Origin of the sequence: Halorussus marinus, assembly GCF_004521895.1 — an archaeon.
GTDB classification, from domain to species: domain Archaea; phylum Halobacteriota; class Halobacteria; order Halobacteriales; family Haladaptataceae; genus Halorussus; species Halorussus marinus.
In genome coordinates, this window is the sequence record NZ_SBIR01000003.1 from 1 (window position 1) to 216,228 (window position 216,228).

Annotated in this window: 235 protein-coding genes, 4 tRNA genes and 1 pseudogene; 114 read left to right on the forward strand and 126 right to left on the reverse strand. The window is 68.6% G+C overall.

Annotated elements, in window-relative coordinates; translation table 11 throughout:
- A pseudogene (locus EPL04_RS04100) lies at nucleotides 1–73 on the reverse strand (IS6 family transposase); the annotation flags it as partial.
- Nucleotides 74–231: 158 nt separating this feature from the next.
- Here EPL04_RS04100 and EPL04_RS04105 point away from each other — a divergent pair.
- Nucleotides 232–738 carry a metal-dependent hydrolase gene (locus EPL04_RS04105; protein ID WP_134669705.1) on the forward strand — a complete coding sequence of 169 codons (507 nt, stop codon included), beginning with the start codon at nucleotides 232–234 and terminating at the stop codon, nucleotides 736–738.
- A gap of 69 nt (nucleotides 739–807) precedes the next feature.
- Here the strand turns inward: EPL04_RS04105 and EPL04_RS04110 are convergent, their stop codons facing one another.
- Together EPL04_RS04110 and EPL04_RS18625 are read right to left on the reverse strand one after the other, a co-directional pair.
- Nucleotides 808–1,224: a DUF7344 domain-containing protein gene (locus EPL04_RS04110; protein WP_134669707.1), complete on the reverse strand. Its 417-nt coding sequence runs from the start codon at nucleotides 1,222–1,224 to the stop codon at nucleotides 808–810.
- An 80-nt stretch (nucleotides 1,225–1,304) separates the two neighbouring features.
- The gene (locus EPL04_RS18625) at nucleotides 1,305–1,451 is read right to left on the reverse strand and encodes a hypothetical protein (protein WP_167599409.1); all 147 of its coding nucleotides are present in this window, start codon (nucleotides 1,449–1,451) and stop codon (nucleotides 1,305–1,307) included.
- 111 nt (nucleotides 1,452–1,562) lie between these two features.
- Between EPL04_RS18625 and msrB the strand changes: the two genes are divergently transcribed.
- A complete protein-coding gene (gene msrB / locus EPL04_RS04115; protein WP_134669709.1) occupies nucleotides 1,563–1,967 on the forward strand; it encodes a peptide-methionine (R)-S-oxide reductase MsrB in 405 nt (134 codons plus the stop codon).
- 88 nt (nucleotides 1,968–2,055) lie between these two features.
- Here msrB and EPL04_RS04120 read toward each other — a convergent pair whose 3' ends face one another.
- Nucleotides 2,056–2,292: a hypothetical protein gene (locus EPL04_RS04120; RefSeq protein WP_134669711.1), complete on the reverse strand. Its 237-nt coding sequence runs from the start codon at nucleotides 2,290–2,292 to the stop codon at nucleotides 2,056–2,058.
- A 5-nt stretch (nucleotides 2,293–2,297) separates the two neighbouring features.
- The gene (locus EPL04_RS04125) at nucleotides 2,298–3,107 is read right to left on the reverse strand and encodes a manganese catalase family protein (protein WP_134669713.1); all 810 of its coding nucleotides are present in this window, start codon (nucleotides 3,105–3,107) and stop codon (nucleotides 2,298–2,300) included.
- A 127-nt stretch (nucleotides 3,108–3,234) separates the two neighbouring features.
- Between EPL04_RS04125 and EPL04_RS04130 the strand changes: the two genes are divergently transcribed.
- The gene (locus tag EPL04_RS04130) at nucleotides 3,235–3,765 is read left to right on the forward strand and encodes a hypothetical protein (RefSeq protein ID WP_134669715.1); all 531 of its coding nucleotides are present in this window, start codon (nucleotides 3,235–3,237) and stop codon (nucleotides 3,763–3,765) included.
- 43 nt (nucleotides 3,766–3,808) lie between these two features.
- Nucleotides 3,809–4,198 (forward strand): pyridoxamine 5'-phosphate oxidase family protein, encoded by a 390-nt coding sequence (locus EPL04_RS04135; RefSeq protein WP_134669717.1) that lies wholly within the window; start codon nucleotides 3,809–3,811, stop codon nucleotides 4,196–4,198.
- On the opposite strand, the gene prf1 is transcribed toward EPL04_RS04135, so the two are convergent.
- The 6 genes from prf1 to EPL04_RS04165 all read right to left on the reverse strand — a co-directional run bounded on the left by prf1 (nucleotide 4,195) and on the right by EPL04_RS04165 (nucleotide 11,401).
- Nucleotides 4,195–5,304, reverse strand: coding sequence for a peptide chain release factor aRF-1 (gene prf1 / locus EPL04_RS04140; RefSeq protein WP_134669719.1), 1,110 nt, complete (start codon nucleotides 5,302–5,304; stop codon nucleotides 4,195–4,197). The two genes, EPL04_RS04135 and prf1, sit on opposite strands and share 4 nt — an antisense overlap.
- Before the next feature lie 164 nt (nucleotides 5,305–5,468).
- Nucleotides 5,469–6,098: a SprT-like domain-containing protein gene (locus EPL04_RS04145; RefSeq protein WP_134669721.1), complete on the reverse strand. Its 630-nt coding sequence runs from the start codon at nucleotides 6,096–6,098 to the stop codon at nucleotides 5,469–5,471.
- A gap of 61 nt (nucleotides 6,099–6,159) precedes the next feature.
- The gene (locus tag EPL04_RS04150) at nucleotides 6,160–7,179 is read right to left on the reverse strand and encodes a deoxyhypusine synthase (protein ID WP_134669723.1); all 1,020 of its coding nucleotides are present in this window, start codon (nucleotides 7,177–7,179) and stop codon (nucleotides 6,160–6,162) included.
- A 55-nt stretch (nucleotides 7,180–7,234) separates the two neighbouring features.
- On the reverse strand, nucleotides 7,235–7,951 hold the full coding sequence (locus EPL04_RS04155) for a bacteriorhodopsin (RefSeq protein WP_244605605.1): 717 nt from the start codon (nucleotides 7,949–7,951) through the stop codon (nucleotides 7,235–7,237).
- The gene (locus EPL04_RS04160) at nucleotides 7,948–10,269 is read right to left on the reverse strand and encodes a methyl-accepting chemotaxis protein (protein WP_134669725.1); all 2,322 of its coding nucleotides are present in this window, start codon (nucleotides 10,267–10,269) and stop codon (nucleotides 7,948–7,950) included. Before EPL04_RS04160 ends, EPL04_RS04155 begins: the two co-directional genes overlap by 4 nt.
- A 364-nt stretch (nucleotides 10,270–10,633) precedes the next feature.
- A complete protein-coding gene (locus tag EPL04_RS04165) occupies nucleotides 10,634–11,401 on the reverse strand; it encodes a Nif3-like dinuclear metal center hexameric protein (protein WP_134669727.1) in 768 nt (255 codons plus the stop codon).
- A 142-nt stretch (nucleotides 11,402–11,543) separates the two neighbouring features.
- On the opposite strand from EPL04_RS04165, the gene EPL04_RS04170 reads away from it, so the two are divergent.
- Both EPL04_RS04170 and EPL04_RS04175 read left to right on the forward strand, forming a co-directional pair.
- Nucleotides 11,544–12,263: a hypothetical protein gene (locus tag EPL04_RS04170; protein WP_134669729.1), complete on the forward strand. Its 720-nt coding sequence runs from the start codon at nucleotides 11,544–11,546 to the stop codon at nucleotides 12,261–12,263.
- Nucleotides 12,264–12,348: 85 nt separating this feature from the next.
- Nucleotides 12,349–13,074 carry a ribosome assembly factor SBDS gene (locus EPL04_RS04175; RefSeq protein WP_134669731.1) on the forward strand — a complete coding sequence of 242 codons (726 nt, stop codon included), beginning with the start codon at nucleotides 12,349–12,351 and terminating at the stop codon, nucleotides 13,072–13,074.
- 10 nt (nucleotides 13,075–13,084) lie between these two features.
- Here EPL04_RS04175 and EPL04_RS04180 read toward each other — a convergent pair whose 3' ends face one another.
- The 3 genes from EPL04_RS04180 to EPL04_RS04190 all read right to left on the reverse strand — a co-directional run bounded on the left by EPL04_RS04180 (nucleotide 13,085) and on the right by EPL04_RS04190 (nucleotide 15,678).
- Nucleotides 13,085–13,405: an FUN14 domain-containing protein gene (locus tag EPL04_RS04180; RefSeq protein ID WP_134669733.1), complete on the reverse strand. Its 321-nt coding sequence runs from the start codon at nucleotides 13,403–13,405 to the stop codon at nucleotides 13,085–13,087.
- Between the two features lie 159 nt (nucleotides 13,406–13,564).
- Nucleotides 13,565–14,875: a hydroxyacid-oxoacid transhydrogenase gene (locus tag EPL04_RS04185; protein ID WP_134669735.1), complete on the reverse strand. Its 1,311-nt coding sequence runs from the start codon at nucleotides 14,873–14,875 to the stop codon at nucleotides 13,565–13,567.
- The gene (locus EPL04_RS04190; protein ID WP_134669737.1) at nucleotides 14,872–15,678 is read right to left on the reverse strand and encodes an N-acyl homoserine lactonase family protein; all 807 of its coding nucleotides are present in this window, start codon (nucleotides 15,676–15,678) and stop codon (nucleotides 14,872–14,874) included. The genes EPL04_RS04185 and EPL04_RS04190 overlap by 4 nt, the downstream gene beginning before the upstream one ends.
- Nucleotides 15,679–15,898: 220 nt before the next feature.
- On the opposite strand from EPL04_RS04190, the gene EPL04_RS04195 reads away from it, so the two are divergent.
- The 4 genes from EPL04_RS04195 to EPL04_RS04210 all read left to right on the forward strand — a co-directional run bounded on the left by EPL04_RS04195 (nucleotide 15,899) and on the right by EPL04_RS04210 (nucleotide 19,421).
- On the forward strand, nucleotides 15,899–16,255 hold the full coding sequence (locus tag EPL04_RS04195) for a DUF2209 family protein (protein ID WP_134669739.1): 357 nt from the start codon (nucleotides 15,899–15,901) through the stop codon (nucleotides 16,253–16,255).
- Nucleotides 16,252–17,547 carry a GTPase HflX gene (gene hflX / locus EPL04_RS04200; protein WP_134669741.1) on the forward strand — a complete coding sequence of 432 codons (1,296 nt, stop codon included), beginning with the start codon at nucleotides 16,252–16,254 and terminating at the stop codon, nucleotides 17,545–17,547. Before EPL04_RS04195 ends, hflX begins: the two co-directional genes overlap by 4 nt.
- An 87-nt stretch (nucleotides 17,548–17,634) precedes the next feature.
- Nucleotides 17,635–18,561, forward strand: coding sequence for an ABC transporter ATP-binding protein (locus EPL04_RS04205; RefSeq protein WP_134669743.1), 927 nt, complete (start codon nucleotides 17,635–17,637; stop codon nucleotides 18,559–18,561).
- Nucleotides 18,558–19,421, forward strand: a complete 864-nt coding sequence (locus tag EPL04_RS04210) for an ABC transporter permease subunit (protein WP_209019563.1) — start codon at nucleotides 18,558–18,560, stop codon at nucleotides 19,419–19,421. Before EPL04_RS04205 ends, EPL04_RS04210 begins: the two co-directional genes overlap by 4 nt.
- Here EPL04_RS04210 and moaC read toward each other — a convergent pair.
- Both moaC and EPL04_RS04220 read right to left on the reverse strand, forming a co-directional pair.
- A complete protein-coding gene (gene moaC, locus EPL04_RS04215; protein ID WP_209019564.1) occupies nucleotides 19,416–19,898 on the reverse strand; it encodes a cyclic pyranopterin monophosphate synthase MoaC in 483 nt (160 codons plus the stop codon). The genes EPL04_RS04210 and moaC overlap by 6 nt on opposite strands.
- The gene (locus EPL04_RS04220; RefSeq protein WP_134669746.1) at nucleotides 19,891–21,387 is read right to left on the reverse strand and encodes an NAD(P)H-hydrate epimerase; all 1,497 of its coding nucleotides are present in this window, start codon (nucleotides 21,385–21,387) and stop codon (nucleotides 19,891–19,893) included. Before EPL04_RS04220 ends, moaC begins: the two co-directional genes overlap by 8 nt.
- Before the next feature lie 93 nt (nucleotides 21,388–21,480).
- Here EPL04_RS04220 and EPL04_RS04225 point away from each other — a divergent pair, with 93 nt between their 5' ends.
- The gene (locus tag EPL04_RS04225) at nucleotides 21,481–22,383 is read left to right on the forward strand and encodes an NAD(P)-dependent oxidoreductase (protein ID WP_134669748.1); all 903 of its coding nucleotides are present in this window, start codon (nucleotides 21,481–21,483) and stop codon (nucleotides 22,381–22,383) included.
- A 44-nt stretch (nucleotides 22,384–22,427) separates the two neighbouring features.
- Here EPL04_RS04225 and EPL04_RS04230 read toward each other — a convergent pair whose 3' ends face one another.
- The gene (locus EPL04_RS04230) at nucleotides 22,428–22,709 is read right to left on the reverse strand and encodes an acylphosphatase (protein WP_134669750.1); all 282 of its coding nucleotides are present in this window, start codon (nucleotides 22,707–22,709) and stop codon (nucleotides 22,428–22,430) included.
- An 82-nt stretch (nucleotides 22,710–22,791) separates the two neighbouring features.
- On the opposite strand from EPL04_RS04230, the gene gpmI reads away from it, so the two are divergent.
- Nucleotides 22,792–24,309, forward strand: a complete 1,518-nt coding sequence (gene gpmI, locus EPL04_RS04235) for a 2,3-bisphosphoglycerate-independent phosphoglycerate mutase (RefSeq protein ID WP_134669752.1) — start codon at nucleotides 22,792–22,794, stop codon at nucleotides 24,307–24,309.
- Between the two features lie 63 nt (nucleotides 24,310–24,372).
- A complete protein-coding gene (locus EPL04_RS18630; RefSeq protein WP_167599410.1) occupies nucleotides 24,373–24,531 on the forward strand; it encodes a hypothetical protein in 159 nt (52 codons plus the stop codon).
- 67 nt (nucleotides 24,532–24,598) lie between these two features.
- Here the strand turns inward: EPL04_RS18630 and nadC are convergent, their stop codons facing one another.
- The 7 genes from nadC to EPL04_RS04270 all read right to left on the reverse strand — a co-directional run bounded on the left by nadC (nucleotide 24,599) and on the right by EPL04_RS04270 (nucleotide 31,347).
- The gene (gene nadC, locus EPL04_RS04240) at nucleotides 24,599–25,411 is read right to left on the reverse strand and encodes a carboxylating nicotinate-nucleotide diphosphorylase (RefSeq protein ID WP_134669754.1); all 813 of its coding nucleotides are present in this window, start codon (nucleotides 25,409–25,411) and stop codon (nucleotides 24,599–24,601) included.
- Nucleotides 25,398–26,960 (reverse strand): L-aspartate oxidase, encoded by a 1,563-nt coding sequence (locus EPL04_RS04245; RefSeq protein ID WP_134669756.1) that lies wholly within the window; start codon nucleotides 26,958–26,960, stop codon nucleotides 25,398–25,400. The genes nadC and EPL04_RS04245 overlap by 14 nt, the downstream gene beginning before the upstream one ends.
- Nucleotides 26,961–26,962: 2 nt before the next feature.
- Complete coding sequence (gene nadA, locus EPL04_RS04250) at nucleotides 26,963–28,096, reverse strand: quinolinate synthase NadA (protein WP_134669758.1); 1,134 nt, start codon at nucleotides 28,094–28,096, stop codon at nucleotides 26,963–26,965.
- A gap of 274 nt (nucleotides 28,097–28,370) precedes the next feature.
- Entirely contained in the window at nucleotides 28,371–29,903 is a 1,533-nt protein-coding gene (locus EPL04_RS04255) for an amidohydrolase (protein WP_134669760.1), read from the reverse strand.
- 74 nt (nucleotides 29,904–29,977) lie between these two features.
- On the reverse strand, nucleotides 29,978–30,271 hold the full coding sequence (locus EPL04_RS04260) for a HalOD1 output domain-containing protein (protein WP_134669761.1): 294 nt from the start codon (nucleotides 30,269–30,271) through the stop codon (nucleotides 29,978–29,980).
- Nucleotides 30,272–30,370: 99 nt separating this feature from the next.
- Nucleotides 30,371–31,018 (reverse strand): helix-turn-helix domain-containing protein, encoded by a 648-nt coding sequence (locus tag EPL04_RS04265; protein WP_134669763.1) that lies wholly within the window; start codon nucleotides 31,016–31,018, stop codon nucleotides 30,371–30,373.
- Between the two features lie 98 nt (nucleotides 31,019–31,116).
- A complete protein-coding gene (locus EPL04_RS04270; protein WP_134669765.1) occupies nucleotides 31,117–31,347 on the reverse strand; it encodes an Lrp/AsnC ligand binding domain-containing protein in 231 nt (76 codons plus the stop codon).
- Between the two features lie 83 nt (nucleotides 31,348–31,430).
- Here EPL04_RS04270 and EPL04_RS04275 point away from each other — a divergent pair, with 83 nt between their 5' ends.
- Both EPL04_RS04275 and EPL04_RS04280 read left to right on the forward strand, forming a co-directional pair.
- Nucleotides 31,431–32,135 carry a potassium channel family protein gene (locus EPL04_RS04275; protein ID WP_134669766.1) on the forward strand — a complete coding sequence of 235 codons (705 nt, stop codon included), beginning with the start codon at nucleotides 31,431–31,433 and terminating at the stop codon, nucleotides 32,133–32,135.
- 1 nt (nucleotide 32,136) lies between these two features.
- Entirely contained in the window at nucleotides 32,137–32,367 is a 231-nt protein-coding gene (locus EPL04_RS04280; protein WP_134669768.1) for an Lrp/AsnC family transcriptional regulator, read from the forward strand.
- 9 nt (nucleotides 32,368–32,376) lie between these two features.
- Here EPL04_RS04280 and EPL04_RS04285 read toward each other — a convergent pair whose 3' ends face one another.
- Entirely contained in the window at nucleotides 32,377–32,895 is a 519-nt protein-coding gene (locus EPL04_RS04285; RefSeq protein ID WP_134669770.1) for a DUF5813 family protein, read from the reverse strand.
- Between the two features lie 99 nt (nucleotides 32,896–32,994).
- Between EPL04_RS04285 and EPL04_RS04290 the strand changes: the two genes are divergently transcribed.
- A complete protein-coding gene (locus EPL04_RS04290) occupies nucleotides 32,995–35,322 on the forward strand; it encodes a PAS domain S-box protein (protein WP_245154523.1) in 2,328 nt (775 codons plus the stop codon).
- Nucleotides 35,323–35,485: 163 nt separating this feature from the next.
- Here EPL04_RS04290 and EPL04_RS04295 read toward each other — a convergent pair.
- A tRNA-Leu gene (locus EPL04_RS04295) sits at nucleotides 35,486–35,570 on the reverse strand.
- Between the two features lie 56 nt (nucleotides 35,571–35,626).
- Entirely contained in the window at nucleotides 35,627–36,175 is a 549-nt protein-coding gene (locus EPL04_RS04300; RefSeq protein ID WP_134669772.1) for a peptidylprolyl isomerase, read from the reverse strand.
- A gap of 79 nt (nucleotides 36,176–36,254) precedes the next feature.
- Between EPL04_RS04300 and EPL04_RS04305 the strand changes: the two genes are divergently transcribed.
- Nucleotides 36,255–37,217 (forward strand): succinylglutamate desuccinylase/aspartoacylase family protein, encoded by a 963-nt coding sequence (locus EPL04_RS04305; RefSeq protein WP_134669774.1) that lies wholly within the window; start codon nucleotides 36,255–36,257, stop codon nucleotides 37,215–37,217.
- A gap of 371 nt (nucleotides 37,218–37,588) precedes the next feature.
- Here EPL04_RS04305 and EPL04_RS04310 read toward each other — a convergent pair whose 3' ends face one another.
- From EPL04_RS04310 to EPL04_RS04320, 3 genes are read right to left on the reverse strand one after another with little or no spacing between them, the layout of a single operon-like run.
- Complete coding sequence (locus EPL04_RS04310; protein ID WP_134669776.1) at nucleotides 37,589–38,860, reverse strand: amidohydrolase; 1,272 nt, start codon at nucleotides 38,858–38,860, stop codon at nucleotides 37,589–37,591.
- A gap of 54 nt (nucleotides 38,861–38,914) precedes the next feature.
- Nucleotides 38,915–39,175: a hypothetical protein gene (locus EPL04_RS04315; protein ID WP_134669778.1), complete on the reverse strand. Its 261-nt coding sequence runs from the start codon at nucleotides 39,173–39,175 to the stop codon at nucleotides 38,915–38,917.
- A 55-nt stretch (nucleotides 39,176–39,230) separates the two neighbouring features.
- Nucleotides 39,231–39,428 (reverse strand): hypothetical protein, encoded by a 198-nt coding sequence (locus tag EPL04_RS04320; protein WP_134669780.1) that lies wholly within the window; start codon nucleotides 39,426–39,428, stop codon nucleotides 39,231–39,233.
- A 352-nt stretch (nucleotides 39,429–39,780) separates the two neighbouring features.
- On the opposite strand from EPL04_RS04320, the gene EPL04_RS04325 reads away from it, so the two are divergent.
- A complete protein-coding gene (locus EPL04_RS04325; protein ID WP_134669782.1) occupies nucleotides 39,781–40,131 on the forward strand; it encodes a VOC family protein in 351 nt (116 codons plus the stop codon).
- Between the two features lie 66 nt (nucleotides 40,132–40,197).
- A complete protein-coding gene (locus EPL04_RS04330; RefSeq protein WP_134669784.1) occupies nucleotides 40,198–40,551 on the forward strand; it encodes a 2Fe-2S iron-sulfur cluster-binding protein in 354 nt (117 codons plus the stop codon).
- On the opposite strand, the gene EPL04_RS04335 is transcribed toward EPL04_RS04330, so the two are convergent.
- On the reverse strand, nucleotides 40,548–41,612 hold the full coding sequence (locus EPL04_RS04335; RefSeq protein ID WP_134669786.1) for a M20/M25/M40 family metallo-hydrolase: 1,065 nt from the start codon (nucleotides 41,610–41,612) through the stop codon (nucleotides 40,548–40,550). The genes EPL04_RS04330 and EPL04_RS04335 overlap by 4 nt on opposite strands.
- 92 nt (nucleotides 41,613–41,704) lie before the next feature.
- Between EPL04_RS04335 and EPL04_RS04340 the strand changes: the two genes are divergently transcribed.
- Entirely contained in the window at nucleotides 41,705–41,995 is a 291-nt protein-coding gene (locus EPL04_RS04340) for a hypothetical protein (RefSeq protein ID WP_134669788.1), read from the forward strand.
- Here EPL04_RS04340 and EPL04_RS04345 read toward each other — a convergent pair whose 3' ends face one another.
- A complete protein-coding gene (locus EPL04_RS04345; RefSeq protein WP_209019566.1) occupies nucleotides 41,996–42,661 on the reverse strand; it encodes a hypothetical protein in 666 nt (221 codons plus the stop codon).
- A 91-nt stretch (nucleotides 42,662–42,752) separates the two neighbouring features.
- Between EPL04_RS04345 and EPL04_RS04350 the strand changes: the two genes are divergently transcribed.
- On the forward strand, nucleotides 42,753–43,067 hold the full coding sequence (locus EPL04_RS04350) for a hypothetical protein (protein ID WP_134669790.1): 315 nt from the start codon (nucleotides 42,753–42,755) through the stop codon (nucleotides 43,065–43,067).
- Here EPL04_RS04350 and EPL04_RS04355 read toward each other — a convergent pair whose 3' ends face one another.
- Together EPL04_RS04355 and EPL04_RS04360 are read right to left on the reverse strand one after the other, a co-directional pair.
- A complete protein-coding gene (locus tag EPL04_RS04355; protein ID WP_134669792.1) occupies nucleotides 43,068–44,798 on the reverse strand; it encodes an adenine deaminase C-terminal domain-containing protein in 1,731 nt (576 codons plus the stop codon).
- Nucleotides 44,795–45,751, reverse strand: coding sequence for an MBL fold metallo-hydrolase (locus EPL04_RS04360; RefSeq protein ID WP_134669794.1), 957 nt, complete (start codon nucleotides 45,749–45,751; stop codon nucleotides 44,795–44,797). Before EPL04_RS04360 ends, EPL04_RS04355 begins: the two co-directional genes overlap by 4 nt.
- Nucleotides 45,752–46,197: 446 nt before the next feature.
- Between EPL04_RS04360 and EPL04_RS04365 the strand changes: the two genes are divergently transcribed.
- Nucleotides 46,198–46,272 (forward strand) — tRNA-Val (locus EPL04_RS04365).
- A gap of 43 nt (nucleotides 46,273–46,315) precedes the next feature.
- Here EPL04_RS04365 and EPL04_RS04370 read toward each other — a convergent pair.
- Entirely contained in the window at nucleotides 46,316–47,227 is a 912-nt protein-coding gene (locus EPL04_RS04370) for a proline iminopeptidase-family hydrolase (protein ID WP_134669796.1), read from the reverse strand.
- Between the two features lie 125 nt (nucleotides 47,228–47,352).
- Between EPL04_RS04370 and EPL04_RS18635 the strand changes: the two genes are divergently transcribed.
- A complete protein-coding gene (locus tag EPL04_RS18635) occupies nucleotides 47,353–47,502 on the forward strand; it encodes a hypothetical protein (protein WP_167599411.1) in 150 nt (49 codons plus the stop codon).
- Nucleotides 47,502–49,004, forward strand: a complete 1,503-nt coding sequence (locus tag EPL04_RS04375; protein ID WP_134669797.1) for a sodium/proline symporter — start codon at nucleotides 47,502–47,504, stop codon at nucleotides 49,002–49,004. The genes EPL04_RS18635 and EPL04_RS04375 overlap by 1 nt, the downstream gene beginning before the upstream one ends.
- 98 nt (nucleotides 49,005–49,102) lie before the next feature.
- On the opposite strand, the gene EPL04_RS04380 is transcribed toward EPL04_RS04375, so the two are convergent.
- Together EPL04_RS04380 and EPL04_RS04385 are read right to left on the reverse strand one after the other, a co-directional pair.
- Complete coding sequence (locus tag EPL04_RS04380) at nucleotides 49,103–49,564, reverse strand: DUF5518 domain-containing protein (protein WP_167599412.1); 462 nt, start codon at nucleotides 49,562–49,564, stop codon at nucleotides 49,103–49,105.
- Between the two features lie 129 nt (nucleotides 49,565–49,693).
- On the reverse strand, nucleotides 49,694–50,638 hold the full coding sequence (locus EPL04_RS04385; RefSeq protein ID WP_167599413.1) for a CPBP family intramembrane glutamic endopeptidase: 945 nt from the start codon (nucleotides 50,636–50,638) through the stop codon (nucleotides 49,694–49,696).
- Between the two features lie 432 nt (nucleotides 50,639–51,070).
- Here EPL04_RS04385 and EPL04_RS04390 point away from each other — a divergent pair, with 432 nt between their 5' ends.
- From EPL04_RS04390 to EPL04_RS04400, 3 genes are all read left to right on the forward strand, one after another.
- Nucleotides 51,071–51,955, forward strand: a complete 885-nt coding sequence (locus EPL04_RS04390) for an alpha/beta fold hydrolase (RefSeq protein ID WP_134669801.1) — start codon at nucleotides 51,071–51,073, stop codon at nucleotides 51,953–51,955.
- Between the two features lie 133 nt (nucleotides 51,956–52,088).
- Nucleotides 52,089–52,733, forward strand: coding sequence for a helix-turn-helix domain-containing protein (locus EPL04_RS04395; protein WP_134670293.1), 645 nt, complete (start codon nucleotides 52,089–52,091; stop codon nucleotides 52,731–52,733).
- A 110-nt stretch (nucleotides 52,734–52,843) separates the two neighbouring features.
- Nucleotides 52,844–53,350: a universal stress protein gene (locus tag EPL04_RS04400; RefSeq protein ID WP_134669802.1), complete on the forward strand. Its 507-nt coding sequence runs from the start codon at nucleotides 52,844–52,846 to the stop codon at nucleotides 53,348–53,350.
- 73 nt (nucleotides 53,351–53,423) lie between these two features.
- Here the strand turns inward: EPL04_RS04400 and EPL04_RS04405 are convergent, their stop codons facing one another.
- Together EPL04_RS04405 and eif1A are read right to left on the reverse strand one after the other, a co-directional pair.
- Nucleotides 53,424–54,371: a biotin--[acetyl-CoA-carboxylase] ligase gene (locus tag EPL04_RS04405; RefSeq protein ID WP_134669804.1), complete on the reverse strand. Its 948-nt coding sequence runs from the start codon at nucleotides 54,369–54,371 to the stop codon at nucleotides 53,424–53,426.
- 403 nt (nucleotides 54,372–54,774) lie between these two features.
- Nucleotides 54,775–55,059 (reverse strand): translation initiation factor eIF-1A, encoded by a 285-nt coding sequence (gene eif1A / locus EPL04_RS04410; RefSeq protein ID WP_134669806.1) that lies wholly within the window; start codon nucleotides 55,057–55,059, stop codon nucleotides 54,775–54,777.
- Nucleotides 55,060–55,276: 217 nt separating this feature from the next.
- Between eif1A and EPL04_RS04415 the strand changes: the two genes are divergently transcribed.
- On the forward strand, nucleotides 55,277–55,921 hold the full coding sequence (locus EPL04_RS04415; RefSeq protein ID WP_134669807.1) for a hypothetical protein: 645 nt from the start codon (nucleotides 55,277–55,279) through the stop codon (nucleotides 55,919–55,921).
- A 12-nt stretch (nucleotides 55,922–55,933) separates the two neighbouring features.
- Here the strand turns inward: EPL04_RS04415 and EPL04_RS04420 are convergent, their stop codons facing one another.
- Nucleotides 55,934–57,763, reverse strand: coding sequence for an acetyl-CoA carboxylase biotin carboxylase subunit (locus EPL04_RS04420; RefSeq protein WP_134669809.1), 1,830 nt, complete (start codon nucleotides 57,761–57,763; stop codon nucleotides 55,934–55,936).
- Nucleotides 57,764–57,901: 138 nt separating this feature from the next.
- Between EPL04_RS04420 and EPL04_RS04425 the strand changes: the two genes are divergently transcribed.
- A complete protein-coding gene (locus tag EPL04_RS04425) occupies nucleotides 57,902–58,729 on the forward strand; it encodes a class I SAM-dependent methyltransferase (RefSeq protein ID WP_134669811.1) in 828 nt (275 codons plus the stop codon).
- A gap of 67 nt (nucleotides 58,730–58,796) precedes the next feature.
- Nucleotides 58,797–58,955 (forward strand): hypothetical protein, encoded by a 159-nt coding sequence (locus EPL04_RS18640; protein ID WP_167599414.1) that lies wholly within the window; start codon nucleotides 58,797–58,799, stop codon nucleotides 58,953–58,955.
- Between the two features lie 15 nt (nucleotides 58,956–58,970).
- On the opposite strand, the gene EPL04_RS04430 is transcribed toward EPL04_RS18640, so the two are convergent.
- From EPL04_RS04430 to EPL04_RS04455, 6 genes are all read right to left on the reverse strand, one after another.
- Nucleotides 58,971–60,047 (reverse strand): S1C family serine protease, encoded by a 1,077-nt coding sequence (locus EPL04_RS04430; protein WP_134669813.1) that lies wholly within the window; start codon nucleotides 60,045–60,047, stop codon nucleotides 58,971–58,973.
- 55 nt (nucleotides 60,048–60,102) lie between these two features.
- The gene (locus EPL04_RS04435; RefSeq protein ID WP_245154524.1) at nucleotides 60,103–60,432 is read right to left on the reverse strand and encodes an acc operon protein; all 330 of its coding nucleotides are present in this window, start codon (nucleotides 60,430–60,432) and stop codon (nucleotides 60,103–60,105) included.
- On the reverse strand, nucleotides 60,413–61,957 hold the full coding sequence (locus tag EPL04_RS04440) for an acyl-CoA carboxylase subunit beta (protein ID WP_134670295.1): 1,545 nt from the start codon (nucleotides 61,955–61,957) through the stop codon (nucleotides 60,413–60,415). The genes EPL04_RS04435 and EPL04_RS04440 overlap by 20 nt, the downstream gene beginning before the upstream one ends.
- A gap of 123 nt (nucleotides 61,958–62,080) precedes the next feature.
- Nucleotides 62,081–62,467 carry a DUF7522 family protein gene (locus tag EPL04_RS04445; protein ID WP_134669815.1) on the reverse strand — a complete coding sequence of 129 codons (387 nt, stop codon included), beginning with the start codon at nucleotides 62,465–62,467 and terminating at the stop codon, nucleotides 62,081–62,083.
- Nucleotides 62,468–62,564: 97 nt separating this feature from the next.
- Complete coding sequence (locus tag EPL04_RS04450; RefSeq protein ID WP_134669817.1) at nucleotides 62,565–63,533, reverse strand: sugar phosphate isomerase/epimerase family protein; 969 nt, start codon at nucleotides 63,531–63,533, stop codon at nucleotides 62,565–62,567.
- 43 nt (nucleotides 63,534–63,576) lie between these two features.
- Nucleotides 63,577–64,077 (reverse strand): helix-turn-helix domain-containing protein, encoded by a 501-nt coding sequence (locus tag EPL04_RS04455; RefSeq protein WP_134669819.1) that lies wholly within the window; start codon nucleotides 64,075–64,077, stop codon nucleotides 63,577–63,579.
- 105 nt (nucleotides 64,078–64,182) lie between these two features.
- Here EPL04_RS04455 and EPL04_RS04460 point away from each other — a divergent pair, with 105 nt between their 5' ends.
- The 3 genes from EPL04_RS04460 to EPL04_RS04470 are packed head-to-tail and all read left to right on the forward strand — an operon-like array spanning nucleotide 64,183 to nucleotide 65,780.
- On the forward strand, nucleotides 64,183–64,602 hold the full coding sequence (locus tag EPL04_RS04460) for a DUF7344 domain-containing protein (protein ID WP_134669821.1): 420 nt from the start codon (nucleotides 64,183–64,185) through the stop codon (nucleotides 64,600–64,602).
- 12 nt (nucleotides 64,603–64,614) lie between these two features.
- On the forward strand, nucleotides 64,615–65,346 hold the full coding sequence (locus EPL04_RS04465) for a DICT sensory domain-containing protein (RefSeq protein ID WP_134669823.1): 732 nt from the start codon (nucleotides 64,615–64,617) through the stop codon (nucleotides 65,344–65,346).
- A 32-nt stretch (nucleotides 65,347–65,378) separates the two neighbouring features.
- On the forward strand, nucleotides 65,379–65,780 hold the full coding sequence (locus EPL04_RS04470; protein WP_134669825.1) for an acyl-CoA thioesterase: 402 nt from the start codon (nucleotides 65,379–65,381) through the stop codon (nucleotides 65,778–65,780).
- Nucleotides 65,781–65,943: 163 nt separating this feature from the next.
- Here the strand turns inward: EPL04_RS04470 and EPL04_RS04475 are convergent.
- Nucleotides 65,944–66,028: transfer RNA gene (locus EPL04_RS04475), tRNA-Leu, on the reverse strand.
- A 140-nt stretch (nucleotides 66,029–66,168) separates the two neighbouring features.
- On the opposite strand from EPL04_RS04475, the gene EPL04_RS04480 reads away from it, so the two are divergent.
- Nucleotides 66,169–66,723, forward strand: a complete 555-nt coding sequence (locus EPL04_RS04480) for a DUF420 domain-containing protein (RefSeq protein WP_134669827.1) — start codon at nucleotides 66,169–66,171, stop codon at nucleotides 66,721–66,723.
- Between the two features lie 125 nt (nucleotides 66,724–66,848).
- Here EPL04_RS04480 and purF read toward each other — a convergent pair whose 3' ends face one another.
- From purF to EPL04_RS04495, 3 genes are all read right to left on the reverse strand, one after another.
- Nucleotides 66,849–68,321 carry an amidophosphoribosyltransferase gene (purF, locus tag EPL04_RS04485; protein WP_134669829.1) on the reverse strand — a complete coding sequence of 491 codons (1,473 nt, stop codon included), beginning with the start codon at nucleotides 68,319–68,321 and terminating at the stop codon, nucleotides 66,849–66,851.
- 190 nt (nucleotides 68,322–68,511) lie between these two features.
- Complete coding sequence (locus tag EPL04_RS04490; protein ID WP_134669831.1) at nucleotides 68,512–68,685, reverse strand: 50S ribosomal protein L37e; 174 nt, start codon at nucleotides 68,683–68,685, stop codon at nucleotides 68,512–68,514.
- Complete coding sequence (locus EPL04_RS04495; RefSeq protein WP_134669833.1) at nucleotides 68,682–68,873, reverse strand: LSM domain-containing protein; 192 nt, start codon at nucleotides 68,871–68,873, stop codon at nucleotides 68,682–68,684. The genes EPL04_RS04490 and EPL04_RS04495 overlap by 4 nt, the downstream gene beginning before the upstream one ends.
- A gap of 153 nt (nucleotides 68,874–69,026) precedes the next feature.
- Here EPL04_RS04495 and EPL04_RS04500 point away from each other — a divergent pair, with 153 nt between their 5' ends.
- From EPL04_RS04500 to EPL04_RS04505, 3 genes are all read left to right on the forward strand, one after another.
- On the forward strand, nucleotides 69,027–71,786 hold the full coding sequence (locus tag EPL04_RS04500) for an AAA domain-containing protein (protein WP_134669835.1): 2,760 nt from the start codon (nucleotides 69,027–69,029) through the stop codon (nucleotides 71,784–71,786).
- A gap of 104 nt (nucleotides 71,787–71,890) precedes the next feature.
- Nucleotides 71,891–72,037 (forward strand): hypothetical protein, encoded by a 147-nt coding sequence (locus tag EPL04_RS18645; protein WP_167599415.1) that lies wholly within the window; start codon nucleotides 71,891–71,893, stop codon nucleotides 72,035–72,037.
- Nucleotides 72,038–72,405: 368 nt separating this feature from the next.
- Complete coding sequence (locus EPL04_RS04505) at nucleotides 72,406–72,693, forward strand: PadR family transcriptional regulator (protein ID WP_134669837.1); 288 nt, start codon at nucleotides 72,406–72,408, stop codon at nucleotides 72,691–72,693.
- Between the two features lie 42 nt (nucleotides 72,694–72,735).
- Here EPL04_RS04505 and EPL04_RS04510 read toward each other — a convergent pair whose 3' ends face one another.
- Nucleotides 72,736–74,004 (reverse strand): AI-2E family transporter, encoded by a 1,269-nt coding sequence (locus tag EPL04_RS04510; protein ID WP_134669839.1) that lies wholly within the window; start codon nucleotides 74,002–74,004, stop codon nucleotides 72,736–72,738.
- 96 nt (nucleotides 74,005–74,100) lie between these two features.
- Between EPL04_RS04510 and EPL04_RS04515 the strand changes: the two genes are divergently transcribed.
- The 5 genes from EPL04_RS04515 to EPL04_RS04535 all read left to right on the forward strand — a co-directional run bounded on the left by EPL04_RS04515 (nucleotide 74,101) and on the right by EPL04_RS04535 (nucleotide 80,708).
- Nucleotides 74,101–75,360, forward strand: coding sequence for an MgtC/SapB family protein (locus tag EPL04_RS04515; RefSeq protein ID WP_134669841.1), 1,260 nt, complete (start codon nucleotides 74,101–74,103; stop codon nucleotides 75,358–75,360).
- A gap of 90 nt (nucleotides 75,361–75,450) precedes the next feature.
- Nucleotides 75,451–76,782, forward strand: coding sequence for a class-III pyridoxal-phosphate-dependent aminotransferase (locus EPL04_RS04520; protein ID WP_134669843.1), 1,332 nt, complete (start codon nucleotides 75,451–75,453; stop codon nucleotides 76,780–76,782).
- Between the two features lie 236 nt (nucleotides 76,783–77,018).
- Nucleotides 77,019–78,749: an ABC transporter substrate-binding protein gene (locus EPL04_RS04525; RefSeq protein ID WP_134669845.1), complete on the forward strand. Its 1,731-nt coding sequence runs from the start codon at nucleotides 77,019–77,021 to the stop codon at nucleotides 78,747–78,749.
- Between the two features lie 165 nt (nucleotides 78,750–78,914).
- Nucleotides 78,915–79,367: a hypothetical protein gene (locus EPL04_RS04530; RefSeq protein WP_134669847.1), complete on the forward strand. Its 453-nt coding sequence runs from the start codon at nucleotides 78,915–78,917 to the stop codon at nucleotides 79,365–79,367.
- 87 nt (nucleotides 79,368–79,454) lie between these two features.
- Nucleotides 79,455–80,708, forward strand: coding sequence for an alanyl-tRNA editing protein (locus EPL04_RS04535; RefSeq protein WP_134669849.1), 1,254 nt, complete (start codon nucleotides 79,455–79,457; stop codon nucleotides 80,706–80,708).
- Nucleotides 80,709–80,784: 76 nt separating this feature from the next.
- Here the strand turns inward: EPL04_RS04535 and EPL04_RS04540 are convergent, their stop codons facing one another.
- Complete coding sequence (locus EPL04_RS04540; protein ID WP_134669851.1) at nucleotides 80,785–82,014, reverse strand: Cdc6/Cdc18 family protein; 1,230 nt, start codon at nucleotides 82,012–82,014, stop codon at nucleotides 80,785–80,787.
- 879 nt (nucleotides 82,015–82,893) lie between these two features.
- Between EPL04_RS04540 and EPL04_RS04545 the strand changes: the two genes are divergently transcribed.
- Nucleotides 82,894–83,847: a zinc-dependent metalloprotease gene (locus EPL04_RS04545; protein WP_134669853.1), complete on the forward strand. Its 954-nt coding sequence runs from the start codon at nucleotides 82,894–82,896 to the stop codon at nucleotides 83,845–83,847.
- Here the strand turns inward: EPL04_RS04545 and EPL04_RS04550 are convergent.
- From EPL04_RS04550 to EPL04_RS04570, 5 genes are all read right to left on the reverse strand, one after another.
- Complete coding sequence (locus tag EPL04_RS04550) at nucleotides 83,844–84,047, reverse strand: hypothetical protein (RefSeq protein ID WP_134669855.1); 204 nt, start codon at nucleotides 84,045–84,047, stop codon at nucleotides 83,844–83,846. The two genes, EPL04_RS04545 and EPL04_RS04550, sit on opposite strands and share 4 nt — an antisense overlap.
- A 2-nt stretch (nucleotides 84,048–84,049) precedes the next feature.
- Nucleotides 84,050–84,421 carry a nuclear transport factor 2 family protein gene (locus tag EPL04_RS04555; protein ID WP_134669857.1) on the reverse strand — a complete coding sequence of 124 codons (372 nt, stop codon included), beginning with the start codon at nucleotides 84,419–84,421 and terminating at the stop codon, nucleotides 84,050–84,052.
- 75 nt (nucleotides 84,422–84,496) lie between these two features.
- Nucleotides 84,497–85,048, reverse strand: coding sequence for a hypothetical protein (locus tag EPL04_RS04560; RefSeq protein ID WP_134669859.1), 552 nt, complete (start codon nucleotides 85,046–85,048; stop codon nucleotides 84,497–84,499).
- Between the two features lie 89 nt (nucleotides 85,049–85,137).
- Nucleotides 85,138–85,671, reverse strand: coding sequence for a cob(I)yrinic acid a,c-diamide adenosyltransferase (locus EPL04_RS04565; protein WP_134669861.1), 534 nt, complete (start codon nucleotides 85,669–85,671; stop codon nucleotides 85,138–85,140).
- A 58-nt stretch (nucleotides 85,672–85,729) separates the two neighbouring features.
- Entirely contained in the window at nucleotides 85,730–85,972 is a 243-nt protein-coding gene (locus tag EPL04_RS04570; protein ID WP_134669863.1) for a glutaredoxin family protein, read from the reverse strand.
- A gap of 309 nt (nucleotides 85,973–86,281) precedes the next feature.
- Between EPL04_RS04570 and EPL04_RS18650 the strand changes: the two genes are divergently transcribed.
- Complete coding sequence (locus EPL04_RS18650) at nucleotides 86,282–86,449, forward strand: DUF7838 family putative zinc beta-ribbon protein (protein WP_167599416.1); 168 nt, start codon at nucleotides 86,282–86,284, stop codon at nucleotides 86,447–86,449.
- Nucleotides 86,450–86,758: 309 nt separating this feature from the next.
- Here the strand turns inward: EPL04_RS18650 and EPL04_RS04575 are convergent, their stop codons facing one another.
- A complete protein-coding gene (locus tag EPL04_RS04575) occupies nucleotides 86,759–87,103 on the reverse strand; it encodes a DUF6176 family protein (RefSeq protein WP_134669865.1) in 345 nt (114 codons plus the stop codon).
- Between the two features lie 397 nt (nucleotides 87,104–87,500).
- Between EPL04_RS04575 and thrS the strand changes: the two genes are divergently transcribed.
- Together thrS and EPL04_RS04585 are read left to right on the forward strand one after the other, a co-directional pair.
- Nucleotides 87,501–89,429, forward strand: coding sequence for a threonine--tRNA ligase (gene thrS, locus EPL04_RS04580; protein WP_134669867.1), 1,929 nt, complete (start codon nucleotides 87,501–87,503; stop codon nucleotides 89,427–89,429).
- A 54-nt stretch (nucleotides 89,430–89,483) separates the two neighbouring features.
- Nucleotides 89,484–89,840: a response regulator gene (locus tag EPL04_RS04585; protein ID WP_134669869.1), complete on the forward strand. Its 357-nt coding sequence runs from the start codon at nucleotides 89,484–89,486 to the stop codon at nucleotides 89,838–89,840.
- 12 nt (nucleotides 89,841–89,852) lie between these two features.
- Here the strand turns inward: EPL04_RS04585 and gcvPB are convergent, their stop codons facing one another.
- The 7 genes from gcvPB to EPL04_RS04615 form a co-directional block, all read right to left on the reverse strand.
- Nucleotides 89,853–91,307 carry an aminomethyl-transferring glycine dehydrogenase subunit GcvPB gene (gcvPB, locus tag EPL04_RS04590; protein WP_134669871.1) on the reverse strand — a complete coding sequence of 485 codons (1,455 nt, stop codon included), beginning with the start codon at nucleotides 91,305–91,307 and terminating at the stop codon, nucleotides 89,853–89,855.
- Between the two features lie 114 nt (nucleotides 91,308–91,421).
- Entirely contained in the window at nucleotides 91,422–92,756 is a 1,335-nt protein-coding gene (gcvPA, locus tag EPL04_RS04595; RefSeq protein WP_134669872.1) for an aminomethyl-transferring glycine dehydrogenase subunit GcvPA, read from the reverse strand.
- 127 nt (nucleotides 92,757–92,883) lie between these two features.
- On the reverse strand, nucleotides 92,884–93,261 hold the full coding sequence (gene gcvH, locus EPL04_RS04600) for a glycine cleavage system protein GcvH (RefSeq protein ID WP_134669874.1): 378 nt from the start codon (nucleotides 93,259–93,261) through the stop codon (nucleotides 92,884–92,886).
- Nucleotides 93,258–94,355, reverse strand: a complete 1,098-nt coding sequence (gcvT, locus tag EPL04_RS04605) for a glycine cleavage system aminomethyltransferase GcvT (RefSeq protein ID WP_134669876.1) — start codon at nucleotides 94,353–94,355, stop codon at nucleotides 93,258–93,260. Before gcvT ends, gcvH begins: the two co-directional genes overlap by 4 nt.
- A gap of 63 nt (nucleotides 94,356–94,418) precedes the next feature.
- A complete protein-coding gene (locus EPL04_RS18655; RefSeq protein ID WP_167599417.1) occupies nucleotides 94,419–94,595 on the reverse strand; it encodes a hypothetical protein in 177 nt (58 codons plus the stop codon).
- A 164-nt stretch (nucleotides 94,596–94,759) separates the two neighbouring features.
- Nucleotides 94,760–94,996: a hypothetical protein gene (locus EPL04_RS04610; protein WP_134669878.1), complete on the reverse strand. Its 237-nt coding sequence runs from the start codon at nucleotides 94,994–94,996 to the stop codon at nucleotides 94,760–94,762.
- A 122-nt stretch (nucleotides 94,997–95,118) separates the two neighbouring features.
- On the reverse strand, nucleotides 95,119–96,708 hold the full coding sequence (locus EPL04_RS04615; RefSeq protein WP_134669880.1) for a S8 family serine peptidase: 1,590 nt from the start codon (nucleotides 96,706–96,708) through the stop codon (nucleotides 95,119–95,121).
- Between the two features lie 164 nt (nucleotides 96,709–96,872).
- On the opposite strand from EPL04_RS04615, the gene EPL04_RS04620 reads away from it, so the two are divergent.
- A complete protein-coding gene (locus tag EPL04_RS04620; RefSeq protein WP_209019568.1) occupies nucleotides 96,873–97,316 on the forward strand; it encodes an NYN domain-containing protein in 444 nt (147 codons plus the stop codon).
- Here the strand turns inward: EPL04_RS04620 and EPL04_RS04625 are convergent, their stop codons facing one another.
- Entirely contained in the window at nucleotides 97,317–97,745 is a 429-nt protein-coding gene (locus EPL04_RS04625) for a hypothetical protein (protein ID WP_134669884.1), read from the reverse strand.
- A 101-nt stretch (nucleotides 97,746–97,846) separates the two neighbouring features.
- Here EPL04_RS04625 and EPL04_RS04630 point away from each other — a divergent pair, with 101 nt between their 5' ends.
- Complete coding sequence (locus tag EPL04_RS04630) at nucleotides 97,847–98,698, forward strand: TatD family hydrolase (RefSeq protein WP_134669886.1); 852 nt, start codon at nucleotides 97,847–97,849, stop codon at nucleotides 98,696–98,698.
- A gap of 49 nt (nucleotides 98,699–98,747) precedes the next feature.
- Nucleotides 98,748–99,332 carry a DUF2150 family protein gene (locus EPL04_RS04635; RefSeq protein WP_134669887.1) on the forward strand — a complete coding sequence of 195 codons (585 nt, stop codon included), beginning with the start codon at nucleotides 98,748–98,750 and terminating at the stop codon, nucleotides 99,330–99,332.
- Nucleotides 99,333–99,368: 36 nt separating this feature from the next.
- On the opposite strand, the gene EPL04_RS04640 is transcribed toward EPL04_RS04635, so the two are convergent.
- Nucleotides 99,369–100,076 (reverse strand): class I SAM-dependent methyltransferase, encoded by a 708-nt coding sequence (locus tag EPL04_RS04640; RefSeq protein WP_134669889.1) that lies wholly within the window; start codon nucleotides 100,074–100,076, stop codon nucleotides 99,369–99,371.
- Between the two features lie 132 nt (nucleotides 100,077–100,208).
- On the opposite strand from EPL04_RS04640, the gene EPL04_RS04645 reads away from it, so the two are divergent.
- A complete protein-coding gene (locus tag EPL04_RS04645) occupies nucleotides 100,209–102,455 on the forward strand; it encodes a hypothetical protein (RefSeq protein ID WP_134669890.1) in 2,247 nt (748 codons plus the stop codon).
- Nucleotides 102,456–102,516: 61 nt separating this feature from the next.
- On the forward strand, nucleotides 102,517–103,854 hold the full coding sequence (gene hmgB, locus EPL04_RS04650) for a hydroxymethylglutaryl-CoA synthase (RefSeq protein ID WP_134669892.1): 1,338 nt from the start codon (nucleotides 102,517–102,519) through the stop codon (nucleotides 103,852–103,854).
- Between the two features lie 43 nt (nucleotides 103,855–103,897).
- On the opposite strand, the gene EPL04_RS04655 is transcribed toward hmgB, so the two are convergent.
- Complete coding sequence (locus EPL04_RS04655) at nucleotides 103,898–104,611, reverse strand: helix-turn-helix domain-containing protein (protein WP_134669894.1); 714 nt, start codon at nucleotides 104,609–104,611, stop codon at nucleotides 103,898–103,900.
- Nucleotides 104,612–104,717: 106 nt separating this feature from the next.
- Here EPL04_RS04655 and EPL04_RS04660 point away from each other — a divergent pair, with 106 nt between their 5' ends.
- From EPL04_RS04660 to EPL04_RS04700, 9 genes are all read left to right on the forward strand, one after another.
- A complete protein-coding gene (locus EPL04_RS04660; RefSeq protein WP_134669895.1) occupies nucleotides 104,718–105,377 on the forward strand; it encodes a metal-dependent hydrolase in 660 nt (219 codons plus the stop codon).
- A gap of 25 nt (nucleotides 105,378–105,402) precedes the next feature.
- Nucleotides 105,403–105,942, forward strand: a complete 540-nt coding sequence (locus EPL04_RS04665) for a GNAT family N-acetyltransferase (protein WP_368276158.1) — start codon at nucleotides 105,403–105,405, stop codon at nucleotides 105,940–105,942.
- 174 nt (nucleotides 105,943–106,116) lie between these two features.
- Nucleotides 106,117–106,998 (forward strand): glycerophosphodiester phosphodiesterase, encoded by an 882-nt coding sequence (locus EPL04_RS04670; protein WP_134669897.1) that lies wholly within the window; start codon nucleotides 106,117–106,119, stop codon nucleotides 106,996–106,998.
- 65 nt (nucleotides 106,999–107,063) lie between these two features.
- Nucleotides 107,064–108,650 (forward strand): HAD-IIA family hydrolase, encoded by a 1,587-nt coding sequence (locus EPL04_RS04675; protein ID WP_209019569.1) that lies wholly within the window; start codon nucleotides 107,064–107,066, stop codon nucleotides 108,648–108,650.
- A complete protein-coding gene (locus EPL04_RS04680) occupies nucleotides 108,643–109,431 on the forward strand; it encodes a sugar phosphate isomerase/epimerase family protein (protein ID WP_134669899.1) in 789 nt (262 codons plus the stop codon). Before EPL04_RS04675 ends, EPL04_RS04680 begins: the two co-directional genes overlap by 8 nt.
- A 53-nt stretch (nucleotides 109,432–109,484) precedes the next feature.
- Nucleotides 109,485–110,441 (forward strand): NADPH:quinone reductase, encoded by a 957-nt coding sequence (locus EPL04_RS04685; protein WP_134669900.1) that lies wholly within the window; start codon nucleotides 109,485–109,487, stop codon nucleotides 110,439–110,441.
- A 31-nt stretch (nucleotides 110,442–110,472) separates the two neighbouring features.
- Nucleotides 110,473–111,189: an SDR family oxidoreductase gene (locus EPL04_RS04690; protein WP_134669902.1), complete on the forward strand. Its 717-nt coding sequence runs from the start codon at nucleotides 110,473–110,475 to the stop codon at nucleotides 111,187–111,189.
- 184 nt (nucleotides 111,190–111,373) lie between these two features.
- On the forward strand, nucleotides 111,374–112,708 hold the full coding sequence (locus EPL04_RS04695; protein ID WP_134669903.1) for a sodium-dependent transporter: 1,335 nt from the start codon (nucleotides 111,374–111,376) through the stop codon (nucleotides 112,706–112,708).
- A gap of 238 nt (nucleotides 112,709–112,946) precedes the next feature.
- A complete protein-coding gene (locus tag EPL04_RS04700; protein WP_134669905.1) occupies nucleotides 112,947–114,281 on the forward strand; it encodes a sodium-dependent transporter in 1,335 nt (444 codons plus the stop codon).
- Nucleotide 114,282: 1 nt separating this feature from the next.
- Here the strand turns inward: EPL04_RS04700 and panB are convergent, their stop codons facing one another.
- The gene (panB, locus tag EPL04_RS04705) at nucleotides 114,283–115,095 is read right to left on the reverse strand and encodes a 3-methyl-2-oxobutanoate hydroxymethyltransferase (protein WP_134669906.1); all 813 of its coding nucleotides are present in this window, start codon (nucleotides 115,093–115,095) and stop codon (nucleotides 114,283–114,285) included.
- A gap of 77 nt (nucleotides 115,096–115,172) precedes the next feature.
- Between panB and EPL04_RS04710 the strand changes: the two genes are divergently transcribed.
- Nucleotides 115,173–115,412, forward strand: a complete 240-nt coding sequence (locus EPL04_RS04710; protein WP_134669908.1) for a DUF5822 domain-containing protein — start codon at nucleotides 115,173–115,175, stop codon at nucleotides 115,410–115,412.
- Nucleotides 115,413–115,451: 39 nt separating this feature from the next.
- Nucleotides 115,452–116,012 carry a hypothetical protein gene (locus EPL04_RS04715; protein WP_134669910.1) on the forward strand — a complete coding sequence of 187 codons (561 nt, stop codon included), beginning with the start codon at nucleotides 115,452–115,454 and terminating at the stop codon, nucleotides 116,010–116,012.
- Here the strand turns inward: EPL04_RS04715 and EPL04_RS04720 are convergent, their stop codons facing one another.
- Genes EPL04_RS04720 through EPL04_RS04730 form a run of 3 tightly spaced genes read right to left on the reverse strand, consistent with a single transcriptional unit; the run spans nucleotide 116,013 to nucleotide 118,170 of the window.
- Nucleotides 116,013–116,540 (reverse strand): HAD family hydrolase, encoded by a 528-nt coding sequence (locus tag EPL04_RS04720; RefSeq protein WP_134669917.1) that lies wholly within the window; start codon nucleotides 116,538–116,540, stop codon nucleotides 116,013–116,015.
- A gap of 47 nt (nucleotides 116,541–116,587) precedes the next feature.
- A complete protein-coding gene (locus tag EPL04_RS04725; protein ID WP_134669919.1) occupies nucleotides 116,588–116,992 on the reverse strand; it encodes a hypothetical protein in 405 nt (134 codons plus the stop codon).
- Between the two features lie 50 nt (nucleotides 116,993–117,042).
- Entirely contained in the window at nucleotides 117,043–118,170 is a 1,128-nt protein-coding gene (locus EPL04_RS04730) for an acyl-CoA dehydrogenase family protein (RefSeq protein ID WP_134669921.1), read from the reverse strand.
- Between the two features lie 144 nt (nucleotides 118,171–118,314).
- Here EPL04_RS04730 and EPL04_RS04735 point away from each other — a divergent pair, with 144 nt between their 5' ends.
- The gene (locus tag EPL04_RS04735) at nucleotides 118,315–118,803 is read left to right on the forward strand and encodes an acyl-CoA thioesterase (RefSeq protein WP_134669923.1); all 489 of its coding nucleotides are present in this window, start codon (nucleotides 118,315–118,317) and stop codon (nucleotides 118,801–118,803) included.
- Between the two features lie 56 nt (nucleotides 118,804–118,859).
- On the opposite strand, the gene EPL04_RS04740 is transcribed toward EPL04_RS04735, so the two are convergent.
- Entirely contained in the window at nucleotides 118,860–119,630 is a 771-nt protein-coding gene (locus EPL04_RS04740; protein ID WP_134669925.1) for a DUF4397 domain-containing protein, read from the reverse strand.
- A 208-nt stretch (nucleotides 119,631–119,838) separates the two neighbouring features.
- Between EPL04_RS04740 and EPL04_RS04745 the strand changes: the two genes are divergently transcribed.
- Nucleotides 119,839–120,300, forward strand: coding sequence for a hypothetical protein (locus EPL04_RS04745; RefSeq protein ID WP_134669927.1), 462 nt, complete (start codon nucleotides 119,839–119,841; stop codon nucleotides 120,298–120,300).
- Here the strand turns inward: EPL04_RS04745 and EPL04_RS04750 are convergent.
- Nucleotides 120,297–121,157: a DUF7551 domain-containing protein gene (locus EPL04_RS04750; RefSeq protein ID WP_134669928.1), complete on the reverse strand. Its 861-nt coding sequence runs from the start codon at nucleotides 121,155–121,157 to the stop codon at nucleotides 120,297–120,299. The genes EPL04_RS04745 and EPL04_RS04750 overlap by 4 nt on opposite strands.
- An 88-nt stretch (nucleotides 121,158–121,245) precedes the next feature.
- Here EPL04_RS04750 and EPL04_RS04755 point away from each other — a divergent pair, with 88 nt between their 5' ends.
- Nucleotides 121,246–121,725, forward strand: a complete 480-nt coding sequence (locus EPL04_RS04755; protein ID WP_134669930.1) for an FKBP-type peptidyl-prolyl cis-trans isomerase — start codon at nucleotides 121,246–121,248, stop codon at nucleotides 121,723–121,725.
- 30 nt (nucleotides 121,726–121,755) lie between these two features.
- Here the strand turns inward: EPL04_RS04755 and EPL04_RS04760 are convergent, their stop codons facing one another.
- Together EPL04_RS04760 and EPL04_RS18990 are read right to left on the reverse strand one after the other, a co-directional pair.
- A complete protein-coding gene (locus EPL04_RS04760) occupies nucleotides 121,756–123,162 on the reverse strand; it encodes a sulfite oxidase (protein ID WP_134669932.1) in 1,407 nt (468 codons plus the stop codon).
- A 113-nt stretch (nucleotides 123,163–123,275) separates the two neighbouring features.
- Nucleotides 123,276–124,265: a YbhB/YbcL family Raf kinase inhibitor-like protein gene (locus EPL04_RS18990; RefSeq protein WP_209019571.1), complete on the reverse strand. Its 990-nt coding sequence runs from the start codon at nucleotides 124,263–124,265 to the stop codon at nucleotides 123,276–123,278.
- Nucleotides 124,266–124,368: 103 nt separating this feature from the next.
- Between EPL04_RS18990 and EPL04_RS04775 the strand changes: the two genes are divergently transcribed.
- The 4 genes from EPL04_RS04775 to idsA3 all read left to right on the forward strand — a co-directional run bounded on the left by EPL04_RS04775 (nucleotide 124,369) and on the right by idsA3 (nucleotide 127,648).
- Complete coding sequence (locus EPL04_RS04775; protein ID WP_134669933.1) at nucleotides 124,369–124,800, forward strand: hypothetical protein; 432 nt, start codon at nucleotides 124,369–124,371, stop codon at nucleotides 124,798–124,800.
- Nucleotides 124,801–124,869: 69 nt separating this feature from the next.
- The gene (locus tag EPL04_RS18660; RefSeq protein WP_167599418.1) at nucleotides 124,870–125,037 is read left to right on the forward strand and encodes an HEWD family protein; all 168 of its coding nucleotides are present in this window, start codon (nucleotides 124,870–124,872) and stop codon (nucleotides 125,035–125,037) included.
- A gap of 201 nt (nucleotides 125,038–125,238) precedes the next feature.
- Nucleotides 125,239–126,591: a ribonuclease J gene (locus EPL04_RS04780; RefSeq protein WP_134669935.1), complete on the forward strand. Its 1,353-nt coding sequence runs from the start codon at nucleotides 125,239–125,241 to the stop codon at nucleotides 126,589–126,591.
- 1 nt (nucleotide 126,592) lies between these two features.
- On the forward strand, nucleotides 126,593–127,648 hold the full coding sequence (gene idsA3, locus EPL04_RS04785) for a geranylfarnesyl diphosphate synthase (protein ID WP_134669937.1): 1,056 nt from the start codon (nucleotides 126,593–126,595) through the stop codon (nucleotides 127,646–127,648).
- Between the two features lie 114 nt (nucleotides 127,649–127,762).
- Here idsA3 and EPL04_RS04790 read toward each other — a convergent pair whose 3' ends face one another.
- Together EPL04_RS04790 and EPL04_RS04795 are read right to left on the reverse strand one after the other, a co-directional pair.
- Complete coding sequence (locus tag EPL04_RS04790; RefSeq protein ID WP_209019572.1) at nucleotides 127,763–128,167, reverse strand: DUF7344 domain-containing protein; 405 nt, start codon at nucleotides 128,165–128,167, stop codon at nucleotides 127,763–127,765.
- Between the two features lie 108 nt (nucleotides 128,168–128,275).
- On the reverse strand, nucleotides 128,276–130,243 hold the full coding sequence (locus EPL04_RS04795) for a bacterio-opsin activator domain-containing protein (protein ID WP_134669938.1): 1,968 nt from the start codon (nucleotides 130,241–130,243) through the stop codon (nucleotides 128,276–128,278).
- A 111-nt stretch (nucleotides 130,244–130,354) separates the two neighbouring features.
- Between EPL04_RS04795 and EPL04_RS04800 the strand changes: the two genes are divergently transcribed.
- Both EPL04_RS04800 and EPL04_RS04805 read left to right on the forward strand, forming a co-directional pair.
- Complete coding sequence (locus EPL04_RS04800) at nucleotides 130,355–132,076, forward strand: glutamate--tRNA ligase (RefSeq protein WP_134669940.1); 1,722 nt, start codon at nucleotides 130,355–130,357, stop codon at nucleotides 132,074–132,076.
- Between the two features lie 176 nt (nucleotides 132,077–132,252).
- Entirely contained in the window at nucleotides 132,253–133,464 is a 1,212-nt protein-coding gene (locus tag EPL04_RS04805) for a cyclase family protein (protein WP_134669941.1), read from the forward strand.
- Here the strand turns inward: EPL04_RS04805 and EPL04_RS18665 are convergent, their stop codons facing one another.
- A complete protein-coding gene (locus tag EPL04_RS18665; RefSeq protein ID WP_167599419.1) occupies nucleotides 133,465–133,629 on the reverse strand; it encodes a hypothetical protein in 165 nt (54 codons plus the stop codon). It abuts the gene before it with no gap.
- 22 nt (nucleotides 133,630–133,651) lie between these two features.
- Complete coding sequence (gene tmcA / locus EPL04_RS04810; RefSeq protein WP_134669943.1) at nucleotides 133,652–135,979, reverse strand: tRNA(Met) cytidine acetyltransferase TmcA; 2,328 nt, start codon at nucleotides 135,977–135,979, stop codon at nucleotides 133,652–133,654.
- A 248-nt stretch (nucleotides 135,980–136,227) separates the two neighbouring features.
- Between tmcA and rpl7ae the strand changes: the two genes are divergently transcribed.
- From rpl7ae to ndk, 4 genes are read left to right on the forward strand one after another with little or no spacing between them, the layout of a single operon-like run.
- Nucleotides 136,228–136,590, forward strand: coding sequence for a 50S ribosomal protein L7Ae (gene rpl7ae / locus EPL04_RS04815; RefSeq protein ID WP_134669945.1), 363 nt, complete (start codon nucleotides 136,228–136,230; stop codon nucleotides 136,588–136,590).
- 12 nt (nucleotides 136,591–136,602) lie between these two features.
- Complete coding sequence (locus EPL04_RS04820; RefSeq protein ID WP_134669946.1) at nucleotides 136,603–136,827, forward strand: 30S ribosomal protein S28e; 225 nt, start codon at nucleotides 136,603–136,605, stop codon at nucleotides 136,825–136,827.
- 2 nt (nucleotides 136,828–136,829) lie between these two features.
- Entirely contained in the window at nucleotides 136,830–137,024 is a 195-nt protein-coding gene (locus EPL04_RS04825; protein WP_134669948.1) for a 50S ribosomal protein L24e, read from the forward strand.
- Complete coding sequence (gene ndk, locus EPL04_RS04830) at nucleotides 137,021–137,485, forward strand: nucleoside-diphosphate kinase (RefSeq protein ID WP_134669950.1); 465 nt, start codon at nucleotides 137,021–137,023, stop codon at nucleotides 137,483–137,485. Before EPL04_RS04825 ends, ndk begins: the two co-directional genes overlap by 4 nt.
- Nucleotides 137,486–137,564: 79 nt before the next feature.
- Here the strand turns inward: ndk and EPL04_RS18670 are convergent, their stop codons facing one another.
- On the reverse strand, nucleotides 137,565–137,750 hold the full coding sequence (locus tag EPL04_RS18670; protein ID WP_167599408.1) for a hypothetical protein: 186 nt from the start codon (nucleotides 137,748–137,750) through the stop codon (nucleotides 137,565–137,567).
- 276 nt (nucleotides 137,751–138,026) lie between these two features.
- Here EPL04_RS18670 and EPL04_RS04835 point away from each other — a divergent pair, with 276 nt between their 5' ends.
- On the forward strand, nucleotides 138,027–140,402 hold the full coding sequence (locus EPL04_RS04835; protein WP_134669951.1) for a penicillin acylase family protein: 2,376 nt from the start codon (nucleotides 138,027–138,029) through the stop codon (nucleotides 140,400–140,402).
- On the forward strand, nucleotides 140,399–140,740 hold the full coding sequence (locus EPL04_RS04840) for a hypothetical protein (protein WP_134669953.1): 342 nt from the start codon (nucleotides 140,399–140,401) through the stop codon (nucleotides 140,738–140,740). The genes EPL04_RS04835 and EPL04_RS04840 overlap by 4 nt, the downstream gene beginning before the upstream one ends.
- Before the next feature lie 96 nt (nucleotides 140,741–140,836).
- Here EPL04_RS04840 and EPL04_RS04845 read toward each other — a convergent pair whose 3' ends face one another.
- The 8 genes from EPL04_RS04845 to EPL04_RS04880 form a co-directional block, all read right to left on the reverse strand.
- A complete protein-coding gene (locus tag EPL04_RS04845) occupies nucleotides 140,837–141,898 on the reverse strand; it encodes a methionine synthase (protein WP_134669955.1) in 1,062 nt (353 codons plus the stop codon).
- Complete coding sequence (locus EPL04_RS04850) at nucleotides 141,895–142,902, reverse strand: 5-methyltetrahydropteroyltriglutamate--homocysteine methyltransferase (protein WP_134669957.1); 1,008 nt, start codon at nucleotides 142,900–142,902, stop codon at nucleotides 141,895–141,897. Before EPL04_RS04850 ends, EPL04_RS04845 begins: the two co-directional genes overlap by 4 nt.
- Before the next feature lie 106 nt (nucleotides 142,903–143,008).
- Complete coding sequence (locus tag EPL04_RS04855) at nucleotides 143,009–143,584, reverse strand: HemK2/MTQ2 family protein methyltransferase (protein WP_134669959.1); 576 nt, start codon at nucleotides 143,582–143,584, stop codon at nucleotides 143,009–143,011.
- Nucleotides 143,581–144,759, reverse strand: coding sequence for a mechanosensitive ion channel family protein (locus EPL04_RS04860; protein ID WP_244605555.1), 1,179 nt, complete (start codon nucleotides 144,757–144,759; stop codon nucleotides 143,581–143,583). Before EPL04_RS04860 ends, EPL04_RS04855 begins: the two co-directional genes overlap by 4 nt.
- Nucleotides 144,756–145,679 carry a 16S ribosomal RNA methyltransferase A gene (locus tag EPL04_RS04865; protein ID WP_134669961.1) on the reverse strand — a complete coding sequence of 308 codons (924 nt, stop codon included), beginning with the start codon at nucleotides 145,677–145,679 and terminating at the stop codon, nucleotides 144,756–144,758. Before EPL04_RS04865 ends, EPL04_RS04860 begins: the two co-directional genes overlap by 4 nt.
- A 60-nt stretch (nucleotides 145,680–145,739) precedes the next feature.
- On the reverse strand, nucleotides 145,740–146,309 hold the full coding sequence (locus EPL04_RS04870) for a DUF655 domain-containing protein (protein ID WP_134669963.1): 570 nt from the start codon (nucleotides 146,307–146,309) through the stop codon (nucleotides 145,740–145,742).
- A gap of 44 nt (nucleotides 146,310–146,353) precedes the next feature.
- Nucleotides 146,354–146,710 (reverse strand): RNA polymerase Rpb4 family protein, encoded by a 357-nt coding sequence (locus EPL04_RS04875; protein ID WP_134669964.1) that lies wholly within the window; start codon nucleotides 146,708–146,710, stop codon nucleotides 146,354–146,356.
- 1 nt (nucleotide 146,711) lies between these two features.
- Nucleotides 146,712–147,002: a 50S ribosomal protein L21e gene (locus EPL04_RS04880; protein WP_134669966.1), complete on the reverse strand. Its 291-nt coding sequence runs from the start codon at nucleotides 147,000–147,002 to the stop codon at nucleotides 146,712–146,714.
- Between the two features lie 190 nt (nucleotides 147,003–147,192).
- Here EPL04_RS04880 and EPL04_RS04885 point away from each other — a divergent pair, with 190 nt between their 5' ends.
- Both EPL04_RS04885 and EPL04_RS04890 read left to right on the forward strand, forming a co-directional pair.
- On the forward strand, nucleotides 147,193–148,356 hold the full coding sequence (locus EPL04_RS04885; RefSeq protein ID WP_134669968.1) for a cystathionine gamma-synthase: 1,164 nt from the start codon (nucleotides 147,193–147,195) through the stop codon (nucleotides 148,354–148,356).
- An 85-nt stretch (nucleotides 148,357–148,441) separates the two neighbouring features.
- Nucleotides 148,442–149,071: a VOC family protein gene (locus EPL04_RS04890; RefSeq protein ID WP_134669970.1), complete on the forward strand. Its 630-nt coding sequence runs from the start codon at nucleotides 148,442–148,444 to the stop codon at nucleotides 149,069–149,071.
- Between the two features lie 3 nt (nucleotides 149,072–149,074).
- Here the strand turns inward: EPL04_RS04890 and EPL04_RS04895 are convergent, their stop codons facing one another.
- The 3 genes from EPL04_RS04895 to EPL04_RS04905 form a co-directional block, all read right to left on the reverse strand.
- Complete coding sequence (locus EPL04_RS04895) at nucleotides 149,075–149,260, reverse strand: hypothetical protein (RefSeq protein WP_134669971.1); 186 nt, start codon at nucleotides 149,258–149,260, stop codon at nucleotides 149,075–149,077.
- 79 nt (nucleotides 149,261–149,339) lie between these two features.
- Nucleotides 149,340–149,606, reverse strand: a complete 267-nt coding sequence (locus EPL04_RS04900) for an elongation factor 1-beta (protein WP_134669973.1) — start codon at nucleotides 149,604–149,606, stop codon at nucleotides 149,340–149,342.
- 2 nt (nucleotides 149,607–149,608) lie between these two features.
- A complete protein-coding gene (locus EPL04_RS04905; RefSeq protein WP_134669975.1) occupies nucleotides 149,609–149,788 on the reverse strand; it encodes an HVO_2753 family zinc finger protein in 180 nt (59 codons plus the stop codon).
- A 195-nt stretch (nucleotides 149,789–149,983) separates the two neighbouring features.
- Here EPL04_RS04905 and EPL04_RS04910 point away from each other — a divergent pair, with 195 nt between their 5' ends.
- Nucleotides 149,984–150,913 (forward strand): FKBP-type peptidyl-prolyl cis-trans isomerase, encoded by a 930-nt coding sequence (locus EPL04_RS04910; RefSeq protein ID WP_134669976.1) that lies wholly within the window; start codon nucleotides 149,984–149,986, stop codon nucleotides 150,911–150,913.
- A gap of 465 nt (nucleotides 150,914–151,378) precedes the next feature.
- On the opposite strand, the gene EPL04_RS04915 is transcribed toward EPL04_RS04910, so the two are convergent.
- The 4 genes from EPL04_RS04915 to EPL04_RS04930 all read right to left on the reverse strand — a co-directional run bounded on the left by EPL04_RS04915 (nucleotide 151,379) and on the right by EPL04_RS04930 (nucleotide 154,943).
- Nucleotides 151,379–152,125: an HFX_2341 family transcriptional regulator domain-containing protein gene (locus EPL04_RS04915; RefSeq protein ID WP_134669978.1), complete on the reverse strand. Its 747-nt coding sequence runs from the start codon at nucleotides 152,123–152,125 to the stop codon at nucleotides 151,379–151,381.
- Between the two features lie 70 nt (nucleotides 152,126–152,195).
- Nucleotides 152,196–152,822, reverse strand: a complete 627-nt coding sequence (locus tag EPL04_RS04920) for an RAD55 family ATPase (RefSeq protein ID WP_134669980.1) — start codon at nucleotides 152,820–152,822, stop codon at nucleotides 152,196–152,198.
- Between the two features lie 25 nt (nucleotides 152,823–152,847).
- Nucleotides 152,848–153,546 carry a MinD/ParA family ATP-binding protein gene (locus EPL04_RS04925; protein ID WP_134669981.1) on the reverse strand — a complete coding sequence of 233 codons (699 nt, stop codon included), beginning with the start codon at nucleotides 153,544–153,546 and terminating at the stop codon, nucleotides 152,848–152,850.
- Nucleotides 153,547–153,656: 110 nt separating this feature from the next.
- Nucleotides 153,657–154,943: a carboxylate--amine ligase gene (locus EPL04_RS04930; protein WP_134669983.1), complete on the reverse strand. Its 1,287-nt coding sequence runs from the start codon at nucleotides 154,941–154,943 to the stop codon at nucleotides 153,657–153,659.
- A 113-nt stretch (nucleotides 154,944–155,056) separates the two neighbouring features.
- Here EPL04_RS04930 and EPL04_RS04935 point away from each other — a divergent pair, with 113 nt between their 5' ends.
- Together EPL04_RS04935 and EPL04_RS04940 are read left to right on the forward strand one after the other, a co-directional pair.
- Nucleotides 155,057–155,473 (forward strand): hypothetical protein, encoded by a 417-nt coding sequence (locus EPL04_RS04935; protein WP_134669984.1) that lies wholly within the window; start codon nucleotides 155,057–155,059, stop codon nucleotides 155,471–155,473.
- Nucleotides 155,470–156,060, forward strand: coding sequence for a DUF7504 family protein (locus EPL04_RS04940; RefSeq protein ID WP_134669986.1), 591 nt, complete (start codon nucleotides 155,470–155,472; stop codon nucleotides 156,058–156,060). The genes EPL04_RS04935 and EPL04_RS04940 overlap by 4 nt, the downstream gene beginning before the upstream one ends.
- Here EPL04_RS04940 and EPL04_RS04945 read toward each other — a convergent pair.
- The 6 genes from EPL04_RS04945 to EPL04_RS04975 form a co-directional block, all read right to left on the reverse strand.
- Complete coding sequence (locus EPL04_RS04945) at nucleotides 156,057–157,472, reverse strand: small ribosomal subunit Rsm22 family protein (RefSeq protein ID WP_134669988.1); 1,416 nt, start codon at nucleotides 157,470–157,472, stop codon at nucleotides 156,057–156,059. The genes EPL04_RS04940 and EPL04_RS04945 overlap by 4 nt on opposite strands.
- A complete protein-coding gene (locus EPL04_RS04950; RefSeq protein ID WP_134669989.1) occupies nucleotides 157,469–158,218 on the reverse strand; it encodes a prephenate dehydrogenase/arogenate dehydrogenase family protein in 750 nt (249 codons plus the stop codon). The genes EPL04_RS04945 and EPL04_RS04950 overlap by 4 nt, the downstream gene beginning before the upstream one ends.
- Nucleotides 158,219–158,259: 41 nt before the next feature.
- Nucleotides 158,260–158,817, reverse strand: a complete 558-nt coding sequence (locus EPL04_RS04955; protein WP_134669991.1) for a GNAT family N-acetyltransferase — start codon at nucleotides 158,815–158,817, stop codon at nucleotides 158,260–158,262.
- Between the two features lie 156 nt (nucleotides 158,818–158,973).
- The gene (locus EPL04_RS04960) at nucleotides 158,974–159,765 is read right to left on the reverse strand and encodes an aldo/keto reductase (RefSeq protein ID WP_134670309.1); all 792 of its coding nucleotides are present in this window, start codon (nucleotides 159,763–159,765) and stop codon (nucleotides 158,974–158,976) included.
- Nucleotides 159,766–160,238: 473 nt separating this feature from the next.
- Nucleotides 160,239–162,905, reverse strand: a complete 2,667-nt coding sequence (locus EPL04_RS04970; protein ID WP_134669992.1) for a hybrid sensor histidine kinase/response regulator — start codon at nucleotides 162,903–162,905, stop codon at nucleotides 160,239–160,241.
- A 75-nt stretch (nucleotides 162,906–162,980) separates the two neighbouring features.
- Entirely contained in the window at nucleotides 162,981–164,156 is a 1,176-nt protein-coding gene (locus EPL04_RS04975; protein ID WP_134669994.1) for a M24 family metallopeptidase, read from the reverse strand.
- A gap of 131 nt (nucleotides 164,157–164,287) precedes the next feature.
- Here EPL04_RS04975 and EPL04_RS04980 point away from each other — a divergent pair, with 131 nt between their 5' ends.
- On the forward strand, nucleotides 164,288–164,518 hold the full coding sequence (locus EPL04_RS04980; protein ID WP_134669996.1) for a glycerol ABC transporter substrate-binding protein: 231 nt from the start codon (nucleotides 164,288–164,290) through the stop codon (nucleotides 164,516–164,518).
- A 52-nt stretch (nucleotides 164,519–164,570) separates the two neighbouring features.
- Nucleotides 164,571–165,725, forward strand: a complete 1,155-nt coding sequence (locus EPL04_RS04985; protein WP_134669999.1) for a Gfo/Idh/MocA family protein — start codon at nucleotides 164,571–164,573, stop codon at nucleotides 165,723–165,725.
- 1 nt (nucleotide 165,726) lies between these two features.
- Here the strand turns inward: EPL04_RS04985 and EPL04_RS04990 are convergent, their stop codons facing one another.
- Complete coding sequence (locus tag EPL04_RS04990; RefSeq protein ID WP_134670000.1) at nucleotides 165,727–166,575, reverse strand: translation initiation factor eIF-2B; 849 nt, start codon at nucleotides 166,573–166,575, stop codon at nucleotides 165,727–165,729.
- Nucleotides 166,576–166,685: 110 nt separating this feature from the next.
- On the opposite strand from EPL04_RS04990, the gene EPL04_RS04995 reads away from it, so the two are divergent.
- Both EPL04_RS04995 and EPL04_RS05000 read left to right on the forward strand, forming a co-directional pair.
- The gene (locus tag EPL04_RS04995; RefSeq protein WP_244605556.1) at nucleotides 166,686–167,024 is read left to right on the forward strand and encodes a hypothetical protein; all 339 of its coding nucleotides are present in this window, start codon (nucleotides 166,686–166,688) and stop codon (nucleotides 167,022–167,024) included.
- An 87-nt stretch (nucleotides 167,025–167,111) separates the two neighbouring features.
- Nucleotides 167,112–167,423, forward strand: a complete 312-nt coding sequence (locus tag EPL04_RS05000) for a HalOD1 output domain-containing protein (protein ID WP_134670002.1) — start codon at nucleotides 167,112–167,114, stop codon at nucleotides 167,421–167,423.
- Nucleotides 167,424–167,427: 4 nt separating this feature from the next.
- Here EPL04_RS05000 and EPL04_RS05005 read toward each other — a convergent pair whose 3' ends face one another.
- Both EPL04_RS05005 and EPL04_RS05010 read right to left on the reverse strand, forming a co-directional pair.
- Nucleotides 167,428–168,930 (reverse strand): RtcB family protein, encoded by a 1,503-nt coding sequence (locus tag EPL04_RS05005; RefSeq protein ID WP_134670004.1) that lies wholly within the window; start codon nucleotides 168,928–168,930, stop codon nucleotides 167,428–167,430.
- A 136-nt stretch (nucleotides 168,931–169,066) separates the two neighbouring features.
- Complete coding sequence (locus EPL04_RS05010) at nucleotides 169,067–169,477, reverse strand: archease (RefSeq protein ID WP_134670005.1); 411 nt, start codon at nucleotides 169,475–169,477, stop codon at nucleotides 169,067–169,069.
- Nucleotides 169,478–169,586: 109 nt separating this feature from the next.
- Between EPL04_RS05010 and EPL04_RS05015 the strand changes: the two genes are divergently transcribed.
- The 3 genes from EPL04_RS05015 (at nucleotide 169,587) to EPL04_RS05025 (ending at nucleotide 172,167) form a co-directional block, all read left to right on the forward strand.
- Nucleotides 169,587–170,075 carry a GNAT family N-acetyltransferase gene (locus tag EPL04_RS05015; protein WP_134670007.1) on the forward strand — a complete coding sequence of 163 codons (489 nt, stop codon included), beginning with the start codon at nucleotides 169,587–169,589 and terminating at the stop codon, nucleotides 170,073–170,075.
- A 62-nt stretch (nucleotides 170,076–170,137) separates the two neighbouring features.
- The gene (gene priS, locus EPL04_RS05020; RefSeq protein WP_134670009.1) at nucleotides 170,138–171,295 is read left to right on the forward strand and encodes a DNA primase small subunit PriS; all 1,158 of its coding nucleotides are present in this window, start codon (nucleotides 170,138–170,140) and stop codon (nucleotides 171,293–171,295) included.
- Nucleotides 171,292–172,167, forward strand: a complete 876-nt coding sequence (locus tag EPL04_RS05025; RefSeq protein WP_134670011.1) for a DNA replication complex subunit Gins51 — start codon at nucleotides 171,292–171,294, stop codon at nucleotides 172,165–172,167. Before priS ends, EPL04_RS05025 begins: the two co-directional genes overlap by 4 nt.
- Nucleotides 172,168–172,748: 581 nt before the next feature.
- On the opposite strand, the gene EPL04_RS05030 is transcribed toward EPL04_RS05025, so the two are convergent.
- The 3 genes from EPL04_RS05030 to EPL04_RS05040 form a co-directional block, all read right to left on the reverse strand.
- On the reverse strand, nucleotides 172,749–172,946 hold the full coding sequence (locus EPL04_RS05030; RefSeq protein WP_134670013.1) for a hypothetical protein: 198 nt from the start codon (nucleotides 172,944–172,946) through the stop codon (nucleotides 172,749–172,751).
- Between the two features lie 312 nt (nucleotides 172,947–173,258).
- The gene (locus EPL04_RS05035; protein ID WP_134670015.1) at nucleotides 173,259–175,523 is read right to left on the reverse strand and encodes a CDC48 family AAA ATPase; all 2,265 of its coding nucleotides are present in this window, start codon (nucleotides 175,521–175,523) and stop codon (nucleotides 173,259–173,261) included.
- A complete protein-coding gene (locus tag EPL04_RS05040; protein WP_134670017.1) occupies nucleotides 175,520–175,765 on the reverse strand; it encodes a DUF7127 family protein in 246 nt (81 codons plus the stop codon). Before EPL04_RS05040 ends, EPL04_RS05035 begins: the two co-directional genes overlap by 4 nt.
- A 153-nt stretch (nucleotides 175,766–175,918) precedes the next feature.
- Here EPL04_RS05040 and EPL04_RS05045 point away from each other — a divergent pair, with 153 nt between their 5' ends.
- The 3 genes from EPL04_RS05045 (at nucleotide 175,919) to EPL04_RS05055 (ending at nucleotide 178,671) form a co-directional block, all read left to right on the forward strand.
- Nucleotides 175,919–176,698 (forward strand): alpha/beta fold hydrolase, encoded by a 780-nt coding sequence (locus tag EPL04_RS05045; RefSeq protein ID WP_134670019.1) that lies wholly within the window; start codon nucleotides 175,919–175,921, stop codon nucleotides 176,696–176,698.
- 72 nt (nucleotides 176,699–176,770) lie between these two features.
- Nucleotides 176,771–178,072, forward strand: a complete 1,302-nt coding sequence (locus EPL04_RS05050; protein WP_134670021.1) for a TraB/GumN family protein — start codon at nucleotides 176,771–176,773, stop codon at nucleotides 178,070–178,072.
- Nucleotides 178,069–178,671 (forward strand): metalloprotease, encoded by a 603-nt coding sequence (locus tag EPL04_RS05055; RefSeq protein ID WP_134670023.1) that lies wholly within the window; start codon nucleotides 178,069–178,071, stop codon nucleotides 178,669–178,671. Before EPL04_RS05050 ends, EPL04_RS05055 begins: the two co-directional genes overlap by 4 nt.
- 6 nt (nucleotides 178,672–178,677) lie before the next feature.
- Here the strand turns inward: EPL04_RS05055 and EPL04_RS05060 are convergent, their stop codons facing one another.
- Nucleotides 178,678–178,917 carry a PRC-barrel domain containing protein gene (locus tag EPL04_RS05060; RefSeq protein WP_134670025.1) on the reverse strand — a complete coding sequence of 80 codons (240 nt, stop codon included), beginning with the start codon at nucleotides 178,915–178,917 and terminating at the stop codon, nucleotides 178,678–178,680.
- Between the two features lie 111 nt (nucleotides 178,918–179,028).
- Between EPL04_RS05060 and purM the strand changes: the two genes are divergently transcribed.
- From purM to EPL04_RS05085, 5 genes are all read left to right on the forward strand, one after another.
- Nucleotides 179,029–180,000 carry a phosphoribosylformylglycinamidine cyclo-ligase gene (gene purM, locus EPL04_RS05065; RefSeq protein ID WP_134670027.1) on the forward strand — a complete coding sequence of 324 codons (972 nt, stop codon included), beginning with the start codon at nucleotides 179,029–179,031 and terminating at the stop codon, nucleotides 179,998–180,000.
- Between the two features lie 86 nt (nucleotides 180,001–180,086).
- The gene (locus EPL04_RS05070) at nucleotides 180,087–180,731 is read left to right on the forward strand and encodes a TVP38/TMEM64 family protein (protein ID WP_134670029.1); all 645 of its coding nucleotides are present in this window, start codon (nucleotides 180,087–180,089) and stop codon (nucleotides 180,729–180,731) included.
- A 169-nt stretch (nucleotides 180,732–180,900) separates the two neighbouring features.
- A complete protein-coding gene (locus EPL04_RS05075; RefSeq protein WP_134670031.1) occupies nucleotides 180,901–182,397 on the forward strand; it encodes a molybdopterin-dependent oxidoreductase in 1,497 nt (498 codons plus the stop codon).
- A 40-nt stretch (nucleotides 182,398–182,437) separates the two neighbouring features.
- Nucleotides 182,438–182,713 (forward strand): ArsR/SmtB family transcription factor, encoded by a 276-nt coding sequence (locus tag EPL04_RS05080; protein WP_134670033.1) that lies wholly within the window; start codon nucleotides 182,438–182,440, stop codon nucleotides 182,711–182,713.
- Entirely contained in the window at nucleotides 182,710–182,997 is a 288-nt protein-coding gene (locus tag EPL04_RS05085; RefSeq protein ID WP_134670035.1) for a hypothetical protein, read from the forward strand. The genes EPL04_RS05080 and EPL04_RS05085 overlap by 4 nt, the downstream gene beginning before the upstream one ends.
- Nucleotides 182,998–183,054: 57 nt before the next feature.
- Here the strand turns inward: EPL04_RS05085 and EPL04_RS05090 are convergent, their stop codons facing one another.
- The 4 genes from EPL04_RS05090 to EPL04_RS05105 all read right to left on the reverse strand — a co-directional run bounded on the left by EPL04_RS05090 (nucleotide 183,055) and on the right by EPL04_RS05105 (nucleotide 188,625).
- Nucleotides 183,055–183,789 (reverse strand): hypothetical protein, encoded by a 735-nt coding sequence (locus tag EPL04_RS05090; protein ID WP_134670037.1) that lies wholly within the window; start codon nucleotides 183,787–183,789, stop codon nucleotides 183,055–183,057.
- 69 nt (nucleotides 183,790–183,858) lie between these two features.
- Entirely contained in the window at nucleotides 183,859–183,948 is a 90-nt protein-coding gene (locus EPL04_RS19495; protein WP_303646390.1) for an HVO_2523 family zinc finger protein, read from the reverse strand.
- 143 nt (nucleotides 183,949–184,091) lie between these two features.
- Complete coding sequence (locus tag EPL04_RS05100; RefSeq protein ID WP_134670311.1) at nucleotides 184,092–185,348, reverse strand: aryl-sulfate sulfotransferase; 1,257 nt, start codon at nucleotides 185,346–185,348, stop codon at nucleotides 184,092–184,094.
- A 139-nt stretch (nucleotides 185,349–185,487) separates the two neighbouring features.
- Nucleotides 185,488–188,625: an adenosylcobalamin-dependent ribonucleoside-diphosphate reductase gene (locus EPL04_RS05105; RefSeq protein ID WP_134670041.1), complete on the reverse strand. Its 3,138-nt coding sequence runs from the start codon at nucleotides 188,623–188,625 to the stop codon at nucleotides 185,488–185,490.
- A gap of 406 nt (nucleotides 188,626–189,031) precedes the next feature.
- On the opposite strand from EPL04_RS05105, the gene EPL04_RS18675 reads away from it, so the two are divergent.
- Entirely contained in the window at nucleotides 189,032–189,208 is a 177-nt protein-coding gene (locus EPL04_RS18675) for a hypothetical protein (protein WP_167599420.1), read from the forward strand.
- A gap of 35 nt (nucleotides 189,209–189,243) precedes the next feature.
- On the opposite strand, the gene trpG is transcribed toward EPL04_RS18675, so the two are convergent.
- From trpG to trpD, 4 genes are read right to left on the reverse strand one after another with little or no spacing between them, the layout of a single operon-like run.
- Nucleotides 189,244–189,879, reverse strand: coding sequence for an anthranilate synthase component II (gene trpG / locus EPL04_RS05110; RefSeq protein ID WP_134670043.1), 636 nt, complete (start codon nucleotides 189,877–189,879; stop codon nucleotides 189,244–189,246).
- Nucleotides 189,876–191,468: an anthranilate synthase component I gene (gene trpE, locus EPL04_RS05115; protein WP_134670045.1), complete on the reverse strand. Its 1,593-nt coding sequence runs from the start codon at nucleotides 191,466–191,468 to the stop codon at nucleotides 189,876–189,878. Before trpE ends, trpG begins: the two co-directional genes overlap by 4 nt.
- A complete protein-coding gene (locus EPL04_RS05120; protein ID WP_134670047.1) occupies nucleotides 191,465–192,133 on the reverse strand; it encodes a phosphoribosylanthranilate isomerase in 669 nt (222 codons plus the stop codon). The genes trpE and EPL04_RS05120 overlap by 4 nt, the downstream gene beginning before the upstream one ends.
- Nucleotides 192,130–193,134 carry an anthranilate phosphoribosyltransferase gene (trpD, locus tag EPL04_RS05125; RefSeq protein ID WP_134670049.1) on the reverse strand — a complete coding sequence of 335 codons (1,005 nt, stop codon included), beginning with the start codon at nucleotides 193,132–193,134 and terminating at the stop codon, nucleotides 192,130–192,132. Before trpD ends, EPL04_RS05120 begins: the two co-directional genes overlap by 4 nt.
- Before the next feature lie 226 nt (nucleotides 193,135–193,360).
- Between trpD and EPL04_RS05130 the strand changes: the two genes are divergently transcribed.
- The 3 genes from EPL04_RS05130 to EPL04_RS05140 all read left to right on the forward strand — a co-directional run bounded on the left by EPL04_RS05130 (nucleotide 193,361) and on the right by EPL04_RS05140 (nucleotide 194,747).
- Nucleotides 193,361–193,434, forward strand: a tRNA-Val gene (locus EPL04_RS05130).
- Between the two features lie 114 nt (nucleotides 193,435–193,548).
- Nucleotides 193,549–194,037 carry a hypothetical protein gene (locus tag EPL04_RS05135; protein ID WP_134670051.1) on the forward strand — a complete coding sequence of 163 codons (489 nt, stop codon included), beginning with the start codon at nucleotides 193,549–193,551 and terminating at the stop codon, nucleotides 194,035–194,037.
- A gap of 89 nt (nucleotides 194,038–194,126) precedes the next feature.
- The gene (locus tag EPL04_RS05140; RefSeq protein WP_134670053.1) at nucleotides 194,127–194,747 is read left to right on the forward strand and encodes a hypothetical protein; all 621 of its coding nucleotides are present in this window, start codon (nucleotides 194,127–194,129) and stop codon (nucleotides 194,745–194,747) included.
- Nucleotides 194,748–195,062: 315 nt separating this feature from the next.
- Here the strand turns inward: EPL04_RS05140 and EPL04_RS05145 are convergent, their stop codons facing one another.
- Complete coding sequence (locus EPL04_RS05145) at nucleotides 195,063–196,658, reverse strand: sensor histidine kinase (RefSeq protein ID WP_167599421.1); 1,596 nt, start codon at nucleotides 196,656–196,658, stop codon at nucleotides 195,063–195,065.
- A gap of 181 nt (nucleotides 196,659–196,839) precedes the next feature.
- Nucleotides 196,840–197,559: a DUF7504 family protein gene (locus EPL04_RS05150; protein WP_134670056.1), complete on the reverse strand. Its 720-nt coding sequence runs from the start codon at nucleotides 197,557–197,559 to the stop codon at nucleotides 196,840–196,842.
- A 168-nt stretch (nucleotides 197,560–197,727) separates the two neighbouring features.
- Here EPL04_RS05150 and EPL04_RS05155 point away from each other — a divergent pair, with 168 nt between their 5' ends.
- On the forward strand, nucleotides 197,728–198,102 hold the full coding sequence (locus EPL04_RS05155) for a CBS domain-containing protein (RefSeq protein ID WP_167599422.1): 375 nt from the start codon (nucleotides 197,728–197,730) through the stop codon (nucleotides 198,100–198,102).
- Nucleotides 198,103–198,134: 32 nt separating this feature from the next.
- Here the strand turns inward: EPL04_RS05155 and EPL04_RS05160 are convergent, their stop codons facing one another.
- From EPL04_RS05160 to EPL04_RS05170, 3 genes are all read right to left on the reverse strand, one after another.
- A complete protein-coding gene (locus tag EPL04_RS05160; RefSeq protein ID WP_134670057.1) occupies nucleotides 198,135–198,716 on the reverse strand; it encodes a DUF7504 family protein in 582 nt (193 codons plus the stop codon).
- Between the two features lie 2 nt (nucleotides 198,717–198,718).
- A complete protein-coding gene (locus tag EPL04_RS05165; RefSeq protein ID WP_134670059.1) occupies nucleotides 198,719–199,387 on the reverse strand; it encodes a DUF7344 domain-containing protein in 669 nt (222 codons plus the stop codon).
- A gap of 191 nt (nucleotides 199,388–199,578) precedes the next feature.
- On the reverse strand, nucleotides 199,579–199,872 hold the full coding sequence (locus EPL04_RS05170; protein WP_134670061.1) for a lycopene cyclase domain-containing protein: 294 nt from the start codon (nucleotides 199,870–199,872) through the stop codon (nucleotides 199,579–199,581).
- 87 nt (nucleotides 199,873–199,959) lie between these two features.
- Here EPL04_RS05170 and EPL04_RS05175 point away from each other — a divergent pair, with 87 nt between their 5' ends.
- Entirely contained in the window at nucleotides 199,960–201,105 is a 1,146-nt protein-coding gene (locus tag EPL04_RS05175) for a CBS domain-containing protein (RefSeq protein WP_134670063.1), read from the forward strand.
- An 11-nt stretch (nucleotides 201,106–201,116) separates the two neighbouring features.
- Here the strand turns inward: EPL04_RS05175 and EPL04_RS05180 are convergent, their stop codons facing one another.
- The gene (locus EPL04_RS05180; RefSeq protein ID WP_134670065.1) at nucleotides 201,117–202,115 is read right to left on the reverse strand and encodes a phosphate uptake regulator PhoU; all 999 of its coding nucleotides are present in this window, start codon (nucleotides 202,113–202,115) and stop codon (nucleotides 201,117–201,119) included.
- A 273-nt stretch (nucleotides 202,116–202,388) separates the two neighbouring features.
- Between EPL04_RS05180 and EPL04_RS05185 the strand changes: the two genes are divergently transcribed.
- The 5 genes from EPL04_RS05185 to phoU all read left to right on the forward strand — a co-directional run bounded on the left by EPL04_RS05185 (nucleotide 202,389) and on the right by phoU (nucleotide 207,729).
- Complete coding sequence (locus tag EPL04_RS05185; RefSeq protein ID WP_134670067.1) at nucleotides 202,389–203,387, forward strand: PstS family phosphate ABC transporter substrate-binding protein; 999 nt, start codon at nucleotides 202,389–202,391, stop codon at nucleotides 203,385–203,387.
- Between the two features lie 53 nt (nucleotides 203,388–203,440).
- Complete coding sequence (pstC, locus tag EPL04_RS05190) at nucleotides 203,441–204,361, forward strand: phosphate ABC transporter permease subunit PstC (RefSeq protein ID WP_134670069.1); 921 nt, start codon at nucleotides 203,441–203,443, stop codon at nucleotides 204,359–204,361.
- A gap of 28 nt (nucleotides 204,362–204,389) precedes the next feature.
- A complete protein-coding gene (pstA, locus tag EPL04_RS05195; protein WP_134670071.1) occupies nucleotides 204,390–206,033 on the forward strand; it encodes a phosphate ABC transporter permease PstA in 1,644 nt (547 codons plus the stop codon).
- A gap of 3 nt (nucleotides 206,034–206,036) precedes the next feature.
- Nucleotides 206,037–206,915, forward strand: a complete 879-nt coding sequence (gene pstB, locus EPL04_RS05200) for a phosphate ABC transporter ATP-binding protein PstB (RefSeq protein ID WP_134670072.1) — start codon at nucleotides 206,037–206,039, stop codon at nucleotides 206,913–206,915.
- A gap of 136 nt (nucleotides 206,916–207,051) precedes the next feature.
- On the forward strand, nucleotides 207,052–207,729 hold the full coding sequence (gene phoU, locus EPL04_RS05205) for a phosphate signaling complex protein PhoU (RefSeq protein ID WP_134670074.1): 678 nt from the start codon (nucleotides 207,052–207,054) through the stop codon (nucleotides 207,727–207,729).
- A 282-nt stretch (nucleotides 207,730–208,011) separates the two neighbouring features.
- Here phoU and EPL04_RS05210 read toward each other — a convergent pair whose 3' ends face one another.
- Complete coding sequence (locus tag EPL04_RS05210) at nucleotides 208,012–208,761, reverse strand: sensor domain-containing protein (protein ID WP_134670076.1); 750 nt, start codon at nucleotides 208,759–208,761, stop codon at nucleotides 208,012–208,014.
- 119 nt (nucleotides 208,762–208,880) lie between these two features.
- Here EPL04_RS05210 and EPL04_RS05215 point away from each other — a divergent pair, with 119 nt between their 5' ends.
- The 4 genes from EPL04_RS05215 (at nucleotide 208,881) to EPL04_RS05230 (ending at nucleotide 210,598) form a co-directional block, all read left to right on the forward strand.
- Nucleotides 208,881–209,276: a helix-turn-helix domain-containing protein gene (locus EPL04_RS05215; RefSeq protein ID WP_134670078.1), complete on the forward strand. Its 396-nt coding sequence runs from the start codon at nucleotides 208,881–208,883 to the stop codon at nucleotides 209,274–209,276.
- Complete coding sequence (locus tag EPL04_RS05220) at nucleotides 209,273–209,587, forward strand: hypothetical protein (protein ID WP_134670079.1); 315 nt, start codon at nucleotides 209,273–209,275, stop codon at nucleotides 209,585–209,587. The genes EPL04_RS05215 and EPL04_RS05220 overlap by 4 nt, the downstream gene beginning before the upstream one ends.
- Nucleotides 209,577–209,843, forward strand: coding sequence for a DUF7521 family protein (locus tag EPL04_RS05225; RefSeq protein WP_134670081.1), 267 nt, complete (start codon nucleotides 209,577–209,579; stop codon nucleotides 209,841–209,843). The genes EPL04_RS05220 and EPL04_RS05225 overlap by 11 nt, the downstream gene beginning before the upstream one ends.
- A gap of 92 nt (nucleotides 209,844–209,935) precedes the next feature.
- Nucleotides 209,936–210,598 (forward strand): sensor domain-containing protein, encoded by a 663-nt coding sequence (locus EPL04_RS05230; protein WP_134670083.1) that lies wholly within the window; start codon nucleotides 209,936–209,938, stop codon nucleotides 210,596–210,598.
- Between the two features lie 171 nt (nucleotides 210,599–210,769).
- Here EPL04_RS05230 and EPL04_RS05235 read toward each other — a convergent pair whose 3' ends face one another.
- Nucleotides 210,770–211,645, reverse strand: coding sequence for a DUF4097 family beta strand repeat-containing protein (locus EPL04_RS05235; RefSeq protein ID WP_167599423.1), 876 nt, complete (start codon nucleotides 211,643–211,645; stop codon nucleotides 210,770–210,772).
- Nucleotides 211,646–211,722: 77 nt separating this feature from the next.
- Nucleotides 211,723–213,948, reverse strand: a complete 2,226-nt coding sequence (locus tag EPL04_RS05240) for a CDC48 family AAA ATPase (protein WP_134670087.1) — start codon at nucleotides 213,946–213,948, stop codon at nucleotides 211,723–211,725.
- 225 nt (nucleotides 213,949–214,173) lie between these two features.
- Between EPL04_RS05240 and larC the strand changes: the two genes are divergently transcribed.
- Nucleotides 214,174–215,544 carry a nickel pincer cofactor biosynthesis protein LarC gene (gene larC / locus EPL04_RS05245; RefSeq protein ID WP_134670089.1) on the forward strand — a complete coding sequence of 457 codons (1,371 nt, stop codon included), beginning with the start codon at nucleotides 214,174–214,176 and terminating at the stop codon, nucleotides 215,542–215,544.
- Nucleotides 215,545–215,712: 168 nt separating this feature from the next.
- The gene (locus EPL04_RS05250; protein WP_134670091.1) at nucleotides 215,713–216,204 is read left to right on the forward strand and encodes an MOSC domain-containing protein; all 492 of its coding nucleotides are present in this window, start codon (nucleotides 215,713–215,715) and stop codon (nucleotides 216,202–216,204) included.
- Nucleotides 216,205–216,228: the final 24 nt, after the last annotated feature.

The window sequence follows — 216,228 nt, forward strand, 5'->3', positions numbered from 1 at the left end:
GTGTCCGTTCACGCTCCACAAACTCCAAGTCGATCCAGTCACTACAACCGCTGAGGCGGGTGATTTTGGCCATGGATCAGCACAAAATCACTCCCGCCTCATCCTTCACTCTTAACTAAACACGACCGTCGAACGCCCCGTCCGATCGACGGCTCGGCGAACCGCCGCGCGATCCCCGGACGAGGCCGCGCCATCGCCGGGGTTAAGCCGGGCGAGCGCCCACGGTCGGCCATGTTCCGACCCGGCCACTACGGGGTCTCGCTGGTCCTGTACGCCCCCGTGGGGTGTTGGCTCCTCGTGCTCGGCGAGCCAACCGCCGCGCTGGCGGGCGGGGCCGCGCTGTTGTGGCTCGCGATGCTCCCCGACTGGGACTCCCGGCTCCCGTTCGTCTCCCACCGCGGACCGACCCACACGCTCCCGTTCGGGGCGTTGGTCGCCGGCGCCGGGTGGGTCGCGGCGACCGCGTCCGGGTTCGGCTCGGCCCCGATCGGGCCGATCGACCTCCGGACGTTCGCGGCCGGCATCGGCGGGCTCGCCGTCCTCGCGCACCTCGCGGCCGACCTGCTCACGCCGATGGGCGTCGCCCTCCTCTGGCCGGCGACGGGTCGCCGGTACACGGTGTCTCTGTGCCGGGCGGACAACCGCCTCGCGAACGCCGCGCTGTTCGCGCTCGGGGTGTTCGCCGCCGCGAGCGCGACGTACCTCGGAGTCGTGCTGTTCGCCGGCGGACCGACGTAGCGCCCGCGACGGGCGACCCTCGCGGCGGTCGTGAGACCGGACCGGGCGGCCGACGCACGGAACCGGAACCTAGAACTCCGAGAGCGTCGCGCTCGCCGACGCCCGGCGGAGGGTCAGCCCTTCGTCGGCCGCGGCGGCGGTGAGGTACTCGCGCAAGCGCCCCCAGTCGTCGCCGAGCCGGACGTGCCCCGTCTCGTGGTCGAACTCGACCGCACCGGCGTCGTCGAGCTTTGGCAGGTGGACGTGCCGGAGCGCGGTGGCGACGCGGGGGAGTTCGGCGCCTTCGCGGGTCGCCACCTCGTCGGCGAGCGCCGAGACCTGAATCGGGCCGGGACGCCGGTACAACACGTACAGCGCGTTCCGTCGGCGCTCCGACCGCAACATCTCGAAGACCGCGTCCAGCGACCGATCGCGCGAGCCATGGCCCGCCCCGGACGGCTCGCTTGTCTGTTGTACCCCGACAAAGGTGTTGGGAGTCTGACCCATGACTCTAGCGGCCGTATGTAGACCTTCATTATAAATCTACGTAGAACTGGCACGTCCGTGAAAATTTCCTCGTCGTGATATTACCACTCCCGGTAGCTGAGTTCGTCGGCCTTGTTCGTGACCGCCCGCATCATACAGCCGTGACACACCCACAGGTCAGCGCCGGTCCGCGCGACCAGTCTGGTGCCGTCGGATTTGCGCTCCTCGCAGACGTCACACAACCGCATAGCTCCGGTTCGGCGCCGGAGGGTTTCAATCTCTCGCCCGGAGTCCCGGCGCCGGGGCGTCGGCTGTCGGACACGCGCAAGCCCTAACGGGCTCGCGCCCCTACGGATGGTATGAGCGGAGAGGCGACCGACGACGTGCCCGAGACCGACGCCGAGTGGCGCGAGCGACTGACCGACGAGGAGTACCGCGTGCTCCGCGAGCAGGGGACCGAGCGCCCGTTCTCCGGCGAGCACGTCGACCGCAAAGACGACGGCACGTACGCCTGTGCGGGCTGTGGGGCCGAACTGTTCGATTCGGACACCAAGTTCGAGTCGAACTGCGGGTGGCCCAGTTTCTACGACACCGACGACGACCGCATCGAGACCCGCAAGGACCGGTCCAACGGCATGGTCCGGACCGAGGTCGTCTGCGCGAACTGCGGCGGTCACCTCGGCCACGTCTTCGACGACGGCCCGGAGCCGACCGGCAAGCGCTACTGCATCAACTCGGTCGCGATGGACTTCGAGGGGGAGTGACCCGCGCCGAGTCGCTCGACTCGGCGGCGATCACCGAGCGGCGACGAGCGCGCTTGCGCCCGCGCCGTCTTGGGACTGTCGCGCGAGACTACACTCGCAACCGGACCGTCTGCTCGGTGATATCGGTCACGTAGCTGTCTTCGAGCCGGTGGACGTCCTGGTTCACCTGTCCGTCCCAGCCGAGTTGGGACACCGCGTCCCGGTCGGCGTCGGGATCGACACCGACGTGGAGGTCCCCGTCGCGCACGTCCTCGACCGTCCCCAGCCGCGTTCCGTTCTGGGCGAGGACCCGCTTGCCGACGTGGTCGTCGGAGAACGCCGCCATGGCGATCAGTTGACCTCGTTGTGCATCTCCTCGATTGCCTTTTCGAGGTCGGGTTCGCCCCCGCCGGGCTGGCGGCCGAACGAGAACTCCCCTTTACCGTCGAACGACGTGCCGGTGGTCCAGGGCTGTTCGGGGTCCTCGTGCTCCTCGCGGAACGTGGACATGAACTCGTAGTTGAACTCCTGGTTCTCTTTCTCTTGAGGGAAACTAGCCGGGACCGGGACGTGTTCGCCGAGGCTCTCGAGGGCGGCGTGCCACTGGTTCTGGTGCATCGTGTCCCGCGCGATCAGATACGACAGCATGTCCTCCATGCCCGGGTCGTCGGTGATCTCGTAGAGCCGGCTGGCGAGCAGTCGCCCGGTCGACTCGGCCATCACGTTGGCGTACATGTCGGCCGCGAGGTTGCCGCTGGCGACGACGTAGTTGCCGGTGAACGGGGCGCCGTTGGCGTCGACCGGCATCGCGTTGAGCCCGGCCGAGAGGGCTTGGCGCGGTTGACCGCCGCTCAGCATCATGTCGATCACGGCGTCGTCGCGGGCCTGCTCGCGGACCTCCTCGGGCGCGCCTTCGAGGTTCTTCGCGATGGCGGTCGCGAGCATCTCGATGTGGCCCAGCTCCTCGACCGCGGTCTCCATCAGCAGGGTGCGGTACTCGGACATCTCCTTGGGCACGCCGAACGCCTGAAACATGTACTGGAGCGCGACCCGCATCTCGCCCTCGGCCCCGCCGACCGCCTGCTGGAGCATCTTCGCGAAGTACGGATCCGGTTCCTCGACCTCGACCTCGTACTGCAGTTCGTTGTCGTGGAAGAACATTCCGGGAACTGTTGCTACGCTAACGTTCTTAACGGTCGTGGCCACGTCTCACGATCCATTAATAACGGGCCTGATACCCGGACTCCCCGAGGCTTATGCGTGTCGGCCGGGTACTATCGACCGTCGCATGGAGGGAGCCGCCCAGCGGACGGGAACCGAGAAGCGCGAGTACGAGCGACTTCGGGCCAGCAAAAAGCGGCGCACGGGCAACGAGGAGGTCGCGACGGTTCGGGACGTGTTCGTCGGCGAGGAGCGGGTCGTCCTCACGCTCGGGTTCGAGTGGACGACCGACACCGAGCGGCTCGCCTACGATCTGGCCGACGACCGCGACGTCCTCAAGCTGGAGGCACTCGCCGAGTCGCAGGGCTTCGAGTTCGAGCACGTCTCGTTTCTGGAGGGCGAGCGCTTGCCGGTGGTCGCCACCGAGGGCGGCTGGGTGCCGAGCGCCCACCGGGGGTACGCCCCCGACGAGGGGTCGGTCCGGGAGACGTTCGTCACCGAGTGCAGACTGCTGGCCCGCGAACTGGCTCAGACGCCCGGCGTCTTTCGCCGGCTGGTCCGGATCGGCCGGACGATGACCACCAGACAGCTGATCATCGCGGTCATCGTCGTCAAGAAGCTCCTCATCGTGGCGCTGGTGGCGTGGCTGGTGCTGTGATCCGGACCAAACCGTTTTGTCGGGGTCGGCCGTGTGTCGCGCCATGTCGAACCCGGTTCCCGAGGCCGCCGAACAGCTCCTGACCAGCGAGCCGCTGATGGCCCACTTCGGGACGTGTGCCGACGGCCGCCCGCACGTCGCCCCGGTGTGGTACCACTACGACGACGGCGTCGTGGAGGTGCTGACCGGCGGCCGGAAGCTCGCGAACGTCCGACAGAACCCGCGGGTCGCGATCTCGGTCCAGAAAGACGAGGGCGGGCGCGCCGAGTGGATGGTGTCGCTCCGCGGCACCGCGACCGTCCTCGAAGACGAGGACGCCCGCCGCGAGGCCGCCGCCCGCATCAACCCGAAGTACGACGCCGACCCCGACGAGTACCCCGAGAACCTGCTGGTCCGGGTCGAGGTCGGGTCCGCGAGCTACCAGACCTACTAGTCGATCGGGAACCGGAGGAGCGCGCCCGCGCCCCCGAACCCGTCGCGGAACTGGACGCCCCGCTCGAAGTCCTCGGGGACGACCAGACAGTCCCCGCCCGCTTCGGTCGCACGCTCCTGTAACTCCCGGACATCGGCGATCGATTGGGCCCCGGAGACCAGCAGGGTCTCGACCGCGTCGTACTCCAGCGCCGTCTCGACGTCCTCGCGGCCGTAGACGACGTCCCCGTCGTCGCCGTCGTGAAGCGCCTCGAAGAAGCGATCGAGCGCCGCGTCGGTCTCGCGGCGTTCCTCGTCTTCGATGCGATCCGTGGCCTTCTCGGCGAGTTCGCGGAGCCCCTGCTCGGAGGCGTACTCGACCGAGAACGTGTCGACCAGCGCCTCGCGGAGGCGGTGATCGAGGTGGTCGCCCTCCCGGAAGTCCTCGGCCGTGACGGTCGTTCCGCCGAGCACCAGCCCCTCGACCGTCGTCTCGGCGCTGGCCGACTCGGCGGCGTGCTCGCCGAGGAACGCCCGCCGGGCCTCGTCGGCGACCGTCTCGAAGAACTCCTCTTTCTGGCGTTCGCGGTCGCGCTCGAACCGGTCGGCCGACTGGCCGCCGGCCTTCGTCTTGCCCATCACGTCGCTGTCGATCGTCTCGACGACCGTCACCGAGTCGCCGGCGGTCAGACCGAGCGCCGCGCCGCCGCGCTCGACCACCAGCAGGCCGTAGGTGCCCGACGACTCGGCGACCGCGTCGAGCGGACCGGGATCGAACTCGTTGTCCCGGACGTACTGGTACTCCGGGACCGGCGTCGGCAAGTCGTCGAAGACGTAGTCGACGACCTCGCCGTCGACGACCCCCGCGTAGACGACGAGCCCGGATTCGGGAGTCCCGTCGTACCCCTGCACGACCCGCCGGACGCGTTCGAGCGCCCGACGAACCGCCTTGTCGGACTCGTCGGCGTCGATGTACTCGGCTTGGGCCCGATCCTCCTCGATCCGTTCGAGCGCCGCCCCGAGGGACTCGTCGGGCGGCACCGCGAGGGTCACCAGATCGTCGCCGTTCGCGCTCGCCGCCCGAACGCGTTCGATGCGCTCGCGGAGCTCGTGGCTCTCGACGTTCATCGGCGATCGGCTACCCTCCCGCGGAGGGTCGGGGCTGTCTCGTCGGCGGGCGCCGGCCGGGAGTCGAGTGGGTCGTCCATCGTCGGGGTGACGACCCGGCGGGTCAAAGGCCTGCGGGCCGGAACGAGCCGACTCGCCTCGCGACACTGCCGCGCACTCGGAACTCACTCGCCGTCGCGCGACCGGGAACACTCGACGCTCGCCTCACAACAGGACGAACGGTACCGCTCGGGCTCGCGGACGATAGCACACTCCCGATACCGTCGTCCGACCACCGTACCGCACGCCGAACACCGGAGGACGTACTTCGGGTCCGCGAACGGCCGACACCGGACCGCGGCGTCGACCGCCTCGGCGCGCTCGCGGAACGCGGCGCCGTGGTCGGTCGTTCCGAACCGCTGGAACTGCTCGACGTGGATCAGTTCGTGGCGGAGCGTCGCGGCCCACTCCGCCCGATCGAACGCCTCGTAGGCCGCCCACGTCAGCGACACCGTACACCGCCGCGGGTCGGTCCCGTCGGCCCAGTCGCCGGCGAGCGACGCCCAGTCGAGGGGGTCGCCGATCTCCGCGTCCGGGATCTTCGGTCGCTTGACCGCGGCCGCCCGGCGCTTCGCGCGGGTCGAGACCTCCCAGTCGAGCCGGGAGAACGCCACGTCGAGGCCGTACTCGCGGGCGGCCTCGCGGCAGTAGGCCCGCGAGGCCGGAATCAGCTCCTCCCGACGCCCGACCGCGCCGAGCGCCCGCTCGGTCGGGGAGGGCGACTCGGGCGCGTCGATCGCCTCGAACGCTGTCATCCGTCGGCGGACGCGACGCAGTCGAGGCTCATCAGTCTCCCGGCTTCGCAGGCCGGGTCGATCACTCGATCCGTTCGCGGGCGGCCGCGACCACCAGCGGCAGGGTGATCGTCGCGTCGGCGTACACCGAGGCGTTGCGCGCGGCCTTCTCCAGCTTGCCCCACGAGCGGGCCTCGTCGAGCGTCGCGCCCGAGAGGCCGCCGGTCTGGGGCGGGTCCATCGTGAGCTGGACCGCGTAGTCGTAGGCGTCGGGCGCGACCAGCATGGTCTGGAGGACGTAGTTCTTCGGGACGCCGCCGCCGACCACCACCGCGCCGGCCTCCTCGGCCTCGAACGCCTGATCGGTGATGGTCGTCATGTCCGCGAGCGCGTCGAGCGAGAACTCCGACGTCTGGGAGTACATCCACGCCTGCAGGCCGAGCACGGAGTCTTGAACCGCCGGACAGTAGATCGGCACGTCGTTCTCGGAGGCCGCGGCCGCGATTCCCGGCCCCTCGTCGATCTCCTCGCGGGCGTTGACCTCGCTGTTCGCCCGGCCGAGCGCCTCGGTGAACCGCTGGATGCTGACGACGCCCTCCGCTTCGAGCGGCGGGAACACCTCGGATCGAAGGTGGTCCTCGAACAGCGCGAAATGCTCCTGGGGGAGATAGACGTTGTATATCCGGTCGACCTGCTCGTCCCGAAGCCGTTCGTCGTGTTCGCGGGGCGTCTTGTCCGGCGCTTCTTCCGATCCATGGTGGTGCTTGCCGCCGATTGCCTCGATCGCGTCGTGGGTCAGGTTCGCACCAGTGGTGACCAGCGCGTCGATGTGGCCGTCCCGAATCAGATCGGCGACGATCCGTCGCATCCCGGTCGGCACCATCGCGCCCGCGAGTCCGAAGAAGGTGGTCACGTCGTCGTCGAGCATCTCGGCGTAGACATCGACCGCCTCGTGGAGGTCGGCCGCGCCGATGCCCGCCGCGCCGTACTCGTCGACGAGCTCGCCGACGGTCATCCCCGCCCGCGCCTCGGCGTGGGCGATGGGGTCGTGGCGGAACTCCTCGCGGTGGGGCTCGTGGGCGTCGTCGTGGTCGTCGCTCATGGTCCGACGTGTGAGGTCCAGCGGCTTGAACGCCGCGGTACGAAAAAGAGCGCGGTCAGTCGGCGGTCGACAGCTCGGCCGAGTCGGCGAGCGCCGCGCCCGTCCGGAGCTGATCGAGCGCGTCGGCGCCGTTGACCGCCATCGCCACGAACCCGACCTTGCTGATGAGGTCGAGGTAGGTGACGACCATGATCTCGGTCCCCGGCTGGAGCAGTCCGGCCCCGAGCGGCCCGAGGATCCACACGACCGGGTAGAGCGTCCACAGCACCACGGTCAGGTTCCGGAGCTTGGTGAACACCGCATCGACCCGATCGCCGTGGAGGGTGGCCTGCTGGGGCAACACCACGACCAGCAGGTAGAGCAGTCCCACGTAGGCCACACAGCCGACGACGTACGCGGCGAGGCCGTAGGGGTCAGGCAACAGTCCGGCGGCCACGCCCGCACCGATGACGACCACGTCGACCCCGACAAGCGCGGTGTAGATTCGCCGGTCGGGGCGACAGAGCATCCCGAGGAACAACACCAAAAGCGGCGTCGTCACGAGCCAGTCGACGTACCGGGGGACGTACAGCACGCCCTCGCCGACCGGAATCCGCCCGATGTCGAAGAACATCGCCAGATACGCGACCGCCGCGAACCCGGTGACGCCCGCCAACACCGCGTAGTAGGCCCGATCGCGGGGGTCGGTCGCGAGCCGCCACAGCGGCGGTACGGTCCCGGCCGCCATCCCGATCGTTCCCAGCAGGAACCACACCGACGTGAGGTCGATCACGCGTCGTTCACCTCCGCGGACTGGAAGTCGGTCTCGTCCATCGGCCCGGCGCCCTGCGCGACCCGGAAGTCGTCAAGGAGCCGGGAGAGTTCGGCAGAGCGTTCGGCGAGGTCTTCGGCGTCCTCGCTGACCGACGCGAGCGTCTGAGTCTGTTGCTCGGCGGCGTCGGCGACGCCCTCGGCCTGACTCGCGGTCTCCTCGCTGATCGAGGCGACCTCGTCGACCATCTCGACGACCGCGCCCGAGGAGTCGGCCTGGGCCTCGGTCGCCTCGTGGATCTCCTGAATCCGTCGGTCGGTCTCCTCGACGTACTCGGCGATCTCTTCGAGCGCGTCGATCGCGCCCTCGACCGTCTCGACGCCGGCCGAGATGCGGTCGCTCGTCTCGTGCATCCCCTCGACGGACCGCTCGGTCTTGGCCTGCACCCGCTCGATGCGGCCCTCGATCTCAGCGGCCGATTCTTTGGTCTCCTCGGCGAGCGCCTTCACTTCGTCGGCGACGACCGCGAAGCCCTCGCCGCCCGCCTCGGTGCGTGCGGCCTCGATAGATGCGTTGAGCGCGAGCATGTTGGTCTGTTCGGCGATCTCGGTGATGACCTCCACGACGTCGCCGATCGCGGCCATCTCCTCGTCGAGTTCCTCGATCTCGGAGGCGGTCTGTTCGGTCGCCTCCTCGACGGCGTCCATCTCGGCGAGGGCGTCCTCGGCGGCCTCGCGACCGAGTTCGCCCGCGGCGGCCGCCTGCTCGGAGGTGGCCGCGACCTCCTCGACGGTCGCCGCGACCTCCTGAGCGCTCGACGAGAGGGTGTTCATCTCGTCGGCGACCTCGCCGAGGTGGTCGGTCTGGCGGGTCGCGCCGGCCGAGATCTCCGACACCGATTCGCTGACCTCCTCGCCGGTCGCCATCACGTCCTCGGCGCTCTCCTCGACGTCGACGACCGCGTTCGAGACGTGCGAGGAGAACCGCTTGACGTTGGCGACGGTCCGCTCGATGTCGACGAGCATGTCGTTGAGCGACTCGCCGATGGCGACCATCGCGTCGCTCCGGCTCTCGGGTTCGACCCGGACGCTGAGATCGCCGTCGGCGGCCGCGTTCATCACCTCCTCGTAGTGGCTCGCCTTGGTTTCGAGGTGCGTCGACAGCGTCTGGGCCTCCTCGCGTTCGGCCTCGGCCTTCTCGCGTGCGGTCTCGGCCTCGGCTTTCGCGGCTTCGGCGGCCTCGCGGGCCTCGCGGGCCTCGGTTATCTGTTCGCGAAGCGAGTCGCGCATGCCGGCGAACGACTTATACAGCGTGCCGAACTCGTCGGTCCGCGGGGTCTCGAGTTCGACGTCGAGGTCGCCGTCCTCCATCGCCCGGGCCTTCCGGGAGAGCTGGCGAAGCGAGATGACGGTGTTGCTCCCGACCGAGACGCCCACGAGCCCGAGGCTCACCACCGCGATCAGGATGAGCCCGAGGATGTTCGACGTGACGGTCTCGCTGAGGGCGTAGGCCTCGCTCGCCGGCGCGTGGACCACGACCACCCAGTCCGACGACGACATCGGGGCGTAGGCCATCAGAGTCCCGCCGTCCATCTCCATGAAGCCGGTCTCGCCAGCGAGCCCGTTCTCGACCGCCATGCTGTCGGCGCCGCCGTGATGCTGGGTCAGCAGTTTCTCGCCGTCGGGGTGTGCGATGAAGTGCCCCGTCGAGTTGAGAACCGCGGTGTAGCCGCCCTCGACGCCGCCGGTCACCGACGCGGTGCGCTTTTCGATGTTCACCATATAGATAACGCGCTTGTCGGGTCGATCGGCGACCGGCGAAATCACCGCCACGACCGGGAAGTCGACGGCCGGCACCGTGAACGGCGAGGAGACGTAGACGTCGTCGCCGTCGAACGACGGCGGATCGGCGGCGAACGGCGCGCCCTGCTCGGCCGGGCTGACGCCGGTCATCGCGTCGCTCGAACTCGCCACGATCGTTCCCTCGGCGGCGTCGTAGTAGTGGACCGCGACCACGCCATCAGGCGTCTTTCCGTCCTCGACCAGTCCCGAGACGTGCGAGTCGATCGCGTCGGTGTCGCCCGTCCGAAGGGTGGGGTGGTCCGCGGTCATCCGCGTCTGGGACTTCACGCTCGAGAGCCACGTATCGAGGTTGTCCGCCCGCGACTCCGAGAGCGCGCTCAGCTCTTCCTGTACGTCGGTCCGTACCTGATCGGCGGTCTGGGCCTGAACCACCGCGCCCACCGCGACCGTGAGCGCGACGATCGACACCAGCGCGACCGCCAACTTCAACGCGTAGCTTCGTCGAATACGCTCGACGATTGACGATCCTTGTTCCATCTATTGTGTCTTATTCTGGATATTTGGATTGATACAGTATAAGCGTACGTGGTCGTATCATTGGTGATAATCACGCTCTGGGGGCCGATACGTCGCTCGAAAAGCGGTGTTGCCAACTACCGCGGGGGCCCGCGTGACGGCGGTCGGTCGCCAGCGGCGGTTCAATTAGCCGCAACCGTGAGGTTCGACTGTTGGGGCCGGTTGGCCGCGGCCCGTGTCCGGCGAGAACCGTCGCGTGACCGATAGCTCCGGCAACCGCAGGGGTTGTTGAAACCCGGCGGACACGTAAATCAACTTCGCCGGAGGGGTTTTAATAGTATCCCTTTCGACCGCGTCCGACGAGCGACGCCACGCCCGGCGGCGGTCAGAGGCCGGTCGGCGCGTCGACGAACGTCGTCTCCAGCCCCCAGTCTTCGGCGAGCGCCTGTAGCGAGCGCACGCCGAACGTCTCGGTCGCGTAGTGGCCGGCCAGAAACACGGTGAGCCCGGCTTCTCGGGCCTCGTGGTAGGCCTTCTGCTTGCCCTCGCCCGTGATCAGGGCGTCGACGCCCTTCCGGGCGGCCTCGTCGATCCAGTCGACCCCGCTCCCGGTGACGACCGCGACGTCCTCGATGCGCTCGGGGCCGAACTCCAGCACGCGGACCCCCTGCCCGAAGTGATCGAGTTCCGCCTCCAGCGTCTCGCGCATCCGGTCGGTCGGCACCGGGTCGGGCGTGCGACCGCGCTGGCCGACGTGTTCGGGGCCCAGCTCGCCGAACGGCTCGCGGTCGCCGAGGTCGAACACGTCGGCGACGCCGGCCGCGTTGCCCAGTTCGGGGTGGGCGTCGAGCGGGAGGTGTGCGACGTACAGCGCCAGATCGTTCTCGACGAGCGGTGCGATGCGACCGTACGCCCGGCCGGTCACGCGCTCGATGCCGCCCCACGAGACGCCGTGGTGGACGACGAGCGCGTCGGCACCGCGGTCGGCGGCCGTCTCGATCGTCTGCTCTGCGGCGTCCACCGCGAACGCCGCGGTCTCGACCTCCCGGTGGTCGGGGCCGACCTGGAGGCCGTTGGCGCTGGCGTCCACGTCGGCGAAATCGCCCGTGCGTAGCTTCTCGTCGTATCGCGCGGTGAGGTCGGCGAGGTCCATGCGTGAGATGTGTGGCCGGGAGGGGCTTGTATCTGTATGACTCGACGCTTCGTCGACGAGGTCGGGGCCGCGGGTCCGACCGCCCGCTTAATTGATAACAGTTAACACACACCGGGTCGAAGGTCGTCGGGGTGCAACGGGAGTGACAGACGACATATCGCGTCGGCGAGTGCTCGAACTGGGGGGTGCGGTGCTCGGCGGTGGCTTCGCGACCGGGACGACCGGAGCCGACCAAGCGCAGTTCGAGGCCGAGATACAGGGATGGGTGATACGCGGCGACCGGACCGAGATCACCGGGCGGGTGAGCGTCGTCGAGGCGTTTCAGCACCGGGGAATGAACCTGTGTAACGACGGGAAGGTCTATCGGTGTCGGACGTGCGAGGGAGTAGCGTTCTACCTCCTCGTGGCGAACGGCGCCTCGGAGCCGACGCCCGGCGACAGGTACCGCGTCGAGTCGACCGGAGAGGAGAGTAGGTGTGGCAACGTCCGCGTTCGCCTCCGCGCCGGCGCGGAATGTGGCGACAGCGGTGGCACGCCGGAGAACACGTCGACTCGATCCGACGGCGACGGTCCGGAATCGCAGTCAACCGAGGAACCGGAAACACGGTCAGCCGACGGTCGCACGACGACCGGCGATCCGGAACCGCCCTCGGCTGACGATCCGGAAACGACAACGACTGACGATCCGGAACCGCCCTCGACCACCGTCGAAGCCGACTCCGAGACGGCCCCCGCCGGCGAGCAGGCGGACCCCGCGACGACCGACGCCGCCGCGAGGACGACCGCCGAGCCAGCACCGGCGCCGACGAGCGAGGCGACGCGACTCCCGACAGACACCGAGACGACGACCGACGGGGACTGAGGGCACCGATCGGCGAGCGTCGCGTCGGCCGAACCCCTCGGCGTGCAGGAAAAAGTTGTTTAGCCGGGGGGGAGTACCGTACGGTATGATACCACTCGAAGAAGCGGTGACCGCGCGCCTCGAATCCCACGGCGAGCGGTTCGAAGTGCTGGTCGACCCCGACGCCGCGCTCGCGATCAAGCGCGGGGAGTTCGACGGCGACCTCGAAGACGTCATCGCGGCCGAGGACGTCTTCGAGGACGCGAGCCGGGGCGACCGCCCCGCCGAGAGCGCGCTCGAAGAGGTGTTCGACACGACCGAGCCCCTCGAAGTCATCCCCGAAGTCATCGAGCGCGGGGAGATTCAGATCACCGCCGAACAGCGCCGCGAGATGCAAGAGCAAAAGCACAAGCAGTTGGTCAACCGGATCACGCGCAACGCGGTCAACCCCCAGATGGACAACGCGCCCCACCCGCCCGAGCGGATCGAGAGCGCTCTGGAGGAGACCGACTTCCGCATCGATCCGATGGAGCCGGTCGAGACGCAGGTCGACGACGCGCTCGACGCGCTCCGGCCAGTGATCCCGATCCGGTTCGACGAGGTCACCATCGCGGTCCAGGTGCCGGCCGACTACGCCGGGAGCGCCCAGTCCCAAATCCGGCAGTTCGGCGAGCTCGAACGCGAGGAGTGGCAGAACGACGGCTCGTGGGTCGGCGTACTCACGTTCCCGGCGGGGATGCAAAACGAGTTCTACGATCTGGTCAACGAGATCACGAGCGGCGAGGCCGAGACCCAGATCATCAAGGACGAAGACGAACTGCAGACGCGGTGAGCGCGGGAAACTATCCCTTCCGGAAGCCGACCATGAAGCCGCCGGTGAACCCGGCGCCGATCGAGAGCGTCGAGATGACCGAGGTCAGCCACGAGGGCGGGGTGCCGTTCTGTGCGACTTCGCCGGTCTTCAGCACCCCGGCCGAGAGCCGGTCCCAGTCGACCGTGAGGATGCCCCGAGATTCGAGGAATTTGAACAGCGCGAGTTCGATGCCGACGATCACCGCGATGAGCTTCGCGATCTTTTTCGCCGCGAACCCGATCACGCCGCCGATGACGGCGCCCGAGCCGAATTCCAGCCCGAGTTGCTGGGGGTCGATTCCGAGTTCCATGGCCGGATGATCTAAGTACTACGTTAAGACTTTTGTGGGTTAGAGAGGTTCGGCGCTGAACGTTTCTGGGTCGGTCGACGATCCCGGAGTTCGGGGAACGGGCGTTCGATTCGGGGCGGGCTTTCGACCCGACCCCGAGCGATCGACGCCGAGCCGAGATTACCAGTTGTAGAGGGCGTCGGTGAAGATCTCCTCGGCGTCTTCTTTCGTCACCGGTCGGGGGTTGCACCGAAGCAGACGCTTTTGGGTCTCGACGGTCTGGTCGGCGAGCCAGCCCACGTCCTCCTCGGTGATGCCCGCCAGCTCGTTGAGACCGCTCGGCAGGACGTTGAGGTCTCGCTGTAACCGGACGTACTCCTCTTTCGCGCGGTCGGCGGCCTCGCGCGTGCTCACGCCGTCGGTCTCGGCGCCCAGCATCTCCGCGATCCGCGCGAAGCGTTCTGGGTCGCTCGCGGCGTTGTACCCGAGCGTGCTCGCGGGGGTGAGCGCGGCGATCGTCTCGCCGTGGTAGGTGTGGTACTTGTTTCCGACCGGATACGCCATCGCGTGACAGAGGCTCGCGCCGGCGGTCAGTCCGGCGATGGCGCCGAACAGCGCCCCCTTCAGCATCTTCGAGCGGGCCTCCAGATCGTCGCCGTTGTTGACGACTCGCCGGACGTTGTTCGACAGCAGTCGGATCGCCCGTTCGCTGAACGCCTCGGTGAAGTCGGTCCGGCCGGCGTACACCGGTCGTTCGGCCGGGTCAGACGGCCGGAGCAGGTCGTCGTAGCGGTGGGTCGTGTACCCCTCGATGGCGTGGCCGAGCGCGTCCATCGCGGTCTTGGCGGTCACGTCGGCGGGCAGAGTCGTCGTGAGCGTCGGGTCGAGCACCGCGGCGTCGGCCCGGACGTGGTGGCTCGAAATGGCCTCCTTGATGTCTTTGTCCTCGACCGAGAGGATGGCGACCGGCGAGATTTCGGCCCCGGTGCCCGCGGTCGTCGGCATCAACACGAGCGGTGGCCCCGACTCTGTCAGGTCCTCGCCGCGGCCGGTGGGCTCGGCGACGTAGTCGAGGATCTCACCGCCGTTGGCGGTGACCGCCCGGGTCGTCTTCGCGATGTCGATACAGCTCCCGCCGCCGAGCCCGACGTAGAAGTCGTAGCCGTCCTCGCCGCGCTCGTCGCGGACGAACGAGATGCACGACTCGACGGTCTCGATCGAGGGCTCGCGTTCGGCGCCGTCCCAGACGTCGACGCCGAATCCGGCGGCCTCGAGCTGGTCGGTGACCCGATCGGCGTGACCGAGGTCGACGAGCGTCTGGTCGGTCACCACCAGTCCGGCGGCGCCCTCGGCCGCGCCGAGGTCCCCGAGCTGAAATCCGAGCTCTTCGACGGCGTTCGCGCCGAACCTGATCTCGGGCATCTGGATGTGCCAGACGGTCTCGGAGCCGAGTTCGTGGGCCGACGCCGAGACCGAGCGGTCGTAGCTCACTGGCCCCACCCCGAGCGGATCGCCTCGAACTGGTCGGGGTCGTGGCCGTACACCACCTCGGCGTCGTGGGTCCGCTGGAGGTCCTTGATGCGCTGGAGGCTCTCGAACCAGTCGCGTTTCGCCCAGGTCAGCGGGCCGCCGAGGGGCTGTTCGTCCTCGTAGTTCTCCGACTGGTACACCTCGTCGCCGGTGAAGATGACCGTCCCGTCGCCGTCGAGGTGGATCACGGTTCCGGTCAGCCCCGGGGTGTGGCCCGGGAACCGGACGAACTCCACGTCCTCGAAGTGCTTTTCTCGGTCGCGGTGGAGGACCCGCCAGTTGAGGTCCCGATCGAAGTCCTCGAGGACGTACGCGTCGCTTCCCTTCGAGGTCTTTGCGCTGTAGTACGCGAACTTGAGCTCTTCTTCGTGGACGAAGATCGGCACGTCCGTCCCCTCGAAGAACTCCAGTCCGCCCGCGTGGTCGAGGTGGAGGTGGGTCTGGAACACGTAGTCGATGTCGTCGAGCGCGTACCCCGCGGCCTCGAGGTCGTCGTCCAGCCGGTGGTCCCGGACGTCGTGGGGGTAGAACGCCTGGAGGAGCCCCTCGGGCCAGTAGCCGTCGAGCGCCTCGTGGTGCGAGCCGGTGTCCCAGAGGATCGTCCCCTCGGGGTGGTCGATCACGAGGCTCCACACCGGAATCTCGACGTAGTCGGTGTCGGGGTTCGGCGCGTCGTGGGAGCCGATGGTGTTCGCCTCGACGAGGTAGTTGAGGTCGCACTTGAGTCCGCCGCGGTCGAGCACGTCGACGGTTGCCTGAACCATGTTGCGAACGGTACGTCGGCTGTCAGTATCATAAACTTTCTGTGCGTGTTAACTTATCCGGGTGCGAATACGTACGCTGGAAACCGATCCCGGGATGCGTTCGGACGATGGAGCGCGAAACGAAAAGTCGGATTCAAAAGGCCCGACGACGTACCCGGGGGCATGGGCACCGTGGGTGCGCCAACCGAGGTGAAGGGCCGGCGCGGCTGAGGTCGTCGGCGTGGACGTGAGCGGCCGCCACGAGGAGGACGGCGAGTACCTCATGGTGGCCGCGGCCGTCCACGCGGTCGTCGGCGCTACCGCTCCGCGGAGCGTCGAGGGGATGGGCTTTGCCACCGACCGCAGTCCGCCGACCTTCGAGAACGTCGCCCGACTCGTCGCCGACGCGGTCGCCGACCTCCCCGCGCCGCCCGACGGTCCCGTGGTCGCCGAGCGCGGCGAGTTCTACGAGGAGCCCGAGTGGGAGGTCGCGCCGTTTTTCGACACGGAGTTCAAGTACGTCGAAAGCATAGCTCAACGCGAGACAGTGCAGGCCGCACACCACGCCGCGTACGCCGCCCGAAAACTGCTCTTATGAAAGCGATAATCGCAAAGCGAGTCGACTCAGGCACGCCAGACACCGAGGAGATCCGCGACCTGACCCGCGCCGCGGGCTACGACGTGGTCGCGGAGTTCACCCAGACGCGCACCGAGGACGCCGCGCTCCAGATCGGCGAGGGGAAAGCCGAGGAGCTGGCGGCGGCCGTCGCCGACACCGGCGCGGAGGTCGTGGTCTTCGACAACGAGCTCGGGCCGTACCAGACGTACAATCTGGGCCAGAAGCTCCCCGATGGCGTCAAGGTGATCGACCGGTTCCGGCTCATCCTCGAGATCTTCGGCCAGCGCGCACAGACCCGGAAGGCCCAGCTCCAAGTCGAGCTCGCCGAGCTCCGGTACGAACTGCCGCGTGCGGAGGCCAAGACCAGCCTCGCCAAGCGCGACGAGCGCCCGGGGTTCATGGGACTGGGCGAGTACGACGAGAGCCGCGAGCAGGACATCAAAGACCAGATCTCCCGGATCAACGACGAGCTAGACTCCATCGCCCGGACCGAGGCCGACCGCCGCGACCGGCGCCGCGAGTCGGGGTTCGATCTGGTGGCGATGGCGGGCTACACCAACGCCGGCAAGTCGACGCTGATGCAGAGCCTCGCGGCCGACATCGAACTGGGCGAGAACGACGACCTCCACCCCGACCTCGACACCACCGCCGAGGCACAGGACCGGCTGTTCACGACGCTCGGCACCACCACCCGGAAGATGGACATGGACCGCCGGGACGTGCTGTTGACCGACACGGTCGGGTTCATCAGCGACCTGCCCCACTGGCTGGTCGAGTCGTTCAAGTCCACCCTCGATGCGGTGTACTACGCCGATCTGGTGTTGCTCGTCGTCGACGTGAGCGAGCCGATCGACGAGATCCGCGAGAAGCTGGTCACCTGCCACGACACCCTCTACGAGCGCAACGAGGCGCCGATCGTCACGGTACTCAACAAGATCGACGCGGTGAGCGACGCGGAGCTCGAAGAGAAACGCGAGGCCCTCTCGGCGCTCGCGCCCGATCCGATCGCAGTCTCGGGCAGAGAACAGCTCAACCTCGACGACCTTCGGGCCCGGATCGACGCCGAGCTCCCCGACTGGCGGCGCGAGCGGCTGGTCCTCCCGATGACCGACGACACCATGAGCGCGGTGTCGTGGATCCACGACCACGCGCGGGTCGACGACGTGACCTACGCCGACGACGAAGTGGTCGTCGACTTCGAGGCCCGGCCCTCGGTCGTCGAACGGGCGCGGGCGAAGGCCGGCGATCTGGCGTCCGCGCCCTCGGCGTGAGCGGCGCTCTCGGCCCGGTTTTTCTCGCCCGGCGCGACCCCATAACTGACAAACACCTATAATTAGCGGTTCGGTGTACCCCGGGCCATGGCGGCTATCGAAACGACGGGGTTGACCAAGCGGTTCGGCGACGTACGGGCGGTCGAGGAGCTCGATCTGACCGTCGAGTCCGGGGAGGTGTTTGGCTTTCTCGGCCCGAACGGCGCGGGCAAGTCGACGACGATCGACATACTGCTCGATTTCGTCCGGCCGACGGCGGGCACCGCGGAGGTGCTCGGCTACGACGCCCAGCGGTCGCCGACCGAGATCCACCAGCGCGTCGGGATCCTGCCGGAGGGCTACGGGCTCTACGACCGGCTCTCGGGCCGGAAGCACGTCGAGTTCATGATCGAGTCGAAGGAGGTCGACGACGATCCCGGCCGGCTCCTCGATCTGGTCGGGCTCGACGCCGAGGACGCCGAGCGAGCCGTCGGCGGTTACTCGAAGGGGATGGCCCAGCGGCTCGTGCTCGGGATGGCGCTTGTCGGCGACCCCGACCTGCTGATCCTCGACGAGCCCTCGACCGGCCTCGACCCCAACGGCGCCCGGGAGGTCCGCCGGATCGTCCGGGACCTCGCCGACGGCGGGACGACGGTGTTTTTCTCGAGTCACGTCCTCGGGCAGGTCGAGGCGGTGTGTGACCGCGTCGGCATCATGCGCGAGGGGCGGCTTGTCGCGGTCGACACCATCGACGGGCTCAGAGACTCCATCGGGAGCGGCGCGACAATCGAACTGGAAGTCGATCGAGTTCCCGACGGCGTCGAGTCGCTGTCGATCGACGGCGTCAGCGACCTGACCGCGGCGGACGGGACGATCCGGGCGACCTGCCTCGACCCGAGCGCCAAGCTGGCGGTGATCGATCGAGTCCGCGAGGAGGGTGCCGCGATCCGGGACATCACGACCCGCGAGTCGTCGCTCGAAGACCTCTTTACGGCCTACACGGTCGACCGCCAAACGGAGGGGGTTCGGGCGTGAGCTGGCGCGTCGTCGCCCGGAAGGACTTCGCGGACGCGGTCCGGTCGCGGATGCTGTGGGGCATCGTCGGGCTGTTCGCGCTCCTGATGGGGGTCTCGGCGCTCGTCCCGAGCCTCCTCGATATCGGGGGAGCGACCCTCGGTTACAATTTCGCGGCGGACCTCGCCCAGACGCTGGTGCCGGTGACCGCGCTCGTCGCGGCCTACCTCGCTATCGCGGGCGAGCGCGAGTCGGGCAGTATCAAGCTCCTGCTCGGGGCGCCCCACTCGCGGTTGGACGTGACCGTCGGGAAATTCGTCGGGCGCGCGGGCGTCGTTCTGGTCGGCGTGCTCGCCGGGTTCGTCGTCGCGGGGCTGGTCGCGGTGGTCGCTTACGGCGAGCTCGCGATCGGCGAGTTCGTCTCGGTGGCGGTGCTGACCGCGGCGCTCGGGGTGACGTTCGTCGGCATCGCGGTCGGCATCTCGGCCGCGACCAGCACCCGCTCGCGGGCGATGGCGCTGGCCATCGGGGTGTTCTTCGTGTTCGCGCTCCTGTGGGATCTGGTCCCGTTCGCGCTCACCTACCTCCGGACCGGCGGGCTGGATCTCGGCGGAACGGTGCCGGCCTGGCAGGTGCTCGTCGAGCAGTCGAACCCCTCGCGGGCGTTCAGCCAGCTCGTGGACGCCGCGCTCGGCTCGGGCGCCGAGATGACCGCGGGCGGTGGCGGGGGCGGCGAGGGCGCCGCCAACCCCTTCCAGAGCCGGATAGCCGGAGCAGAGCCGTTCTACCTGAAAGACTGGTTCATGCTCGTCATCCTCGGGGCGTGGACCGTCCTGCCCGTGATCGCGGGCCACCTCCGATTCCGGAGCGCCGACCTATAGCTCGCGTTTCTGCTTGTCGAGGACCCGGACGCGGTCGATCGCGGTGTCGGGGTACTGGCCGTCGGCGTCCTTCTCGGCGGCCTTCACCATGTCCCAGACCACGTTCAGCCCGGTCGTGACCCCTTCTAAGGCCTCCATCTCACAGCCGGTCTTGCCGGTCGTCTCGACCGCGACCTCCAGAGTCACCCGATCGTCGTCGAGGTCGAAGTCGGTCTCGACGTTCGTGATCGGGATCTGGTGGCACATCGGGATCGTCTCCCAAGTGTGTTTGACCGCCTGCACCGCCCCGACCCGGGCAGTCGCGAGCACGTCGCCCTTGCTCACTTCGTCGTCGCGGATGGCCGCGATCGTCTCGGGCCGGAGGGTGAGTTCGCCCGCCGCGACCGCCCGCCGGGCGGTGTCTGGCTTGTCGCCCACGTCGACCATCTGGACGTCGCCGTCGGCGTCGGTGTGGGTCAGGTCGTCGGAGTCACTCATCGCGATCACCCCACACGGCGCGGGGCAGGGCATCCAGCAGGTCCGAGGCGACCAGTCCGCCGCGGCGGTCGTCGAGCAGTTCGGCCGCCCGGCCGTTCGCGTAGGTCCCCATGCAGGCGGCCGCGAACGCGTCGTGGCCGGCGAGCAGGCCGGCGATCGTGCCCGCGAGGGTGTCGCCGGTGCCGCCGACGGTCATGCCGGAGGTGCCGGCTCGCGAGACGCGGGTCCGCTCGCCGTCCTCAGAACTCTGGGAGTTCTGATGGGCTCGGAAATCGTCCGCCGATTTCCGACCGTCGGCCACGACGTCCTCGCGGGCCTTCGCGACCACGACGTGGCCGAGGTCGGCCGCGAAGTCCGCGATCTCGTCGGCCCGCTCGCCCAGTTCGTCGGCGCCCTCGATCTCGGGGCCGCCCATCTCCGCGAGTTCTTTGCGGTTCGGGGTGCAGACCAGCTCGGCGTCGGTCTCGACTTCGGGCACCACCGACACTGCGTCGGCGTCGACGACCGCCCTCCCGGAGAACGATTCGAGGAAGCGCTCGGCGGCCTCGACGGTCTCGTCGGCGGTCCCGAGGCCGGGCCCGAGCACCACGACGTCGTCGTACGCCTCGGCGGTCTCGACGAGGGCGTCGACCTGATCGGGCGCGAGTCGCTCGCCGTCGTACGACTGGACGATGAGGTCCTCGGCGAACCCCTGAATCCCGTCGGCGACCGTCTCGGGCGCGGCGACGAACGAGAGGTCCGCGCCCGCCCGGAGGGCGGCCTGCGCGGCGAGCGCCGGCGCTCCGGTGTAGGGGCCGCCGCCAACGACGAAGACCCGGGCGTCGTCGGCCGGGGGACCGCGACGGACCGGTCGCATGTCGCCGGGCCCGAGGTATCGTTCGGCGGCCGCTGGGATGCCGATGTCCGCGACCGTCACCGCGGCGTCGAGCGCGTCGAGGCCGGGCTTTTGATCGTGGAAGGTCACGACGCGGTCGGCCGCGACCGCGGCGCCCGGGGCCTCACCCGTGTCGGCGTCGACGCCCGACGGGACGTCGACCGCGACGACGGTCGCCTCGGCGTCGTTGATCGCTCGGGCGGCGGTGGCCTCGGGGTCCCGAAGCGCGCCGGTCACCCCGGTCCCGAGCATCGCGTCGACGACCACGTCGGCGTCCGGGAGGTCGACGTCACGGGAATCGCCGACCGCCTCGCGGTCGATCCCCGCCCGCCCGAGCGCGTCCCAGTTCTCGCGGGCGATGTCGGTCGCGATCGTCTCGGCCCTCCCGAGGAGGTGGACCGACACGTCGTACGCCGAGAGAAACCGGGCGGCGACGAAGGCGTCACCGCCGTTGTTGCCCCGCCCGGCGACGACCGCGACGCGGGCGCCCGGATCGGCGACCGCTCGGACTTCGCGGGCGACGGCGTTGCCGCTCGACTCCATCAACTGCTTGCGCGGGATTCCGAGTGCGGCCGCGTTCTCGTCGACCTGCGCCATTCGCTCGGCGGAAATCATACCCGGGCGTTGGCCTGCGAGCGCGTTAAATGCTGTCGTCGACGGATCGCCGCGAGGACACGTTTTATCGGGGCGGCCCGCAATTGAGAGAGTATGTCACCCGAGACGGTCGGCTTCGTCGGCCTCGGACTCATGGGCGAACCGATGGCGAAAAACCTCCTCGACGCGGGCTACCTCGTGGTGGGCCACAACCGCTCGCAGGAGCCGGTCGAGGCGATCGTCGAGTACGGCGGGGAAGGCGCAGACACCGCGAGCGAGGCCGCCTCGCGGTCGGACGTGGTGATCACCTGCCTGCCGGACTCGGCGGTCGTCGCCGAGGTGATGCGCGCCGACGACGGTATCATCGCGGGGCTCGACGGCGGCGAGACGGTGATCGACATGTCGACCATCTCGCCGACCGTGACCGAGGAGCTCGCCGAGGAGCTCGCGGCGATCGACGTCGAGATGCTCGACGCGCCGATCAGCGGCGGCGAGGAGGGCGCGATCGACGGGACGCTCTCGATCATGGTCGGCGGCGACGAGGCGGTGGTAGACGACCACCGCGACCTGCTTTCGGCGATGGGCGAGACCATCACCCACTGCGGGCCCGCCGGCTCGGGGCAGGTCACGAAGGCGTGCAACCAGATCGTCGTGGCCAACACGATGGAGGCGATCAGCGAGGCGCTGGTGTTCGCCGAGAAGGCGGGCGCGGACCTGCAGGCGGTAGTCGACGCGATCAGCGGCGGCGCCGCGGGCTGTTGGGCGCTCGACAACCGCGCGCCGTCGATGATCCGGGGCGACTTCGAGCCGGGCTTTTTCGCGAGCTACCAGTACAAGGACCTCCGGATCGCGACCGACGCGGGCGAGGCGTTCGGCGCGCCGATGCCGGCGACCGAGGTCACCCACGAGATGTACAAGTCGATGGAGGAAAACGGGATGGGCCTCGACGACAACTCCGGGGTCATGCAGGTGGTCGAGATGCTCGCGGGAACCGAGGCCCGGGTCGACGAGGAGTGACACCGGCGGCGTCGGGGCGACCGCTCGTCGGCGTCGGGGCGACGCTACCGGCGGATCCGGAACCCGTCCTCGCCCTCGGGGTCGGCGTACTCGACCGCGACGTCCCCGACCTCGGCGGCCGGACTGCCGGTGTGACACCACTCGACCATCGACTCGACGGCGGCCACGGGCCCCTCGAAGACGGCCTCGACCCGACCGTCGGCGAGGTTGCGGACCCAGCCGTCGACGCCCTTCTCGCGGGCCGCGTCCCGGGTGTTCGCCCGGTAGTAGACGCCCTGCACCGTGCCGGAGACGAAGACGTGTGCGCGGGTTCGGTCCTCGGACATAGTCGGTCGGGAGTTCGTCCGGGAGGGGTAAAGTCGGTCGGGGTTCGAAGAGTAGTTAGGCGCCCACGCCGACATCCCGACCATGAAAGCCGCGCTCATCGTGCTGGACGGGTGGGGGCTCGGACCCGAGGACGGGAGACGGAACGCGGTCGAGGCCGCCGACACGCCGAACTTCGATCGGTTCGTCGCGACCGGCGCCGACGGCACCCTCACGGTGTCCGGACGGCGGGTCGGCCTCCCGGAGGGACAGATGGGCAACAGCGAGGTCGGCCACCTCAACATCGGGGCGGGCCGGGTCGTCAAACAGGAGTACACCCGGATCACCGACGCGATCGAGGCGGGTGAACTGGGCGACAACGACGCGGTCGCCCGGGCGTTCGACTACGCGACCGACAACGACGGCCGGGTCCACTTCGTGGGGTTGGTGAGCGACGGCGGGGTCCACTCCGATCAGGACCACCTCCACGCGCTGATCGCGCTCGCGGCCGACCGGGGCGTCGACGCCGTCACCCACGCGTTCACCGACGGTCGGGACACCCCGCCCGAGAGCGGCGCGGGGTTCCTCGGTGACCTCCGAGACGTGATCGACCGCGAGGGGACCGGCGAGGTGGCGACCGTCTCGGGACGCTACTACGCGATGGACCGCGATCAGAACTGGGACCGCACCCGGCGGGCCTACGACGCCATCGTGAACCGGGAGGCCGACCACACCGCCGAGTCGGGGGTCGGCGCCGTCGAGGAGAGCTACGACCGGGGCGAGACCGACGAGTTCGTCGAGCCGACGCTGATCGAGGGCGGCCCCGCCCTCTCGGACGGGGACGCGGCGCTCTTTTTCAACTTCCGGGCCGACCGCGCGCGCCAGCTCACCCGGATGCTCGCGGACATCGAGCCGGCGTGGCCGTTCGAGACCGACCCGCCCGAGATCGAACTGGCGACGATGACCCAGTACGACGCGGCGTTCGACCTGCCGGTCGCGTTCCCGCCCCACCGCCCCGAGGACGTGCTCGGCGAGGTGCTCGCCGAGGCGGGGCTCACCCAGTTGCGGATCGCCGAGTCCGAGAAGTACGCCCACGTCACCTACTTCCTGAACGGCGGCCGAGAAGTCGAGTTCCCGGGCGAGCGCCGCGAGATCGTCCCCTCGCCGGACGTGGCGACCTACGACCGCCGGCCCGAGATGAGCGCGCCCGAGGTCACAGACACCGCGATCGCGTCAATCGAGGAAGACGACCCCGACGTGTTGGTGCTCAACTACGCGAACCCCGACATGGTGGGCCACACCGGCGACTTCGACGCCGCGGTCGCGGCGGTCGAGGCGGTCGACGAACAGCTCGGCCGGCTCGTCGCCGCGGTCGAATCGGCGGGCGGCCACGTCCTGGTGACCGCCGACCACGGCAACGCCGACGACATGGGGACGCCCGAGGACCCCCACACCGCCCACACGCGCAACCCGGTGCCGTTCGTCTACCGGTCGCCGGCCGGCGACGACGCCGGGCGACTCGTCCGGGAGGGCGGGTCGCTCTGTGACGTCGCGCCGACGCTACTCGAACTCGTCGGCGTCGACCGGCCGGCCGCGATGACCGGCCGGTCGCTGTTGGAGTAGCCGCCGTCGACGTCGCCTCCGGAAGTGGAAGCCGTTTAGTGGCCCGGCCGTCTCGGCCGTGATATGATCTCACCGTTGCACGTCGGGGTCGAACATCCGAACCTGCTCTGGGTCGGCGCGGCCGGGCTCGTCGCGTTCGTCGCGGGGCTCGCGGTCAACCTCTATCGGTCGACCCGAGACGCCGCCCCGACCGAGTCGCCAGCGCCCGACGACGCGGAGTAGCCGACAGGGCCGACCGCCCCAGCTCTCGGCCGTGTTCGCCGCGGGTCCCAGTCGCCCCGTTCGGTCGCTACTCGCCGGTCCGGAACGACAGGTCCAGCGACGCCGCCGAGTGGGTCAGCGACCCCATCGAGATCACGTCCACGCCGGTGGCCGCGTACTCCCGAACGGCTTCGACGGTGATCCCACCGCTCGCCTCGGCGAGAACGCCGTCCGGGAGCGTCTCGACGCTCTCGCGGACCGTCTCGGGGTCCATGTTGTCTAACAGCACGACGTCCGCCCCGGCCTCGGCGGCCCGGACGGCGTCGTCGGGGGATTCGACCTCGACCTCGATCTTCGTCGCGAACGACTTCTCGGCGCGGAAGTGCGCCACCGCATCCTCCAGCCCCATCTCGGCGACGTGGTTGTCCTTGACCATCACCAGCCCCGACAGCGTGAGTCGGTGGGTGTCTCCGCCCCCGGCCGCGACCGCGCGCTTCTCCACCCCGCGGAGGCCGGGCGTGGTCTTGCGGGTGGCCGCGACGGCGACGTCGTCGTTCACCTCGCGAACCGCTTCGACCGCCCGGCGAGTCTTCGTCGCCACCCCCGAGGCGTGGCCCGCGATGTTGACCGCGACGCGCTCGCCCCGGAGGACCGATTCCGCGGGCCCTTCGACCGCGAGAACCGTCTCTCCCGGTGCGATCCTGTCGCCGGCTTCCGCGGTCGCTTCGCAGTCCGCGTCGAGGTACTCGAAGACGGCCCCGGCGGCGTCGAGTCCCGCCGCGACGCCGCCCTCCTTCGCGACGAGGCGACCTGTGGTCTCGCCGGGAACGTGGTTGGTCACGTCGCGGTGGCCCACGTCCTCTCGGAGCCACTCCTCGACCGTCCGGTCAGTCACTCGCATTCGCGGTCACCTCCTCGGCGTCCGCCAGCGCGTGACAGCCCACCGGCTCGGCCGCCATCGCCTCGCGCGCGACGAGGAGCGCGACGACGCTGGCGTTTCTGAGCTCGTAGAGGCTCCGACTCGTCCGGGTGCGCGTGTAGGCGTCGACCTCACCCTTGAGCCGCCGAAGGACCGCCGTCGCCCGCTCGAGTCCCTCGGGCGTCCGCCGGAGTCCCACCCGGTCGTCCATCACGCGACGCAGGCGGACGAACTTCCCGCGGGCGAACCCCTCGGGGAGGTTGGGGTCGCTGTCGCGGCAGTCCGGCGCGTCGACGCGGTCGTGGTCGAGGCCGGTCGCCGACTCGTCGGCCGCCGACTCCCCGGCGCGCAGGCCCCAGACCAGCCCCTCCAGCAGGCTCGTCGAGGCGAGGCGGTTCGCGCCGTGGACGCCGGTCCGGGCACACTCGCCGACCGCGAACAGCCGGTCGAGGTCGGTCCGGCCGCGGTCGTCCACCGCGATCCCGCCACAGAGGAAGTGCTCGCTCGGTTCGACCGGAATCCCCTCGCGCCAGTCGACGCCCCGAGCCTCGCACTTGGCCGCGAGGTCGGGAAACTCCCCGGCGAACTCGACGGGCCCCACGTCCAGCGCGACCTCGCCCGTGCGCTCGCGCTCGTCGGCGACGGCGCGGGCGACCACGTCGCGGGGGGCCAGTTCGGCGTCCTCGTGGTAGTCGGGCATGAAGCGCTCGCCGTCCCCGTTCCGGAGGAGCGCGCCCTCGCCCCGGACCGCCTCGCTGACGAGGAAGGGGTCCTCGCCCGCGTACGCAGTGGGGTGAAACTGGATGTAGGCCACGTCTTCGACGTCTGCCCCCGCCAGCGCGGCCATCGCGATGCCGTCGCCCGTCGCGGTCGCCGGGTTGGTCGAGCGCTCGTAGAGCGCGCCGATTCCGCCGGTGGCGAGGACGGTCGCGCCCGCGAAGACCGGGGCCGTCTCGCCGTCGGTCTCCACGACCGCGCCGTGGACCCGGTCCTCGTCGGCGATCAGGTCGAGCGCGGCGGTGTCCTCTCGCAACGTCACGCGTTCGTGGGCGTCGAGATGATTCAGGAACGGTCCGAGGACGTGCTTGCCGGTGCTGGCGTCGACGTGCAGGATGCGCTCCTCGGAGTGGGCGGCCTCGCGGGCGAAGTCGAACCCGGCGGAGTCGGACTCGTCCGCCACGCGGTCGAAGGGCACCTCGAGCGTCTCGACCAGTACGTCCTCGACCGCCTCGCGCGATTCGTCGACCAGCACCGCCACGGCTTCGGGGTCGGCGGTGGCGGCGCTGGCGGCGAGCACGTCCTGCTCGAACGACTCGGGATCGCTCCGGGCGATGGCGACCCCGCCCTGCGCCCAATGGGTGGTGGTCTCCTCGGGCCGAGTCGCCTTCGTGACGAGGAGCACGTCCGCACCCTCGCGTGCGGCCGCGAGCGCGGTCGCACAGCCCGCGATACCGCTTCCGACGACGAGGACGTCGGTCTCTGTCGGAGCGTCGAGTACGTCGGGCTCCGATGGGGTGTGGCGTTCGTGCATCGTCATAGCTCCAGCATGCGCTCCATCGCCACGTTCGCCAGTTTCGCCTCCCGGGGCGGGACCTCGACGACGTTGCGTTCGCGCCCGGCGACCAGTTCCTCTAGCACCCACGTCAGGTAGTTGGGGTCGATCTGGCGCATCGCGTTGCAGTCCATGCAGGCCTCCCCGCAGAGGGGCACGACGTTCACCTCGGGGTGCCACCGCTGGAGGTGGTTCACGAGGTGGATCTCCGTCCCGACGGCCCACGTCTCGCCGGGGTCGGCCGCCTCGATCGTCCGGGTGATGGTCGACGTCGACCCCGCCACGTCGGCGGCCTCGACGACCTCTCGGCGGCACTCGGGGTGGACGACCACCTCGGCCTCGGGGTGGTCGTCGCGTATCCGCTCGACGTGGTCGGCCCCGAAGCGCTCGTGGACCTGACAGTAGCCGTCCCAGAGGACGATGTCGGCCGCCGCGACCTCCGCGGCCGACTTGCCCGCGGGATCCCACGGGTCCCACTCGGCGATCTCGTCGGCCATGCCGAGCCGGTGGGCGGTGTTCTCGCCGAGGTGCTTGTCGGGCAGGAACAGCACCTTGTCGCCCCTGTCGAGCGCCCACTCGAACACGTCGTGGGCGTTCGAGGAGGTACAGACCGCCCCGCCCTGCTCGGCGCAGAACGCCTTCAGGTCGGCGTAGGAGTTCATGTACGTGACCGGGACGATCTCGGCGTCGGGCGCGGCGTCAGTGATCTCGGCCCACGCCGCGTCCACCTGCAGGGCTTCTGCCATCCCCGCCATCGGACACGACGCCTCCATCGAGGGCAGGAGGACCGTCTGGTCGTCGCCGGTGATGATGTCGGCCGACTCGGCCATGAACGTCACGCCCCCGAAGACGACGTACTCGGCGTCGGCCTCGGCCGCCTCGACGCTCAACTGGTAGGAGTCGCCGACGAAGTCGGCGTGCTCGACGATCTCCCGGCGCTGGTAGTTGTGGCCCAGTATCACGACGTCGTCGCCCAGTTCGGCCTTCGCGGCCGCGATGCGCTCCGTTCGCTCTTCTTCGCTCAATCCCCGATACGTTTCGGGTAACTGCTCGACGTCGTCGTATTTGAAGAGGCTCAGTTCCGTTTCGATGTCTGCTGTTTCCATTTTTGGCACAGTCGTTTGCACCGAGTTCTCTAGGCATCATAGGACTGTATTGAAAATATTTTCTCTTCACAGACGCGGTTCGGAGCTCAAGAAGACGACGAAGAGCGAACAGAGTGAGGAGAGGTCTGTTTAGATAGCTTCGAATAGGATTCTCCGAGAGAGCCGCGGAGAAAAGCGCGGCGCGCACGCCTCCGACAGTTACGTCGTCGAAGATTCCGGTATCCGACTCGCCGCCGCCGACGATTCCGCCGGTCTACCGCCCCTCGTCGATAGTCTCGCGGGTTTATCGTCCGTCGTAGACGACCTCGCCGTCGACGACGGTCATCGCCACGTCGATGTCCTCGATCGCCTCGGGGTGGTCCCACGGCGAGCGCTCAAGCACCGTGAAGTCGGCCCTTTTGCCCGGTTCGACCGTCCCGAGTCGATCCTCGTCGAAGCCCGCGTACGCCGCCCCGCCGGTGTAGGCCCGGACCGCCTCGGTGACCGAGAGGCGCTGGCAGTCGGCGGGCGCGTTGACGGTCTGGTGGATCCCGAGCAGGGGGTCGAGGGGCATACAGTCGCTCCCGAACGCGAGGTTCACGCCGGCTTCGAGCATGTCGGCGTAGCGGTTCGAGCGCTCGCGGCGCTCGGTGCCGATCCGGTCGTCGTAGAGGCCGCCCTCCCGGGCCCACTTCAGGAAGTTCGGCTGGACCGACGCGACCGCGCCCGAGTCGGCGAACCGATCGAGCGCGTCGTCGTCGGTGAGTTCGGCGTGCTCGACCCGGTGGCGGGCCTCGCCGGGGTCGTCGGTGTCGTCGTACGCGGCCAGCACCTCTCGGACCGCCTCGTCGCCGATGGCGTGGGCGGTCAGCTGATAGCCCGCGTCGGCGGCCTCCTCGACGAACGCCCGGAGCGACTCGGGATCGACCACCCACTGGCCGGTCTCGCCGTCGGCGTCGGCGTACGGCTCCGAGAGCTTCGCGGTCCGGCCGCCGAGGCTCCCGTCGGTGAACGTCTTGACGCCCCCGACCGCGACGAACTCCGAGCCGTGGTTCGTCCGGAGCCCCGTCTCGATCAGGGCGTCGAGGTGGTCCGACCAGTAGTTGAGCCGGACCCGGAGCGACAGGTCGTCGTCGAGGTCCATCTCGCGGTACACCTCCGGAGCCCGCGAGTTCCGGACCATGTCGTGGACGCCCGTCACGCCCTTGCGGTTGGCCTCCCGCTGGGCCGCCTCGAGGAGTTCGCGCATCTCCGCGGCGTCCGGTTCGATGGCCTCGTAGACGACGTCGACCGCCTCCTCGACGATGACGCCGGTCGGCTCGCCGCCCTCGGCCTTCACGTCGGCGTCGGGCATCTCGTCGCCGTACCGGTCGAGCGCGACGGAGTTGACCGCCGCGATGTGCATGTCCTCGCGGAACGCCGCGACCGGCCGCTCCTCGCTCACTCGATCGAGATCGGCACGGGTGAGGTATCGGGAGTCGTCCCACGTACTCTCGTCGTAGCCGAACCCGAGGACCCACTCGCGGTCGGTGTCGGCGGCGTCGGCGACGCGCTCGACCGCGTCGGTCGGCGAGTCGGCCCCCGAGAGGTCGGCGTAGACCAGCGAGCGACCGAGGTGCTGGAGGTGGGTGTGGGCGTCGATGAACCCCGGGAGCAGGGTCCGCCCGCCGAGATCGACAACCTCCGTCTCGACGCCGTCGAGGAACTCGACCTCGTAAGCCGAGTCGACGCGGGCGACCTCGCCGTCCCGCACCGCGACCGCCTCGGCGGTCCGGTCGGACTCCTCGAGCGTGTGGACGTCGGCGTTCGTGAACAGGATGTCAGCCGGCGCTGTCATACTCAGAGCCTGCGGGCGCGAGGCGATAATCGTTGGGGAACCGGCGGGCCGCTTGCGCGCCGGCCGATCGGCCGTTACCGGCCGCCCCGAACCGTGACCTCGGACGCGTCGGTCACCACGACCTCGTAGTCGAAGAAACCGAACCGCGCGGTCCCGTCCGCGCGGGGCGTTCCGTCGTATCTGTCGGCGAACAGCGCATCGAGCGCGTCGGGGTCGACCGATTCGGCGAGGGGAGCCATCTCGGCCGGATCGACGTTCGAAGCGGCGGTCACCGCCGCGACCACCGCCTCGCTCACTCGTTCGTCGCCGCCGACTTCGCGCGTCAGTACCGTCTGTGCGTCCTGCTGGTGGGATCTGTGTTCGATCATAGGTACGGTCCGCCAGAGCGCTTCCGGCGCAGTCCTTGCGATGTGTTCGGGACGATCCCCAGTACCTACTGATGGTTCGCCACCGAACGGGTTTATACGTCACCGGTCGTGGTCGGCGAGCGCGGCGTCCACGAGGTTCCGGAGCCCGCGCCGAAGTCGCTTCGACACCGCGCGCGGCGAGATGCCGAACCGCTCGCCGAGCGCCGCCAGCGACGTCCCGCGCGGATCGTCGAAGTAGCCCGCCTCGAAGGCCGCGACCAGCGTCTCGCGCTGGTCGTCGGTCAGCCCGTACTGTTCGCCCGCGTCGAACTCCGAGAGGGTGTGGATCCAGTTGAGCCGGAGGTCGACGCCGTTGTCGGCGCAGTAGCGCTGGAGGCCGGCGATGGCCCCGTGGTCGGGCGACCGAAGCCGGAACACCCACCAGTCCTCGCGACGGACGACCTCCAGTAGCGTCGCCCGCGACTCGATGACGCCCTCGATCAGCCCGGGGTCGTCGCTCCAGACCGCCTCCACGAGCGCGCCGTCGTCGAGGCGGTCGAGGACCGCCACCCGGTCGACGGCGGGGTTGGATTCGAGCGCCGCGACGAACGAGTCGACGTCGTCGCCCCACACCCAGAAGAACGGCATGACGCCCTCGCCGGTCGGGACGACCCGTTCGAGTTCGATCCGCATCTCGGGAGCCGCGGTCAGTGCTCGCCCGAGCGGGAAGTCCGCGACGGGGACCGTCACCTCCGCGATAACGCTCATCGTACGCGGTTCGGGCGCGACGACCAAGTCGGTTGGGGACGTGGGGACACGCAGTGGTCGACCCCACGAGAAGGAGGCGACAGATCGGTTCCGACCGATCAGTCGAGCGCCATGTACGTCTTGGTCTTCGCGACCCCCTCCATCCCCGAGATGTCGGTCGAGGAGGCGTGAAGCACGTCGTACACTTCCTCGGCGTCGGCCTCCGCGATGATATCGAACTCCCCCGCCACGATGTGGGCCTCCGAGACGGCGTCGAGCGCCCGGACCGACTCCACGATGTCTTCAGAGCGCCCTGCGGCGGTTTCTACCATAATAAACGCGTGAACCATCCGTAGTGTGTGGTTCAGTACCACGCGAGAAAAACCTTTGGGGCGTAGTAACATTATTCAGGCCGTCGCGCGTAACGACTATCATGCGATTTGTTATCATCGGTGCGGGACGGGTCGGCCTCCGGACCGCCCGCGTGCTACGCGAGGAGGGCCACGACGTCACCATCGTGGAGCGAGACGCCAACAAGGCCGAGCGCGCCCGCAACGACGAGTTCGAGGTGGTCGAGGGCGACGGCGCCCGCGAGGCGGTCTTAGATCAGGTCGACCTGGAGAGCGCCGACGCGCTCGGGGCGCTGACCGGGGATCTCAACGTCAACTTCGCGGCGTGTATGGTCGCCAAGCACTTTGGCTGTCGGACGGTCCTGCGGATCGACGAGGACTACCGCGAGGACATCTACCGGAAGTTCGCCAGCGACGTCGACGAGGTAGTCTACCCCGAGCGACTCGGCGCGATCGGCGCGAAAAACGCGTTGCTCGGCGGCAACATCCGCGCGATCGCCGACATCGCCCAGAACCTCCAGGTGGTCGAGCTCACGATCACCGACGAGTCGCCCGTGAAAGGCTACTCGATCAGCGAGCTCTCGATCCCGGCCGACGCCCGGATCCTCGCGTTCGGCAAACGCGACGAGTCGATGGACATTCCCCTGCCCGACGACTCGATCGGGGTCGGCGACCGGGTGGCGGTGCTCGCCGACTTCGACGTGTTAGAGGACGTGCGGCGGATCCTGGTCGGCGACGCGAGCCGCGGGGCGGCCGACGAACTGACCGCGAACGCGGGGGGGAACTGAGATGGTCACCGCCTACGTCATGGTCAAGGCCAACACCGGCGAGGCCGACCGGCTGAAATCCCAGATCCTCGACATCGAGGGGGTCGACGACGCGCACATCGTGGCCGGCGACGTCGACATCATCGCCAAGGTCGACGTCGAGTCGCCCGCGGCGGTCAAGGAGATCGCGGCCGACGGGATCCAGCACGTCGCGGGGGTCGAGGACACCCAGACGTACATCGCGATGGACTGACGTAACCGCTCAGAGCGGCGGGGCGCCCGACGGACCGTCGGGCGCGTCGTCGCCGGGCTCGTCGTCGTAGTTTTGAGTCGCCCGGTCGAGCAGGCTCGCGGCCGGCTCTCGGTAGTCGTAGCCGGGGATGATCCCCTGGACCCACGTCCCCTCGACGTAGTCGACGATCGCCTTCGCGTCGTCGGGCGCGCCGGCGGGGTCCTCGCGGGCGAACTCGACGACGACCGAGACCGCCTCGCCCTCGCGGCGTATCTCGGGCGGGTCGGCGTCGTCGGTCTCGGCGACCGCGTGGACGTCGTCGAGTCGGCGTTCGAGCGTCTCGAACCAGCCGTCCGCGACCACGTCGGCGACGGTCTCGCCCGCGACGACGGCGTCGATCTCGGGCGCCCGGACGGTCACGCGGTACGCGCCGTCATCCGCGACGGTGGTGTTCTCGAACGGCGTGGAAGTCACGGCGAACGCGCCGCCGTCGGTCGGCTCGAAGTCGGGATGACGGCGAAAGGCTCGCTCGGCGGAGTCGTCGGTCATTCGGGCGAGAGTAGGGGAGTCGGGGGAATGTGAGTTTCGACTGGGATGCGACCGGCGCCCATCAAAATCACTATACCGCTCAGTACACATACAGACGCTATGGATTCCGGGGGCGGGACGATCGCCGAGATGCTGGGAGCGCTCGAAGCGATCGGTTCGGCGGGCGAACCGGTCACCGCGGGCGAGATCGCAGCCGAGTTCGGCGGCGCTCGGGAGGCGGCGGCCGAGCGCCTCGACGAACTCGTCGAGCGCGGCGACGCCGAGACCAAGTCCGTCGGCGGCGAGCGGGTGTGGTGGCGGTCGCCGGACCCCGAGGCGCTCGGAGCGGCTCGATTCCGCTCGCTCGTCGACGCGGTCGAGGAGTACGCCATCTTCATGCTCGACCCCGAAGGGCGGGTCGTGACGTGGAACTCCGGGGCCAGCGCGATCAAGGGATACGACGAACGCGAGATCATCGGCGAACACTTCTCGACGTTCTACACGACCGAGGACGTCGAGGCCGGCGTCCCCGAGCGGAACCTCGCGGCCGCGGCCGAGCGGGGCCGCACCGAAGACGAGGGGTGGCGGGTCCGGGCGGACGGCTCGCGGTTCTGGGCGAACATCGTCCTCACCGCCATCCGGGACGACGACGGGACGCTCGAAGGGTTCGCGAAGGTGACCCGCGACATGACCGAGCGCCGCGAGCGCGAACAGCGGTTCCGCCGCGAGCGCGACCAGACCCGACAGTTGCTCAAGACGTCGCCGGTGGCCCTCGCCGTGCGTGACGCCGAGGGCGAGGTGCAGTTGGCGAACGAACGCGCCCGAGAGCTGTTCGGCGAAACCGGGTGGGGCCTCGACGAGAGAGCGGTCCCGGACGCGGGTGGCGGGAGCGAGGCGTTCCCGACGGCACGGGTCCGGGAGACCGGCGAGCCCGTCTCCGACGAACTCGTCCCCATAGAGTCGGCCGACGGCGAGCGCCGGTGGCTCTCGGTGAGCGCCGCGCCGGTGTTCGACGCCGACGGCGGCCTCGAACGGGTGATCGTCGCGGGCGAGGACGTGACCGACCTCAAGCGACGCGAGCGCGAACTCGAAACCGAACTGGCGGAGATTCTCGGACGGGTCTCGGACGCCTTCTACGCGCTCGACGAGGAGTTCCGGTTCACCCACGTCAACGACCGCGCCCAAGAGCTCCTCCAGCGCTCGGAGTCGGAACTGCTCGGCGAGCGCCTCTGGGAGGTGTTCCCCGAGGCCGCCGACGACGACGACGTCTGGGGGAGCTTCCACGAGGCGGTCGACACCCAGACCGCCACCAGCTACGAGGTGTACTTCGAGCCCCTCGACCTCTGGGTGGAGGCCAGCGTCTACCCCTCCGAGACCGGCGTGTCAGTGTACTTCCGGGACGTGTCCGAGCGGATCGACCGCGAGCGGGCGCTCGCCGACTCCGAGCGCCGATACCGCACGCTCGCCGAGAACTTCCCGAACGGGATCGTCACGCTGTTCGACGACGACCACCGGTACACGGTCGCGGCCGGCGAAGCGTTCGACTCGCTCGATCTCGCCCCGGCGGACGTCGAGGGTCGAACGCCGACCGACGTGTGGAACGACGAGACGGTCGCCGAGACCATCGAGGAGACGATGGACGCCGCCCTCGACGGCGACGAGGAGTCGATCGAGATCACGTACGCCGGCCGGGAGTGGGTCGTCTACGCGGTCCCGGTCGACCGCGAGGACGGGACCGTCACCTCCGGGATGACCATGTCGCTTGACATCACCGAGCGCAAGGAGCGCGAGCGCCGACTGGAGCGGTTCGCGAGCGTCATCTCCCACGGGCTCCGGAACCCGCTGGAGATCGCCCAGATCTACCTCGACATGGCCCGGGACGACGGCGACCCCGGTGACTTCGACCAGATCGAGCGCGCGCTCGACCGGATGGAGACCATCATCCGGAACCTGCTCACGACGAGCCGCGGCGGGCAGGGGGTCGCCGCGACCGAGGCGGTCGCGGTCGCCGGCGTCGCCGAGCAGGCATGGCAGACCGTCGAGACGCCCGACGCGACGCTGGTCGTCGGGGACGAGACGGGAAGCGTGGTGGCAGACGCCGACCAGCTCAAGACCGTGCTGGAGAACCTGTTTCGCAACGCGATGGAGTACGGCTCGCCGGACGCGGCGTCGGCCGACGACGCGGCCGGCGGCGCGACCGTCCGCGTCGGACACCTCGACGACGGCTTCTACGTCGAAGACGACGGGCCCGGGATCTCACCCGACAAGCGCGAGGAGGTGTTCGAGTACGGCTACACGTCGGGGAGCGGGACCGGCATCGGGCTCGCGGTCGTCCGCGACATCGCGGAGGTCCACGGCTGGGAGGTCGCCGCGACCGAGGGAACCGACGGCGGCGCGCGCTTCGAGATCCGCGGCGTGACGCGACCGGCGGCCGACGGCGGAGAGTAGCCGAGCGGTCGCCATGCCGTAGCGCGCAAGTAGTCGTGGCGCGAGCGACCGACGGGAGCGAGCGGGCCGAGCGAGGGCCGGAGGGACGAGCCCAGGCTTTTCGATCGAGCTTTGTATCGATCGAGCGTCGCCGCCGGCCACGCTCGCGATAAGACGGTCGGTATGCGAGGGATGGGATTCGAACCCATGGACCTCTACAGGAGCGGGTCTTAAGCCCGCCGCCGTTGGCCAGGCTGGGCAACCCTCGCGCGGTTCGGGGTTGTCTGTCGGTCAAGAAGTGGGTTTCGGTCCGAAAGCCGGGCGACTACTCGTGGATCTCGACCGATTCGAGCACCACGTCCTCGCGGGGCTGGTCGTTGCGATCGGTCTCGACCGACCCGATCTCCTCGACGACGTCCATTCCGTCAACGACCTCGCCGAAGACGGCGTGCTTGTCGTCGAGGTGGGGCTGGGCGTCCAGCGTGATGAAGAACTGCGAACCGTTGGTGTCCGGGCCGCTGTTGGCCATCGAGAGGACGCCGGCGTCGTCGTGGCGGAGCTCGTCGTGGAACTCGTCTTCGAACTCGTAGCCGGGGCCGCCGCGGCCGGTCTCGGTCGGGTCGCCGCCCTGAATCATGAAGTCCTCGATGATCCGGTGGAACACCACGTCGTCGTACAGCGCGTCGCCCCGCACCTCGCCGGTCTCGGGGTCGGCCCACGTCTTCGTCTCCGGAGCGGGCTCGGCGTCGGCCGCGGGGTCGTGTTTCGCGAGATTGGCGAAGTTCTCGACCGTCGTCGGCGCGCGCTCGTCGAACAGTCGGACCTCGATGTCGCCGCGATTCGTGTGAAGCGTCGCCGTTAGCTCGTCTGCCATGGCTCATCGGAGGGCGGCCGGAGGGAAAACCCTGCCGGAGACCGGACATTCAACTACCGCGGCGGCGAGGCGTGAGACGATGGACCACACCGCAGACCGACTGACGCTCGCGCGACTCCCGTCGGGCGTCGAGATCGCCACGACCGTCCACACCTACGAGGGCGCGGCCGACGGGCCGACCGTCTACGTGCAGGCGGCCCAGCACGGTCAGGAAATCAACGGCACCGAAACTCTCCGGCGGGTCCACGACCGCCTGCTCGACGCCGAGGGGGCCGGCCGGATCGTCGCGGTGCCGGTCGCCGACCCGCTGACCTTCGATCACGTCTCGTACACGACTCCCGAGCAGTTCGACAGCGTCAACCCGAACATGAACCGCGTCTGGCCGGGCGACCCCGACGGGACGCTCCACCAGCGGATGGCCGCCGCGCTCTGGGAGTACGCCGGCGACGCCGACGCCATCGTCGACCTCCACACCGGCGGCCCGAACTACCTGACCCACGTCGTGTTCATGGAGGGCGACGAGGAGTCGCGGGCGCTCGCCGAGGCGTTTGGCACCGACCTCCTGCTCTCTGAGGAGGCGGGCGAGGACGCCGACGCCGAGTGGGCGGCCCGGGATTTCGGCGGCAAGCTCCGGGTCGCGGCCACCGACGAGGGCATCCCCTCGATCACGCCCGAACTCGCGCACAACAAGCAGATCGTCGAGGACGCCGTCGAGCGCGGGGTCGTCGGCACGCTGAACGCGTTCCGGCACCTCGGCGTGCTCGACGGCGCGATCGAGGAGAACGGCGATCCGACGCTGGCGCGCAACCACCTCGGGCGGGTCACCGCCGACGACTCGGGGCTGTTTCGGGCGAGCCCCGACCACGCGGTCGGCGATGAGGTCGAGGAGGGCGAACACCTCGGGACGCTGTACGATCCCGCCTCCTACGAGGTGCTCCAAGAAGCGCGGGCAGATCGGGACGGTATCCTCTACTCGCTGGCCCAAGAGGCGACGGTCGCCGGAGGCGACACGCTCCTGAACGTGGCGTGGCGCCGCGAGTAGCCGGATAGCGCCCGACAGTCCCATCAGAGGACTCGACGACAGGTCGGGTCGAGCGTCCTCGCGGCAGAGGGCTGGCGTTGTCGCGTCGCAACTGAGCGTCGTCTGGATTCGCGAATCGGTCGAGGGCGGCGACTGCAATCTATCGCGTCAGCGGGGGTGACCTGCGCGCCGTCGCGATCGGAGCGCGCTGGGCGGTCGAGTGGACGGCGGTCGACGCCGCCGCCCTGAAGAGACCCAACTGCCGTCGTCGAAGGCGCGAGCGCCACGCGTCGCTTCGAGCGGGAGCCACTAATATGCTCGCTGAACGCCGATTAAGTTAGATAAAAGACACGTCTGGCGCGCCGCGAGCGCCGTCGCGGGCCCGAGCCGACTTAGTCGAGGCTTCGGATCGTCTCGGCGACCACGCCGACGCCGATGTCGAGCGACTCCTCCTCGATGTCGAAGTAGGCGGTGTGGTGGCCCGCGGGGTTGCTCGCGCCGATCCCGAGGTAGGTCGCCCGTCCGCCTTCCTCCTGAACCCGCCGGATGAGATACGAGGCGTCTTCGCTCCCGCCGAACTCCTTGCGCTCGCGGACTTCCTCGACGCCCGCGGCCTCGGGCGCCGCGTCCAGCACCGCCTCGACCACCGCATCGTCGGCGCCGAAGGTCGTTGTCTTCCCGTACAGGCTGGTCGAGAGGTCGACGTCGTGCATCTCCGCGGCGGCATCGAGAACGCGCTCGGCCTTCCCGAGCATGTACTCGTTGAGGTCGGCGGTCCGGCCCCGGACCTCGACACGCATCTCGGCGCGCTCGGCGATGACGTTCTGAGCGTTCGGCGAGTGGACCTTCCCGACGTTGATCCGGGTCGCGCCGTCCTCGTGGCGCGGGATCGCATAGAGGTTCTGGACGGCGGTCGCGGCCGCCTGCAGGGCGTTGCGGCCCTCGTTTGGCCGCCCGCCCGCGTGAGCCGGCTCGCCCTCGAAGACCACGTCGAGCTTCGCGTTGGCCAGCGGGCGCTCGTAGCTCGCCACGACGGTGCCGGTCTCCAGTCCGAGCCCGAGGTGGAGCGCCAGCAGGTAGTCGAGGTCCGCGAGGTGGTCGGTCTCGCTCATCGGTTTCCCGCCGCGACCGCCCTCCTCGGCGGGCTGGAAGAAGAGTTTGAGGGTGCCGTCGAAGCCGTCGTTCTCGGCGAACTCCCGAGCGATGCCCACGCCGATGGCGGTGTGGCCGTCGTGGCCGCAGGCGTGCATCTCCTCGGGATGGGTGCTCGCGAACCCCTCGCGGGCCGGCCGATGGTCGTCGTCGGTCGCCTCGGCGCGTTCGAGCGCGTCGATGTCGACCCGGACGCCGACCGCGGGCCCGGTGGCGTCGCCGAAGGCGCGCTCGGCGACCAGCCCGGTGATGCCGCCGGTCCGGTCGAGGTACGCCTCGGGAGCGCCCTCCTCGCGGGCGCGTTCGATCGCGGCGTCGATCTCGTCGTCGCCCGGTACCCCGAGTCGGGCGTCGGCCGCGACCGCCGCCTCGCCGAGGTGGATCTCGTAGCCGAGTTCGTCGAGTTCCTCGGCGACCAGCGCGGTCGTCCGGAACTCCTTCCAGCCGGCCTCCGGTCGCTCGTGGAGGTCTCTGCGCAGTTCTGTCAGCGTCTGCTCGCTCGTCTGGGCCATGATACTGAGAGACGATCGCAAACGGACAAAGGAGTGACGGTGTCGGCAATCGGACTATCGCTTCGCGGTGACGTACAGCACCGGCGCGACCACGAGGAGCGCGATACCGAGGAACTTGAACTGGAGGGGCGCGAGGTCGGCGGGCGTGATGAGGAAGATCAGCCCGAACGCGGTGGCGTTAAGCGACAGGACTTTCCGGGAGCCCAGCGGGATGGCCGCCAGCAGCGAGAGCACGAACAACAGCAACAACGCCTGGCCGGCGTTGTACTGGTTCACGAAGTCGTCGACCAGGGGCAGTGGTACGAACTCGAACATCCTTGGCTGAGAATCGAGCCGAAATACCCTTTAAAGTTCCGCTATACCCCCGTGATCACGTCGTACCACGCAAGTCGAGGGGCCGAATCCAGACGAACCAGATCGCGATCATCGCGGTGAGATAGCCGCTCGCCCACACGAGCGACCCGAGCGTCCCGTGCCCCGCGGCGCTCAGCGCGTAGTGGGCGAGGCCGGGTGCGACGACGCCGATCGCGAGCGCGGCACCGAACCGGAGTTTCTCGTCCGAGCCCATCACCGACCACCCTCGAATCGTTCGCGCATATCGCCACGTTCGGACTCTGGCACAGTTAACGGCTCGGTTCGGGGCGCGGACCGGCGCCCCGAACAGGAGAGAAACGGCGCGGCGGCGGTGGCTGTAGTGACTGGCGTGTGGCGTGCGAGCACAGCGGGCCGGATGACAGGCGGTTCCAGGCGACGGCGAATCGGGGGCGACGCACGCCACGCTTTCTCCGAGCCATCGGATAGTAAAAAGGCTCGCTAATTGTTCAATATAGGTCTCTATATCGGGCGATCGACCGATGGGCGGGGTAAACGGCCGGCTCACCGGGGGTGGCTTTTTGTCGGCGGCGTCCGACCGTCGAGATGTGAGCGCGATTACCTTCTTCGGGACGACCGACCTGGAACGTATCGTCGACTTCTACGTCGAAGAGATCGGCGCAGAGGTGTGGCTCGAACAGACCGACTGCACGATCCTGAAGTACGACAACCAACTGCTCGGGTTCTGCGACCGCGACGATCCGGACACCGAGGGCATCCTCACGTTCGTCTACCCCGACCGGGCGGGCGTCGACGAGATGCACCGGACGCTCGCCGACCGCGCCCGCGAGGAGCCCCGCGAGAACGACGAGTACGAGGTCTACCAGTTCTTCGCGGAGGACCCCGACGGACGGACCGTCGAGTGCCAGACGTTCCTCCATCCGACCGATCCGGTGTGACCCGCGGCGCCGAACCCTCAACGAATCACGATAACGTATAACACACTTCGGCCCGTACTTCCGACCATGCCGACCGTCGAATTCCGGGGGGAGAGAATCGACTGCGAGGCGGGAGCGGCGTTGCGCGACGTGCTGTTGGACGCCGGGCTGTCGCCGCACAACCGCACGTCGGAGTGGGTCAACTGCCGAGGTCACGCCACCTGTGGCACCTGCGCGGTCGAGGTCCGGGGCGAAGTGAGCGAGATGAACGCCGACGAGCGCCGTCGGCTGTCGCTACCGCCCCACAGCCTCGACTCGGGGCTCAGGCTGTCGTGTCAGACCGAAGTCCGCGGCGACGTGCGCGTCGTGAAACACCGCGGGTTCTGGGGCCAGACCGTCGAGCGCGACGAGCGCCGCGAGCCGACCGCCGCCGAGCGCTAAACGTCGACGCCGAAGCCGTCCCGGCCGGTCGACCGCTCGGCGAACGCCGCGAGCAGGTCCGCGGCGGCGTCCAGATCCTCGGTGTCGATCACCTCGACCGGCGTGTGCATGTAGCGGTTCGGGAGCCCGAGGTTGAGCGACGGGATGCCGCCCTGCGAGGTGTAGAAGGCGTCCGCGTCGGTCCCGGTCGACCGCCCCGACGCCTGCAGTTGGACCGGCAGGTCGGCGTCGGCGGCCGCCTCGCGGGCGAGGGCGACGACCTCGGGATGGTTCGACGAGCCGCGGGCGACGACCGGGCCGGCACCGAGTTCCACTTCGCCGTGCTGGTGGCGCTCGTCGCCGACGTCGGGCGAGTCGACCGCGTGGGTCACGTCGATCGCGATCGCGGCGTCGGCGTCGAGATCGAAGCCCACCATCTTTGCGCCCTGCTTGCCCAGCTCCTCCTGGACGGTGCTGACCGCGTACACCGTCGGCGCGACGTCGGCCGCGGCCGCGCGCCGGGCCGCCTCCGCGGCGACCCAGATGCCGACGCGGTTGTCCATCCCCCGGGCCGCCATCCGGGTGCCCTGAAGCTCGCGGACCGGCGTGTCGAAGGTGATGGGATCGCCAACGTCGACGAGTTCGCGGGCCTCGGCCTCGGTCTCGACGCCGATGTCGACGTGCTGTTCGGCGACGTCCTCGATCTCGTCGTCGTCGGTGTCCCGGAGGTGGATGGCGGTCTGGCCGACGACCCCACGGACGACGCCGTCGTCGGTGTGGATCTCGACGTGCTGGCCCTTCGTGACCGTCGGGTCGGAGCCACCGACCCGCGAGGGGCGGACGTAGCCGTCCTCGTCGACGCTCGAGACCATCAGCCCGATCTCGTCGGCGTGGCCGGCGAACGCGACGGCGGGCTCGTCGCCCTCGACGACGGCGACGGCGTTGCCGTACTCGTCGGTGCGGACCTCGTCGGCGAACTCCGAGACGTACGCGACCCACTCGCGCTGGACGTCGGCCTCGAAGCCCGAGGGACTGGGTGTCGTGAGAAGTCGATCGAGAAACGCTCGCTGTGAGTCGTCCATGTCTCGACGAACCCGTCGCGTGGTAAAGAACGTCACGACTCGCTCCGCCGACCTGCCCCAACCGCTAAGTCCGCGCTCGGCGAACCGACCGTATGGGAATCCTCGAACTACACTTCCACGACGCGGAGTTTAACTGGACGTTCGACGCCGGCGAATCGGAGGGACGGTTGCTCTCGGTGGGTCGCCGAGACCCCGAGACGGTCTCGGACGGCGGCACGACCCGACCGCCGTCGATGGGCCAGAAGCTCCGGCTCGTCGGGGCGCTCGCGGCGGTCGTCGGGCTCGGCGTCGCGTTCAACCGCCTCCAGCGCCGCCGCGCGCGCAAGGCGGCAGAGGCCGAGGAATCGTCGAGCCGGCGGTTCTCGCTGTCGCGCTCGAAGTGATCAGGCCGTCTCGGGCTCCCACGGACAGGTGACGAGCGCCGCGCCGCCGGCCGGTGTCGGCGGCCTCGCGGTCGCGTCGCTTCTCGTCGTCGCGCCTGCCGTCCCTGTCGCGTCCGTCCCCGGTGTCGGCGACGAAGCAGTTCCGGTAGCGTCGCCCACGATACAGGCGGCGAGATCGCGTCGCTCCGGGCCCTGACGGATCGCCTGCGTCGCGCCGGTTCGGACGTTCACGACCATCGCCTGCCCGCCGTAGCCGTGGGTCTGGTCGCGGCCCCGGACGACCGCGAGCGTCTCGTCGTCGGGGATTTCGACGGTCGTCGAGCGCGTGAACGGCTCGGTGCCGTGGGCGTGCGACAGCTCGCGCGCGCCGAGTTCGGTGCCGTTCAGCGTTTCGACCACCCACCGGTCGGCGTAGCCGTCCTCGCCGTCGTCGTCGTGGTACAGCGTGACGGCGAAGTCGTACGCGCCCGACTCGCGCTCTTTCTCTTCGAGGGTCACGTTCACGACGTTGGCCTCCCCGAGGTCGAGCGACTCGCCCGGAGTGGTGGGTTGGCCGCGCGCGCCGGCGTCTCGACTCGCCGTCGGGTTCTGGACGAGCCCGGCGGCCGCGACGCCCGCGACGGCGACGAGCGCGACCAGCGCCAGCGCCTCGGTCCGGCGATCCATAGCTTGAGTCCGGTACGCCGGCGACTCGGATATAGATTGCCCGACCGACGCCGCCGGTAGGCTTTTCGCCCGGTGGGTCGACGGACCGCCTATGCGCTACTCGGTGTATCTCGTCGAGCACCCCGGCTCGCAGGGCGGCGAGCGCCAGGTCACCTCGCAGGTCGACGGGACCGGCCTCGACTTCTACGAGTCCGGGGTGTGGCTGACCCGCGAGAGCGGCCGGAACTTCTTCCCGTACGAGCAGATCCGGACCATCCGCGAGCACCGCGACGACGGATCCGAGAGCGGGGACGCCGCGAGCGAGAGCGACGATGAGGCGGACGGCGACGACGAGCGGACCGACGGCCGCGGCGAGGACGACGAGTCCGTCCGCGACGACGGCGCGGAGGAAGAACTGGTCGAGTGACTACGGCGCGAGTCCGACGACCTCGCGGTTCAGCACGTCGGCGTAGCCCGAGAACGAGAGTTTGAGCGCCGGGACGCCGGGGAACGTGAGCGTCTGGAGCGCGAGCATCGGCCGCTCGGGCGTCGCGCCGAGCCCCCGGACCGCGCTCTCGACCGCGTTGTAGAGCTTCGCGGTCTCCTCGACTTCGAGGTCCGAACAGACGCCGCCGACTCGGGTCGGGAGTTCCGCGACGACCTCGCCGTCGGCCACCACCGCCCAGCCGCCGCCCATCTCGGCGACGTGTTCGACCGCCGTCTGCATCGCGTCGTCGTGGGCCCCGACCGCGACCACGCCGGTCGTCTCCCAGGTGACGCTGGTGGCGACCGCGCCGCGGTCGAGCCCGAAGCCGGTCAGAAAGCCCGTGAACGCCCGGCCGGGGGCGGCGTCGGGATGGCGGTCGAACAGCGTCGCCTTCAGCACGTCGGCCGACGGATCCGCGAGGAGGCGGTCGCCCTCGACCGGCGGGGAGACGGTGGTCTCGCTCGACAGCAACCCCCGCTCGTACTCGATAGCCCGGACCGCCCCGGCGTCGGCGACCTCGGCGGGCACCCGGAACTGCTCGGGGTCGGCCGAGACGTCGACGGCGTCGTAGAAGCGGTCGGGGTACTCGTGGGTCCGGGGCGCGACCTGCGACTCGCCTTTGTTGTAGACGATCTCGCCCCCGCTGAGGACCGTCGAGACGGTGACGGCTTCGAGGTCGTCGATGAGCACCACGTCCGCGACGCTCCCCGGCGACAGCGACCCGACGCCGTCGAGCCCGAAGTGGCGCGCGGGGTTGAGCGTCGCCATCCGGAGCGCGTCGGCCGGTTCGACGCCCTCCTCGATGGCGCGTCGGACCACCGCGTCCATGTATCCCTCGTCGATGAGGTCGCTGGGCCACATGCCGTCCGAGGACAGCGACAGCTCCGAGACGTCGACGTCGGAGGACGCCTCGCCGATCGCGCCGATGTCGTCGCGGATCGAGCCGTACCGCCCGATGGCGTGGACGCCGTTCTCGACGCGCTCGACGACGCCTTCGCCCGAGATCGCCTCGTGGTCGTCGTCGATGATCGAGGCGAACGCCGCGAGCTTCTCGTCCGAACAGCCCGCGGCGTGGCCAGAGACCGTCTTGCCCGCCTCGCGGGCGCGCTCGTAGAGCAGTTCGGCGGGCGTGTCCCGACCCACCGCGTGGATCCAGTCGGTCTCGCCGACCCCGACCACCCGATCGTCGTCGAGCAGGTCCGCCAGCGCCGCCGCGTCGGCGTCGTCGGCGCGCCGCGGCTCGAAGGTGTCGAGCAGGGGCTGGGGCGGGACGGTCACCCGGACCCGGACCGGGAGGTAGGCGGTAGCCGCGAGGAGCTGTTCGACCCCCTCGGCGCCGAACGCGGGCCCGTAGCCGGTGACCTCCGAGACCACCGTGGTCGTGCCGTGTTCGATCGCGTAGTGGTACGCGCTCTCGAACGTCTGGTGGAGGTCGAGGTGGGTGTGGGCGTCGACGAACCCGGGCGCGACCACGCGGCCGCTGGCGTTGATGCGGCGGGTCTCCTCGCCGACGACAGGGGTCGCGTCCTCGGGGAGGGCGGCGATCTTGTCGTCGACGATCGCCACGTCGCGGGCCTGGAACTCCCCGATCTCGGGCATGAACACCCGACCGCCCGTGATGACCACGTCGGCGGTCCCGTCGCCGAGCGCGACCGGCTGGAGGTCGTTCACGACGAGACCTCCCACACCGCGACCCCGCCCTGCTCGCGGGACGCGATCTCGTCGCGGACCTCCAGCACGTCGAGGTGGCCGACCGCCTCGCTCATCGCCGGGAAGTACTCGGTGGCGGGCAGATCGTCGAACAGTTCGTCCATCACCTCGACAGCGGTGATCGGCCCGGCGGCCGCGACGATCTCCCGGACGTTCTCGGTCCGGTCCTCGTGGGCCGCGAGGACCTCCTCGATCCGGTCGGTGGGGTTCGCGATCTCCTCGCGGTGGCCCGGCAGGAGCCGGTCGAACTCCCGGTCTCGGAGGCGTTCGAGCGACCGATTGAACGCCGGGAGGACCCGCGGGCGCTCGCCGCCGGGCTCGACCGGCGGCTGGAGCAGGGGGTTTGGCGTGATGTCGGGCAGGACGTGGTCGCCGACGATCGCGCGCTCGCCCGACTCGGCGTCGTAGGTGAAGATCGTCTCGCCCCGCGCGTGGCCGTCGACCAGTTCGGCGGTGATCGCGGCGTTCTCGACGGCGACGGTGTCGCCGTCCGCCAGCGTTCGGTCGGTCTCGACGTCGGGGGCCGCCGTGAGATACGACTCGGGGAGGTCGGTGACCAGTTCGGCGGTCGAGGCCGCCATCCCGTGGCGCTCGAAGAACTCGACGAAGAACGATCGCTCGTACTCGAACCGCGCCTCGAAGTCCGCGATGATCTCGGCCGTGGCGGCGCTGGCGAGGACCCGTGCGCCGCTCTCGCGCAGGCGATGGGCCAGTCCGAAGTGGTCCGGGTGCGGGTGGGTGACGACCACCCGTTCGATGTCGGTCGGGCCGAGCCCGCGGGCTTCGAGGGCGTCGAGCAGGCTCGCCCACGCCTCTTCGCTTCCCGGTCCGGGGTCGACCAGCGTCCGTCCCGCGAGGTAGGCGTTGACGGGGCCGACCTGGAACGGCGTCGGTATCGAGAGCCGCGTGAACATACGCCCACTGTGGCCGCCTGCCGATAAACCATTTTTGACACGGCGACGATCGACCGGCTCCGCCCGAAAGTCGACGCCGGGACAAAGTCGATATCTGTCCCTTACGTAAGAACAGAATTATGTGACACCGATGAACAGGCACTTCCGAGACGCGCGATACTACGGGCGACCCACCGCCGAACACCTCTATCGGGGGCTACGGGCGGAACTCCGGCCGGTCGAGCGTCGACGTCGCGGCGCCACCGGCCGCGAACCGCGGGAACCGACCCGGGCCGGGCGGTGGCGCGCGAGGCTTCGAGCGACCGAATCGACGGCCGAACGCCGGGCCCGCGGCGCGGTCCGGCGGGTCCGCGAGCGCGTGTGAGTCCACGCCGTCGCGATCGGCGTCGATATTTCCGGCCGTAAAGTAAGCCTTAAGTCCGGGAAAGGGGAAGGGCTGAGTGCGCGGGTTGGTAGTCTAGTCCGGTTATGACAGCTCCTTCACACGGAGCAGGTCGGCGGTTCGAATCCGCCCCAACCCACTCCTGCTTTCTCGGTTGCCGAGCGCTCCGAGCCGGCTCGAAACTACAGTTGATCTGTGAGGAACGACTCCACGACCTCGTAGTGTGCGTCCGGTTCCTCCCAGTAAGGCATGTGGCTACTCTCTTCGAAGACATGGAGCGTCGAATCCGAGAGCCGATCGGCGATGTCGCGGGCGATCGACGGCTCGATCTCGTCGTACTCGCCCGAGAGCACGAGCGTCGGCGTCTCGATCGCGGGGAGTCGATCGCGGACGTCCCAGTCGCGGAGCCGGGCCGTGTCCAAGAGGACGTACTCGTTGGGGCCCCACATGAGGCCGTAGACGTCGAGGTTGATCCGTTCGAACGTCGAGCGGACGGGAGCGGGGTACTCGTCGGTCCGACACACATGCGCCCGGTAGGCGCCGTCGAGTGCGGCCTCGTATTCCGGGGCGCCGTACGCACGCTCGGCCTCGTGTGCCTCGATGGTCTCCCGGTCGTCTTCGGGGAGGTCCTCTAACACGCTCCGCATCGACTCGTACGCGGTCCGGGTGTCGGCTAACGTGTTGGCGAGCACCAGCGCGTCGACGTGGTCGCCGTATTCGAGCACGTACTCCTGGGCGAGCATGCCGCCCCACGACTGGCCGTAGACCGAAAACGACCCGTCGGGGTCGATCGCTCGGCGGACGGCTTCGAGTTCCTCGCGGTAGTGCTCGACCGTGTACCGGTCGAAGTCGCCGGGCGCCGGCTCGTCCGACCGACCCACGCCGAACTGGTCGTAGAGGTACACCGTCAGGTCCTCGCCGGCGTGGCTAGCGAGCGGCGCGAGGTAGTCGTGGGGCATTCCGGGACCGCCGTGGACGCCGACGAGGACGTCGTCTCCGGACCCGAACCGCCGGTAGTACAGTTCGTAGTCTTCGATCTCGAAGTAGCCTTCCCCGTGGTCGTGGGTCGCGAAGTAGTCTGGGTACTCTGTCACGGCTGTTCGAACCGTCTCGTTTTTTGGTAAAAAATCTAAGCATCGAGGCGACAGCGCCGTGGGGTTGCCGCCTGATCGACCGTATAGTCCAAATATTTAATTGTTGTCGGCAGACATGTGTTCACATGGCACTGTCGACGATCGAACAGGTAGCGCTCTGGGGACCGCCGATACTGCTGTTGCTCGTCACGCTCGGCTACTACGTCCGCTGGGGAAAGGAAGCCGACAAGCGAACCGACCGCTCGAACCGATCGTCGTCGGGAGGTGACCCCTGATGGTGGCGTCGTCGACGATCACGTTCGCGCTGTACCTCGTCGTCGTCTTCGGGATCGGGGTGTTCGGCTACTTCGCGACGAAGACGTTCGAGGACTTCGCCCTCGGCGGCCGGGGGATGAAAGACTGGGTCGTCGGCGTGAGCGCACAGGCCTCGGACATGAGTATCTGGCTGCTCGTCGGACTGCCCGCCACCGCCTACGCGATGGGGCTGTCCGCGATATGGATCGGCGTCGGGGTCATCTGCGGGACCGCGTTCAACTGGTTTTTCCTCAGCAAACGGATGCGCCGGTACAGCGGACTGCTGGGGAGCATGACGGTGTTGGACTTCCTCGAAGAGCGCGTGCGCGACGACTACGGCGTCATCAAGTTCGTGGGCTCGGTGTCGCTGGTGTTGTTCTACACGATCTCCACGTCCGGTGAGTTCATCGGGTCGGGGAAGATCCTGAACGCCGTCTTCGGGTACGACTTCTTCACCGGCGTGCTGATCGGCGGCGCGCTCGTGTTGGTTTACACGCTGGTCGGCGGATTCATCGCCGTCTCGTACACCGACGTCCTGCAGGGGCTCGTCATGGTCGGGGCGGTCGTGCTCCTGCCGGTGGTCGGATTCGCGGGCATCGGTAGCGTCGCGGGCGGCCTGACCGAACTCCAGCAGGTGTCGGGAGCCGCGCCCGGACTGTTCGGCGGGAGCGCGGGGCTCATGGGCCTGATCGGGTTCTTCGCCGGAACCCTCGGCATCGGCTTTGGCTACCCCGGCCAGCCCCACATCTCCGTCCGGTACATGAGCATCGACGACCACCGCAACCTCCGTCGCGCGTCGCTCATCGGGATGGTCTGGGTGATCTTCGCGACGTACGGCGCGATCTTCCTCGGCTGGGCGGCGGGCGCGTACGTCGGCGGCATCGAGAACACCGATCAGGTGATGCCGCTACTCGCGCAGGAACTCCTGCCGGGGTGGCTCGTCGGCATCCTCATGGCGGGCGCCATCGCGGGCATGATGTCGACCAGCGACTCGAAGTTCCTCGTCGCGACGAACGCGGTCTCGTACAACCTCTACAAGCGCTTCGTCGACGAGGACGCCAGCGACCGAAAGATCCTCTGGGTGTCTCGGGCCGTGATGGCCGTGATCGTCGTGGCGGCTATCGCGCTCGCACAACCCTCCGGGGTCGTCTTCACCGTCATCCTCGGCGGATGGGCGGGGATCGGAGCGTCGTTCGGCCCGCTTCTCATCGCGTCGCTGTACTGGGAGCGACTCAACAAGTGGGGCGCGTACGCCGGGATGATCGTCGGGATGTCGACGGTCGCCTTCTGGCTGTTTTTCGACGTCGGGATCGTGTACGAACTCGTTCCCGGGTTCGTCTTCTCGGCGGTCGCCATCGTCGTGGTGAGTTTGGCGACCGGGGAGCCCCCCGAAAAAGTCAAACAGGAGTTTCAGGACGCGACGGGCGCTTCGGGCCTCCGGGTCGACGAAACCGAGGCCGTGGGCGCGTCCGGCGACGATTGACGGCGACGCGAGCCTCGCTTCCGGGCGTCCGAAGCGCCGCCGACCCGTCTTCGAGCCTCGCGGAGCCAGAGCGCCGACGCCCCCGTCGTAGCCCGTGTTTACGACCGAGCGGTCGCCGATCGAGTGGTGAGGGCGCTCACTACCCAGGCCCCGAGTCGACCGCACGCGAGGCCGAAAGCCGAGGCGAGAGCGACCACGAGGCCGCCGAACGCGACGAAAGTCCCGACTCCGGACGGGGACGGTATCCCCGTGGCGCCGATGGCGGAACTGACCGTCGCCCCGACCGGCGCGAGCACCGCGACGAGTCCGGCGAGCAAGCCGGCGCGAAGTCCGGCGCCGCCGGCGTCGTTCGAACTGAGCGCGGCCGCGGCGCCCGCGATAAACGCGCCGAGGACCATGATCCCGCCCGCGACGTTCGCCTCGGCGTCCGGGAGTCTGTCCAGAAGAACGGTGAGGGGGATCGAGGCGAGTGCGCCGACGAGCGCGAACCGCCACGCGGGTGGGACGGCCCGAAGACGACCGAGCGACAGGCGTCTCCGAAGAGAGCCGAGATTCGGCATAAAGGCTTCGTCGACGTGAACCGGCCGCTCGTCGACCGACGCGGGTATCGCATCCCGGGGGTAGCTCCGGGAGTCGGTCGCGCGGGTCTCGAATGCGAGCGCGTGTTCGACGTGCGGTGAGACGATGAGCTACGAAGTCGTACTCGTCCTGTCGGCCGCCCACTCCGAGATATCCGCTTTCACCGTGAGTTCCCCACGAGTGAGGTACAGCCAGACCATCAGACAGACGCCCCCGACGAGTACTTTGCCGGCCGTCAGTTCGTACTGACTTACCGAATACGCGACCTGACCGAGAGCCGGTGTCCCCAGTGTCGCTTCGGTCGGTTGCAGTACGACCGCCGGCCAGAGGTTGTACCCGAGGTGGAGACCGAACGGGATCGCCAGCCGACCCGTCAGAACGTAGCCACCACCCCACAGGAGCCCCAACAGCGCACTCGTGATGACGAGTTGGAGGCTTCGTCCTTCGGTGCCACCGCCCCCTTGCACGATGACGTGGCTAACTCCGAACACCAGACTGCTGAACAGGAGAGCGAGCACGGCCGACCGATCTCGGGAGACGCCCCTAGCGCTCAGCCCTTCGGCGAAGTTCTTCAGCATCACACCGCGGAAAGCGAACTCCTCGAACGCGACCTGAAAGACAAAAGCCATCACGGTCACGGCGACCGCGAGCGCGATAACGCTGGGGGCGTCGGCCGGGAACGGAACGGGGGCGGTCAACTCGGCCTCTCCCAGTTGGAGGAGTAGGGCCGTCGGAACCGCGTACGTGAGTCCGCCGATACCGAGTCCGGCAACCCAGTCGGGGAAAGTGCCGAGGCCGTACGCCGAAATCGGCCGCTCGTCGAGTCGTGTCGCGAGCAGGACCACGAGAAGTAGTCCGAGGGCCGAGGCGACTCCGAAGAGCGCGCGGTCCGTTAACGAGATGGCAACGTCGCCGAGTTCAGAGAGGTCGAGTACACTCCGAATGGTCAACAGAATCGCGGTCAACGCCAGCGGTTGCACTCCGAAACCAAGACACCAAGGGGCGACTGCCCGCCACGTCGCTCTCACACGCGTATCCTCGTCACCGATCGTCACGCGGCGTAGCGCTCGGCTTAGGGACGGCATAGCTAGTCGTGACACTGGGAACTAATATTATTTTATATATTTTTATTCTGGTATAGACAGGGGTACAAACTGCCGGACGGTCGGACGCTCGCGACTCCCGGATCCCGACGATCGAAATAACGCCCCACCCAGATCAAGGGGCTGGTCCGAGTCCCGGAACGTCAGTCCCGACGGTCGTCTGGGCAGATCGGTTGCGATACTCGTCGTCTGGCCGCCGGACCCAAACGGCGGTACAAACGCCCGGAGTGGGCAATCGGCCCGTGTGTTCTACGTGGAAGTTAGATCGGACCGAACGATCGGATTTCAGGAAGCCGGTATACAGACGACCGGAAGCGGCTACGTTTAAACCGCCGGATGGATCCGGGAACAGGTCCTCGCCGTCGGCGCGGCTACGATCGAGCAATGACAGTGTCCGAGCCGTCCCGACGCCGAGCGCCGCCGGACGAACCGCGGACCGAGACCGTGTCGCTGGGCCCCGATCGTCACCTCGCCTACGCCGAGTACGGCTCGCCGGACGGCGACCCCGTCGTCTTCCTCCACGGGACGCCCGGGTCGCGCCGACTGGGAGCGCTCTTCGAGTCGACCGCCCGGGACTGTGGGGTCCGACTGCTCGCCCCTGACCGGCCGGGATGTGGCCGCTCGTCGCCGCGACCGGACCGCTCGGTCGGCGACGCCGCCGAGTTCCTCGTGCCCGTCCTCGACGACGCCGACGTCGAGACCGCGGAGTTGATTGCGTTCTCCGGTGGCGCCCCGTACGGGCTAGCGGCGGCCGCGACCCGCCCGGACCGGATCGACGCCGTCGACGTCGTCGCGGGCGCGACACCGCCCGGGTTCGGCGACCGGCCGCCCGCGGTGACGCGACTACTCACCGGAACCGCGACGACTGCACCGACCGTCCTCCGTGGTCTGTTCCGGTGGCAGGCGTGGCTCGCCGAGCGCCTCGACCCGTCGTTCGTGGTCGGGCAGTACACGACCGACGACGCCGAGGCGATCGACGACGCGACCGCCGAGATCGTGGCGGCCGACTTCCTCGAAGCGTTCGCCCGCCATCGCACCGGCGCTGTCACCGAGTTCCGGCACGCGGCGACCGACTGGGGCGTCGACTTCGAGGCGGTCGACGCGCCGGTGAGTCTGTGGCACGGCGAGCGCGACGAGAACGTCCCGATCGACGGCGCTCGGCGCCTCGAATCCGCGCTCCCGAACGCCCGACTCCGGGCGCTCGACGACGCCGACCACCTCCGGACGCTCCTCCACAGCGTCCCGGAAATTCTGCGCGACCGCGAGTGATCGACGCCGTCTCGGCCGGACGAGTCGGCGGTCGGCGGCCGAAGGGCGGTCGGCCGTTCGGAGACGGACGCCGCGAGCCGCCCGTCGACCACGGTGGTTGATGTGTCCCCCGGACGAACGCGAGCCAACGGCGATGAAACGCATTCAGGTCGCGGCCAGCTACCCCGAGGGGCTCGTCCACCCGCTCCATCGGCAGGTCGTCGACGACGACGCGATCACGCGGGCCGAACTGCTGACGTGGAGCCCGACCGCGGACGCGACGACCCTGCTGTGGTGTGACGGCGACCGCGCGGCGACCGAGCGCGCCGTCGGCCGGATCGACTCGGTCGTCGACAGCGCCGTCGTGGCGGACGCCGACGGGACCTACGCGTTCGTCCGGCAGGACGCCTACGAGTTCCCGGCCGCGCTCCTCGACGCCATCGCCGGCGCGCGAGTGGTGTTTCTCCCGCCGGTCGCGTTCCTCGAAACGGGCGAGGTCCGGTTCGAGGCGGTCGGCGAGGCGGCGGCGCTCAGCGCGCTCCACGCGGAGCTCGCCGAGCTCGGGGACCTCACCATCGAACGAGCCACGGAGTTCGAGCGGACACGATCGGCCTCGCGGCTCACCGACCGCCAGCGGGCGGCCCTCGACGCCGCGGTCGCGGTCGGGTACTACGAACTGCCCCGGGAGGGGACGATCGCCGACGTGGCGGCCGTCCTCGAGTGCTCGACGAGCACGGCCGGAGAGCTGGTTCGGAAAGCCGAGGCGGCCGTCCTGTGCGATTACGTCGAGCGGCGGTGACGAGAGCGACCGATCGCGGCCGGCCGCTCGGGCCCAATCGTGTCCCGCGGGTCGGCTCGAACGCCCTGCAAACAGTTAAGGTACGTCGTGTGCTATCATACACCGAACAGATGTACGACCGGATACTCGTACCCACCGACGGTTCGACCGACACCGAACGCGCGGTCGAACACGCCGCCGATCTGGCGGCCGCCCACGACGCGGAGCTACACGCGGTGTACGTCGTCAACGCCGCGACGTTCGCGGGGCTACCGATGGAGACCTCCTGGGAGGGGATCGACGACGTGCTCCGCGGAGAGGGCGAGTCCGCGCTCGACCGGGTCGAGACCATCGCCGACGAGCGCGACGTCCCGGTCTCGGCCCGACTGCTCGAGGGGTCGCCCAGCAGGCGGATCGTGGAGTACGCCGAGGACGAGGGGTGTGATCTGGTCGTGATGGGGACCCACGGCCGGGGCGGCATCGACCGCCTGCTCCTGGGAAGCGTCGCCGAGGGGGTCGTCCGGGCGTGCTCGGTCCCAGTGTTGACGGTTCAGGTCGGCGGCGCCGACGGCGAGCAGGCGGCCTCGGAGACCGAGACCGAGTCGTCGCCCGAAGCGGGCAACGCCACCGTCGAGTGATCGCGCGGCGAACGTCGCCTGCCTCCCGAATCGAATTCGCGGTCGGGGCGGGGCGGGCCCAGTCCCGACCGGTTCAGACGGGCCGGAGGTGCTCGCAGTCGCCGGCGTGGACGCGGACCCGGCCGTCGTCGGTGTCGATCACGAGCGCGCCGGGGAACGCCACGTCGACCGCCTCGCCGACGATCTCGTCGTCGCCGCGCTCGACGCGCACCCGCTGGCCGATCGTGGCGGCCCGCTCGCGCCACGCCTCGACCGCGGCCTCGGGGTCGCGCCGGAGGTCGTCGAACCGCTCCAACAGTCGCTGGACGAAGGCCCGGCGGTCGACCGGCCCGGCCTCGGCCTCGATGCTCGTCGCGCCCTCCGGGAGCGTCTCGACCGGGACGTTGGCGTTCACGCCGACCCCGACCACGACCCACGAGACGCTGTCGGCCTCGCCCTCCATCTCGGTCAGGATGCCCGCGAGCTTCCGACCGCCGCGCTCGCCGTCGCCGTCTCCGTCGCCGACCAGCACGTCGTTCGGCCACTTGATCTCGGCCGGCACGCCCGCCTCACGGGCGGCGTCGGTCGTCGCGACCGCGGCCGCCAGCGTGAGCGCGGGGGCGTGGGCCGCCGGCAGGTCGGGGCCGAGCACCAGACTCACCCAGACGCCGCCGCTCGGGGCCGACCACTCCCGGTCGAGCCGGCCGCGCCCGCCCGTCTGCTCGTCGGCCAGCACCGCCACGTCGACCGCCCCGTCGGCGGCGAGCTCGCGGGCGCGGTCGTTCGTGCTCCCGATGGCGTCGTGGTACTCCACGGAGAAGGGCGCGTCGAGCCCGAACTCGACGGCGGGACCGCCGAACTCCGGGACGCCGTCGAGGTCGTAGCCGGCGCCCCCGCCAGTGATCTCGAAGCCCGCCTCCCGGAGCGCCTCGACGTGCTTCCAGACCGCGTTCCGCGAGACGCCGAGGTCGTCGGCGAGCGCGGGGCCCGTGACTGGGCCGCCGGCGATCCGTTCGAGGACGGCGCGACGGGTGTCGTTCATGACGGGTCGTTCGGGCGAACCCACCATGAAGGGTTGGTTTCTCGGTCCGGCCAACCAGAATCGGTACGGCGACTCCGCTGGTCCGTCTCAGTGTCGAGTCCGACCGAACGGAGCTGGTACGTGGAGACGCGAATCTAACAACCACCTATTTGTGGGACGGACGGTACGTCTCTGATATGAATACGGTCTTTCTCGGTATCGCCGTGGCGTTCGCTATCGGGCTACTCTACTCGCTGGTTCGCATCTCGGTGTACGATGACGTTCCGAACTGGCTCGGGTGAAAGCGACGAGGGGGTGCCCGACCTCGGAAGCTATAGTCACGACTCGTGGGGCGGGACGAGAGCTGTGACTCACGAGGCGATCCTACGGACGCGAGCGCGTACGGACGGTCAGTGCAGGGCCGTCAGTCGATGTGGCCTTCCTGGCGGAGCTGGTCGGCGTCCTGGTCGGTGTACCGCCACTCGATGTTCGCCTTCTCGTCCTGCCAGTCCCACGGCTCGACGACGACGACGTCGCCCTCGCTGATCCAGGTCCGGTACTTCATTCGGCCGGGGATGCGCCCCATCCGGTTCTCGCCGTCCTCGCATCTGACGCGGACGTGGTTGCCGCCGTTGTGTTCGGTAACCACCGCGAACAGCTCGTCCGAGGAGGGCATACGCAGATTTCGACGTCCAGATTCGTTGCTCACACTTCCACTAAGAACGGCGCACGGTTAAGTCGTTGGCGTCTCTCGGTAGCTCGTGACACGATCCCGAACTGTGGGCCGTCTGAGAGCCGCGGCCGAGCGCGAACGCCGCTTCTCGCGGGGGGTTCTACACACCTTAACGCCGATCGCGGACGGGGACTCGCCTCCCGACAGACGGTAGCAGCCGGGTAACAATACGGGCGGCGTCCGTCCGTCCGGCATGGCTACGCACGAACACCGCCGCCCGAACACCGTCCGCGGGATCGCCGCGGCGCTCGGTCGCATCGTCCTCGTCGTCGCGTTCACCGCGGTCCAGACCGCCGCGCTCGCGGTCTGGCTCGGGACGGTCCGGGACGCCCCGGTCGGCTCGGGCTCGCTGGTCGTCGGAATCGCGATCCTGCTCGGGGGACTGGTGGTCGAACACGCCCTGACCGATCTCGCGGTCAACGGCCGGGCGGCGACCCTCCCCGACGCCGCGTCGGTCGCGGTCGGCGCGGCCGAGGGCGCACTCTGGGCGCTCTGGCTCGCGGTCGCCGGGCGGGTCGGCGGCGTCGAGGGCGTCCTGTTCGCTGGCGTCGCGCTGGGGGCGACGCTCGTCGTCCACCACACCGTCGAGATCAACGACCTCCGGGGACGGACCCCCTTCGCGGGCGTGCTCAACCTCGGGACGATCGGCATCAGCGCGGTCGAAGCCGCCGGCGCCACCGCCTGGCTACTCGTCGTCACGCGACGCGAGGCGGTGGGTCGACTCCTCGAAGCGGTCGGAATCGGGGGCGTCGAGCCCGCGACCGTCGGAGTCGGACTGCTCGCGGTCGCGCTGTTCGTCGAGCACACCGCCGGCGTCGCGCTCGCACGCCGGGCGTAGCCCCGACGCGAGCTACTCGATGACGACCAGCACGTCGCCCATGTCGACGCTGTCGCCCTCGCCGACCGCGACCTGCGTGACGGTGCCGCCCCGCGAGGCCACCACGTCGTTCTCCATCTTCATCGCCTCCAGGACGCAGACCACGTCGCCAGACGCGACCTCGTCGCCCTCGGCGACGGTCACGTCGAGGATCGTGCCCTGCATCTCGGCGGTGACGCTCTCGCCCTCGGCGTCGGCGGCCGCGCCGCCGCTCGCTTCGTCGTCGCCGCCGGCGGGCTCGGGCTTCTGGCCGCCGCCGGCGTCGGCGGTGGGGATCGCCGCGGCGCCGCGCTCTTCGAGGTCGACCTCGAAGCGCTTGCCGTTGACCTCGACGGTGAACTCGCGCTCGAGGACCTCCTCGTCGTCGGCCGTCGACTCGGTGTCGGTGCCCCACCGCTCCTGGGCGGCCGCGATCCGGTCCTGATCGAGGTGGTGGTCGAGGTACTTGGTGGTGTGGGTGCCAGCGACGAACGCCTCGTCGTCGAGCATCAGCCGGTGGAACGGGATGATCGTCGGGATCCCCTCGACCTCGTACTCCGCGAGGGCACGCTCCGAGCGGGCCAGACACTCCTCGCGGTCCGCGCCGTGGACGATTAGCTTGGCGACCATCGAGTCGTAGTCGGTCACCAGGTCGTCGCCCTGCCGGAGCGCGTCGTCGAGGCGCACGCCGATGCCGCCCGGGGGGTCGTAGGTCTCCAGCCGGCCGCCGGTGGCGGGCGCGAAGTCGTCGGCGGCGTGCTCGGCGTTGATACGGAACTCCATCGCGTGGCCCTCCAGTTCGACCTCGTCCTGAGAGAACTGAAGCTCCTCGCCGGCCGCGACCCGGAGCTGGGCCTTCACGATGTCGATCCCGGTCAGCTCCTCGGTCACGGTGTGTTCGACCTGAATCCGGGTGTTGACTTCGAGGAAGTAGAAGTCGGTGTCGGCGCCCAGCAGTTCGCCCGCCTCCCGGTCGGGGTCCTCCTCGACGAGGAACTCGAAGGTGCCGGCGTTGTAGTAGCCCGCGGCGTCGGCGCCCCGCCGGGCCGCCTCGGCGATCCGCTCGCGGAGTTCGTCGGTCAGCGCGGGCGAGGGCCCCTCCTCGATCACCTTCTGGTGGCGCCGCTGAAGCGAGCAGTCCCGCTCGCCGAGATGCCGGACGTTGCCGTGTTTGTCGGCGACGATCTGAACCTCGATGTGGCGGGGGTTCTCGAGGTAGCGTTCGAGATAGACGTTGTCGTTGTCGAAGTACGCCTCGCCCTCGCGCTCGGCCGATTCGAGTTGCTCGTCGGCCTCCTCGGGGCCTCGGACGACCTTCATCCCGCGTCCGCCCCCGCCGCCCTCGGCCTTGATCGCGATGGGGTAGCCGTGCTCGTCGCCGAACTCGGTGACCTCCGCCGGGTCCTCGACGGGGTCGGTGGTGCCGGGCACGATGGGGACGTCGGCGTCCCGCATCGTCTTGCGAGCGTGGGTCTTCTCGCCGAGTTGCTCCATCGAGTCGGCCGAGGGGCCGACCCACGTCACGCCCTCGGTCGCCTCGACTTTCGCGGCGAACTCGGCGTTCTCCGCGAGGAAGCCGTAGCCGGGGTGGACGGCGTCGGCGCCCGCTTTCTCTGCGGCCTCGACGACCGCGTCGTGGTCGAGATACGAGTCGGCCGCCCGGGCGGGACCCACGTTGTACGCCTCGTCGGCGTACCGGACGTGACCGGCGTCCTTGTCGGCCTCGCTGTAGACGGCGACCGTCTCGACTCCCAACTCCTCGCACGCTCGCATCACGCGGACGGCGATTTCGCCGCGATTGGCGACGAGCACCTTGTCGAACATCGTTGCCGGCAAATATTCGGGAGGGATACCTCATTCTGTCGGTTCCCGACGGCGCCGACGCGATCGCTCGCCCGATCGGTCGCCGATCCCACACCACGCGAACGCTTATCTGTCGCTCGCCAGTCAGTCCCGGTGAGGATGACCGACGAGGATCTGGACCCCGAACGGTACTACGACGAGTTCGCCGAGAGCGAGTGGGATCGTCTCGACCGGGACCCCGTGACCCGGATGGAGTTCGACAACACCACCGACTACCTCGCCGACCGGCTCCCCGAGTCGGGACGGGTCCTCGACGCCGGCGGCGGCCCCGGCCGGTACGCCTGCTGGCTGGCCGAGCGAGGCTACGAGGTCGAACACTGCGATCTGAGCCACGAACAGGTCGCCATCGCCCGCGAGAAGCTCGCCGACCGCGGCCTCGGCGACGCGGTGACCTGCCGGCAGGCCGACCTCCGCACGCTCCCGTTCGAAACCGATTCGTTCGACGCCGTCTGCTGTCTCGGCGGCCCGCTGAGCCACGTCGTCGACGGCGACGAGCGCGCCCGAGCGACCAGAGAACTCCGTCGGGTCGCCCGCCCGGACGCCCCCGCCTTCGTCTCGGTGATCGGCCGGCTGGCGATGCTCCGAGACATTTTGACCTTCTCGGTCGAGGAGGCCCACGGCCTGCTCGCGCCCGTCGCGGCCGACGGCGACTACACCGCCGAACGGGTCCGGGAGTTCGCCGACGGCGAGGGGTGGGCCGAGTGCCACGGCTTCCGCGTCGACGAGTTCGAGGCCGAGCTGGTCGACGCCGACTTCGAGGTCGAGACGCTGGTCGGACTCGAGAACGTCGCCGCCCGGACCAAACGCGAGCTGTCGGCGGCCGACGACGAGGCGGTCGCGGACGTCCGGGCCGTCGTCCGACGGCTCCGGGAAGACCGGACCGCGGTCGACGTCTCCGAGCACATGCTCGCGGTCTGTCGGGCGTGACCGGCGCCTCGCCGGGACCTGCCCAGCGAGCCGAACGTATTAGTCGGTGGCTCCGAGTAGACCGGACATGGTCTCGCGCGAGAACAAGATCATCGCGGCGTGCGTCCTGCTCACGATTCCGCTCTACTTCGGGGTCGCCGCCGTCGAGGCGCTGCCAGACTGGAGCGGGTACGCCGTGCTGTTCGTCTTCGGCGTCCTCCTGCCGACCGTACTGACCAATCGGTAGCCTCGGCCGAGGCGGTCACGCGCCCTCGCGGTCCGGACGGGACCCGAGTTCGAGGTCGACGGTGCGCTCGCGCCCGTCCCGGAGGACGGTGAGTTCGACGGTCTCGCCCGGCGACGCCCGGAGCGCGAGGTAGCTCCCGAGGTCCTCGGCGGTCGAGAGGTCGGCGTCGCCGATCGCGAGCATCACGTCGCCGCCGACCGGGACCCGGACGCCGTCGATCGTCTCCAGGTCGCTCTCTCGGAGCGTGCCGTCGCTGGGGCCGTCCTCGAGGACGTCGACCGCGATCAGCCCCTCGGAGTCCTCGAGGTCGTTCGCCCGGGCGACCGACGGGGTGACCGGGCTGAACGACACCCCCATGTAGGCGTGGTCGTACTCGCCGCGCTCGATCAGTTCGGGGACGACCCGCTGGGTCAGCGCCGCCGAGATGCCGAACGCGATGTTGTCCCCGCCCCCGGAGTTGATCACGCCGACGACCCGGCCGTCGAGCGACACCAGCGGCCCGCCGCTGTTGCCCGGGTTGACCGCCGCGTCGGTCTGGACCGCGTCGGGGATGCGGTAGCCGGTCGGGGCCGGGATCGAGCGATCGGTCCCGCTGACGACTCCCGTCGTGAGCGACCCGTTCAGGTTGTACGGGTTGCCGATGGCGACGACCTCCTGACCGATGGTGGGTTCGCCCTCGATAAAGGGGAGCGGCGAGGCGCTCTCGGGCGTCTCCGCGACCGCGACGGCGGCCAGATCGCTGTGTCGGTCCCGACCGACGACCTCGCCCCGACTCCACTCGTCGCTGGCGAACCGGACCTCCGCGGTCGACGCGCGGCCGACGACGTGGGCGTTCGTGACGACGTGCGAGTCGTCGAACACGAACCCGGTCCCCTGTCCCCCGCCGGTCCTGACGAGGACGACCGAGTCGACGACCTCCCGGTACACCCGGGTGTAGGGGCTCTCGGACGAGGACGAATCGGTCGTCGGTTCGGAACTCGACTGGGTCGCCTCCTGGCCCGGTGCGGAGGCGTTACACCCTGCGAGTCCGGTCCCCAGCGCGGTGGCGCCGAGCGCGAGGAATCGGCGGCGGCTGAACGTCGGATCAGGCATTTCCGTCCGGCCGTTAGGGCTCGCGACTCGTATACTTTGTCGGACGCGCGGAGAGTCAGAACCGATCGGACCGCCCCGAGGCGGTCCACGCGTCGGTCGGCGCGCTCCGGGGCACGCGCCCGTCTCGGCCCGTCAGACTCCGGAGTCGCCCCGCGAACGACCACCGCTTACCCTCCCACGACTCCTCGTCGGCGTCGGCGGCCGCGGCGGCCGCCTCCCGGGCTCGAAGGTGGGCGCCGATGGCGGCCGCGATGGCCGCGGCCTCCTCGTCGGTCGCGTCGTCGGGGACGGTCAGGGTGCCGTCGAGCGCCGCGGCCTCGTCGGTCGGCGCCCGCCCGTCGTCGTCGGACTCCTCGGCGGGGTCCTCAGAGCGGGATGTTGCCATGTTTCTTGTCGGGCTGGGCGTCGCGCTTGCTCGCGAGCAGTTCGAGGTCCCCGATCAGCCGCGGGCGGGTCTCGGTCGGTTCGAGCACGTCGTCGACGAACCCGCGGTCGGCCGCGGTGTAGGGGTTGGCGAACTCCTCGCGGTACTCCTCGATGAGCTCCTCGCGGCGGGCCTCGGTGTCGTCGGCCGCGTCGAGTTCGTCGCTGTAGAGGACGTTGACCGCGCCCTTCGGCCCCATCACCGCGATCTCGGCGGTCGGCCACGCGTAGTTGACGTCCGCGCCGATGTGCTTGGAGGCCATCACGTCGTAGGCGCCGCCGTAGGCCTTCCGGGTGATGACCGTCAACAGCGGCACGGTGGCCTCCGAGTAGGCGTACAGGAGCTTCGCGCCGTGGCGGATGATGCCGCCGTGCTCCTGATCGGTGCCGGGCATGAAGCCGGGCACGTCGACGAAGGTGACGATCGGGATGTTGAACGAGTCGCAAAACCGCACGAACCGGGCGGCCTTCTCGCTGGCCTCGATGTCGAGGGTGCCGGCGTTGACGCGGGGCTGGTTCGCCACGACGCCGACCGACCGACCGTCGAGCCGCGAGAACCCGATCACCATGTTCTTGGCGTACCCCTCCTGGACCTCGAAAAAGGAGTCCTCGTCGACGACGCCCTCGATCACCCGCTTCATGTCGTAGGGCTTCTTGGGCTGGTCGGGGACCACGCTGGTGAGCGCCTCGTCGCGGCGCTCGGGGTCGTCCCACGGCTCGACCCGCGGCGGGTCCTCGACGTTGTTCTGAGGGACGTACGACAGCAGGCGGCGGATGTCGTCGAGCGCCTGCTTCTCGTCGGCTTCCGAGAAGTGCGAGACCCCGCTGGTCGACTCGTGGGTCTTCGCGCCCCCGAGTTCCTCGAAGGAGACCTGCTCGCCCGTCACCGTCTCGATGACGTCCGGGCCGGTGATGAACATGTGGCTGGTGTCCTCGACCATGAAGATGAAGTCGGTGATGGCGGGCGAGTAGACCGCGCCGCCGGCACACGGCCCCATGATCGCCGAGATCTGGGGAATGACGCCCGACGCCTCGGTGTTGCGCCGGAAGATCTCGGCGTAGCCCGCGAGCGAGGCGACCCCCTCCTGAATCCGGGCGCCGGCCGAGTCGTTGAGCCCGATGACGGGCGCGCCCACCTCCATCGCCTTGTCCATCACCTTACAGACCTTCTCGGCGAACACCTCGCCGAGCGAGCCCCCGAAGACGGTGAAGTCGTGGGCGAACACGAACGTCTTTCGCCCGTTGACCTCGCCGTAGCCGGTGATCACGCCGTCGCCTTTGATCTGTTTTTCCTCCATCCCGAAGTTGTGGCTCCGGTGGGTCCGGAGCTGGTCGAACTCGTTGAACGTGCCGTCGTCGAGGAAGTAGTCGATGCGCTCGCGCGCGGTCATCTTGCCCTTCTCGTGTTGGGACTCGATGCGGTCTTCCCCGCCGCCGAGAAGCGCGTCCTCGCGGAGCTGTCGCAGCTCGTCGAGCTTGTCCTCCATCGTCACGGTCGATCCCTCCGATGGCTACTCATCGGCCGAGTGGAGGACCACGGCGCGGAAAAGCGTTGCTAAAAGGAGGTTCGACGCGGACGGCCGACGGTCTCGCCCGCGCGTTCGGCCCGATCAGGCCGACGTTTCCGTCTCAGCGAGCACGCTCCGGAGCGCCGAGCCAAGCTCCTTGAACAGGTCCATCTCCATCTCGTCGGTGGTCACGAACGCGCCGTGGTCGCCGACGATGACGCGGGTGAGAAACCCCCGGTCGAACACCCGCATCGTGAACTGGTAGTCGCCGAGCTCGGTGTCCTGATACAGCGACTGGGAGTGAAACCCCAGCCGCTCGTTGTCGGCGAACCCCACGAGGTCGGCGTCGGACTCGAGGTCGCTCCGGAGGTAGAGCTGTTGCTCGGCGTCTTCGGTGAAGTACGTCACGCTCCTGAGCTCGTCGCCGACGGCCGTCCGGCACGCGCTCACGAGCTGGTCTTCGAGGTCGGCAGGTGGTGTGTCCGCCATGTTTGTACGTTTCTCCCACAGTCTCAAAAGTGCTTGTGGCGTCGCCGACACGTAGGAATCGGCGCCGGGAGTTTTGATTCGGCCGGGCCGACCGCGTTCAGGTCCAGTGGGCCTCGCCGGGCTGGTCGCGGAACACCGCCCGCTGGAGCAGGGCGACCGCCTTTTCGAGCCCCTCGTTCGAGCTGGTCAGCGAATCCTCGTGTTCGATCGAGAGCGCGCCGTCGTAGCCGATCATCCGCAGGGTGCTCACCACGTCCTTCCAGTGGTCCTCGCCGTGGCCGTAGCCGACCGACCGAAACAGCCACGACCGGTCGGCCTCCTCGTCGTACGGCGCGGTGTCGAGCACGCCCTTGTACCGCGAATTGGCCTCGTAGATCTTCGTGTCCTTGGCGTGGACGTGGTGGACGGCGTCGTGTTCGCCGAGGACGCGGATCGCGTCGGTCACGTCGATCCCCTGCCAGTAGAGGTGGCTCGGATCGAAGTTCGCGCCGACCCGGTCGTTGGTCGCCGCCCGCAATCTGAGCAGGCCGGTCGGCTCGTACACCAGCATGTTGGGGTGCATCTCGATCGCGAGGTCGACGCCCCTGTCGGCGGCGTATTCGGCGACCTCCGACCAGTAGGGGATCGCGACCTCCTCCCACTGGTACTCGTGGGCGTCGGCGTGCTCGGGGGGCCACGGCGCAGTGATCCAGTTGGGCACCTCGTCGTTCGGGCCGCCGGCGGGCAGTCCCGAGAAGCAGGTGACGGTTCCGACGTCGAGCTGGTCGGCGAGCTCGATCGCCTCCCGGAGCTCGGTGTCGGCCGCCGCGGCGGTCTCCTCGTCGGGGTGGAGCGGGTTGTTGTGGGTCGCGAGCGCGGAGATCCGCATCTCGTACTCGTCGAGGCGGTCGGCCAGCTCCCGCTGGGCCGCCTCGTCGTCGAGGTACTCCTCGCGGGGGAGGTGGTCGTCGCCCGGGTGGCCGCCGACGCCGGGCTCGACGGCGTCGACGCCGATGCCGTGGAGGTACGCCAGCGCGTCGTCGAGCGACTCGCCGTACAGCGGTGGTGTGTGAACGCCGATGTCCATACGCCCACTCCACCACGGACGGCGTGAATAAGATTACGGGGCGTCAGGTCTCCTCGACCAGCGTCACGTCGAGGCGCTGTTCGAGCGCCCGCACGACCGATCCGCCGACGTTCGCCTGATTCGCCCGCCCCTGCTCGACAGCGAGCAGGTCGTTTTCCGCGAGGTCGAGTTCCTCGGCTAACTCCTCGCGCTGGAGGCCCTCGTCCTGTCGGGCGCTCTCGACTGCCTCGCCGTAGTCGGCGACCAGATACGGGAGCGGGTCGTCGTCGTAGTTGGTGCCTTTCTCCTCCCAGTGAGTCGAATCGTCGTTGTAGACGCCGCTTGCCTTCGCGGTGTTCCGAGCCGCCCGGCGCTTGCGGTCGCCGTCGGTCTCGCGGCCGGTCGTCTTCGCGTTGTCGTTGTGCGAGTCCGCACACTCCGAGCAGACCCGGAGCTGGGCGCCCGCCACGTTGGCCTCGGTCAGCGAGTCGCTCGACGTGCCACAGAGTTCGCACGCGCCGCTGTCGCCACCGCCGGACGATCCGCCCGTGGAGTACTTCGCCATGAGGGCTATTACGCAGACGACGCATTTGAATACCGGGATTGTGATCGGGTCCCCGCCGCCGGAGTAAGATTCATACCGGTCCCGTTCGTAGTTAGATCGATACGCATGGAACCGGAGGGTTCGACCGACGCCGACGAAGCGGCGAACGAACCGGCGGTGAGCGTCGACGCCGGGTTCGACGCCATCGCGGACGCCAGACGCCGCTACGCGCTCTACTACCTCAGAGAGCGCGAGTCGGCGACGCTCGACGAGCTCGCGACCGTGGTGACCGGCTGGCTCGCCGCGCGGAACGACCCCGACGGTGCCGGGAGTCGGGCCGACCGCGACCGGACGCGGATCGACCTCCACCACGTCCAGTTGCCGACCCTCGCGTCGGCGGGCGTGATCAGCTACGACGACCAGACCGGCGGGGTCGAACTCGAATCCCTGCCGGCGTTCCTCGACGGCGTGCTCGACCAGTCGCTGGCCGACGAGCGGGCCGCCGCAGAACGCGAACGACGCGAATCGACCGACGAACGGGGGTAAGCCACCGAGACCATGACACTGGAGGCGTTTCTCGACGACGTCGCGGCGCGCGAGAAGACGATCACCGTGTACGCGCCCGAGCCCTACGAGCCCCTCGAAGCCCAGTTCGAGACGCGGAACGTCGCGATCGAACACGAACCGCTCCCCGACGACGGCTCGGGCGGGTTCGTCGTGGTGACCGAGGGAGGCGAGTTCGCCGGCTCGGTCGGGATCAACGCGGTCCGGGACCTGTTCGAAGTGCCGAACGGCAACGCGATCGTGGCGACCGACGCCACGCGGGCGCTGATGGATCTGCTCGCGGAGACGACGTTCGTGTCGTTCGACAAGCGCCGGATGCTGGGGGCCACCCGAGAGATCGAAGACCGGGCGTACCGGACCGGGACGGGGACGCTCCGGACGGGGTTTCAACGGTTCGACGCCCTCGCCGCCCAGCGGGAGGTCTACGAGTCGCTGGCCGCCAACTCCAGTCTCGACGTCCACGTCTACGCCCCCCGCGACTGGAGCGCCGAGGTCCCCGTGGCCGAGGGGCTCACGATCCACACGCCCCACGCGGCCGAGGTCGGCGCGTTCTGGTTCGTGGTGTTCGACGGGGGCGACGACCCCGAGCAGGCGTGTGCGCTCCTCGCGGCCGAGCGCGACGACGACCCCGGACGATTCCGGGGGTTCTGGACCTACGACTCCGAAGCGGTCGCGGACCTCGACGCCTACCTGTCGGCGGCGTACGGGAGCCCCCGAAAGCGATAGACCGAACTATCGGCGGCGACGAGTGGCGATCGATGACCGACTACTCGTTCGAGACCCAGATCGACGTCCGGTTCAGAGACCTCGACGCGATGGGACACGTCAACAACGCCGTGTACGCGACCTACATGGAGGAGGCCCGCACCGCCTACTTCGCGGCGGTGGTCGACAGGAATCTCTCGGAGACCCCTTCGGTGCTGGCGAACCTCGAACTCCAGTTTCGCCAGTCGGTCACGCTCGGCGACGACCTCACCGTCGCGGTCCGGGTGCCCGAACTCGGCGAGTCGTCGATCCCGATGGAGTACGAGATGCGGGTCGACGGCGAGGTGGCGGCGACCGGCGAGGCCGTCCAAGTGGTGATCGACCCCGACACGGAGTCGTCGCGACCGATCCCCGAGGAGTGGCGCGAGAAGATCGAAGCCTACGAAGGGCTGTAGCTCGCGGTCGCCGGCCTCGACAGCGGCCGCTCGGCGTTCTGGGCCCTCGACCGAACGTAGCGCTATCGCTCGGTACGTAACGTCCGAAGGAATTGTGCGTGGGTGCAGTCCCAAGGGACTCCACCTGCATCGTCCTCGGCGGCGACGCCGCCTCAGTATGCGATGCGTGGGACCGGATTTGAACCGGCGGACCCCTACGGGACAGCGCCCTCAACGCTGCGCCGTTGGCCTAGCTTGGCTACCCACGCTCGCTGTGTCTTACTGCACTCAATCGTAGACGCTACCCGAATAAAAGGCCTTTCGTTTCAACTCCGGGACGGCACGGCTACACACGCCGGCGCGAGCCGACACGGCAAGGCGTATTTGGAACCGGTTCCAACGCCCGACTATGCAACGATTCGTCGAGCGCAACGTCCCCGCCGTCGCCGGGGTGCTGTCGGTGGTCTCGCTCGCGCTGGTGTTCGCCGCCGCGCTTCAGGTCGTCCCCGCGGGCGTGTTACCGCGGGCGCCCGAGTCCGTGCTCGCGGCCATCCCGCACGTCAACGCCGCGATCAACGCCGTCGCGTTCGTCGTCGTCGCGGCGGCGTGGCGCGCGATCCGACGCGGGAACGTCGAGCGCCACCGGAAGGGGATGGCCGCGGGCGTCGCGCTGTTCGCGGCGTTCCTCGCGCTGTACCTCTACCGGGTCGCGCTTCTCGGACCGACGTCGTTCGAGGGACCGGCGATGATCGAGCAGTTCGTCTACTACCCGATCCTGGCGATTCACGTCGTGCTGGCGGTCGTCTGCGTCCCGCTTTTGTACTACGTCCTGCTACTTGCACTGACTCGCTCGACCGCCGAACTGTCGACGACGAACCACCCGCGCGTCGGCCGGGTCGCGGCGTCGCTGTGGCTGATCTCGTTCGACCTCGGGGTCGTGGTCTACCTGCTGCTCTACCTCTAGGGGTCGTCTCCGTAGGTCACCACCACCACCTCCCGCGCGTCAGCCCCCTCGCGGAAGTGTCGGCCCAACGATGAGGCCCGCGGTAACGATTGGGGCCGGTAGTCCGGGCGGGATTCGGGACGGAACTAATCGTCGGTGCCCGCGACGCCCCCGATCTCGGGCCGGGTGACCTCGCGGTCGGTCTCCTCGCCCTCGACGTCGTAGGGGTACTCGCCGGTGACACAGCCCAGACAGAGATCCGCCTGCGAGCGCCCGAGCGCCTCGGCGACCGCCTCCGTCGAGAGGTACGAGAGGCTGTCGGCCGCGATCGCCTCCCGGATCTCCTCGACCGACTTGTCGGCGGCGATGAGCTCCTCGCGGGTCGCCATGTCGATGCCCATGTAGCAGGGCGCGACGATCGGCGGCGCGCCGATCCGCATGTGGACCTCCTCGGCGCCGCAGTCCTTGAGCAGATCGACGAGCTGTGTCGAGGTCGTCCCGCGGACGATCGAGTCGTCGATCAGCGTGACCGTCTTGCCCTCGACGGTCGACTTGATGGGATTGAGCTTGAGCCGGACCGCCCGCTCGCGCTCGTCCTGCGTCGGCATGATGAACGTGCGACCGACGTAGCGGTTTTTCATCAGCCCCTCGGCGAACTCGACGCCCGACCCCTCTTCCTGTGCGGCCTCGGCGTAGCCGCTCGCGAACGCACGACCCGAGTCGGGGACCGGCATCACCACGTCGGTCTCGATGCCGCCCTCCTCCCAGAGCTGGCGGCCGAGCTCCCGGCGGACCTCGTAGACCAGCTCGTCGTCGATGACGCTGTCGGGCCGGGCGAAGTAGACGTGCTCGAAAAAGCAGTGGGCGGTGTTCTCACGCTCGAACAGCTGATAGGAGTCGAACCCCTCGCCGCCGGGCTGGAGGACGACGAGTTCGCCGGGTCTCACGTCCCGGACGAGTTCGCCGTCGAGGGTGTCGATGGCGGCCGACTCGCTGGCGAGGACGTAGCCGTCTTCGAGTTCGCCGATACAGAGCGGTCGGTTGCCCTCGGGGTCCCGGACGCCGAGGACGGTGTCGTCGTGGGTGATCGTCAGCGAATACGAGCCGTGGATGCGACCCATGGTCCGCTTGACCGCGCGGACGAGGTCGGATTCGAGGAGGTTGCGCGCGAGGTCGTGGGCGATGACTTCGGTGTCGCCGTCGCTGGTGAACGCGTGGCCCTGCGCGGCGAGTTCCTCGCGGACCTCGTCGGCGTTGACGAGGTTGCCGTTGTGACTCAGGCCGAGCGCGCCGCTCTTGAACGAGACGGTGAACGGCTGGGCGCAGGACTTGTTGACGCTCCCGGCGGTCGGATACCGGACGTGACCGATGCCGGCGCTCCCCCGGAGGTCCGCGATGTCGTCCTCGCCGAAGGCGTCGCCGACCAGCCCCATCTCGACGTGGCTGTGCTGTTGGAACCCGTCGTGGGTGACGATGCCCGCCGACTCCTGCCCGCGGTGCTGGAGGGCGTACAGCGAGTAGTAGAGCGGGCGTGCGGCGTCGCGCTCTTCGAGCGAGACCCCGACGACGCCGCATTTCTCGGTCGGACCCGAATGGGTCGCGTCCCGGCCGTTTGGCATGGACGATTGTAAGGGAGTCCGGTAGTAAAAACCCTCGCTATCGTGTCGAAATCGCTCCTTCTCGGTCGGGATGTGCCCACGTTCGTGGATAGTCCGCCGCGGCGACCGCGTCCCCGAGACCGCGCCCCGGACGACGGAGCCGCGGCTGGCCGATCGATTCACCGAGAAGATGCGCCCGATCCGGCGGCGTCTACTCGCCAGCCTTGCTCTGCCACTCGTAGTCGCGGCGCTTGCTCGACTTGCCGAAGCCGCACGACGAGCACTCTTTCTTCTTGACGTGATACGACTTTTCGCCACAGCGACGACACTTGACGTGGGTCGTCGTGTTCTTCTTCCCCTGGCTCGGGGTGCCTGCACCAGTCATGGGTTAATCGACACGAGGTTGTCGCCGCGTATAATCGTTGTGTCTTCCTCCGCGGTGTCTTCCAGCACGAGATTCATGTGCTGGTCGTAGCCGGTCAGCGTCCCCACGAACTCCTCGCCGCCTTTCAGGCGCACCGTGACCTCCTCGTCGAGGGAGGCCTCCAGTACGTCGAGCGGTCGTCCACTCATACCATTAGCGGCACCCGTCGAACTCTTAAACGTACCGGTAGATGGCTCCCTAAAGTAAGTTTCAGTGGTCGGATTTTTGATGTAATCGGGCGCCGGACGGCTCACCCCGAGGGGACCGTCGGGGTTTTTTATCGGCGGGCGTTACGAACGGTCGTGAACGTACGCGGGACGGTCGTAGAGGCCGGCGAGGTCCGGAGCGTCAGCACGCAGTACGGCGAGCGCGACCTCGCGGAGGTGACCGTGCGGACCGACGAGGGACCGGAGTCGGTGACGCTGTGGGGCAAGTGGACCGAGTCGGCCGAGTTGCTCGACGCCGGGATGGAACTGCTCGTCACGGACGTCGAGGAAAGCGAGTACCGGGGCGAGACCACCTACGCGACCGGCTCGGAGTCGTACGTCGTCGTCGAGCCCGCCTTCCTCGTCGACGTGACCGACGTGCGCTCGTGGGTCCAGTGTCCCCGGATGTACTACCTCAACAAGCTCTCGGGGATCCCGCTGGCGTACCCGGTGGTCAAGGGGACCATCGTCCACGAGGTGTTCGGCGACCTGCTTCGGGGCCGGGACCTCGACGAGAGCATCGACGAGCGGGTCGCGGACGCGGGGCTCGAACTCGGCCTGCTGGGTCGGGACCGCGAGGCGGTCGTCGATGAGGTCCGCCAGAACGCCGCCGCGATCGAGGGGTGGCTCGCGCAGGGCGCGCTGACCGAGAGCGACGACTGGCGGAGCGAACAACTGCTGGTCAGCGAGCGGTTCGGCATCAAGGGTCGGGCCGACGCGCTCCGGCGCGGGATGCCCGTCGAGCTCAAGACCGGCAAGAACCTCAAGCGCGACCCGCGGTTTCAGGACAAGATTCAGGCCGCCTGTTACGCGCTCTTGCTCCGCGAAAAGGGCGTGCCGGTCGACACCGGGACGCTACTCTACACCAAAAACTCCGCGCTCGACCGGGGCGAGGAGTCGGGGGATCTCTCGCCCGCCAAGGAGTTCTCGGTCGGCGACGGCCTGCTCGACTTCGTGGTCCGGACCCGCAACGAGATCGCGGCGATGGAACACGACTTCGGGGTCCCGACCGGGTACGAAGCCGACGCTGTCTGTGAGTACTGCTTCGAACAGGACACCTGCATGGTGGTATCCGGACGGCTCGATCAGGAGTCGAAGGCGGGACGGATCGGCGACCCGATCCCGGAGGACGAACGCGAGTACTTCGACCGGATGTACCGGCTCATCGAGGCCGAGCGCCGGGCGACCCACGCCGAGTACGCCAAGCTCTGGGAGCAGACCGCGGCCGAGCGCGCCGACGACGACCGGGCGCTCGTCGACCTCGACCCCGCCGGTCGCCGCCAGCTCGAGGGCGGTCGGTGGGAACTGCGCGCGAGCCGAACCGACGGCGCGGTGTCGAAGATCCGGGAGGGCGACGTGGTGCTCGCCAGCGACGGCGACCCCGTCGACGGCCACGCCGAGCTCGGTCGCGTGGAGCGGTTGGACGAGGAGATCGTGGTCACCGCCGACGAGCCGGTCGAGCTCCGGCGCCTCGACGTCTACCCCTCGGAGCTGTCGGCCGACCGGATGCTCACGGCGCTCCACGACTTCCTGCTGAAGGGCGACCCTCGCCGGAAGGACGTGCTGTTCGGGCGGGCCGACCCGGAGTTCGCGGACGGCGAGGCGCGACGCGCCTCGGGGCGATCGAGCGGGCAACGCCCGCGAGACAACCGATCCGAGACCTACATCGACAACAACGACGCCCAGAACGACGCGGTCGCCCTCGCGGTCGGCGCCGAGGACTTCGCGCTGGTCCACGGGCCGCCCGGCACGGGCAAGACCTACACCATCGCGCGGACGATTCGCGCGCTGGTCGAGGACGGCGAGCGGGTGCTCCTCTCGGCGTTTACCAACCGCGCGGTCGACAACGCGCTCGAAGCGCTCCGCGATCAGGGCTTCGAGGACATCGTGCGAGTCGGCACCGAGAGCGGCGTCCGCGCGGACATGCAGGACGTGCGCTTAGAGCAGGCCGGCGACCCGGGCGAGCGCGTCGCCGAGCTCCGGGACGCGAGCGTGGTCGCCGCGACGACCGCGACCTGCGGCTCGCGGGTCATGCGCGAACAGCAGTTCGACGTGGCGCTGGTCGACGAGGCCTCCCAGCTCACCGAGCCCAACACGCTCGCGGCGACGAACCTCGCCGATCGGTTCGTGCTGGTCGGCGACCACGAGCAGTTGCCGCCGGTCGTCCGAACCGAGGACGAACCGCCGGACGGTTCGGACCGCCCGAGCGAGGAGGTACCCAGCGACGCCCCGGGAGCGTCCGGGCTCTCGCGGTCGCTGTTTGAGCGACTCATCGAGCGCTACCCCGAGGCGGGCGTGATGCTCGACCGCCAGTACCGGATGGCCCAGCGGATCCAGGCGTTCTCCTCCCGGGAGTTCTACGACGGCGACCTCCGGCCGGCCTCCGGCGAGGTCGCGGCCCAGACGCTCGCAGACCTGCCCGGCGTCGACGAAACCGCCCTCCCGTCCGAACTCCGGGGCGTCTCGTTCGTCGATCCGGACGGTCGGGCCGACGGCAACACCAACCCCGTCGAGGCCGACCGCATCGCGGAGGCGGTCGAGACGTACCTCGCGGCGGGGGTCGACCCCGACCAGATCGGGGTCATCGCGCCGTTCCGGGCGCAGGTCGCCGAGATCGGCCGGCGCGTGCCCGAGTCGGTGACCGTCGACACCGTCGATCGGTTTCAGGGGTCGAGCAAGGAGGTCGTCGTGGTCTCGTTCGTGGCGACCGGCGATCTCGGGAGTCCGATCTTCGAGGACCACCGCCGGGTGAACGTGGCGCTCTCGCGGGCGAAGAAGGCCCTGGTGCTTGTGGGCGACGAGTCGGCGCTCCGGAGCACGGACCTCTACGCCCGGATGGTCGAGTGGGCCTCCTGACCGGAGCGTCGGCCGACGTACCGACGGGCCCGTTCACGAGGCCGGCGGCCCACGAGGTCCGAGACTCCACCGAACTCATTACCCGCGACCTCCTACGACCGGCCATGAGAGACGAAGACGAGATCCGCGAGCAGTACGAGTTCCTGCAAGAACACCTCGACGACGAGGACATGCGCCACGAGGGGGTCCGAGAAATGTTCACGTACTACAAGCGGGCGCTCGGCTGGGTGCTCGAAGAAGAGCACATTTAGGGAACCGAAATCTCCGCCGGAGATGCCTCGAAAACGTAGGTCAGCCGCGGAACCGGTACGGTTGACCGTGGTCGGTAGTCTTAAGTGGTTACGGGGTTTTGTTGCAAGTGACGCTTCGCTTGGAGGGCCGAAGCGTCAGCGGGGACCAATTCAGGGCGGCAAGCGGTTCGCGGGGCTTTTTCACCCCCGCGCTATCCGCTTTCCTTTCCGTATTCGATTTTCGAGAGCGGACGCGCCGTCGTGATCGCCGCCGACCGTCGTCCGAAGGCTTCGATCGTCAGTCGTAACTGAGTCGGCCGACGCGCCGGGCCGCGATCGCGGGGGCCGTCACCTACTTTTCGCTCGCAGACCTACCTCGGACGTTACCGATGCACGACCTGACGGGATTCCAACGAGACCTGCTGTACGTCATCGCCGGGCGCGACGAACCGCACGGACTCGCGATCAAAGACGAACTCGAATCGTACTACGAGAAAGAAATTCACCACGGCCGACTCTACCCCAACCTCGACACGCTGGTCGACAAAGGGCTGGTCGAGAAGGGCCAGCGCGACCGCCGCACCAACTACTACACGCTCACCCGTCGGGGAACGCGGGAGATCGAGGCCCGCCGCGAGTGGGAAGCCCAGTACGTCGAGCCGAACGTCGAAGCCTGAGGGCGGGCGCCGCATCTGGCGCGTTCGGCGAGCGAGTCCCGATCACCGATCGTCGGTCGCGCCCGGGGGGGTTTCGGCGTCGCCGTCGCCGGCCTCGGCTCCGTCGTCGCCCTCGTCGGCGGAGGCCGCGTCGGGCGCGTCGGCGGTCGAGACGTCGTCGGCGCCCCCGGCCGTCGCCGTCGGATCGGCGGGCTCGAAGAGGTACGTCGGGTCGACCGCCCACGGCCGGATCGGCTCGCCCGCGATGAGTTCGGGCAACACGATCCGGACGAAGTGGATGACAAGCACCAAGATCAGCGGGCCGAGGAAGATGCCGTACCACCCGAACAATAGCGGGCCGAGGATGTACGCCAGCATGACCAGACCGACGTGGAGGTCTCGGCCCGAGACGTACGGTCGGAGCACGAGGTCAGGGATCGAGTCGACGACGACGAACGAGACCGCGAAAAACAGCGCCGGGAACCAGAGGAACTCGGGGGCGCCGACCCCGGTCTCGACGCCGAGGTACCCCGCGACCGGGAAGTAGACGAGTTTCATCCCGACGACCGGAATCAGGCTGGCCGCGCCCGTCAGGAGTCCGATCAACGTGGGGTACGGCACGCCGAGCCCCGCCGGCGCGAACAGGTTCAAGACGTTGTACGCCGCCGCCCCGATGGTGCCCGTGAACAGCGCGTTCAGGATGTTGCCGAAGAAGATGCTGTTGAAATCGCGGTCGACCGCGGTGGCGTACGCGGCGAACACGCCGCCGTCGTCGGCGAACTGCCGCCGGACGTACCGCGAGAGCCTGTGGTCGTCTCGGAGCAGGTAGAACGCGATGGCGATCATCACGAACAGGTGGAGCAGTCCGATGCCGACGACGCCGACGTACTGGAGCGCCGACAGCCCCACGTCCCGAATGAGTTCGGTGTTCGGGTCCGCGAGGATGTCCTCGGGACGTAGCGCCACCGTCGAGGCGTTGACGTACGGCTGGACCTGCGTCCAGACCCCCGAGATGTCGGCCGGGACCGCCTCGATTTCCCGGAGGCGATCGTACGCGCGAGCGAACTCCTGAAGCCCGATCGCGACGGTGTAGACCACCAACAGCAACACCGGGAGCGCGAGCGCGAACAGCGAGATGGCGGTCGCGACGCTCGGCGGGCCGATCCGCCGGCGGATCCGCCGGTACACCGGCCGGGTGGCGTAGTAGATGAAGATGCCGAACACGAAGGTGCCGACGAACGAGTAGACCACGTAGAAGACCGCCGCCAAGAGCGCGAGGCCGACGATCCACCACGCGGTCCGGGCTCGGTCGATGTCGAGATCGACGTCCATACCACCCAGAGGGTGTCGCCGGGACAAAAATGTTCGCCGAGAGTGAACTATCGCCGGCAGTGAGTTTTTAACCGACCGCGTACTTAGCTTTCCGAAGTGCAGGGTGTCGCAGAAACCGTCGCGTCGGCTCCGCTCGACGACGAAGTCGTGCGTATCGCGATCGCGGGAGCGCTGGGGCTGTTTCTGGGACTGGAGCGAGAGTGGTCCCACAAGCCCGCCGGAATCCGGACGTTCACGCTCATCACCCTGCTCGGGGCGGTGTTCACGCTGCTCGACCGGGACGTGTTGCTCTTGCTCGGGGGCCTGCTGGTCATCGTTCAGGGCGTCCTGCTCGCGGTCAAGGGCCTGACCGGCGAGGAAGAGGAGGGGCTGGCGCTGACGACCTCCGTGTCGATGCTGGTGGGGTTCGGCGTCGGTGCGCTCGTGATGGACGGATACATCATCGTCGGCGTCACGGTGGCCGTGCTGTCGTCGCTGCTGCTCGTGCTCAAGCGCGAACTCCACAGCCTCGCGTGGGGGCTCTCGCGCGAGGAACTCCGGTCGGCGGTCGAGTTCGCGATCCTCGCGTTCGTCATCTACCCGCTGTTGCCCGACCGGGAGTTCGCCTTTGGGGTCCAGCCCCGGGTCGTGTGGCTGATGGTGGTGACAGTCGCGGCCATCGGCATCGTCAACTACGCGGTAGTCGAGACCTACGGTGGTCGGGGCATCGCGGTCACCGGCTTCTTCGGCGGGCTCGCGTCCTCGACCGCGGTGGTCGGGACGATGCTCGATCACGTCAGCCAGCGCCCCGAGGCCGCCTCCTACGGGGTGGCGGCCATCCTGCTGGCCGACGCCGCGATGGCGGTCCGGAACCTCGCGATCGCGCTCGCGTTCACCGTCGGTCGGGACGCTCCGGTGCTGTACGGTGCGGTGTTGCCCCTCGGGGCGGTGATTCTGGGGAGCGTCGCCATCGCGGCCTACACCGCCGAGTGGTCCGAGCAGGTCGACATCGACCTCGAGAGCCCGTTCTCGCTCCGGAACTCCCTGAGCTTCGGCGCCATCTTCCTGCTGGTCATCGTCGCCGGCGCGGTGGCCCAACAGCAGTTTGGCTCCGCCGGGTTCTACGTCACCGCGCTGCTGTCGGGGCTGGTCTCCAGCGCGGGTGTGACCTCCTCGGCGGTGTTGCTCTACATCGGCGGGAACCTCGACTCCCAGACCGCGGTGCTCGGCATCCTGCTGGCGACCGCCTCCTCGATCACGGTCAAGGCCGCGCTCACCCTGACGGCGCCCAATCGGTCGTTCGCCTACCGGGTCACGGCGTGGAGCGGGGTGTTGCTCGCGGGGTCGGCCGTGGCCGCGGTGTTGGCCGTGATGTGAAGTTCGTATCGTCGCTCGGATCTGTTGCAAGTATCACCGGTATCGCAACGAACCAATTCAATTAAAAGGCACCTCTGCAAAGACCACGTCATGGATAGGCACACCGCCGAACCCACGGTCGAGCAGATGCCCGGAGAACGAGCCAAAGCGTGGTCCGAGCACCACCACCAGTTCTCCGCGCCGAGCACGTACGTCTACGACTTCGTCTGGGACATGACCGCGGACGCAGAGGGACCGTTCTGCACCGACGTAGACGGCAACGTCCTGTTGGACTTCACGAGCCACGTCGCGGCCGCGCCGCTGGGGTACAACAACCCCAAGATCATGGACGAAATCCGCGAGTTCGGCGCGCTCGATCCGCTCAAGATCGCGGGACAGGACTTCTACGCCGCCGGCGGCTGGCCGCCCGAGGACCCCGAGTTCCCCGGTCCGACCCAGCTGATGGACCGGCTGACCGACCTGACGAGCCACTACGACATGGACACCGTCTTCCTGTCGAACTCCGGCGCGGAGGCGGTCGAGAACGCGATCAAGATCTGTTACGCGCAGGGGGGCCACCGCGCGTTCAACTTCGACGGCGCGTTCCACGGCCGCACCCTCGGTGCGCTCTCGCTGAACCGGTCCAAGCGCGCCCACCGGAAGGGCTACCCCGAGATCGGCGGCGTCGTCTCGGTACCGTACCCCTCGACCGACGAGGAGTACGAGCGCAAGTGGCTGACCGACGGCCCGGGCGGCAACGTGGTCGCGGACAAACTCGAACCCTCGCAGGGCGTCATCGACCCCGAGGAGGTCGCCTACCTCATCATGGAGCCGGTTCAGGGCGAGGGCGGCTACCGGGTTCCCCACGATGGCTTCGTCGAGGACCTCGCCGAGATCCGGGCGGAGTACGACGTGAACGTCATCGCCGACGAGATTCAGGCGGGGCTCGGACGGACCGGCGAGATGTGGGGGGTCGACCACCTCGACCTCGAACCCGACGTCATCACGTCCGCGAAGGGCTTGCGCGTGGGCGCGACCGTCGCGAACAAGGACATGTTCCCCGAAGAGACGGGTCGGATCTCCTCGACGTGGGGCGCGGGCGACGTGATGAGCGCGCTTCAGGGCGTGCTCACTCTCGACGCCATCGAGGAGTACGACCTGCTCGACAACGTGGTCACTCGGGGCGCGCAGTTCCGGGAACTGCTCGAAGACGCCGACATGCCCAACGTGGTCGACGTGCGCGGCCGCGGGCTGATGCTGGCGGTGGAGTTCGACACCAAGGATCGGCGTGAGGCGGTCGTCGAAGCCGCGCTCAAGCGCGGTCTGCTCACCCTCGGCTGTGGCTACAAGACGCTGCGACTGCTTCCGCCGCTCGACGTGACCGAGCGCGAGATCGAACTCGGCTTCGATCTGTTCGAGTCGGCGGTCCACGACGCCGCGTAGTCGCTGAAACTCGGCCCGTAGTCCGCACCGTTCGCCCGCGGACTGTGGTCCGTGCCGTTCGTTCGCGGACTGTGGTCCACACCGTTCGCTCGCGGACTGTAGTCCGCGCCCTCCGTCGCGGTTGAGATAGGGTCTATCGGCAGTTAACGGACCGCCTCGTCGCTCGTTGGTATAGCGGCCGCATATCTCGAAAGTGGTAGAAATATTGATACGGCCCGGAATTGTCACTCGTTCGCATGCCGGGAAGAGAAATAAACGAGAATCGACGCGATTTCCTGACGAAAGCCGGCGCCGCGACCGGGATCGTGGGACTGACCTCGTTCGCGACTTCGGGCGGGGCGGGGGCACAGGAGACGACGACTCAGGACGGCGACGCCGAGACGACACAGGCGGCCGAACCGGGCGAGCCGCTCCCGACGTACACGTATCTGAACAACGCACAGAGCTACAATCCGCCACGACACGACGCGATCAACCTCACCGCCAACCAGCTCAACGAGCTCGGACTCGACGTCGAGGTCGAGGTGCTCGAATGGGGGACGCTGTTCAACAGGGTCGACCAGGAGTACGACTACAGCCTCTCGACGTGGCACACGTTCTTCACGGTCGATCCGGTGCTGGAGCTGAGCTCGACCATGGACTCGTCGAACACCGACCCCGGGGAGGGGAACTTCGCCGGCTACACCAACGAGGAGGTCGACGAGCTGATGGACAGCTACCTCGCCGAGCCCGACCCCGACACCCGGGTCGATCTGGTCCACGACCTCCAACAGATACTGATGGACGAGGTGCCCCAGATGCCGATCACCCAGATGCCGGCGGCGGCCATCTGGAACAACAACCAGGTGGACAACTGGCAGCGCAACCTCTCGCTCGGGTTCAACTCCTACTGGACGATGGTCAACCTCGAGATGAAAAACAGGGCGACCGAGCTCAAGGGGTACTGGCCAGAGACGCTCTCGACGATGAACGTGCTGGGTCACAACGACGAGAACAAGCACGTCTACCAGTTCACGGTGATGTACGACACGTTGTTGCGCCTCGACAACAACGGCGAGCTGAACTCCGACGTGAGCCTCGCGACCGACTGGAACCGGGTCGACGAGACCACCATGGAGTACACCGTCCGGACCGGCCACTCGTGGCACGACGGCGAGGACCTCACCGCCGAGGACATCGCGTTCAGCTACAACTACATCACCGAAAACGAGGTGCCGATCTACTCGGTCCAGTCGAACTACATCGACAACGCCGAGGTCGTCGACGAGGAGACGGTTCGGGTCAACATGAGCCAGCCCCTCGGACCGTTCAACACGCTCGTGGCGACCCAGCTCCCGATCATCCCCGAACACAAGTGGGCCGACCGGGACAACCCGAGCCAGCAGAACATCCAGGAGCCGGTCGGTAGCGGCCCGCTCCAGTTCGATTACTGGGAGCAGGGCAGTGAGTTCGGCATGGCGCGGTTCGACGACCACTTCGCGCCCGTCGACTTCGAGCGGCGGTTCTGGCGGATCATCCCGGAGGCCTCGACCGTCTGGGAGAACCTCATCAACGGCGACCTCAACTACGAGCCGTTCGGCCGGATCGACCGCAGTCTCAACGAGAACCAGGAGAACGAGAACATCAGCACGAAGTTCGAAGTGGCGACCTCGTTCTGGCACTTCACGCCGAACGAGCGCGAGCCCGGGTTCGACGACGTCGCCCTCCGGAAGGCGATGGTGAACACGATTCCGCGAACGCCGATCGTCGACCAGATCCTGTTCGGTTTCCCCGAGCCCGGTTCGAACGTCGTCTCGGGGGCGTTCGGCCCGCTCCACACCGACGACGTGACCTCCTACGAGGAGAGTCGCGAGCGAGCGCGGGCCCGGCTCGAAGAGGCCGGCTACACCTGGAACGACGACGACCGACTCCAGTTCCCCGATGACGGCGGGGACGGGGGCGGCGGAACCACGACCGAGTCGGGCTGATCGAGGACCGCACTGACGGCGCGCGATCTCATTTTTCGGAATCGCGAGGCGGGAGACGCTGTTTTCGGCATCGCGATTCGAGAGACGCTGGATTTGCCCGAGCGGCCGGACGCCAGCCGGCCGGTCCGAAGAAGATTGATAACGCCGAGCGTGTACGGTTCGGGCATGCACCACCGGTCGGACACGTCGCTTCGCGCGAGCGCCTCGGGATGGGCCCGTCTGCTCGGTCTGCTCCGGACCCGGACCGCGGGCGCGCTCGGGATCGTCGTCGTGATCGCGGTCGTCGCGCTCCCGCACCCGCTTCCCGAGTACCCGGCGAGCGCGTACGCGCTCGTCGGGACCGCACAGGGCGTCGGGCTCGCGGTCGCGGCCGAGAACCTGCTCCGGCGACCCGCGCGGGGGTTCGACCGGACGCGGGCGAGCCGGAGGGTCGCGAGCGTGGCCGGCGCGGCCGCGCTGTTCGTCGTCGCCATGGCCGCGCTCGGCGTCGACCTCTCGGCGCGCGACCGCACCCTGCTTGCGGCGTTCTGTCTCTCGGGACCGGCGGCCATCGCGGCCCTCGACTACCTGAAAGCCCGCGTTCGGGCCGATCTGCGCCGGGAGGGCGCGTCGGGGTGACCGGCCCGGGTGGGTCCGCGAGACGCGAGCGCACGCTGACTGTTCCAACAGTGACGTTTTAGTCGCGCCCGCACCTTCGGCCACGGTATGAGCCAACTCGCGGCACGGGAACCGTACACGACGAGCTTCGAGGCGACGGTCGTCGACCGCGACGGCCGGGCGGTCGTCCTCGACGAGACGTACTTCTACGCCGAGAGCGGCGGCCAGCCGGCGGACCGCGGGACGCTCGCCGGCGCGCCGGTCGCGCACGTCCGGACGCGCGAGGACGGCGACATCGTCCACCGATTGGCCGAGGACACCGACCTCGAGGCCGTCCCCGAAGTCGGCCAGCCCGTCCGCGGACAGGTCGACGAGTCGTTTCGCACCTACTGCATGCGAGCCCACACCGCGAGCCACGCCCTCTACGGGGCGGGCCGGGAACTGCTCGCGGACCTCGGCTACGGCGGCTTCGACATCGGCGAGCGCAAGGTCCGGGTCGATTTCACCACCGCGACCGACATCGACGACGAGGTACTGGCGGACCTAGAACGGCTCACCAACCGGGCGGTGTGGGATTCACGACCCGTGACGTGGGCAGAGATTCCCGAGGCGGAGGCCCGGAGTCGCGAGGAGATCGCGTTCAACACCAAGACCGAGGAGGGCGTGATGAGTGAGGCCGACACCGTCCGCGTGGTCGAGATCGAGGGGTTCGACTGGGCGGCCTGCGGCGGGACCCACGTCGAGAACACCCGCGAGATCGGCCCGGTCACCGTGCTCGACCGGTCGAACCCCGGCGAGGGACTCACTCGCGTGGAGTTCGCGGTCGGACCGACCGCCATCCGACGGCGGGCCGAGGACGTGCGGGCGGCGCGGGCGGCCGCCCGCGAACTCGATGCGAGCGTCCCCGATCTGCCGGACGCCGCACGGCAGGCCGGCGAGGAGATCGAGCGACTGACGGCCGAGCTGAACGACGCCAGAGACGAACTGCTGGCGGCGCGGCTCGCGGATCTCGGGGACGAGCCGGTCGAGCGCGACGGCGGCGAGTGGCTGGTCGGCACCGTCTCGGGGTTCGGTCCGAACGAGGTGGCCGACCGCGCGAAGGCGCTGGCGGGCGACGGTGGAGACGCCGGCGGACCCGACGCGTCGGGGGATGCCGAGACGGGCTACGACGCGGTCGTCCTGGCCGGCGAGGACGGCTCGACGTTCGTCGTCGCCGCGACCGCGGGCGATCCCGCGGCCGGCGACGTCGTCGGGGAGGTGACCGACGCCTTCGGCGGCGGCGGGGGCGGACGCCCGACGTTCGCGCAGGGCGGCGGCCTCGACGCGACGCCCGAGGAAGTCGTGGCGTTCCTCCGGGAGTAGCCGGGCGTCCGCGAGCCGGTCGGATCGCGTGATTTCGATGGGCTCACCGCTCGGGCGGTCCGCGAGCGCGCCGGGCTCAGATCCCGAGGTCGGCGATGCGGTCGTCGCGGTGGAGCACCTTCTTGACGATGTCGGGGTCTTCGAGCAGGCGGTGCATCGTGTGGACGCCCCGGCCCCGACCCCGGCCCTTGGTTTCGGAGTCGATCACGTTGAGGAAGTCCTGCTCCTGGAGTATCTCCTGAACCCGGCGCTCCGAGAGGGCGTCGACGTCGAGTTCCGACGCGATCGACTGGTACTGGCGGTAGATCTGCTGGGTCGGGAACTGCTCTTGGTGGCGGTTCTCGGTCAGGACGGTGAGCGCAAGCAGGATGGCCTTCGCCTGCGTGGGCGCGCCGTCGATCAGCTCCGCGAACCGGTCGGCCTCGGTCTTCTCCTTGGCGGCGTAGACGTGGCTCTCTGTGACCTCGGGGTCGTCTTGCTTGGTCGCGATCCGGCCGGCATTCCGGAGGATGTCGATGGCCTTCCGGGCATCGCCATGTTCCTGGGCGGCCAGCGCCGCGGTGAGCGGGATGGCGTCGTCGCTGAGCACGTCGTCCCGGAACGCGTCGGCGCGGTTCTGGAGGATGTCGATGAGCTGGTGGGCGTCGTACGGCGGGAAGACGAGTTCGTCGTGGGCGAAACTCGATTTGACGCGCTCGTTGAGTTCGTCGGGGAAGTCGATCTTGTTCGAGATGCCGATGATACCGACCGTCGAGTCGGTGATCCGACGGTTCTCGCCCGCCCGCGAGAGTTTCCTGAGCACCTCGTCGTCCTCCAGCATGTCGATCTCGTCGAGGATGACCAGCGTCACGTCGCTGACGGTGTCGATGATGCGCCACAGCCGGTCGTAATAGTCGCCGGTGCCGAGCCCGCGCTGTGGGACGGTGATGCCAGTCTCGGCCGGATCGTTGAGTTCGCGCCCGATGGTCTTGATGACCGACGCCTCGGTTGTCTGCTCGCCGCAGTCGATGAACGCGGTCTCGACCCCCACGCTCTCGTTGCTGGCCTCGTTTTCGACGCGCTTGGAGACGCTCCGGGAGATGAGCGACTTTCCCGTCCCTGTCTTCCCGAAGATGAAGAGGTGGGTCGGCTCCTGACCGAAGATAGCGGGATTGAGCGCCTCGGCGACCTTCTGCATGTGCTCGTCGCGGCCCACGATCCGGTTCGGGCCGGGGAGGTGAGAGATTCGAAGCAGGTCCTCGTCGGCGAATATCGGTTCGTCGTAGCGAAAGAGGGGATCGCGTTTGGCCGTCTCGTCGGGAACCATCTGTCGGGGCGTTCCTTCGCACCCCGCGACATAAAGGTGGGGGGTAACGTCGCGGATGTATTTCCGGGAGAGAGCCCGGTCTGTCGCCGTCGCGCCAGATATGCCGGCCGGACGCCGACGGCGACTACCCTCGCGGATGTTCTCGTCGGGTCACATTACGGGGCTGTGTCGGCTCCGGCCCGGAACGAGACCCACAGACTCGGGGTGTCGCGATTCTATTTGTGGGGGTCGACTCTGACTCACGAGGTCGCGATCCCAGTCCGATTCTACGTCCGGTTTCGGAATCGGTGTCGTGGCGGACCGACCGGCCCAGACCGATGGGACGGGTCGGGCGGACACCAGCATCGCGGATGTAAGCCGCGGGGAGCAGGGGACTGAAACCGAGGACGACCACCGAACGGATTCGGCTCGGGGTCCGTCTCGGGCCGAACGGCCGGGGCGACCGGACGCCCACCTCGGTCGCGTTTGTAACCGTCGGACGGTTGGACCGCGAGCCTCTGACGGAAGGTAGCCGGAGACGAAACGTGAGTGTGTCACTCTCTTGCACGTTTTCACACACACCACCATCTCGTTTGTAAGAGGATACGACGAGACTAGAGAGAGAACACACACCAGTGTCGCGGATGTAAATATGGCGTGATAGCAAATTTTAGAGCATCTACTCCGAGTATCCGATTCAGAACGGATTCGTCTCGACTCGCCTACAGTTACATCCGCGAGCGAGGTGTCCCCCGAAAGAGCGACCGCACGCTCGATCGGGCGTCGCTTTCCCGCGTCGGGGGACGACCCCCTCGGGCCGAACCGCTTACAAACGCGACACTGGTGTGTGCGTTCGCCCCGTCGGAAACATTTTGACCGCAGAGACCCAACAGTACCGTCGTGAGTCTCTATCGCTCCGTCCGGGCCATCGCCGAGTCGACCGGCGAGGGACCGATCGACTGGGACGCCGTCGCCGAAGCCGCCAAGGCCTCGACCGATCCCGGTTCCATCGAGCTGACCGCGGACGAGCGCGCCGGCTACGCCGCCGACGTTCGCGACGCCCGCGCCCGCGTCCGAGAGGTATCGACCATGGCGTTCGACGTGCCGGACGTAGTCGAAGTCCAGAACCGCCACCATTGGATCGACGCCAACATCGAGACGTTCCGGCGCGTGATGACGCCGATCGAACAGCACGGCCCCGTGCTGTTCCCCGGCGTCACCCGGACGATCAACACGGGCACGATGTCGGTACTCCTGTCGGTGCTCGCGCGCAACGTGTTGGGGCAGTTCGACCCCCTGTTACTTGCGGAGGGCGACGACCACGCCCTCTACTTCGTCCGGCCGAACATCCGGCAAATCGCCGGCCAACTCGACGTCGAGTACGACCGGTTCCGACGCTGGATCGCGTTTCACGAGGTGACACACGCCGCCGAGTTCGGCGCGGCTCCGTGGCTCTCGGGGCATCTCGAATCTCGGATGGAGTCGGGCATCGAGGCGCTGGCCAGCGGCGACCTCGACCGGGAGGCGTTTCGGGACCTCGACGCCGCCATGACCGCGGTCGAGGGGTACGCCGAACTCCTGATGGACGAGGCGTTCGACGACGAGTACGCCGACCTCCGCGAGAAGATCGAGGCCCGCCGGCGGGGTCGAGATCCCGTCTCGAAACTGCTCCGCCAACTGCTCGGACTCGGGCTCAAGCGCCGCCAGTACGAGCGCGGAAAGCGATTCTTCGAATCGGTCGCGGCCCAGCGCGGCATCGCGGGCGCGAGCGCGGTGTGGGACCGCCCGGAGAACCTGCCGACCGACGCCGAACTCGACGACCCCGCGAGGTGGCTCGCGCGAGTCGACGCCTAAACCGAGATCCGGACCAGATACGCCAACAGCGCCGCCCCGACCGCGAGCCCGCCCGCGATCGCGGTCGCGATCTCGACGATCGAACCGCCCCCGGAGAGCGTGACCAGCCCCGCCGACACGCCAACCAGCAACACGATCCCGGCCTTCAGTTTGGTCCGCCCGGCTCGGTTCGGATCCTCGTTTCGCGATGGTCCGACCATGCTCAGAGGTCGTGGGCCGCGCTTACGTGCATCTGCGCGAACCGCCACTCGTCGGCGCCGCGTTCGAGCACCCCGCTCCACCGCGTGTCGAAAGACAGGCGCTCGCCGTCGGTCGGCGTCCACGACAGTCCCACCTCGTCGGTGAACCACGCCACCGACTCCCGGTCGGTCGTCCGGAGCCGCCGGCTCTCGACGCGCCACTCGCCGGTCGTCCGAGTCTGCTCGCGCAGTCCGGCCGCGATCGACTCGTAGCCCGCCAGCCGCTCCGAGACGCCGAACTTCACGACGTCCTCGCGCTCGGCGAAGTACGGTTCGAGCGGGTCGCCACGCCTGAGCGCCCGGTAGTACGCCCTCACGGTTTCGGTCGGCGTCATGGAAAGTCGGTTACCGCGGATCCGCTTAAGCCTACTCTTCGCCCCCGGCGGCTCGCCCGGCGTGGTCGGCGCGGGCTACTGGAATCCGCGCCCGACCGAATCGTCGTCGATGAGGTCGTCGAGTTCGGCGTTCAACAGCTCTTCGGCCTCCTCGAAGCGCTCGGAGAGCTCCTCGGCCGAGTCCGGTCGACCGTACTGGTCGTACTCCATCGGTCCGAACGCCGGGCTCTCGAGGGCCTCCATCACGTCGTCGAAGAAGTCGTTGGGCGTGGTCGGCGCGTCGGCGTGGGCCTTGACGACCTCTTCGAGGTGGCGGGCCTTCGACTCGGCGTCGTCCTCGTCTTCGGGGGCGCGCTGGACCGCAAAGCGGCCGCCCGACTCGTGTTCGGGGAGGTACGAGCCGATCTCTTCGTCGAGCTTTCGCGCGACCTTCGCGCCCACGCCCTTGACCTCGTAGGGGTTTTTCGCGTAGGTCTTGAGGTGATAGACGCCCGCACGCGGGTGGCCCAGATACAGATCCTCGCCCACGCCCCCGGCTCTGGTGCCGCCGACCGCGCGCCAGTCGTCGGGGTCGGTGTCGTTTTTCACCACGTCCTCGACGATGTCCTGCCACTCGCGTATCCGCATGCTTGGGCGTGACAAGCCACCGAACGGGGATTAACGTATCGGTCCGAACGGCCGGTCTCGGCTCCCGACGCCCGGACGCCGGCTCGGAGTCAGTACGTCGGCGACTCTTCGGGGACGCCCTCGCGCTGATTGACCACGCGCGCGAACACGAACAGCGCGTCCGAGAGCCGATTGAGGAACGTCACCGCGGTGGCGTTGACGTCCTCGGCGCTCTCCAGTGCGACGGCCCGGCGCTCGGCGCGCCGGCAGACGGTCCGGGCGTGGTGGAGGTCGGCGCCCGGCTTGCTTCCGGTCGGGAGGATGAACGATTCGAGGGGTTCGAGCTCCTCGTCGAAAGAATCGATCCACTCCTCGACGGTCGAGACGTGTTCGTCCCGAACCGCCGGATCGCCCTCGTCGGGGTCGGGGTTCGCGAAGTCCGCCTGCACGACGTGGAGGACGTTCTGGACCTCCCGGAGGTACTCGTCGACGTCGCCGTGACCGCACGGTCGGATCCGACCGACGAGGGCGTTGAGCTCGTCGACCGTTCCGTACGCCTCGATCCGGGGGCTGGCCTTCGAGACACGGGACATGTCCCGGAGGTCGGTCTGGCCCTCGTCGCCGCGACCCGTGTAGATCTTCATGAGGGGACCTACCGGCCGGCCGCACTTAATTCCGCCCCCGAACGAGCGGCTCTCCGAGTCACTCCGCGAGCGTCGTCTCGACGTACTCCAGAATGCGGTCGCTCTCGCCCATGGTCACGCCGTGCTCCTCGTCGACGAGCACCGGGACGCTCCGTTGGTTGCTGACGCGCTTTACCTCGTCGCGTTCGGAGTGGAGGCCCTCGACCCACTCGGTCTCGTAGTCGACGCCGTTCTCGTCGAGCGCGTCGTGGACCTTCTCGCAGTACGGACAGCCGTCGAGCGAGTACAGTGTGACGGACATACGCGTCCGTTAGGCCCCCCGAGACAAGTAGCTGGCGTCGGACCGCCGAAGACGACGGCCTGTCGGTCGATTCGACCCCGAACGGCTCCCTTCGCGGAGCCGATCGCCCCCGACGAAATCTATATAGCGATAGTAACTTTATCAGGGGGATCGCCACGTCGAGCGAGCCCGTTCACGTCCCGCCCGACCCTCGACAGCGGAGCCCGAACGGATTCTAACACCACGGCCCCGGAGAGGCGCGGCCTGTCGTCGCTGACGTCGACGGTCCAAACCAGTATCCTCAAATGCCGCGCGGTTCGACGTTGACCCATGAGTCAGGAACTCGAGTACGAGTGCCCCGAGTGCGGGACCGAACGGACGTTCTATCGGACCGCGAGCACCACCCTCCACCTCGGGGAGAAGACCAAGTGGAGCTGTCCGGAGTGTGACTACCGGTTCGTCCGGATCGACGGCGACATCAACTCTGCCGAAGCCTGAATCCGGCGTCCGCCATCACTGGATCCGAACGAACCGTGTCCGCGAGCGGCGAGCACGCCCCGACTCACGTTTCTCCTCCACGACTCTGTCTCCTGTTTTAGCTCGGCCTGCCAGCGCGTCGCGGGACCGTCGACTGCCCATCGAGGGTCCATCGACGACGATCGGGGCCCGGCACACTGGACTGGATGACGAACAAGTCCGGTCGAATCGCCGGTCGTCGAGCCAGCGTTCGGCCCGAACGGCTCCGTTGAAACCTTTCAGATCTGGCTGTGGGTGACGTGCGCACTTCGTGGCGCCAACCAATCACCGCTACGGCTGTTCTGGATTGTCCAAGTGATACAGGAAGTCGTAGTCCCCGACGTTGTCTCCGTTTTCGAGCACGTCCAACATCACCTGTTCGTGTTCTTCGTCGATGGCATGCGAGGATTCCTCGTATGCTTCGTAGACTCGGTCCACGTCCTCTGCTTTCATGTAGTAGATCAGGAAGTCGCCCCCATCCGTGTGTTCGATAAAGGCCGTTTCTTCGTACATTCCCTCGTTTTTCAGCGTTTCAATCGCCTCGGCTTCGCGGTCGCGGACCTCCCGTGCCCACTCCTCGAGCCGTTGGGTCTTGCCCGCCTCTATTTTCTGCTTCGAGAGGACTACATCTACCATACCATCTCTGTAGAATTGACACAAAATAGTTCTTATCAAACCGACACGGACGCGCCCTACATCGCGTATATTCGCCCTATAATATCAGAGGGTCGAGGTTTCACCGAGGCCGTCCGAACGAATGTCCGATCACGACGTCGGGGGTTCGGGACCCGAGACGGCGGGGACGGTGGACCCGACCGACCGCGATTCGATCGCCTGATTACGGAGCCACGGGCTCGGAGCGTGGGACACTCCCAACGAATAAATTATATTTGGATATATAGAATCCGTCGCGTCAAGTTGTTAGACGACATCGGCGTGGCGAGCCCGCGAGCCGACTCGCCTCGGAGACCGCCCCGCGTCGAAAGCTCACGCTTAGAAAGCGTTATCCGTCTGCCCGGACGGAAAAAGAAGTATGAGCGAGATCACTATCTCCCTTCCCGACGGCTCCGAACTGGAGCTTTCGGAGGGGGCGACGGTCGAGGACGCCGCGTACGAGATCGGGCCGGGACTCGGCCGGGACACCGTCGCGGGCGTCGTCGACGGCGACCTCGTGGACAAGGCCAGCGAGCTCCCCGACGGCGCGAACCTCGAAATCGTCACGCCCTCCAGCGACGAGTACGTGGACGTGCTCCGCCACTCGGCGGCCCACGTTTTCGCCCAGGCGCTCGAGCGCCTCTACCCCGACGCCAAGCTGACCATCGGCCCGTGGACCGACGACGGCTTCTACTACGACATCTACGGCGTCGACCTCGACGAGGAGGACCTCGAAGCGATCGAGGCCGAGGCCTACGAGATCATCGAGGAGGACCTCGACATCGAACGCTTCGAGCGCTCGCGCGAGGAGGCCTTCGAGGTCTACGACGACAACCGATTCAAGCGCGAGATCCTGGAGACCGAGGCGGCCGACGAGGAGTCGATCTCGTTCTACGAACAGGGTGAGTTCGAGGACCTCTGCAAGGGGCCCCACGTCGAGTCGACCGGCGAGATCGGCGGATTCGCCCTGCTCTCGATCTCGGGCGCGTACTGGCGCGGCGACGAGGAAAACGAGATGCTGACTCGCGTCTACGGCACCGCCTTCGAGACCGAGGACGAACTGGAGTCGTTCTTGGAGCGCAGACAGGAAGCCGAGGAGCGCGACCACCGCAAGATCGGCCGCGAGATGGACCTGTTTTCGATCCCCGATCACTCGCCGGGTGCGCCCCACTACCACCCCAACGGGATGACCATCCGGCGTGAACTGGAAGACTACATCCGATCCAAGAACGACGAACTGGGCTACGACGAGGTCTGGACGCCCGAACTCAACAAGGCCGAACTCTGGAAGCCGACGGGCCACTACGACACGTTCAAGGAAGCGGGCGAGATGTTCGCGTGGGAGCAAGACGACACCGAGTACGGTCTGAAACCGATGAACTGCGCGAACCACGCCCACATCTACGACGACCAGCAGTACTCGTATCGGGACCTGCCGGTCCGGTTCTCGGAGTTCGGTACCTGCTACCGTAACGAGCAGTCCGGTGAACTCTCCGGACTGCTCCGAGTTCGAGGGTTCACGCAGGACGACGGCCACGCGTTCATCCGGAAAGACCAGATTCGCGGCGAGATCCTTTCGGTCCTCGACGTCATCGACGACATCTACGGTCACTTCGACCTCGACGTCCAGTACAAACTGGAGACGAAAGGCGACGACGCGGTCGGAAGCGACGAAATCTGGGAGCAGGCGACCGACGCGCTCAAAGACGCCCTCTCCTCGGAGGGCCTCGACTACGACGTCGAGTCGGGCGAGGCGGCGTTCTACGGGCCGAAAATCGGCATCAACGCCGTGGACGCGATCGGGCGAGAGTGGACCATCGGCACGGTCCAACTCGACTTCAACATCCCCGAACGTCTCGACCTATCCTACACCGGAAAGGACAACGAGGAACACCGGCCGGTGATGGTCCACCGCGCGCTCCTCGGGACGTTCGAGCGCTTCATGGGGATCATCATCGAACACTTCAAGGGCAACTTCCCGACGTGGCTCGCGCCCGAGCAGGTCCGCATCCTGCCGGTGAGCGACGACAACCTCGGGTACGCCAAACAGCTTCAGAACCGGTATCTCGGCGACTTCCGAGTCGAGATCGAGGACCGGTCGTGGACGGTCGGCAAGAAGATCCAGCAGGCACACGACGACAACGTCCCCTACATGCTGATCGTCGGCGACAACGAGGAGGAAGCCGGGACGATCTCGGTCCGCGACCGACAGGAGCGCGAACGCGACGACGTGGACGTGGAGGCGTTCGGCGACCACCTCGCCGAGGAGATCGACGGAAAGGCGACGGACCCGACCTTCCTCGAGTAGCGCGCCCGAACGGGAAATACTTATATTTCGATAGATGAGCGGTTAGGACGACAGATGGCACCGGATCTACTGATCGTCGACGACAGCGACTTTCAGCGCACGATGGTCCAGAAGGCGCTCGAATCCGACTTCGACGTGGTGGGCGAAGCCGCGAACGGTCGCGAGGCGGTCGAGCAGTACGACCGCCATCGACCCGCGGCGGTCACGATGGACATCATGATGCCCGAGATGGACGGCGTCGCGGCCACCGCCGAGATCAAGTCCCGAGACGATCCGCCCGCGGTCGTGATGGTGACCAGCGTCGATCAGCAGAGCAAGATGAAACAGGCCGTCGAGGCCGGCGCGGACGGCTACGTCACCAAGCCCTTCGAGCCCGAAGACGTCCAGTCGGAGCTGGCGTCGGTCCTCTGAACCAATCGCGACTCACTCCTCGTCGATCGCCTGCCACGACAGCCGGAGGTTCCGGGCCGCGTCGGTCTGGTCGATGCGGCGGGCGGTGGTGCGTTCGGGAGCCGCTTCGAGGGTCTCGTCGTCCTCGCCGGCGACCGCGTCGAAGGCGTCGGCGAGCTGATCGAGCGTCTCTTTACTCTCGATCTCGGTCGGCTCGGTCATCAGCGCCTCCGAGACGATCTCGGGCCACTTCGTGGTCGGCGGGTGGACGCCGTAGTCGAGCATCCGTTTCGCCACGTCGGCGGCGTCCTGATCGCCGGCGCTCGCGACGAACTCGTGGTGGAACGGCTCGAACGGGACGTCGTAGTCGATCTGGGAGGCGAGGTAGTTGGCGTTCAACACCGCCTTCGCGGAGGCGTCGTCGAGGCCCTCGTCGCCGAGCCGGGCGATGTAGGCGTAGGTCTTCACGAGCACGAGCCAGTTGCCCTCGAAGCCGTGGACCTTCCCGATCGTGTGTTCGGGCTCGAACCGCTCGTAACGGGCGTCGTCGCCGCTGGCCTCGCGCTCGCGCACCCGGGGCGCGGGCAGGAATTCGGCGAGCTCGTCGGTCACGCCCACCGGTCCCGCGCCGGGGCCGCCCCCGCCGTGGGGCGTCGCGAACGTCTTGTGGACGTTGTAGTGCATGATGTCGAACCCCATGTCGCCCGGTCGGGCGCGCCCGAGCAACGCGTTGAGGTTCGCGCCGTCGTAGTAGAGCAGTCCGCCCGCGTCGTGGACGATGTCGGCGATCTCCTCGATGTCGCGCTCGAAGAGTCCGAGCGTGTTGGGGTTGGTGAGCATGAACAGCGCGGTCCGGTCGCCGGCGGCGGCTTCGAGCGCCTCTAGGTCGACCCGACCGTCCTCGCCCGACGGGAGTTCGACCACGTCGTAGCCCGCCAGCGCGGCGCTCGCGAAGTTGGTGCCGTGGGCCGAGTCCGGGACGATGATCTCGTCGCGCTGCTCGCCCTCGCCGTTCTGCTCGTGGAACGCCTTCGCGACCAGAATGCCGGTGAACTCACCGGCCGCGCCGGCCGGCGGCTGGAGGCTGACCGCGTCCATCCCGCCGATGCGCGCAAGGTAGTCCTGGAGCCCGGCCATCAGCCCGAGCGTCCCCTGGAGGCTCTCGTCCGAGCGGTCGTGGTGGACCGCGGCGTCGCCCAGCGCCGCCACGTCCTCGGTGAACTTGGGGTTGTACTTCATCGTACAGCTCCCCAGCGGGTACGGCCCGGAGTCGACGCCGTAGTTCATCTGGGAGAGCCGAGTGTAGTGGCGCGCGAGTTGGGGCTCCGAGAGGGCGGGGAGCTCGAGGTCCTCGCGGGTGAGGTCGTCGGGCAGCGGCGAGTCGACCGCGACTTCCTCGGTGTTCTTCTCGGCGAGGAGCGGCTCGTAGCGGTCGTCGTCCGATTCGGCGTCCGCGTCGTGGGTCCAGCGGGCCTGATCGTATCTCATTTGAGACACCTCGTGTCGAAAATGAGGCTCGAAAGGCGAGCGGAGCGAGCCTTTCGGTGGTTCGGCGAGCGGAGCGAGCCGAAGTTCGACGAGCAACGCGAGTCGAACCGCATGTCAGGCGACCTCCTCGAACGCCGCGACCAGTCGGTCGGCGGCGTGCTCGTTCGCGTCGGTGATACACACCTGCACCCGGTGGTCGTCCACCGCGTGGACCCCGAAGCCCTCGGCTTCGAGGTCGTCGGCGACGGCGGCGGCGGGTCGGTCGGTCCGCGCGACGAACTCCCGGAAGTGGTGGCGGTCGTGGACCGGCGCGCGGACGCCCTCGACCTCGTCGAGGCGGCCCGCGAGGTCGGCGGCGAGCCGGACGCAGTCGTTGGCGAGGTCGACCAGCCCGCCGGGACCCAGAGACGCCGCGTGGATCTCGGTCCGGAGCGCGACCCACGCCTGATTGGTGCAGATGTTGCTCGTCGCGCGCTCGCGGCGGATGTGCTGTTCGCGGGTCTGGAGCGTCAGCGTGTAGCTCCGTCGCCCGGACTCGTCTTCGCTCGCGCCGACGAGTCGGCCGGGGACCTGCCGGACGAACTCCTCGCGACAGGCAAAGAGCCCCAGCCCCATCCCGTAGGCGGTCGGGAGCCCGAGCGCGGCGGCGTCGCCGACCACCACGTCGGCGCCGACCGAGGCGGGCTCCTCGAGGACCGACAGCGCCACGGGGTCCGAGCCGAGACAGAACATCGCGTCGTGGTCGGCCGCGAGGTCGCCGACCGCCTCGAGGCGCTCTTCGACGGTGCCCAACGCGGTCGGGTTCTCGGCGTACACCATCACCGCGTCGCTGTCGATCGCATCGGCGAGCGCGTCGACGTCGACGTTGCCGTCGTCGGTGTCGAACGTCTCGACCGAGAGGCCGGCGCCGTCGGTGTAGCTTTCGAGGACGTCGCGGCGCGATTCGAGGAGGTAGTCGGGCACCAGCACCCGGTCGCCGTCGGTCGACCGGACGCGCGCCGCGAGTAGCGCCGCCTCGGCCAGCGCGGTCGCGTGGTCGTACATCGAGGCGTTGACGATTTCGAGCCCGGTGAGTTCGACCAGCATCGACTGGTACTCGAACAGCGCCTGGAGGAACCCCTGCGTGACCTCGGGCTGGTACTGGGTGTAGGAGGTCAGAAACTCCGAGCGCTGGGAGATGTGATCGACCAGCGAGGGCACGTAGTGCTCGTAGTGGCCCCGGCCGAGGAACTCGGTCAGATCGTCGTTGCGCGCGAGCAGTCCCCGAACGTGGCGTTCGGCCTCGCGTTCGCTTCTGGACTCGATACCGAACTCGCCGTCGAACGCGACCGACGCGGGAATGTCGAAGAGGTCGTCGACGCCCTCTACCCCGACCGCCGAGAGCATCGCCTCGGTCTCGGCGTCGGTGTGTGAGGCGTACGGCGTTCCCCTCTCGTTTCGTCCGCTCATGTACTCGGGTGTTAGGAGCGTACCGTTTTAAGAGGGTGGTATTCGGTTACGTTCTCCGGTGTTGGCGCCCCAGCGGGCGACGCGAGCGACTCTCGGGGACGGCAAGAACCCCCCGCGAGCCCGGGCGTTATTCGATCTGGTCGCGGTACTCGTCGGCGCTCAGCAGGTCGTCGCTCTCCTCGTCGACCTCGACTTCGAGCATCCAGCCCTCGCCGAACGGGTCCTCGTTGACCAGTTCGGGCTGGTCGTGGAGCGCGTCGTTGATACCGACGACGGTGCCGCTCACCGGCGAGTAGAGGTCCGAGACCGCCTTGATCGACTCGACGACGCCGAACTCCTCGCCGGCGGTCACGTCGTCGCCCTCGTCGGGGAGTTCGACGAACACCACGTCGCCGAGTTCGTCCTGCGCGAAGTCGGTGATGCCGACCGTCGCGGTTGCGTCTCCGTGGTCGACCCACTCGTGCGATTCGAGGTAGTTCCGGTCGTCGGGTACGTCGAAGCTCATCGGTTCTCACCCAAGAATGGGACCGTGGCTATCTTTGCCTTTTTGGAGTCGCCCCGAACCACCACACGGACGTTCGTGTCGGGGTCTGCGTGCTCGGTCGCGACGTATCCGAGCGCGATGGGCTCGTTCAGCGTGGGGCTCATCGTGCCGCTCGTCACCTCGCCGATCGACTCGCCGTCGGCGTCGGTGATCTCGTAGCCGTGGCGCGCGACCCCGCGGTCGACGAGCCGAACGCCGACGAACGTCTCGTCGACGCCCTCCGCGTCGACGCGTTCGAGGGCGTCTCGGCCCACGAACTCCGTGTCGAGTTTCACCGTCCAGCCGACGCCGGCCTCGTAGGGGGTGTGCGGGTTCTCCTCTGGGTCGAAATCCTGGCCCGAGAGCAGAAAGCCCATCTCCATCCGGAGGGTGTCTCTGGCGCCGAGCCCGCAGGGCTGACACTCCAGCGCCGACCAGACCGTCTCGGACGCCTCGGCCGGGACGATCAGCTCGAACCCGTCCTCGCCGGTGTAGCCCGTCCGGGCGACCCAGCACCGCGCGCCCGCGACCGTCGCGTACCGCCCCTCGAACTTCGAGAGGTCGGTGACCGACTCGTCGGCGAGGTCGGCCACGAGCCCCGGGGCGTCGGGGCCCTGCACCGCGAACATGCCGTAGTCGTCGGTGACGTTCTCGACGTCGGCGTCGAGGTCCCACTCGTCGCGGTGGGCGGTCCACCGCTCTTCCATCTGCTCGTCGTGGCCCGCGTTCGGGACGAAGAGGAACTCGGCGGACTCGCCCTCGGGGAGGCGGTAGACGACGGTGTCGTCCAGAATCGTCCCCTCGTCGTCGGTGATCATCGAGTACTGGGAGTCGCCCCGGTCGAGCGCGGTCACGTCGTTCGTGGTGAGCCGCTGGAGCAACTCGGCGGCGTCGGGCCCCGAGACCTCGATCTCGCCCATGTGGGAGACGTCGAAGACGCCGGCTTCCTCGCGGACCGCGCGGTGTTCGTCCTGTATCGAGTCGAACTCGACGGGCATCTCCCACCCGCCGAACTCCGTGAACGACGCCCCGCGCTCGGCGTGTACCTCGCGCAACGGCGGCTTTCGAAGGCTCATGCTCCAGCGTTCGGACGCCCGTCACGTAATGGTTTGTCTTCCGGGCGTTCGTCGTCGATCCGGTCAGGCGGGCTCGACGACGATCTGGCCGTCCCGGAGCTTGTAGACGAGCCTATCGCCCTCCTCGACTGTCTCGCCCGCGGCCTCGAACTCCTCGCGGACCGCCTTGATGAGGCTGATTCGCCACCGCTGGGTGACTGTCGTCGTCCCGAGTATCTTCTCGTCTGGGTCGTCGCTCATCTACTCGCGTCTTACCGGACGGTGCGGTTATGGATTTTTAGCTATTTCGACTATAACGACTACTCGCGTCCCGGACCGAACAGTTCGCCCCTCTAATGCAGGCGAGTCCCGCGAAGGGGCCGAGCACGTCGGTCCGGGGGACGACGTCCGGAAGTCGACGACGCTTACGGCGAGGCGGGGGTCGCGTGGCGCACGAGCAGGTCGAGGGCGGTTTCGTCGACGTCGGTGCTCGCACAGGCCGGACACTGCACCGCCAGCGACCAGTCGCCGCGGGTCGAGAACGCGGGCCCCTCGGCGTCGCGGTCGGCGACGCCCCCGGTCGAGTCACCGGGAACCGCGAGCGCGAACTGAGCGAGCAGAACGAACGTGCCGTCGTGGCCGCAGTTGTGACAGGTCGGCATGGTGAGACCCGGCGGCCGAGTTCGGGGCGCCGGGGCTCGGAGGTGGTCGCGCGCTCGTACTTGAACGTTCGGCGCGACATCGCACCGTCTCGGGGTCGCCGACGGCGCGTGCGCGTCGAGCGTTACTGGAACTCGGTGATCGTCAGGGTGTACTCGCCCGCCCCGGTGTAGGAGTCGACGTCGATCTGCATCTCCGTCGAGTCATCGGGGGCGTCGATGGTGATCGACTCCTGACTGTCGGTGCTGGTCGAGGCGTAGTCGTAGTCGCCCGACGAGGCGTTCTCGGTCGTCCCGGTGTTGACGTAGAGGTCGAAGTCGGCGTTCGACGGCCCGTCGAGGACGACCTCCACCGTGGTCGGGTCGCTGTACTCCCACGCGTAGCTGTAGTCGTCGTCGTCCCAGAAGCCGCTGAGGCTCGCGTCGACCGACTCGGTCGTCGAGTCGCCGCTCTCACCGCCGTCACCGCCGTCGCCACCGCCAGCATTTGCAGGGTCGGTCGTGACCGCGGCGTAGGCGTCGACCTGTCCGCTACCTTGCTGGTCGGCCGAGAGGCCGACGTCGGCGGCCGTGTTCTTGAGGTGGGTGCGGAGTTCGGTGGGCGTCAGGTCCCACTTCGCGAGGGTCAGCCCCGCGACCCCGGAGGTGACCGGCGTCGCCATCGAGGTGCCCGAGAGCGTCTCGTAGGACCCCCGGGTCTCGGTGGTCGTCGAGAGCACGTCCACGCCGGGGGCACAGAGCTCGACGCTGTCGCCGTACTGGGAGAACGACGCGAGGTTCTCCTCGGAGTCGACCGCCGACACCGCGACGCACCCGCTGTAGGCGGCGGGGTAGCTCACGCCGCGCGAGCCGTCGTTGCCCGCGGCCGCGACGACGAGGCTACCGTTGGAAGTCGCGTACGACACCGCGTTTTTCATCGTGTCGGTGTAGCCGCCCCCGCCCAGCGAGAGGTTGATCACGTCGGCGCCCTGGTCGGCCGCCCACTCGACGGCGTCGGCGATATCGGCGGTCGACCCCGAGCCGTTCTCGTCGAGCGCGCGGCCGTTGATGAGCGCGGAGTTACCCTGACCGGCGACGCCGGTGTCGTTGTCGACGGTCGCCGCGGCACAGCCCGAGACGTGGGTCCCGTGGTACTCGTCTCCGGGCGCGTCGGGGTACGGATCCGAGTCGGCGTCGACGAAGTCCGAACCCGGGTCCGAGGCGTAGTTGTCCGCCAGATCGGGGTGGTCGTACTGCGCGCCGGTGTCGACCACCGCGATAGTGACGTTCGAGTCCCCGAACGTGGTGTCCCACGCCTCGTCCGACCGGACCTGCTGGGGCGCGTACTGGTCGCCGAACTGCGGGTCGCTGGGCGCGGCGAGCGCCTCGTGGGTCGCGTTCGGTTCGGCGTACTTGATCCCGTCTTTCTTGGTGATGGCCTCGATGAAGTTCTCGCGGGCCACGTCCGCGGCGTTGCTCGGGAACTTCACCGCGACGTACCGGAGCGTCTCGTTCTTGTGGACGACCTCCGCGTTGCCCGGGACGTAGGAGGTGACTTTCTGCTCTATGTCGCCGGCGCCGGCCGAGACGCCCACGAGGATCTCCTCTTTTTTCGGGCCGGGATCGCGGCCGGGGGTCGCGGCCGTGACGCCGCCGAGCGCGGCGGTCGCGCCGGCTACGCCGGCCGCCTTCACGAACGAACGCCGATCGAGTCGAGGTGTGCTGTCGTCTGTCATGCTACAAAATTCACGACACAGAGATATTATTTAAATTTTATTGTATAGAAATTTTCTATAATTTTTTCTAGATAAGGTGTGAGTGTATATCTCGGGCGCTTCCGTAGCGCGCCCGTCGGCGCCGGACCGCCACCGCTATGGCGGGAGGCGAGCTATCGGGGGGTATGCAACCGTTGCGTTCGCTCCTCTCGGGGGAGGCCTCCATCGCGCTGTTCGTGGACGGGCCCAACGTCCTCCGCGACGAGTTCGACGTGGATCTGGACGACGTGCGTGCGGCCGCCGAGGAACTCGGCCAGCTTGCGGTCGCGCGGCTCTACCTCGACGAGCACGCCACCCCGGGGCTGATTCAGGCGGCCGAAGCCCGCGGCTTCGAGGTGACGATTACCAGCGGCGACGTCGACGTGAAACTCGCGGTCGACGCGACGGAGTTCGCGCTGACCGAGGGGCTCGACGCGCTCGCCATCGCTTCGCGGGACACCGATTTCAAGCCCGTCTTAGAGAAGGCCGCCCGCAACGGGGTCCGCACCGTCGCGATCGCGCCGGGCGAGCACGGCCGATCCGACGCCCTCCGGAACGCCGCCCACGAGGCTCACGTCATCGAGGAGTAGCTATCCCAGCGGTTTGACCGCGACCGCGTGCGTCCCGTCGTCGACCCGGAGTTCGACCGACTCGACCACCGCGTCCGCGACCGTCGCGCGCCACGCCTCGACCGCCTCGACGTGGCGCTCGCGGTGGCGCTCGACCGAGAACTCGGCGTCGGGGTCGGTCCGGAGCTCGTCTTCGGTGTCGTCGGGCGTGGGGTAGTCGGGAATCCGGTCTTCCTCGATCAGTCGGGCGGGATCGATGTGGAACGCGTCGGTCTCGCCGTCGGGCTCGGGGGCGTCGGCGACGTGGAGTCGCGCGCGCATCCGGCCCGAAAACGGCGGGGTCACCCGGAGGACGGTCGGGCGGTCGCTCCGCCGTCGGGCCTCGTAGGCCGACACCACGTCGTCGGTCGTGACCGCGAGCGAGCGGACGTTCCGCGGGTCGGTGCTCATGTGGGCCCGTGAGTGTTGCTTGCCCTTGAGTGTCGCGCCGGTCGTCGACCGGGCGCCCCGAACCGTCGGCGTTTTTCCCGCTCGGTCCCGGAGACGACACCATGGACGAGGACCTCGGCACGCCGGTGGTCGACAACCACCTCCACCTCGACCCCGAACACGGTCGCGGGCTGGAGGCGGTCCGGGAGTTCGCGCGCAGCGGCGGCACCCACCTGCTGGTGGTGAACAAGCCCTCGTGGCTCCTCGGGATCGAACCCGAAGTCGGCGAGGACTTTCGACCGGTGTTCGAGACCACGCTCGACGCGGTCGCGAGCGCGAGCGAGATACTCGACGGCCGGGCGTGGCCCGTGCTCGGCGTCCACCCCGGGCTCGTCTCGAAGCTGGTCGAAGACCGCGGGTTCGCGCCGGCCGAAGCCCGCGACCTGATGCGGGCGGGTCTGGAGTGTGCGGCAGAGTACGTCGCCGACGGTTCGGCGCTGGCGCTCAAGACCGGCCGCCCGCACTACGACACCACCGAGGCGGTGTGGGAGGCCTCGAACGCCGTGCTCCGTCGCGGACTCGAACTCGGGGCGGCCAACGACTGCGCGGTCCAGCTCCACACCGAGGCCAGCGAGGACCTGACCGAGATCGCGGCGTGGGCCGAGGAGGCGGGGCTCGCGCCCGAGCGCGTCGTCAAGCACTACGCCGCCGGCCGGCTCGCCGGGCCGACGCCGAGCGTGATGAGCGAGAAAGACCGGCTCGAACGCGCGGCCGACCGCGGCGAGCCGTTCCTGATGGAGACCGACTTCGTCGACGACCCCGACCGGCCCGGCGCGGTGCTGGGGCCAAAGACGGTGCCCCGGCGGGTCCGGTGGCTCCTCGACGCGGGCGAGGGCGAGGCGGTCCGAAACGCCCACGTCGAGACGCCTCGACGGGTGTACGGCGTCGACACCGAGGCGACCCTCGATCGGTAGGGCGAGCCGAGCAGAAAGGCATATGGGTCGGGCAGCACTCGGAGTTGATATGAGCGCGCCTCCGGAGGAGTTTTACTCCGACGAACGCTGGCAGAACTGGCTCGACCGCATCCGGGACGAGGAGATCGATCCCGAGAACGAGGACTCGGCCCGGCTCCTGTTGAACCTCCAGGACGACGTGGCCATCGCGGTCGCCAAGATCGTGACCGCGTACGACGACGACGCGGTCGGCGAGGAGGAGGCCCTCGAGGAGCTGACCGACATCCGCGAGATCGTCCTCGCCGAAGTCGACTTCGAGGACGACGAGAAGGCGATGCTGATCGACGGCGTCCAGACGAGTCTGGTCTGTGTCTTCTATGCCGCCGAGGAGTACGTCGCACAGGGGCCGGCCGACGAAGCCGGCGTCGAGGAGTACGTCCTCGAAGCCGGCCGGGCCGAGGAAGCCGAGGACATCGACTCGGCGCTCGGGCTGGTGGCGGCCGCCGGGACGCGCATCATCGACGGCGACGAACTCGACATGTCGGTGACCGAGGACCTCGAGTACGGGCTGGTGACCGAGTGGGTCAACGGACTCGACAGCCTCCAGAGCGCGATGAGCGACCCGGAAGTCGTCGAAGAAGAAGACGACGACTGACGGCCAGCGTTTTCGCCGCGCGATCCGATCTGACGGTCACGCTTTCTCCAGCCGCACCACCCACTGGACCGGCCGGTCCGATCGGGGGTATCGCACCTCCGCGACCGTCCACGGCGTTCCGACCGCGGCCGCACGGAGCCGGTCCGGGCTGAACAGCCTGAACAGCAACGTCTCGCCGACCTCGTCCTCGTAGACGCAGTGGTAGACGCGGTAGGCCAGCCCCGGTGCGGGGTCCTCGCGGTAGCCGAACGCGTCTGCGGTCGCGTCGCGTTCGGGCGCGTAGCCGTCGATCACTGCGGTCGCGTCGGGCGCGGTCACGACCGCCAGATCGCTCAGGAACCGCTCGACCCCCGCCATCGACCCCGCGAGTTGCACCTGGGTCCCCCTGGCGTACGCCGACCGGAACCGGTCGCGCTCGAACTGCTCGGGGAGCGAGAACATGTCGGCCCGCCGGGCGTCGACGACCCCGCGGTCGCGCATCGTCGCCACGAGGCGGTCGCTGACCTCGATGGCCACCGTCTCGAACCGGTCTTGGAAGTACAGCGCGTCGCGGCCCGCGCCGGCACCCATGTCGATCAGCGGCCCGTCGAGGTGCGATTCGAGCCACTCGTCGCCCTCGAACTCGCCGAAGTACCACCGCTCGATCGGATGCTCGCGGGTTCGTTCGCCGTCGCGGTCGACCAGCGGTGCCTCACGCTCGCCGCGGTAGTGGTCTCGAATCGCGCGACCGAAGGGATCGGACATGCGATCGTGGTATCGGATCGCAATTGTAATAAGATTGTAACGAGTGTGCGTATCATTCGCGTCCGACGCCCGCGAACCGTCGCGGCCGTCGCAGACGCTATTTTTAACTACCTCGCCTGAAAGGGGCCGGTAGTGCGATTCCGAGCCGACGACCGCGGGGTGACGGTTCAGATCGGGGCGGTGTTGCTGTTCGCCATCCTGATCGTGCTCGTCTCGACCTATCAGGCCACGGTCGTGCCCCAGCAGAACGAACAGGTGGAGTACAACCACAACCAGCGGGTCCACGGCGAGCTTCAGGAGCTTCGCGACGAGGTCTACCGGGCCGCCGCGACCGGAACCGGCGGCTCGGCGACGGTCTCGCTGGGGACGCGGTACCCCGAGCGCGCGCTGTTCGTCAACCCCGCGCCGCCGTCGGGGCGGCTCGCGACGAGCGCCGACGCGAGCCTCCGGATTCGAAACGCGGCCGCGACCGGCGAGGTCGGCGACTACTGGGACGGGACGGCCCGGCCGTACCCGACGCGGGGACTGACGTACGAACCCCGGTACAGCGTCTATCAGGACCCGCCGACGACGGTGTACCGCAACGGCGTCCTCTACAATCGGTTCGCGGACGCGACCGTCACGCTCGCGGGCCAGCGGCTCGTGCAGGGCGACCGCATCTCGGTCGTGACCCTCGACGGGACCGTCTCCGAGTCCACCAACGGCGTCGCGAGCGTGAACGTCCGGCCGGTCAGCGCCACGACGCGGACGGTATCGGTCCAGAACAGCGCCCCGGACGAGGACCTCACGATCGTCGTCCCGACGCAACTCGACGCCGGCGAGTGGGAGGGGCTCTTGGAGGGCGAACTCGACGAGGACGGGACCGACCCGGACAAACACGTCTCGGCGGTCGAACCGGTCGCGGGCGAGGACGCGGTCCGCGTCGTCCTCGAACCGGGAACCTACGATCTCCAGATGGCCGAGGTCGGCGTCGGCTCGGACGCGTCCGAGACGTCCCCGACGTACGCCGTCGACGTGGACGGGGACGGCGCCGTGGTGCGCGAAGACGGGACCCGACGCGTCGTGGTGGAAGTCCGCGACGAGTACAACAACCACGTCAGCGGCGTCGACGTGACGGTGACGACCGATCCCTCGAAAGGGAGACTCTACGACGCCGAGACCGGCGACGAGTCCGACCAGACGGTCCGGACCGACAGCGACGGCCGGGCGACGTTCGTCTACGAGCCGACGGCGGCAGTCACCGGGACCGAGACCGACTCGTTCGCGCTCGGCTTCGACGGCCCGGACGACGACGACGTCGCCGGGTCGAAAGACACCGAAGAAGCGACCTACGAGGTCGAGGTGTCCGGCTCAGGCGGCGGTGGCGGTGGAGGCGGCGGACTGTCGGGGCGACTCACGTACAACGAGGACGCGGTGGCCGACGACGGGCCCGACGACGGAACTACGCCCGGCGGGATCAACTTCAGCGTCACGAACGAGTACAATCAGTCGGTCGCGATAACCGACATCAGAATCGAACCCGCCGACGCCGACATCGACGTGCTCGCCGACCGAACCACGGGCGAGGGCAAGCTGATAAGCGAGGTGTTCGTCGACGGGAACGAAAGCGACGGCTACGTCGACTTCAGCAGTCTGGGGTTCCCCGGCGGGCAGGACGGCACCGCAGTTCCGGACGCAATCGACCTCGACCTCGACGGGCGCGCGAACGACGGCAATCCCGTCGTGTCGTCCGACGATGAGGCGTCGATATATCTCTACGAGTTCTTCACGGATTCGAACGACGCGTCCAACGTCGACATGAACGGCGAGGCGGTCTCGATCACGATCCGCTACCGACTCGAAGACCGAGCCCCCGGCGACAGTCAGGCGGTCGGGGAGACCGAGTTCACCGTCACGCCCGGCAGTGACGGCGGCGGCGACGGCGGCGACGGCGGTAGCGGGAACCTCACCTACACCGGCACGTATCGAACGGTAGAAGGCACCGAGGCCGGCGTCAACTCGATACTACAGGTCGACATCCGAAACGAACTTGCGGACGCGGTCGACGTGACCGCGGTGAAGGTGAACGACACGACGGGCCCCGCCCAGCAGATCAGGGAGACCCAACTCACCGCCGCCGAGATCGAGATCGACGCCAACGGCGACGGCGCGCCCGACTCCACTGCGGACAGCTTCGACGGCTACGCGATCGGGGATCGGATCGACTTCGACGGACCGGCGACGATGGACGGCGGTACTGTCGGCGAGGTGCAGTTCTTCGAGTTCCGAAAGAACAACGGCGACCCGGTAGACATGACCAACAGGCGGATCACGATGACAGTCTACTACGAGACGGCGAGCGGCGAGACGAGGACGACGACCTTCACGATAGAGCCGTAGTTCGACGACCGTCGAACACGCTATCGACAAAATCTTATAGCGCCTTCCCGCAGAGACGTGTATGACAGCCGTCGGTATCGACGCACTCGAAATCTGGACCGGGAAGCTCAAGCTCGACTTGCCGGGGACGTTCGCGCCCCAGAAGGGCGAGGACCCCGAGAAGTACACGAAGGGACTGGGGCTCAACGCGAGTTCGTTCCCCGACGCCCACGAGGACATCGTCACGATGGGTGCGAACGCCGCAAAGCGCCTGATGGAGCGCAAGGGGCTGGCCCCCGACGACATCGGTCGCATCGACGTGGCGACCGAATCGGCGTTCGACAACTCCAAGCCCGTCTCGACGTACATCGCGGGCTGTCTCGAGCAGGTGTACGACGGCGACTTCCACCACGCCAACAAGGGCGAGCGCAAGTTCGCCTGCATCGCGGGCACCCAGAGTCTCGACGACGCGTACAACTGGATCAAGGCCGGCCGGAACCGGGACCGCGCGGCGCTCGTGATCGCGACCGACACCGCCCTCTACGCCCGGGGCGACCCCGGCGAGGCCACGCAGGGCGCGGGCGCGGTCGCGATGCTCGTCGACGAGGACCCGGACCTCGTGGAGCTCTCGACCGAGCAGGGGTACGGGAGCGCCGACGAGACCGACTTCCTCAAGCCGAACCAGCAGTTCCCGAGCGTCGACGGCAAGCGCTCGATGCAGGTGTACCTCGCGCGGATGCGCGAGGCGGTCGAGGACTTCGAGTCGATCTCGGACCCGACCCACCCCGAGGACTTCGCGTACATCCCGTTCCACACGCCGTTCCCCGGCATGGTCCGGAAGGCCGGACTGCTCGGCTACCGCCACATGATCCGGAACACGCCGATCGAGGAGTCTCTCGCCGAGGAGATCGGGCTCCAGCCCCGCGAGGACGACTACGCCGACCGCGAGGCCTACGAGGAGGCCATCCGCGAGCACATGGACGAGCTCAAATCCACCGACGAGTACCGCGAGTGGTACGGCGAGGTCATAGAGCCCACCCTCGCCATCTCCCGGGAGGTCGGCAACTGGTACACCGGCTCGGTCCACATCGCCCGGGCGGCCGCGCTCAAGAGCGCCGCCGAGTCGGGGCGGGACCTCGCGGGCGAGCGCCTGCTCGTCGGCTCGTACGGGAGCGGCGCGCAGGCCGAGATCCACGCCGAGACGGTCGCCGACGACTGGGCCGAGGAGATCGACGAGCTAAACGTCGACGAGCAGATCGACGAGCGATACGACCTCTCGTTCGCTGAGTACGAGAAGGTCCACGATCGGCACAACCACGACAAGACGATCGACATCGAGGACTTCACCGTCCCCGAGGAGGAGTTCGTGTTCACCGGCTGGGGCCGGATGAACGAGCGGACCTACGAGTACGTCGAGTAAAGCGTCCGAACCGCTATTTTCCCATCAGTGGGTCGTCGACGGATCAGGGGATCTTGCGGAGCGCGTCTAGCACGTCGTCGATCGGCTCGTCGGTGACCGCCAGCGCGAAGCCGTCGAGTCGAGCCATCTTCGGGGCGTGCTCCCAGAGGTCCTCGCGGTCGAGGCCGTGGAGCACCACGGCGTGGGGCGTGGGGTTGACCACGCGCATCGCGACCAGCGGCGACTCCCCGCGGGTGACGTTGGTGAACACGAGCGCTCGGCTCGTGCTCTGGCCGTAGAGGCGGTAGAACTCCTCGCTGGAGAGGCGCGTGATCGCCTCGATGCTGTCGATGACGGTGTGGCCGGTGACGTGGTCGTGATCGCCGTCGGTGAGCGGGGTCGCGCCCACCGCGTCGTAGAACCGATCCAGCGAGACCGCGGTGGGGTACTCCCGGAGGTCGCTCACGATGTCGCTCTCGAAGCCCGCCGAGAGCACCCGGGCGTGCTGGCGGATGCGGTCGCCGCCCCGGCGCTCGTCGATGTCGAGCAGGCCGGAGACGATCCGGGCGACCACGCCGATGCCGGGGCTCTCGCGGCGACCGCTCTCGTAGTCGCTGACGACCGACGACGAGACGTCGAGGTGGTCGGCGAGGTCGGTCTGGGAGACCCCGAAGTCGGTCCGCCACTTCCGGAGGGTCGCGCCGGGGTCGTCGCTGAGGGTTATCTCGCCCGCGATGCGCTCGGCGAGCTGTCCGCGGGGGTCGTCGGGATCCGACATGCTCCCGACTCCGGGGGTGAGCCGCAAAAGCGTATCGAAACCGGGGTTCGACGTTCGCCGAACACGCCGGGAAACTGATATTGGGCCTCGGGGACAACCGACACGCATGCCATCGACGCTGGTGCACGTCGCGCTGGCGGGGCTGGTCGGCACCGCCCTGCTCGCCGAGGAGTTCGACGCCCGCGCGATCGCAGTCGTGATGGCGGCCACCGCGTTCGTCGACCTCGACGTGTTCGTCGGCCTCGTCGTGGCGGGCACCCATCGGGCGGCGTTTCACACCCTGCTGGTGCCGCTCGCGCTCGGCGCGGTGCTGTACTACGACGTCCGACTCCGCGAGCGCTCGCGGCTCGCGGCCCGGTGGGGGACCCGGGGCGTCCGCGTCGCGTGGGTGAGCGTCTTCGCGGTGGCGGTCGCCGGCATCGGGCCGGACCTGTTTCTCAACGGCGTGAACCTCTTTTACCCGGTCCACGACCAGTTCTACGAGCTCACCGGGCGGGTGATCTACTCCGACCAGCGCGGGGTGGTCCAGACGTTCGTGGACTTCGACTTCGACTTCCTGACCGAACCCGCGGCCCGGGCGACCGACCAGACGGTGCGGACGACCGACAACACCCACTACCGGACCGGGGTCGATCCGTCCCGGGGCGAGACCACCGAGGACGTCGAGCGCATCTTCTACATCGTCACCTCCGGCGAGCGACTCCTGCTCGCGCTGACGGGCTACGCGGTGGTCGGCCTGCGCCTGCGCGAGGAGCGGCGGAACTAACACCGAGCGCCGTCAACCCCGGAGCATGGCCGACACAGACGTGACCGTCCGACCGTACGATCCCGACCGCGACGCCCGCGACCTGTGGGACCTCAAGCGCGGGTTCGAACTCGGGCTCGGGTCGGGAACCGGCGGCGACGACAAGCGCGCGAAGTACGAAGGGAAGCTCACCGACGAGTACGGCGAGCGGTACCTCGACTGGGCGTTCTGGTGCGTGAAACACGAGCCCCGGTGCGTGACGGTGGCCGACGCGGGCGACGCCGGAGGGGGCGACGCGGACGCCGATCCCGACGCGCTCGCGGGCTACGTCTTCGTTCTGCCCCAACAGCTCGCGATGATCTGGGACGCCGCGGTGCTCAACGAGATCTACGTCCGGCCCGAGTTCCGCGGGACCGGCGTCGCGGACGACCTGATGGACGCCGCCGTGGGGCTGGCCCGCGATCAGGACCTCCCGCTGGAGAGGCTCGTGCTCGACGTCGACCGGGAGAACGACCGCGCGAAGGCGTTCTACGATCGCCACGGCTTCGACCACTGGGGCGAGATGGTCGCGAAGGACCTGTCGTAGCCGGTCGCCGAGCCGCCCCGAGAACGGCTACGAACCGCTCTGAGAGCTACGCGCCGTTCCGTAGCACTATTTATATTCGGAAAGAAACCTTGAAGTCCCGCTTGTGCCAACCTCCGGACGAGGGTGGCGACGACGCCGGGTCGGCGACGGCTCGGGCGTCGCACCGATCACACAATGTCTGGCACGACCGGCACGACGGACCGACGAGCACCGAACCGACCGACCCCCGACCTCATCGCCCACCGCGGCTTCGCCGGCGTCTGCCCCGAGAACACGGTGGCGGCCGCCGAGCGCGCCGCGACCGGCCTCGGCCGCGGCGAGCCGCCCGCGATGGTCGAGATCGACGTGATGGCGAGCGCCGACGGCGAGCTCGTGGTGTTTCACGACGAGCGCCTCGGCCGGGTGACCGACGCTCCCGACCGGCTCGCGGGCCAGTACGTCTGGGAGACTCCCTACGAGACGCTCGCCGAGCTCGAGGTGCTGGGAACCGGCGAGCCCGTCCCCCGGCTCGACGCGGTCCTCGACGCGATCCCCCCGGAGGTCGGCGTGAACGTCGAGTTCAAGAACCCCGGGACGGCCGCGATCCGTCCCCGCGAGAACCTCCCGCCGGGCGACCGCGAGGCCGAGACCGACCGCTGGCGCGCGTTCGCCGAGCGAGTGGTCTCGACGCTCGACGACCACGACAACGACGCGTTGATCTCGTCGTTCTCGGAGGGCGCGCTCGCGGCGACCCGGGCAGCCGACCCCTCGGTGGCGATCGCCGCGGTGTTCGCCGAATCGGTCGCCGACGGAATGGAGGTCGCCCGCCGGTACGACTGCGAGGCGATCCACGTCCCGTGGAACATGGTCCCCGGGACCGAGCTGTTCAACGCCGAGTACGGCTCGCTTGGCCCCTACGAGCCGGTCGACCTCGTGGAGCTCGCCCACGAGGAGGGCCGGCGGGTCAACGTCTGGACCGTCGAGCGCTGGTATCAGGCGACCCAGCTCCGGGCCGCGGGGGTCGACGGGCTGATCGCGGACTACCCCGGCGTCCTCGGCTTCGGCGACGGCGAGTAATTCGAACGTGTGGCGGGGCCGGTAGGATTATGGATCGATACGTTGCGGTATTGAGCACTATATCCATGAAGGGGGTGATTCTAGCGGCTGGTATCGGGTCCCGTCTACGGCCGCTCACGCTTCACGAGCCGAAAAGCTGTGTCACCGTCGCCGGCGAGCCGGTGCTCGGCCGACAGTTGCGCGCGTTCGACGACGCCGGCGTGAGTGACGTGACCGTCGTCGCGGGCTACCTCGCCGACGAGACGCGGGCGCGCTGTGAGGCCGTCTCGGTCGACCGGCCCGACCTCGAGGTGAGCGTCGTCGAGAGCGAGGTGTTCGCCAACACCGACAACATGTACTCGCTGTCGCTCGCCCGCGAGGCGGTCGCCGGCGAGCCGTTCGTGCTCGCCAACGGCGACGTGGCCTTCGAGCCCGACCTGCTCGCGGACCTCGTCGACGCCGACGCCGACAGCGCGGTGGCGTGCGACCGCGCGACCTTCTCCGAGGAGGCGATGAAGGTCACCGTCGACGACCGCGGGCTGGTGAGCCACATCGACAAGGCGGTCCCGGAGGAGGTGGCCCACGGCGTCTCGACCGACGTCTACCGGTTTTCCGCATCGTTCTCCTCGATGCTGTTCGACGAGATCGCCCGGACCATCGACCGGGAGGGCGACTTCGGCGACTGGACCGAGGCCGCCATCGACCGACTCGTCCGCGACCGCGACCACGACCTGGCGACCGCCGACGTCACCGGCCGCGAGTGGGTGGAGATCGACGACTTCGCGGACCTGACCGAGGCCGACCTCCGATTTGCCGGGCTGTCTGCCCTCGACGAGAAGGAGGCGGTGTTCTTCGACCTCGACGGGACGCTCTACCTCGACGACGACCTCGTGGCGGGCGCCCGCGAACTCGTCGAGTTGCTCCGCGACCGCGGGGTCGCGGTGTACTTCCTCTCGAACAACTCCTCGGGGTGGAAAGACGAGTACGCGAGCAAGCTGACGAAGCTGGGCGTCCCAGCCGACCCAGACAGCGTGTTGCTCTCGACCGACGGGGTGATCCAGCACCTCGTGGAGACCGACCCCGGCGAGGTGTTCGTCCTCGGAACCGACGCGATGCGCGAGGCGGTGGCGGCGGCGGGCGTCTCGGTCGGCGACGACGACCCCGACACCGTGGTGGTGGGCTTCGACACCGAACTCACCTACGAGAAGGCCCGGCGCGCGACGCTCGCGATTCGGGACGGCGCGACCTTCCTGCTGGCCCATCCGGACGACGTCTGCCCGACCGGCGAGGGGTTCGTGCCCGACTGTGGCGCCATCGGCGCGATGATCGGGCGCGCGACCGACCGGTCGCCCGAGCGGGTGTTCGGCAAGCCGAACGCCGAGATGCTCGACCACGTCCTCGACGCCGAGGGGTACGCCCCGGCGGAGGTCGCGGTCGTCGGCGACCGACTGGCGACCGACGTGGCGCTCGCAGAGAGCGTCGGGTGCGAGTCGGTGTGTGTGCTCACCGGCGACGCAACCCGGGTCGAGGTCGAGACCAGCGACATCGAGCCCACGCTCGTCGCCCCGAGCGTGGCCGACCTGACCCGGTTCGTCGCGGCCGACACGTCCGCCGAGCGGGGCGACGCCGACGCGCCGGTGCCGTCGGTCGAGGGCGGTGAAACCGGTGACTGAGGGGGTCCGAATCGGGTACGTCACTCAGACCCACACCGGCGAGGTCGGGTGGCGCGAGGCGATCGACGCCGGCGCGGCGATCGGCTTCGACTACGTCGAACTCTACATGGACGGGGCGACCGAACGGACCGCCCTCGACGCCGGGGCGGTCGCCGACGCGCTCGACGACGCGGGGCTCGATCTGCTGGTCCACCTCCCGTTCGCGGACCTCGACCTCGGGACGCCCCGCGACCGAGTCCGGACGGCGTGTCTCGACGAACACCGCGCCTGTCTCGATGGCGCCGCCGAGATGGGCGCCGAGAAGGCCGTCTTGCACGCGAGCTCCGACGCCTCGCCGCCCGAGTGGGCGTTCGACGAGATCCGGCCCCGCCTGTTCGAGGCCGTCCGGGAACTCGACGCGGCCGCCGCCGACCGGGACATCGAGCTCTGCGTCGAGAACCTCCCGGGCGTCCGCTTGACAGTCCACGACTTCGAGTCGGTGTTCGCCGAGACCGACGCCGCGATGACGTTCGACACCGGCCACGCCCGGGTCGACGGGCTGGACGCCGAGGCCACGGCCGCGTTCCTCGACGACCACCGCGATCGGGTGAGCCACGTCCACGTCAACGACGCCCGAGAGGCCCGCGACGAGCACGTCCCGGTCGGTTCGGGCACGACCGACTTCGAGACCGCGCTTTCGCCCCTCCGGGACGGCTGGACCGGCACGCTCTCGGTCGAGGCCTACACCTTCGACGACGAGTATCTGGCGCTCAGCAAGGAGAAGCTGGACGGCTACCTGTGACGCGGGTCGCCGCGAGGTCGACCTTTATCTCGGCGCCGCCCCTACGTCGCGGTATGAGAGCCGTCCGATACCACGAACACGGCGGGCCGAACGTCTTGCAAGTCGACGACATCGAGCGTCCCGACCCCGGCCCCGAGGAGATCCGGGTCGCGGTCGAGGCCGCGGGAGTCAACCCCGTCGACACCTACTTTCGGGAGGGAGGCTACGAGCCGCCGACGCTCCCGATGATCCCTGGATCGGACTTCGCGGGCGTCGTCGACGCGGTCGGCGAGCGCGTCACCGAGTTCGACGAGGGCGACCGCGTCTTCGGCACGGGACTCGGAAACGACCGGCAGGGGACGTACGCCGAGTACGCCGTCGCACCCGCCGACCGGGCGGCCCGCCTGCCCGACGAGGTCGGGTTCAGCGAGGGCGCGGCGGCCGCGCTCGTCGGCGTGACCGCGTGGCGGGCGCTGGTCGACCACGCCGGCCTCGACCCCACCGAGACGTGTCTGGTCCACGGCGCCAACGGCGGGGTCGGCCACGTCGCGGTCCAGATCGCCGGCGCGGCGGGCGCGACGGTGCTCGCGACCGCCTCCGAGGAGTACCACGACGAACTCCGCGAACTGGGAGTCGACGCGCCCCTCGACTACGGCCGGGAGGATCTGGCCGAGGCGGTGATCGAGGCCGGCCGTCCGGACGCGATCTTGGACCACCGACTCGATCAGTACCTCGACTTCGACGCCGAGGTCGGCACGCAGGGGGTCCGGGTCGTCGGCATCGGCAACACCCGGCCCGAAGCCGGCTTCGAGAACGTCGCGGCCGCCCGCGGCAAGGAGATGCGACTCCACCTGATGAGCATGTACAACACGCCGGACATGGCCGGGGTGTTACGAAAGCTCGCCCACCTGCTCGCGGCGGGCGACCTCCGGCCCCACGTCTCGCGGCGCTACAAGCTCTCGCAGGCCGGCGACGCCCAGAAGGCGGTGTTGAGAAACAGTTTCTTCGGGAAGCTGGTCGTGCGACCCTGAACGTTAACTGCCGAGCGACCGTCCACGGGGTATGGACGTCAGCTTCGACTTCACCGACTCGGTCGCGCTGGTCACCGGCGCCAGCGGCGCGCTCGGCGCCGCGGTCTGCGAGGCGTTCGCCGACGCGGGCGCGACGGTCGCCGCGGCGGACGTGGTGGCGCCCGACGACGGCGAGGCGGGACTCGACACGGGCAGGGCCATCGACTTCTATCGCGGGGACTTCACCGACGAGCGCGAGGTCGAACGGGTCGTCTCGGAAGTCCTCGCCGACCACGGTCGCCTCGATTGTCTCGCCAACGTCGCGGGGACCTGGAAGGGCGGGGCGCCGATCGAGAACACCGACGTCGAGACCTTCGAGACGCTGTTCGACGTGAACCTCAAGACGGCGTTTCTGGCGAGCAAGCACGCGTTGGCCCACCTGCGCGAGCGCGACGGGCGCGGCGCGATCGTCTCGGTGTCGGCCCGGTCGTCGCTCGAAGGCGGCGAGGGCGACGGTCCGTACCGGGCGTCGAAGGCGGGGGTGCGACTCCTGACCGAGACCATCGCCGCCGAGAACGCCGGGGAGGTGCGGGCCAACGCCGTCATGCCGAGCGTCATCGACACGCCGGCGAACCGCGAGATGATGCCCGACGCCGACCACGACGCGTGGGTCGATCCCGCCGACATCGCCGAGGTGGTCCTGTTTCTCTGCTCGGACGCCGCGAGCGTAACCAGCGGCGCGGCGGTCCCGGTGTACGGCGAGGCCTGAGGCGACCCCGGCCGACCGAGATCCCCGCCGACCGACCGTGAGAGCCCCGTTCGGTCGGCCATTGACCGTTCGTCCATTTCAGCCGACATGAACGGCGGTTACTGAAAATACTGTCGGCAAAAATCGCCACAACGCGAACGAACCGTGGCGTTTATGCAGTGTGGTTTGGAAGCCAACGCCACACATGGCACAACGAGAGACGTGGACGAGTCGGATCGGTTTCATCTTCGCCGCCGTCGGGAGCGCGGTCGGCCTCGGGAACATCTGGTCGTTCCCGTTCCAGACGGCTTCGAACGGCGGGGCGGCGTTCCTCGTCGTCTATCTGGCCGCGGTGTTCCTCATCGGCTTCCCGACCATGATGATCGAGTTCGTCATCGGTCGGCGCGGCGAGAGCAACCCCGTCGCCGCGTTCAAGTCGATCGGCCACGGCGAGTGGTCGTTCGTCGGCGGCCTCGGCGTGTTCTCGTCGCTGGTGACCCTGGCGTTCTACAGCGTCATCGGCGGGTGGGTCCTCAGCTACATCGTCGGGAGCCTCAGCGGCGCCTACTTCGGCGACCCCGCGACGTACTTCGGGTCGGTGTCGACCGGGAACGTCGCCATCGCGGCTCACGCCGTCTTCATGGCGATCACCATCGGCGTGGTCGCGGCCGGCGTCACCGGCGGCATCGAGCGCGCGACCAAGTTCATGATCCCCGCGATCCTCATCCTGCTCGTCGGCCTCGGCGCGTGGGCCACGACGCTCGACGGCGCCGCGGCGGGCTACGAGTACTACCTCTCGCCGGACTTCGGCGTCATCGTCGACAACTTCGCGTCCATCGTCCCGCCCGCGATGGGACAGGCGTTCTTCACGCTGTCGCTCGGGTTCAGCGTCATGATCGCGTACGCCTCCTACCTCGGGCGCGACGACAGCCTGCCGGCCGACGGCGGGGCGATCGTCGTGGTCAACACCCTCGTCGCGCTGCTGGCGGGGTTCGTCGTGTTCCCGCTCCTGTTCGCGACCGGCGGCGTCGAGGGCGCCGGCGGCGGTGCGGGCACGGCGTTCATCGCCATCGCCGGCGCGTTCGGCACCCTCCCCGCGGGCGGGATCCTCGGGGCAGTCTTCTTCGTCGTCCTGCTGTTCGCGGCCCTCTCGAGCGCGATCAGCCTCCTCGAAGTTCCGGTGTCGTTCGTGAGCGAGAACTACGGCTACGGCCGCACGACGACCGCCGTCGCGATGGGCGTCGGCATCTTCCTCCTCGGCGTCCCGACGACGTTCGGCACGTCGTGGCTCAACTTCTACAACGACGTGGTGTTCAACCTCCTGCTCCCGATCGCGGTGCTGTTGCTCGCGGTGTTCGTGGGCTGGGTCGCCAACACCGAGGCGATCGACGAGATCGAACTCGGCTCGTCGTTCGGCCCGTCGTTCGCCACGGGGTGGCTCTGGTGGGTCCGCATCGTCGTCCCCATCGCGGTCATCGTGACTCTCTACCTCGGCGTCGACTCGCTGTACTCGGGCATCGTCGCCGGCGACTACTTCTAGTCGCCTGAGGGCGACCGCGGTTTTTCGAATCGTCGGACCGATCGAGTAGCCGATGCTACGAATCGACGCGTCTCCCGCGTCAGCCGACGGTTCTTTCTACGAATCGTAGCCGGTATCGCTGATTGACGGGGTTTGGGATCCCGAAAAATCCGGATATACGCCCGAGAATTATTATATTTTCCAACCTACGGTTCTAAACTCGAAACTCTCTTACCCGCGGACTGTCGAGTGTGGGCCAATGACACGCGAATCGTGGCGGACCCGCGTCGGCTTCATCCTCGCCGCCGTGGGAAGCGCAGTGGGATTAGGTAACATCTGGCGGTTCCCGTGGATGACCGCCGAGAACGGCGGGAGCGCGTTTCTGGCGGTGTACCTCGGGATCATCCTGCTGGTCGGGGTGCCGGGCCTGCTCGCGGAGTTCGTGATCGGGCGACGCTCCCAGCGCAACCCGGCGGGCGCGCTCTTTCGGCTCTCCGGGTCGAAGTCGTGGGGCGCTGTCGGCCTGTTCGGGGTCGTGACCGCGCTCGCGTTGCTGTCGTTTTACAGCGTCGTCGGCGGGTGGATCTTCCGGTACTTCCTCGCGAGCTTCACGGGGTCGTACTTCGGGTCGCCCGGCGCGTACTTCGAAGGGATCAACTTCGGCGTCGAGGCGCTTGGGTTTCACGCCGCCTTCCTCGGGGTGACCGCGTTCATCGTGCTCGGTGGGGTCCGGGACGGCATCGAGAAGGCGACGAAGGTGATGATGCCGGCCATCCTCGCCCTGCTGGTCGCGCTCGCGGGGTGGGCGATCACCCAGCCGGGCGCCGACGCGGGGCTCGCGTTCTACCTCGACTTCGACGCCGCGTACCTGCGGGCGAACCTCTTGGACGTGATCGGCGCGGCCGCCGGACAGGCCCTCTTTACGCTCTCGCTGGGCGCGGGCACCATGATCACGTACGCCTCGTACCTCGGCGACGACCGGGACCTCGCGGTCGACGGCAGTACGATCGCGGTGCTGAACACCGGCGTCGGCGTTCTGGCGGGGCTCGTGGTGTTCCCGCTGCTCTTTACCACCTTCGGCGAACTCACCGGTCCCGCGGCGGCCGGCGGCGGGCCCGGCGCGCTGTTCGTCTCCATCGCCGGGGCGTTCGCCCAGCTCCCGCTCGGGGGCGTGATCGCGGTGGCGTTCTTCGGAGTCGTCTCGCTGGCGGCGCTCTCGTCGTCGATCAGCATGCTCGAAATCCCGGTCGCGTACCTCGTCGACGAACACGGCGTGAGCCGGCGGACCGCCACCCTCTCGCTGGCGAGCGTGATCCTGTTCACCGGGGGCGCGAACGCGCTGAATCCCGCGCTGTTCGACTTCGTGGCGAGCACGCTCGTCGATCTGATGCTGACCGCCGGGCTGGTCGGATTTCTGCTGTTCGTCGGCTGGGTGCTCGGCGCCGACGCGCTCGCGGAGTACGCCACCGGCGCGGGCGCCCGGTCGCGGTCGGTCGGCCCGGCGTGGCTCTGGTCGGTCCGGACGATCCTGCCGCTCTTCTTGCTCGGGACGCTCGCGGTGAATCTGCTGGCGCTGGCGGGCGTCTCGCTGTGAGTCAGTAGAGGTCGTCGATCGCGTCCTCGTCGTAGCTGTGTTCGTCGGCCGGGAACTCCCCGGACTCGACCGCGTCACGGAACCGCTCGACGGCGCCCTCCATCTCGGCGCGCACGTCGCCGAACTGCGTCGAGAACGGGGGCGTCCGGTCGCTCAGCCCGAACACGTCGTTGAGCACGAGCACCTGCCCGTCGGTGTCGGGACCCGCGCCGATGCCGATCGTCGGGATGTCGAGGGCCTCGGTGATCTGGGCCGCCACGTTCGCCGGGACGTGTTCGAGCACGAGCGCGAACGCCCCCGCCGCCTCGTGGGCCGTCGCGAGATCGAGGAGTTCGCCGGCGCTCTCCTCGTCGGTCCCCTGCCGGGAGTACCCCCCGAGCTGGTTCACGCGCTGGGGCGTCAGCCCGAGGTGGGCCATCACCGGGATCCCCAGATCGACGAGGCGCTCGGTCACCTCGACGGTGTGGGGGCCGCTCTCTAACTTGACCGCGTTGGCGTCTGCCTCCTTCAACATCCGTCCGCAGTGCTCGATGGTCTCGCTCTCGTCGACGCCGTAGCTCAGGAACGGCATGTCGGCGACTACCAGCGCGTCGTCGGTGGCGCGGGCGACCGCCGCGGTGTGGCTCCGGATCTCCTCGACGGTGACCGGGAGCGTCGAGTCGTAGCCAAGCACCGCGTTGCCCAAGCTATCGCCGACCAGGATCACGTCGACGCCCGCGTCGTCGACGATCCCGGCGGTCGGCGCGTCGTAGGCCGTCAGCATCGTTATCTCCTCGTCGTCGTCGGTCGCCGCGAGGTCCCGAACGGTTGTCATACCGAGTGGGTCGCGGGCGTTCGGTTAAACGTATTCGGTTCCAAACCGTTAAGCCACCCGCGTCCCGCGTTCCACGCGTGCCCGAACCAGTCGAGAGCCACGACCCCGAGGGCGTCGACTACGGGTGGGTGATGCAGACCACCTTCGTCCTCACCATCGTGGTCGGGGCGCCCGTCGTCGCGTTGCTCGCGTTCGCCACCGGCGTCGCGCTCCCGACCTGGGAGTCGCGGGTGTCGTTCGCCGTCCGGGTCGGCGCGCTGGTCTGGTTCGTCGTCGCGGTGTCGGTGTTCGCCTACGCTCGGCGCGCCGAAGAGTGAGGTATTTCGGTTTACCGCCCGTACTGTCCGACTAGACACATGGCGAGGCTGACCACTGCGGCCCGGGCGGTCGAGCGCGCGATCAGGTGGGCGATCGTCGCGGTGTTCGGCGCGGGAATCCGCCGCCGGAGCCCCGGCGCCGTCGCGAACGCCGTCCTGACGCTGGCGGTCACGTTCGTCCCCGACCTGCTCGAACGCCGGTACGCCGTCGAGTTCCGGCCGTGGCAACGGGTCTACGCCGGGATCGCGATGCTCGCCCACGCGGTCGGCATGCTGGGTCCCTACGACGACGTGGGGTGGTGGGACCACGTCACCCACACCCTCTCGGCGACGTTGCTTGGCGGGATCGTCCACGTCGCGGCCCGGCGTCGGGGCCGCGACCCCGAGCGAAACGTGATCGGGGTCGTCGCCTGCGCGGGCGTCCTCTGGGAGCTTCTGGAGTACGCGATCCACGCGGTCAGCAGACGGCTCGGCGTCGAGCCGCTCTTGATCCCCTACAGCGCCCGTGACACCGCCCTCGATCTCGTGTTCAACGTCGTCGGCGCGCTCCTCGTGGTCGCGTTCGGCGACCGACTCCTCGAGAACTTCGGCCGGGAGTGATCAGACCCACTCGAAGCGCGTCCCGGCCGCCTCTGCGGTCTCCTCGTCGCTGGCCGAGTCGCCGACGAACAGCACGTCCGCCGGCTCGACCCCGAGGTCCTCGACCGCCGCCAGCAGCGCTCGGGGATGGGGCTTTCGCTCGGGGACGGTCCCCCGACCCACGACGCTGTCGACGCCGTCGGCGAGGTCGTGGGCGTCGAGCGCGATACGGACCGCCGACTCGTGGTTGAGCGAGCAGATCCCGACCGGCACCTCGCGGGCGAGAAGCTCGTCGGCCAGCGGGAGCCGCGTTGGGGCGCGGGCGCCCTCGCGCTCGGCCGCGGCGATGAGTTCGTCGGCTTCCTCGCCGACGCCCGCCGCCTCGGCCGCTTCGAGCAGCGACCACGCGCTCAGCGGCTCGGCGTCGACGCCCTCCCGTTCTAACAGCGCTTCGAGGCGGCGCTCGACGTCCGCCCAGTCGACGTCGAGTCGCACCACTGTCCCGTCGAGGTCGTACACCACGGCCGCGGGCGCGTCGTCTCGGGTCACGCTCGCCGATAGGGCCACCGGCGCGAAAAGCGTTCGGCCGGCGCCGATCAGTCGATCGCGTCCTCGACGGCGGTCACCAGCGCCGTCACGTCGGCCTCGGGGTCCGTCGAGAAGAACAGTCCCTGCGAGCCGACGAGAACACGCAGGACGGTGGCGTGTTCCATCACGGTCACGAACGATCGGACGTCGCCGGCCGCCCGGAAGAGTTCGCCGAACAGGTCGGTCTCGGTGAAGTCGATGTGGACGTACGAGTGGACCTCCTCGAAGTGAGACTCCATCGCCGCGCGGTCGTCGTACAGCGCCATCGTCGCCTCGTCGGCGTACAGCGTGTGAAACTCGGATTCGGTGTACTCGACGCAGATGTGAACGGCGTCTCGGTCGACCTCGCGGGCCGCGGCGAGCGCCGCTTCGGCGTCGAAGTCCACGAGTCGGGACTCCTCGGACACGACCATCTCGTTCACGCCGATTCAGTCTATAATGATAAACGTGGCGGTACTGCCGGTCAGCCCAACACGTTCCGCGCGATGACCTTCTTCTGGATCTCGGAGGTCCCCTCGTAGATGGTCGTGATCTTCGAGTCGCGGTAGAGCCGTTCGACGTCGAAGTCGGTGGTGTAGCCGTAGCCGCCGTGGATCTGGACCGCCTCGTTGGCGACGTCGACCGCGGTCTCGCTCGCGAAGTACTTCGCCATGCTGGCGGCCAACTCGACGTCCTCGCCGCGGTCGTCTTTCCGGGCGGCGTCGCGGGCGAGCAGGCGCGCGGCCCCGAGCCGTGTCCGCATGTCGGCGATCTTGTGCCGGATGGTCTGTATCTCGGCGATCGGCTGGCCGAACTGCTCGCGCTCGCCGGCGTACTCGACGGCCTCGTCGAGCGCCGACTGGGCGAGCCCGACCGACTGGCTCGCGATCCCGATCCGACCGCCGTTCAGGATGTGGAGCGCCGCCGACAGCCCCTTGCCCTCCTCGGTCAGCCGGTTCGCGGCGGGAATCCGCACGTCGTCGAACACCAGCGACGTGGTGTCGCTCGCCCGGAGCCCGAGCTTGTCCTCTTTCTTGCCGACTTCGAGGCCGTCGGCGTCTTTGGGCACCACGAACTGGGTGACCGACCGGGGGTCGTCGCGGTCGGTCTTGGCGAACAGGACGACGACGCCCGCCCGCTGGCCGTTGGTGATCCACTGCTTCTTGCCGTTGAGGACGTACTCGTCGCCCTCGTGTCGCGCCTCGGTGGTCATCTCGGCGGGGTTCGAGCCCGCCTGGGGCTCCGAGAGCGCGAACGCCCCGACCGGCCGACCGTCGACCATCTCGGGAAGCCACCGCTCGCGCTGGTCGTCGTCGCCGAACTCCGCGATGCAGGAGGTCGCCAGACAGTGGACCGACAGCGCGGTCGCGACCGACAACATTCCGTAGGCGACTTCCTCGTTGACGAGGCTGTAGGTGAGCCGATCGACGTCGAGGCCGCCGTACGCCTCCGGAACGGTCATCCCGGTCAGATCGAGGTCTGCGAGCCCGTCCCAGACGTCCTCGGGGAACGTCTGGTCGCTGTCGGCCTCGGCGGCGGTCGGGCGGATCTCCTCGACGGCGAACTCCCGAACGACGTCCCTGATGGCTTCTTGCTCGTCGGAGAGGTTCATACCCGACGTGTCGGGCGGTGCGTGGAAAAAGTTGCCTCTTTTCGGGCGGCGGACTCGCCGCGCGCCGGGCCGGCGGGCGTCCGGGAGTCGCCGATCAACCCCGAGGCGAAAGCGACATCCGACGGGCGAGCGAACCGCCCCTCGATGGCAGAACGCGCCACGCTATTGGACTCGTACACCGAGATGACCGAGATGCTGCTCCCGAACGACACCAACAACCTCGGGCGGGCGCTCGGGGGCGCGGTGCTCCACTGGATGGACATCTGCGGCGCCATCTCGGCGATGCGGTTCTCGAACTACCAGTGTGTCACCGCCTCGATGGACCACGTCGATTTCATCTCCGCGATCGACCTCGGCGAGGTGGCGGTGATCGAGGCGTACGTGTTCAACACCGGTCGGACCAGCGTGGACGTGAAAGTCGACGTCCGCGCGGAGAACCCCCGGACCGGCGAGGAGCGAAAGACCACCACCTCGTTTTTCACCTTCGTCGCGCTCGACGACGACGGCACGCCGACGCCGGTGCCGGATCTCGACTGCCCGACCGACAACCAGCGAGCGCTACGCGAGGACGCCCACGAGCGGCGCCGCGAGCAACTCGAGGCCGCCGCCGAGCGGATCGAAGCGGGCGAGTAGGCGCCCGGACCCCGAGTCGCTCCTCTGCGACTCGCCGAGGTGTGAATTCGGCGCGGCTACGCCGCGACCGGCGCGGTCGCGTTCATCGTCGTCTGGTTGCCGCCGGTGTCCTGAGCGACGATCAGGTCGAACGGCGTGTCGGCGGCCGCCTCGTCGGGCGCGAGGTAGCCCGCCGCGAACGCGGAGTAGGTGCTCGCGCCCTCGACGGTGACGTCGAAGGTCGTCAGCACCTCGCCGTCGTTGCCCTCGGTCGCGGGCCGGACTTCGAGGGTGTAGTCGCCGGCCGGGACGGTTACGTACTCGGTCGCGTTCGGGAACGTCGCGTTGTCGTACAGCACCGCGCCCGTGCTCTCGACGGTCACGTCGACGGGCCCGGCGTCGGGCGAGACGTGGACCAGCCGAACCGACGCGTTCTCCTCGCTCGGGTGTTCGGGGTCGTCGACGTAGATCTGGGGCGCGAACGTGTCCTGGCTCACCTCGCCGGCGGCGGCGACGGTGTAGCTCGTGTCGGCCTCGACCGTGATCGTGTCCTCGAAGACGACGGTCTCGTTTTCGGACGTCTGGATGACGACCTCGTGGTCGCCGGCCTCGAGTTCGAGGTAGTCGCTCACCGCGCCGAACTCGACGCCTTCGAGGACGGCGTCGCCGTCGACCAGCACGTCCACCGCCGGCGCGTCCGGCGACATGTGGGCCACCCGTACCTCGGCCGTGCCGTCCTGGCTCGCCGCGACCGCGGCCGTGCCGGCCCCGGCGAACCCGATCAGTACCACAGCGGCGACCGCCAGCGTCGCCGCGTTCCGGATCGACTGCGTCTGTTTGTCACACATACTGCGGGCGGGGCTGAGGACGAACCGGAAATAAAGCGTCGGGACCGTCCACGGCCGTAATCGGCGGTGTCTCGCGCGTATTTCGAGTTACGGCCGAGTAGTCTCGGCTTTCGCCCCGTCGAGCCGTCGATGCGTCCGCCCGGCGGGGGCGAGTCGGCGCGTGGCGCCGACGGGCACCTTTTTGCGGTCGGGCCGCGTATCGCGACCCATGTCACTCGACGTCGACGCGCCGTCGCCGCCGTCGCTCTCCACGAACGTGGACGCCTCCGAGTACGAGGACGCCGACGTGCAGGGCGACGACTACCGCCGCGACGAGCTCGAAGCGTACCTCGAAGACGGCGCGTGGATCGACGCGTTCGACGAGTGGGCCGCCCACACCGACCTGACCGACGAGGAGTACGCCATCGTTCGGGACCTCGAGATGTTCGCGGAGTACGACTTCTTCTGGGACTCGTTCGCCGACCGGGTGGGCTATCACGCCCCCGGAATCCCCGAGGACTGGAAAGAGCGGAGCTACCACCCGGAGATCGACTCGTGGAACATCGTCTCGGGCATCAACGCCGCGATGACCGAGTTCGGCCAGATCGTCTGCGACGTGCTCGAAGACGCCTACATCGACTGGGAGGGCGAGTACGAGGCCCCCGACGACCTGCCGGACTTCGAGGTCTAATCCTCTGCGGGCACCGCGTTCGCGAGGCCCGCGGCCCGGTCGCCGCCCGCGGTGACGACGCACCGCCACGCGCCGTCGCCGACGGGACGCGCGTCGGTGACCGCCACGGTGCGCTCGGGGCGGTGACGGAGCAGTTCGACGGCCAGCGGGAGGGTGGGTAGACACCGCCCCGTCAGATCGAAGGCGTACTCGTCGAGGGTCACCGTCCACGAGCGGTCGGGACCGCCTTCGGGGTCGACCGGCCGTGCGTCGATCGCGTAGTCGTCGACCAGCGAGAGCCCGTCGAAGCGATCGAGGGTCGCGGCGACCGGGTCCTCGCTCGACCGGGGCCCGAGCCGGTCGGCCGCGGCACGGAGCACCTCGTCCTGTCGGTCGGGGCCGAGACGGTCGTCGATCTCGGTCGCCATGGTGGCGAGCAACACCAGACAGAGGTCGTCGGGATCGACGACCGCCTCCGCCGAGTGGAGGTAGGCGTCCATCGCCGCGCGCTCGACCGCCCGCTCGTCGAGCGCCGTCAGGGCCTCGAACACCGCGGCCGCCACGTCGTGACAGAAGTCCAGCGTGGTCCCCGCGCCGGTCGACGCCGACCGCTCGACGATCGGGGAGTCGCGCAGACCCGGGTCCTCGGAGACGACCAGATCGTAACACGGGAGCCGGGGATCGTACTGCCTGAGCTCCGCCCGGTAGGCCGCCGCGGCCCGCGCGGCCTCCTCTGCGGTCGCCCGGTCGGGGAAGCGCTTGCCCGCCACCGGGACCGGGCGCTCGCCCGTCCGGGCGCAGGCGACGTAGTAGCGCCCGCCGTCCTCGTGGTCGTCGGCGATGCGTTCGCGCAGGTCTCTGAGGGTGGTGCCGACTATTTTAGGCTAGCCTAAACAAAGGAGCGATAAATACGTTCGGGGTTGGCGGCCCCGGAGACTCAAGGGGATCGGCGTCGTGTGCGGTCGTATGGCATCCGAGGGCGAGATCGCGGTCGTCCACTTCACCGGACGGATCGCGGACGGCGAGGACGCCGGGAAGGTGTTCGACACCACCGACGTCGACGAGGCGCTCGACGCGGGCGTCTACCACGACCACCGCGACTACAAGCCGCTTGAGTTCCGGGTCGGCGAGGGGAAGGTGATCGAGGGGCTCGACCGGGCGGTCCGGGAGATGGAAGTCGGCGACCGACGGACGGTTCGGCTCGACCCCGCGGAGGCGTTCGGCGAGTACGACGACGAGCGGGTCGCGGAGTTCCCGCGGACCGAGATAGAGAATCGAAGCGACGCCACCGCCGCGGTCGGAGAGCTCGTTCGGGCCGACGACGGCGAGACCGGCTGGATCACCGCGGTCGGCGACGAGACCGTCTCGGTCGACTTCAACCACGAGCTCGCGGGCGTCCCGGTAGAGTTCGAGATCCGACTGCTCGACGTCCGCGACGACGGCTGAACGGCGGTCGCTCCCGCCGTGGTCGGCCCGCTACGACGAGGTCGTCGTGGCCGCGGTCTCGGTCTCGGCCTCGCCGTCCCCGGCGGCCTCGACGGTCACCTCGACGCCGTGGGGCTCGTAGGCGTTGTTGCAGTACCCGCCCTGATTCCACGGGAACTGATCGTCCTCGATCGACACGAGCTGGGCGTCGGGATCCGAGACGGTGGCGGGCTGGGTCCGGCCGTTCGCGTCGGTCGCCCGCGAGTACAGCGTGTGCGAGCCCGGCTCTGCGTCCCAGACGTACCGGAACTGGCGCCACGAGTAGGGTGCGTCGACCGGTCCGAAGAACTCCGCCTCCGACCAGCTGTCGCCCCCGTCGGTCGACACCTCGATCGCGTCGACCTCGTCGTCGCCCGCCCACGCGACTCCGATCACCTCGACGCTGCCGCCCGGACCGGGCTCGACGGTCGCGCCCGCGCCCGGATAGCCGATGAGCGACTTGACGAGCTGGTCGTAGACGTACGGGTGGCGGATGTCCGACGACTCCATCTGGTCCCGGACGTCGAAGGCGTCGATGCGCTCGAACTGCTCGGTCTCCTCGTCGATCGGCGTGAGCCGGTAGGAGTACTGCTGCCAGTGGGTGTAGAGGCGCTGGTCTTCGGTCTCCCACTCCTCGCCGAACACCATGCGGTCCATGACGTGCATCCGGTCGACCCACTTGACGTTGTTGTTGCCGTACCACCCGGGAACGAGCAGTCGGACCGGGTAGCCGTGGTCGTCGTTCATCGGACTGCCGTTCATCTCGTAGGCCAGCAGGCAGTCTTCGAGCACCTTCTCCATCGGGATCGACCGGGTGAAGATGTCCTCGCCCTCCGGGGCCTCCCCGCCCATCACCGACAGCCACGTCCCTTCCTGTGTGTCGGCGCCGTAGGCCTCTAACACCTCGCCGACCGGCGTGCCCGTCCAGACGGTGTTGCCGACCGCGCCGAACGTCCACTGGTTGCCCCCGACCTGCGGGTCGAAGTACGACCGACCGTTGCCCGAACACTGCATCGTGTGGGTCACCGTCTCGGTCGAGTAGTCCCGCCGGATCTCGTCCACCGAGACCTCGACCTCCTCGTCGACCATCCCGGTGAGCGAGACGGTCCACTCCTCGGGGTCGATGTCCGGCGTCGGGTAGTGGTTGCGGATGTAGTGTTCCTCCCGGGGCGTGATGTAGCTCTCGTAGGTCGCCCGCGCGGCCGCCTCGGCGTTCTCGGGCTCCTCGGAGATGATCCGCAGTCCCGGGTACTCCGATTCGAGGTCCCCCTCGTCCTGTGTCGTTCGTCCGCCGACGTTGCCCGACAGCACCCCGACGCCCGCGAGCGCGCCGGTCGCCATCATGAACTGCCGTCGGTCCAGATACCGCCGTCGTCCGGTTTCTCGGTCGGTGGTCTCGTCCCCCGTGTCCCCCGTCATACACCGCCACACCGGCGCCCGCGACAATAAGTCTCAGTGTCTCGTGGCCGTCATACGCCGGTTAATGGAATCGGACGCGCGACCGAACTATTCGGCGAGGACCGCCCGCCGAACTACTCGACGACGACCTCTCCGACCATCCCCTGATCGGCGTGGGGCACGCAGACGTACGTGTACGTCCCCGGGACGGTGAAGGTGTGCTCGTAGGTCTCGCCGACCTGCATCACCATGAACGACCTGCTCGCCTCGTAGGAGGCGAACGGGTCGGCGTCCGCCGGGATCGACACCTTCGGGTCGGCCTCGGGCTTGGCGCTGACGTTGTGGCCCTCGCTCTCGGCGGTCCACCGCACGGTGTCACCGACCGAGATCTCGACCTGATCGGGGACGAACTTGAGGTAGTCGCCCTCCGGGCCGACCGCCACCTCGACGACGTCGCCGGCGGACTCGGTCGCGTCACCGGACCCGTCGTCGGCGGTCGTCTCCCCGCCGGCGCCCCCCTCGGCGCGTTCGTACTGGCCGACGTACCGGGTCCGCGAGATCGCCCGCGGCACCGCGGCCGCGAGCACTTCCTCGTACCCCGCGCCGGGATCGAGGCCGAGCGGCTCTTCGAGCGCATAGAGGGTGAACAGGTAGGTGTGGCGGGGGTCCTCCCGCGGCGGGCACGGGCCGACGTACCCGAATTCTCCGGTGCCGTTCGCGCCCTGACGCGCGCCGTCGAGCGCGTCGACGGTCTCGCCGGCCGGGACCTCGGCCGGGATGCGCCCGGCGTCGGCCGGGACGTCCCACAGGAGCCAGTGGACGAACGGCGGGTCGGGCGCGTCCGGATCGTCGACCACCAGCGCGAGCGACTCGGCGCCGTCCGGCACCGACTCGATCCGGAGCGGCGGCGAGCGGTTCTCGCCGTCGCAGGTGAACGCCGGCGGTATCGACCCGCCGTTCTCGAACGCGGGGCTCCGAAGCGAGAACCCCGTCTCGGTCGCTGTCCCCGTCTCGCCGTCTGTCGTGGTCTCTTGCTCGCCGCGGCTCCGACTGGCTCCGACGCTCCCGACGACCCCCATCGACGCGGCCCCCGCGGCCGAGCGCAGCAGCGTGCGTCTGCGCATGTGGCTCGGCTTCGACGGTGCCCGGTAAATAGGTGCGGGCCGGCCGTCGCGCGCGACCGACCGCACCCGAACGTATTTCGGCCTGCCGCGGATAGCGCCCGATATGAACCGGCGTCAGTTCCTCGCGGCGGCGTTCGCGACTGCTGGCGCGCCCGCGGTGTCGGGGTGTGCAGGCCTCGCCCCCGGCGGTGAGTCCTACGACGTCGGGGTCGAGACCGTCACCGTCGACGGACGCGAAAAGCGCCTCGTCGCGATCACGCCGACGGGCGATAGCCGACTGGTGAAAGGCGCCGAGATCGTCGTCGACGCCGGCGCGGTTCGGTTCGCGTACACCTCGACGATGAACCACGACGAGACGGTCTATCTGGTGTATCGGCCCTCCCGAAGCCCGCCGCGGTTCACGATCGCTCGCGGGCTCGACGACGACTTCGCGGTGTCCGGGCTCGACGACATCGGATTTCGGATCGAGGCGGTCGAGATCACGGCTCGCGGGACCACCGCCCGGTACGAACTCGCGTCCGGCTCCCGAGCGTGAGGTGGGGTCTCCGGCAAACCCTGATGCAGGGGACTATTTTAAGTCCCCGTGCCACCTTCTCTCACAAACATGGCCGAACTCGACCCGCCAACGAAACGCGAGTGTCACCGGTGCGGTCGGCGGGAAGTGTGGGACGCCGACGCCGCGAACTGGACGATCGCGAACGGCAACGCCGGAGAGCCCTTCTGCATCCACGAGTGGGACATCACGGGCGCCTACCAGCCGGTCACCGAGTGACCGCTCCGTAGCGATCCCGGCAGTTTTTATTACCGGGACGCGTAAGGCCCGCATAGACCGATCGCTCGCGGATTCGTGGGTCGCCACCGCGGGCTCCCGCCGACGGCTGTGAGACGCCGCGGCCGGGATCCCGACGCCGCGGGCAGGTTTAGGTACGTACGGACGCCACGGAACGTGGCTTTGCGTACAACAGGTGAAACTATGGAAATCGAAATTGCAACCATCGGCGGTTACGAAGAAGTCGGCCGGCAGTGTACTGCGGTCCGCGCGGGCGAGGACGTTGTCATCTTCGACATGGGGCTGAACCTCTCGAAGGTCCTGCTCCACGACAACGTCGAGACCGAGAAACTGCACAGTCTGGACCTGATCGACATGGGCGCGATCCCCGACGACCGCGTCATGTCCGAACTCGAAGGCGACGTGCAGGCGATCGTGCCGACCCACGGTCACCTCGACCACATCGGCGCGATCAGCAAGCTCGCCCACCGGTACAACGCACCGATCGTCTCGGCCCCGTTCACGATCGAACTGGTGAAACAGCAGATTCAGGGCGAGCAGAAGTTCGGCGTCGAGAACGACCTCGTGAAGATGGAGGCCGGCGAGACGATGTCGATCGGCGACTCCGGGCAGGTCGAACTCGAGTTCGTCAACGTCACCCACTCCATCATCGACGCGATCAACCCCGTCCTCCACACCCCGGAGGGCGCGGTCGTCTACGGCCTCGACAAGCGGATGGACCACACGCCGGTCGTCGGCGACCCCATCGACATGAAGCGGTTCCGCGAGATCGGCCGCGAGGGCGAGGGCGTCCTCGCGTACATCGAAGACTGCACCAACGCGGGCCGGAAGGGCCGCACCCCCAGCGAGTCGGTCGCGCGGCGTCACCTCGAAGACGTCATGACCTCCGTCGAGGACTACGACGGCGGCATCGTGGCGACGACGTTCTCCAGCCACATCGCCCGCGTCAAGAGCCTCGTGGAGTTCGCCCAAGACATCGGCCGCGAGCCGGTGTTGCTCGGGCGCTCGATGGAGAAGTACTCGGGCACCGCCGAGCGACTCGACTTCGTCGACTTCCCCGAGGACATGGGGATGTTCGGCCACCGGAAGTCGGTCGACCGCACGTTCAAGCGGATCATGAAGGAGGGCAAGGAGAACTACCTCCCCATCGTGACCGGCCACCAGGGCGAGCCCCGAGCGATGCTCACCCGGATGGGCCGAGGCGAGACGCCCTACGACCTGGAGAACGGCGACAAGGTCATCTTCTCTGCCCGCGTCATCCCGGAGCCGACCAACGAGGGCCAGCGCTACCAGTCCGAGCGCCTCCTGAAGATGCAGGGCGCACGCATCTACGACGACGTCCACGTCTCGGGCCACCTCCGCGAGGAGGGCCACTACGAGATGCTGGACGCGCTCCAGCCCCAGCACGTCATCCCGGCCCACCAGGACATGAAGGGCTTCTCGCCGTACGTCAACCTCTGTGAGAGTCAGGGCTACAAGCTGGGCCGAGACCTCCACGTCACGAGCAACGGCAACCTCATCCAACTCGTCGAGTAACATGACCGACGCGAGCGCCGAGACACTGGAAGCACAGGTGGTGGGGGCCGTCGAACAGCGACGCGAGCAGGTCAACGACGCCATCGTCGCGGACCTGCCGGTCGCCGAGCCCGAGCGGCTCTACGAGGCCGCCCGTTACCTGCTCGATGCGGGGGGCAAGCGGCTCCGGCCCACCGTGCTGTTGCTGGTCGCGGAGGCGCTCGCGGACGTCGACCCCGAGGCGGCCGACTACCGGTCGTTCCCCGACATCGACGGTCGCCCGGTAGACATGATGGCCGCGGCGGTCTCGATCGAGGTCATCCAGTCGTTCACCCTGATCCACGACGACATCATGGACGACGACGACCTCCGGCGCGGCGTGCCGGCGGTCCATCGGGAGTACGACACCGAGACCGCGATTCTGGCCGGCGACACCCTCTATTCCAAGGCGTTCGAGATCCTGCTGAACGCCGACGCCCCGGCCGACCGCGTGGTCGAGGCGATGGACGTGCTCGCGACGACCTGCACCAAGATCTGCGAGGGTCAGGCCCGCGACATCGAGTTCGAGAGCCGGCTCGACGTGCTCCCAGACGAGTACCTCGACATGATCGAGCACAAGACCGCGGTGCTGTACGGCGCGGCCGCCACCATGCCCGCGATCCTGTTCGGCGCCGACGACGAGACGGTCGAGCAACTCTATCGCTACGGCATCGACGTCGGTCGGGCGTTCCAGATACAGGACGACGTGCTCGATCTGACCGTGCCGAGCGAGCAACTCGGCAAACAGCGCGGTAGCGACCTCGTGGAGAACAAACAGACCATCATCACGCTCCACGCCCGCGAGCAGGGCGTCGACGTCGATGCGCTGGTCGAGACCGACGACGTCGAGGCGGTCACGGAGGCCGAGATCGACGAGGCTGTCGCGGCGCTCCACGACGCCGGGAGCATCGACTACGCGAAACAGAAGGCCCAGGAGCTCGTCGAACGGGGCAAGGGCCGGCTCGAAGTGCTCCCGGAGAACGACGCGCGCGAACTCCTCGAAGGTATCGCCGACTACCTCGTCGAGCGCGGCTACTGATCGCGCTCGCACCGCTCGGCGTCGGGGCGTCTGAGAAGATTCGCCGCCGCGGCGCCGGCGATGGAGGGCGACGGTCGGCGCCGCGGCGGGCACGAAGCGTCGGCGGGGACCGACTCAGTCGGCGTCGAACTCTTTGAAGTGAGTGTGTTCGAGGTACTCCTCGAGCGTGGGCTGGCGCCAGTACCGGACGACGTCGCTTCGCTCGTCGTAGTCGACGACCTCGGCGTCCGCGAGCCGCGGCAGGTGCTTCTCGCGGAGCGCGTCGCCGATGGCGCTCCGGCGCTCGTCGGTGAGCGCGACGTCGTCGGCTCTGGCCTCCCACAGCGCCACGTCGTCGGCGAGCGCCTCGACCTCGGCGAGGCCGTCCTCGCTACTCGTCAGCGCGTAGAGGGCGTACCGGCGGCGGCTCTCGGAGAGAAGCTCGAACAGCACGTCGAAGGGCGGCGTCGCGACTGCTCGACCACTGCGGAGAACGTGGTCGTCCTCGGATGTCCCGGCACGGACTGTATCGTCACTCATTGCGGGTGACCACCACCTTCTCCTACCGCCAGGACGGTCAACAAACCCATGCCTCAATAATTAGGTAGTTGCGGAGAGCGTGTCACGCGGCTAATATCACGCGAGTACTCAGTCGAGGAACGTCTCGACCAGTTTGCGCTGGGCGGCCCGGAGGTGCTGGTGGAGCGTCGGCGAGGAGACCCCAAGCGAGTCGGCGACCTCCTCGGCAGTGCTCCCGCGGGGGTAGTCGTAGTAGCCCGCGAAGTAGGCCGCCCGGAGCGCGCTTCGCTGTTTTTCGGTCAGTTCCTCGGTCAACGTTCGCCGGAACTCCCGGGCGGTGTTGACCGGTCGATTGGTCTCGCGCTTGCTCACCAGTTCCGCGTCGGGGTACGACCGGCGCAACTCTTCGACGACCGAGCGGACGTCCAGATCGTGGGGCGCCTCGGTCCGCACCCGGACACCCCCGGAGTCGGCGGACGCCGACGTGACGACGGTCCCGGCGTTGACGAGGTGTTCGACCGGCGAGGACTCGTGGACGATCTCCAGTAGGCATCCGTCGTCGTCGTCGGTGACGACGCGGCTCTCCGCGACCGACGCCGCATCCCGGAGCCGGTCGCGGACCGCCGACGCCGAGGCCCCCTCGACCGCGACGTACTCCAGAAGCCGGTCTTCGGCGGCCGGAACGAACCCCTCGAGCCGACACCGACAGTCGAGGGCCGCCGGGAGGACGCCGAACACCGAGTTCGAGTCGGGGAGCCGAAACTCGAGCTCGACGGCGGTGTCCGAGAGCATCAGGTTCCGGTTTTTGACCGCGTTGATCGCGAACGCGACGACCTCCCCGAGCGTTTCGAGCGCAGTGAGCTCCCGGTCGCCGAACGTGTCGGTGCACGCGCCGCTGATCCCCAGCACGCCGTGGTTGGTGTTACCGTAGCTCAGCGGCACCAGCACCGCAGAGACCATCCCGAGTTCGCGCATGCACTCGCGTTCGCGCTCCGAGAGGCGGTCGGCGTCGGCGGCGTCCGCGATGACGACCGACTCGCCGTCGCTGACGACCTGCGAGAAGGCGTTTTCGGACTCCGGGCGGGCGCTGGTCGCCGCGACGAGCCGGTCGACGGCGTCGCGGTCGGCGCCGACGACGACGCTCGGGGTCGTCCGCTCGTCTTTGACCCACGGGCCGGCGACCCACGCGAACTGATAGAACTCCGAATTGGCGAGCCCCTCACAGACCGACCGCTCGATCTCCTCGCGGGAGGCCGACTCGACCAGCGACTGGAGGATCCGGTTTATGAGGTCGTTGATCCGGGTGAGCGTCCCGAGCTGGTCGTTTCTGATCGCGAGCTCGCGTTCGTTGGCGCGGCGATCGGTCACGTCGCGGGCGACCCACACGACCGCCCGGCGCCCGTCGACCGGTTCGGCGAGCGGCGCGACCCGTCCCTCGAACCACCGCTCGCCGTCGTCGGTCTCGATCTGATACTCGACGGTCTGGACGTCGCCGCGCTCCAGCGTGGCCCGGATGTGATCGACGAATCGGTCCGCGGTCTCGTCGGCGAAGGCGTCGTGGACGTACCGGCCGACGAGCGACTCGGGTTCGTAGGTCTTCAGTTCGGCCGTTCCGGGACCCGACAGCACCTCCAGATACCGGCCCGCCTCGTCCAAGACGAACGCGACGTCCGGGAAGGCGTTGGTCAGCTCGCGGAGTCGGTCGCCGGGCAGACCGGGCTCGGACGCGCCGGCCGCTCGCCGGATCCGCTCACACAGCTCCTCGCCGCCGGCCGACTTCGGCAGGTAGTCGGTCGCACCCGCCCCGAGGGCGTCGCTGGCGACGGTCTCGCTCCCCGAGTCGGTGAAGATCACGAACGGGAGATCGGGTCGCTCGGCCCGGACCGACGCGAGCAGGTCGATCCCGTCGGTCTCGGGCAGGTCGTACTCGCTGACGACGCAGTCGATCCCGCCGTCGGTGAGCCGCTCGCGGGCGGCCGCCGCCGAGTCGACCCGTTTGCCCGTCAGGTCCGGGGCGTCCGCGACCGGCGCCGGCGGCGGTTCGGCGTCGACGTAGAGGAACTCGAGCCCGGTCGCCGTTCGGTCGCGATCTGTCACGCGTTAGCGAAACGTGCGCCTCGATACACCTAAGCGCCCCGGTTAGCGCGCCGACACGTCGACCGATCGAATCCGGTTCAGTTTTCCCCCGGACGCGCGAAACGGACCCCAATGGACGACGAACTCCGAGACCGGATCGAGACGGAGGCCGAGAAGCACGCCCTCGTCAACGCGGTCAAGCACGGTAGCGAGGCCGACGTGGGCGCGATCATGGGGCCGCTGATGGGCGACAACCCCGACTTCCGCCAGCACGGCGACGAGATCCCCGGCGTCATCGGGCCGGTCATCTCGCGGGTCAACGGCCTCGACCCCGACGAGCGCCGCGACCGCCTCGCGGACCTCGCGCCCGACTGGCTCGCCGAGATCGAGAGCGACGACGAGGACGACAGCTTACTGCCCGACCTGCCGAACGCCGAGGAGTACGATCAGGTCCGCATGCGGTGTGCCCCGAACCCCAACGGGCCGTGGCACATCGGCCACGCCCGGATGCCCGCGGTCATCGGCACCTACGCCGAGGAGTACGACGGGGAGTTCATCGTCCGGTTCGACGACACCGACCCCGAGACCAAGCGCCCGCTTCTGTGGGCCTACGACGAGATCCTCGACGAGATCGACTACCTCGGCTTCGAGCCCGCCGAGGTCTACCGCGCCAGCGACCGGCTCGAGACGTACTACGACCACGCCCGTCGGCTCATCGAGAAGGGCGGCGCCTACACCTGCTCGTGTCCGGCCGGGGAGTTCTCGGACCTGAAGAACGACGCCGAGCCGTGTCCCCACCGCGACAAGGACCCCGAGACCACGATGGCGGAGTTCGAGTCGATGGTCGACGGCGAGTACGAGTCGGGCGAGATGGTGCTCCGGGTGAAGACCGACATCGAGCACAAGAACCCCGCGCTCCGAGACTGGGTCGCGTTCCGGATCATCGACACGCCCCACCCGCGCGAGGCGGCCGAGGACGACCGGTGTTGGCCGATGCTCGACTTCCAGTCGGGGGTCGACGACCACCTGACCGGCGTCACCCACATCATCCGGGGGATCGACCTCCAGGACTCGGCGAAGCGCCAGCGGTTCGTCTACGACTACTTCGACTGGGAGTACCCCGAGGTCATCCACTGGGGCCACGTTCAGGTCGACGAGTACGACGTGAAGATGTCGACCTCCACGATCGGAGAGCTCATCGAGGCCGGCGACCTCGACGGCTGGGACGACCCGCGGGCGCCGACGCTCCCGAGCGTCGAGCGCCGGGGCATCCGCGGCGAGGCGCTGGTCGAGGCGATGGTCGGGCTCGGCACCTCCACGAGCAACGTCGATCTGGCGATGAGCACGGTGTACGCGAACAACCGCGAGCTGATCGACGACGAGGCCGACCGCTACTTCTTCGTGCGCGAGGACCACGCCGACTTCACGCTCGCCGGCGAGCCCCCCGAGACCGCGAGCCCGCCGGTCCATCCCGACCACGAGGACAGGGGCACCCGCGACATCGACCCCGGCAACCGGGTCCGCATCGAGGAGCCCGACGTCCCGGCCGACGGCGAGCGCGTCTGGCTCAAGGGGTTCGGCTGCTTCCGGCGCGACGGCGAGACCTTCGAGTACGCCGGCGACGACATCGCCGCGGTCCGCGAGGAGGGCGTCGACGTGATCCACTGGGTGCCCGCCGACAGCGCGACGCTCACCCGGATGCGGACCATGGACGGCGACGTGATCGGCTACGCAGAGCCCGGATTCCGGGAGGCCGACCCCGACGAGGTGGTCCAGTTCGAGCGCGTCGGGTTCGCCCGGGTCGATCGACAGGAGGCCGACGACGAGACGGTCGCGTACTTCGCTCACGAGTGAGCGCCGGCTGACGGCTCCCCGCGTTCGTATTCCGACGCGCGGCCGCTAAACCCATCCAAACAGTAATAGCCGTGGCTCCGGTGCGTACGCGTGGCAGTTCCGGGTCGGGGCCGTGCGTTCGCCGACCGCGATGTCGTCGCTCGCCCGGTCCCGGACGGATGCCGGGGGAAAACGACATGACCGACAACCGATCCGAAGCGAGTGGAGGGGGCGTGGAGCGACGCGAGTTCGTCCGGGGATGTGGCGCGCTCGCCGCGTTCGCGGCCGCGGGCGTCTCGGCGGCGGACGTGACGGCGCAGTCCGACCGGCCCGAGGGCGACCTCGAAGCGCTCCTCGAAGACATGCCGAGAAACTGGGGCCGGTGGGGCGAGGACGACGAGCTCGGCGCGTTGAACTTCCTCGGGAGCGCGGAGGCACTCGCCGGCGTTCGAGCGGCGACGCGGGAGGACGCGACCGGGATCGAGACGTTCACGCTCCAGACGTCGATGACCGGCGAGGTGGACCGCGACCCGATCTTTCCGACGCGGACCGTCGCCCGGCGCACCAACGCGCAGGACGAGCGATCCTACCGAGAGGGTGAGACCGAGCCGTCGGCGGGCGGGCTCAAGTTCTCCGACGACCGGTTCGTCAACTCGCTGTACCCGCAGGGGACGACCCACGTCGACGCGCCCGGCCACGCGTGGTACGGCGACCGGATCTACAACGGGTTCGACGCCGAGACCACCGCGGCGACCAAGGAGTTCGACGAGCCCCTCGAAGGGTGTGGGGGCGAGTCGGTGTCCGAAACGCGCGGGCTCGGGCGAGCCGACGTCTCGCACGTCGCGGACCACGGCATCGTCGGCCGCGGCGTCCTCCTCGACGTCGGGCGGGCGATGGGCGGGGCCGGCGATCGACTGGAACCCAACGCCTGCATCTCGCGCGCGGACCTCGAACGCACCGCCGACGAACAGGGGGTGGCGCTCGAACCCCGCGACGTGCCGGTGATCCGGACCGGCTCGGTCGCCCGCGCCCGCGACGACGACCCCGAACACGAGTGGGCGCCGCTCGAAGAGCCGGGGCTGTGCTACAGCGAGGGGCTCGTCGAGTGGGTCCACGAGATGGAGTTTCCCGTCATCGGCGGCGACACGCTGAGCGTCGAGAAGAACGTACAGATCATCGACGGCGAGGAGTATCTGGTGCCGCTCCACGGTGCGTTCCACCGGAATCTCGGCGTGCCGTTCGCCGAGGTGCTGTGGCTCGAAGACCTCGCTGAAAGCGCGGCCGCCGACGGCGTGTACGACTTCCTGTTTACGGGCGCGCCGATCAACATCGAGCGCGCGACCGGCGCGATGATCAATCCGGTCGCGATGAAAGCCACGACGTCCGAGAGCGCCGACGAGTCGGAGTGATCAGAGCCACGAGTCGCCGTCGGCGTCGAGGGGCTCGGCGACCACGCCGTCGCGCTGGACCAGCGCGCGGGCGTGAGCCACACACACCTCGCGGTTCTCGGCCCACGGGACGTGGAGCCTGACCGCGGCCGGCGCCTCGCAGTCGTCCTCGGCGCACTCGGGCACCCCCGACCGTACGGGGTGGCGCCTAATCGGTGTACCGCCGCTTCTCTTCGAGGGCCGCCTCGGTGCCGTACCGGTCGACCAACGGCTCGTAGGCGTCGCCGAGCGCGCGCATGCACTGGCCCGCCGAGTGATAGCCGAGTTCGTCGGCGACCGCGCGCCACGGGTGGCCCTGCAACACCTTCCGGACCAACAGGCGCTCGTGGCGGGCCGAGAGCGCCGGCGCTCGGTCCGCGGCGTCGACGAAGTACCGGAGCGCCACTCGCCGGAAGGGACGGGGCGCGGCGTCGTAGAGCCCGGGGCCGTAGGCGCTGGCCGCGACCGCCCGCCAGTCCCACGCCGAGAGGTCGAGTCCGATCTCGGCGTCGAGCGACCCCAACAGTTCCCGGACCACGTCGGGATCGGCGTCGCGAAGCGGGTCGGCCAGCATCGACCCGATCCGGGAGCCGAGCCACCCCGCGTGGCGGTCCCGGAGCGCCCGGCCCGCCTCGGTGAGCGGGTCGAGCATGAGCGCGGAGTACTCGCCGCTCTCGTCGTTGCGCGTGGTCGAGAGCTGGACCGCGCCGTAGCCGTTCGCGCGCCAGAACCGGAGGAGTTCCGAAGTCGCGCCGTAGCCGACCCCGAGCCAGTCGAGTTCGCCGTCGAACTCCGAGCGCACCGCCGACAGCAGTCGCGAGCCGAGCCCGCGCGACCTGACCGCGTGGTGGGTCGCGATGCGCATCACCCGCAGTCCCTCGGGGGCGCCGGCCGACTCGTCGCGGAGTTGGGAGGTCAGCACGTCGGGGAGCATGTTGCCCCGAACGCGCCCGCCCTCGTACATGTGTTCGCGGACGTCCGCCGGAAGGCCGCCCTCGCGGGCAAGCAGTGCGACCGCGACGACGTGGCCCGCCCGGTCGGACGCGGTCGAATCGTCGGTGACGAGCGCCCGGACCGCGAGGTTCGGGGCGTCGAGGAGCCGCGCGAGGTCGGCGGGCTCGGTGCGGTAGTGAGCCAGCACGAGCAGGCCGAACGCCTCCCGAAGCAGACGCTCGTCGGCCAGCAGGTCCTCGGGGCCGAGCGCCCGATACGAAACCGACCCGGGAGTGGCCGACTCGACCACCGGATCGACGGCGGGGGCGGCGTCCAACAGCAACGCCCGGAACGCCCAGACCTCGACTGGGTCGCCCGGGGCGTACCGGATCGGCTCGTCGAGTCGGGCCTCGGTCACCTCGTGGCGGCTCTCGGCGAGTCGGTCTCGGAACCGGACCGAAAACCCCCGGCCCGCGCCTTCGTAGCCCCGGACCGTCGTGGTGAACGCGACCCGGTCGGCCGCCAGAAACCGTTCGAGCAGTCGGACCGAGAGGGCGGCCGCCTCGTCGACGATCACCGCGTCGGGGTCGCCGGGTAGGTCGGCGGCGTCGGTCGGCGTCTCGAAGCGGACGCGCCCGCCCTCGGCGGTGCGGACGTCCCGCGGCGGGTCGCCGTCGGAACTTCGGTCCGACGAGGATCGCGACTCGCCGAGTCGCTCACCCCGGTCGGTCTCGACGCCGCGGTCGAGCGCCCCGAGCAGGCCGCGAGCCCGGACGAACACCTCGCGGGCGCTCCGGTACTCCGGCGCCGTGACCACCACGTCCGCGCCCTCGGCGGCGAGCGCGCCGGCCGCGATGCCCGCCGCGCTCGATTTCCCCCTGCCCCGGTCGGCCTCCGCGACGACCGCGTTGTCGTCGGCTCCGAGCGCTTCGAGCGCCCGGACCACGTCGACCTGATCCGCCGTGAGACACGCCTCGTAGGCGGCCGCCGGGAAGCTCCGGTCGGCGGGCACCCCCGGCGGGTCGTCGGCGGTCGCGAGCCGCGGGGCCGGCCGGGTCAGCCCGTCGCGCTCGACGGTCCCGTCGGCGGCGTCGACGACGGCGACGCCGCGGTGGACTCTGAGCGTCTCGGCGAACCGTCGTCGGAACCGTCCGGTCACGTCGTCGAGGTCGGCCGGCGGCACCGCGAGGCTCCTATCGAAGTCGGTCCGGTCGTCGGCGAACGAGTCGAGCCCGGGCAACAGGAGGACGAACAGCCCGCCGCCCTCGATCGCGCCGACGACCCGACCGACCGCGTTCGGTCGGAAGTCGGCGTGACAGTCGAGCACCACGCACTCGCGGGTGGTTCCGAGCAGTCGGTCGGCGCGCTTCGGGCCGACGCGCTCGCAGTCGAGATGGCCGGTCCCGACCAGCGCGGTCGCCTCGCGGTCGATATCGGCGGCGTCGAGCGCTCGGTCGGCCGCCTCGTAGCAGGCGTCCCGGTCGCCGGTGAGCGCGAGCAGTCGGCGCTCGTCGGTCGCGGCGGCTTCCCGGCGGAGCGCGGCGGCGACCTCGGCGAGAGTCATGGCCGAGGGTAGTTCCGAGACGGGTATGGGCGTTGCGACTCCGACCCCCGATCGCGCGAACCGCGGAGGGCGGGAATGAGTCGGCGACCCGTGGCGCGCCGTCCCACGCCGTGCGGGTATTTGGAAGCGCTTTTAAGGGGTGACGAACTATCAAGTCGTACAACCTGCGCGCGGTTGATGATGCTCCTAGCCGCACAGGACCACTCCGGCAGGGGAGCCTGAGCCGACGTGCAGGAGGTGAACAACCAATGCCAGTGTACGTAAACTTCGACGTCCCAGCCGACCTTCAGGACCGCGCCGTCGAGGCGCTCGAGGTCGCCCGAGACACAGGTAGCGTCAAGAAAGGAACCAACGAGACGACCAAGGCGATCGAGCGCGGCAACGCCGAGCTCGTCTACGTCGCCGAAGACGTCCAGCCCGAGGAGATCGTCATGCACCTCCCGGAGCTCGCCGACGAGAAGGGGATCCCCTTCGTCTTCGTCGAGACCCAGGACGACATCGGTCACGCCGCCGGGCTGGAAGTCGGCAGCGCCGCCGCGGCCGTCGTGGACGCGGGCGAGGCCGACGACGACGTGGAGGACATCGCCGGCAAGGTCGAGGAACTTCGGTAAGGTGGTTGAGTCATGAGTGCAGAGGAAGCTGAAGAAGGCTCCACGCCCGCCGAAGTGATCGAGATCGTCGGCAAGACGGGGATGCACGGCGAGGCCATGCAGGTCAAGTGCCGCATCCGCGAGGGCGAGAACCAGGGCCGCATCATCACGCGGAACTGCCTCGGCCCCGTCCGGGAGGGCGACGTGCTCCAGCTGCGCGAGACCGCCCGCGAAGCCGACTCCATCGGAGGCCAATAACGATGCCCCAGACCAGAGAGTGTGACTTTTGCGGGTCGGACATCGAGCCCGGCACCGGGACGATGTTCGTCCGCACGGACGGCACCACGATCCACTACTGCTCCGCGAAGTGCGAAAAGAACGCCGACCTCGGCCGCGAGCCCCGCGATCTGGAGTGGACCGAGGACGGCGGCGGCGCGGGACGCACCGAACAATGAGCGAGACCGAGCGCACCTTCGTGATGGTCAAGCCCGACGGCGTCCAGCGCGGCCTGATCGGCGAGATCGTCTCGCGCTTCGAGGACCGCGGCCTGAAGCTCGTCGCCGGGAAGTTCATGCAGATCGACGAGGAGTTGGCCCACGAACACTACGGCGAACACGAGGGCAAGCCCTTCTTCGAGGGGCTCGTCGACTTCATCACGTCCGGCCCCGTCTTCGCCATGGTGTGGGAGGGCCAGGACGCGACCCGACAGGTCCGCACCATGATGGGCGAGACCGACCCCGCCGAGTCCGCCCCCGGCACGATCCGGGGCGACTTCGGGCTCGACCTCGGTCGGAACGTCATCCACGGCTCGGACCACGAGGACCCGGGCGCCAACGAGCGCGAGATCGAGCTGTTCTTCGACGACGACGAACTGGTCGACTACGAGCGCGTCGACGAGACGTGGCTCTACGAGTAGCGTAGCGGTCGGTTCTCCGATTTCGTTTTTCGCGGCCGCCGACTTCGACACCGACAGGACCGGCCGCCGAGGCGACGTCTCAGCCCTCGAACGGGCGCTCGTCGACCCGGACGCTGTCGACGATGGCGTCGCCGTCGGGGCGCTCGACGTCGGGCAGTTCGTCGGCCCGGACCGCGAGCCGGCGCGAGCAGTCGACGCTGACGATCCGGCGGTCGCGCCGGGGCCCAACCAGCGGGCGCTCGGCCTCGACTTCGGCCTCGTACACCCGGAAGGGGTAGGCGATCGCGCCGCCCCTCCCAGACGTAGTAGGCGATCAGCACGACGAAGAAGACGGCGTACGGTCCGACGACGCCGAGTCAATCGAGCGTTCCCATTGCGGTCATTACCGGTGAAAACGTAGTCGGACGTCGTATGTTTCTGTTTCGGCCCTGTCGAACGAACCCGAGGGCGCGGGGTCGAGCCGTCGCGGTGGACGATTCAACATGGAACAACCCACGCGCGGTGGAACAGACGTTTTATGGGCGGTGTGCGAGATGTTCGTATGGACACCGATACCACGCGGCGAGCGCTACTGGCCGCCGTCGTCGGGAGCGCGGCCGCCGGCGGGTCGCTGGCGCCCGTGCGGGGGTATCTCGACCGGTTCGCGCCGTTCACCGGCCGGGCGTGGGGCGACGCGACCGACCCGACTGACCGACGCGTCGAGAGCCCTTACGGGGCGGCCGACGTCCGGTACGACGAGTACGGCACCCCGCACGTCTCGGCCGACCGAGAGCGTGCGCTGTACTTTGCGGTCGGCTACGTGCAGGCCGCCGACCGGCTCTTTCAGATGGACCTCCAGCGGCGAGTGATGACCGGTCGGCTCTCGGAGGTGGTGGGCGAGGCCACCGTCGACTCCGACGAGTTCCACGTCCGGATGGACTTCGCCGGCGGCGCGGAGGCGAACCTCGAACTGCTGGAGGGCACCGAGACGGGCCGGGCCGTCGAGGCGTACGCGGAGGGGGTGAACGCCCACATCGAACGCGAGTCGCTCCCCGTCGAGTTCGGACTGCTCGACTACGAGCCCGATCCGTGGTCGCCCGCCGACACGATGCTCATGGAGTCTCAGATCGCCTGGTCGCTGACCGGGAGCTTCCGGACGCTCGAACGCGAACTGATCGCGTCCGAGCTGGGCCCCGAGGCGGTCGCGGAGCTGTATCCCGCCCGCCTCGACCACGACGCGCCCATCATCCGCGACGGTACCGGGGGCGACCGCCTCGCGGGCCGACCCGTCGAGCCGCGGGGAGAGTTCGCGGACGCCGACCTCCTCCGGTGGCTCTCGTCGTTCGAGAGCCCCCGGGGCGTGGGGTCGAACAGCTGGGTCGTCTCGGGCGAGTTCACCGCGAGCGGTCGGCCGCTGGTCGCCAACGACCCCCACCTCGCGCTCTCGGCGCCGCCGGTGTGGTACGAGATGGACCTCCGGACCGACGACCTCGACGTCCGCGGGGTCACCTTCCCGGGTGTCCCGTTCGTCGTCATCGGCGAGAACGACGCCGGCGCGTGGGGGTTCACCAACTCCGGCGCCGACGTGATCGACTTCTACACCTACGAGACCGACGACGCGGGCGAGCGCTACCGGTATCGGGGCGAGTGGCGCGGGTTCGAGACCGACGAGCAGACCATCCGAGTCGCCGACGGCCCGGACCGGACGGTCACGGTTCGGAAGACGGTCCACGGCCCGGTAATCGAACGCGAGGGCCGAGAAGTGGGGGTCGCGTGGACCGGCCACACCGCGACCGCCACCTCGCGGGCGATCCGAGGATACAACCGGTCGGACGGGATCGAGGAGTTCCTCGCGGCCACCCGTCGGATGGACCTGCCGACCCAGAACGTGGTCTACGCCGACCGCGAGGGCAACAGCCTCTACTACGTCACCGGCCGGATCCCGCGCCGGACCATCGACGGCGAGCAAGTCCGGGGCACTCGCGTGTTCGACGGGTCGGCCGGGGAGGCCGAGTGGGAGGGGTTCGAGCCGTTCGGCGTCTCCTCGTGGGAAGGGTTCGTCCCGTTCGAGGAGAAGCCCCACGTCGTCGATCCCGACTACCTCGGCACCGCCAACCAGCGCATCGCCGACGACCCGGACCACTACATCGGCGAGGCGTACAGCAGTCCGTACCGGGGCCAGCGCCTCTACGAACTGCTCGACCGGCGGGCCGCGAGCGACGAGCCGATGGACGCCGAGTTCATGCGCCGGATCCAACGCGACACCTACTCGAAGCGGGCCGAACAGGTGGTCGGCGACCTCGTCGCGGCCGCCGAGGGCCGCGAGGGGCTCGAAGCCCCGGTCGGGACGCTCCGGGACTGGGACTGCCGGATGGACCGCGATTCGCGGGGCGCGCTCGTGTTCTCGCGGTGGTTCGACCGCTTCCGCGAGGAGGCGTTCGCCGACGCGTTCGAGCGGGCGGGTCTCGGCGAGCGCTACTACCCGAACGACTGGGTGCTTGCGACCCTCCCGGCCGACATCCGGTGGTTCGGCGAGGGCGGCCGCGAGGCGGCGATGGTCCGGGCGCTCCGAGCCGCCGTCGCCGACCTCGACGACGGGGCGACCTACGGCGACCACAACACCACCGCCGCGATCACCCACCCGTTCGACCAGTCGTTCCTGAACTACCCCGCCTACGCCACCGACGGGTCGGCGTACACGCTGAACAACTTCCGAGCCGAGTCGGCGGTCGGGAGTAGCTGGCGGATGGTCTGTCCGATAGCGAGGGACGCCGAGTCGGTGTGTATCCTCCCGGGCGGCAACTCGGGCGACTACTTCTCCGAGCACTACGACGACCAGCTCCGGCTGTGGGCCGACGGCGAGTACAAACCGATGGGCCGGGACCCCGGCGGCGAGGTCGACGTCCGGTTCGACCCGAGCGAGGGGGAGAACCGATGAGCGTGGCCCGCGCGTGGTTGACCGAGATCCGGACGAACCGCCGCGAGCGGTGGTTCGCGCTGGCGGCGGCCGCGGTCATCGCGGTCGGCGCGGCCCAGATCCACTGGTACGGCTTTCTCGTCGGGGGCGCGCTCGTCGGGGCGGTCTCGAAGACCCTCTCGCGGGCGGTGGCCGCCGGGCTCGGCGTCGGGCTCCTCTCGTGGGGCGTCTTCGCGGCGACGGTGGCCGCCAACGGCGCGTTCTCTCAGTACGCGGCGACCGGGCAGGCGTTCGGGCTCAGCGTCGCGATCCCGGTGGTCGCGGCCGGCATCGGATCGCTGGTCCGAGGAGTGGTCTGAGCGGGTCACTGGTCGTGCTCTGAGTCCGGCCGGGGCGTCCCAGCCGGAGCGCGGCGCGCGAGGGCCCGGACCTCGCGAGCGCGCCGCCTGTCGGCCCTAATCGTCGGCGGTCACGGCCGACCGCTCGACGTCGATCTCGCCGGCGTCGAGCTCTCGCTCGACCTCGCGGGCGGCCAGAACCAGATTCTCCATCTTCTCGTAGGCCACCTCCCGCGGCAGGAGCTTCAGCCCGCAGTCGGGGCTGACGGTGAGCTGTTCGGGCGGGACGACTTCGAGGCCCTTCTGGATGTTAGCCTTGATCTCGGGCACCGTCTCGACGTCCGCGACGTGGGCGTCGACGACGCCGAGCGCGAGGTCCGCGGTGAACTCGGGGTCTTTGAACACGTCGAGCTGTTCGTAGTCGCCGTTCGCGAGTTCGAGGTCGAACTCGTCGACCGGGAACTCGAGGATCTCGGGGTAGATTCGGGAGTAGTCGCCGTAACAGACGTGGAGCCCGATGCGCACGTCGTCGGGGATGCCCGCCGCGATGCGCTCTAAGCACTCGCCGACGATGGCGTGGTCGTCGGGGGTGGTCGCGAGCGCGGGCTCGTCGATCTGGACGTACCGGGCACCCGCCTCGACGAGCTTCTCGACTTCCGTGTTGACCAGATCCGCGAGGTCGTGGGCGAGCGACTCGGTGTCGTCGTAGGCCTCGTTGAAGCTCCAGTTCGCCAGCGTGTACGGCCCCGTGATCGGGACCTTGACGGGGCGGTCGGTGACGCCGGCGGTGAACTCGTACTCGTCGACCAGCCACGTCTCGTCGTACTCGACGTCCGAGACGACCGACGGCTTGTCGAAGGTGTTGTGGCCCCACACCTTGACCGGCCCGTTGAACTCGTAGCCGTCGATGCGGTGGGCGAAGTACTCCACCATCTCGTTGCGCCGCATCTCGCCGTCGACCACGGCGTCGAGGCCCGCTCGGACGTGCTCGTCGGTGATGAGCCGCGAGGCGTCGTCTTTGGCCTCCTGCCACGCCGCCTCGTCGAAGTCAGCCGACTCGTCCTCGTAGAGGTCGCGGGCGCGGTCGACCCACTTGGGCTTGGGGTACGAGCCGACGACGGTCGTCAGCAGGAAGTGGTCGTTCGGGTGGTCGTCGGGCCGGAACTGCTCGCGGGTCATGCTTTCACCTCCGCGACCTCGGTCGCCTCGCCGAGCGCGGCGAGTTTCTCCCGGAACGTCGAGTACGGCAGGTAGAACAGCTCGGTGTTGGTCGTCAGGTAGATCGTCTCGAAGTCGGCGGCGGGCGTGTTCGATTCGAGCCAGTCGGCCCGCTCGGCGATCTGTTCGGCGTCCTCGACGAGCGTGTTCTGGCCGTCGACGAACCCGGCCGCGATCGAGTCTTTCGTGCCGTACTCGTTGATGTTGTAGAGGTTGTCCTCGTGGTTCGCGACGAAATCGTAGCCCACGGCGTCGAACTCGGCGTCGAGGAGGTGGGCGTGTACCGTCTCCTCCAGTGCGCCCCAGTAGGTGTGGACGATCACGTCGGTGCCGTCGGGCGCCGCGGTCGTCACCGCGTCGATGGCGGCGCTCGCGCGCTCGCTTTCCTCGTCGCTCGGTGGGTTCTCGACCAGTGAGGGTTCGAGGACGAACAGGGTCTCGATCTCGGGGAACGCCGCGACCTCGCTGGCGAGGAACTCGCCGACGGCCGCGAGGAACTCGGCGTCGTCGCCGTAGTGTTCGTCGGTGGCGAGGTCAGCCAGCGAGTACGGGCCGGGGACGACCGCCTGCAGTGAGTCGGCGTCGGCGAACGCGGTCGCGGCCTCCAGTTCGGCCGCGATGTCGCCGTCGAAGCCGAGTTCACCGGCGACCACCGGGTCCCGATAGAAGTTGTTGTTGTCGTAGTACCGCACGATGCCCCGGGTCTCGACGTTGTCGTGGACCGCCAGCGGGTGGGCGAGCATGTCGTCCCACCGGAGTTGCCCCTCGACGATCCGATCGAGGCCCGCGTCTCGCTGGTGGTCGATCACTTCCTCGCGAGCACGCTCGTACACCGCGGTCACGTCTTCGCCCTCGTCGCCGTCGACGAGGTCGTGTTTCTGGTGGCCCTTCAGGTCGGCGAGGTCGTCTTTCGCCCAGTCGGGAAGCGGATACACTCCCGGTGTCGTAGCGACGCGCTCTGTCATACTACCCCGTCCTACGGAATGCCGACGCTTAATATTTTCTACTTCGGAAATAACCGAGGTTCATAGACATACGGTACCTATTCGCAACCGACCCGGGGCGAGCGGCTCACCGCACGAGCTTCAGCGCGGTCAGCGTCTCGAAGGGGAACGAGTCGTCCCGGAGCGCGGCCGCCGAGAACCCCTCCTCGGCCGCGAGTTCGACGACCTCGTCGACGCCCGCGAGACTGCTGACCAGCACGTAGACCGCGCCGCCGGGCGCGAGCACGCGCCCGACCGAAGCCACGAACGGTTCGACCACGTCGAGGCCGTCTTCGCCGCCCGACAGCGCGACTTCCATCCAGTCGTCGCGCTCGTCGGCCGGATCGGTCGGGAGGTACGGCGGATTGAACACCACCGCGTCGAACGCCTCCTCGCGGAACGGCCCGACGAGGTCCGCGCGGACCGCCTCGACGCCCCGGTCGCGAGCCTGCGCGCAGGCGTGGGGGTTCAGGTCCGAACCGACGACCCGGGCGCCGGTCTCGGCCGCGATCCGGGCCGCGACGTATCCCGAGCCGGTGCCGACCTCCAGCGCGAGCGACGGCGAGTCGAGGTCCGCGATCGCGGCGTCGGCGAGCAGCCGGGAGTCCTCGGCCGGCTGGTAGACCTCGGTCTCGACGTCCCGGCAGTCGGCGAGGTCGGTCACTCCGGGCTCACCCCGTCGGCGTTCCCGCCGGGGTCGTCGCCCCCGCCGTCGGGCGCCGCCTCGGCCACGGCGGCCGACTCACCCGCGACCCGGAACCCGCCCGACTCCTGGCGGCCGGTGAGTTCGCGCTGGGGGAACGGGATCTTGACGCCCTCGCGATCGAAGGCCGCCTTGACCGACTTGACGACGGCGGTGCGGGCGCGCCACCGCCGTCGAGAGCTCGGCTTGTCGATCCAGAACCGGAGCCCCAGAACGACCGCGGAGTCGCCGAACCGCTGGACGACGACCTGCGGGGTCGGCACCGACAGGATCTCGTCGAGTCCCTTCATGGCGTCGGTGGCGAGGGCCGTCGCTCGCTCGACGTCGGCCTCGTAGTCGATCCCCACCTCGACCTCGATCCGGAGCCGGCCCTTCCGGCTCTTGTTGATGATCTTCTCGCCGCTCACGATGTCGTTGGGGATCATCACGTACTCGCCGCTGAACGTCTGGATCCGGGTGTTGACGATGGAGATGTCGGTCACGATCCCCTCCTCCTCGGCGACCTCGACCCAGTCGCCGATCTCGAACGGCCGCGAGAACATCAACACGAACCCCGCGAGCAGCGACCCCAGCGTCTGTCTCGCCGCCATGCCCACGATGATACCGAGGAACCCCGCCCCGACCAGCAGGCCGCTGAGGTCGACGTTCCAGACCGTGCCGATGATGATCGAGCCCGCGCTGAGATACACCGTCAACTGCGCGACCCTGAACACGATCTCGCTCTGGTGTTCGGTGATGGTGTCGTGACCGTCGGTGAACCGGTCGATCGCCCGACCGATGACGCCGCTTGCGACGTATGCGCCCGCCGCCACCGCCAGCGCGACCAGGATCCGCGCGCCGGTGCCGACGAAGTCGCTGACCTGCGTGAGCACCGTCGCGGCGTCGGTCGCGAGCCCCCACAGCACCAACAGCGCGACCGCCGATCCGAAGACGATGGCCGCGATGGTCACCGTCAGGGCGACGTCGGCGACCCGATTGTGAAACCGGTCGTGGAGCCTCGGGCGGAGATACCGCGCCGAGAACACCGCGGTCGCGACGCTGAGCACGATGAGTGCGCTCACCGCGAGGCGGAGTTGGGCCGTGTCGAACTGCCGGAGCTGGTCGGCGATCGCGACCAGATCGACGGCGCCGCTCACATCGAGTCACCCCTGCCGTGCTCGTCGGCGGCGCGGGCCATCGCGGCGAACGTCGCGGGCGCCACCGTACCCGCCCGCTTGCCGAGCACCGAGGGGTCGAGGTCGGTCGCGCCGTCGGCGATGGCGTCGACCACCGCGTCGGCGTCGTCGAGCCCCGAGATGTGGGCGGTGTTCCGGATCGCGTTCCGGAGGGTCTTGCGGCGCTGGGTGAACACCGCCTTCACGAACCCGAGGAAGAACGCCTCGTCGTCGACCGCGTAGTCGGGCTCGCGGGGCGTCGTCCGCACGACCGCGCTCTCGACGTCCGGCGGCGGGGAGAACGCCTCTTTCGGGACGGGCTCGACGACCTCGACGTCGGCGTAGTGCTGGGCCGAGACCGAGAGCCGGCCGTAGTCGTCGGTGCCCGGGTCGGCGGCCATCCGCTCGGCGAACTCCCGCTGGAACATCAACACGAGCGGTCGCCCGCGGGGGAGCAGTCGGAACGCGATCTCGCTGGAGACGCCGTACGGGAGGTTCGAGACGGAGGCGGTGAACTCGGGGAGTTCGACGTCGAGCGCATCGCCCGCCACGACGTCGAGCCGGTCGGCCGCGATCTCGTCGGCGAACTCCTCGCGGAGGAACGCCGCGAGGTCCGGATCGCGCTCGATCGCGGTCACCCTGTCGGCGACCGCGAGCAGTCGGTCGGTCAACGCGCCCGTCCCCGGCCCGATTTCGAGGACGTGCGACAGGTCGACCCCGTCTGAGGACTCGGACGCTCGATCGTCGGAGCCGCGTCGGGCCCCGCTCACCGCGTACTCGGGGAGCCGATCGAGCACCCGGTCGTCGACGAGGAAGTGCTGGTCGCGGTCCGGGTTCCCGCGGACGCCCGCCCGACGGAGCAGAGCGTCCGGGTCTCTGGGCTCGGAATCCGAGATAGTCATTACGACCGGGTAGATACCGGAAAAGGGTAAACCCACCGAGTCGCCACCGGCCCGGCGGCGTTACTGGTCCTCGCGGCGAACGAACGTCCGGTACTTCAGGTCCTCTTCTTGGAGCTCTTCGAGGACGCGCTCGACGAGCACCTCCTTCGGGTTGTGGAGCCCCGACACCCGCTCTTCGAGGTCCTCGAAGCTCTCGAAGGGCTTGCGCTTTCGCTCTTCTAAGATGTTGTTGCGGAGTTTCTTCCCGATGCCGGGCAGGAGGTTGAGCTGGTGGAGCCGCAGCGTGATGGGCTGGGCGTCGTTGTAGAAGTCCACGAATCGCCGCTCGTCGGCCTCCACGATCGCTCGGATGGCGTGTTCGAGCTCCTGCTGGGCCGCCCCCGAGAGGTCCTCGTTGTCGATCTCGCGGACGCTCGCCACGTCGTCGGCCGACGCGTCGGCGTCGAACCGGTCGGTGATGGTGAGGTGAACGTCCTCTGCGAGCGTGACTTCGAACAGCCGGAAGTCCTCGACGCCGACCGCGTAGGTCAGCGGCGGCTTCTGGTGTTGTGGCCGATTGTCGTCGGCGCGGCCGTTGGGGAGGTAGTCGAGGACGACTGCCGGCACCTGCTCGTCGTTCCGTTCGCTCATTGATGTCCCGTACGGCGACAGATTACTTAAAGAGTAGGTGGCGCTCAGTCGTACTTCGCGACGACGTTGAGGATCTCGTCGAGCTCGTCGCCCGAGAGGGTGTAGCGCTCCTGGGCGAACACCGCGCGCAGTTCGTCGCGGTCTTTCGGGAGGAGGTCGGCGATCTTGTACGCCGTGGGCTCGTCGATCTTCTCGAGGGCCTCCAGCTCGTCGACGAGCTCCCGGGACTCCTCGGGGTCGAGCACCGCGAACCGGTTGACGTGCTCGATGGCGCGCGCGAGCTCGTAGCGCATCTCGCGGTCCTCGTCGAGCGCGCGCTCGTCTTCGATGTCCGCGAGCAACTCCTTGGCCTCCGCGGTCGTCAGGTACTCCTCGTCGAGCTTCTCCTTGAAGATGGTCATGCTATTCCTGCGCCTTCAAATGGGCGGGGGTGGCGATGACGGTCTTGTCCTTGCCGCCGTCCGTGATCCGGATCTTGTAGGCTTCGCCCTGCATGCCTTCGATCTTGCCCGTCTTCCCGCCGAATCGCGGGTGGAATCGACCCTTCTCGACGCTGGGATCGATCTTGAGGTGGACCTTCTGGCCCTCCTCGAACTGCTGGACGGCGCGCTGGGGCGGCGAAGTTCCGCTCTCCCGGGGACTGTTCGAGAGTTTGTCGCGAGTGCTGTGGTAGGGTCCGTTCGAGCTCGGCATAGTCGTACGACCTCTTTGTCCTGTCGGCGTTATAAATGCCGCGTTCCTCGGCTCGGTCGACCGCTCGCACGACTCTGACTGCCGGTCGAGCCGTCCCGGCCGGCGCGCTCGCGGTTGCGGACCGACGAGCGCGCTGGCCCGCGCTGCCGAAAGGACAAGAGTAACCTACGGGCCGTGCGTGGGCCCGAGCATGGACGACGACCAGTTCCGATTCGAGACGCGCTCGATCCACGCGGGCCAAGAGCCCGACGAGGAGACCGGCGCGCTGATGACGCCGATCCACGCCAACTCCACCTACGTTCAGGACGCGCCGGGCGACCACCGCGGCTACGAGTACTCCCGGACTGGCAACCCCACCCGGACGGACCTCGAAGCAAACGTCGCCAGCCTCGAGAACGGCGAGTACGGGCGGGCCTTTTCGAGCGGGATGGGCGCGATCAACACCGTGCTCAACCTCCTCGAAGCCGGCGATCACGTCGTCGCCAGCGAGGACGTCTACGGCGGCACCCACCGCATCTTCACGCAGGTGTACGAGCAGTACGACCTGGAGTTCGACTTCGTGGACATGACCGACCTCGACGAGACCGAGGCCGCGATGCGCGCGGAGACCGAACTGGTCTGGGTCGAGACGCCGACCAACCCCCTGCTCAACGTCGTCGACATCGCGGCCACCGCCGACCTCGCCGACGAGTACGACGCGCTCTCGGTCGTCGACAATACGTTCGCAACGCCGTATCTCCAGCGACCGCTCGATCTGGGCGCCGACGCGGTCACCCACTCGCTCACCAAGTACATGGGCGGCCACTCGGACGTGGTCGGCGGCGCGCTGGTGACCGACGACGAGGACCTCGACGAGCAGTTCGGCTTCTATCAGAACAGCGTCGGCGCGACGCCCGGCCCTCACGAGTGCTTTCTCGTCCTGCGCGGGACCAAGACCCTCCCGGTGCGGATGGACCGCCACTGCGACAACGCTCGGGAACTCGCCCGGTGGCTCGCCGACCACGAGGCGGTCGACCGCGTCTACTACCCCGGCCTCGAATCCCACCCGGACCACGAGCTGGCGGCCGAGCAGATGGACGACTTCGGCGGCATGGTCAGCTTCGAGCTCGACGCCTCGCTCGAGGAGACCGCCGACGCCGTCTCGGCGACCGAGGTGTTCACTCTCGCCGAGAGCCTCGGCGGCGTCGAGAGCCTGATCGAACAGCCCGCGACGATGACCCACGCCGCGATCCCCCGCGAGGAGCGGGAGGCCGCGGGGCTCCGCGACGGCCTGATCCGGGCGAGCGTCGGCATCGAGAACGTCGAGGACCTGAAGTCCGACTTCGAGCAGGCGTTCGCGGCCGCGCTGGAGTAGCCCCCGACGTTGGCTCGAACCGGCTCTCAGCCGGTGACACCGGCGTTACCTGACACCTATTGGGCTGGGCTTCCTACCGACAGCTATGTCGAACGAACGCAGATCCGCCGACGACTTCGAGATCACGCCCGAGCGACCCGACAGCCCGATCCGGACCACCGGTACCGACCACATCACGCTCATCGGGAGCAACGCCGAGGAGACGATCCACTTCTACCGTGACGTCCTCGGCATGCCGCTGGTGCTCCGCCAGCCGAACCTCGACGACCCCTCCCAGACCCACCTCTTTTTCGACACCGGCGACGGTCGCATCATCACGTTCTTCGTGAAAGGCGACCGCGACTCCCACCGCGGCCCCCAGCGGGCGGGCGTCGGCGCGGTCCACCACCTCTCGTTTAGCATCGCCCCCGAGGAGTTCGTCGAGGTCCGCGAGGCCCTCGACGAGGAGTGGCGCGGCTACAACGAGTTCGACCGGGGCATCTTCCACTCGCTGTACACGCAGGACCACAACGGGCTCGTCATCGAACTGGCGACCGACAAGTACGACATCCCCGACGACCGCCGGGGCGAAGTGCTGGCGACCGCCCAGCGGCTCCGCGAGGAAGACGGCGTCGACTACGCCGAGGAACGCCACCTCGAAGCCGCGCTCGAGGAACTCGGCGTCGACGCCGAGAAGTTCGAGCTCCCCGACGCCCCGACCGGTTCGGGCGTGTAGTTACTACTGCTGTTGCTCGGCGGCGCGCTTGAGTATCTGTGGGACGACCGCGATTTCGAGGACCGCCATCCCGAGGACGAGCAACCGCATCGTCCCGTCGAGGAACGCGAACGCGACGATCACGAGTATCGCGGCGCTGCTGGCGGCCATCCCGTACCGGACGAGCGGCGTTTCGAGCGGATTGCTCATACGCCGACCCACCGGGAGCTATCAGTTAATTGTTATCCTTCGGGTCGTCGACGAACTGCGAGAAACCGCGACCGACCGCTTATATCCGACCGACGTTCTCGACTTCGACGCTCTCGACGCCTTCGACCGTCGAGAAGCCCTCCTCGACCGCTTCGGTCCCGCCCGTGTCGTCGGGGACGATCACGGTCGGGAGCAAGGCGACCAGCCCGAACGCGACGTCGTCGCGCTCGAAGCCGTTGATCTTCGCGCCCTCCGGGAGCGACTCTTCGAGTCGGTCCTGGAGTTCGTCGAGGTCGATTTCTGGGCTCTGCGGCATGACCTTGATTTTTGCGGCGACCTTCCCCATAGTTACGGACCCATGAACCCGCAGTCGGGACACTCGTAGAGGTTGCTCTGCTTGCGGCACTTCGCACAGCGGTAGATCTGCTGGCCGCAGTCCGGACACTTGAACGACGCGGCGTTCGTGCCGGAGATGTTGATTCCGCAGGAGACGCACCGGCGCGCCTGCCTCTGTTCGGTCTGGCTCATACCCCTTCGTACCCGTTCACGGCTTTTAATCGCTTCGAAACGCCCCACCGGGTCCGGCGTCGCCCCGCGAGGCGTCGAACGCCCCCGATTCGCCGCCAGCCCGCCGCCCGCTACGGATTCGACCCCGATTCGGGGCCGTATTGCCGAGAAACACGAAACGTGATTCTTAAGGGGCGAACGAGCGACGTTTCGGGTATGAGTGAAGAAGAAGAGACTGACGTAGCCGACGAGACGAACGAGGACGCGGACGCCGAGGGACTCCAGAGCGGCGACTTCGTTCGCCTCGATTACACCGCGCGCACCGTCGAGGACGGCAACATCGTGGACACGACCGACCCCGAGGTCGCCGAGGAGGAGGGCCTCGACGACGAGGAGGGTCGCGAGTTCGAACCGCGCGTCATCGTCCTTGGTGAGGGCCACATCTTCGAGAGCGTCGAAGAGGCCGTCATCGGCGGCGAGGTCGGCGACGCGGACGAGGTCACCATCCCCGCCGAGGAGGCGTTCGGCGAGTACGACCCCGATCAGGTCAAGACCGTGAGCGCGGACAAGATCCCCGAAGACGAGCGCTACCCCGGCGCGCACGTCGACGTCGACGGCCAGCACGGCCACGTCGAGACCATCATCGGCGGCCGCGCCCGCGTCGACTTCAACCACCCGCTCGCGGGCGAGGACGTCGAGTACGACTACGAGGTCGTCGGCGAGGTCGACGACCGCGTCGAGAAGGCCCAAGGACTCATCTCGATGTTCCTCGACGCCGACCTCGAGATGTGGATCCAGACCGACGAGGTCGAAGAGGAGACGGTCGTCGAGCCCGACGACGAGGACGCCGAGCCCGAGACCGAAACCGAGACCGTCGAGAAGGAGACGCTGTACATCGAGAGCACGCCCCAGCTGGCGATGAACCAGCAGTGGATGTTCCAGAAACAGCAGATCGCCCAGAACGTGATGGACCAGCTCGACCTCGACCGGGTTATCGTTCAGGAGACCATCGAGGGCGGCGCCATGGGCCCGATGGGCGGCATGATGGGCGGCGGCATGGGCGGGGCCGACCTCGAAGAGGCCCTCGACGACGCCGACGTCGACGAGGACGAGATCCTCGAAGAGCTCGAAGAAGCCGACGAGTAACCCGACGCGCCGTCTCGCCGTCCGGCGAGAGACGCCGAATCGACCGACGACTCGTTTTCTGGGACGCATGTTCGCGAGCCGCGGCGCTCGACGGTCGGTACCGACGGGGCTCGCCCGGCGGACCGAAGGCCGTCAGGGCGACCGTCCGGAGGCCAAACGACCGAAGACAGCCTGAAGACCGAACCGACAGCGCGAGACCGCGCGAGGGCCGAACGAAAGGGGGACCGCTCGGGTCGACGGTGGCCGTCGCGAGCGAACGGCACCGCGGGAGGGTCGCGGACGGCCGAAACCGCGTGGAGGGCCGATTCGGGGAGGCCGACGAGCCGACCTCCGTCTATGCAGTCACCCCGGGACCTGTTCAATACTATCCGCATACTATCGATAATATCGACGGTGAACTGACATCGGATAGTATCAATACTATCTATACTATCGTTCGCCCCGCGACCGAACGGCCAGCGGTGCTCACGACTGGGTGAGAACGTGGCGGAACGCCCGGAGCGCGTTCGCGCCGGTGTCGGTCAGCGTCACCTGCTTGCGACGACCGACCTCCTCGACCGCGATGTAGCCGTCCTCGAGTAGCGGTTCGATCACGTTCGCGTTCAGGAGCGCGAACTTCGCCTTGTCGTTGGCGGGGGCGTTCTCGGCGACGAACGACAGGTCCGCCTCCTCGGCGTGCTCGATGATGTCTTTCTTCTTGGCGGTGTACGCCTCGGTGTTCGCCTCGTCGAGGAACGCCATGACCGCCACCTGATCGGCGGTGGGCGACTCGATGGGATAGGACGGCAACGCCTCGTCGTCGCGGTAGCCGTAACTCTGGCGTTCCCCGCGGTCGGCGTAGGGGTAGCCCTCCGGGTGGACGTAGTAGGCGGTCGCGTCGGTGCACATACACGCCATCGCGGTCCCGACCGCCGAGAGCTTCGAGCCCGTCGAGACGTTGACCCGGACGATGTCGCCGCCGTGTTCGGCCACCAGCGTCGTCACCACGCCGAGCACGTCGTATATGTCGAAGAGGTCGACCGACCGCGATCGGACCGAGACCCCCAGATCGGCGAGTCGCTCGCGCACCTCGTCGTGGTACTCCGGCGCGTCGGTCCGGTCGTCGTGTTCGAGGAGGTAGAGGACGTCGACGTCGTACTTCTCGGCGGGACCGACGATCCGGTCGTCCTCGTAGCCCAGCGGCGCGACGTGGACCTCGTCGATGGTGTTCATGCGGGATTCGTCTTCGTTGGGACGGCCGCGACGCTTAAGCCTCGCTGTTTCGTCCGGCCCCGACCCCCGGTCACGCGATGTCGCGGCTAGTGTCGATCCGAACCGACTCGGCGAGCTCCAGCTTGATCGTCTCGGACAGCGCGCGCCCGCCGCGGAACTTCGGCACCGCCAGCCGGGTCTCGACGGTGTCGCCCGAGTACTCGGTGTGGAGCTGGAACACCACGTCGGCGACGTGCTCGGTCACGTCCCGGGCGTCGGGCACCGACCGGCCGTCGAGACAGTGGAGGATCGCGACGCTCCGGGTGTTCGCGAGGTGGTTGCGGAGGTCCGCGAGGAAGTTGCGGTAGCGGCTCGTCTCCTGGCGCTCCAGCAGGTCGACGGGGTCGACGACCAGATTCGAATCCTCCGAGAGCCGCCGGAACAGCCGCTGGGAGTGGTCAAGCGGCGCGTCGCCGGGGACGTGGCGCACGTCGGGCGAGCCGGTCGGGCCGGGCGTCCGTTCCAGGGTCTCGATCACGGCCGCCTCGTCGCGGTCCGTCGAGAGGTAGAGGGTCGGGCGAGACGACGTGAACTCGTAGAGCAGGAGCTCGGCCTGACTCGCCGGAGGCGCCGAGAACGCGACGACGCTTCCGGCCGGGAGCCCGCCGTCGAGCTTCCGGTCCAGCACGTCGATGCCCGTCGAGAGCCGGCGTGACACGTACGTTCAGCCCGACGCGCACAGATCATAAGTATTTGGGCTGGAGCGCTGACACGAGCCGGTCGTGGGCCGCCCGGACGCCCGCGTCGTCGAGCGGGTCGGCGTCGGGTCGGCAGTCCGCGGTCGGAACGACGCCAAGCACCTCGCAGTCGAGCAGATCCTCGACGCCCGGGGGCGCCCGGGGGTCGACGGCGTCCGACCCCGACTCGCCGGCCCGGGAGACGACCGCGCCCGCGATCGGCGTATCGAGTTCCCGGGCCATCGCCGCGGTTTTGGCGGCGTCGCGCAGGCAGGCTGGCTCGGGCGTCGTCACCACGAGCGCGGCGTCGACGACCCGAAGCGGCGCGACCGCGTCGGGGCCGGCGCCCGCCGGCGAGTCGACCAGAACGGTCGAGGATTCGCCTCGCAACCGCGCGAGCTCGGTCGCGCCCGGCGCGTCGGCGGGCCGGGTCTCGATCCCGGTCTCGGCGGCCGGGAGCACGCTCACACCAGCGGGCACGCCGGGCGCGCTCGCGGCCCCCGCGACCAGCCCGGCGGGCCACCCCGCCGCCACCGCGTCGAGACAGGGCCGGCGGGCCACCTCGGCCATCGCGTGGAGGTCGGGCATCTCGCGGTCGGCGTCGACCGCGAGCACCGGCGCGCGCTGGCGGGCGAGCGCGCCCGCGAGTCCCAGCGTCGTGGTCGTCTTCCCGCATCCGCCCTTACCGCCGGCGACGGCTAACATGACGGGAGGTGGGCGCGGCTTCCGGTTTGAACGTTCGGGGGCGGCTCCGGGGACGGTCGCCGCGTCCGCCGCCCCCCGAGAGGCGGACGGACGCCCGACCCCGCGGCGATTCAACAGGCGCAGTAGTACTGCTGGGTGCCGAACTCGGTCTGGAGCAGTTGGTAGGCCGGTCCCGGGTCGGACGGGCGGTAGACGCCGGTCGTGAGGTCCTCGAGCGACTCGAACGCCCCGGAGGCGATCGCGAGCCACTCCTCGCGGCCCAGCACGTCCGCGAACCCCTCGTCGCTCCCGAGGAGCCGAAGGTAGTCGGCGAGATACGCCCACGTCGCGTCCCGAATTTCGTCGGGTTCGTAGGACTCGCCTACCTCGTCGGCGTAGGCCGCCAGCGGGAGGTTCGCGCCCGCCTGCACGGGCAGGGAGATCCACTTCCACGGCCGGGTGTTCACGTCGAGCAGAACGTACTCCTCGCGGTCGCCGTCGTAGACGAATTCGGCCTCGCTGATGCCGTAGTAGCCCGTCTCCTCTAGGACGGCGAGCGCGTTCTCCTCGACCTCGGGGGCGTCCGCGCGCTGGACGACGCAGGAGGTGCCGTACCCCAGCGGGTACCGGACCCGGGCGTTGCCGACGACGCTCACCGGAGCGCCCGACTCGGGGACGTAGGACGCCAGCGAGCAGTCCTCGCCACGCACCGCGGGGACCTTCTCCTGGGCCATCACCCGGATGCCGGCGTCGGCCGCGTTCTCGACCACGTCGAGAAACTCCGCGCGGTCGGCGACCTCGACGACGTTGGTGCCGACCGCCTCCTCGAACTTGCGTTTCAGGGCGGGCTTTACCACCAGTGGGAAACCGAGCCGGTCGGCGGCCGTCTCGGCCGGGACGCTCTCGCGGGTGCTGGCGGCCCCGGCCGCGCCGCCGGTCTCGGCCGGGTCGGTCTCGGCGACTCGGTAGGTCTCGGGGTACGGGACCCCGAGGTCCTCGGCGACGCCGTACAGCGACTCCTTGTCGAGCACCGCGTTGACCGTCTCGCGGTCGGCGAACGGGAGCGCGACGCCGTCGGGGTCGCTCCGGGAGAGGGCGTGGACCCACTCGTCCATGCACCCGAACGCGACCGGCTCGTGGTCGAGTTCGGCCGCGAGCGCCTCGACGTCCTCGCGGAAGCCGTCCTCGTCGTCCAGCGGGTAGGTGACTCGGCCCGCGAAGTCGACCGCGTCGGAGTAGGGCGCGACCCCCTTCCCGTTGCGGTCGACGGCGATCACGGGCACGTCGCGGGTCTTGAGCGCCCGCGCGACGCTCACCCCGGTGACGTGGGCGTTCGCGACGATCGCGGGCGGGCGGTCGAAGCTGGCGTCCGCGAGCGCGTCGCGGAGCCCCTCGAACGAGCGGAAGCTGTCTGCCATACCCGCCCTTGTCGCTTGTCGGGCTAAAAGACCGCCGAGTCGGCAAGCGACACCGCTACGTGTGACGTTTCGCTGTCGGGTACACTTTTAACGCGGCAACGTAACCCGAATCCATGGACGAAATTATCGGCGATCCGGGACTGACGGACTTCGACGCACGAGCGGGGTTCGAGGCGGTCCGAGCGGCGGCGGACGGCGACCTGCGCGCGTTCGTCGAGTACGACGGCGAGTCGTACAACCCGGTGTTCATCGCCGAACGCGTCGTCGAGAAGCACGGGGACCCCGAGGAGGTGGGTGAGTTCGCCGACCGCCTCCACTTCAACTATAAGCTCGATTTCGCCGAACGCGAGATGTACGAGGACCTCTACGAGCCCCTCGGAAGCATCACCGCCTTCGCGGTGTATCTCACCGACCAGACCATCGTCCGGTACGTCGACGAACGGGAGGGGATCTACGTCTCGGTCGACGGCGAGACCCACGCCGACGAGGTCATCGAGGCGCTGGCCGACGCGCTGGGAGACCGGCGATGACCGCGCCGGTCTCCGAGGAGATCCCGAACGCCAGCAACGTCCTCATGCTGGCGCCGTCGCTGACTCCCGAAGACGGCGATCTCCACCACGATCTGCTGGCCACCCGGACCCTCGCCGAGGAGAACGTTCTGATACTCACGTTCGGCCGGGCCGACCGCTGGATCAGGGAGTTCCGAACGAACTACGACGAAAACCCCAACGAGATCGCCATCATCCAGATCGACGAGACGCTTCGGCGCTCTCGTCCCCACCCCGACAACGTGTCGGTGCGGACGGTGAGCCCGACCGACCTCACGGGGGTCGGAATGGCGGTGAGCGACGTCATCGAGGACTGGGCCGATCGGGACGCCCAGACGGTCGTCTGCTTCGACTCGATCACCGACTTCCTGCAGTACGCCGATCGCTCGACGCTGTACCGGTTCCTCCGAGTCGTGACTCGCCGGTTCGACGCCGCCGGCGGGTTCGCACACTTCCACATGAACCCCCACGCCCACGACAGGCAGACGATCGCGACGCTCAAGTCGCCGTTCGACGCCGTCGTCGAGGCGACCGACGCCGGCGACGTCTCGGTCACGACTCGCTACTAAGCGGGGATTCGGTCGACGACGGTGTCCTCGTCGACCACGAGGTTGTACGCCTCCTCGTCGTCGTTCCACAGCGCCAGTACCTGTTCGAACGACAGCAGGTCGCCGTAGTCGGCCGTTCGGAGGTCGGCGTTCAGCGCGGTCTCGTTGGTGAGCACCGCGAAGTGGTCGCTCGACTGACTGCCGTCCCCGATCTTGAACAGGGGGTTGCGGTCGCCCTCGGCGAGCGAGCGGCTGAGCTTCACCGCCACCAGATCGATGCGCTCGGTGACGTGGCGCTCCATCTCGGCCATCTTGGCCGACCAGTCGGAGTTGGCCTCGAACTCGATCCGGCGCCGCCCGTCGGGCCGGAGGATCGAGTAGGCGAACTGGACGTCGACGTTGACGAACTCGCCGGTCGCGCCCCCGGCCTCGTCGAGTCGGCGCTGGAACGCCGGCACGTCGAGGTCCGGCTTCACGTCGAACGACCACCCGCGGTCGGTGGGACGCTCGCCGGGCCAGAGCCGAAGGGTCGGCGAGTACACCGCGGCGCGGTCGGCGTCGTCCGCGACCGCGCGCTCGACGGTCCGGAGTCCGATCGCGGTCTCTCGGTCGGCGGGCTCGATCGCGAGGACCGCGCCGTCGGCCGCGAGCGCGTCGAGATACCGATCGACGACCGCCTCGGGGTCGCCGAGTTCGTTGAGCACGTTGGCGAACACGATCAGGTCGTAGGGCTCGCCGTCGCCGTCGGGGTCGAACGCCTCGGCGGTCTCCCGGAACACGGTCGGGTGGACGTTCCGCCCCGCGTCCGCAAGCAGGCGGTCGAAAACGTCGGCCGCCGGGCTTGGCTCGACCGCGTGGTACTCGACCAGCGCGTCGTCGGGCAGGTAATCCCGAACCCCGAGCGCGGGGCCGCCGACGCCCGCCCCGACGTCCAGAATCCGGAGTCGTCGACCGAGCAGGCCGGTCTCGGCGAGCTCGTCGAGGACGTACTGGACGACCGCGTAGTTGTCAGGGAGATGGTAGATCGCGTACGCGAGCGCCGCGTGCTCGTCGTACTCGACCGGCTCGTTCCGGAAGTACTCGTCTTTGAGCCGGCGGATCGACTCCCGGAGTCGGTCGCCCGACTCCCCGCGGTGCCAGTCGGGGCCGAACCGCTCGACCAGCAGGTCTTCGAGGTCGCGTCCCGCCGACTCCGGGAACGCCTCGACCCCGCGGAACGTCGGCCGGACGGGGTCCTCGCCCACCGGCTCGAACATGCCGTCCTCGCGCTCGACGAGGCCGAGATCGAACGCCTCCTCGCTGAGCGTCCGGCGGACGACCGCCGGGTGGGGCTGGCCGTCGACGTACTCGGAGACTTCCTCGGGGTCGATCGGGCGGACGTTCCGGAGGTACTTGGCGTTCTCGCGGATCCGCTCGCGCTGTTGGGGGTTCATTCGTCGCCCTCCGGCGTCGCGTTCGCGCTCGCTTCGCGATACAGGTCGGCGAACGCCTCGGCGTCGGCGTCCGCGAGCCGCCGGGCGGCGTCGGCCACGTCGTCCGCGCCCTCGAACGTCGATTGGATCTCGGCGTACACGTCGGGGTCGTTGCCCGCGACCTGCCCGACGACGTCCGCGAGCGCCTCGAAGACGGGCGTCGTCAGCCCCTCCGGAACCTCGTCGGCCGCGAGCGCGAACGACAGGATCGCGGCGTGGGCGCTCGACTGGACGGTCGACATCGCCTCGTCGTGCTCCGCGGCCGTCGTCTCCACGAGGTCGTTGCCCGCCGCCCGCAGGTCGTCGAGGATCGCGTCGGTCGCGGGTCCGGGCGCGTCGGCGACCACGGCGACGTTCCCGGGGGCGTTGGCCGCCCCGAACAGCGGGTGGAGGCTGACCCGTTCGCGGTCGGGGGCGTGGTCGGCCATCGCGGCTACCGGCCTGGCCATCGCGCCGGTCACGTCGAGCATCGCCGACGCGGCGCGGTCGGCGTGGTCGGTGATCGCCGACTCGGCGGCCGAGATGGGGACCGCCAGACAGACCGCTTCGAAGCGCTCGTCGGTCGAGAGTTCGACCGCGCGCCCGCCGACCGCCTCGGCGGCCGCCGTCGCGACCGCGGGGTCGGCGTCGGCAAACGCCACGTCGGCTTTCACCGTCTCGCCGAACCACCGACCCATCTCGCCAGCGCCGACCACGAGTACGTTCATCGGTAGCCGATAGCGACCGCGGTCTCAAAAGCAGTTCGCTCCTACAGCGGGCGGCTCATCTCCAGTTCGCCGAGTCCGGACTCGGTCACGGAGAACTCGGCTCGGCGGTAGAGGCTGACCGCCGGCCGGTTCCCGCGCCGGACCGACAGCCAGACTCGCTCGACGCCCGCCGCCTCGCCGCGGCCGAGTAGCGCCCGGAGGAGCGCGGTTCCGATCCCGGCCGACCGGTAGTCGGGGTGGACGAACAGCGCGAGTTCGTGGCCCGGCCCGCCGGCGAGCAGGACGCCGTGGCCGACCGCCCGACCGCCGTGGGTCGCGACGACGCCGATGCCGTCACAGATGGTGTCGAGCCACTCGCGCCGGCGGTCGGGGTCGGCCGGCGGGATGCCCTGCGCCCGCCCTTCGATCCCGAACGCGTCGTACATCGCCGCCAGCGCCTCGCGGTCGCCGTCGGTCGCTACGCGGCACTCGACGGTGCGGCCGGCCGCGTCGGTGACCGTCCGCGGCGGCGACCTGCGGAACTGCCGGGAGTCGGTCTCGTCGGCGTCGGCCGGCGCGTCGGGGTCGACGCCGGCGTCGACGTCGGCGTTCGCGCTCATCGGTCACCGCCCGACTGGAGCCGAAGCGGGTTCTGGACCGGTCGATCCGGGCTGTACGGGGCGAGACGGGGTGGGCGTCGTCCCATTGCGCTCGGGACGAGGACGCGACCCCGCTTAAAGATAATGATCTTTCATGATAAAATACCTTATACGCCCTTAGTTCCAGGGCGCGGCGTCCGGATCCACGATGCGTTCCTCGCGGTCGATGTCGTCGATGCGCTCGACATCGTCGTCGTCGAGGTCGACGCCGAGGCTCAGCCAGTTCTCCCGGATGTGGTCCTCGCCGGCCGCCTTCGGGATCGCGGTCACGCCCTTCTCGCGGAGCCACGCGAGGCTGACCTGCGCGGGGGTCGCCTCGTGTTTCTCGGCGATCTCTTGAAGCACCTCGACGTCGTCGACCGCCCCGCGCGCGATCGGCGAGTACGCGACCAGTTCCACGTCGGCGTCGTCCTGCGCGCAGAACTGCTGAAGCTCGGTCTGGGCGAGCAAGGGGTGCATCTCGACCTGGTTCGCGAAGATGGGCTCCTCGGAGACCTCGATCGCCTCCTCGAGCAGTTCGACGGTGAAGTTGCTCACGCCGATCTCCTCGATCAGGCCCTCCTCGCGGAGCTCCGCGAAGGCGTCGAGCGTGTCGGTGGCCTCGTAGTCCCCGGTCGGCCAGTGGACGTACAGCAGGTCGACGTAGTCGAGCCCGAGCCGATCGAGGCTCTCCTCGGCGTTGGTGAGCACCTGATCGTAGTCGAGGTTCTCGGGGCTGATCTTGGTCGCCACGAACAGCTCCTCGCGATCGACGTCGGCCTCGGCGATGGCGTCGCCCACCGCCTCCTCGTTGTGGTAGCCCTCCGCGGTGTCGACGTGTCGATACCCCGTTTCGAGGGCGGTCCGGACGCTCTCGACGCACTCGTCGTAGTCGTCCATGTCGTACGTGCCGAGCCCGAACATCGGCATCCCGTGAGTCGACGGCGCCTCGACGGCCTCGACTTCCTCGGGGATCTCGTCGGCCGCCGCACCGGCCTCGATCGTCTCCTCGCCTTCCTCGCTCTCCTCATCCTCCTCGCCTTCCTCGCTCTCCTCATCCTCCTCGCCTTCCTCGCTCTCCTCATCCTCCTCGCCTTCCTCGCTCTCCTCGTCGCCGGCCCCGACGGCGTTTTTCGCCTCTCGAGTCACGTCCTCGACGTCGGGCCCAGAGGGCGCAAGCTCCCCGGAGCCGCCGTCTCGGCGCCGCCCGACGAGAAAGCCCGCGAGAAACGCCACCCCGAACGGGAGCAGTCGGCCGAGTAGGCCGCGTCCGTCGTCAGATTCGTCGTCCTCTCGGTCCCCGGTCTGGGTCTCTTCTCCGAACATACCCTCCGTTCGAGGAGGGCGTACTTCCCGATTGTGGCGGATCGGGGCCGAATCCGCCGGTTCCGGCCTTGACCCCCCTACTCGGCGACGAACTCGACGCCGAGGATCTCGAACCGCGCGCCGCCGTCGTCGCCCTCCGTGGCGTTGACCCGCCACCCGTGGGCGCTCGCGACCTGTTCGACGATGCTCATCCCGAAGCCAGTCCCCTCGTCTGCGGTCGAGTAGCCGGTCTCGAAGATCTGACTGGACTCCTCGCCGGGAAGGCCTCGACCGTCGTCCTCGACGTAGAAGCCCGCGTCGCCGGGGAGTTCGCCGACGGTGATCGTCACTCCCTGACCCCCGTGTTCCACGGCGTTCCTGAAGAGGTTCTCGAGCAGTTGCCCGAGGTGACTCTCGTCGGCGCGGATCGACCGTTCGGCCTCGACGACGACCGTCGCGTCCCGGGTCGCGACGTTTCCCCAGCACTCCTCGACCGCGGCGTCGAGCGCGACCGCATCCATCTCGACGGCGGACTCGCCGGCCTGCGCGATCGCCAGCAGGTCCCCGATCAGCTCCTCGATGCGCTCGTGGGCGCCCTCGACCTCGTCGAGGTGGTCGCTGTCGCACTCCTCGCGGGCCATCGCCAGCCGCCCCTGAGCGACGTTGAGCGGGTTTCGGAGGTCGTGGCTGAGGATGCTGGCGAACTCGTCGAGCCGGTCGTTCTTCCGGCGCAGTTCGCGCTCGCGGTCGAGTCGCCCGAGCGCCTTTTCGGTCTGGCTGACCAGTAGCTCGGCGAGTTCGAGGTCGGTCGCCCCGAAGCCGTCGGGGCGTTCCGAGACGAGCGCCAGCGCGCCCCGACCGTCGACTGGAACCGCGAGCGCCGAGCCGACGGCCGACTCGGAGTCGTCCGCGACGGCGCGGACCGACTCGCCGGTCCCGTGGGCCTCCCGGGCCGCCTCGACCCCCGCGTGAGCGGCGTCGACGCCGTCCGAACCGACGGTTCCCGACCCGGCGACCTGCGAGAGGCCGTTGTCCTCGGCGAGGTAGACCGCCGCCGCGTCGAATTCGAGGAGGCTCTCGGCCGCTCGGACGGTCCGGTCGCAGACCGCCTCGGGCGTCTCGCAGGTCAGGAGGTCGGTCGCGAACGCGCGATTCTCCTTGAGCCGGCGCTCGCGCTCCTTGCGAGCCGAGACGTCCCGGCCGGTCCCGACCACCCGGGCGGGCTCGCCGTCGGCGTCGGTCAGTAACGACCCGGTGAACTCGTAGGGGACGCGGTCGCCGTCGCCGGTCCGGATCTCGGCCTCGACGGTCGTCTCGCCGGTCGCCACCGCCTCCTCGAACGCCTCGCGGATCCGGTCGCGCTCGTCGGGTGGGAAGAACTCGGCGACGTTCATGGTCGCGATCGTCTCGTCGTCGTACTCGGAGATACACCGGAAGGTGTCGTTCCACCGCTCCATTCCGCCGTCGGTCCCGACGACGTAGTAAAGGTCGTCGATCGTGTCGAGCGCCTGATCGATGAAGGCCCGCTCTTCGCGGAGTTCGCGGGCGCGCTCGATGCTGTCGAGCGCCGTCGTCGCGTGGACCGCGACGATCCGAGCGAGCGACACGTCGGTCTCGTCGAACGCGCCGACTTCGCACGTCCCGATTATCAGGACGCCGCGGTCGCCGAGCGGCAGGATGATCTCGCTTCTGACCCGGGTCGAGTCGGCGGCGCGGCCGGGCGCGGTCGAAACGTCGTCGTAGACCCGGGGCTCGCCCGACTCGAAGACCTCTCCGGCGATGCTGTCGTCGGGGTCGAGCGCCGGCATCGACTCGCCGCCGGTGAGTTCGTTCGCGGTCTCCGACCACGCGACCGGCATCAGCCGGCCCGTCTCCTCGTCGTAGATGTGGACCGCGTTCGCCCGCATATCGAGGATGTCCCGGACGGCCTCGACCGCGACCTCGCCCACGTCGGCCTCCGTCTCGGCCGTCATGAAGATCTGGGCGGTCGAGTGGAGCTTCTCGATCGCCCGCTTGCGCTGGGCGTTCTCGGTGACGTCCCGAACGGTACAGACGAGCTTCCCGTTCGCGGTCGCCGCGAGCGCGTGGTCCTCGACGAACGTGGTCCCGTCGGCCCGGAGCCCTGTCGTGGTGCCGTGCCAGTAGCCGTCCGCTTCGACCGCCGGGAGGATATCGTCTCTGGCGGCGTCAACGTCGTCCTCGACGTACAGCAGGTCCCAGTGCTCGCCGATCAGCTCGTCGGGCTCGTAGCCGTACAGGTCGGCGTACGCCTGATTGACGTAGGTGAACCGCCCGTCGTCGTCGAGGATGCTGATTCCCTCCCGGGCGGTCTCGATGGCGTCGAGGTGACGCCGGCGCTCGCGCTCGGCCCGGGTGCGGTCGACGGCGTTCCGGATCCGGTTGGCGAGGATCGCGTACTGGTCGGTCCCGGTCTCCTTCTGGAGGTAGTCGGTCACCCCCGCGGAGATGGCCTCGGAGGCGATCTCCTCGCTCCCCTTGCCCGTGAACAGCACGAACGGGACGTCCGGGTCACGTTCGCGGACGGCTTCGAGGAACTCGATGCCGTTCCGGCCCGGCATGTCGTAGTCCGAGACGATGCAGTCGACGTCGGTGTCACCGAGCCGATCGAGGCCGGCGGCGGCGTCGGGTTCGGTGACGACGGAGAGACACTCGTCTTCGCGCTCCAGAAACCGCGCGACGAGCGCGGCGAAATCGGCGTCGTCGTCGACGTGTAACACCCGGACGGGGTCTTCGGAGTCACGCATGGTCGGTACTCGATTTTGAATATGCGTTAGACAGAAACGTGATAAGTCCCCGGGTCTCGTCGCGCGGCCCGTCGCTCACTCGGGTCGCAGACGGATCGGGTAGTCGGTCAGGTTCTCGTAGCCGTCCTCGGTCACGACCGCGAGGTCCTCGATCCGGACGCCGCCGACGGCCGGGTCGTACAGTCCCGGCTCGATGGTGACGACGTGACCCGGCCGGAGTTCGCCGCCCTCGGGCCCGATCCGCGGCTCCTCGTGGACGTCGAGCCCGATGCCGTGGCCGGTGCTGTGGATGAATCCGGTCTCGGCCGACGGGTCGCTCCGGAGAGTGTCGTAGCCCTTCGCCTCGAAGACGTCACAGACCGCGTCGTGGACCGCCGCGCCGGTCGCGCCGGGTTCGAGCGCGTCGAGGGCGGCCTCGAACGCCTCGCGGGTGTCCTCGAAGCGCCGCCACACCGCCTCGCTGGGCTCGCCGACGACGAACGTCCGGGTCATGTCGCCGTGGTACTTGGTCGCCTTGTCCCGCGGGAAGATGTCGATCACGATCGGCTCGCCGGCTTCGAGCGGTCCGCTCCCCCGGTCGTGGGGGTCCGCGCCGTCCGCCCCGCCCGCGACGATGGTCTCGTCGAGCGCACAGCCGTGGCGCAGGAGCGTGACCTCGATCTCCTCTTTGACGCGCTCGCTCGTGAGCGCCTCGCCGTCGCGGTACAGCAGGCCGTCCTCGACGGTCGCCGAGGCCAGCAGTTCCTCGGCGGCCGCCATCGCGGCCTCGTTGGCTCGCTGGGCGTCGTGGACGTTCTCGACCTCCGCGTCGGTCTTGGTCGCGCGGATCTCGGTCACCACGTCGGTGTCGAGCACCGTCACCTCGATCCCCACTTCGCGGAGGTCGTCGGCGGTGCCGAGCGGGAACCGCTCGGGCGCCGCGACCGACTCGACCCCGCGATCGGCGAGGAAAGCCGCGACCGCGCGGTGTTTCGCCCCGGCTCGACCGTGCTCGTCCACGAGCGCCGGGTAGTCGTAGTCCGCGAGCCGAGCCACCTCGTCGGCCCGGCTCTCGGTCCTCGCGCGGCCGTACTCAAGCCCCGAGACGAGCAGTGCGGTCTCTTCGGGCGTGTACAGCGTGACGAACGGGTCGGGAGCGTCGAACCCCGAGAGGTACAGCTGGTCGGCCTCGTCCGAGTCGGCGTCGAGCAGGTAGCCGCCGGCGCCCGCGTCCGCGAGCGCGTCCGAGAGCGACGAGAAGTCGGGTGCCATACCAATCGCGTGTCGGGCGAGCGTCAAAACGCTACGGGTTTCGGCGCCGGCGCCGACACGGGCTCGGGGATCGGTGGTTGCCGATCCCTCGAATCGAAAGCTACTCCTCGGCGCCTTACGACGCCCCGATCATGTCAGACAGAGATCGGGACGGGCGGGCGCTCGAACTCGCGCTGGCGGTCGTGGGCCTCGTCGCAGTGCTCTATAGCCTCCTCATCGCGGCGCGACCGCTCGCCGGGGTGACCGTCGTCGCGTGGCTGTTCGGGGCGTACCTCGCGTGGCGATCGTTCGGACTCGCGGTGCGGTTCGTCGTCGCCGTCGAGCGGATCGCCGACGCGATGGAAGCGCGGGCCGACGAGTAGCGACCGGCGGCGGCCACCAACAACTAACCCGACCGCCGGCGTACGCGGGGCCATGACCCTCACCGTCGGAGTTCTCGGCTACCGGTTCATGGGGAAGGCCCACGCGAACGCGCTGGCGCGGCTCCCGATGTTCTTCCCGGACGCCCCGGACGTCGTGCGGGGCGTCCTGATCGGCCGCGACGAGTCGGCCCTGCGGGCGGCCGCCGATCGGCTCGGCTTCGAGCGCACCGCGACCGACTGGCGCGAGGTGGTCGGGGAGGTCGATGCCTTCTACAACCTCGGGCCGAACCACGTCCACGCCGAGCCCTCTATCGCGGCGCTGGAGGCCGCCACTCCGGTGCTCTGCGAGAAACCCCTCGCGAACGACCTCGACGGCGCCGAGCGGATGGCGGCGGCCGCGGCCGACGCGGAGGTGCCGACCGCCGCCGCGTTCAACTACCGGTTCGTCCCGGCGCTCCGGTACGCGAAGAACCTGATCGAAGACGGCGAACTCGGCGAGATCAGACACTTCCGGGGACGATACCTCCAGGACTGGCTCGCCGACCCCGAGGCGCCGTGGTCGTGGCGCAACGACGAGGAGCTCGCGGGGAGCGGCGCGCTCGGTGATCTGGGCGCCCACACCGTCGATCTCGCGCGGTTTCTGGTCGGCGACGTCGAGCGCGTCTCGGGCCACCTCCGGACGTTCGTCGACGAGCGTCCGGTCGAGGACGAGGACGCCGGACCCGACGAGACCCGATCGGTCACGGTCGACGACGCCTACTCCGCGCAGGCCGAACTCGACGGCGGCGCGATGGCGACGTTCGAGGCCTCGCGGGTCGCCGAGGGCCACAAGAACGACCACACCGTCGAGGTCCACGGCTCGGAGGGGAGCCTGCGGTTCTCGCTCGAACGGCTGAACGAACTCGAAGTCCTGCGCGACGGGGCTCGGGGGTACGAAACCATTCTGATAACGGACGCCGAGGACCCCTACCTCGACCACTGGTGGCCGCCGGGCCACGTCCTGGGGTGGGAACACACCTTCGTCCACGAGAACTACGCGTTCCTCTCGGCGGTCGCGAGCGCGGCGTCGGGGACCTCGCGGAGCGACGAGGCCGCCGACGCGTACCGCCCGAACTTCGCCGACGGCCTCGCGGTCCAGCGGACGCTGGCCGCGATCGAGGAGAGCCACGAGCGCGGCGAGTGGGTCGACGTCGACGCCGGTCGGTGAGTCAGAACTCCCGGACGCCCTCGTCGGTCACGACCGAATCGAGCAGGTCGGTCGGAGTCGCGTCGTAGGCGGGGTTCTCGACGTCGAAGCCCTCCGCGGGCTCTAAGAGGACCTCGCTTGGCGACCGGAAGTCGTTCTCGAACCGGAACCCCTCGCCGACCAGCTTCGCCGACGACCCGACGACCGTCACCGGCACGTCGACCTCGGCGGCGGTCGCGACCAGCGGGAACGTCCCGATCCGGTTGTAGAGGGTGTCGTCGACGATGCAGTCCATCCCGAGAAACACCCGATCGCACTCGGGCAGGTAGTGGCCACAGGCCCCGTCGACGACGAGATGGGTGTCGACCCGGTCGTACTCCCCGAGGACGCGAGCAGTCTTGCGACCCAGATACCGGGGTCGGGCCTCGGTGACGTAGACGTCGAGGTACGCGCCGTCGGCGACCGCGCGCTCGATCGACTCCAGCACGGTCGAAGAGTAGTCGTGGGTCAGGATCGTCATCCCGTCCTCGACGTACTCGACGGCGTTGCCGGCGGCCCGGCGCTTCGCGGTCTCGACCTGCTCGACCACGTCCTCGATCGCGTCCCGGAGCCGGCGCTTCGCGGCGTCGACCGACTCGGCGCCGTCGCCGACCATCGAGACGATGGCGCGCTGGGTCGTCACCAGCGAGGCGTGAGAGGGGTTCGCACGCCGGAGCGCCGAGGAGTTGCGTTCGAGCGCGCGCTCGAACTCCTCGGCCGACGCGAACTCCCGATCACAGAGCTCTTCGAGCGCGCGGGCGGCCTTCACGGCGACGACGGAGGAGCTGTGGGTCTGCATCTCGCGGATCTCCTCGACCGTCTCGTCTATCATATCTCGTACGTCTCCCCTCGGGAGGATAGGCTTTCCGGGACTGCTCGTCACGGCCCGGACCGACCGCGATGGCCGCCACGTTAAGTAGTCGCCGCCCCTACGTCCGCTCGATGCCAGATGTCCGGTACTACTGTCCGCGATGCGGGGCCCTCTGTGCCCTCGAACGCGACGCGTACCTCGCCGACAAGTGCGTGACGCCCGAACCGTTAGAGGGCTGGGAGTACGCCGGCGCGTACGAGGACTTCGAGGACGCGGACGGCGTCGAGATCGTCTGTGGCGGTCCCGAGACGAACGGCGAGGGGTGTGGCGGGGTGTACTACCTGAGCTTCGTCAAGTTCGAGGACGGCGAGGAACTCGACCCCCGCCGGGCCGCGGCGTTCCGGCCGCCGTCGCCGTCGATCGACGGCTCGGACTCCGAGAGCGGCCAGCGCTTCGACTTCGATCCCTGACCGAGACGGCGGGTCGCCGCCCGGAGCGAGCTAAATCAATTGACACGCCGAGAAACGGTTATTGTGGTTCGCGGTGAATCGCGTGCTATGACCGAAGAGGGAGGCACGTCGCCGCCGGACGCCGAGGACCCCATCGTTCACCGCGAGCTGTTCGAGGGCGAACGACCGGCGTCCGAGGAGGCCGCCGAGATCGAAGTCGCAGAGATCATCGCCGACCTCGAAGGGCGCGAACCGACCGACATCTCGGCGCTGTACGACACCATCGACCACCTCGTCGAACACCTCTTTTCGAACCCGCCGCCCATCGAGGCGCAGGCCGAACTGACGTTCACCTACGAGGGCTACCGGATCTGTCTCTTTCAGGACGGTCACGCCACGTTCATGAAAGTCTCCGAGTAGCCGGTCACCCCTTGATGTTACACACCGGGAAGGTCCGTGCGACCTTGTCGCCGATGCCAAGCGCGTCCGACACCCGGACGACTTCGTCGACGTCCTTGTAGACACCGGGCGCCTCCTCGGCGACCGTCGCGCCGCTCTGGGCCTTGACGTAGATGTGTTCCTGTTCGAGGTCGTCCTGTACGTCGCCGCCCCAGTAGTCCTGTTTGGCCTGCGTCCGGCTCATAGTTCGGCCCGCGCCGTGGGCGGTCGAGCCGAACGTGCGGTCCATCGACTCCTCGCCGCCCCGGAGGACGTAACTGCCCGCACCCATGCTTCCGGGGATGATGATAGGCTGGCCCACGTCGCGGTAGGCCTTCGGCACCTCGGGGTGGCCCGCGGGGAACGCCCGAGTCGCGCCCTTCCGGTGGACGTAGAGTTCCCGCTCCTCGGTGTCGGTGGCGTCGCCGCCCGACGCCGGACGGCCGTCCGACCCGATCTCGACGGTGTGGGTCTCCTTCTTGGCGATGTTGTGGGCCACGTCGTACAGCAGATCCATCCCCAGCGTCTCCCAGTCGGCGTCAAAGACCTTCTCGAACACCTGCCGGGTCCGGTGGGTGATGAGCTGGCGGTTCACCCACGCGAAGTTGATCGCCGCGCACATCGCGCCGTAGTAGTCCTCGGCGAGCTGGCTCCCGGCGGGCGCGGCCGCCAGTTCCTTGTCGGGGAGCCGCGACAGCAGGCCGGCGTGGGCCTTCTCGATGTCCCGGAGGTACTCGGTACAGACCTGATGGCCGAGCCCCCGGCTCCCGCAGTGGATCAGGACCACGATCTGACCCTCTTCGAGGCCGTAGGCGTCGGCCACCCCGTCGAGATAGGTGTCGGTCACGCGCTGGACTTCGAGGAAGTGGTTGCCCGACCCGAGACTGCCGAGCTGGTTCTTCCCGCGGTCTTTGGCCTTCTGGGGTACCTTCGCGGGATCGCTGTCGTACCGGACGCCCTCGTCCTCGCAGTGGGCGAGGTCCTCGCGGACGGCGTAGCCCTCTTCGAGCGCCCAGTCCAGCCCGCGGTCGAGGACCGCCTCGACGGTGTCGATGTCGCCCTCGACGATGCCGCCGCCGCCGAGCCCGGACGGGACGTTCGCGAACAGGGCGTCGACGAGTTCTTCCTCGCGGCCCCGCAGGTCGTCGTAGGTGAGGTCGGTCCGCACCATCCGGACGCCGCAGTTGATGTCGTAGCCGATCGCGCCCGGCGAGATACACCCCTCCTCGGCGTCGATGCCCGCCACGCCGCCGACCGGGAAGCCGTACCCCTGATGGCCGTCGGGCATGCAGATGGCGTGGTTTCGCACGCCCGGCAGGTGGGTGGCGTTTCGGAGCTGTTCGAGCGTCTTGTCCTCGGAGATCTCATCGAGCAGGGACTCGCTGGCGAGCACGCGGGCCGGAACGCCCATCTCGCCCGTCGCGGGGATCTCCCAGACGAACTCCCGAACCTTGTGGAGCGTCACGTCGCCGGCGTCGTAGGTGGTCATACTCCTCAGTTAGTCGTCGGGCCGGAATACGTTTCGCCATCGGTCTCGCGCGCCGACGAGTCGGGCCCACCCGGTCGCGAGCGACCGGACGATATCGGTCGGGGTCAGAGGCCCCCGTCGGCGCGGACCGGCCGGCTCACACGTCGAAGACGACGTACGCGCGCCAGCCCCCGTCGGTCTCGGCCAGTTCCATCTCCGAGTACGTGACGGCCTTGACCTCGCGGGCCGAGACCGCCGAGAGCGGGACGCCGCGAGCGCTCGCGTCGGCGACCCACTCCCCGTCGGCCGCCCGGACCGTTACCTCGTTGTCGACGGGCAGGACGGCCCGGACGTCGCGCTGGTAGATGAGTTCGTCGAGGTAGTCGAACAGGAGCGCCTCGCGGGACTCGGCGCGGACCGACAGCTCGAACCGGTCGCCGGTCGCGGGCGGCGCCTCACACATCGCGGCCGCGAGGCCGTCGCCGGCGGCGGCGAAGACCGCCCCGAGCGACTCGCCGGTCGCCTCGACCGCCACGTCCGCGGTGTGATCGCGGAGTCGGTAGCTCATACCCCGAGCGACGGACCGGGCGGGCAAAGTCGTTCGCCATTCGTCTCGGCCGCGTCCGGGTCGGTCGCGGGCGGTGGAATTATATTGACCACGAACATACCCGGAGCTAGTGAGCGTCAACGTCGATATCGAAATCGCCCGTCCCGGCGACGAGAGCTACGTCGAGGAGGCGTGGCAGCTCAAAGAGCGCATCCGGGACGGCGAAGACGTGCTCAAACAGCGCCGGGGGTTCTTCGTGGACGCCTACCGGCGCTCGACGGTCCATCTGGTGGTCTCTCGGGAGGGCGACGACGAGCGCCTGATGGGGTTCGCGGCGGTCCGGCGGGACGGTTACATCCTCTTTCTGGCGGTCGCACCCGAGTCCAGAGGCGAAGGCGTCGGCAAGCGACTGGTCGGTCGGGTCGCCGAGAACCACGACACGGTCACCTGCCACGCCCGCGCGTCGAACCAGAACGCGCTCGGGTTCTACGAGCATCTGGGGTTCGAGGTCGAGCGCCGCATCGACAACTACTACGAGGACGGCGGCGACGCCTACTACCTGAAACTCGGCCGGAGCGGCGGGCTGACCGAGAAGCTCTCGGAGTTCGTGCGGGGCTGACCGCCGGGCCTCGGCCCCGAAAGAACAAGCCTTTAATCGTCGGCTTGCCTCACTCGTAGCCGATGGAAGAGCGCACCCGAGCGTACCTCCGAGGCCGGTTTCGCGACCACTACCGCCGCGCCGAGGTGTCGGTGCCGCCCGCCCCGCAGGCCCGCGAGTGGGGGTACATCCCGTGGACCACCGGGCCGACCACGATGGTCCGCCACCAGTCGCTGCTGGAGCTCGGGGAGCTCTCGGACTTCCTCCGGCGTGAGCGCCCGCGCCACGTCTACTTCTCGGCCGGGCGCTACGACGACCCGGGCGCCGACGAGATGGACGACAAGGGGTGGCGCGGGTCGGACCTCGTGTTCGACATCGACGCCGACCACCTCCCGGGGGTCGACCCCCAGCGGGACGGCTACGGCGAGATGCTCGCGGCCGGAAAGGACGAGCTACTGGCTCTGCTGGACCTGCTGGAAGCCGACCTCGGCTTCGAAGACGTCACGGTCGTCTTCTCGGGCGGTCGGGGATACCACGCCCACGTCCGCGACGAGGGCGTCCGCGACCTCGACCGCGATCGGCGCCGGGAGATCGTCGACTACGTCCGGGGCGAGGGCGTCGACCTCGACGCGATCCAGCGCACGGAGATGGGCGGCACCGCGACCCGGAGGGTCCTCAAGACCGACGGCGGGTGGGGCCGGCGGGTCCACCGGCGACTGCTCGGCCTCGCCGACGACCTGCTCGCGATGGACGAGGAGGCGGCGCTCGACCGGCTCCGGGAGTTCGACCGGATCGGCGAGGGCCGGGCGAAGACCATCCTCGGGGCGGTCTCTGAGGACTACGAGAAGCTGGCGAGCGGCAACATCGAGCGGGGCGGCCCCGGCATCCGTCAGCTCGCGAAGGTGATGACCGGCGAGGTCGTCGCCGACGAGTCGGCCGCGATCGACGAGCCGGTGACGACCGACGTCCGGCGGCTGATCCGACTGCCGGGGAGCCTCCACGGCGGGACCGGGTTCGAAGTGACGCCCATCCCCCGCGAGGAGGTCGAGGCGTTCGACCCGCTGGTCGATCCCATCCCGGAGACGTTCGTGGGCCACGACGTGACCGTCGAGGTCACCGACCCCGGTACGGTCGAACTCGACGGCGAAAGCTTTAGGCTCCCGGCGGGAGAGGTATCGGTCCCCGAATACGTGGCCGTGTTCCTGATGGCGCGCGGCCGGGCCGAGAAGGGTCGAGAATGAATCTGGACGAACTCCGCACGGTACAGAACAAAGAGCGTTCGAAAGACAGCCTCCAGCACCTGCGCGAGTCGTTCTACGCCGAGGTCGGCGAGTACATCGCCGACCTCAAGGCCGAACGCGAGCGGGCCGCCGAGCGCGCCGAGAGCCAGTTCGACGACCCGGAGGTCAACCGCCTCACCGACGAGATCCACACCGCCGAGGACGTCGTCGAAGCGGTCTACGAGCGCCGGGTCGGGAAGGTAGTCAAGCGCGCGAGCCTCGCCGCCGCGGGGATGCCCGCCGACGAGGAGGGGCTGACCGCCGAGGAGCAAGAGCTGTTCACGTCGCTGGTCGAGGAGATCGAGGCCAACAAGGCCGAGGTGCTCGACATCCTCGCGGGCGAGAGCGACGCCGCACGGGCCTCGGCGGACGCCGACGCCTCGCCGGTCACCGACTCGACCCCTCACAGCGACCCCGCCGAGCCCGACGACGCCGACACCGAAACGGACGTGAGCGCCGCGGACCTGATGGGCGGGGGCTCGCCGGTCGACGACGAGCCGCCGAGCGCGGCGCCGACCGACGACTCCGACGGTGACGACCCGCGACCGGCCCCCGACGAGGCGGCCGCGGTCGCGGGCGCGCCCGACGGCCCGGAGGTGGACGCGCTCGACGACCGACAGGAGGCCGACAGCGACCCCGACGACTCCACGGACCCCACCGAGGGGCTCGACGACCGCACCACCGTCCGCATCACCCGCGACGTGGGCGAGATCTTCGGCGTCGACGAGCGCACCTACGAGCTCGCCAGCGAGGACGTGGTGACCCTGCCCGAGGAAAACGCGGGGCCGCTGGTCGAGCGCGGCGCGGCAGAGCGACTCACCGACGTTTTTTAGCGGGGTCCTCGCTCGCCACGCTCGCTCGAACCCCGCCAAAAACGTCGATGGAAACGCCTCGCGTCGCTCGGCGTCTATCGTGCAACTCAGACGATCTAGCACCCATACGTCCTATCCGATCGTTCTCAGAGTAGCAGTTGGGAAGTACAGAGCGTGGACTCACTGTTGTGCGTGACATCATCATCCGCGAGTCTCGAACCGGAACGAAGCCCTCGGACGACTCTCGATTTCAATCCGGTTGCAAACCGTCAGGCAGGGTTTTTCTTCAACTCTGTGCCGGACAAATTCTCCGTATTCGGCACGACCACCGCAAAGACATCTCGAATATGATAGAAGCGGCGTGGTACGTTCGCGTTTCGAATTTACCAAACAAGGCAAGACAGCCCCGCCTTTGAATTTAGAGGCTTTGTTGGATTCCTATCTTCAGAGACAGCTCTACCTGAAATAGCCGGCCGATGAGAACTGCCCCTTGGCCGCCGATGATCCGACCACTTCAGAATACTAAGTACATACTACTGTCTTTGTTGAAATTCCCATCATTTGATAGTTTTACACCCCAATTGCTCAGTACAGAGGGTCGTCTATCGTGGGTCAAACATATAGTAGACGATTACCGTCGTAACTCCCATCATCACTGCGTGGATGGCGGTCACTCCCTGAAACAGCAGACTCCCAGCGAATACCCCGAAGAAGCTCGCAATACCAACTGCGATGGCAAATTTTAGTCGGGGGAGATCTTCGACCCACGCTTCAAACTGGTAGTATGATTGTAGCGCCATCGCCGTGATGTTGCTTGAACAGTAGCGTATAAAATCGTATGCTGATACAGGTCGGATCAACAAGCCGTTTCAGGCGAAGGTATATCTGAAGAATAGGATTTCAACAGAGCCATACTACTAGCTACTGGTAGCGCTCGGCGATGCTTCCTGCCGTCGTACACCGTAATCCGCCGCGAGCGAACGGAGTGAGCGCGGACCAAGGAGCCCTCGAAGTCACGCGCCGGAGGCGCGTGACTGAGGGGGTGACAACGTGTTTTTCATGAAAGTTTTCCAAGGGAGGGCGCGTTTATGCGCCCGACCGCTGGAAACGTTTCATTGGAACGTCCGACCCAGCTGGTCCTGTTCGGTTTCGGGTTCGGCGGTGTCGAACTGCTCTTCGATTTCCTCGTAGCGCTCTTTGGTCTCCTCGGTCACGCTCGGGGTGACCTCGGTGAGCGCCTGCTCGAAGTGTTCCTTGCTGACCCGGACGTTCCCGACGCTGTCGCCGATGTCCTCGGGATCGACGCTGTGGATGAACTCCCGGGACGCGGCCATCGAGGCCTCGCGGGCGACCGCCTCGATGTCGGCGCCGACGTAGCCCTCGGTCTCGGCCGCGAGCCGATCGAGGTCGACGTCGTCGGCCACCGGCTTCTCGCGGGTGTGGACCTCGAAGATCGCCTTCCGGGCGTCCTCGTCGGGCACCGGGACGTGGACGTGCCGATCGAGCCGACCCGGGCGCAACAGCGCCGAGTCGATCAGGTCCGGCCGGTTCGAGGTCGCGATCACGACCACGTCTTCGAGCTCTTCGAGGCCGTCGAGCTCCGTCAGGAGCTGGGAGACCACGCGTTCGCCGACCTGCGAGCCCCCGCCCTGTCCGGAGCCGCGCTCGGTGGCGATCGAGTCGATCTCGTCGAAGAACACCACGGTCGGGGCGTTCTCCCGGGCCTTGCTGAACACCTCGCGGACGCCCTTCTCGGACTCGCCGACCCACTTGCTGAGGAGTTCGGGGCCCTTGATCGAGATGAAGTTGCTGTCGGCCTCGTTGGCGACGGCCTTCGCCATCAGGGTCTTGCCCGTGCCCGGCGGGCCGTACATCAGCACGCCCTTGGCGGCCTGCATGTCGAGTTCTTCGAACACTTCGGGGTACTCGAGGGGCCACTGGATGGTCTCGCGGAGGCGCTCTTTGGTGTCTTCTAGACCGCCGACCTGATCCCACGAGACGTCGGGGACCTCGACGAACACCTCGCGGAGCGCGGAGGGCTCGATGCCCTTCAGCGCCTCCTTGAAGTCGCGCTCGGTGACCTGGAGCGAGTCGAGCACGTCGGCGGAGATCTCGTCGGATTCGAGGTCGATCTCCGGCCGGATCCGCCGGAGCGCGTTCATCGCCGACTCCTTGGCGAGGTTCTCGAGGTCGGCGCCGACGAAGCCGTGGGTGTTGTCGGCGTACTCCTCGAGGTCGATGCCCTCCGCGAGGGGCATCCCGCGGGTGTGGACCTGCATGATCTCGAGCCGGCCGTCCCGGTCCGGGACGCCGATCTCGATCTCGCGGTCGAACCGACCCGGGCGCCGCAGGGCGGGGTCGACCGCGTCGATCCGGTTGGTCGCCGCGATCACGGTGACGTCGCCGCGGGATTCGAGCCCGTCCATCAGCGACAGGAGCTGGGCGACCACGCGGCGCTCGACGTCGCCGCCGGCGTCCTCGCGCTTGGGCGCGATGGAGTCGAGCTCGTCGATGAACACGATCGCCGGGGCGTTCTCCTCGGCGTCCTCGAACACCTCGCGGAGCTTCTCCTCGGACTCCCCGTAGTACTTGCTCATGATCTCGGGGCCCGAGATGGTCTGGAAGTGGGCGTCGATCTCGTTGGCGACCGCCTTCGCCATCAGGGTCTTGCCCGTGCCCGGCGGGCCGTGGAGCACCACGCCCTTCGGGGGCTCGATGCCGAGCCGCTGGAACAGCTCGGGATGGCGCATCGGGAGCTCGATCATCTCCCGGACCTGTTCGAGCTCGCCCTCGAGGCCGCCGATGTCCTCGTAGGTCACGCTCGGGGTGCCCTCCCCGCCGGCGCCCCCGGCCGCCCCGACCTCCTCGGCGGGACGTTCGCTGACGTTGATCTCCGTCGAGTCGGTCACGACGACCGTCCCCTCTGGGTCGGTGTTCGCGACCTTCAGGGGAATCGACTGGCCCGATCCCATCCCCATCAGCCCGAAGCCGAACGGGACGTTCTGGCCCTGCGTGATGGCCTGTCCGCTCAGCTTGTCGCGGATGTGGGGCGCGATGTTCCCGCGGATCTGGAGGTTCTGCGGGAGCGCGATGGTGACCGAGTTGGCCGGCTTCACGTCGGCGGGTTCGATCGTGACCTTGTCGTCGATACCGACGCCAGCCTCTTGGCGGAGCTGGCCGTCGATCCGGACGACGCCGCGACCCTCGTCTTCGGGGTAGCCGGGCCAGACCCGGGCGACCGCCCGGCCCTGCCCGCGGCCCTCGATGACCACGTAGTCGCCGTTCTCGACGCCGAGCTCCTGCATCGAGCGCCGATCGACGGCCGCGAGCCCGCGGCCGGCGTCTTTCTGCTTCAGCGGCTTTACAGTGAGCTTCATTGTTCCACCTCGATACTGAGGACGCCGTTGGTGATAAACACTTCCGCCCCGCTGTCGGGGAGGTCGAATTCGAACTGCCCGGACGCCTCGTCGTCGTCCACGACGACGATGGCCACGTCGTCGAGCACGTCGACTGCGGCGTCTCCGTCGACGCCGAGGTCGACCGCCAGCACCGCCTCGTCGCCGTACTGGTAGTGGCGGGCGAACACGTCCTCCCGTTCCGAGATACGTTTCAGTGACATCTTGATTCCTAACTCAAGGTTAGTGCCACTAATATATAAATGTTTCTCCGACGAATCGCAGTAAGGCGCCGGTCCGCCCGAACAATCCTCGAATTGCGGTTCCGGCGCGACTCCGACCGGAGGTTTTTGTCCTCCGCACGCGAACGCAAACGCATGCAACACGTCACCCACCACGGGCGGACGACCGGCTACCGGGTCGCGGACCGCGGCGGCGACGGCTCGCCGCTCCTCTTGGTCCACGGCTCGGGCGGGACCCACGAGGTCTGGAAGGGCCAACTCGCCCGGCTCTCGGGCGAGCGCCCGATCGCCGCCCTCGACCTCGGGGGCCACGGCGAGTCCGAGGACTTCGACGCCGACGCCGGGTGGGAGACGCTCTCGGCCTACGTCGACGACGTGGCCGCGGTCGCCGACGCGGTCGGCCCGGCGGCGCTGGTCGGCAACTCGCTTGGCGGTGCGGTGGCGCTCCAGTACGCGATCGGGCGCGACCACGACCTCGCCGCGTTAGCGCTCGCGGGCACCGGCGCGAAGCTCCCGGTCCTCTCGGACCTGCTCGAGTGGCTCGACTCGGACTTCGAGCGCGCGGTCGAGTTCCTCCACGGCGAGGACCGACTGTTCCACGACGCCGACTCGGAGTACGTCGATCTCTCGACGGCGGCGATGCACGGGGTCGGCCGTCGAGTCACCGCCCGGGACTTCCTGACCTGCCACGAGTTCGACGTCCGGGACCGACTCGGCGACATCGCGGTGCCGGCGCTCGCGGTCGTCGGCGAGCACGACAAGCTGACCCCGCCGGAGTACCACGAGCGACTCGCGGCCGAGATCCCCGACGGCCGGTACCGCGAGATCGACGACGCCGCTCACCTCGCCATGCTGGAACGACCCGCGGCGTTCAACGACGCGCTCCGCGAGTTTCTGGCCGACGAGGACGTCTGACCGCGGTCGGCCCCGCGTCGTCGCGTTCCCGTCACCGACAACGGTAAAAACGGACGGCGTGTAACGCGAACGATGACCGACACAGCCGAGTTGGGCGACGGCGGCGGCGAGGGCTCGGTCCGCGTGGTCGGGACCGCCCACGTCTCCGCCGACAGCGTCGCGGAGGTCCGGGAGGTCGTCGAGACCGACCGCCCCGACGTGGTCGCGGTCGAACTCGACGAGGGCCGCTACCGCCAGATGCAGGGGGAAGTCGCCGACGACATCGAACCCTCCGACCTGCTCGGCGGCAACACCGTCTTCCAGTTCATCGCCTACTGGATGCTGTCGTACGTCCAGACTCGGATGGGCGACCAGTTCGACATCGAGCCCGGCGCGGACATGGAGGCGGCGATCGAGGCCGCCGAGCGCGTCGGAAGCGAAGTGGCGCTGGTCGACCGTGACATCCAGACCACCATCCAGCGGTTCTGGGCCCGGCTGTCGTTCACCGAGAAGCTCCGGATGGTGTGGGAGCTGTGTCTCGCGATGATCGGGTTCGGCGGGGGCGAGGAGGCCGAGGAGTTCGACGTCGAGGAGCTCACCGACGGCGACGTGGTGACCGCGATGATGGAGGAGTTCCGCCAGTTCTCGCCGGGCGGCGCCGAGGCGCTCATCGACGAACGCGACGCCTTCATCGCCCACCGTCTCGTGGCGCTCCGGGAGGCGGGCCACGAGGTGGTCGCGGTGGTCGGGGCGGGCCACCAGCAAGGCATCGAGAACTACCTCCTGAACCCCGAGACGCTCCCGCCGATGGACGACCTCGTCGGGACCGCCTCCGGCCGGCGGTTCTCGCTGTTCAAGGCGTTTGGCTACCTCGTGGCGATCGGATTCGTCTCGTTTTTCGTCCTGCTTTTCATGGCCGGCGTCCGACAGGGGTTCCTCCTCGAAGTGTTCGCGGCGTGGTTCCTGTTCAACGGCGTGATCTCGTTCAGTCTGGCGAAGGTCGCCGGCGCCCACTGGTCGAGCGCGGGCGTCGGCGGCGCGGTGGCGTGGCTGACCAGCATCAACCCCCTGCTCGCGCCGGGGTGGTTCGCCGGCTACGTCGAACTCAGACACCTCTCGGTCAACGTCGGGGACATCGCGACGCTCAACGAGCTCATGAGCGACGAGCAGACGCCGATCCGCGACCTGCTGGGCCAGATGCTCGACGTCCCGCTGTTCCGGCTGATCGCCATCGTGGCGATGACCAACGTCGGGAGCATGATCGCGACCGTCCTGTTCCCGCTGGTGGTGTTGCCGATGCTGAGCACGCAGGTCGGCGGGATGGCCGAAGTGACCCAGCTGATGGTCGAGGGCGCGCGAAACAGCGCCGACCTGATCGTCCGGACGTTCACATGAACATCCGATTCAGCGGCCGGGAAGTGCGCGACCTGCTCGTGGCGTGGGCCGCGTTAGGGCTGGCGTTCACGTTCTTCTTCGAGGGACCCGGCATCGTCCGAGCGCCCTCGGCGATGGCGGGCGCGCTCGTGTTGAGCCTCGTTACGGCGGGAGTTGGCTTTCTGCTCCACGAACTCGCCCACAAGGTCACCGCGATCCGATTCGGGCAGGTCGCGGAGTTCCGGGCCGACTACGGCATGCTGTTTCTCGCGGTCGCCGGCGGGCTCGCGGGCTTTCTGTTCGCCGCGCCCGGCGCGGTCTACCACCGCGGTCGGGCGACCCGCCGGGAGAACGGCCTCATCGCGCTCGCCGGGCCGCTGACCAACGTGGCGCTCGGCCTGCTGTTCGTCCCGGTGCTGTTCGCCGGACCCCTCGTCGGGGCGTTCGCCGTCGAACTCGGCCGGCTCGGGGTCGCGGTCAACTTCCTGCTGGCGGGGTTCAACATGATCCCGTTCGGCCCCCTCGACGGCAACACGGTCAAAGAGTGGAGCCTGTCTGGGTTCCTCGCGGCCGGCGTCCCCTGCTTCGGGCTCGCGCTCGCGGCGCTGTTCCTGTTCTGAGCCGGGTTACCCGGCCTGCAACACGATCTCCTCGGCGGTGCTCTCTTCGATCGCGGCCTCCTGAAACGTGTAGTCGGCGGCGTCCTCGTCGCCCCAGTCGAGGTACCGCTTCACGCGGTCGTAGTCGCCCGCGTCGGGATCGACGTGCGCGACTCCCTGATCGACCTTCCGTACGACCCCGAGCAGTTCGCCGTCCGGTCCGACCACGCGCTTGCCCTCGTCGTCCTGGGTCAGCGTCGGTTCCATGGCGGTACCGCGACGGCGAGCGCCAAGAGTACTGTGGGCCCAGACTGGGAGGACTCGACGGGGCGGTCCGCAAGCGGTGGAACTTTACTCGCGCGCCCCGGCCCCTCGACCATGAGCGACGACGAGCAACTCACCTACGCGGACGCCGGGGTGGACATCGAGGCCAGCGAGGCCGCGACCGCCGCGCTGGTCGGCGCGGTCGGCGACATCGACGAGAGCGAGTACGCCGGACTGCTCGACATCGGCGACCGGTATCTCGCCCTGGCGACCGACGGCGTCGGCACCAAACTCCTGGTGGCCGAGGCGCTCGGCGACTACTCCACCGTGGGGATCGACTGCATCGCGATGAACGTCAACGACCTCGTGGCGTCGGGGGTCGAACCGGTCGCGTTCGTCGACTACCTCGCGGTCGACGAGCCCGACGAGGGCTTCTCCGAGCAGGTCGGCGAGGGACTCTCGGCGGGGGCCGAGACGGCGGGAATCGCGCTCGTCGGCGGCGAGACCGCGGTGATGCCCGAGGTGATCGAGGGCCTCGACCTCGCGGGAGCGTGCGCGGGGCTCGCGCCCAAAGACGCCGTCTTCCCCGGCGAGGCCGCGGTCGGCGACGCGATCATCGGCTTTCCCTCCAGCGGCATCCACTCGAACGGGCTCACCCTCGCTCGGGAGGCCGTCACGCGCGAGCACGACTACGACGACCCGTTCCCGCTCGACCCCGACCGGACCGTCGGCGAGGTGTTGCTGGAGCCCACCCGGATCTACGCCTATCTGCTCGAACACCTCCGCGAGCACGAGGTCCACGCCGCGGCCCACGTCACCGGCGGCGGCTGGACGAACCTCTCGCGGATGGGCGAGCGCCGCTACGAGATCGACGACCCGTTCGACGCCCAGCCGGTCTTCGAGTTCGTCGCGGACGCGGGCGGCGTCGACGACGAGGAGATGCACCGGACGTTCAACATGGGGACCGGCTTCGTCGTCGCGCTCCCCGAGGCCGACGCCGAGTCGCTGGCCGCCGAGACCGACGGCCGCGTGATCGGCGAGGTCCGGGAGGGCGACGCGGTCGCGATCCGCGGACTGGAGCTGTAGCCGGGCGGTCCCGCGGCCGGTCCGCCGGGCCGGCGACGCGTCCGACCCACAAAGAAGATATCGCGGGGCCACAAATCCCCGCCGAGATGACCGAGTTCGTCCGTCGGCAAGCCGTCGGGCTGGCGGTGCTCGCGGGCGTCGCGGCCGCCAGCCTCCTCGCCGGTCCGGACCGGCTGTTCGAGACCGCCCGGACGGTCGCCGACCGGCCGGCGGCGTTCGGCGCGCTGTTGGCGGGAGCGTACCTCGTCCGGCCGCTTTTCGCGTGGCCGACCTCGCTGGTCGCGGTGCTGGCGGGCTACGGCTTCGGGCCCGTCGCGGGCTTTCCGATCGCGCTCGCGGGCACGACCGCAAGCGCCTGCCTCCCGTTTCTGGCGGCGCGCTACGTCGGCGCGGACTCGGGGCTGATCGCGCGACTCGGCGACTCGGCGGATCGGTTCTTCGCGGCCACCGGCGACCTCCGCGGGATGGTGATCTCCCGGCTCCTGCCCGCGCCGTCCGATCCGGTCTCGGCGACCGCCGGGCTGTCGGGCGTCTCCCCGTCGGCGTTCGTCGCCGGGACCGCAGTCGGCGAGATCCCGTGGACCGCCGCCGCGGTGCTGGCAGGGGGGTCGCTCGAACGGCTCGTCGCGTCGGGAGCGAGCGCCGTCGGCTGGGAACTCGTCGCGGCGGCCGGGGCCGTCGGGGTCGCGCTGCTGGCGGGGCCGGCCTACCGCGCGGTCGCCGCGCCGTAGAGTCGGGCCGAATTTGGAACGGAGTCGGTACCGAGCCGGTCGGAGTCCGAAAAACGCCTATTTGGGCGGCGCCCGTCTCTCGTCTCATGTTCGTGAACGCACACACTCGCGGGACCGACCGCGGGGGACCGATCGCTCGCGGTCGCGGCCGACGGCGGAGGCGGGGACGGTGACCGACTCCGAAACGACCCGCGGTCGGCTCCGGGCCTTCGCGGTCGCGCTGGCCGGCGGGGTCGCGGCGGTCGGCGGCTCGTACGCCGCGGCGGGGCTCACGCCCGCGTTCGCGGCCGCGCCGGTCAGCGCCGTCGTCGTCGCCAACACCCCCGACGCGGTCGTGACGTGGTCGATCCAGACGCTCGGCGATCTGGGTCATCAGCTCGGGTTCGCGCTGGCGCTGGCCCTCACCGTCGGGCTGTTCGGGGCGGCGGTCGGCGCCGCCGGCGTGCTCGCCGACCGGTTCGGTCTGCCCGGGTGGCCGTTCGCGGGGCTGGCGGCCGTCGCGGTCGCGTTCGGGCTGTCGGGCGCGCTGGGTCCCGAACTCGCGGCCGGGGCGGGCGCCGCCGCCGTCGTCGCGGCCGCCGAGTTCGGCGTGAGGACCGCCCCCGATCGCTCGGCGGTCCGACGGCGAGTCCTCCGGGCCGCGGCGGCCTCGGCCGCGATCGGCGGCGTCGGGGTCGTCCTCGGGTCTCGGCGGGGCGGCGACTCGACGGGGGGGTCGCCCGCCGCCGACGTCAGCGCCGACGTGCGCGAACTGCTGACCGAGGCCGACGGGAAGTCCCTCGACGTCTCCGGCATCGAGCCGCTGGTCAGTCGCGACTTCTATCAGGTCGACATCAACAGCGTCGATCCCGAACTGAACGCCGAGAGCTGGTCGCTCCGGGTCACGGGCGCGGTCGACGAGCCGCGGGACTTCGACTACGAGACGCTCACCGGAATGGACGCCGAGGACCGCTTTGTCACTCTCCGGTGTGTCGGCGAGTCGCTCAACGGCCAGAAGATGGACACCGCGGTCTGGACCGGCGTGGCGGTAACCGACCTGCTCGGCGACCTGCCCGGGGAGTGTTGCGTGATGGCGCGTGCGGCCGACGACTTCTTCGAGGAGTTCCCGCTGGCGGCGCTCGAAGACGCCCTGCTGGCCTACGAGATGAACGGCGAGGCGCTCCCGCGGGGCCACGGCTATCCCGTTCGACTGCTGGTGCCGGGCCACTGGGGCGAGATCAACGTCAAGTGGCTCACCGAACTCGAAGTGCTCGAGGAACCCCAAGACGGCTACTGGGAGAAGCGCGGGTGGCACGGCACCGGCCCGGTCGAGACCGTCGCGAAGCTCCACGCGGTCAATCACCTCGATGACGGTCGCGTTCAGGTCGGCGGGCACGCCTACGCGGGCACACGGGGTATCGAGCAGGTCGAAGTCTCGACCCACGGCGGCGAGACGTGGACGACGGCGCGACTCTCGGAACCGCTCGCCGAGACGGACGCCGGCGAGGGCGAGTCGTGGTCCGGCCCCGACGTCTGGCGCCAGTGGGAACACACCTACGACCCCGACGGCGCCCACGAGGTCGTCGTCCGGGCCACCGACGCCACCGGCACCCTCCAGCCCCGCGAGGAGAGCGAGGCGTTCCCCAGCGGGCCGACCGGATGGGTGTCCCGGCGTGTCGAGCCATAAATATATCCGCGCGCGAGGGCCATACGCGAGTGACTGGCAGATGGACAAGGCGCTCTGGTATCTGCTCACGGCCACCCGCGGCGGAGAGAACCGCGTGCGGATCATCCAGGCGCTCTCGGAACGCCCGCGCAACGCCAACCAGCTCGCGGACGCTCTCGACGTCCGATACAAGACCGTCCGCCACCACCTCGACATGCTGGCCGACCACGGGGTGGTCGAACCCGGCGACAACGACTACGGGAAGCTCTACTTCCTCACCGACGAGTTCGAGCGACACCGGGAGGCGTTCGAGGACATACTGGACCAAATCGAATGACAATGATACAAGCAGCTAGCGCGCTCGCGGTCGTGAACATCCTCCTGCTCGGTCTGCTGACCGGCGTCTGGATCCGCAACTACCGCACGTTCGGCACCTCGCTGATCGCCGGGCTCGTCGCGTTCGGCGCGGTAATGCTCGCCGAGAACGTGGTCGCCCTCTACTTCTTTTTCAGCATGAAGATGCTCTACTCGGGCGACCCGACCGTCCAGCGGGCGGTGTTGGTGCTTCGCGGGATGCAGGTGATCGCGCTCGGGTTCCTGACGTGGGTGACCGTGAAGTAGTCGCGGCCGGCCGAGGTTCGGGTGCGGACGGGAGTGCCACCCGCCGGGCGGGTCGGGCTACTCAAGCGGTTTGGGTTCGTCGTCCTCGAAGTACGGCACGTTCAACTCTTCGCCGTAGTAGTACAGTTGAAACCCGAGACCGACGACGAGCGCGACGCCGAACCACACCGGCGAGATCCCGCCCAGCCCCGCCTCGAGCGTGATGTCGCCAGACAGGGTCTGGCGCCAGAGGGGGACGACCGCGGCGATCAGTCCGGCGCCGAGCGCGGTCGCGGCGCCGGTGACGATGAGTTCGTAGAACTTGAGCGCGAGGATAGCACCGAGTAGCCCCGCCACGATCGCGGCCACGACGTAGTTTTGCATCTGCTGGGTCTGTAACTCGGGACGGGTCGCCAGCTCGGCGGCGGCCGCGGTCGGCCGCGCGCGCAGACTGTTCGCGAGCGTGCCGGCGAACTGCCCGCCCGTCAGGAAGACGAACGCCGACCCGCCCGTCGAGACGAATCCCGCGATCACGACCGTGAACCGGGTGAAGAACGGAAGCAAGACTCGTCCGGCCACGGCACCGACGACGACCACGAGCAGGAGTTCGACGGCCTGGGACTCCAAGGCCATCGTCGCCGTCGTCCGGGACGACTGGAACCACCACGCGAACGCTCCGACGAGTCCACCCGCGATCCATCCGAGCCACGCGAGGAGTTCCTCGGCGAGGGCGTATCCGAAGAGGCAGAACGCGATTCCGATGACTGATACGAGGCCCAGGATTGCGAGCGCTGGTGGGTCGGCTGAGAGCATCTATTTTGGCACATACCAAAATCAATATATAAATCTTTCTGAGGTGCTGAGCGATCGCTCCGCACTCGCTCAGTAGAACGTGTCGGCGCAGTCCATGATCACGCCGTGGTTCGGACAGACGTACTTGCAGTGGCGGTGGTACATCGGTTCCTCGCAGATCGGACACGGGCGCCCGCCCGCCTCGGCGGTCGACTCGCTCGCCGCCGGTCGGTCGGCGGCCGTCCGGTCGGCCGACGCGCCGTCGCCCGCCGCGCTGGCCTCGCCCTCGTCGCTCATGGTATCACCTCGGTCGCGCGGGGTATTCACCCTTTTCCACCGAGGCGGGCGCGCGCGATCAGATAACCGCCCCACGTCCAGCAGACGGCCCCGACCGCCGCGGCGAGGACGTGGACCGCCGAGACCCAGTGGGGGAGCGCCACCACGTCCCGGGCGCCCGCGAGCACGAGCCACAGGATCGGGACCTTGCGGTCGAAGAACCCGCGGTCGCTGGTCGCGTCGGCGTCGTACGGTTCGAGGCCCTCGGTGTCGGCGGGCTGTTCGCCGTGGGGGAGCTTGTCGGCCTCGTAGGGCAACGACGGCACGTCGTAGCTCGCGACCAGACTCCCGTCGGCCGTCAGCTCGACCACCCGGTTGTTCCGGGTGTCGGTCACCAGGGTGTTGCCGTTCGGGAGCCGGTCGGCGTCCCGGGGCCAGTCGAACGGGATCCCCCCGACCCCGGAGACCGACCACGCCACCTCCCACTCGCCGGTCGACTCCTCGCGGTGGAGTTCGACGACGCGGTGGTTCTCCGAGTCGGCGACCACGATCGCGCCCTCGCCGATCCAGTGGGGGTTGTGCTGTCGGTTCAGCAGGCCCTCGTCACCGTCCTCGTTGATCACCTCGACGACGCCCTCGCCGCGCTCGACGACCAGAAGCTGGTTCTCGTTGCGGATCGAGACCAGAAACCGATCGTCGCCGACGTAGTCGACGTCGTTGAGGTGGAGCCAGTCCTCGCTTCGTGGGTCCGGAGGCGCCTCGTAGTGGTCGCTCGCGTTCCACGTCCACTCGCGGTCGCCCGACTCGGGATCGTAGACGAAGATGCTCTCCCACTCCATGTCGGCGACGAGGACGTTCCCCGACGGGAGCATCTCGGCGTCGTGGACCTCGCTGTTCCTGCGGGTCTTGACGGGGTAGCTCCGCTCGGAGACCACCGCGGGCTCGGGGACGGGATCGATGATCCTGACCCCGGTGCGCTTGCACGGTGGGTCGTAGGGCCCGCAGTCGTCGTACCCGCCGGCCGCGAATGTCGCGAGCACCGTGCCGTCGTCGAGCGACTGCACGTTCTGGTAGCTGATGATCCCGCCGAGGCTCCACTCGACGGTCCCGCGGCCGTCGAGGGCGGTCACGTTGCCGTTCGGGCCGGGGCCCTGGACGCCGACGAGCAGCGTCGTGTTATCCGGGTCTCCCGCGTCCGAGAGGCGGTCGGTGTCGGGCGCGAGCGCCCAGCTCACGCCGAACGTCGCGACGACTACCACGGTCCCCGCGGCGAGAACGAGCAGGCCCCGCCGGGACGCGGTCATCTTCGACACGAAAGCGCCTCCCGGCCCGAGTCGTGTGCGTCCATCGGCGTGATCGTACACGACCGACGACCGTAACGTCTCTGGTCAGTCGGCCGAGAAACGGGCGCTAGAAACGGAGTAAGGCCTCGCTACCGCGGTCTCAGCACTCGCTCCAGCCACAGGACTCGCAGGTCTTGCACCCCTCGGAGTAGTACAGCGACAGCGAACCGCAGTCGGGACACTCGGGGCTCTCGCCCGAGTCGATGATGGCCTGCTGGTCGGCCTCCTTTTCGGTGGCCGCCGCGTTCGCGTCGGCGGTCGGGGCGGTCGTCCGGGCGCCGCCGTCGGTCTCGGGGGCGGTCTCGCTTTCCTGGACCTCGTCTTCGACCTCGCTCAGGTTCTTCTGCTGGGGGTAGGCCTTCTCGACCTCGCCGTCGAGGTACCGGCGCAGCGCGGTGCCGATGGCGTCGGGGATGGAGTTGATCTGCTCGCCCTTGTCCCAGGCGACCTTCGGGCTCCGGATGCCCTGCAGTTCGTCGGCGATCTCCTGGGGGTCGACGCCCGACCGGAGCGCGGTCGAGATGGTCTTGGCGAGCGACTCGGTGAACGACGCGGTGAAGCCGCCGGAGTTGCCGATGTTGGCGAACAGCTCGAACGGCCGGCCGTCGTCGTCCTCGTTGATGTTGACGTAGAGCTTGCCGTAGCCGGTGTCGATGCGCTGGGTGATGCCGTGGAGCACGTCGGGGCGCGGGCGCTTCTCGGCGTAGGGCTCGGCCGCTTCGCCGTCGGCGGCGCCGAGGATGGACTCGACCTGCTGGTCGAGATGTGCCTGGACCTCGTCGCTCTCGACGAAGCCCTCGATACCGCCGAAGACCTCCCGGATCTGCTCGACGAGCGCCTCGGCGGCCTCGCTCTCGTCGGCGAACTCCTTGTTCTCGGCGCGGGTGGTCAGCACCTGCTTCGAGCGCGTGCCGTCGCGATAGACGGTCACGCCCTTGCCACCGTTCTCGTAGATGTACTCGTACACTTCCCGCATGTCCTCTTTCGTAGCGTCGTTGGGGAAGTTACAGGTCTTCGAGATGGCCGAGTCGACGCCCTCCTGGCAGGCACACTGGACCGCGGCGTGGTCCTTGCCCGCGAGGTCGCTGGTGACGACGAACAGCTCGCCGATGGCGTCCGGGACGGTGTCGAGCCCCTCGACGCCGTCGAACTCGTTTGCCGCCATCTGGTCTTGGGCCTCGCGCTTGACCGCTTCGACGTCGATGTCGTTGTCCTCCAGCGTCCGGAGGAAGTAGTCGTCGAACTCCACGAGCATCTCGTCGCCCTGCACGTCGTCGGAGACGTTCTTGTAGTAGGCGACGTTGTAGATGGGCTCACAGCCGCCCGTGGTGTTGCCGACCATCGAGGTGGTGCCGGTCGGCGCGATGGTCGTGGTGTTGTGGTTGCGCATCGGGAAGCCCTCGGCCCACTCGTCGGCGTCGAGGCCGGTCTGCTTCTCGAACCACTCGCGGTACTCGGTCGGGTTCGCGTACTTGCTGTCGGCCCAGTCGTTGAACGGGCCCCGCTCTTGGGCGAGCTCGTGGGAAGTCCACTTGCTCTCGTTGTTGATGTACCGCATCAGCTGGCGGGCGATCTCGTTGCCCGCCTCGGAGCCGTACTCGACGCCGAGCTGGATGTACAGCTGGGCCAGCCCCATCACGCCGAGTCCGATCTTGCGCATGTCCCGGACCTTCTGTTCGATCTGCTCGACCGGGAAGTCCGACATCGTGACGACGTTCTCGAGGAACCGGGTGCCGTACTCGATCCGGTGGTCGAAGTCCTCCCACGCCATCGACTCGGCGAGGAAGGCGTCGACCGCCTGCTCGAAGCCGTCGTACTCGTCGGCGTGCTCGTCGTACCAGACCCGCCAGTCGGGCGCCTCCTGATCGGCCAGCGTCGAGAGGTTGATGTGACCGAGGTTACACGCCTCGTACTCCTCTAGGGGCTGTTCGCCGCAGGGGTTGGTCGCGAGGATGCGGTGGTCGGGGTGTTCCTCGACGTCGAACGAGTGTTCTTTGTTGACCCGTTCGAGGTAGATGACGCCGGGCTCGCCGTTCTCATGGGCGCCGTCGATCATCCGGTTCCAGATGAGCTCGGCGGGGACCGACAGCTCCTCGCCGACCTCGACGTGCTCGCCGAGGTCGAACATCTCGTAGAGCTCCTTGGTGTGTTCGGTCGCGACGTGGGGTTCGCCGGTCCGAGGGTTGGTGAACGTGAACTCCTCGTCGTTTTTCACCGCCTCCATGAAGTCGTCGGTCACGCCGACCGAGATGTTGAAGTTCGAGAGGTGGCCCTCGGCGGCGTTCCGGAGGTGCTTGGGGACCCGGCCGTCCTCGTCGATGAGCTCGCGGGCCTCCTCCAGAGCGTCGACGAAGGAGTTGTGGGTGTAGTCGTCGGGGTCGTTGAGCCGGAGGGTCCGGGCGAGGCTCACGTCCTTGTTCTTGGCGTGGATGAACTGGATGACGTCGGGGTGAGAGACCCGCATGACGCCCATCTGGGCGCCCCGACGGGCGCCGCCCTGCGCGATGGTCTCGCACATCTGGTCGTACGTGCGCATGAACGTGATGGGGCCCGAGGCGATACCGCCCGTGCTCCCGACCGCGTCGCCGTATGGTCGGAGCCGCCAGAACGCGTAGCCCATGCCGCCGCCCGACTGGAAGACCTGCGCGGCCTCCTTTGCGGTCTGGTGGATGTCGTCGATGTCGTCGTCGGGCGAGTCGACGAAGCAGGCCGACAGCTGTTGGAGCTCGTCGCCCGCGTTCATCAGCGTCGGCGAGTTCGGCATGAACGAGAGGTTCGCCATCAGGTCCTCGAACTCCTCGCGGACGTCCACGACGTGGGTCCGGATCTCCTCGGGGAGCTCGGGGACGACGGTGTCGTACGCGAACTTGTTGACGTTGTACACCGACAGCTCGGTCTCGGCGTCGTCCTCGACGGTCGTACCTTTCCCGAACACCTCGGCGGCGAGCTCGTCCCGACGGGGGTGGTCGGGCTTGAGCTGGTCGGGCGTGACGGTGACCGTCTCCTCGCGCTTGTCGGCCTCGTAGACGGCCTCCGCCAGCGCGATGTTCTTCGCGACTCGGGGAAACAGATCCTCTTGTTCCTCGATGAGGTCGCCGTCCGCGTTCTTCCGGAGGTACCGGGCCGGAAGGATGTTGTGGTAGGCGTTGTCGGTCAGTCGCTGTTCGATCGTCTCGCCATCGGTCCGTTTGATGGGTAGCGTGAGTTCGTCGGCCGAGAGTTCGCCCGCGCCGCTCATGCGTGGGCCACCTCGGGTGTCTGTCCGGCGATTCCGGTCTCTGCGAAACGTGTCTTGCGATTCATTCGTGACGGAGATTCCATTCTAAGTCCTCCCAAATAACGCTTTGCTTTCCTGCTTTCGTTACTCCAACTGTACTTGTACTGCGATGCCTCTGGCGGAAATTGTAGCCGATCGCGAGTGGTCCGTGCGCCGACACGCGGGCCGGAACTCGCGGCGTCTTCGCGTCTACCTCACCTTGGGGGCGGGGCATAATAAGAGTATGTAGACCGGAGCGAAAGTGGTCAGAATCCGGACCGGATCGGCGTCGCTCGGCGTCGTACGCCCGCAGTCGCTGGGTTTTTCGACCTGTCGGGATACTCGGCCGGCCGACACGTTTACGGTGTCCGGGTCTCGTCTTTCGGTCATGATAGCTCCGGTCGCCGAACTGGTCGCGACCCCGGTCGGCAAACTCCTCGTCGGACTCGTGGTCCTCGCCGCGGTCGTGCTCGTCGGTCGAATCGTCCTCAGCGTCGCGTGGAAGCTCCTGCTCGTCGCCATCGTCGTCACGGGCGCGGTCTACACGGCGGGCGTCCTGCTGTAGAGAGGGGTCCGACCGGCGGGGCTGTCGGGGCACCGCTACGCCACGCCGTCGAGGAAGTTCCGGATCACGTCGTGGCCGACCGCGGTCAGGACGCTCTCGGGGTGAAACTGGACGCACTCGATGGGATGCTCGCGGTGGCGCACGCCCATCACCAGCTCCTCGCCAGCGTCGGACTCGCTCGCGTCCGACGAGTCGGTCGACGCGTCGGTCCCGGCGGACTCGTGATACGTCGTCGCGGTCACCTCGAAGCACTCGGGAACCTCGGTGGCGATCAGCGAGTGGTACCGGCCCGCCCGGAACCCCTGATCGAGTCCCCGGTAGACCCCGCGACCGTCGTGGTCGACCGGGAACGCCTTGCCGTGGATCGGCTCGGGCGCCCGTCCGACGGCCCCGCCGTAGGCGTAGACGGCGGCTTCGAGCCCGAGACAGACCCCGAGCGTCGGCACGTCCGGGCTCACCTCCCGGAACACGTCGTTGGTCACCCCGACGTCGCGGTCGTTGGCCGGGTGGCCCGGTCCGGGCGAGACCACGATCGCGTCCGGGTCCGCCTCGCGGACGTCGGCCAGCGACGCCGTGTTCCGGACGACCTCCGTATCGGCGTGCTCGCTCGTGTACTCCACGAGGTTGTACGTGAACGAGTCGAAGTTGTCGACGAACAGCACGTCGGTCATCGGCTCACCTCCGGCGTCGTGGCGGTCTCGATCCGCCTGAGCGCGGTCAGGACGCCGTCCATCTTCTGTTCGGTCTCCTCGTACTCGGCGGCGGGGTCGCTGTCGGCGACGATACCCGCGCCCGCCTGCACGGTGACCCGGTCGAGGTCGTCCCCGACCGCGTCGTGCTCGACCGTCGCAGTCCGGATGACGATGGCGAAGTCGGCGTCGCCGGTCCACGAGTAGTAGCCGACGCCGCCGCCGTACAGCCCCCGCGGCGAGCGTTCGAGGTCGTCGATGATCTCCATCGCGCGGATCTTGGGCGCGCCCGACAGCGTGCCCGCGGGGAACGACGCCCGGGTCGCGTCGAAGGCGTCGGCGTCGGCCGCCAGCCGGCCGGTCACGGTGCTCTCGATGTGCTGGACGTGACTGTACTTGAGCACGTTCATGAACTCGTCGACGCTGACGCTACCGGGCTCGCTCACCCGTCGGACGTCGTTGCGCGCGAGGTCGACGAGCATGGTGTGTTCGGCCCGCTCCTTGCCGTCGGCGAGCATCTCGCCCGCGAGCCGGCGGTCCTCGACCGGGCTCGACCCGCGCGGACAGGTGCCCGCGATGGGGTTGGCCATCACCTCGTCGCCGCGGACCGACACCAGCGTCTCGGGGCTCGCGCCCACCACCGTCAGGTCGCCGTGGCCGAGCAGGTACATGTACGGCGAGGGGTTCACCTCCCGGAGCGCCTCGTAGAAGCCGAGCGCGTCGATCTCGCCGTCGAGTTCGCGCTTGCGGGAGATCACGCCCTGATAGATGTCGCCGTCGAGGACGTGTTCTTTCGCGGTCCGGACCGCGTCCTCGTACTCCTCGCGCGGGCCCGCGGTCTCGCCCTCGCGGACGAACCCGCCGGTCTCGGGGGCGTCGGCCGCCCCCAGGCGGTCGGCCACGCGATCGGCCTCGGCCCTGAGGTCGTCGTACACCGCGCCGGGGTCGTCGTCGGGGCCGACGACCGGCGTGAACACCAGCGAGACCGTCTCGGCGAGGTGATCGAACGCCAGCGTCTTGGTGTTGAGCACGAACTGGGCGTCCGGGAACCGCGAGTCGGGGCGCTCGACGCCGACCTCGTCGAGCCAGAGGTCGTAGACCGCGTCGTAGGCCAGAAAGCCGACGAGCCCGCCGTCGAACCGCTGGCCGTCCCCGTTCCCGAACCCGCGGCGATCCGCGTCCGGGAGCGCGGTCCGGAGCGCCTCCAGCGTCTCGCCCGACCGCGCGGGCGAGACGTGCTCGGCGGCCCGGCCACCGAGCGACTCGACGCACACGTCGTCGGGGTCGACGGTCACGACGGCGTCGGGGTCGTACCCCACGTACGAGTAGCGGGCGTGGCGCTCGCCCGACGAGTCGGGGGAAAACGCCCCGTCGGGATCGCTGGAGGCGGTCTTCTCCGCGCTCTCCAGCAGGAAGGCGTACTCAGAGCGGTCGGTCTCGGTCGAGCGCCCGGTCAGCGCGGCGTACGCCGACAGGGGTGCGGTCTCGACCCCGAGTTCGGTCCCGACGCGCACGACCGCGGGATCGTCGCCGCTCGCGAGCTCGACGAACCGCTCTCGGTCCGGATTCATGGCTTGGGGGCCGGCTCGGCGCGCTCGGCGTTCGTCACGAACGACGCGACGGCTTCGGGGTCTTTCCGGCCGCCCGCGGTCTCGTCGGGGTCCTCGCGCTCGACGCCGCTGGCGACGTCGACCGCGAAGGGATCGACCGCCCGGACGGCCGCCCCGACGTTCTCGGGGGTCAGCCCGCCCGCGAGCACGACCGGCGAGTCGAGGTCGGCCGCGACGTCGGCGGTCCGCTCCCAGTCGTGCGTCCGGCCGGTCCCGCCCGCGCCGTCGGCGTCGACCGAGTCGACGAGCAGCGCGTCGGCCACCTCGTCGTAGCGCCGCGCCCGCTCGGGATCGGCGGCGTCGACGGTCTTGAGCACCTTCGCGTCGACGCTAGAGGTCAGGTACGCCAGATCGCCGACTTCGAGGTCGCCGTGGACCTGGACGGCGTCGACGCCGACCGTTCGGGCCAGTTCGGCCACCGACCCGGGGCTGTCGGACATCGTCACCAGCACGGTGGTCACGAACGGCGGGGCCGCGGCCGCGAGGTCGGCCGCGACCCTGGGGGCGATCTCCCGCGGGGAGTCGACGGGAACGTCGACGAGGAGTCCGATCGCGTCGGCGCCGGCCTCGACGGCGGTCCGGAGGTCCTCGCGTCCGGTGATCCCGCAGATCTTCGCGCGGGTCATGCCGTCACTGGCTCGCAGAGCTGTTCGAGCTTCTCGGTCGCGTCGCCGTCGTCGATCGCCTTCGCGGCGCGCTCGACGCCGTCTTCGAGCGAGTCGGCCTCACCAGCGACGTAGATCGCCGCGCCCGCGTTGGCGAGGATGATGTCGCGTTTCGCGCCGGTCACCTCGCCCGCGGCGATGCCCCGGAGGTCCGCGGCGTTCTCCGCGGGACTCCCGCCCGCGACCTCGGCCACGTCGTGGCGATCGAGCCCGAAGTCCTCGGGAGCGAGGGTGTACTCCTCGATCTCGTCGCCCCGGACCTCCGCGACCGCGGTCTCGTCGTGGACCGCGATCTCGTCCATGCCCGAGCCGTGGACGACCAGCGCGCGCTCGACGTCCATCTGCGCGAGCGATCGGGCGAGCACGGGCACGAGGTCCGGATCGTAGACGCCGACGATCTGGCTGTCGGCGCCCGCCGGGTTGGTGAGCGGGCCGAGCACGTTGAACACGGTCCGCATCCCGAGTTCGCGCCGCGGGCCGATGACCGCCTTCATCGCGGGGTGGAAGACGGGCGCGAGCATGAAGCCGATGCCGTCGGCCTCGATGGCGGCCTCGACCGCCGGCGGTTCGGCGTCGATCTGGACGCCGACTTCCTCCAGCACGTCGGCGCTCCCGGACGACGAGGACACCGAGTAGTTGCCGTGCTTGGCGACCGGAACGCCGGCGCCGCTGGCGACGATCGCGCTCGTGGTCGAGACGTTGATGGTCGAGTAGTCGTCGCCGCCGGTGCCGCAGGTGTCGACCAGCGGCGACCGGTCGGGGTCGATGGTCCGGGCGGCGTCGCGCATCCCCCGTGCGAACCCCGCGATCTCGGTTTCGGTCTCGCCCTTCGCGCGGAGGGCGGCGAGCAGTGCGCCGATCTGGGCCTCGGTCGCGTCCTCGAAGACGGCGGCGGCCGCCTCGCGGGCCTCCGCGAGCGTGAGATCCTCGCCGTCGGTGACGCGTTCGATGTACGTTTGCATTTTAAATCACCAATGTACGTCTTCGTCTTACGATGAACATAATCGTACATCTACTTAAGGATGTCGGGGTCGGCGGCTCCGCGACGACGCGCCGAATTGCGGCGGGAGACGACCTGATCTTCGACCTTTAGGATCGTCGGCTCTGAAATCGCCCGCCCGCGTCGTAATTCGAAAGGTTCATTTATACCCGCGGACAACGAGTGAATGCGTTCGAGATAGGCCGCATGGGTTTGTGGTCTAGTTGGTTATGACACCTCCTTGACATGGAGGAGGCCGGCAGTTCAAATCTGCCCAAACCCACTCCCCTTCGTTTTACCGGGATTCCCCGCTCGTACGGAGTCTCGTGCATTCGGCTCCGAACACCGACCCACTGCGATCACTCGATTTATTGAGTCGGTGTCCGTATCCGAGAGCGTGTCCTCCACCACACGCCGTTCGGTGCTCGCGGCGCTCAGTTCGGCCGCCGTCGTCGCCACCGCGGGGTGTTCGTCGATTCGCGCGGACGACCCCCCGGCTGGGAGCCTCCGGTTCGTCAACGACGACGACGTCCCGCACACGATCACGATGGGAGTCACCGGTGTCGGCGACGAACCCGGCGACGGCACCGGAACGGTCGACGGCGACCCCGTCGTCCCGCCCGCCCAGCGAAATCTGACCGCTGGCACGTCGATCGAACCGGGCGAGAGTTCGACCTACGAGAGCGTCTTCACGGAGCCGGTCTGGTACGCGGTCCGGTTCACCGTCGACGGACGGGAACCCGAAAACCAGACGGGCGTGACGGCGTTCCGCCCCTCCCCGACCGACAGCGCGGCCGGGAACACGTTAGCGGGGAAGATCTACGAGTCGGGCGAGTTTTCGTGGGTCGTCAGCAGTACCGACGACGCCGGTTCGTTCGGCGAGTAGGCGGACTCCTCGCGGGACGACGTGAACTCCGCGGCGAAGACGCGACGACCGACCTGTATAGCTAAGTGACACAACCGCCAAGGACTCGCATGGCTTCTCGACTCCGAGGTGCCACCGGTTTGGCGGTCGGTCGGGTGCTGAGTGGACTCGCAGTCCTGTCTGCGGGCGTCGCAGTCGCGATTCTCGCGTTCCCCAATCCGCTCGCGGACGTGTTCTTCACCGGGATCGTAGCGCTCGGCGTGGTTTTCGCGCTCGTCGGCGCGTTCGGCGCGTGGACGAACCGGACCGCGTTCGCCTGGGCGGGCGCCCTCCTGCTTGCGGGACTTTCGGTCGCGGGACTGATGTCGATCGGGTTCGTCCTCGCACCCGCCGCAGTCTTCCTGCTCGGCGCCGCGCTCTGCTCGCAACTGGCCGGCCCGCGGATCGATGTTCGCGAGGCGATCGTCGCCGATCCGCCGACGGTATCGGAAATCGGTCTGAAAGCCCTGATCGGCACCGTTTCGGTCGCCGCCGGAGCGGGGGCGGGATACGCCGGCGCCGTCAGACGGGATCTGTTCGGGGCGTGTGCGACCGAAACGCTGGAGTGTGCGCTCGCGAAGGCGAACTGGGCCGGGATCGGAACGACCCTGCTCGGCGTGGTCGCGATCAGCCTCGGAGCGTGGCTCGTCTGGAGACAGATCTACGTATCACGCGTGCTCGCATCGGCGTAGATCGAATCCGACCCGCGTTCGCGTGTCAGCGGCCGGTCGACGAACGCGGCGCCTCGGGGGAATCAGAACCGAAAGCGAGGGCAAAGAAAGGGGACGGAACGACTGCAGGGCGGCAGGAAGCGCGTCGGTGGGTACCGGGGGACGGTTTCGGGTGGTGGGACGCTCTGCCGCCACCGGAAACGTGATTCTATTCTAATATATGTCTTTTGTCTCGTTCACGGCGCTCGCGACCGACGCCGCCGGACAGAGCCACCGCAGATCTACTTCCGAAACGGCGTCGACGGCTCTCCGGTCGGTCCGACGCGTCGTCGGCCCTCACGTCGGGGAGTCCACCGTCGGTTCGGCGTCCGTCCCGGGGTCGTCGGGCGTCTCGGGGCTCGCGGTCTCGAATGTCAGACAGACGACGCTCCCTCGCGGGTCTCGCTCGCGAAACGACACCTCGCCGTTCGACTTCGCGACGATCCAGCTCACGAGCCAGAGTCCGAGCCCGCTGGTGTGATCGAGGGGCGTCTCGTAGCCGCGTTCGAGCACGGCGACCTCCGCGTCCGGGATCCCCGGCCCGTTGTCCGCGATGCGGACCTCGACGGCGTCGTCCCCGGCGTCGGCGATTTCGACGTCGATCTCGGGCGACTCGGCGTCGTTGTGCTTGGCGGCGTTGTCGATCACGTTTCTGAGCGCGGATTCGACCAGCGAATGGGCGGCGACCCGACACGACTCACACGCCGGCCCGTCAGTTCGAACCCCCGAATAGTCGCGTTCGACCCGTTCGAGCTCGGCCTCGATGATGTCGGCGAGGTCGACGACCGTAGTCTCGTTCAGTTCGCTCTGGAGGACACACTCGATGTCGCGGATCTGTCTGCTCATCTCCGCGAGATCGGCCGCCTGATCCCGGATCGTCGCGGCGCTGTCGGCGCCGTCTTCGATCGCGCTCTCGGCCAGCAGTTCGGCGTGGCCCTGAATCACGTTCGCGGCGTTCCGCAGATCGTGGCGAAAGACCCGGTTGAGAACGGTGAGCTGGCGGTTCAGTCGAGTGGCCTGATCGCGGGCGGCGGCCAACTGTTGCTCGCGGTCCGCACGCTCTAACGCGGTCCGGGTGTTCGCGGCCAGAATCTTCGCCAGCGACACGTCGGCCTCGTCGAAGGTGCCGACGTCGGTCGAGCCGATGTTGATCACGCCGTGGTCTCCGAGCGGAAGGATGATCTCGCTCCGGATCGGCGTGTCGCTCCGGTGGCGCTCGGGCTGGTCGCTCACGTCGTCGAACACCATGACCTCGCCCGTTTCGAACGCCCGCCACGACAGGCTCGTGCCGGCGGTGTAGGTGGGCACGTCGGAGATCAGATCGGTCTCCTCGTCGGTGACTGCGACCGGTTTCAGCGCATCCTCGTCGTCGTCGTAGAGCCAGGCACCGCTCACCCGCAAGTCCAGAATGTCGCGGGCGGTCTCGACCGCGCGGGTCGCGATCTCCTCGCGGTCCCGGAGCCGAACCAGATCGCGGGTCGCCGTGTGGAGATCGTGGAGCGCCCGCTCGCGCGTGGCGATCTCGGCCCGCTGGCGGTGTCGCTGGGCGTCGTAGAGCCCGATGACGAACCCGATGAGCGCGCCGACCGACGCCGCGCCGAGAACCACGAACTCCTGATCGACCATCCGGACGCCGTGGGCCTGCTGGGACCGGATCGTGAGCACCGCACTCGAACTCAGCGCGCCGACACACACGATACACCAGGCCGCGATCCGGTTGGCGGTGGCGGCGCCGACCGACCGCCGCCACAGCCAGACGCCGCCCGCGAACACCCCCAGACTGATGAGCGCCGGGAAGACGACCCCGAAGAGGATCGTCCGGGAGGACTCGGCCGAGTGGGTCGCGTGGACGAGATGAGCCAGACACAGGCCGCCCCCGAGAGCCAATATCACGGCTAGCCCACCCATAGAATCGAAGGCCCTTCTCATTAAAACACACACTGGATCGGGGCGATTTATACCTTCGGGACCAGACAGTCCCAGCGGTCTCGTTCGCCGTCGGCCGACTGCCGGCCGATCGATCCGGTCGAAGCGTCTCGTCGCTACGGGGCTCGAACCGGCGGCGTTCGGGATATCAGTCCCCGACGGAGGGCGTGAGCCACCCCGAGGAGAGACCCTCCTCGCGGAGATGCCACCGCTGTTGGAGTCGGCCGTCCGCGACCCGGAGTTCGACGACCGCGTCGAACAGCGGCGCGAGCCCCCGAACGCGTTCGGAGTCGTACGCGACCGGAAAGTGGAAGTGAGCCATCGCCTGCGCGCTCCGGATTCGACCGATCAGTACGTGGAGGAACCGAAAGCGGGCGGCGTCGTCGCGCGCCGAGGACAGCGGGACGAGCGAGTCGAAGCAGATGCGCAGTTCCGCGGGCGAGAGCCCGCCGGTGGCCGCCTCGAAGGCCTCGATCTCGCGGGCGATCGCGATCCCGAGCTCCGAGAGCTGACCGCGTTCGACCCGGACCGGCTCGATGGCGTCTCCGGACGGTTCGGACGGCACACTCGACGCGGCGCTTCGGGACGGAGCCGTCCACGAGACCAGACTGGTCCGGTCGGGATCGGGCGGCGTCGAGAGGCGATCGCCGAGAACCGGACCGTCGGGGGTCGTCGAGACGAACAGGCGGCGCCGATCCGCGACCGCCTCGTCGCCGAGCATACAGTTGCAGGCGTCTCTCGCCACCGAATCGGGCACGTTACCGACGACGAGAAGCGACGAACCGCTTCGCTTGAGCTCCCGGAGCTTCGAGACGAACGCGCCGCGGTCGGGGTCAGCGAGCCCGCCGATATCGCCCCGAGATGTCATTACGTTACGGTACTCGGACCGCATAAATGAATGTTTTGTCTGATGTCACCCAACGGCACACTACTGATCGACCCGACCGGTCTCACCGAGCGTCCGACCCGTCGGACGCCGACAGTCGGACTGTCGGGGCGGTCGAATTTATACGCGCGCCGCCCGTCGACATACGGTATGAGTTCTGAGGAGCGACAGACCGTCGAAGACGTAATGTCGACGCCCCTAGAGACAGTCTCGAAGGAAGCGACCGTGATGGAGGCCACACGCCGAATGCGCGACGAAGAGATAAGCGCGCTCGTTGTTCCGACCACGCCGCGGTCGATCATCAGCAGCACGGACGTCCTCGACGCCGTCGCCGACGGGCGCGACGTCGCCGAGTTGCGGGTGTCTGACGTGATGACGACCGACGTCGAAATCGCCACTCCGGACCTCTATCTGGAGGAAGTCGCCGCGATGATGACCACGTACGGTATCAAACACCTCCCGGTCGTCGACGACGACTACGTCGGGATGGTCTCCTCGACCGACATCACGGCCGCCCTCTCGTAGCGCCGCGAGGGCCCGGCAGTTCGGAGGATCGTTCAGGCGCCGTCGCCCGCGCCGCGGCCCACGTCGCGCTCCCGATCGCAGACGCTTCGGAGTCGCTCGTAGGTCTCGGTGGCGACCGCCCCCGGGCTCACGCAGTAGACGCCGCGGAGATCGCGGGCCCGCACTCGGTTGGTGAGCGTCTGGAAGAACCGCGATACGCGCGACTCGTCGGCGTACATCAGGAAGACGCCCAGCGCGTCGACGAACACCCAGCCGCGACCGGGTTCGAGGTGGCCGACCGCGTCGGAGAACCGCATCCCGACGCCGGTGAGGTCCCCGGGCCGAACGTGATCGGTGGTCCAGAGATCGCCGTCGTACTCGGCCGCGGTCGGGGTGACCGGCACGACGCCGACGTCGGCGGGATCGTGACCGTCGCGTTCGAGTCGCTGGGCGATCTTTCTGGGGTGGTCGCGGGCCGCGACGACGAGGAGGTTGTCGTAGGCGCGCTCGGGGAGCGCCGCGAACGGGGACTCGTTGGTCGGCGCCCGGACGAGCGTCTGTGTGCCAGCGGAGCCAAAGCGCTCGACGACCGGGTCTGATTGCCGAGACGACCCCGAGGGCACCCCGTCGGCCATGGTTAGGACTCCTGTATCTCCGGTGGTGTTTCGCCCGCGCCGGCGGCGTGACGGGTGACGTACGTGTGTGCGATCGCGACGCTGGCGTAGGCGGCGACGACGATTGTCGCCACCAGTACGTCGCCGACCAGCGAGAAGGGGGGCAGACCGAGCCACGCGCCCGTCAGGAGGCCGATGCCGCCGACTGCGAGGCCGAGATACCAGTTACACCACGGGATATCGGGCTGGGCGTCGAGATCGAGGTAGACGTCGAGCTGTTCGGCCGCGCCCGAGAGCTCGACGATGCCGCGGTTCTGGTTGTACTCGACGATGCCTGCCTCGTCCAGTTTCGGGAGGTGGGACTGGTAGAGTGCGGTGTACACCCGCTTGCGCTCGGCGGCCGAGATCGCTCCGACCGTCGTGTCGTTCTCCCAGGCCGCGACCTGCTCGGCGAGCTCCGAAAGCTCGACCGAGTCGTCGGCGCGTCGAAGGTAGTGAAGGGCGTACCGGCGACGGCGGTTCTTGAGAACGTCGAAGACGAGGTCTCGGGAGAGCTCGGGGACGGTCTGTTCGTCGTCGTCCGACGACTGCTCGTCGGGGACCCCGCCGCCGGCGATAGCCGCCTCCTGCGGGTCGGGAGCCTCCTCCGGTTCGGTACCTCCGGTTCCGGACGAGTCACCAATGGTGCTCATTACTCTGCCACCCCGTGGTCGTAACCCAGCATGGATTCAACACATCGCCGGGATTAGCCTTTGTTATTCACCATTTACCGGTTTGCAACCTCTGCTTACAGACCGTTGCATTCGCGTTCCACCCCGGAGCCGTCTTGCGGTAACTGGTGGTTACGAAAGCTGTCGGGTGATTGTCGACGTCGGAAGGGGTGTCATAGGTTCTCGTGGATGGCGAGCACGAGCGCCGGGACGACGATCATGAAGATGTGCTCCTCGATCGGGATCCCGAGCAGTTCGACGCCGGTCCGAAGCGGGATCGCGAAGACGCCGATATGAAGCGTGTACCAGTCCCACACGTACGCGATAGGGTAAAGCACGACGATCGTACGGGCGGCGGACGCGAGCGCCCGCGCACGATAGAGGAGCCATATCGCGACAGTTCCCCACACGATCTCGGTCGCGAGGTAGGTGTACGGGCCGAACGCGGCGCCTATGTCGGGAATCACGCCGAGTAGTTGGGCCCGTACCGCCAAAAATCCCGCTGCCGGCATGAGACAACTTTCAAGACCGTCGCGCGTGAGGTTCGACACGAGATGGATATCTCCGACATCGCGACCACTGAGTACGTCGAATTAGAGGCCGAATCGAACGTCGGGAAAGCCCGATCGATCTTCGAGGATCAGAACCCCAAAGGAATCATCGTCACGAAGGCCGGCAGCTACGAGGGCGTCGTCACCCAGAAACAGCTCCTCCGATCGCACATCGAGGACCACACGAAGGTCGCGACCCTGACAAAGTCCGCACCCAAAGTCGAACGCACCGACAACGTCCGGGACGTCGCCCGGTCGCTCATCGAGGGCGGCACCAAGGTCGCGCCCGTGTTCGAGTCGGGCAACCTCTGGGGCGTGGTCGACGAGGACCTCATCCTCGAAGCGGTCCTCGAAAACCTCGACACGCTGACCGTCGAGGACATCTACACCGAGAACGTCATCACGATCGACGAGGACGCCACGCTCGGGCAGGCGATTAATCAACTCCGCGAGCACGGTGTCTCGCGGCTCCCGGTCGTCGACGAGGACGGCTTCCTTGCGGGCGTCGTTACGACCCACGACGTGGTCGACTTCGCGACCCGCAACGAACAGCGCATCACCGGCGAGGGCGACCGCGCCGGGGACCTCGACCGGATGCTCGACCTCCCGGTGTACGACGTGATGTCGAGTCCGGTCGAGACGACCACGCTCGGCGAGTCGGTCCGGGACGCGGTCGAGCAGATGCTCGACAACGACTTCGCGGGCCTCGTGGTCACCCCCGAGGACGACGACCGCGTGGTCGGCGGGGTGCTCACCAAGACCGACGTACTGCGCGCGCTGACCTACACCGAAGAGGAGGTGATGGATGTCCAGATCACGAACATCAACCTCCTCGACACCATCGGTCGCGAGGACATCCGGGAGTCGATCGCCGAGATCGCCGACAAGTACCAGCAGATGCAGGTACGCCACGCCCACGTCCGGTTCCACGAGCACAAAGAGAAGCTCCGGGGTACGCCCCTGCTCCAGTGTGCGATCCGGCTGCGGACGAACCGCGGGCAGGTCGCGGGGTCGGGCGAGGGCTACGGCGCCGAACAGGCGTTCAGCGTGGCCCGCGACAAGCTCGAACGTAACGTGCTCGAGATCAAGGGCATCGAGAGCGACCGCGAGTACGAGGGCCAACTCCTCCGAAAACTCGGCGAGCTCTGAGAGGTCGCCGCCTATTCCGGTCGCGGCGCCGCCCGCTGTAACGCGGTCTCCGCGACGTTGCCGCCGTAGTCGCCGCTTCTGGACAGCGAGTCGACGATGAGCCCGAGCAGTTGGGCCTGCTGGGCGTCGAGGTCCCGGATCCGGTCGTCGACCGCCCGGGTGTGTTGGTCCATCTCGCGGACGTGCTCGCGGGCGTCGTTCGCGAGCTCGGTCGCGTCCCGTTCTTCGTCGAGCAACAGCGCGTCCATCGCGGTGTTGACGATCTCGGCGGCGTCGTCGTGGAGGTCGTCGAGTCCGGCCGCCACTTCCTCGGGGATTTCGCCGAGCTGACGGGCGTGCTGGGCCATCTTCGCGGCGTGGTCGGCGATGCGTTCGAGCTGTCGGGCGCTGGAGTGGTAGTCGAAGCAGGTCTCTCGGGAGACCCCGAGCTCCTCGGCGGCCTTCGGCGTCCGAAGGGTCGCCCGGAAGATGCGCGAGACCATAAACCACAGCCGGTCGACGTCGTCGTCGCGCTCGATGACGTCCTCGGCGAGCGAGTCGTCGTTCTCCCGGATCGCGGTCACCGCGTCTTCGAGCATGCTGAGCGCGATGAGTCGCATGCGCGTGACCGCGTTGTGGACCGAAAGCTCCGAGGAGTCGAGCAGGTCCTGGATGACGACGCGGTCGCCGGTCTCCTCGATGACCTCGAGTCCGACGAGGCTCTGGGTCGCGTTCCGGATCGCCTGACGCTGGTCGGCGTCGATGCGCCCCGACTCCAGCACGATGACGTCGAAGCCGCTGACGTACATCGTCATCACGGTCCGGGTGAGGCTCTCGCCTCGGAGGTCGGTGATGTCGAGGGTTCCCTCGGACTTCTCGTCGGAGTCGCGCGAGGTGACGACCAGCGAGTCGTCCTGCGGGTAGAACGCCAGTCGCTCGCCCGCCTCGATCCCGTTCGCGGTCGCCCAGTCTTTCGGAATCGAGACCGTGAACGTCGAACCGCCGGTCACCTGCACCTTTCGGGTCTCCATATCGGGAGAATTAGTAGCACGAGCCATAAATCTACCCGTCTCTATATACTGCTCGCCCGACCGGGATAACTGCCCGATAGGTCGAGCGACCAAACCGACAGATAGCCGGATAAAGCCCGCCAAAACGGACTTCAGTGCCGAGTAACACCTCCCTACTCGCAGGTAGGTCGCGGCATCTCACTCTCGAAAACACCCATGTCATCGTGACTCAACAAAGAACTATATAGAAATCATAGTAGGGTATTTACACGGATCGGCTCCTCCGAGTAAGTGATGACAGAGTCAGGGTTCCTTTCACGGCGGGCGTTTCTGGCGGGTACCGGTGCGACCGGTGCGGCGGCGCTCGCCGGCTGTATCGGCGAGACCGGCGGCTCCGGCGACGACGGCTCAGCGGAGACGACCGAGGGCGGACAGAGCGTCTCGGGCGGTATTACCATCACCGGGAGCAGTACGGTCTACCCCGTGTCGGTCGCGATGGCCGAGGAGTTCGAGAAGGCAAACAGCGAAGTCGACATCTCGGTCGACCCGACCGGGACCGGCGGCGGGTTCGAGAACCACTTCTGTCCGGGGAACTCCGACATCAACGGCGCCTCGCGTCCGATCACGGACGCCGAGGAGGAAAACTGCAACGAGAACGGCGTCGATCCCCGGCAGTTCCAGGTCGCGAGCGACGCACTGACCGTCGTCGTCAACAAGGACGCCACCTGGGTCGACAGCATAACCTTCGAGGAACTCGCACAGATCTGGCGCCCCGACGGGGCACAGCAGTGGAGCGACGTTCGAGACGACTGGCCCGACAAGCCGCTCGAACTGTACGGCCCCGCCTCGACGTCGGGTACGTTCGACTGGTTCACCGAGAACGTCGTCGGCGAGGCCGGCTCACACCGCAGCGACTACGAGGCCACCGAGGACGACAACAACATCGTCGCCGGCGTCGAGGGGTCGCCGAACGCGATGGGCTACCTCGGGTTCGCCTACTACCAGGAGAACAGCGACCGCGTGAAGGCCGTCAGCGTCGCCGAGGGCGACGCTTCGAACGCCGTCGAGCCGACGCTCGAAAACGCCAAGTCCGGCGACTACCCGATGGCCCGCCCGCTGTTCGTCTACCCGGCGGCCGGCTCGATTCAGGAGAAAGACCAGGTGTACGAGTTCCTGAAGTTCTACATCGAGCAGTCCGAGACCGACATCGTCACCGAGATCGGCTACGTCCCCGCGAGCGCTGACCTGCGCGACGACAACCTCGAGACGCTCGAGGAGATCCGCAACGAGTAGCCGCCTGCGGGAAATCACCTACCTTTACCACATCCACCGTGAACAACGAATCGATGAGCGAGGAACCAGCGCGACCGGCGTTCGCGGGCGAGAACCGCACCCGGTCGGCCAAGGAGTCGGCCATCAAGTGGTTCCTGTTCGTGTGCGCGGCGCTGTCGGTGTTCGTGACGCTCGCGATCGTCGCGACGCTGCTGTTCGACGCCATCGAGTTTTTCACCAGAGTTTCGCCGTTGGCGTTTTTCACCGGCACGAACTGGAGCCCCAAGATCGGCGAGGCGTTCGGCGTCCTCCCGCTCGTGACGAACACGCTGGCAGTGACCGCGCTGTCGGCGTTGGTAGCGATTCCCGTCGGGACCGCCTCGGCGGCGTACCTCAGCGAGTACGCGAGCGATCAGGTCCGATCGGTGCTCAAGCCCGCACTGGAAGTTCTCGCGGGCATTCCGACCGTCGTCTACGGCCTGTTCGCGCTCGTGTACGTCACCCCCGCGCTCCAGGCGGTCGGGATCCCGGTCGGGACGTTCAACCTCCTCAGCGCGTCGATCATGGTCGGCGTGATGATCATCCCGATGGTGTCGAGCCTCAGCGAGGACGCGATGAGCGCGGTCCCCGACTCGCTCCGGCAGGGCGCCTACGGGCTCGGCGCGACGAAGTTCGAGGTGACGACGACCGTCGTCGTCCCCGCCGCGGTGTCGGGCATCTTCTCGTCGTTCATCCTCGCGCTGTCCCGGGCGATCGGCGAGACGATGATCGTGGTGGTCGCCGCGGGGATGAGCCCGCAGTTGGTTCCGAGCCCGTTCGGCTCGATCCAGCCGATGACCTCCGCGATGGTCCAGCTCGCGACCAGCGACCTCGCGGGCGGAACCGCCGCCTACTACGCGCTGTTCGCGATCGGGCTCACGCTGTTCGTCATCACGTTCTCGATGAACGTGGCGAGCAACTGGGTGGCGTCGCGCTACCGGGAGGAGTACGAATGATCGACGCGACTACCGAGGTGATTCGATAATGGCGACCGAGCGTTCGACCCGCGACGGATCGTGGTACGGCGACGGTGAGGGAGTGAACCAGCTTCGCGGACAGCTGTTCAAGTGGGGCTGTCTGGGCGCGATGCTGTTCGGCATCGTGATGGTGTTCGTGTTGCTCGCGTACGTCGCGATCGACGCGATCCGGCCGCTCACCGCCGATCCCGGGTGGCATCTCACCTTCTTCCTCACGCTGGTCGCGCCGACGAGCGCGCTTCTTGGCTACTACGGCTTGCGGGACCGACGATCGGGCCTCGTGGGCGCGATCGCGACCGCGTTGCCGGCGTTCTGTCTGCTGGTCGGGGCCGGCATCTCGCTCCTGCTCGTCGACGTGTTCCGGCCCATCGAGTGGTTCGGAACCGCGGTCGCGCTGGTGGTCGCGGTCGGCGTCGTCTACGTCCACCGGCGGCTCCGGACCGAGCCGGCGGCGTTCGAACGTCCGATCGTCACCGTCGGGGCGCTGGTTCTCGCGGTCGTCGGCGTTCCCGGTGTGGTGCCCAGCCTGAGCCAACTGTTCCGGAACGCCCCGATCGCGCTCAACCCCGCGACGATGTTGCTCTACTCGTTTGCGGTCCCGGTCGCGATTCTGACCGGCCTCGCGATCGCCCGGCGCCGCGAGAGTCGGCGCGACGGTCTGATCGCGGCGGCGCTCACGGTGGTCGGCGGCGTCCTCGCCGTGATCGCGGCGCCGGCGGTCGGGATCGACGACTACCTGCTGATCGTGCTCAGTCTGTCTATCGCGGCGCCGACCGCCGTCTACGTCGAGGGCGTGGTCAGAGAGCGCGACCACCTCGTCGGCCTCGCGCTACCGATCGTCGCGTACGTCGGGACGTTTCTCGGCGCGGCGCTCGTCGAAGCCTACGGGTTCGCCGGGCCGGAGGCGTGGCTCGACTGGCAGTTCCTCACCAGCGCTCACTCGCGGTTTCCACAGGAAGCTGGCATCTACCCCGCGCTCGTCGGCTCGATCATGATGATGCTGGTCATCGTCGTCTCGGCGTTCCCGGTCGGGGTCGCGGCCGCGGTGTACCTCGAAGAGTACGCGCCCGACTCCGGTACGGTCGGTCGCGTAGTGGGGCTCATCGAGATGAACATCGCCAACCTCGCCGGGGTCCCGTCGGTCGTCTACGGCCTGCTCGGACTCGCGCTGTTCATCCGGTACGCCGACATGAACACGGGATCGGTCATCGTCGGGGGACTCACGGTCGGCCTACTCATTCTGCCGATCGTCATCATCTCCTCCCAAGAGGCGATCCGGGCGGTGCCGAACTCGATGCGACAGGCGTCCTACGGGATGGGTGCGACCAAGTGGCAGACGGTCCGGAACGTGGTGCTCCCCGAGTCGATCCCGGGCATCCTGACCGGCACCATCCTCGCGTTCGGTCGAGCCATCGGCGAGACCGCGCCGCTGTTGATGATCGGCGCCGCGGCGGTCGTGTTCAGCCCGCCGGGCTCGTTCGCCGAGAAGTTCAGCGCGATGCCGCGCCAGATCTTCGCGTGGTCTCACGAGCCGAGCGCGGAGTTCCGGTACGGCGTCCTCGCGGCCGGCGTCGTTACGTTGCTGGTCGTACTGCTGTCGATGAACGCCGCGGCGATACTCATCCGGAACCGCTATCAACGGAGGTCATAAAATATGAGCAACGAGAACATGACGGCTCCAAACCCCGAGACAGAGGCTGAGAACGACGACGATGCGGTCTCGCCGACGCCGGGGTCCGGAGCGGTCGACGCCGGCGACCCCGAGACGGCGACCGCGTCGAGTCGGACGGTCATCGAGTCGCGCGACCTCGACGTCTACTACGGCGAGACGCAGGCGCTCGACGACGTGAGCATCCGGATCCCCGAAAAGCAGGTGACCGCGATGATCGGCCCCTCGGGCTGTGGGAAGTCGACGTTCCTCCGGTGTATCAACCGGATGAACGACCTCATCGACGCCGCCCGGATCGAGGGCGACCTGCTGTTTCAGGACAAGAACGTCTACGACGACGACGTCGACCCGGTCGCGCTCCGGCGACGCATCGGGATGGTGTTCCAACAGCCCAACCCGTTCCCAAAGAGCATCTACGACAACGTCGCCTACGGGCTCCGACTCCAGAACAAGACCGAGAACCTCGACGAGAAGGTCGAGCAAGCCCTGAAGGGCGCCGCGCTCTGGGACGAAGTGAAAGACCAGCTCGACGAGTCGGGACTGGATCTGTCGGGCGGTCAGCAACAGCGCCTCTGCATCGCGCGAGCCATCGCGGTCGACCCGGAAGTCATCCTGATGGACGAGCCCGCGAGCGCGCTCGACCCGGTCGCGACCTCCCAGATCGAGGATCTGATCGACGAACTCGCCGAGGACTACACGGTCGTGATCGTCACCCACAACATGCAACAGGCCGCCCGTATCTCGGACAAGACCGCCGTGTTCCTCACCGGCGGCGAACTCGTGGAGTTCGACGACACCCAGAAGATCTTCGAGAACCCCGAACACCAGCGGGTCGAAGACTACATCACCGGGAAGTTCGGATAGACCCGTTTGCCGCCGGCACGCTCGGGGGTTCTCGGTTCGCTCGCCCAACGGGTTGGCGGCGTGACCGGCCGATCGCCATTGGTAGTCGACGTAGCGCAGGGAAAACTACAACACGAAGACACGCGACACTCGAACCATGCCACGAAAGGATTATCAACAGCAACTCACGGAGCTCCGCGAGAACGTCCTCTACATGAGCGAGGTCGTCATGGAGCGACTCCGGATGGGACTCGACGCCTTAGAACAGAAAGACGACGAGCTCGCGTGGGAGGTCATCGAGGGCGACGACGAGGTCAACGAGCTCTACCTCGAACTCGAACAGGAGTGTATCAACCTGCTCGCGCTCCAGCAGCCGGTCGCCAGCGACCTCCGGACGATCGCGGCTTCGTTCAAGATCATCACCGACCTCGAACGCATCGGCGACCTCGCCACCAACCTCGGCGACTACTCGTTACAGGCCGATCAGGACGTGTTCCCCGAGGTCGACATTCAGGAGCTCGGATCGCTCACCCTCGACATGATCGAGGACGCGATGATGGCCTACGACGAGGAGGACACAGACGGCTGTTACGAGATCGCCGAGCGCGACGACGACCTCGACGCGCGTTGCGAACGGGCGAGCGAACTCGTCGTGCGCGACCTCATCGAGACCGAACTCGAGGAGAACACCGAAGAAGAAGTCGAGACGCTCCTCCAAGACGTCTCGCGGCTCCTGTTGACGGTCAGGGACCTCGAACGCATCGGCGACCACGCGGTCAACATCGCGGCCCGCACCCTCTACATGGTCGAGAACGACGACGAGCTCATCTACTAGAGCCTTTTCGTGCGGGTGCGCCGGAAGGCAAACCGCGTCTTCCGAGTCTTGGCTCGCTTCGATCGCCAAGACGCCCCGAGAGACACACCTTGCAAAGCGTTCATGAAAACGCGTCGTCACCCCCTCAGGCGGCCTACGGTCGCCTTCGAGGATTCCTCGGTCCGCTCGCTCGGACTCCGGCCTCGCTCGCGGTACCACTGCTCGAACTCCCAGAGAGACACGACTGCGTGAACGCCGCGAGAGACAAATTTCAACGACACCGGGAACTCCGGCGACGCTACTTCACGCGTCGGACACCGCCCACTCGCCCGTGCTCGACCCGAGCATGACCTTGGTGTACCACCCCGAGAGGCGCGCGAGCCCGTTGAGCAGGTGGAGCGACGCCACGCCGAGCAGGACGCCGCCGCCGGCGACCGCGAGCGCCTCCGAGAGGGTCGTGACCTGCCACGACCCCACGCTGACGACCGTCTCGACGCCGACGAGGATCTGTCGCCACGCCACGTACAGCGACGGGTGGAACTCGATCGGCGCGTCGGTCACGACGCCGACGTACACGCCCGGTTGCTGGTAGACGAACGGGACCGCGAGCAGACTCGTCGCGGTGACCAGCAGGGTGGTGACAACGACGAACGAGACCACGCCGATGACGAACTTCGAGCCGAGGTAGACGAGCGCCTTCCACGTCCCGACGTCGATCACGAGTCGCTTTGCGCGCTCGATCAGCGACTCCGGCGTCGGCCCACTGGCGGTCTCGATGTGGACCCCGAGCAGCAGCGTCGCCAGTTCGCGCTCGACGGCCGCCAGACCGGTCGAGACGGCGAGAACCGCGAGCAGTATCGGGATGCCGATCACCGTGATCGCCAGTCCGACTCCCAGCGACAGCCCGATCGAGAGGAACACGAAGTAGACGAGCCCGAGCGGGAACGCCAGGACGAGATACAGCAGGTTCCGGTAGGTCTGAAGCCGGAGCGGGACGCCAAAGACCGACCGGAGGCTGTCGGTGACACTCGCCGAGCGGCGGTTCGATGCCATCGCAACTGGCCGAACAGTCACGCCCGATTACAATAAGTATTGCGCTGGGTCGCCGAGCCAGCGAGTCCCGGTGAGCTTTAACTGTCGGCCGTTCGAACGACTCGACGGACGGAGATGGAATGGCCGCCCGAGGACACCGGTCTGGGCCCGCGCGGCGACGGGAGGTCGCCACCGTGAGCGACGCCGCCACCGCGGTGTTCGACCTGCTCGACGACGAGTACGCCCGGGCCATCCTGATCGAGACTTACGACGAGGCGCTGTCAGCCGAGGCGCTGGCTGAGGCCTGCGACGCGTCGCCGTCGACCATCTACCGGCGGATCGAGCGACTCGAAGACCAGCGGCTCCTCGACGCCGAACAGCGCCTCGATCCCGACGGCCACCACTACAAGGTGTACGGCACGAACCTCCAGCGGGTCACGGTCGAACTCACCGCCGAAGGGTTCGAACTCGACGTCGACCGGGCGGAGGACCCGGCCGACCGGTTCACCCGGCTCTACGAGGGGTTCAAAGGATGATCGGGGTCGTACTCCAGACCGCGGTCGGCGGCTCGGAGACGGTCGTCGTGCTCGCGCTCGCGGGTCTCTTGCTCGCGACGGGCCTGTCGGCGCTCGTGGTCGCGAAGCTGATCCGGGGCTACCGCCGGAACGGCACCCGACTCATGCTGTATCTCGGGGCCGGCCTCGGCCTGCTGGTGACCGCGCCGATGGTCCTCCGGCTCGTGCTGTCGAACCTCGTGGTCGTCTCGCCCGCCACCCGGTCGCTCGCCACGGCCGGGCTCGAACTGCTCGGCCTCGCGGCCATCCTGTACGCAATCTATGACCCCTGATTACGTCACCCTCGCGTCGGCGCTGACCGCGGCCCTCGGGCTGGTAGTCACGTATCAGGCCGCCCGGGGGTACCGGCGCCACGCCAGCGAGGCGATGGGCCTGCTCGCGGTCGGCGTGGCGTGTTTCACGGCGATTCCGTTCGTTCTCACCGAACTGTTCGCGCCCGCGCTGGCGTGGTCCGACGGCCTGACGCTTTTGTCGGTCGTCACGGCCTACAACGTGGGGCTGATCGCGATCCTCTACTCGCTTCGATAACCACACTAAACTCTTTCGCCGAGTCGCTCGGCGGGCGACCGCCGACCCCGGTTTATGGATTCGGCTCGCATAGTCACAATCGAGGTGACACGATGACGACTTCGCTCAGGGACGCCGCGGTCGCGTTCGTCGGCGTCCCCGCACGGCCCCAGACGTATCGGAACCTGCTGTACCTCGTCCTGGCGTTCCCGCTCGGGCTCGGGTACTTCCTCGTGCTCGCGACGGGGTTCTCGCTGGGGACGGGGCTCGCGATCACGGTGGTCGGCGTCCCGATCCTGCTGGCGACGCTGGCCGCCGCCCGACTGCTCGCGAACGTCGAGGCCGAGCTCGCGAACCGACTGCTCGGGGTCGAGGCCGCCAGCGCGGCGCTCGACACCTCCGACGGCGCCCTCGCGGTCGCCAACCGGCTCGCGACCGAGCCCCGGACGTGGCTCGGCGTGGTGTATCTCGCCGGGAAGTTCGCGTTCGGCGTCGCCGCGTTCGTCGCCCTCACCGCCGCGCTGTCTGTTTCGGCGTCGCTGCTCGCCGCCCCGCTGACCTACTCGTCGTCCTACCACGTCGGCGCCCGGTTCGGGACCCTCTCGGTCGGGCCGTTCGAGTCGGGCGCGCTCGCCGTCGACGCTCTCCCCGAGGCGGTGGGCGTCGCACTCGTCGGCGCGTTCGTCGCGCTCGTCTCGCTCCACCTCCTCAACGGGCTCGCGCGCGCCTCGGGGCTCGCCGCCGAGGCGCTGTTGGGCCCTTCGACGACGAAGTGAGCGTCCCGATCCCGCTGGCGCGTTCGACCCCCATCCCGCTGACGCGGTCGACTCTCCTTTCTGCCGGCCAACTCGGTCCGGTGTGCCGCCGGCTGACGCGACATCACACACGTCGGCGGTGACGGTACTCGGTCCGAAAAACAGCGCTCGAAAGCGTCGGTCGCGATCGGCTCAGTCCAGCGCGGTCACCGACACGTCGCCGTTGTCCGAGCGCAGTCGTAACTCGGCGTCGGCGTCTTCGGGGCCCGCCTCGGCGTACTCGTCGGTCCGCGTCGCGACGTCGAACGGTCCGTCGATCGATACGTCGCCGCGGTCGGTCCGGAGCACCAGTCGGGCGTCGACGTCGGGCGAGACCGCCGCCTCGACGTCGCCGTTATCGGTTTCGACGCTCGTGTCGCCCCGGACCGAAGGGATCTCGACGTCGACGTCGCCGTTTTCCGAGGAAGCGCCGTCGAGGCCGCCGACGTTCCGAGCGACGGCGTCGCCGTTCTCGGTCTGGGCGGTGACGTATCCCGAGATATCCCGTGCCTCGGCGTCGCCGTTGTCGGTCTGGACGGTGACCTCGCCGTCGACGTTTCGCGCGACGGCGTCGCCGTTCCGGGACTCGACGGTCGCGTCGCCGGTCACGCCACGGACGTCGGCGTCGCCGTTGCGCGTCCGGACGGCGTCGACGGTCACGCCGTCGGGGATGTCGGCGGTCACGTCGACGGCGGGCGTGCCCTGGAACCACGAACCGTCGTCGTCGGTTCGGGCTTCGACGCGGACGGTGTCGCCGTCCCTGCCGACGTCGACGCTCGCGTCCGAGAGGTCGGCGAACACCGAGCCGGACTTCTTGACGGTTTCGAGCCGCGGCGACCCCGATCGGACGGTCACGTCGCCGTTGTCGGCGTCGATCGCGAGCGAGTTGCCGTCGCCCACGTCGAACTCGTGGGTCTCTTCGAGGCGCTTGCCGACGAACGGCGTCGCGCCGGTACAGCCCGACAGGCCGACCAGCGCGGCGCTCGCGCCGGCCGCCAGAAATCGGCGTCGATCGGTTGTTCTGGTCATGTACATCGACCTACACGGGGAGACACCTTAAAATCGGAAACGCGGTCGCCGGCCGAGCGAACGACCCGAAGAGTTATTTACTGGAAGCCGATGCGTCCGCCCCGACGACCCTCGCTGGGGCCGGACGAGCCGCCCTTGAACTCTTCTTCCATCTGGTCGTAGTAGTCGAGCAGGTCCTCGGTGATGGTCGGCCGGACGTTGTCCATCGCCTGCCGGAAGTGACTCATCCCGACCTCGGTGGCGTCGTCGTCCTCGCGGAGCGCCTCGATCGCCGCCTCCCGGGCGATCGATTCGAGGTCGCTCCCCACGTAGCCGTCGGTGATCTCGGCGAGCTCGCGCAGGCTCACGTCGGGCGACAGCGGCGTGTCGTCCGTGTGGATCTTCAGGATCTGCTCGCGGCCCTCCTCGTCGGGCTGGCCGATCATCACGAGCCGATCGAACCGCCCCGACCGGATCAGCGCGGGGTCGATCATGTCCGGACGGTTGGTCGCGCCGATGACCATCACGTCGCCTTTCTCTTCGAGGCCGTCGAGCTCGGTCAACAGCTGATTGACCACGCGCTCGGAGACGTTCGAGCCCATCTCCTGGCTCCGGGAGGGCGCGAGGCTGTCGAGCTCGTCGAAGAAGATGACGGTCGGGGAGACCTGCCGGGCCTTCCGGAACGTCTGGCGGATCGCCTTCTCGGACTCGCCGACCCACTTCGAGAGGAGCTGGGGCCCCCGGACCGAGATGAAGTTGGCGTTGGTCTCGTTGGCGACCGCCTTCGCCATCAGGGTCTTGCCAGTCCCGGGCGGCCCGTAGAGCAACACGCCGCTGGGCGGGGAGATGCCCATCCGCCTGAACTTCTGGGGCGAGGAGAGGGGCCACTCGACGCTCTCTTTGACCTGCTGTTTGGCGTCTTCGAGCCCGCCGACGTCGTCCCACGACACCTTCGGAAGCTCGACGAGCACCTCCCGCATCGCCGAGGGCTCGACCTCGTTGAGCGCGCCGTTGAAGTCCTGGCGCTTGACGATCATCCGGTCGATGAGACTCGGCGGGATGTCCTCCTCGTCGAGGTCGATCTCGGGGAGGTAGCGCCGAAGCGCCTTCATCGCCGCCTCCTTGGTCAGACTCTCGATGTCCGCGCCCACGAACCCGTGGGTGTCGTTGGCGAGCGAGTCGAGCGCCACGTCGTCGGAGAGGGGCATCCCCCGGGTGTGGATCTGGAGGATCTCCTCGCGGCCCGTCTCGTCGGGCACGCCGATCTCGATCTCGCGGTCGAACCGGCCCGGGCGCCGCAGTGCGGGGTCGACCGAGTCGACGCGGTTGGTCGCCGCGATGACGATGACCTGCCCGCGGGATTCGAGCCCGTCCATCATCGTCAGCAGTTGGGCGACCACGCGGCGTTCGACCTCGCCGGTCACGTCCTCGCGCTTGGGGGCGATGGAGTCGAGCTCGTCGATGAAGATGATCGACGGCGACTCCTCGGTGGCGTCCTCGAAGATCTCTCTGAGTTGCTGTTCGGACTCGCCGTAGTATTTCGAGATGATCTCGGGGCCCGCGATCGAGAAGAAGCTCGCGGACGTCTCGTTGGCGACCGCCTTCGCCAGCAGGGTCTTGCCCGTACCCGGCGGGCCGTGGAGCAGGACCCCTTGGGGCGGCTCGATCCCGAGCTTCTTGAAGATCTGGGGGTGTTTCATCGGGAGCTCGACCATCTCCCGAACGCGCTGAATCTCGTTTTCGAGCCCGCCGATGTCCTCGTAGGTGATGCCGCCCCCGGTCTTCTCGAAGCCGCTGATCGGCTCCTCGCGGAGTTCGACCTCGGTGTCCTCGGTGATGAGACAGACTCCGTCTGGCTCGGTCTCGACCGCGATGAGCGGGATCGCCTGTCCGGGCGACCGCATGAACGGGTGGTTGGTCGATGACATCACGGGGACGATGTCGCGTTCGACCACCGGGCGCTTGAGGATCTGGCGCTTGACCATCCCGGCCGCGTCGGAGCCGAACTGGACGCTGGCCTCCTCGGGCGGGGCCAACACGAGCTTGTCGGCCTTCTCGGCGTCGGCCTTCCGGATCTCGACGCGCTCGCCGATTCCCACGTCGGCGTTCTGGCGGGTGAACCCGTCGATCCGGACCGTGTCGGTGTTCCAGTCCTGCCGGTCGGCGCGCCACACCTTCGCCGCGGTGGTGTCGCCGCCTTCGATCTCGATGATGTCGCCCGGGCTCAGCTTCAGGTGAAGCAGCGTGTCCGGGTCGAGGCGGGCGATGCCGCGGCCCGAGTCGTTCGGGTACGCCTTCGCCACTTCTAGTTGGACTTCATTCATGATTGGGAGACGCGAAGATTGTTTCTGGATCCGCGCCCGTGAGGGATAAGTCCTTTGCTGTCGGGAATATCGGCCGTCGCGCGGGGACGACGGGCCGAAGCGGTCGAGTTCATACTATGCGGTAAGATACGATTTCGCGCTACAAAGCCGTTTGGTGTGGGGCCGTCTCTCGGGCGGCGCCCGACAACCCCGGTCTTTTTCGCCGCGAGCGCCCCACGTCTCGGCATGAAGACGCTCGCATTCGACGGCGGAATGGGCGCCAGCGGCGACATGATACTCGCCGCCCTGCTCGCGGCCGGCGCGGACCGCGATGCGCTCGCGCCCGTCGAGGAAGCGCTGGACGTCCGGTACGAGGTGACCCCGACCGAGAAGAACGGGATCTCGGCGACGGGCGTCGCCGTCCTGCTAGACGGCGGCGAGGGCCGCGAACGCGCCGGAAACGGACACGTAGACGAGGACGACCATCGCGACCACGACCACGACCACGACCACGACCACGACCACGACCACGACCACGACCACGACCACGACCACGACCACGACCACGACCACGACCACGACCACGACCACGACCACGACCACGCGGAGGGGGCCGGCCCGCTCCGGACCTACCCGGGGGTCGTCGAGATCGTCGAGTCGATGGCTCTCTCGGACGGCGTCGAGGCCGACGCGCTCGCGGTCTTCGAGCGCCTCGGAGAGGCGGAGGCGAGCGTCCACGGCACCGACCTCGACTCGACGCACTTCCACGAGGTCGGGGCCGACGACGCCATCGCGGACGTGGTCGGCGCGGCGCTACTCCTCGAGGACCTCGATCCGGATCGAGTGGTCGCGACGCCGCTGTCGACCGGCGGCGGCACCGTCGAGATGAGCCACGGCGCCTACCCGGTGCCGACGCCCGCCGTGGTCGAGATCGCCGAGCGCGCCGACTGGTCGCTCCGGGGCGGCCCGGTCGAGGCCGAACTGCTCACGCCGACGGGCGCGGCCGTTCTCGCGCACTTCGCGGAGGGCGTCGGCGAACTCCCGTCGCTCCGGATCGACTCGTCGGGCTACGGCGCGGGCGGGTACGACTTCCCCGAGCATCCGAACGTGCTCCGGGCGCTGGTGGGCGAGAGCGACGCCGAGCGCGGCGGCCGACTCGTCCGCGACGACGTGGCGGTGCTCGAAACGAACCTCGACGACGCCCCGCCCGAGATTCTCGGCGGCCTCCAGGAGTCGCTCGCCGAGGCCGGCGCACGCGACGTCTCGATCGTCCCGCTGACGATGAAGAAGTCCCGGCCGGGTCACCTCGTGAAGGTCGTCTGCAAGCCGGCGGACGCCGAACGGGTCGCGCGGCGACTCGCCGAGGAGACCGGCACGCTCGGCGTCCGACAGGCCGGGGCGACCCACCGGTGGATCGCCCGCCGGGAGATCGAGTCGGTCGCGGTCGAGATCGACGGCGAACGGTACGCGGTCGACGTGAAGATCGCCAGCGACGACGACGGCGCGGTGTACGACGTGAGCGCCGAGTACGACGACTGTGCCGCGGTCGCGCGAGAGGCAGACGCGCCGGTGCGCGAGGTGATGCGTCGGGCCGAGAGCGCCGCGAACCGGCGGTAGGGGGACGACGCCGCCGTCGCGCGGTTCCGTCGGCGAAACGACGAGACCGACGGAGCGTGACTCTCTTGACAGTCGACCGAACCCTCGGCCCCCGTGTGAGTCTGCCGTAGACGCGGCGGGGTCGCCGACACCCGGAGGTTTATACGCTCATCAGACAGCGTAGTACGCATGACCGAAAGCGGCACCGTCGAACGGATTTTCACCGCGCCCGAGGCCGAGGCGGAGATGGAAGAACGGACCGACGTCGAGGCGATCGCCGGGAGCGGACTCCGGGGCGACCGCTACTTTCGCGAGATCGAGACGGGGACTTTCGTCGAGTGGGACGCCGACGAGGACCGCCACGACGGGTACGACCTCACGCTGATCGAGCGAGAGGCCGTTACGGCGATCGAACGCGAGGCGGGTATCGAACTCGCGCCCGGGGAACACCGACGGAACGTCGAGACCCGAGAAGTCGCTCTCAATCATCTCGTCGGTCGCCGATTCCGAGTCGGTGACGCCGTCTGCCGAGGGGATCGGTTGTGCGAACCGTGCGCTCACCTCCAGCGGATCACCCAAGACGGCGTGTTGCAGGCGCTCGCTCACCGGGGCGGGCTCCGAGCCGACGTTCTCGAAGACGGGACGATCCGCCCCGGCGACGCCATCGAACCGCTTGACTGATCCGTCCCCGTCCGGCCGGGATCG

Excerpts from the sequence above, each read along its gene's own strand:
- EPL04_RS04105 (WP_134669705.1), top strand. The coding sequence starts at position 232 with ATGTTCCGACCCGGCCACTACGGGGTCTCGCTGGTCCTGTACGCCCCC.
- EPL04_RS04110 (WP_134669707.1), bottom strand. The coding sequence starts at position 1,224 with ATGGGTCAGACTCCCAACACCTTTGTCGGGGTACAACAGACAAGCGAG.
- EPL04_RS18625 (WP_167599409.1), bottom strand. The coding sequence starts at position 1,451 with ATGCGGTTGTGTGACGTCTGCGAGGAGCGCAAATCCGACGGCACCAGA.
- msrB (WP_134669709.1), top strand. The coding sequence starts at position 1,563 with ATGAGCGGAGAGGCGACCGACGACGTGCCCGAGACCGACGCCGAGTGG.
- EPL04_RS04120 (WP_134669711.1), bottom strand. The coding sequence starts at position 2,292 with ATGGCGGCGTTCTCCGACGACCACGTCGGCAAGCGGGTCCTCGCCCAG.
- EPL04_RS04125 (WP_134669713.1), bottom strand. The coding sequence starts at position 3,107 with ATGTTCTTCCACGACAACGAACTGCAGTACGAGGTCGAGGTCGAGGAA.
- EPL04_RS04130 (WP_134669715.1), top strand. The coding sequence starts at position 3,235 with ATGGAGGGAGCCGCCCAGCGGACGGGAACCGAGAAGCGCGAGTACGAG.
- EPL04_RS04135 (WP_134669717.1), top strand. The coding sequence starts at position 3,809 with ATGTCGAACCCGGTTCCCGAGGCCGCCGAACAGCTCCTGACCAGCGAG.
- prf1 (WP_134669719.1), bottom strand. The coding sequence starts at position 5,304 with ATGAACGTCGAGAGCCACGAGCTCCGCGAGCGCATCGAACGCGTTCGG.
- EPL04_RS04145 (WP_134669721.1), bottom strand. The coding sequence starts at position 6,098 with ATGACAGCGTTCGAGGCGATCGACGCGCCCGAGTCGCCCTCCCCGACC.
- EPL04_RS04150 (WP_134669723.1), bottom strand. The coding sequence starts at position 7,179 with ATGAGCGACGACCACGACGACGCCCACGAGCCCCACCGCGAGGAGTTC.
- EPL04_RS04160 (WP_134669725.1), bottom strand. The coding sequence starts at position 10,269 with ATGGAACAAGGATCGTCAATCGTCGAGCGTATTCGACGAAGCTACGCG.
- EPL04_RS04165 (WP_134669727.1), bottom strand. The coding sequence starts at position 11,401 with ATGGACCTCGCCGACCTCACCGCGCGATACGACGAGAAGCTACGCACG.
- EPL04_RS04175 (WP_134669731.1), top strand. The coding sequence starts at position 12,349 with ATGATACCACTCGAAGAAGCGGTGACCGCGCGCCTCGAATCCCACGGC.
- EPL04_RS04180 (WP_134669733.1), bottom strand. The coding sequence starts at position 13,405 with ATGGAACTCGGAATCGACCCCCAGCAACTCGGGCTGGAATTCGGCTCG.
- EPL04_RS04190 (WP_134669737.1), bottom strand. The coding sequence starts at position 15,678 with ATGGTTCAGGCAACCGTCGACGTGCTCGACCGCGGCGGACTCAAGTGC.
- hflX (WP_134669741.1), top strand. The coding sequence starts at position 16,252 with ATGAAAGCGATAATCGCAAAGCGAGTCGACTCAGGCACGCCAGACACC.
- EPL04_RS04205 (WP_134669743.1), top strand. The coding sequence starts at position 17,635 with ATGGCGGCTATCGAAACGACGGGGTTGACCAAGCGGTTCGGCGACGTA.
- moaC (WP_209019564.1), bottom strand. The coding sequence starts at position 19,898 with ATGAGTGACTCCGACGACCTGACCCACACCGACGCCGACGGCGACGTC.
- EPL04_RS04220 (WP_134669746.1), bottom strand. The coding sequence starts at position 21,387 with ATGATTTCCGCCGAGCGAATGGCGCAGGTCGACGAGAACGCGGCCGCA.
- EPL04_RS04225 (WP_134669748.1), top strand. The coding sequence starts at position 21,481 with ATGTCACCCGAGACGGTCGGCTTCGTCGGCCTCGGACTCATGGGCGAA.
- EPL04_RS04230 (WP_134669750.1), bottom strand. The coding sequence starts at position 22,709 with ATGTCCGAGGACCGAACCCGCGCACACGTCTTCGTCTCCGGCACGGTG.
- gpmI (WP_134669752.1), top strand. The coding sequence starts at position 22,792 with ATGAAAGCCGCGCTCATCGTGCTGGACGGGTGGGGGCTCGGACCCGAG.
- EPL04_RS18630 (WP_167599410.1), top strand. The coding sequence starts at position 24,373 with ATGATCTCACCGTTGCACGTCGGGGTCGAACATCCGAACCTGCTCTGG.
- nadC (WP_134669754.1), bottom strand. The coding sequence starts at position 25,411 with ATGCGAGTGACTGACCGGACGGTCGAGGAGTGGCTCCGAGAGGACGTG.
- EPL04_RS04245 (WP_134669756.1), bottom strand. The coding sequence starts at position 26,960 with ATGCACGAACGCCACACCCCATCGGAGCCCGACGTACTCGACGCTCCG.
- EPL04_RS04255 (WP_134669760.1), bottom strand. The coding sequence starts at position 29,903 with ATGACAGCGCCGGCTGACATCCTGTTCACGAACGCCGACGTCCACACG.
- EPL04_RS04260 (WP_134669761.1), bottom strand. The coding sequence starts at position 30,271 with ATGATCGAACACAGATCCCACCAGCAGGACGCACAGACGGTACTGACG.
- EPL04_RS04265 (WP_134669763.1), bottom strand. The coding sequence starts at position 31,018 with ATGAGCGTTATCGCGGAGGTGACGGTCCCCGTCGCGGACTTCCCGCTC.
- EPL04_RS04270 (WP_134669765.1), bottom strand. The coding sequence starts at position 31,347 with ATGGTTCACGCGTTTATTATGGTAGAAACCGCCGCAGGGCGCTCTGAA.
- EPL04_RS04275 (WP_134669766.1), top strand. The coding sequence starts at position 31,431 with ATGCGATTTGTTATCATCGGTGCGGGACGGGTCGGCCTCCGGACCGCC.
- EPL04_RS04280 (WP_134669768.1), top strand. The coding sequence starts at position 32,137 with ATGGTCACCGCCTACGTCATGGTCAAGGCCAACACCGGCGAGGCCGAC.
- EPL04_RS04285 (WP_134669770.1), bottom strand. The coding sequence starts at position 32,895 with ATGACCGACGACTCCGCCGAGCGAGCCTTTCGCCGTCATCCCGACTTC.
- EPL04_RS04290 (WP_245154523.1), top strand. The coding sequence starts at position 32,995 with ATGGATTCCGGGGGCGGGACGATCGCCGAGATGCTGGGAGCGCTCGAA.
- EPL04_RS04300 (WP_134669772.1), bottom strand. The coding sequence starts at position 36,175 with ATGGCAGACGAGCTAACGGCGACGCTTCACACGAATCGCGGCGACATC.
- EPL04_RS04305 (WP_134669774.1), top strand. The coding sequence starts at position 36,255 with ATGGACCACACCGCAGACCGACTGACGCTCGCGCGACTCCCGTCGGGC.
- EPL04_RS04310 (WP_134669776.1), bottom strand. The coding sequence starts at position 38,860 with ATGGCCCAGACGAGCGAGCAGACGCTGACAGAACTGCGCAGAGACCTC.
- EPL04_RS04315 (WP_134669778.1), bottom strand. The coding sequence starts at position 39,175 with ATGTTCGAGTTCGTACCACTGCCCCTGGTCGACGACTTCGTGAACCAG.
- EPL04_RS04320 (WP_134669780.1), bottom strand. The coding sequence starts at position 39,428 with ATGGGCTCGGACGAGAAACTCCGGTTCGGTGCCGCGCTCGCGATCGGC.
- EPL04_RS04330 (WP_134669784.1), top strand. The coding sequence starts at position 40,198 with ATGCCGACCGTCGAATTCCGGGGGGAGAGAATCGACTGCGAGGCGGGA.
- EPL04_RS04335 (WP_134669786.1), bottom strand. The coding sequence starts at position 41,612 with ATGGACGACTCACAGCGAGCGTTTCTCGATCGACTTCTCACGACACCC.
- EPL04_RS04340 (WP_134669788.1), top strand. The coding sequence starts at position 41,705 with ATGGGAATCCTCGAACTACACTTCCACGACGCGGAGTTTAACTGGACG.
- EPL04_RS04345 (WP_209019566.1), bottom strand. The coding sequence starts at position 42,661 with ATGGATCGCCGGACCGAGGCGCTGGCGCTGGTCGCGCTCGTCGCCGTC.
- EPL04_RS04350 (WP_134669790.1), top strand. The coding sequence starts at position 42,753 with ATGCGCTACTCGGTGTATCTCGTCGAGCACCCCGGCTCGCAGGGCGGC.
- EPL04_RS04360 (WP_134669794.1), bottom strand. The coding sequence starts at position 45,751 with ATGTTCACGCGGCTCTCGATACCGACGCCGTTCCAGGTCGGCCCCGTC.
- EPL04_RS18635 (WP_167599411.1), top strand. The coding sequence starts at position 47,353 with ATGGCACTGTCGACGATCGAACAGGTAGCGCTCTGGGGACCGCCGATA.
- EPL04_RS04375 (WP_134669797.1), top strand. The coding sequence starts at position 47,502 with ATGGTGGCGTCGTCGACGATCACGTTCGCGCTGTACCTCGTCGTCGTC.
- EPL04_RS04380 (WP_167599412.1), bottom strand. The coding sequence starts at position 49,564 with ATGCCGAATCTCGGCTCTCTTCGGAGACGCCTGTCGCTCGGTCGTCTT.
- EPL04_RS04390 (WP_134669801.1), top strand. The coding sequence starts at position 51,071 with ATGACAGTGTCCGAGCCGTCCCGACGCCGAGCGCCGCCGGACGAACCG.
- EPL04_RS04395 (WP_134670293.1), top strand. The coding sequence starts at position 52,089 with ATGAAACGCATTCAGGTCGCGGCCAGCTACCCCGAGGGGCTCGTCCAC.
- EPL04_RS04400 (WP_134669802.1), top strand. The coding sequence starts at position 52,844 with ATGTACGACCGGATACTCGTACCCACCGACGGTTCGACCGACACCGAA.
- EPL04_RS04405 (WP_134669804.1), bottom strand. The coding sequence starts at position 54,371 with ATGAACGACACCCGTCGCGCCGTCCTCGAACGGATCGCCGGCGGCCCA.
- EPL04_RS04415 (WP_134669807.1), top strand. The coding sequence starts at position 55,277 with ATGGCTACGCACGAACACCGCCGCCCGAACACCGTCCGCGGGATCGCC.
- EPL04_RS04420 (WP_134669809.1), bottom strand. The coding sequence starts at position 57,763 with ATGTTCGACAAGGTGCTCGTCGCCAATCGCGGCGAAATCGCCGTCCGC.
- EPL04_RS04425 (WP_134669811.1), top strand. The coding sequence starts at position 57,902 with ATGACCGACGAGGATCTGGACCCCGAACGGTACTACGACGAGTTCGCC.
- EPL04_RS18640 (WP_167599414.1), top strand. The coding sequence starts at position 58,797 with ATGGTCTCGCGCGAGAACAAGATCATCGCGGCGTGCGTCCTGCTCACG.
- EPL04_RS04430 (WP_134669813.1), bottom strand. The coding sequence starts at position 60,047 with ATGCCTGATCCGACGTTCAGCCGCCGCCGATTCCTCGCGCTCGGCGCC.
- EPL04_RS04435 (WP_245154524.1), bottom strand. The coding sequence starts at position 60,432 with ATGGCAACATCCCGCTCTGAGGACCCCGCCGAGGAGTCCGACGACGAC.
- EPL04_RS04440 (WP_134670295.1), bottom strand. The coding sequence starts at position 61,957 with ATGGAGGACAAGCTCGACGAGCTGCGACAGCTCCGCGAGGACGCGCTT.
- EPL04_RS04445 (WP_134669815.1), bottom strand. The coding sequence starts at position 62,467 with ATGGCGGACACACCACCTGCCGACCTCGAAGACCAGCTCGTGAGCGCG.
- EPL04_RS04450 (WP_134669817.1), bottom strand. The coding sequence starts at position 63,533 with ATGGACATCGGCGTTCACACACCACCGCTGTACGGCGAGTCGCTCGAC.
- EPL04_RS04455 (WP_134669819.1), bottom strand. The coding sequence starts at position 64,077 with ATGGCGAAGTACTCCACGGGCGGATCGTCCGGCGGTGGCGACAGCGGC.
- EPL04_RS04460 (WP_134669821.1), top strand. The coding sequence starts at position 64,183 with ATGGAACCGGAGGGTTCGACCGACGCCGACGAAGCGGCGAACGAACCG.
- EPL04_RS04465 (WP_134669823.1), top strand. The coding sequence starts at position 64,615 with ATGACACTGGAGGCGTTTCTCGACGACGTCGCGGCGCGCGAGAAGACG.
- EPL04_RS04470 (WP_134669825.1), top strand. The coding sequence starts at position 65,379 with ATGACCGACTACTCGTTCGAGACCCAGATCGACGTCCGGTTCAGAGAC.
- EPL04_RS04480 (WP_134669827.1), top strand. The coding sequence starts at position 66,169 with ATGCAACGATTCGTCGAGCGCAACGTCCCCGCCGTCGCCGGGGTGCTG.
- purF (WP_134669829.1), bottom strand. The coding sequence starts at position 68,321 with ATGCCAAACGGCCGGGACGCGACCCATTCGGGTCCGACCGAGAAATGC.
- EPL04_RS04490 (WP_134669831.1), bottom strand. The coding sequence starts at position 68,685 with ATGACTGGTGCAGGCACCCCGAGCCAGGGGAAGAAGAACACGACGACC.
- EPL04_RS04495 (WP_134669833.1), bottom strand. The coding sequence starts at position 68,873 with ATGAGTGGACGACCGCTCGACGTACTGGAGGCCTCCCTCGACGAGGAG.
- EPL04_RS18645 (WP_167599415.1), top strand. The coding sequence starts at position 71,891 with ATGAGAGACGAAGACGAGATCCGCGAGCAGTACGAGTTCCTGCAAGAA.
- EPL04_RS04505 (WP_134669837.1), top strand. The coding sequence starts at position 72,406 with ATGCACGACCTGACGGGATTCCAACGAGACCTGCTGTACGTCATCGCC.
- EPL04_RS04510 (WP_134669839.1), bottom strand. The coding sequence starts at position 74,004 with ATGGACGTCGATCTCGACATCGACCGAGCCCGGACCGCGTGGTGGATC.
- EPL04_RS04520 (WP_134669843.1), top strand. The coding sequence starts at position 75,451 with ATGGATAGGCACACCGCCGAACCCACGGTCGAGCAGATGCCCGGAGAA.
- EPL04_RS04525 (WP_134669845.1), top strand. The coding sequence starts at position 77,019 with ATGCCGGGAAGAGAAATAAACGAGAATCGACGCGATTTCCTGACGAAA.
- EPL04_RS04530 (WP_134669847.1), top strand. The coding sequence starts at position 78,915 with ATGCACCACCGGTCGGACACGTCGCTTCGCGCGAGCGCCTCGGGATGG.
- EPL04_RS04535 (WP_134669849.1), top strand. The coding sequence starts at position 79,455 with ATGAGCCAACTCGCGGCACGGGAACCGTACACGACGAGCTTCGAGGCG.
- EPL04_RS04540 (WP_134669851.1), bottom strand. The coding sequence starts at position 82,014 with ATGGTTCCCGACGAGACGGCCAAACGCGATCCCCTCTTTCGCTACGAC.
- EPL04_RS04550 (WP_134669855.1), bottom strand. The coding sequence starts at position 84,047 with ATGGTCGGACCATCGCGAAACGAGGATCCGAACCGAGCCGGGCGGACC.
- EPL04_RS04555 (WP_134669857.1), bottom strand. The coding sequence starts at position 84,421 with ATGACGCCGACCGAAACCGTGAGGGCGTACTACCGGGCGCTCAGGCGT.
- EPL04_RS04560 (WP_134669859.1), bottom strand. The coding sequence starts at position 85,048 with ATGCGGATACGCGAGTGGCAGGACATCGTCGAGGACGTGGTGAAAAAC.
- EPL04_RS04565 (WP_134669861.1), bottom strand. The coding sequence starts at position 85,671 with ATGAAGATCTACACGGGTCGCGGCGACGAGGGCCAGACCGACCTCCGG.
- EPL04_RS04570 (WP_134669863.1), bottom strand. The coding sequence starts at position 85,972 with ATGTCCGTCACACTGTACTCGCTCGACGGCTGTCCGTACTGCGAGAAG.
- EPL04_RS18650 (WP_167599416.1), top strand. The coding sequence starts at position 86,282 with ATGAGTCAGGAACTCGAGTACGAGTGCCCCGAGTGCGGGACCGAACGG.
- EPL04_RS04575 (WP_134669865.1), bottom strand. The coding sequence starts at position 87,103 with ATGGTAGATGTAGTCCTCTCGAAGCAGAAAATAGAGGCGGGCAAGACC.
- thrS (WP_134669867.1), top strand. The coding sequence starts at position 87,501 with ATGAGCGAGATCACTATCTCCCTTCCCGACGGCTCCGAACTGGAGCTT.
- EPL04_RS04585 (WP_134669869.1), top strand. The coding sequence starts at position 89,484 with ATGGCACCGGATCTACTGATCGTCGACGACAGCGACTTTCAGCGCACG.
- gcvPB (WP_134669871.1), bottom strand. The coding sequence starts at position 91,307 with ATGAGATACGATCAGGCCCGCTGGACCCACGACGCGGACGCCGAATCG.
- gcvPA (WP_134669872.1), bottom strand. The coding sequence starts at position 92,756 with ATGAGCGGACGAAACGAGAGGGGAACGCCGTACGCCTCACACACCGAC.
- gcvH (WP_134669874.1), bottom strand. The coding sequence starts at position 93,261 with ATGAGCTTCGACGTACCCGACGACCGGAACTACCTCGAATCGCACGAG.
- gcvT (WP_134669876.1), bottom strand. The coding sequence starts at position 94,355 with ATGAGCCTTCGAAAGCCGCCGTTGCGCGAGGTACACGCCGAGCGCGGG.
- EPL04_RS18655 (WP_167599417.1), bottom strand. The coding sequence starts at position 94,595 with ATGAGCGACGACCCAGACGAGAAGATACTCGGGACGACGACAGTCACC.
- EPL04_RS04610 (WP_134669878.1), bottom strand. The coding sequence starts at position 94,996 with ATGCCGACCTGTCACAACTGCGGCCACGACGGCACGTTCGTTCTGCTC.
- EPL04_RS04615 (WP_134669880.1), bottom strand. The coding sequence starts at position 96,708 with ATGACAGACGACAGCACACCTCGACTCGATCGGCGTTCGTTCGTGAAG.
- EPL04_RS04620 (WP_209019568.1), top strand. The coding sequence starts at position 96,873 with ATGCAACCGTTGCGTTCGCTCCTCTCGGGGGAGGCCTCCATCGCGCTG.
- EPL04_RS04625 (WP_134669884.1), bottom strand. The coding sequence starts at position 97,745 with ATGAGCACCGACCCGCGGAACGTCCGCTCGCTCGCGGTCACGACCGAC.
- EPL04_RS04630 (WP_134669886.1), top strand. The coding sequence starts at position 97,847 with ATGGACGAGGACCTCGGCACGCCGGTGGTCGACAACCACCTCCACCTC.
- EPL04_RS04635 (WP_134669887.1), top strand. The coding sequence starts at position 98,748 with ATGAGCGCGCCTCCGGAGGAGTTTTACTCCGACGAACGCTGGCAGAAC.
- EPL04_RS04640 (WP_134669889.1), bottom strand. The coding sequence starts at position 100,076 with ATGTCCGATCCCTTCGGTCGCGCGATTCGAGACCACTACCGCGGCGAG.
- hmgB (WP_134669892.1), top strand. The coding sequence starts at position 102,517 with ATGACAGCCGTCGGTATCGACGCACTCGAAATCTGGACCGGGAAGCTC.
- EPL04_RS04655 (WP_134669894.1), bottom strand. The coding sequence starts at position 104,611 with ATGTCGGATCCCGACGACCCCCGCGGACAGCTCGCCGAGCGCATCGCG.
- EPL04_RS04660 (WP_134669895.1), top strand. The coding sequence starts at position 104,718 with ATGCCATCGACGCTGGTGCACGTCGCGCTGGCGGGGCTGGTCGGCACC.
- EPL04_RS04665 (WP_368276158.1), top strand. The coding sequence starts at position 105,403 with ATGGCCGACACAGACGTGACCGTCCGACCGTACGATCCCGACCGCGAC.
- EPL04_RS04670 (WP_134669897.1), top strand. The coding sequence starts at position 106,117 with ATGTCTGGCACGACCGGCACGACGGACCGACGAGCACCGAACCGACCG.
- EPL04_RS04675 (WP_209019569.1), top strand. The coding sequence starts at position 107,064 with ATGAAGGGGGTGATTCTAGCGGCTGGTATCGGGTCCCGTCTACGGCCG.
- EPL04_RS04685 (WP_134669900.1), top strand. The coding sequence starts at position 109,485 with ATGAGAGCCGTCCGATACCACGAACACGGCGGGCCGAACGTCTTGCAA.
- EPL04_RS04690 (WP_134669902.1), top strand. The coding sequence starts at position 110,473 with ATGGACGTCAGCTTCGACTTCACCGACTCGGTCGCGCTGGTCACCGGC.
- EPL04_RS04695 (WP_134669903.1), top strand. The coding sequence starts at position 111,374 with ATGGCACAACGAGAGACGTGGACGAGTCGGATCGGTTTCATCTTCGCC.
- EPL04_RS04700 (WP_134669905.1), top strand. The coding sequence starts at position 112,947 with ATGACACGCGAATCGTGGCGGACCCGCGTCGGCTTCATCCTCGCCGCC.
- panB (WP_134669906.1), bottom strand. The coding sequence starts at position 115,095 with ATGACAACCGTTCGGGACCTCGCGGCGACCGACGACGACGAGGAGATA.
- EPL04_RS04715 (WP_134669910.1), top strand. The coding sequence starts at position 115,452 with ATGGCGAGGCTGACCACTGCGGCCCGGGCGGTCGAGCGCGCGATCAGG.
- EPL04_RS04725 (WP_134669919.1), bottom strand. The coding sequence starts at position 116,992 with ATGGTCGTGTCCGAGGAGTCCCGACTCGTGGACTTCGACGCCGAAGCG.
- EPL04_RS04730 (WP_134669921.1), bottom strand. The coding sequence starts at position 118,170 with ATGAACCTCTCCGACGAGCAAGAAGCCATCAGGGACGTCGTTCGGGAG.
- EPL04_RS04735 (WP_134669923.1), top strand. The coding sequence starts at position 118,315 with ATGGCAGAACGCGCCACGCTATTGGACTCGTACACCGAGATGACCGAG.
- EPL04_RS04740 (WP_134669925.1), bottom strand. The coding sequence starts at position 119,630 with ATGTGTGACAAACAGACGCAGTCGATCCGGAACGCGGCGACGCTGGCG.
- EPL04_RS04745 (WP_134669927.1), top strand. The coding sequence starts at position 119,839 with ATGTCACTCGACGTCGACGCGCCGTCGCCGCCGTCGCTCTCCACGAAC.
- EPL04_RS04755 (WP_134669930.1), top strand. The coding sequence starts at position 121,246 with ATGGCATCCGAGGGCGAGATCGCGGTCGTCCACTTCACCGGACGGATC.
- EPL04_RS04760 (WP_134669932.1), bottom strand. The coding sequence starts at position 123,162 with ATGACGGGGGACACGGGGGACGAGACCACCGACCGAGAAACCGGACGA.
- EPL04_RS18990 (WP_209019571.1), bottom strand. The coding sequence starts at position 124,265 with ATGCGCAGACGCACGCTGCTGCGCTCGGCCGCGGGGGCCGCGTCGATG.
- EPL04_RS04775 (WP_134669933.1), top strand. The coding sequence starts at position 124,369 with ATGAACCGGCGTCAGTTCCTCGCGGCGGCGTTCGCGACTGCTGGCGCG.
- EPL04_RS18660 (WP_167599418.1), top strand. The coding sequence starts at position 124,870 with ATGGCCGAACTCGACCCGCCAACGAAACGCGAGTGTCACCGGTGCGGT.
- EPL04_RS04780 (WP_134669935.1), top strand. The coding sequence starts at position 125,239 with ATGGAAATCGAAATTGCAACCATCGGCGGTTACGAAGAAGTCGGCCGG.
- idsA3 (WP_134669937.1), top strand. The coding sequence starts at position 126,593 with ATGACCGACGCGAGCGCCGAGACACTGGAAGCACAGGTGGTGGGGGCC.
- EPL04_RS04790 (WP_209019572.1), bottom strand. The coding sequence starts at position 128,167 with ATGAGTGACGATACAGTCCGTGCCGGGACATCCGAGGACGACCACGTT.
- EPL04_RS04800 (WP_134669940.1), top strand. The coding sequence starts at position 130,355 with ATGGACGACGAACTCCGAGACCGGATCGAGACGGAGGCCGAGAAGCAC.
- EPL04_RS04805 (WP_134669941.1), top strand. The coding sequence starts at position 132,253 with ATGACCGACAACCGATCCGAAGCGAGTGGAGGGGGCGTGGAGCGACGC.
- tmcA (WP_134669943.1), bottom strand. The coding sequence starts at position 135,979 with ATGACTCTCGCCGAGGTCGCCGCCGCGCTCCGCCGGGAAGCCGCCGCG.
- rpl7ae (WP_134669945.1), top strand. The coding sequence starts at position 136,228 with ATGCCAGTGTACGTAAACTTCGACGTCCCAGCCGACCTTCAGGACCGC.
- EPL04_RS04820 (WP_134669946.1), top strand. The coding sequence starts at position 136,603 with ATGAGTGCAGAGGAAGCTGAAGAAGGCTCCACGCCCGCCGAAGTGATC.
- EPL04_RS04825 (WP_134669948.1), top strand. The coding sequence starts at position 136,830 with ATGCCCCAGACCAGAGAGTGTGACTTTTGCGGGTCGGACATCGAGCCC.
- ndk (WP_134669950.1), top strand. The coding sequence starts at position 137,021 with ATGAGCGAGACCGAGCGCACCTTCGTGATGGTCAAGCCCGACGGCGTC.
- EPL04_RS04835 (WP_134669951.1), top strand. The coding sequence starts at position 138,027 with ATGGACACCGATACCACGCGGCGAGCGCTACTGGCCGCCGTCGTCGGG.
- EPL04_RS04840 (WP_134669953.1), top strand. The coding sequence starts at position 140,399 with ATGAGCGTGGCCCGCGCGTGGTTGACCGAGATCCGGACGAACCGCCGC.
- EPL04_RS04845 (WP_134669955.1), bottom strand. The coding sequence starts at position 141,898 with ATGACCCGCGAGCAGTTCCGGCCCGACGACCACCCGAACGACCACTTC.
- EPL04_RS04850 (WP_134669957.1), bottom strand. The coding sequence starts at position 142,902 with ATGACAGAGCGCGTCGCTACGACACCGGGAGTGTATCCGCTTCCCGAC.
- EPL04_RS04865 (WP_134669961.1), bottom strand. The coding sequence starts at position 145,679 with ATGACTATCTCGGATTCCGAGCCCAGAGACCCGGACGCTCTGCTCCGT.
- EPL04_RS04870 (WP_134669963.1), bottom strand. The coding sequence starts at position 146,309 with ATGAGCGAACGGAACGACGAGCAGGTGCCGGCAGTCGTCCTCGACTAC.
- EPL04_RS04875 (WP_134669964.1), bottom strand. The coding sequence starts at position 146,710 with ATGACCATCTTCAAGGAGAAGCTCGACGAGGAGTACCTGACGACCGCG.
- EPL04_RS04880 (WP_134669966.1), bottom strand. The coding sequence starts at position 147,002 with ATGCCGAGCTCGAACGGACCCTACCACAGCACTCGCGACAAACTCTCG.
- EPL04_RS04885 (WP_134669968.1), top strand. The coding sequence starts at position 147,193 with ATGGACGACGACCAGTTCCGATTCGAGACGCGCTCGATCCACGCGGGC.
- EPL04_RS04890 (WP_134669970.1), top strand. The coding sequence starts at position 148,442 with ATGTCGAACGAACGCAGATCCGCCGACGACTTCGAGATCACGCCCGAG.
- EPL04_RS04895 (WP_134669971.1), bottom strand. The coding sequence starts at position 149,260 with ATGAGCAATCCGCTCGAAACGCCGCTCGTCCGGTACGGGATGGCCGCC.
- EPL04_RS04900 (WP_134669973.1), bottom strand. The coding sequence starts at position 149,606 with ATGGGGAAGGTCGCCGCAAAAATCAAGGTCATGCCGCAGAGCCCAGAA.
- EPL04_RS04905 (WP_134669975.1), bottom strand. The coding sequence starts at position 149,788 with ATGAGCCAGACCGAACAGAGGCAGGCGCGCCGGTGCGTCTCCTGCGGA.
- EPL04_RS04910 (WP_134669976.1), top strand. The coding sequence starts at position 149,984 with ATGAGTGAAGAAGAAGAGACTGACGTAGCCGACGAGACGAACGAGGAC.
- EPL04_RS04915 (WP_134669978.1), bottom strand. The coding sequence starts at position 152,125 with ATGAACACCATCGACGAGGTCCACGTCGCGCCGCTGGGCTACGAGGAC.
- EPL04_RS04925 (WP_134669981.1), bottom strand. The coding sequence starts at position 153,546 with ATGTTAGCCGTCGCCGGCGGTAAGGGCGGATGCGGGAAGACGACCACG.
- EPL04_RS04930 (WP_134669983.1), bottom strand. The coding sequence starts at position 154,943 with ATGGCAGACAGCTTCCGCTCGTTCGAGGGGCTCCGCGACGCGCTCGCG.
- EPL04_RS04935 (WP_134669984.1), top strand. The coding sequence starts at position 155,057 with ATGGACGAAATTATCGGCGATCCGGGACTGACGGACTTCGACGCACGA.
- EPL04_RS04940 (WP_134669986.1), top strand. The coding sequence starts at position 155,470 with ATGACCGCGCCGGTCTCCGAGGAGATCCCGAACGCCAGCAACGTCCTC.
- EPL04_RS04945 (WP_134669988.1), bottom strand. The coding sequence starts at position 157,472 with ATGAACCCCCAACAGCGCGAGCGGATCCGCGAGAACGCCAAGTACCTC.
- EPL04_RS04950 (WP_134669989.1), bottom strand. The coding sequence starts at position 158,218 with ATGAACGTACTCGTGGTCGGCGCTGGCGAGATGGGTCGGTGGTTCGGC.
- EPL04_RS04955 (WP_134669991.1), bottom strand. The coding sequence starts at position 158,817 with ATGAGCGCGAACGCCGACGTCGACGCCGGCGTCGACCCCGACGCGCCG.
- EPL04_RS04960 (WP_134670309.1), bottom strand. The coding sequence starts at position 159,765 with ATGCCGATGTTCGGGCTCGGCACGTACGACATGGACGACTACGACGAG.
- EPL04_RS04970 (WP_134669992.1), bottom strand. The coding sequence starts at position 162,905 with ATGCGTGACTCCGAAGACCCCGTCCGGGTGTTACACGTCGACGACGAC.
- EPL04_RS04975 (WP_134669994.1), bottom strand. The coding sequence starts at position 164,156 with ATGGCACCCGACTTCTCGTCGCTCTCGGACGCGCTCGCGGACGCGGGC.
- EPL04_RS04980 (WP_134669996.1), top strand. The coding sequence starts at position 164,288 with ATGTCAGACAGAGATCGGGACGGGCGGGCGCTCGAACTCGCGCTGGCG.
- EPL04_RS04985 (WP_134669999.1), top strand. The coding sequence starts at position 164,571 with ATGACCCTCACCGTCGGAGTTCTCGGCTACCGGTTCATGGGGAAGGCC.
- EPL04_RS04990 (WP_134670000.1), bottom strand. The coding sequence starts at position 166,575 with ATGATAGACGAGACGGTCGAGGAGATCCGCGAGATGCAGACCCACAGC.
- EPL04_RS04995 (WP_244605556.1), top strand. The coding sequence starts at position 166,686 with ATGCCAGATGTCCGGTACTACTGTCCGCGATGCGGGGCCCTCTGTGCC.
- EPL04_RS05000 (WP_134670002.1), top strand. The coding sequence starts at position 167,112 with ATGACCGAAGAGGGAGGCACGTCGCCGCCGGACGCCGAGGACCCCATC.
- EPL04_RS05005 (WP_134670004.1), bottom strand. The coding sequence starts at position 168,930 with ATGACCACCTACGACGCCGGCGACGTGACGCTCCACAAGGTTCGGGAG.
- EPL04_RS05010 (WP_134670005.1), bottom strand. The coding sequence starts at position 169,477 with ATGAGCTACCGACTCCGCGATCACACCGCGGACGTGGCGGTCGAGGCG.
- priS (WP_134670009.1), top strand. The coding sequence starts at position 170,138 with ATGGAAGAGCGCACCCGAGCGTACCTCCGAGGCCGGTTTCGCGACCAC.
- EPL04_RS05025 (WP_134670011.1), top strand. The coding sequence starts at position 171,292 with ATGAATCTGGACGAACTCCGCACGGTACAGAACAAAGAGCGTTCGAAA.
- EPL04_RS05030 (WP_134670013.1), bottom strand. The coding sequence starts at position 172,946 with ATGGCGCTACAATCATACTACCAGTTTGAAGCGTGGGTCGAAGATCTC.
- EPL04_RS05035 (WP_134670015.1), bottom strand. The coding sequence starts at position 175,523 with ATGAAGCTCACTGTAAAGCCGCTGAAGCAGAAAGACGCCGGCCGCGGG.
- EPL04_RS05040 (WP_134670017.1), bottom strand. The coding sequence starts at position 175,765 with ATGTCACTGAAACGTATCTCGGAACGGGAGGACGTGTTCGCCCGCCAC.
- EPL04_RS05045 (WP_134670019.1), top strand. The coding sequence starts at position 175,919 with ATGCAACACGTCACCCACCACGGGCGGACGACCGGCTACCGGGTCGCG.
- EPL04_RS05050 (WP_134670021.1), top strand. The coding sequence starts at position 176,771 with ATGACCGACACAGCCGAGTTGGGCGACGGCGGCGGCGAGGGCTCGGTC.
- EPL04_RS05055 (WP_134670023.1), top strand. The coding sequence starts at position 178,069 with ATGAACATCCGATTCAGCGGCCGGGAAGTGCGCGACCTGCTCGTGGCG.
- EPL04_RS05060 (WP_134670025.1), bottom strand. The coding sequence starts at position 178,917 with ATGGAACCGACGCTGACCCAGGACGACGAGGGCAAGCGCGTGGTCGGA.
- purM (WP_134670027.1), top strand. The coding sequence starts at position 179,029 with ATGAGCGACGACGAGCAACTCACCTACGCGGACGCCGGGGTGGACATC.
- EPL04_RS05070 (WP_134670029.1), top strand. The coding sequence starts at position 180,087 with ATGACCGAGTTCGTCCGTCGGCAAGCCGTCGGGCTGGCGGTGCTCGCG.
- EPL04_RS05080 (WP_134670033.1), top strand. The coding sequence starts at position 182,438 with ATGGACAAGGCGCTCTGGTATCTGCTCACGGCCACCCGCGGCGGAGAG.
- EPL04_RS05085 (WP_134670035.1), top strand. The coding sequence starts at position 182,710 with ATGACAATGATACAAGCAGCTAGCGCGCTCGCGGTCGTGAACATCCTC.
- EPL04_RS05090 (WP_134670037.1), bottom strand. The coding sequence starts at position 183,789 with ATGCTCTCAGCCGACCCACCAGCGCTCGCAATCCTGGGCCTCGTATCA.
- EPL04_RS05100 (WP_134670311.1), bottom strand. The coding sequence starts at position 185,348 with ATGACCGCGTCCCGGCGGGGCCTGCTCGTTCTCGCCGCGGGGACCGTG.
- EPL04_RS05105 (WP_134670041.1), bottom strand. The coding sequence starts at position 188,625 with ATGAGCGGCGCGGGCGAACTCTCGGCCGACGAACTCACGCTACCCATC.
- EPL04_RS18675 (WP_167599420.1), top strand. The coding sequence starts at position 189,032 with ATGATAGCTCCGGTCGCCGAACTGGTCGCGACCCCGGTCGGCAAACTC.
- trpG (WP_134670043.1), bottom strand. The coding sequence starts at position 189,879 with ATGACCGACGTGCTGTTCGTCGACAACTTCGACTCGTTCACGTACAAC.
- trpE (WP_134670045.1), bottom strand. The coding sequence starts at position 191,468 with ATGAATCCGGACCGAGAGCGGTTCGTCGAGCTCGCGAGCGGCGACGAT.
- EPL04_RS05120 (WP_134670047.1), bottom strand. The coding sequence starts at position 192,133 with ATGACCCGCGCGAAGATCTGCGGGATCACCGGACGCGAGGACCTCCGG.
- trpD (WP_134670049.1), bottom strand. The coding sequence starts at position 193,134 with ATGCAAACGTACATCGAACGCGTCACCGACGGCGAGGATCTCACGCTC.
- EPL04_RS05140 (WP_134670053.1), top strand. The coding sequence starts at position 194,127 with ATGGCTTCTCGACTCCGAGGTGCCACCGGTTTGGCGGTCGGTCGGGTG.
- EPL04_RS05150 (WP_134670056.1), bottom strand. The coding sequence starts at position 197,559 with ATGACATCTCGGGGCGATATCGGCGGGCTCGCTGACCCCGACCGCGGC.
- EPL04_RS05155 (WP_167599422.1), top strand. The coding sequence starts at position 197,728 with ATGAGTTCTGAGGAGCGACAGACCGTCGAAGACGTAATGTCGACGCCC.
- EPL04_RS05160 (WP_134670057.1), bottom strand. The coding sequence starts at position 198,716 with ATGGCCGACGGGGTGCCCTCGGGGTCGTCTCGGCAATCAGACCCGGTC.
- EPL04_RS05165 (WP_134670059.1), bottom strand. The coding sequence starts at position 199,387 with ATGAGCACCATTGGTGACTCGTCCGGAACCGGAGGTACCGAACCGGAG.
- EPL04_RS05175 (WP_134670063.1), top strand. The coding sequence starts at position 199,960 with ATGGATATCTCCGACATCGCGACCACTGAGTACGTCGAATTAGAGGCC.
- EPL04_RS05180 (WP_134670065.1), bottom strand. The coding sequence starts at position 202,115 with ATGGAGACCCGAAAGGTGCAGGTGACCGGCGGTTCGACGTTCACGGTC.
- EPL04_RS05185 (WP_134670067.1), top strand. The coding sequence starts at position 202,389 with ATGACAGAGTCAGGGTTCCTTTCACGGCGGGCGTTTCTGGCGGGTACC.
- pstC (WP_134670069.1), top strand. The coding sequence starts at position 203,441 with ATGAGCGAGGAACCAGCGCGACCGGCGTTCGCGGGCGAGAACCGCACC.
- pstA (WP_134670071.1), top strand. The coding sequence starts at position 204,390 with ATGGCGACCGAGCGTTCGACCCGCGACGGATCGTGGTACGGCGACGGT.
- pstB (WP_134670072.1), top strand. The coding sequence starts at position 206,037 with ATGAGCAACGAGAACATGACGGCTCCAAACCCCGAGACAGAGGCTGAG.
- phoU (WP_134670074.1), top strand. The coding sequence starts at position 207,052 with ATGCCACGAAAGGATTATCAACAGCAACTCACGGAGCTCCGCGAGAAC.
- EPL04_RS05210 (WP_134670076.1), bottom strand. The coding sequence starts at position 208,761 with ATGGCATCGAACCGCCGCTCGGCGAGTGTCACCGACAGCCTCCGGTCG.
- EPL04_RS05215 (WP_134670078.1), top strand. The coding sequence starts at position 208,881 with ATGGCCGCCCGAGGACACCGGTCTGGGCCCGCGCGGCGACGGGAGGTC.
- EPL04_RS05220 (WP_134670079.1), top strand. The coding sequence starts at position 209,273 with ATGATCGGGGTCGTACTCCAGACCGCGGTCGGCGGCTCGGAGACGGTC.
- EPL04_RS05225 (WP_134670081.1), top strand. The coding sequence starts at position 209,577 with ATGACCCCTGATTACGTCACCCTCGCGTCGGCGCTGACCGCGGCCCTC.
- EPL04_RS05230 (WP_134670083.1), top strand. The coding sequence starts at position 209,936 with ATGACGACTTCGCTCAGGGACGCCGCGGTCGCGTTCGTCGGCGTCCCC.
- EPL04_RS05235 (WP_167599423.1), bottom strand. The coding sequence starts at position 211,645 with ATGACCAGAACAACCGATCGACGCCGATTTCTGGCGGCCGGCGCGAGC.
- EPL04_RS05240 (WP_134670087.1), bottom strand. The coding sequence starts at position 213,948 with ATGAATGAAGTCCAACTAGAAGTGGCGAAGGCGTACCCGAACGACTCG.
- larC (WP_134670089.1), top strand. The coding sequence starts at position 214,174 with ATGAAGACGCTCGCATTCGACGGCGGAATGGGCGCCAGCGGCGACATG.
- EPL04_RS05250 (WP_134670091.1), top strand. The coding sequence starts at position 215,713 with ATGACCGAAAGCGGCACCGTCGAACGGATTTTCACCGCGCCCGAGGCC.